Genomic DNA, 223,786 nt, shown 5'->3' with positions numbered 1-223,786 from the left:
CGGTGCCGTCGGGGCAGGGGGGACGTCGGATCGGCGCTCGTCGCGCCTCAGCTTGGCCTGGAGCCAGCCGCCGAGCGCGCCGTTGCGCCCGGCGGTGACGACCAGATAGCCGACGACCAGACCGATCAGGACGCCCACCACGCCATCAAAGATGATGGCGAACAGGACGGCGGCACCGATGACGATACCCCAGTCCAGCAGGCCGAACGACCGAAGCTGTGCCTTGATGGCTTCCATCCCGATTACCCGAGGTCGACGTCGGCGACGCCGCCGACGTTCGGCATGGTCTTGGTCAGGTTGGCCTTGGCGATCTCGAAGAAGAAGCCGGCGGCTCCCTTCTTGGACACCCAGACGCGACCGTCATCGCCATCGAACTTGATCAGCGTCAGGTGCGGGTCCTCCTTGCCGTCCGGGTACCAGGCGGCGACGATCGGGTTCCAGTGCTTGTCGATGATGGCCTGGTCGCGGTGCAGGGACAGGGTACCGTGGAAACAGGCCCAGACCTCCTGGTCCTTTGAGCCGTAGGTGAACATGCCGCTCTGGCCGCCCTTGGCGATGTCCCGGGCCAGGTCAGTGTCGTCGCGGGTGAAGAACCAGATCGTCCCGGTCTCTTCCTCGCGATAGGCGGTCATCGGCTGGGAATGATACCCGGGCGTGTCGATGCCCAGCATGCCCGTGTTGGAGCTCTTCAGGTGCTTCCAGAATTCCTGTTCGGCATCCGTCGCGGTCAGGTGGTCGTCGGCCATCGTGGGGTCCTCGCTGTGGTCAGGTCCCGGTAACCGCCCAGCCGCGACACCGTTCCCTCAGCCCGGGTGCGTCACGACGGCCGGGTGAAGCCCATCAGCGCGCCCAGATGCACGAGCAAAAGGAAGATCATCGCCCCCGCCAGCAGCATGATGAACCGCCACGGGACCATGCGGGGCCGCAGGAAGTCGCTGGGCCGGGCGCCGCGCCATCCCGCGAAGACGCAGACGATCAGGGCGGCCGCCAGCAGCCATAGGGTGAGGGTCAGGGACACGGCGGTCCTCTGGCGGAAGCCCCCGGGACCGGCAAGCAAAACCTTGCCGGGAGGTTAATCTTCACGCCCCGTTAACCACGATCGGGCGACAGAATCGCTCCTTGCGACCGCTGTCCACAGGAGAATGGCGGGTCCGCAAGATGTTGGGGTTAACCACACGTTTACACCCCGGATATGGGCGATTAGCGTGATCCAATGGGTCGGGAGCCGAATCAGTGAGCGCAGCCGCAGCGCCTTGGAGCGTTAAGGGGATCGACCCGAAAGCGCGTGAGGTGGCCAAGGACCTGGCGCGCCGGTCCGGCATGACGCTGGGCGAGTGGCTCAACACCATGATCATGGAGGACGGCGACGACGATGACGGCGTCCAGCCGCTGCCGCGTCGTCCCCATGCCTCGGAAACCTTCGACCGTCGCGGCCGCTCGCGCCGCCTGGACGACGCCTACGAGGCCGAGGCGCGTCCGTGGCGCGGAGCCCCCGACGACACCCTGCAGCGCGTCGCCGCTTCGGTCGACGCCATCGCCGCCCGGCTGGAAGCCGCCGAGCGTCGCTCGACCATCGCCATCCAGGGCGTGGACCAGGCCGTCTCCGGCCTCGTCCGTCGCATGGAGGCCCAGGACCAGCAGGCGGGCCAGTACGGCCGCCGCATCGACGACATCTCCGACGAGCTGAAGGAAGGCCATCGCCGCCTGCGCGCCTTCGAGCGCGAGGTCGGCCCCAAGTCCGCCGAGACCCTGAGCAAGGTCGAACAGGCGCTGGGGACCCTGGCCGGCCGTCTGTACGACATCGAGGAGCGCCAGCGCACCGGCCTGACGGAGGCCCGCCAGCGTCTCGACGGGTTCGACAAGACCGACACCGCCGTCGCCGCCCTGACCAGCCGCCTCTACGACATCGAGGAGCGCCAGCGCGCGAACGGCCAGACGCTGATCCAGCGCATCGAGGCGGTCGAGAAGGCCGCGGGCGCCGGAGCCGGGACCGAACTGCTGAGCCAGGTCGGCCAGCGCCTCGACGCGGCGCAGAACGAGACCTCGCAGGCCCTGCGCAATCTGGAACGGTCCTTCGCCGGGCTGGACCAGCGCCTGCGTGCGACCGAGACCCGCGTCGAGCCGGAAGGCCTGCGCGAGGCTGCGCGCTTCGAGAAACTGGCCGAGACCCTGTCGCGCCAGGTCGAGACCAACCGCACCGAGATGATGCGGCGCCTGGAGACGGCCGAGAGCGAAGGCCGGATGTCCCGGATCGAGGCGACCGTCCAGTCGCTGGGCGAACAGGCGCGCGCCGCCGAGCAGCGTTCCGCCCAGGGGATCGAGGCCATGGGTCGCGAGGTCCTGCGCATCGCCCAGAACCTCGACACCCGCGTCGATCGCATCGAGACGGTCGGCGAGGTGCAGCTGGAGAAGCTGGAAGTCGCGCTGACCCGCACCCTTTCGGCGAAGATCGAACAGGACATGGGACGCTACGGCCAGGCCGTCGAACAGCGGCTGACCCGGTCCGAGGACCAGAATTCGATCGCCCTCGAAAAACTGGGCGTGGAGATCACCCGCATCTCCGACCGGCTGGCCGACCGGATCGCCCAGTCGGAACGCAAGTCCGCCCAGGCCCTCGAAGACATCGGCCGCCGCATGGTCGAGGGCTCGGACCGGATCGAGCAACGCTACGACCGCGCCTCGGGCGAGCTGGCCGAGCGGATGCGCCTGTCCGAGGAGCGCACGGCCCGGCTGCTGGCCGAGGCCCGCGAGACCCTGGAACAGCGTCTGGCCCAGCCGGTCGCGCCCGTGCCCCTGCCGGACCCCGAGCCGGTCGCGCCCGCGGCCTCCGATTTCGTCCAGCCGGACTGGCGCGCCGCCGCCTTCCCGGATGACCGGTTCGATTCCGGCTCGGACGCCCCGGCCGACGGCTGGTCGATCGATCCCCTGTCGGCCGATCTGGAACCCTTCCCCCAGGCCCCGCAGGATGCGCTGCCCGAAGAGAGTTTCGACACGCTTCCGCGTCGGTTCGAACCCGCGGAGCCCGAGGTCGAGGTGGCGGAGCCGGTTCTGGCCGAGCCCGCCTCCTTCACGGCCGGACCGTTCGGCAGCTTCGGCGGGGCCGACGTCTCGGACGCCCTGGATGCGATCGCCGAGATCGAGACCCAGCCCCAGCCTCAGGCCCAGCCCGAACCCTTCGGGGGCCGGGTCGCCGCCGAGGCCCCTGCGCCCGCCCGGCTCTATGACGACGGTATCGAGGAGTATTCGGCCGAGACCGAGTTCGTCGATCCGCGCCGCATGCGTGCGACCATGGCCGCCGGCGCCGCCGTCGGCCGCTCGGCCTCGACCCGCGACACGATCGAGGCCGCGCGCGCCGCGATGAACGTCTCCCCGGCCGAGCCGGCCCCCCGCGCCAGCTTCGGCCTCGGGCTGAAGCGCGGCGGCAAGTCCAAGCTGCAGGAGCGGCTGGACAAGCAGGCCCAGCGCGGCGACGGCACGGTCAAGAAAGCCTTCATCGCCTCGGTCACCGGCATGGCCGTGGTCGGCGGCCTGTGGGCGACCGGCCGCGCCACCGGCTACGACTTCGACGACGTGGCCCGCCTGACCGGTCTGTCCCCGTCGAATGCCGAGGCCACCCCGATCGCCGCGCTCGCCCTCACGCCCACCGACGGCACGGTCGACGCGGCCCCCGCCGATGCGACCGAGGCCCAGACCGTCTACGCCCAGGCGCTGGAACAGCTGGACCGCAACGATCCCGCCGGCGTCGAGACCCTGACCCGCGCCGCCAACCTGGGCCATCCCGAGGCCCAGCTGAAGCTGGCGGGTCTCTTTCAGACCGGGTCGACCGGCCTGACGGTCGATCAGGCCGAAAGCCGCCAGTGGGCCCGTCGGGCTGCAGAGGGCGGCGATCCGGCCGGCATGCACGCCTACGGCATGTATCTGTTCGACGGCGTCGGCGGGTCGCGAGACCGGACCGAGGCGCTGGACTGGCTCAAGAAGGCCGCGGACCGCGGCCTGGTCGACAGCCAGTACAACGTCGCCCGCATCTACGAGAACGGCGACGAGGGCATCGCCCCCAACCCGGCCCAGGCCTACCGGTGGTACCTGATCGCGGCCCGGTCCGGCGACCCCCAGGCGCAGGCCGCCGTCGACCGTCTGGCCCCGACCATCCCCGCCGCCCAGCGCCAGACCGCCCGCGCCCAGGCCGAGGCCTTCGCCCTGGAACCGCTCGCCTGACGCATGATCCGGGTGGCCCTTGACGGGCCGCCCGGCTAAGACACCCGCGCTCGCCTTCCGGCGCCTCGCTTATTTGTTCCAGCCGAAGGCCCGCCCTTTGGAGATCTATCTGCCGATCGCCGAGGTTTCGGTGAACTGGCCGCTCCTGGTCTTGCTGGGCGCGCTGGTCGGATTCGTGTCCGGTCTGTTCGGGATCGGCGGCGGCTTCCTGATGGCGCCCGTGCTGGTCTTCCTGGGCATTCCCCCCGTCGTCGCCGTCGCCAGCCAGGCCAGCCACGTCGTCGCCTCCTCCACGTCCGGCGTGATCCGCTACTCCGGCCAGGGCGCAGTCGACTACCGCATGGGCGGCATCATGGCGGTGGGGGGAGCCGTCGGCGCCATCGGCGGGGTCGAGCTGTTCCGCTATCTGCGGCTGCTGGGCCAGGCCGATCTGGTCGTGGCCCTGTCCTATCTGCTGCTACTGGGCGCCATCGGCCTGCTGATGCTGTACGAGAGCCTCAGCGAGATCCTGCGTCGCCATCGCGGCGAGGTCGCCCCGCACAAGGAGCGCCGCCGTCCGCTGTGGCTCTACGGCCTGCCGTGGAAGGTCCGGTTCCCGAAATCCGGCCTCTACATCAGCGCCATCCCGCCGTTCGGGCTGGGGGTCTTCGCGGGCGTCCTGTCGGCGATCATGGGGGTGGGCGGCGGCTTCATCCTGGTGCCGGCCATGCTCTATGCGCTGCGGATGCGGGCGAGCGTGGTCGTCGGCACCAGCCTGTTCCAGATCATCATCACCACCGCCGTCACCACCATCCTGCAGGCCGGCCGGAACCAGACGGTGGACATCGTCCTGTCGACCCTGCTGCTGACGGGCGGCGTCGTGGGGGCCCAGTTGGGGGCCCGCTTTGCCGGCCGCTTCCGGGCCGACGTGCTGCGTGCCCTGCTGGGTCTGCTGATCCTGTTCGTCGGCATGCAGATGGGCCTCAGCCTGTTCGTGCGGCCGCACGACATCTTCCTTCTGGCTCCGGGGATTTCAGACCGGTGATCCAGGCCCTGCCCCCTCCGCCGCCCGCGATCGAGGCGCCGCCCCCGGAACGGTCCGAGGCCACGGCCACCGAGCTGCGCGTCGCCGCGGCCCTGACCGATGCCCAGGTCAAGGTCGACTCCAGCTTCCGCGGCGCGACGCTGGTGCTGTACGGCGCGGTGTTCAATCCGTCGGACGATCCGACCGACGTCGTGGTCGTCGTGCGCGGACCCGACGCGCCGATCCGGCTGGTCAAGAAGACGCGCAACACCGGCGTCTGGCTGAACAGCCGCCCGGTCCTGTTCGAGGGCGCGCCCGGCTTCTACATGACCGCCTCGACCCGGCCGCTCAGCGACATCGCCGACTTCGGACAGCTGCGTCGCCTCGGCGTCGGCGTCGATCACCTGCGCATCGACGCGCCCGAGGAAAGCCGCACCGTCACCCGCTACGGCGTGCGCGACGTGGTCATCAGCCGCCTGGGCGAGGACTACCTCGACTGGCGCCGCGCCGTGATCCGGCTGAAGGAGGACGCGGCCCTCTACGACACCGATCCGGAAGGGGTGACCTTCGTCGACAAGGGCCTGTTCCGGGCCGAGGTCAAACTGCCCGCCACCGCCCCGACCGGCCAGTACTATGCCCAGGTCTGGCTGTTCCGGGACGGCGAACCCGCGGGGGTTTCCAACCTGACGCTCACCGTCGAGAAAGTCGGTTTCGAGCGCGAGGTCTACGAGTTCGCCCATCGCCGTCCCTGGTCCTACGGGGTGCTGTGCGTGCTGCTCGCGGTGGCCATGGGCTATGGCACCAGCCGGGTCTTCAGGAGAGGGTGATGGATCGTACGCGGCTGACCGCATGGGCCCTGACGCTGGCCGGGTTGATCCCGTTCGTCGCCGGGGCCGCCGCCGTCTGGTTCGACCGTGAAGACGGCGGCCGCTGGATCGAGCCGCTGGCCGCCTATGCCGCCATCATCCTGTCGTTCCTGGCCGGCACGCGCTGGGGCAAGGGCATGGCCGAGCGCGATCCGCGCCCCGCGACCCTGGTCCTCAGCAACCTGCCGCCGGTCGCGGCCTGGCTGACCTTCCTGCCGGGCGTGCCCGACCGGCTGCAACTGCTGGTCCTGATCGGCGGGTTGCTGGCCATGCTGTACTGGGACGTGCGCGGTTCGGGCGACTGGTATGCGCGGCTGCGCTGGGTGGCCACGACCGGCGCGGTGCTCAGCCTGGGCGCGGTCGCCCTGCTGCCCTAGACCAGGCTGGCCCAAGCCAGGGCGTGGACCCGGTCCTTGCCCAGAGCCGCCACCATCGGCCGGTCCACGAACAGACCCGCGATGGCGGCGTCCAGCACGTTCAGACCCCCCGTGAAGGCCCCGAAGGCGGGCAGGATCAGCCGGCGTCCGTCGGTCACGAAACACGGCCGGCGCACCGTCCGCGCATGGGCCACCACCCGCGCGCAGGGGTGCAGGTGGCCGGCGACCTCTCCGGTCCGGGCCTCTGGCATCGGCTCGTGGGTCAGGAACAGCGCGCCCAGCCCCATGTCGCCGACCACCCGGCCGGGAAGGCGGGAGACGGCGTCCGCATCGGCCTGGGTCAGCGCCTTGCGGTCGTGGTTGCCTTCCAGCCAGACCCAGTCGCGACCCTCGGCCAGCCGATCCAGCCGCGTCCGGTCTTCGGCCGCCATCCGTCCGATCGAGCGGCTGTCGTGGAAACTGTCGCCGAGCAGCACGACCCGCGCGGGGGCCAGCTCGGCGATCTCCGCCTCCAGCCGGTCCAGCGTCGCGCGGCTGTCGTAGGGCGGCAGCATCTGGCCGCGCGCGGCGAACGCCGAGCCTTTCTCCAGATGCAGGTCCCCCGCCACCAGCGTGCCATGGGCGGGCAGCCACAGGGCCCCCGAACAGCGCAGCACGCACAGCTCGCCCATGACCCGCACCGACAGCGAGCCGCACGGCCGTCGCGCCGGGGTCAGGGTCTCGCGCAGCGCCGCGTTCATGCGGCACCCTGCAACTCGGGCGGAGCGTCTTCCATGACCTCGTCGATCAGGTCCTGGGCCGAGGCCTCCAGGATCATGTCGGCCGCGTCGCCGCCGACCCGCTCCCGTCCGATCATCACCAGCACCGGCACGCAGAAGGGCGAGGCCCGCTCCAGTGGCGCATGGCGGATATGCCCGGCGATCCGGCTCAGCAACTGACCCAGACGCGCGACGTCGAGCAGGCCGGATGCGGCGTCGGACCGGGCGGTTCTCAGCAGCAAATGATCGGGCTGGTGGCGGCGGAGCACGTCGTAGATCAGGTCCGTGGAAAAGGTCACCTGGCGGCCCGTCTTTTCGGCCCCCGGCTGTCGCCGCTCGATCAAGCCGGAAACGAGGGCGCAATTGCGGAAGGTGCGCTTCATCATGAAGCTCTCCTCCAGCCACGCCTCGAGGTCGTCGCCCAGCATGTCGGGCTGGAACAGGGCGTCCCAGTCCAGACCGTCCATCGGCTTGATCGACCAGATGGCGAAGGCATAGTCGGTGACGACGAAGCCCAGCGGCCCGACCCCCAGCCGGTCCAGCCGGCGCGTCAGCAGCATGCACAGTGTCGAGTGTGCCAGCCGTCCTTCGAACGGATAGGCGACCATGAAATGGCGGCTGCCGCGCGGAAAGGTCTCGACCAGCAGGCTGTCGGCATCGGGGATCATCGACCGCTCGGCCTGCAGCTCCAGCCATTCCTGCACGTCGACGGGCAGGACGCGCCAGTGATCGCGGTCCTGGATCATGTCGCGCACCCGGGCGGCCAGCGAGGTGCCCAGCGGGAACTGGGCCCCGCCCCAGGACGGGATCTTGGGGTCCTTGTCGGTGGCGTGGGTGACCAGGGCGTCCATGCCGTTGATGCCCTGAAACGCCCAGACCTGGCCGGCGAAGACGAAGGTGTCGCCGGGTGTCAGCTGTTCGAAATACCACTCCTCGGCCTCGCCGACCTTGCGCCCCCCGACCAGCTGTTTGGACGCGCCGCCGCGCCGGGAGGCGACCTTCACGTTCAGCGTTCCCGCCGCCACGATGGCCCCGACGTTCATCCGGTGGCGCTGGGCGATCAGCTGGTTGCGGACCGTCCATTGCCCCTCGGGCGTGCGCACGATCCGGGCGAACCGGTCGTAGGTGCGGAGCGCATAGCCCCCGGTAGCGACGAAATCGACCACCTCCTCGAACGCCTCGTAGGTCAGGTCGCGATAGGGGGCGCAGGCCGTCACCTCGGCATGGAGGGCGTCGAGCGCGAAGGGCTCGGAACAGGCCACGCCCATGATGTGCTGGGCCAGGGTATCGAGGGTACCGATGTGGTGCGGCTCCCAGTCGAAGGCGTTGTCGGCCACGGCCTCCTTGGCGGCCTGGCATTCCAGCAGCTCGAACCGGCTGGCGGGCACCATCAGGGCGCGCGAGGGTTCGTCCAGCCGGTGGTTGGCCCGGCCGATGCGCTGGACGAGACGGCTCGATCCCTTGGGCGCCGCCATCTGGATGACGAGGTCGACGTCGCCCCAGTCGATGCCCAGATCCAGCGTCGAGGTACAGACGACCGCGCGCAGATCGCCCCGGGCCATGGCGGCCTCGACCTTGCGGCGCTGCTCGGCGGCCAGCGAGCCGTGGTGCAGGCCGATGGGCAGGTTGTCGTCGTTGATGGCCCACAGCTGCTGGAACACGAACTCGCACTGCCAGCGGGTGTTGACGAAGATCAGCGACAGGCCCGAGCGTTTGATCGCCGCATAGACCTCGGGGATCGCATGCTGGCCGGTGTGCCCCGCCCAGGGCACGCGGCCCTCGGACACCAGAACGTCGATGATCGGCACGGCGCCGGGGTCGCCCTTGACGATGACGATGCCTGAATCTTCCCCCATCGGGGGGAGTGGCGGCGTAGCCGACGAGGGGGGCTTGTCTGCAGCACCCGGTGTGGGGCTGGCCCCCTCCACCGCTGCGCGGTCCCCCTCCCCCGATGGGGGAGGAACAGGTGCCAGCCACTCCGCGATCAGCTTCGGGTCGTCGATCGTCGCTGACAGGGCCACCCGGCGGAGCCCCGGCGAAAAGCTCTGCAGCCGGGCGAGGCCGAGGTTCAGCAGGTCGCCCCGCTTGCCCGACCAGATGGCGTGGACCTCGTCCAGCACGATGCATTTCAGGTCGGCGAAATACGCCCGCGCCCCGCCCCAGGCACAGAACAGCGCCAGTTGTTCGGGCGTGGTCAGCAGGATGTCCGGCGGGTTGTCGCGCTGGCGCTGCTTCTTGGATTGCTTGGTGTCGCCGGTGCGGCTCTCGACGTGGATGTTCAGCCCGATCTCGCGGATGGGCGTCATCAGGTTACGCTCGACGTCGGTGGTCAGGGCCTTCAGCGGCGAGACATAGATCGTGTGAATCCCGCTGCCCGGTCCGAACTCCGGCCGCGGGCCTCGCTCCGCCAGATCGATCAGGCTGGGCAGGAACCCCGCCAGGGTCTTGCCGCCCCCGGTCGGGGCGACCAGCAGGGCATGCGATCCGGCCCCGGCGGCCGCGATCATCTCCAGCTGATGCCTGCGGGGGCTCCATCCGCGAGAGGCGAACCAGTCGGCGAACAGAGGCGGCAGACTGGCGGCGGGCGACGTCACGATCGCGATATAGCATGTTCCCGTTCCGTTTCACCCCGTTCGTCGCTATCTCTGCGAGGTGTCCGACGAATCCGTCATTGCGAACCGCAGCCTGACCGGGGCCGAGCCCTGGCTGGTCCTGCCGCCTGCGCTCGCCGTGCCCCCGGGGGCGGGGGCGATCTGCGACGACGAGGGCGCGCGCAAGATCGGGCGGGGCGCGGCCGAGGGCACCTTCACCGGCGGGCCGGTGCTGGTCGCCCACGCCAGCCTGACCGCGCGGCGGCTGGGCCTGTCGCCGCCGCCGCGGTCGAGGGACCTGCTGGATGTGCTGGAGCTGTGGGCCTTCGTCCGACCCGCCACCTTCTGCGCGCCGTCACCGTCCGGCCTGGCGTTGGCGCTCGGCATGTCCGAACCGAAGGGAGCGGAGGCGCAGGCGGCGGCGTTGCGCGAGGCGGCCGGGGCCCTGCTGCGCGAACTGGCCGACCCGGCCTTTCCGCACCGCGAGGACGCCTTCACCCTGGCGGAGACGTTGGGCCGCGCGGGCTGGTCCTGGGCCGACCGCGTCACGGGCGCGCTTCAGACCCAGCCCATGCGCCAGCGCCAGTATCGCGGATCCGGTCTCGATGCCTGGTCGCGCCTGCCGGAGTGGGAGGACGAGGCCCCGAGGGGCGAGGCGGGCTCGGCCGCGGTCGATTCCGAATCGGCCCGGATCCGGCTGGAGAAACTGCTGCAGGCTTCGGGTCTGGACGAAACCCGGCCGACCCAGTCCGACTATGCCGCCGAGGCCGCCTACGCCTTTTCCCCCCGCAACGAGGAGGGCCGCCCGCGCATGCTGCTGGCGGAGGCCGGGACCGGCACGGGCAAGACGCTCGGCTATCTCGCCCCCGCCTCCCTGTGGGCCGAGCGGAACCAGGGCGCGGCCTGGGTGTCCACCTACACACGCGCGTTGCAGCGCCAGATCGACCGCGAGAGCGCCGCCCTGTGGCCCGACCCGGTCGAGCGCAAGAGAAAGACCGTGGTGCGCAAGGGGCGCGAGAACTACCTCTGCCTGCTGAACCTTCAGGACATGGTCCAGGCGGCCCAGCTGGGGAACGGCGACCTGATCGGCCTGGCCCTGACCAGCCGCTGGGCCATGCACACGCGCGACGGCGACATGACCGGCGGCGACTTCCCCGGCTGGCTGCCCGGCCTGTTCGCGACGCCCGCGGGCCAGCAGGCGAGCGCCGGCAATCTCGTCGACCGGCGCGGGGAATGCGTCCACGCGGCCTGTCCGCACTACCGCACCTGTTTCGTCGAGAAGACCATCCGCGCCAGCCGCCGGGCCGACCTCGTCGTCGCCAACCATGCGCTTGTGATGACCCAGGCCGCCTTCGACGGAGCCCGTTCGGCGCGGGGCCTGAAGCAGGACGGGGAGACGGCGGCCCTGAAGCGGATCGTCTTCGACGAGGGTCACCACCTGTTCGACGCCGCCGACAGCGCCTTCTCCGCCTGCCTGTCGGGGCAGGAGGCGGCCGAGCTGCGCCGCTGGATCCGCGGGCCCGAGGGGCGCGGCCGGCGCGGGCGGGGTCTGGAGCAGCGGCTGGGCGACCTGTGCGCCGACAACGAGGCGGCGGCGAAGGCCCTGCAGGACGCGATCCGCGCCGCCGCCGCCCTGCCCGGCGAGGGTATTTCCGGCCGCATCGCGCCGCCCTCGGGGGAGGTCAATCCGGTCGGCCCGATCGAACAGTTCCTGATGGCGGCGCTGGAGCAGATCCGGGCGCGGACGTCCGAGGCCGCCTCCTCGGCGTCGTCGGAGTTCGGCACCGAATGTTCGGTCCGCCCCGCGACCGAACCCCTGCTGGACACCGCCCGGCGCGCCGCCCAGGCCATCGCCGCCGTGGAGGCGCCGCTGCTGGCGCTGGCCCGGCATCTGGAGGACATCCTCGACGACGAGGCGGCCGAGCTGGACGGGTCGGCCCGGGCCCGGATCGAGGGGGCGCTGCGCGGCCTCGACCGTCGCGCCCGCATGACCCTGCCGGGATGGCGGTCGATGCTGGCGGCGCTGGAGGAGGGGGGCGACGAACCGGACCCCGACTTCGTCGACTGGCTGTCGGTCGAGACCGCGTTCGGCCGGATCCACGACGTGGCCCTGCGCCGCCACTGGATCGACCCGACCGTGCCGCTGGAGGCCGCGGTGATTCTGCCCGCCCATGGCGTGCTGGTGACCTCGGCCACCCTGTCCGATCCGATCGCGGAGGCCAGCGGCGGCGACCTGTTCGGCATGGCCCGGATGCGCACCGGGGCCGCGCGCCTGATCGAGCCGGCTCGCACCCTGAAGGTCGAGAGCCCGTTCGACTATGCCTCCAACAGCCGGGTCATCGTCGTCAACGATGTGGCCAAGGACGACCCGCGCCAGACGGCGGCGGCCATGCGCGAGCTGTTCCTGGCCGCCGGGGGCGGGGGGCTCGGCCTGTTCACCGCCATCCGCCGGCTGAAGGCGGTCTATGAGCGGTTGGGGCCGGATCTCGCGAAGGCCCAGATCCCGCTCTACGCCCAGCACGTCGATCCGCTGGAGGTGGGGGCCCTGGTCGACATCTTCCGCGCGGAACAGGACAGCTGCCTGCTGGGCACCGATGCGGTCCGCGACGGCGTCGATGTGCCCGGCCGGTCGCTTCGCCTGCTCGCCTTCGACCGCGTGCCGTGGCCGCGGCCGGACCTGCTGCACAAGGCGCGGCGCGAGAAGTTCGGGGCCAAGGGCTATGACGACGCCCTGGCCCGCGCCCGCATCGCCCAGGCCTTCGGCCGCCTGATCCGCCGGGCGGACGACAAGGGGGTCTTCGTCATGCTGGACGCCGCCACGCCCACGCGCCTGTTCGCCGCCCTGCCGCCCGGGACCGAGGTGCAGCGCATGAGCCTGGTCGAGGCGATCGAGCTGACCCGGGGATTTCTGGGCTGAACCGCCCCGGCCTGTCCTGAAAAATGGCGACCTCTACGGGGCGGCGGAGGCCCCCAGGACCCCGATGGCGACCACCAGGGCTCCGCCGACCATGCCTGCGATCTGGACGGCGATCATCAGCAGGAGCGCCTTGCCGACCCCGACCAGCCGCGACCTGAACCAACGGCCCTGTCCCATCCGGACGAAGGCGACGAGGCCTAGAAGGAAGATCGCGGCGGCGACGATCGCGGCCATGGTTCCCCGGCCGAAGCCCCACCAGGCGATGGGGAGCATCGGCACCGTCCAGGCGCACAGCCAGGCGAAGGCCGCCCGAAAGCCACGCCGCCACCCCAGGTCGTCCGGATCCCACAACCGCAGCAGCGGAGCCGAGGCCAGGGCGTAGAACAGCGAGAGCAGGGGCACCATGACCAGCGTCATCCAGCCATCGGCATCGCCGACGAAGGCGTCCCTCGACTTGCCCGACTGTTCCAGCAGCGAGGTCATCAACTCGGGCGGCAGGTCGTCCAGCAGGAAGCCTGCGCCCCCCTGGAGGAACAGCACCAGCATCAGGATGGCGTTCAGCCCCAGATACAGACGCAAGGGCCGCGAATAGAAGCCGCCGCCCTCCGGCCCCTGCTCCATCCAGGCCGCCAGCACGGTGCGGGGCCGCAGCAGCACATCGCGCGCGGTGACCAGTTCCCGGCCGCCGAAGCCGAGGACATCTTCGGCCAGACCGTCCGGCTTGTTCGTGTCGACCATGGATCGCCCCCCACCGACCGGCGACGCCTGCTCGCAGGCAAAACCCGGCCCAGGCCCCACACCCCCGGTGAACGCCTCTCCCGGTCAGGTTCGACGATCATCGCGGCATGGACAAGCCCTGAAGCGGGTGTTGGCGACGGACTCCGGCCCCTTCGGCGTTTCATCTTCAGTGGACGGATCGGGAGTACGCCGTGGCTCGGAACGAAAACACGCTGCAAGCCGCCATCGCACTGACCCGGTTCGGCATGGGCGCTGGCCCCGGTGAGCTCGATCACGTCGCAGCCGATCCGCGCGACTGGCTGGAGGCGCAGATCCGACCGTCCGGGGCGGTCCTGCCGTCCGGTGCCGCCCCTTCGTCGACCGATCAGATGCAGGCCTTCCTGGGCTACCGGCAGGCCGGCCAGGCGCGTCGCGCGCCGGGGCGCGAGGCTGAAACGGTGTCCGGTGCGGGCGGAACGATGCAGGCCATGGCGGGAGGCGCGATGACGGATCCCGCCGGCGCCGCGCCCAATCGACCCGCCGATCCGGTGGCCCAGGCCGCCTTCGACGCCCGTCGCGACAGCCGTCAGGCCCTGGCACGGGGAGCCGCCGAAGGCTTTCTGGCGCGGGCGCGGCTCGCGGCGAGCACCCCGGACGGGTTCGCCGAGCGCTGGGCCCTGTTCTGGGCCAACCATTTCACGGCCTCGGCCACCAAATTCCAGTCTGCGATCTTTCTCGATGCCTATGAGCGCGAGGCCATCCGCCCGCATGTGTTCGGGCCGTTCGAGACCTTGGCCCTGACCGCCGAGCAACACCCCGCCATGCTGCTCTATCTGGATCAGGCCCAGTCCGTAGGGCCGAACAGCGTGGCGGGCCAGCGGCGCAATGCGGGCCTGAACGAGAACCTGGCCCGCGAGATCATGGAGCTGCACACGGTCGGGTCCGAGGCCGGCTACACCCAGGCCGACGTCACCGAGTTCGCCCGCGCCCTGACCGGCTGGTCCATTCCGGCCGCTCGTGAGGCCATGGCCGCGGCGGGGCGCGGCGGGCGGCGCGGGCGTCGCGGTATGGCCCCGGCGATCGCCGGCGAGCCGGGGCACCATGGCTTCGTCTATCGCCCCGTCGTGCATGAGCCGGGCGAGCGGACCGTGCTGGGCCGCCGATATGGAGACACCGGTCGCGCGCAGGGCGAGGCCATCCTGAAGGATCTGGCCGGCCGCCCCGAGACCGCGCGCCGACTGGCCCGCAAGATCGCGTCCCATTTCGTGGCGGACGATCCGCCGCCGGCCCTGGTGGCGGCGCTGGAGCGGGCCTGGACGACGTCGGGCGGCGATCTGTCCGTCGTGGCCCGTGCCCTGATCTCGGCCCCCGAGGCCTGGCAGCCGGCTCCGGCCAAGGTCAAGACGCCCTACGACTTCGTCGTGTCCGCGCACCGCGCCTTCGGCACCGAGCCGCAGCAGGTGCCGCCTCTGCGCCAGGCCCTGGTCGCCATGGGCCAGCCGCCGCAGAGCGCGCCGTCGCCGGAGGGATGGCCCGACACCGCAGCCGACTGGGCCGGACCCGATGCCCTGGTCAAGCGGCTGGACTGGTCGCGCACCGCCGCCGATCGCGCCCGGGCCGCCGATCCGAACGCCGTGGCCGCCGCGGCCCTCGGTCCGCGCCTTGGCGAACGCACCCGCCTGGCCATCGCCCGCGCCGAGAGCCGGCCCGAAGCCCTGACCCTGTTTCTCATGTCTCCGGAGTTTCAGCGCCGATGACCCGTTCGATCGACCTCACCCGCCGCTTCCTTCTGGGTGCCTCCGCCGCCGGTGTCAGCCTGGCCTTTGCGGGACAGGCCGGAGCCCGGACCGCTTCGGGACCCCGGAACAAGCTGGTCGTCGTCATTGCCCGGGGGGCCATGGACGGACTGTCCGTGGTCGTGCCGGGGAACGATCCCGATTACCGACCGCTGCGCGGCGCGCTGGCCATCGAGGACAGTCTGGCCCTGTCCGACGGCTTCAGCCTTCATCCCTCTCTGGCCGGACTGCATGCGCTGCATGGCCAGGGCCAGTTGCGGTTCGCTCCAGCCGTGGCCATCCCCGTCCGCGTCCGCTCCCACTTCGATGCCCAGGATGTGCTTGAGAACGGCGGTGAGGGTCTGAGGCAGCAGACCGACGGCTGGCTGAACCGGGCCCTGGCGGCCACGGGGGGCGTGAAGGGTCTCTCGATCGGGGCCCAGACGCCGCTGATCCTGAGGGGATCGGCAGCGACGTCCAGCTGGGCCCCGGGGGGACGGACCGGGTCCGAGGACCGGATGGCTTCGCTGTTGCAGGATCTCTATGCGGAGGATCGTCTGCTGGCCGACAATCTCGCGGCCGGCCTGCAGACCGAGGCGCAGGCCATGGCGATGGGCGGGGACGGGCGTCTGGCCCGCAACGACGTCGCGGGTCTGGGACAGGCGGTCGCCCGGCTGATGACGGGGCCGGACGGGGCCGACGTGGTCGCCCTGTCGGTCGACGGCTGGGACACCCACGCGCGACAGGTGGGCCAGTTGCAGGCGCGTCTGACGGGTCTGGACCAGGTGATTTCAGGGTTGCGCACCGGCCTTGGTGATGACTGGAGCCGGACCATCGTCGTCCTGGCCACCGAGTTCGGTCGGACGGCCCGCGCCAACGGGACGGGAGGCACCGACCACGGGACCGGCTCGGCCCTTCTGCTCGCCGGCGGGGCGCTGAAGCCGGGCGGCATGATCGGCGACTGGCCCACCCTGGCGGAGAACCGCCTTTTCGAGGGCCGCGACCTGGCCCCGACGCTCGATATCCGGTCCGTGTTCAAGGGCGTGTTGCGGGACCACGTCGGGATCGACCGGGCCGCCCTGGATGCCCGGGTCTTTCCCGCCAGCAGCGCCGAAGCGCCCACGCTGGATGGGCTTGTCTGACGGGTCTGCGCAGGACTGTCGACGTGCGGCGGTACGGCCCGGGCGCAAACGTCGCGCAGTCTCGCCACGCGCGGCCGGATGCGGCAAAAGGCCTGAATGACCGACGCCGCCCCCCGCCACAAACGCTCCGGCCTGTTCGCGCCGATCGGCCTGTTCCTGATCGCGCTCGCCGTCTGGTCGGGCTGGTGGTTCTATCTGGCCCATCAGGTGCAGACGCGGCTCGTGGCGCAGGTCGAGGCCATGCGGGGGTCCGGCTGGACGGTGGCCTATACGGGGCTGGGCACCTCGGGCTGGCCCTTCCGGGTGCGGCTGGAGGCCGGGAACGTCTCGGTCACCGCTCCGTCCGGTCATGCCCTGGCCGCGCCGCAACTGGCCGCCGAGGCCAATGCCTGGAACCCGGACAAATGGGTGATCGCCGCCGATGACGGACTGGTGCTCAACCGCGCGGGCAAGGGCAAGGTCGCCATCGGGGCCCCCTACATCCGCGCCAGCGTCCACGGCCTGTCCCAGCGCTGGCCCAATCTGGCGGTCGAGCTGCAGCAGCCCGTCTTCACCGTGCATCAGGGGGCCGAGGTGTTCCCGATCTCGCGCGCCGGCAAGATCGAATTCTATCTGCGGCCGCACCTGGCCCCGTCGACCACGCCGGGCGTGGAGAACAGCGTCGACGTCCTGTTCCGCCTGATCGACGCCGAAGGCCGTCCGGGCGGTCCGGTCGAGGGGATGGCGCGCAACGGCAAGCTCACCGCCCAGATCGAGACCGTGGTCGAGGACGCCAACCGGCTGCAGGGCGCGGACGCGGCCGGCATCTTCTCGGCCTGGACCCGCGCGGGGGGCCGTTTCACCGCCGTGCGCGGCGAGCTGTCGGCGGGCGACAGCGCCGCCACCCTGTCCAGCGACGTGCTGTCGGCCACCCCCGACGGCCGCCTTCAGGGCACCGTCGCGCTGCAGGCCAGACAGCCCATGGCCGCGATCGCCGGTCTGGCGGGCTCGGGCTCGGGCGCCGTCAACCGGGCCGGGGCCGCGGGGGCGACGGCCGCCGCGGCCGTTCAGGGCAATGAGGACGTGAACCTGTCGCTCGTCTTCCGCGAGGGCCGGACCTTCCTGGGTCCCTTCGCCCTGGCCCCGGCCCCCAAGCTGTTCTGACGCCGGAGGGGAGCTCATGGCGCGCAAGCACGGTGCCCTGCTGGAAGAACCCCGCGTCGACACCGACCGGCTGAAGCTGGATCACGCCCTGATCGAGGCCCTGACCGCACGACTGGCGGCGGGACAGGACGCGTCGCCCGACGAATCGACCCTGGCCCTGCGCGCCCTGCTGGCCGAGGCCGACGACGTGCATCAGGCCGCCATGCTGCGCGCCCTGTGGGGTCGCATCGAGGCAAGGGCCGGAACCGCGATGGTCGTCGCCGGGGCCGCGGCGCAGCTGCTGGCCGCCGACCGGTTCGGCCTGTCGGCCCGTGCGGTCGCCGACCCGGACGCCGCTCTGGCCCAGGTCGCGGCCGGGGCCCACGCCCTGATCGATGTCGCCTCGGTCCGTCCCTGGTGGGGCAAGCTTCTGGCCCGGCCGGAGCTGCGGGTCATCGCGGCGCTTCCCGATGATCGTCATGGCCTGCCCGCCGCGCTCCGCGTCGCCGCCGCCCCGACCGGGCCGACCGGCGACGACCGCACCTTCTGGGTCACCGACGCGCGCTTGCCGGACGCCCGGATCGTCGAGGCGCTGGCGGCCTGCGGCTTCGTCGCCCGGCCGCTCGCCGCCGCTGGCGGGTTGAAGCTGTTCATGCTCGCGGGCTATGTGCAGGCCGAAGACGGGCGGCTCCCGGCAGCCCCCGGCGCCCTGAAGGGCGTGATCGGCGCCGCCCCCCTGTTCTGAGAGTCCGCATGACCGACGTCACGACCGCTCCTGCTCCCAAGCCCGGCATCCTCGACATCGCCCCCTACGTCGGCGGCAAGTCCGTGCTGGCCGGCATCGCCGAGCCGATGAAGCTGTCGTCCAACGAGAACGCCCTGGGGTCCGGGCCCAAGGCCCGCGCCGCCTATGAGGCGGCGCTGAAGTCCATTCATCTGTACCCGGACGGTCGCGCGGGCAAGCTGCGCGCCGCGGTCGCCGACCATCACGGTCTGGAGCCGGACCGGCTGATCTTCGGCAACGGTTCGGACGAGGTCTTCGCCCTGCTGAACCAGACCTATCTGTCGCCCGGCGACAACATCGTCACGGGCGAGTACGGCTTCCTCGCCTATCGCATCAGCGCCCTGGGCTGCGAGGCCCAGGTCAAGCTGGCCCCGGAGCCCGGCTACAAGGCCGAGGTCGACGCCCTGCTGGCCCAGGTCGATGAGCGGACGAAGATCGTCTACGTCTCCAATCCCTCCAACCCGACCGGCAGCTACAACTCCGGCGAGGAAATCCGCCGCCTGCACGAGGCCCTGCCGCCCCATATCCTGCTGGTGGTCGACGAGGCCTATGCCGAGTTCGTGGTCGAGTCGGACTGGGAGACCGCCCTGCCACTGGCGCGCGAGGCGGCCAACATCATCGTCACCCGGACCTTCTCCAAGATCCACGGCCTCGGTGGCCTTCGCGTCGGCTTCGGCTATGCGCCGCTGGCGGTGGCGGAGGCCGTCGACCGCATCCGCCTGCCGTTCAACGTCTCGGTACCGGGTCTGGACGCCGCCACCGCCGCCATCGCCGACGAGGCGCACCAGACCGCCTCGCGTGAGCTGGTCCAGACCTGGCGGCCTCGCCTGACCCAGGCCATCCGCGGCTTCGGCTTCGAGGTCCTGCCCAGCGCGGGCAACTTCATCCTGGTCCTGTTCAGGGACGGCAAGCGCACGGCGGCCGCCGCCAACGACTACCTGAACTCGAAGGGCATCATCGTCCGCGCCGTCGGCGGCTACGGCATCCACGACGGCCTGCGCATCACCGTGGGCACCGAGGACCAGAACCGCGCGGTCATCGATGCCCTCAGCGAGTTCGCCGCGACCTAACCGCGAGGCAGCTGCATGCCGTGGCCGTCCGGCGTGGTGTCGTTCACCGTGCCGGTGGTCGAGGCCGGCCAGTGGGCCTGGATGATGCCCATCATGCCCCGGCCATAGTCGGGGTCGGCGAAATCCCGGCCGAGGCTGGTCAGGATGGTCAGCCATCCGCCGGTCACGGCTCCCGCGGATCGCATCGTCGCCAGCGCATCCGACTCCGCCAGCGCGCTGTTGGATCCCGACACGTCGGAGATGACATAGACCGTGTATCCGGCGCGCCGGAGGTCCAGCACGGTCTGGAGCGTGCAGTTGTCGATCGAGATGCCGCCGATCACGACCGTCCTGCGGCCCGTTGCGGCCAGCCACGCCGCGACCGCGGGCGTATAGCCGGACACGCCGGTCCGGTTGAAGCGGTGGACGCCGTGGGTCACGTTGGCCGTGATCTCGGGCAGGAAGGTCCCGTAGTAGTCGTTCTCCTCACCCAGGACGATCGTCGGCACCCTGAACAGCGGATTGAACTTCGCGAAGGCGGTGATGTTGTTCCGGAACTGGGGGCCGGGGATCGTGGTGATCAGGTTGTCCAGGCCGGTGACGTAATCCACATAGATCAGCACGGTGTCGTCGACGTCCGGTGTGGTCAGGGCTGCGGGGGCCGTGACGCTCTGGGCGCGGGCGGCACCGGCACCGTGGGTCAGCATCAGGGCGGCGGCGAGGGTCAGGATCAATGGACGCATCTTCGAGTTCCTCGGTGAACGACCCGTCAGGCGGGCGAGGGACAGTGTCGGGGCCTGGAGAAACACGCGCGCCCGATCCTGCCTGGGTCGAGCTCAATCCTGCGGGATTGGGTGACGGCGCGCGCCTCAGGCGCCTGGCCCGACCGAACGGTCCGGTGCGCCTCCAGGCGGGCGACGGGCTTCAGCTGGCGGTTCGCATCAACCTCGTGGCGCGCGAGCGGTCCATGGAGCGACCCGACCCGGCCCGGCTCAAGGCCTGTGTCGCTCCCGACTACTATCTGCTGGCTCCTGCGGGCGCGGACGCCGTCATGGCGGCCCATGCGGCGCAGGACGTGCTCCTGCTGTCCATCCCGCCCGAGGCCTTTTACCGAAGGGGGCTTGTCGGGAATCCGGGGTGTCCGCTGTCGCCGCTGCGTGGCCGGGTCCTGGTCGATCCTGTGGTGACCGGTCTCGTCGAACAGCTCGCCCAGTCGTCATCGCCGGAGGATCAGGCCCTGAATGCCTCCGTGCTGGACACCCTGCTCCTCACACTGGTCCGGATCGCGCGCACGCGGGCCCGTGAGGCGACGCGGGGCGGGCTCACGGCACGGCAACTCGGCGTCGTGCGCGAGCATGTGGAGGCGAGGCTGGATCGCCCGATCCGGAATGCCGACCTCGCCGCGCTGACGGGTCTGTCGCCGTTCCACTTCGCCCGGTCGTTCAAGGAGTCGATGGGAATGCCGCCCGCGGGCTGGATCCGGCTCCGGCGGCTGACGGTGGCACAGCGCCTTCTGGTGCAGCCGGAACGATCGATCACCGATGTCGCGGCAGCCGTCGGCTATGACAGCCCCAGCCGTTTCGCCCGGGCCTTCCGCGATGCGACCGGGGTCTCGCCCAGCCAGTTCCGGCGGGCTCAGGCCTGAAGCAGGGCGCTCGACGCGGTCTCGATGCGGCGCTCCAGCTCGGCCATGAAGACGGCGCGCTTCAGCTCGGCCTCGATGGGCGGCAGGAACTCGTAGACCACGGTGCCGGGATAGCGGCGGAAGCCGTGGGCCGGCCAGTGGACGCCGGCGTTGGTGGCCACGGGCCAGCAGGGGCTGCCGATGTCGCGGTACAGGGCCGCGACGCCGGGCTTGTAGTCCGGCACGGCCCCGACCTCGGCCCGCGTGCCTTCGGGGAAGATCCAGATCTGGCGGCCCTCGGCGACGCGCTCGCGGGCCTGTTTGACCATGTCGCGCAGCGCCTTGGACGCGGCCGAGCGGTCCACCGAGATCATCTTCGTCTTCCAGGCGAACCAGCCGAAGAACGGCAGGATCATCAGCTCCTTCTTGGTGATGATGCAGGGGTCATCGAGCACGACGAAGGGGATGATGATGTCCAGCATCCCCTGATGCTTGCAGGCGACCAGGGCCCGGCCGGTCGGGCGGTGCTCCAGGCCGCGGAACTCGACCCGCACGCCGGCGATCCGGTGCAGGCCGAACAGGACGAACCGGGCCCAGGCCTTGACGACCCCCAGGGCGAACCGGTGCGGCAGCAGAAGGGCCGGGGACATGCCGACCGCGAACAGGGCCAGGGACAGATACAGCCAGGCCACGAAGACCAGGGAACGCAGCGCGATCAAGATGCGGGTGCCTCTTCGGGGGTCTCGGGCCGTTCGTCGTGGCCGACGACCCGGTGCACGGCCTCGCGGCCCAGAACGGCGAGGTATTTCATGTATTCCAGCGTCATGCGCCGCGCCGTCACCGCCGCGCGCCACCAGCGCGAGTTGTCCAGCGATGGCGTCGAGACTGCATAGGGCGTCAGCTCCAGACCCGGGGCCGCGCTCCGGATCTCCAGCAGCGAGCGCGGCATGTGGTAGTCCGAGGTCACGACGATCAGGGACGTGTAGTTCTTGGATCCGGCCCAGGCGGCGATCTCCTGGGCGTTGCCGCCGGTGTCCTCGGCCTCGAAGCCCAGATCGACGCAGCAGTTGAACAACCGGTTCGATCCGGGGGTCAGTTCGCGCAGTTCCTGGCGTCGGACCTCGCGGTTGACGCCCGAGATCAGCACCCGCTCGCCCTTGTCCTGTTCCAGCAGGCGCACCGCCGCATTGACCCGCTCGGCCGAGGGGCCGGTCAGGGCGACGATGCCGTCGGCGCGGGCGGGCTCGTCGGCAGGCGTCAGATTGCGGACCCGGTCGGCGAAGGCGAACAGCCCCACCAGCCAGATCAGGCCGACGATCCCCACAAGCGCCAGAAACTTCATGCCTTATCTCTAGTCAGGCCGGACCCGCCCGCCAAGGGCCGCGCCCGCCGCCAGCCATGCCGATACAAGCGCCACCGTAGCGGCGACAAAAGGGCAACAGACCAGCAGGGCGACGTCGCTCCAGGCCAGCGGCAGGGCCGGGGTCAGACCGGCGTCTCCGCCCAGGGCGCGCAGACCCCCGATGAGGACGATGGCCACCGCGGCGCCGACCGCGCCCGAGACGCCGGCGAGAACGCCGAACCGTCGCTGGAACAGCCACACGATGCTGGCATCGGTGGCTCCCGACAGGCTCAGGGTCTCGATCACGCCGCGCCGTGCCTCCAGACCCGCGCGCGTGGCATAGGCGATGGCCGCGCCGGCGGCGAAGGTGGTGGCCAGGAAGCCGGCCAGAGCCAGCAACGAAATCAGACCCGCCGACCGCTCGACCTCGTCGCGCCACAGGCTGTGGTCGTCGACGCTGGCGTCGATGCCCGCCTGAGCCAGGGCCCGGCTGAGACTGAGCGCGCTGGCGGGGGCTGACGTTTCCAGCCGCACGGTGACCAGGAAGGGAATCGGCAGGTCGGCGAGGACCGCCTCGCCCATCCAGGGACGCAAAAGGGCCTCGGCGGTCTCGCGGTCCATGGCCTGGGCCTCCTCGACCCCGTCGACGCCGGCCAAGGTCTCGGCGGCGCGCGCGGCGGCCGCGGGCCCGGTTTCGCCCACGCGGGGCCGCACCTGCACCGTCGCCTCGGCCCGCAGCGCGCGCGCCCAGCCGTGGGAGGCGCGGTCCGCGGCGATCGTCCCGACGGCGGCCAGGCAGGCCAGGAAACACAGGACCGCGATCAGGGCCCCCAGCCACCGCTCGCCGGCCGGGTCGCGGGGCAGCAGACCGCGTTCGGGCCGGACCGGCTTGGGCAGCGCGCCGGGCCCGAACAGCGTCGACCAGCGGATCATGGCTTCACCGCCGTGACGCGGCCATCCGCCAGCCGCAGCAGACGGGCGCCGGACGCCCGGGCCAGCGCCTCGTCGTGGCTGGCGATGAGGATGGTCGTGCCCATCCGGTTCATCGACTGGAACAGCTTGAGCAGCCGCTCCGCCATGGCCGGATCGACGCTGCCGGTGGGTTCGTCCGCCAGGATCAGTTCGGGCCCCGCCATGACGGCGCGGGCGATCGCCAGGCGCTGCTTCTCGCCGCCCGACAGGGCACCGGGCAGGCCGTCGGCCCGGTCCGACAGGCCGACCCACGCCAGCATCGCGGCGACATCTCCGGCATAGCCGGCGGGCTTCTGGCCCCGCAGTCTCAGGGGCAGCGCGACATTGTCGAAGACGCTGAGGTGATCCAGCAGCCGGAAGTCCTGGAACACCACCCCCATCCGGCGCCGATAGGCGGGCCGGTCGCCGCGCGAAATCCGGCCGACGTCGTCCCCGAACAGGGAAATCGAGCCCGATGACGGGGCCTCGGCCAGGGTCAGCAGCTTGAGCAGCGAAGACTTTCCCGCCCCCGACGCGCCGGTAAGGAAGTGGAAAGAGCCGCGCGGCAAGATGAGGTTAACGTCCCGCAGCACGTCGGGCCGCTCCGCATAGCCGAAGCCGACCGCAGACAGGCGGACCGTTTCGGGCGACGGGGCGGGGTCGGCGGCGCGACGGGGCGACAGAGGCATCGATTGTTTTCGTTAGATATCGGAGCGCATGGCGCACCGACAGGAGGGGGCCGACGGCCTCGCAGTCAGCGACCATGATACTGACCTGCCCGTCCTGCGCCACCAGCTATTTCACGCCCGACGGCGCGATTCCGCCGACCGGCCGCAAGGTCCGGTGCCAGTCCTGCGCCCACGTCTGGCTGGCCACGGTGGAGGAGCCGCTGGAGCTCACCACCGAGACATCGCCGCCGGTCGAGGCGCGCAGCTTCGAGCCGGAGCCGGTCGTCGCGCCCGAGACCCCCGCCCCCGAGTTGCCCAAGGCCTTCCGCGCCCGGGCCGAACAGCAGCGTCGCCTGCGGCGCGCCGCGACCCACGGCGTGGTCTGGGCCGGCCTGGCCAGTCTGTTCGTCGGCCTGATCGGGGCGGGATGGCTGTTCCGCGTCGATGTGGTCCAGATGTATCCGCGCGCCGCCGCCGCCTACGCCATGGTCGGATCGCCGGTGAACGCCGTGGGCCTGGAGTTCGAGGCCGTGACGGCCAAGGCCCTTCCCGACCGCCCGGACACGGTCGTGGTGTCCGGAGCGCTGCGCAATGTGCGCGACCGGGAGATCGTGGCCCCCGCCGTTCGCGTCGCCCTGCTGGACGATCATGGGGCCGAGATCGGCCATGCCGTGATCCGTCTGGAGGAGGCCCCGGTGCTGCCGGGCGGCGTGCAGGGCTTCGCCGCCCTGATCCGGGATCCGGGCGCGCACGGGGTCGATGTGGGCGTGGCCTTCGTCGGGTCCGAACCGGCCGGTCACGGCGAAAGCTCCGCGGCGGCTTCGGGCCACGGCTCCCCACCGCGGTCACGGCCGCTTCCCACGCCCGACGAGCATGGCCTTCGCCCGGCCCTGATCGAGGCGGCACCGGCGGCGCATACCCAGCCGGTCGACGCCGCGCCCGTGGTCGAAGAGCATCACGACACCGTGGACACGCACGGGGCCGAGGCGGTATCCGCCTCGCATGGCTGACCTCCCGCAGACGTCCAAGGATCCGGCACCCACCGTCCTGCTCTCCGAGGCGGAGATCGCGCGGGTCGTCGCCGACCTGGCGGCCCGCATCGCCCCGTCCGTCGACGACGAGACGGTGGCCGTGGTCCTGCTGACCGGGGGCCTGTGGTTTGCCGCCGACCTGACACGGGCCCTGTCGCGGGTCGGGCGCAATGTCCGCTTCGACGCCCTGTGGCTGGCGTCCTACGGCGACGACAAGGCCAGCCGGGGCCGTATCGACGTCCATGCCCCGTTCCAGCGCTCGCTGCTGGGTCGCAAGGTGCTGATCCTGGACGACGTGTTCGACACCGGCCTGTCCCTCGCCGAAGCCGGCCGCATCGCCCGGGAGGCGGGGGCCTCCGAGGTCCTGACCTGCGTCTTCGCCCGCAAGCCCTGGCCCCTGCCGCGCGCGCCCGAACCCGATTTCGTCGGCTGGGAGGCGCCGAACCGGTTCCTGGTGGGATACGGGCTCGATCATGCCGGGGCCCTGCGTGGCCTGCCGGACATCTGCGCCCTGGACTAGACCCCGGTGGTCAGGGCCTCCAGCACGCCCTTGCCGTAGCGATCGATCTTGGACTGTCCGACGCCGGAAATCGCCGCCAGGGCGTCCAGAGACCCCGGTTCACGCTGCGCGATCTCGAGCAGGGTCTTGTCCTGAAAGATCACATAGGGCGGCACATGCTGTTCGGCCGCGCGGTCGCGCCGCCAGGCCCGTAGCGTCTCGAACCGTGCCCGCACGTCGGCGTCCAGCGCCTCGACGGCGGCGTTCCGGTCATTGCGGGTCCGGGCCCGGGGACTGCCCGACCGGCTTGACGCCTCGAAGCCGGGCGGGGTGCGCCGCACCTCGATCGACCGCTCGCCCTTGTAGACGGCGCGCACGGCCTCGGCATCGCCCAGTCCGACCAGCGGCTTGCCGTCATTGGGGTCTTCCAGCAGCAGCCCCTCGAACAGCAGGTGGTCGACGATGTCGCGCCAGCCGGCGGCGGCGATGTCCTTGCCGATGCCCCAGGTCGACAGGGCCTGTTCCCACGGCTGGACATCCTTCGTCTTGCCCAGCAGGTGATCCACGATCCGCCCGCGTCCAAACCGGCCGCCCAGCCGCTGCACCGCGGCCAGGGCCTTCTGGGCGGGAACGGTGGCGTCGTAGAGGGCGGGCGGATCGGCGCAGACGTCGCACACCCCGCACGGCCCGGCATCGGTCTCGCCGAAATAGCGGCGCACGGCCTGGGGGCGACAGATCGCGCCGTCCAGCATGGCGAACAGCTGGCGCGCTTTCCGCGTCTGGACCGCCTTGACCTCCTCGGCCATGGGGCGGGTCTCCAGCCGGCGCAGTGTCCAGGCGATGTCGGACGGGCCATACAGGGTGATGCCCTCGGCCGGTTCGCCGTCACGGCCCGCCCGGCCGATCTCCTGCCAGTAGGCCTCGAGACTGCCCGGCGGATCGGCGTGGATGACGAACCGGACGTCCGCCTTGTCCACCCCCATGCCGAAGGCGATGGTCGCCACCATCACGGCACCCTCTTCCGCCAGGAAGCGGGCCAGACGGCGGTCGCGCTCCGGCCCCGGCATGCCGGCGTGATAGGCGATGGCGTTGGTGCCGGCCGAGGTCAGGGCGTCGGCGACGCGTTCGCAGCCATCGCGGCTGCCGCAATAGACCACGCCCGACTGCCCCCGCCGGGCGCGGACCAGCTCGATGACGTGGGCGTCGGTTCTGGCGCGCGAGGCGCTCTCCTTGCGGACCGCAGACAGCTGCAGGTTCGGACGGGCGAAGCTGTCGACGAAGACGCTCGCATGCTCCAGGTGCAGGGAGGCCAGGATGTCGTCGCGGGTCCTGGCGTCGGCCGTCGCCGTCACGGCGATGCGGGGCACGCCGGGGAAGAACTCCGACAGCCGGCCCAGCGTCCGGTAGTCCGGCCGGAAATCGTGGCCCCACTGGCTGACACAGTGGGCCTCGTCGATCGCGATCAGCGACAGGGGCAGGTCGCGCAACCGGTCCAGCAGGGCCCCCGAGGCCAGGCCTTCCGGCGAAACGTACAGCAGGTCCAGGTCGCCGGAACCGGCGGCGCGCAGCACGCTGGACCGCTCGTCCAGGGACAGGCCCGAATCCAGCCGCGCGGCAGCCACGCCCTGCTGCTTCAGCGCCTCGACCTGGTCGGTCATCAGCGCGATCAGGGGCGACACGACCAGACCCAGGCCGGGACGCAGGATGGCCGGGATCTGGTAGCAGACGCTCTTGCCCCCGCCGGTCGGCAGCACTGCCAGAACGTCGCGGCCGGCCATGATCTCGGTGACGACCCGGGCCTGCAGGCCGCGAAAGTCCGCATGGCCCCACACCCGCTCCAGCGTCTGGCGCGCGGCGTCGAGGCCGGGCGCTGTGGTGGGTGAGTCGGCGGGCATCGTCGCCTTGTGCCCGATGGCTCCGGCGGTGTCATCCGCCGAGGCCAGAAGCGCGCGCACTCTAGTCGTGCTGCCCAAAGGCCGGTAAGCACCCGGTGTCTGTCTGAAGTGGGTCCCATGAAACACTCCGTGCTTGCCGTGCTGATCCTCGCCACCCTCGGCGGCTGCTCGACCGTGCCGCGTGACGGACCGTCGGGTCGTGCCATCGATCAAGGGGCCATGGCGGATGCCGACGGTGCGTCCTATGCGATCGTGCCGCTGGACTATGCCGTGGCCGAACGGATCAAGGCGACGGCTGCACCCTATGGCGGCTCTCTCGCTGCGGCCGCCAGCACCCAGCCGGTCGACATCATCGGCGAGGGCGACCAGCTGATCGTGTCGGTCTTCGAACCGAGCGGCGCGCTGTTCGGCGGCGGCGGATCCAGCACCAACGTGCGCTCCGGCGGCCAGGCCCTGCCCGCGGCCACCGTCGACCGCGCGGGCGCGGTCACGGTGCCCTACGCCGGTGCCGTGCGTGTGGCCGGGCTGACCACCAGCGAGGCCGCCGCCGCCATCCGGCGCGCCCTGGTCGGCAAGGTCGGAAACCCCCAGGTCAGCGTCGTCCTGTCCGAGAACGCCTCCAACACCGTGACGGTCCTGGGGGAGGTGCGCAGCCCCGGCCGCAAGCCCCTGTCGGTCAACGCCGCCACCATTCTGGACGTGCTGGCCGCAGCAGGCGGCTCGCCCCGTCCGGCCCAGGACGTCCGCGTCGACCTCCGGCGTGGGGACCAGACGTTCTCGGCCCCGTTGACGGCCGTGTCCTCCGATTTTGCCGAGAACATCAGACTACAGCGCGGCGATCTGGTCAGCCTGTCCTATGTGCCCCGTCGTTACCGGACGTTCGGTGCGGTCAACGCCATCACCCTCGTCGACATGCCGGCCGGTGAAACCACCCTGGCCGACGCCCTGAGCCGGGCCGGCGGGCTGAACGACGGTGCGGCCAATGCACGATCCGTCATGATCTTCCGCTTCGAACGGCCGGAAGTCGCCCAGGCCCTGGGCGTGACCCAGCCTGCCACCATCCGGGGCGTGCCGGTCATCTATCGCCTGAACCTGGAAGAAGGGGAGGGGCTGTTCACGGCGGGCACGTTCGTGATCCAGCCCGAGGACATCATCTATGCCCCGCGCGCCCTGTCGGCCGAGGTCAGCAAGTTCTTCGGTCTGATCCAGCAGGTGACCCGCGTCGTCTACGATCTGTCCGTGACGAGCACCCTGACCACCAACTAAGGACCGTCGGCATGTGGCGCGACCTGTTCCGCCGCCTGGGTGCGTATCGCGGTCGCGCCGGTTCCAGGGCCGACAGGCCGGTCGAGCCCGACCTCTGGGAGACGGTCGGGCGGGTGCCGCGCCCGGGATCTGACCTGCTGACGCGGATCGAACGGACCGCACTGGACGTCTATGCCAGTCACGGCCTGCCCACGGTCCATGGGCATTATCGGCGAGCGCCCCGGGGCCGATCGTGGACGTTTCTGGGCGACCACCTCGCGCCGGAAGCCCGCTGGGCGCTGCTGGTCGACAGGCCTCCCGAAGCCGGCTGGCGCTATGGCACCCTGGCGGACATCGGCCGCTCGGGGGACGCCGAGGTGCAGGCTGCGGCGGCGCTTCTGGCCGACTGTGCGCGGTTGCAGACCGTCCTGATGGCCGGCGGGGGCCCGGACATGCTGGACACCCTGGAGGCGGCCGTCCGGCTGGGCGCGGACTGGCGGGCTCTGGAAGGCGGTCGTCTGAAGGTGGGCAATACCCGGCTTCGCCTGACGGCCCCCGCCGAGGAACCCGACAGGGAAGGCCCTGTCGAAGCCCGTCCGGTCAGGAACCCGCGACGCAGGACGCCGCGCGCCGGCTAGACCGCCCGGTCGCCGAGCGAGGGCTTAGTCCCGCAGCAGCTCGTTGACGGCCGTCTTGGCGCGGGTCTGGGCGTCGACGCGCTTGACGATCACGGCGCAGTACAGCGACGGACCTCCGTTGGGGTCGGGCAGGGCACCCGGCACCACGACGGAATACGCCGGGACCTCGCCGCGCAGGACCTCGCCCGTCGCCCGGTCCACGATCTTGGTCGAGGACGAGATGTAGACGCCCATGGCCAGGACCGCGCCCTCGCGCACGATCACGCCCTCGACCACCTCCGACCGCGCGCCGATGAAGCAGTTGTCCTCGATGATGGTGGGATTGGCCTGAAGCGGTTCCAGGACCCCGCCGATGCCGACGCCGCCCGACAGGTGCACATTCTTGCCGATCTGGGCGCAGGACCCGACCGTGGCCCAGCCGTCGACCATGGAGCCGTCATCGACATAGGCCCCGATGTTCACGAAGCTGGGCATCAGGACGACGTTCCGGCCGACGAAGGCCCCCTTGCGCACAATCGATCCCGGCACGGCCCGGAAGCCCGCTTCCCTGAAGTCGTTGCCGGTCCAGTCGCCGAACTTGTTCGGCACCTTGTCGTACCAGGGGCCGACCCCCGGGGCGGGCGAGGACAGGCCCCGATCGCCGCCCCGCATGATCTCGTTGTCGTTCAGCCGGAACGACAGCAGCACGGCCTTCTTGAGCCACTGATGCGTCGTCCAGGTGCCGTCCTCGCCGCGGGACGCTACCCGCGCCTGGCCGGAATCCAGCATGGCGATGGCGGTCTCGACCGCCTTGCGGGTCTCGCCGCCGGTGGCGGGCGTCAGCTCGGTGCGCGCCTCCCAGGCGGATTCGATCGCGGCTTCGAGGGCGGCGGGGTCGGTCATGCGGCATCCTTCAGCGAGAGGGGGTTCAGGAAGTCGAGCAGGTCGGGGGCGGTGGCGTCGACCCAGTCGCCGATCTCGTGGCCATGGCCGTCCCCGATCAGAACCGTCGCCATGCCCAGGGCCTTGGCGGGGGCCAGGTTGCGGGGCGTGTCCTCGAAGAAGACGGCGCGATGCGGATCGGCCCCGAACCTGTCGAGGAAGCGGCGATAGGTGGAGGGGGCCGGCTTGGGCGTCAGGTCCATGTCCTCGATGGCGAAGACCCCGTCGAAGCGGGCAGTGATACCGATCCGCTCCAGCACGCGGGCCGCGTGGAAGCGGGCACCGTTGGTCAGCACGTACTTCTTGCCCGGTAGGCCGGCCAGGACGGCGTCGAGCCGGGGATTGGGCTCCAGGCTATCCAGCGGAACGTCGTGCACCTCGCGCAGGAAGCGCTCGGGATCGACGGCATAGTTCGCCATCAGGCCGGCCAGGGTGGTCCCGTGCTCGTTCAGGAACTGCTTTTGCAGCACGCGGGCCTCGTCGGCGGGCAGACCCACGGCGTCGACCATGAAGGCGTTGATCCGACCCTGGACCAGACCCATCACACCCTGCTCGCGCGGATACAGGGTGTCGTCCAGGTCGAAGACCCAGGTGTCGACATGGCTCAGGTCGATGCTCACGCCTTCACCAGCGTCCCCGCGCCGTATTCGGTGAAAAGCTCGACCAGCATGGCGTGCGGTCGCCGTCCGTCGAGGATGACCACGGCCTCGACCCCGGCCCGGACCGCGGCCATGGCGGTCTGAAGCTTGGGGATCATGCCGCCCGAGGCGGTGCCGTCGTCGATCAGGGCCTGGGCCTCGGACAGTGTCATCTGGCGGATGATGTCGCCGTTCCTGTCCATCACGCCCTTGACGTCGGTCAGCAGCAGCATCCGCTTGGCGTGCAGCGACCCGGCCACCGCACCGGCCACGGTGTCGGCGTTGACGTTGTAGGTCTGGCCGTCGTCGGCCACGCCGATCGGGGCGATCACGGGCACCCAGTCGTCGGTCTCCGAGGCGATCAGGCCGGCGATCAGCTTGGGGTCCACCTTGGTGGGTTCGCCCACGAAGCCCAGGTCGACCTCGTGCTCGATCAGGCTGTCGGGGTCGCGCTTGGTGCGGGTGGTCTTCTCGACCGTCAGCAGGCCGGCGTCCTTGCCCGACAGGCCGATGCCGCGCACGTCGGCCTCCTTGCCGGCGACCGAGATCCAGTGGGCGATCTCCTTGTTGACCGCGCCCGACAGGACCATCTCGGCCACCGCCATCGTGTCGCGATCGGTGACGCGCAGGCCATCGACGAAGTTCGACTTCACGCCCGCCTTGTCCAGCATTGCGCTGATCTGGGGCCCGCCGCCGTGCACCACGACCGGATTCACCCCCATCAGCTTCAGCAGGACGACGTCGGCCGCGAACTGTTTCGCCACGGCCGTCTCGCCCATGGCATGGCCGCCGTATTTGATGACCACGGTCTCGCGATCATAGATCTGGATATAGGGCAGCGCCTCGGCCAGCGTCTTCGCCGTGGCCCAGCCCCGCTCCTCGGATTGCCGTTCGAATTCGTCCATCGGCGCGAGATAGCGGTGGGCGGAGGCGGTGTCACGGGTTAAGGCATCGCCATGAGTGAGTGCAACCCAGACGTTCAGTCCGAAGATGTTCGCGCCATTCTGCGGGACAACCTCTTCGAGAACCCCGATGTCGGCGATCTGAACGCGGCGATGGAGACCGATGTCTGGGTCGTCAGCATTCCGAAGTGCAGCACGACATCGATCCAGTACGGGCTGCAGCGGCTCGGTCATCGGGTGATCCATGCCCACACCAACCCCTCCACCCATGAGGCGTTCGCCAACGGCCATGTGCTGGCTGATGCGGGGATCGGCATAGAGGATATCCTCAAGGCCCGTCTGGAGACGTCCTCGCGACGGCTGCATTTCTTCTTCGGCTATCGCGAACCTGTGGCGTGGTGGGTCAGCCTCGCGGGCCAGTTCGCGCTGGACTACGAGGCGATCGCGGCCAATCACCCGCACGAGATGTCCGGCCAGACCCACCCTTGGAACAAGTATTCGATCGAGGACATGGAGCTGATCGCCCGCAAGGCCTTCGGGGTCGATCTTCGCGCCGAACCCTTCGATCACGAACGGGGCCTTCGGGTGATCGAACAGGACGGATTCACCATTGTCCTCTACCGGGCCGACCGGATGGAGGCTGTCGAGGGCTATATCCAGGCCGAGATCGCCCCCCGGTTCGAGATGAGCCGCGACCGTGTGAACCTCGATCCCCGCTATCTGGCCTTCAAGGACGGATTCACGCCCTCGGCCGACGTCGTGGCGCGGCTCTATGAAGATCCGTGGTTCCGCTATTTCTTCACGGCTGTGGAGCGGCAGGCCCGTCTGGCCGCGCTGTAGCCGGCGCGAGTCGGTCCCCGGCGTTCTGGATGATGATCCCGATGCTGGTCGCCGTGAACTGATAGAGTCCGATCTTCAGGTGTGGCGGCGCATGTGGCGGAAAGTCGATGTGGGCGTCCCGCTCTCCATTGGCGCCGGGCCAGAAATTCCAGTCCCGGACCGTATGACCCATGTCGACGAGCTCCCGGGTCAGGGCCTCCAGATCGGTCTTGCGAAAGATGCAGGTCGGCCAGCCGTCGATGGTGTCCGTGTTCGAGGACAGGTTGAACTCGGTCGTGTGCACCGCAAGGCCGCCCGGTTTGAGCATCCGCATGGCGTTCTTGACGAAATCCCCGGCCGCCTGGATGCCGCCCAGATGCTCGATCGAGCAGGACGACCACAGGAAGTCGAAGACTCCCGTGTCATCGGGCAGGTCCAGCATGTCGATGGTGCGCGTCTCGACGTGGAGCCTCATGTCCTCGAGCGAACAGATGCCGGGCTTGAACAGCGCCTCGACGGTGTCGGAATGTTCGCCCGCGGACGCCCACATGTCCTTGGCGTCCTGCGGTCCGTCCGAAGCCAGGATATCGCAGCCCTGGGCCACGAACATGGCGGGCAGGGGCTCGGTGCCGACGGCGAAGACGAGGCCGCGCGCCCCCGTACCGAACAGTCCCGCGTCCTCGATGACGCGATAGATAAAGCTCCACTCCCAGTATTTGCGGTGCAGTTCGTCGGGCGGATATCCCGCCGTTTCGCAAAAGCGCCTGTAGTGACCCTCGTCGGCCTGGCTGGCGGTGCACATCTGGGACGTCGGCGTCTCGAGCGTCGGCTCGAAGATCTCTATCCGCCCGTCGATGGCGTCCGGCACGAGAAAGATCGGAATGGCGTAGGACTGGGCGTGGAGGGTGGTGAACTCCCCCGTGTTGGTCAGGGATCGGCGCAGGGCGCCCATGTCCGGATTGGTCCTCTGAAGGTCGATGGTCGCCTTCGATTCCGGCTCGCGCGACAGCAGGACGCGATAGGCCCAGCTGACCTCCTCCTCGGACAGACCGGTGAAGGGGCGGGCCTCACCGTGCTCGCCGACGTCGAGAGGCCCGTCTGGAGTGGTCGGGATCTCGGTGCCGGGCGTTGCTTGGGGCGGATACGGCATGTCGGCCTGACGGGTGCAGGAGGCTCGCGACGCGAAAGCCAGGGCCGACACCATGGGCGGATTGTTCACCCGCCTCAGGTCAAGCGCGCGCGTCGGCGTTCGGTTGCACGTTCAGCTTGCGTCCGGCTGATCCCCGGTTGTCGGCCCGTCAGAACGCGGGTGTCGCAGCAGGCCTGTCAGGCCTGGGGGCGCGCCCGGACATAGACCTCGTTCGGGACGACGGTATCCCAGAGCCTGTAGCCGCGCTCCGTCATATAGTCCCGGTAGCCGGGGTCATCGAACAGGTTCTCGAGAATGACGACGCGCGGGGCGAACCGCTCCAGATCGAAGCCGCGCATGACGTCCAGCTCCCAGCCCTCCACGTCGATCGCCAGCAGGTCGATGCCCGTCACTTCCGGCGCGAACTCCGCCATGAGGCGATCCAGACGTCGGACCACGACCGGAATCTGGAAGGTCCTGGTTTCGACGGTGCCATGCAGTTCGGCGAACTTGTCCCGCAGACCCAGGGACGAGAACGATTCAAACGTCACGTTGACCCCGTGATAGATCGAGTCCCGGCTCTCGACGACGGTGAAGCTCGCCTCGTCCTCGTCATGGTCGCTGCAGGCGAACTGCAGCACCGCGTAGCCCCGCTTGCGATGTTCCTCGCAGAAGGCCGGATTGGGCTCCACCGCCAGGATCCGCCAGCCCCGGTCACGGAAGCGACGGCTGATCGACAGGTCGTCCGGGTGCGCGGCCCCGATTTCGACCATGACACCGGGCGCTGATCCATCCGGGAAATGAGCTTCCTGAACGATCCGGTCGATATCCCCTTCAGCGGACATGGCAGGGTCTCCAGCGTGGCAAGGATCGGGAAATGTACGGTTCTGTTCTAATCGGCGCGCGGGAGGACGCAACCCGCCGTCGCGGGCGGACGGCACGTGACATCCTCTCTTTTTGGTGTAGTGAGGCCCCATCTCGGCTGAACGTAGGGTGGACCTTGTCTTTTGATCTGAGCCCCGTTCTGCATGCCGGCAGGACGGCCAACCTGGCCCGTACGCGCGCAGAAGGCCAGGTCCTGGTCAGTATAGGCGCTGCCGGCCAATGGTATTTCGACTGGATCGACGCCACCTGCGGCGCGCCCGCACGCCATATCGGCGTCGAATACTACTCGGCACCGCCGGCGGTTCTGCCGGCCAATGTGGAATGGGTGGCCAATACAGCGGGCTCCATGCCCGACGTCGAGACCGGCGTCGCGGATCTGCTCGTGTCAGGCCAGAATATCGAGCACCTCTGGCAGGAGGAGGTCGCCGGATTCCTGGCCGAGGCGCACCGGGTGCTCCGCCCCGGCGGTCGCATGATTATCGACAGCCCCAACCGGACGATCACGCAGATCTACGGCGGTGCCCATCCCGAGCACATGGTTGAACTGACGGTCGAAGAGGCCGTGGAGCTGGTGACGGCCGCCGGCTTCGACGTGCAGCGCGTGGCCGGCATCCTGCTGTGTCGCGACGCGGCCACGGGCGAGGTCCTCCCGATCGACGGCCTGGCGGAGATCTCGCCGCCCGCGCTGGTGTTCCGGTCCGTCGCGGCCATCGACGATGCCGAGAACTCCTATCTCTGGTGGATCGAGGCGGTCCGGGCCGACCGCGAGCCCGACACGGCCAAGGTCCTGGACATCATCGACCGGTACTGGGCGATCGGTTGGCCGGAGCGGATGGACCGACTGGTGACCACCATCGGCAAGCCCGAGACCCTCGCCGACGGACGCCTGGCGTGGCAGTCCGACATCGGCGACTCCGGCCCGCTCTCCTTCGGGCCCTACGCGCCGATCAAGGCGGGCCGCTATCGGACCACCCTGAACGTGATGCGGACCACCGACATCAAGCCCAGCCAGATCCTGGGCCACGTCGACGTGATCGTCGGCGACGGTTCCGTCGTCGAGGGGCGTACGGAACTGACGGGCAAGACGCTGCCGAAAGGTGAATGGAAGCCGATCACCCTCGATTTCGAACTCGCCGACATGCGGTTCGGTTTTCAGAACCGGCTGTTCAGCTACGGCGTTGCCGGGCTCCGGGTGGAGCGCCGGCTGAAGTTCACGGCGCTTTGACGGCCCGGTTCGCCGCGCGTCGGCGACCCTGAGATCCGGCCGGAGCCTCGACGGGCTCCGCCGGTTCCAGCCAACGCTCCATCAGGGCGATGCTGCGGATCGCGACATTGCTGGCGGAATCGCTGATCACGCGGAACTCGGCGTTGGTGATGGGTTCGTCGAGGTCGAACTGAAGGATGACGGGGCGGGGCTCGGCCGAACGCTTCGGCAGGGTCGTCACGGCCACCATCTCTTCGACGACCGTCTTCGCGCCGAAGTTTTCGATGACCGCGCACTCGAGCGTGCCCCTGGGCCGGTCCAGCACGAAGGCGTCGATCTCGACGCGGTAGCGACCCCGCGGCAGGCTCACATAGGGGCCGTAGCAGAGCACGCCCTTGAGCCCGCCCGACATCATGACCGGATCGGCGTCCTGTCCGATCATGGTGCTGATGGTATGGCCCGCCCATTGGCCGGCCTCGACCCAGGAAAAGCCCTTGTAGCCCGCCTCGCGAAGTCGTTCGGCCAGGTCCCCGCTGGCCGGTCCGTGCAGGGCACCGTCGAGAACCGCCTGCAAGGCCACCCGCCTCTGGTCATAGCTGCTCATCGTGGCATTGGCGGCGGACAGCTGGACGATCTCCGCGTTCTTGCGACCGATCTCGTCGTCGTCACGACCGAAGGCGTCGTTCCACACATGGATCTGGCGCGCCAGGGCGCCGGATGCGGCGATCGCCTGCTGCTCCACGGCACGGGCAAAGCGTGCGCTGATCGGCGCGGCGGGCGTCTCACGTGCCGCCGGTTCCAGCGGTTTGCGCAGGGCCAGATGGATCGGACAGAACAGGAAACCCTCGTGGAAGATGACGAGGTTGGGAAACACGTTCTTCTTCTGGTCGACGGTCCGGGGCGACCTCACGCTGGATCCGAAATCCTTCAGCACCGCCCGGGCATCGTAGGTCTGGCGCGACAGCTCGAAGGTGGGCGCATCCAGCAGTTCCAGGCCGGACGGTTCCACGATGTATCGCTGGATGAGATCGGGCGTCAGCAGCAGGAAGTCCTCGTCGAAACCGGTCGCGCCGTTCGGCCCTTCCAGCAGGAACTCGGCGACGACGGAGGCGACTCCGCCCGGCTTCAGCACGCGCCCGATTTCTTCCATCGCGGCGGCCAGGCTGCCGGCGGAGCCGAGGCGGCCGATCTCGCCACTGGCGAAGACCCCGTCGAAATGACCGGAGGGCAGGCCGAGGGCGCGGGGATCGGAATGCACCGGGATGACGCTGCCGCGCGCGAGGGGGCGACGCGTGTACTGTTGCGGCCGAACCATCATGGAGGCCGGCGTCACGTCGGAGCGCGGCGTGACCTCCAGATAGCGGTCGGCGGCGAAGACCATGCATCCCCGCTCGGCGACGGCGAAGGTGGTCGGGCCGGCACCCGCGCCCACGCCGCAGATCACGCTGCCGGCCTTCAGAAGGCCCGCACCGTCCAGGGTCCGCAGCGCCATGGCGGTTTCCCACAGCTTGCAGTCCGGGGTGACGGATGCGGCGTCGAAGCCGAACTCTAGAGTGTCTTCGAAGGCAGCGGCTTCGAGGTAAGGGCTGAGCTCAGCGTTCGCAAAATCCTCGATACCGATAATCTTGCTGCGGGGAAGCGTGTCCATGGCCTCTTCTTCTTCAGTATGCGGTTCAGGCTGCGATCGCCTCTATGGTGTTTCTGGTACTGAGCGTATGAAATCCGCCGCAGTTCGGCAGCGGTGTCACGGTTGCAGATGGTCTGCAGCACGGCGCGCAGGCCCGGCTCCAGCGCCTTGTCCTGCACCACCAGGCGCGGGTCGTAGGCATAGCCGCTGTCCTCGTTCACGATCACGGGCCGCCCCATCGACAGTGCACGGACGAAAATGTGCGAGAGCTGGCCCCTGATCTGCTTCCGGAAGCAGAAGACGGCATCGCACATGGCGATCTCGGCGTCGAAATCGTCCTCGAGAACCGGGTTGGAATAGATCAGGCGGGATCCGATCCCCAGTCGTGCGAACTGCGCCCGGGTGTCGTCGAACAATTGCTGATCGATGATCTTGCCCGACAGGACGAAGAACAGCCGGCGGGCTTCACCCTCCGCCTTCTTCTCGGCGATGAACCGCGCGGTGACGTCGATGATCTCGGCCAGGCGCTTGATGTCGTTCAGGATCAGACCGAAATGTCCCAGCACGATGTCGTCCGCCTGGACGCCGTGCCGGCGCCGGGCGGCCTGAGCGGCCCGGGCGACCGCCGGCCCGCCGCGCGGGTCGATCCCCAGCGGCACGAAGGCGAATGAGCCCTCGAGTTCATCGAGGTCGTTCTGCAGTTCGCTGTCGGCCTGCCGGGCCTCGCGCATCTTGGCCAGAACCGGCTTGGGCAGATGCGAGACCAGGGTGATGGGCTTTTCCACCAGCCAGTCCGCCGAGAGGGCGGGTCGGCTCTTCTCCGCCGTGTCCCGCTTGTTCACCAGGTGAGACAGGGCCAGGTCGGTCGCCGCGGCCGTGGCGGCGCGCTCCGAGGAGCGCGGCAGGCTGAGCGCCAGATCGTCGAGCTGCCCCTTCTGCGCCTTGAAGTGCCAGAGCCCGGGCACATAGGCCCGCTCGTGGATAAGCAGGACGTCGCTCGCCTGGGCGTGGGCCTGCAGAAGCTCGATGCCCGGATAGAGGGCCTGGGAAAACGCGAGATTGAACAGGCCCGGCACTCCCGGGTGCCGCTTCTGGAAGTTCTCGTATTCGCCGTGGGCCGCCAGTCTCACATTCGGCGTGTGAGAGACGGTCTTCTGGTCGCCCTCCGAGAAGAACAGGACGACATTCGAGGGGGTGCTTCGGACGTAGCAGAGGGAGTAGTCGGCCACGCCGCAGAAGCTGCCCGGGATCGAGGAGAAGATCTTGAACTGGACGTCCGAGAACCAGCGGGCGCTGGCCTCGACCGCCGACTGCAGGGCGCGATCCGCCACGATCGCCGAGTCCCGCCAGTGACGCAGGTAGTAGGACCGGACGTCGTCGAAATAGGCGGGGTCCGGGTCGGTCGCCAGGAACGTCGCGAACGCCTCCATCGGCAGAACCTGGTTGTCGGGGTCGAGCCAGAACACCGCACCGGCGTCACTCCGGTCGCTCTTGCCGAGGATCTCCCGGTTCATCGCAATGTCGAGCACGACGACCTTGCGGCGCAGGAAGATCGCCTCAAGCAGGGGAATGCCGAAGCCTTCCTCGAGCGACAGATGCGACACGACATGGGCGCGGGACTGGAGCTCCAGCTTCTCCACCTCGGTGACCGAATAGGTCGCCTCGATGCCCTTCAGCAGCCCGGCATTCTTCAGGTGTTCGAACTGGTCCTTCGTCGGCGCGTTCACCCGCACCTCGGCGACACCGGCATCCACGATGTCGCGATACATGCGGATGGCGACATCCGGGTTCTTGGACCGGTGCCCGCCCACCATGCCGAAGAGGTAGGGCGCATCCCCGTCCTCCCGGGCCGCGCCCGCCCACGTCTCGTAGATCGGATCGAGCCGCGGGGCGATGACGCTGATGGCTTCCGGGGCCAGACCCAGGAACTGCGCCGCCTCGAGGGCGACCGTTTCCGAGATCGAGATCACGTGATCCGCCTTCAGAACCCGCGACAGGCCGTTGTAGTAGATTTCGACGACCACCTCGTTGGTGATGTAGTCGTGCAGCAGCTTCAGCGGGATGAAGTCGTAGCAGATCGTGACGACCGGGCAGGCCAGCAGGTCGAACCGCATCGGCGACAGGAAGGGCGTGGCGTCGACGTAGAGGTCGAAGCCGTCCAGGGCGACCAGTTTCGAGAGGAAGGTCGTGAAGTTGTGGGCGTCGCGGTAGCGCAGCTCCGTCGTCGGAGCCAGGGTCTCCACATTGTAGTTCGCGTACCGGATCCCGCAGGTCTGCAGCAGGGGCGACGACCGTTCCAGATGGCAGTCCTGGAACAGAAGCACGCAGACCTCGTGGCCCTTGCTCTGCAGCAGATCGATGACGTGATCGACATAGCGGCCCATGCCGCGGTCGTAGGCGCCGGAGGAATAGACGCGGCCGTCGACGAGCACCTTCACGGTTGAGGCTCCGTCGTCGCCCCGTCTGGACGCGGACCCAGGGCGTCGAGGCTTTCCGCGAGACGGTCGAAAGCTGTCTGTGCGATGCCGAGGGCCTCGTTCCGGATAAGGTCCATCTGATTGCGCTGAAGCGTGATCAGATCGTTCTGGTGGTGGAACGCGCCTGTCAGCTCGTCGATCCGCCCTTGCAGATCGACGACGGCGCAAGGCGTGAAATTGTCGAACAGGCAAGGCGGAAGGGCGAACGCCGCCAGCCGGTCGGCATCCTCGCTGCGGACATAGTAGCGGTTCAGCCCGTCGAAATAGGCAAACAGGTAGTCTGCCCCGAGGATCAGTGGCTCCATCGTGGCCCAGGCGGCGCGCTGGCTGAAGGCTTCCGTCGCCTCCAGGACGATGATCCGTGGACGGTATATTCTGAAATCGGTGCTGGCGACGATCGCGTGCTCGGCACCCTCGGCGTCGATTTTCAGGAAATCGACGCAGGCATCGCCCACATGTTCCTTCCAGACGGAGTCCAGTCGCCGCGTCTCGACGGTGATGTCGTGTCGGGGCGCGGGGTTGAGGGCCACCACCTCCGGCTCATGGTCCGCGAGCCGGGACAGGCCGGTGCCCTCGACCACGTGGAAGACGGCGCTGGCGTCCGTGTCGCTGACGGCGCAGGCGAGGGTGATGTCGCGCGGTCGTGCCTCGAGGAGGCGCTCGGCGAATTCCGGGTTCGGCTCGATGTTGATGCCGCGCCAGCCCATTTTGTAGAAGGCGTTGGTCACCGACAGCTCCACCGGGTCGCAGGCCCCGATGTCGATGTAGAACCCCGTCCCGATATCCTGGAGGGCGCGACGCAGCATGACGTCCTCGAAATTCTGCGCATAGGTCACCATGGCCGGCAGATAGCCACCGCCGGGCGTGACCAGTGGCTCCTGCTCGACCGTCTGCTGTCTCACAGCGACGCGCCCGCATGGCCGGTGCGCAGGTAACCGCGTCTCATGCTCGTCCTCGGAGTCACGGAAGTCCCCCCACCACGGCCTTCGCCTGCAAAGGGCGTCGTACAGACCTTGCCCGCCTCGTCAAGGACGGTTTTCGCCGATGGCCCGCCCGGCCGGAGAACAGAGGAGCGTCGTGGCGCCCAGGGCATGGATCGGGATCGGCGGGCTGCAAAATCGGGCTTTCGGACACTCTTGGGTTGGGATAGGTCCAAGGCTCGACATGCCGACTCCGGACGGAGGCGGCGAGGGGGCAGGCAGGAATGAATCTCAAGGCATACAGGCAGTACGTCCACACACTGGCGTCGCTGCATCGTCAGTATGGTGTCGCGGACGCGGAAACGCGCGCGACCGTCCCGACGCTTGCGACCCTCAAGGCGGCCCCGGACAAGGAACGTCTCGAACTGCTGGCCGCATCGATGCGGGCGCGCCTGACACGCATCAGCCCCAAGCTGGCGGAACAGTTGCTGGCGGAGCCCTGGCTTCGCCACCTGACATTCGGCGACATCGCGTTCTCGGTGCCGATCATCAACGAACAGGGCGTCGAATGGTACGGCTCTGCCCCGCCGGAGAATTTCGACTTCACGATCGAACGCAGCATCGGCCTGCTCGATGAGGCGAGGGTCGTCTACGACTTTGGCGGGCACCACGGCGTCTGGGCCGCCTACTACGCCCGGGTCGTGGGCGACGGCGGGTTCGTCTATTCGTTCGAGCCTTCGGTGATCAACGTCGAGGTGTCCGCGCTCCTGTTTCTGCTGAATGGCATTTCCAACGTGGTCAACATCGGCGCGGCCGTCGGGACGATGACCGATCACGACGGGGCCGAGGGCAGCAGCACCGGCATGCTGGTCGATTTCGTCGAGCAGATGCGGGTGATCGACGTGCGGTCGCTCGCCTGGCGCTACGGCGACTTCATGAAGATGGATATCGAGGGATTCGAATACGATCTGCTGACCCGTTTCCCGTGGCTGTTCGATCTGGCCACCCACATCCATCTGGAGCTGCACATTCCACATCTGGAGCGACGCGGCCTCGACTACCGCGATGTGACCGCCCTTCTGCCGTTCGAGCAGTTCGAAATCCACAACTCCGAAGGGGGCGTCCTCGAGCTCGTGACGCGGGATACGCCGCTGTCGGGGTATTGCAGCCTCATGATGCGGCGACTCTGAGCTGCTCCATGTCGTCCGACCCCGGGAGAGTCCGTTGCTGATCGAGTCGAGCGAGATCCTGTCGAGTTGCAAGGCAGCCCTGCTCCGTCGGCTGAAGGTCGCGGGCCGGACCATGTTGCATCTCGATTCCCCAGTCGTTTCCGGTCCCCCCGTCTTCAACCGCGGGCCGGGTGACCAGGCCCGGCATCTGGACGTCAGGGACGGCGACGTCGAACGCGCTGAAGACGGCTGGATCGGACGCGACCGGGACGGCCGGTTCGACGCGGCGGCGGGCACCGTCGACATCATCTGGGCCGACCAGGGTCTTGAGCGCCTTTGGCCCGAGCAGATCGTCGTCTTTCTGTCGGAGGCGAGGCGTCTTCTGAGCGCCGGGGGCGTGCTGATCCTGGCGGGTACGAACCGGGAGGTCGCGGGTCCCGCGCCGCGACCGGCGCGGCCGGTTGAGCTGACCTGGGCCGAGGCCGTTGCCCTGGTCCAGGCTGCAGGGTTTGACATCACGCGTCCGAAAGGACTGCTGCTGGCGCGCGGACCCGACGGGGAGCCTCTGGAGGCGGTGTCGGACCCGTCGTCCGCAGTCTTCGACATGGTCACCCGGGCCGTGGCGGGTGCGGACGCGCCGGAGCGTTCCCTGGTCTGGTGGGCCGAGGTCCGACCGTCTGATCGCGCTGTCGATGTGGAGCATATGGACGTGCTGCTGCAGCGCGCCGCCGCCGCGACGGCGCGCAACAGCCTTGCCCTGACCGACGTGAGCGCGGCCTCATTGCCCGAGGGCACTGTGCGTGTCGGGCGTCGTCTGCCCCTGCGCGCAGGGCGCTACCGCGCCACGGTCCATGTCCAGAGGTCCGGCAAGGCGAGCGCGCCGTCCTCGGGCGTGATCGAGGCCCGCGTCGGCAGCGACGAGGTGGTCGCCCAGGCGCAGGTCGATGCCTCCAGTGTCGGGAGCCGGGCCTGGGTGCCCGTGCATCTGGAGTTCGAACTCGAGCGGCCGGTGGATAACTTCGACGTCCTGTTCACGCCGTCGGGCGCGGGGGACATCCGTGTCCGCCCGGAACTGGATGTGGCGTCGATTTTCTGGAAGCCCATGCAGGCCGCCCTGGCATGAGGCAAGGCAGCTTCGCCCGGTGCCGATCGCCCGGCGAACCGGCGTCTGCGGTTGACGCTGCATAGGCGACAGCATAGAGATTAACTGAAAAAATCCAAATAGCGTCCAAGGAATTTATGATGAGAGGCAGCTATACTCGCCTTGAGGCTTGCCGTGTGAGTGGGAGTCGCAATCTGATTCCAGTACTCCACCTCGGCGAACAAGAGTTGACTGGTGTTTTTCCTCGTCCCGGTGAATCGGTGACGTCGGGTCCTCTCGAACTTGTTTGGTGCCCCGATAGTGGCCTTCTGCAACTGGGGCACAGTTTCGATCCAGGCGAGATGTACGGCGAAAACTATGGTTATCGCTCGGGTCTGAATGCCTCGATGGTCCGCCATCTTACTCAAAAGATCGGGTTTCTCGAGAAGCTCGCTGATCTGAAGCCCGGCGATACTGTTCTGGATATCGGCTCCAATGACGCGACGTCCTTGAAGGCCTACTCCACATCGGGTCTGACGCGCATCGGGATCGACCCGACGGGTGTCAAGTTCAAGGAATATTATCCGGACGACATTCGTCTGATTCCGGATTTCTTCTCGGCCGAGAACTTCCGCAAGGCGGGTGGAGACCGTGCCCAGATCGTGACGTCGATCGCGATGTTCTACGACCTGGACAACCCCATCGCCTTCGCACAGGACATTGCCGCCGTGCTCGCGCCGGACGGCGTCTGGCATTTCGAGCAGAGCTACATGCCGGCCATGCTGCGGACCGTGTCGTACGACACCATCTGCCACGAGCACCTCGAATACTATTCGCTGGGCGTCGTGCAGAAGATCCTGGATGCGGCCGGGCTGCGCCTGATCGATGTGCAGATGAACAGCGTCAACGGCGGCAGCTTCGCCGTCACCGCCGGGCACAAGACGTCCCAGCGGCGCGCCAACGACGCCGTGATCGACTGGCTCCTCGGCCAGGAGGACCGGATGGGTCTGAACACGGTGCGCCCGTTCCGCGAGTTCGAGGATCGGGTCTTCCGCCACAAGGCCGATCTGGTGCGTCTGCTTCAGGCGCTGGCCGCAGACGGCAAGAAGGTCCTGGGGTACGGCGCGTCGACCAAGGGCAATGTGACCCTACAGTTCTGCGGGATCACCGAGAAGGAAGTCCCGGCCATCGCGGAAGTGAACCCCGAGAAGTTCGGCCGCGTCACGCCGGGCACGCGCATTCCGATCATCTCCGAGGCCGAGGCCAAGGCCATGAATCCGGACTACTATCTGGTCCTGCCCTGGCACTTCAAGGAAGGTATCCTGCAGCGTGAGCAGGAATACATCGCCCGGGGCGGCAAGTTCATCTTCCCCTTCCCGGAGATCGAGATCGTCTGACCGGGACGGGCCGCTCCGGCGGCCCGTCCGCCTGCCGTCCAGCCGGGACGCCGGGCCGCAGCGCGCGGGCGCAGGTCGTTTCTCATCGGACAGGACATGATGGCCAGCCGACAGCCCCAGATCCTATACGTCGACGCCCGCGCGCTGCAGGACGACAACTACCGCTTCCGGGGCGTGGGCCAGCATTCCGCGGCCATCCTCCAGGCGATCCGGCGGTTCCCCTGGCCGGAAGGGCGTCCCAGGATCGTGGCCGTCGTCGATCCCTTCCTGGCGCCCCTGGCCCCGGTTCACGACCTCCTCTTCGACGAAGCAACGAACCTGAAGCGGGCCCGGAAGGCCGATGGACCGGGATGGTTCATCAGTCTTTCGCCCATGACCCACGATCCGATGAAGGTCAGCGGCTTCCTTCTGGACCCCGATCTCTACCGGATCTGCCTTTTCTACGACCTCATCCCGCTCGACTTCCCCGAGCGCTATCTGATGAACCCCGGCGCGCGATCGGACTATCTGGTCGCCCTGGCGTGGCTGCGCCGGTTCGACGCGTTCGCCTCGATCTCCGAGTTCAGCGCCCAGGCCGTCATCGCGCGCACCGGCGTGGATCCGGCACGGGTCTTCGTCTCGAACGTCGCCGTCAGAAGCGAACTGCTGCCGCGGCAGGGCGATTCCGATATCCCCCATGACCGGCGCCGGCATATCGTCGTCGCCGGCGGTGGCGATCCGCGCAAGAACCCGGAATGCGCGCTGGCCGCCCATGCCGCCTCCGCCGTCCTGAGGCGGCAAGGCGTCTCCATCTCGGTCTTCGGCGCCTATCCCGAGCCGATGCGCGACGAACTGAGAACCCGCTACCGACAGGCCGGCGGGCGACCCCAGGACCTGACGTTCCACGCCCATCTCTCGGACGAGGCCCTGCGGGCGCTGTACCAGTCCAGCCTGGTGACCATCGTGCCGTCGCGCGCGGAAGGCTTTTCCATTCCCATCGTCGAGAGCAGCGCGGCGAGCACGCCCGTGCTCGCTTCGGACGTCGGGGCGCACCCCGAGCTGGCGCGCGATCCCGCCTGGCGGTTCGGTCCCGATGACGTCGATGCGCTGCGAGGCCAGCTCGAGCGGCTGGTCGAGGATCCTGCGGCCTGGGACGGCCTGCGGCGGGCCCAGGCGGATCTGTGGCAGGGCTATACCGTCGAAGCGGTCGGCCAGCGGTTCATGGAGGGGGTTCTGGCGCGCGTGCCCGAGCCGGTCACGACCGCGACACGTCCAGGCAGCCCCGCGATCCAGCGCGGGGCGCGGCCCCGGATCGCCGTGCTCAGTCCCCTGCCGCCGGCCCAGTCCGGCGTCGCCGACTATACGGCCATGACGCTGGCCCCGCTCAAGGCCGTGGCCGAGCTGCATGTGTTCACCCCGACCGCCGACGCCCGCTGGGAAGAGGGCTGGGCTTCGTTGCAACCGGTCGCGGCCGCCGAGTTCAGCGCGATCCGGTTCGACGCCACCATCAGTGTGGTCGGCAACTCGGATCATCACGTCGAGATCGTGGACTATCTGCTGGAGAACGGTGGCGGCTGCATCGCGCACGATGCCCGCATGATCAATTTCTACTACCTGCTGCGCGGGGTGCCCCAGGCCATGCAGCTCGCCTCCGACGAGATGGGCCGGCCTGTCGACCAGGGTGAGCTGACGCGGTGGCTCCATAACCAGCGCGAACTTCCGACCCTGTTCCTGTCCGAGGTGGCGCGCGCCAGCGAGCCCCTGATGGTGCATTCGCCGACCACCGCCAACGAGATCGCGCGGCTGTATGGAAAGACCCCCCGCCTGCTGCCGTTCGCCCAGTACCGCCGGTCCCTGCTGAACCGGCTGAAGCGCGCGGATCGGGACCGGGCGCGAAAGGCGCTGGGCATTCCGGCGGACCGGGTCGTACTGGTCACCTTCGGCCTCGTCAGCGAGGACAAGGCCCCTCTGGAACTGATCTGGGCGCTGAACATGCTCAGAAGCTGGGGCGTCGATGCGGAACTGGTGTTCTGCGGGCGCAACCAGCACATGAAGGCGCAGTTGGGGGCCCTCGCGAACCAGCTGGGTCTGGTGCCTTTCGTCCGCACCTTCGATACGGCGATCGACGACGCCACCTACGACAACTATCTGGTGGCCGCCGACATCGGGGTGCAGTTGCGGACCTATCAGATGGGCGGCCTCTCGGGCGCGCTCAACGACTGCATCTCGGCGGCGCTCCCGTCGATCGCCAATGCCCACCTGGCCGAGGCGATGCAGGCCCCGGACTTCGTGAAGCGCGTGCCGGACGGCCTGTCGTCCCTGCTGATCGCCGAAGCCGCCCTGGGGATACTTTCCGAGAGCGAACGCGGCCAACGCCCGGTCGCCGAGGCCCGCGCGTTCGCCGAAACCCGATCGCCCGCCGGCTACTGCCAGGCCCTGCTGGGCCACCTCGACATCGACATCGACGTCAAGGCGGCGATGGTGGCTGCCGGACAGGGCTGATGGGCTCGCTTTTCATCGACGTCACGGAGTTCGTCACCAATCCCATCCGGACCGGTATCCAGCGCGTCATCCGCGAGCTTCTGGGACGCTGGCCGGCCGATATCCCACGCCGGGTCGTCTGGTTCGACGATCGGGTCGGGGGGCTGGTGCCGGTTCGCGAAGAACTTCTGGCCTATCTGATCGACAGTCCCAGCGACCCGGTGCTGGACGGTGAGCAAACGAGACGCAAGAGCCTAGACTTTCTGGCGTCCACGACCCCGCCTGCCCTGGACCTGCGCCGCGAGGATCGCGTCCTGGTGCCCGAGCTGTTCGCCTCACGCGCCCGGGCCCTGTTCTACCGGCGCCTTCAGGGCCGGCAGGTCTCGATCCGCGCCATCGTCTACGACATCCTGGCGTGGACGCAGCCGGACGCGCTCAACATCACCACCGTCGGACCGTTCAACGACTATCTCGAGTTCCTGAAGGTGACGGAGGCCCGCTGTCACATCTCCAGCGCGGTGCGCGACGCCTATACGCAAAGAGTGCTGCGACGGCCGGGCTCAGCCGATACCGTCATCGTGCTCGGGGCCGATGCGCTCGGCCGCAGGCCTGCCGACCTGCCGGTCCTGCCCCAGCTGCTGTGCCCCGGGGCCCTGGACGGCCGCAAGGGCCAGGACAGGATCTTCGACGCCTATATGGCGATGCCCGAGGCCGACCGGCTGCCGCTCATCATCGCCGGCCGCGTTCCTCCGGAACCCCGCGAGTCCATCCGTCGCATCCTCGACTCATCCTGTCCCACGGTGTCGGTCATCGACGATCCCGACGACACCCGTCTGTCCGAGCTGATCGCCGGCTCGCAGGGCTGTCTGTTTCCCAGCCAGTTCGAAGGGTTCGGGCTGCCGGCTCTTGAGAGCCTGTATCTGGGAACGCCAGTGGTCATCGACGCCAATCTTCCGGCCGTCTCCGGCCTGCCGGCCGCGGGCCAGATCCGCCTTGAAAGCCAGAGCCGCGACGACCTCGTCAGGGCGCTGCGGCAGATCAGCGATCCCGCATCGGCCGCAGCCTTGCGCCAGGCCGCCGCGACGCTGCAATTGCCGACCTGGGCCGACTATGCCGGACAGGTCGCCGCCTGGGCCAGCCAATGACCGGCCGCGCCATGAGGACACCTCCGGGGAAACCGCCATGCTGAAGAAGCGCATCAAGAGAGCTCTGCGAGCCATCGGGCTGATCAAGCCCCATCAGGGCGCTGCGATCGGCAAGCGCGGCCTGCCCAATCAGGCCCAGGCGCGGGCCATCGTGACCCAGCTCTACCAGATCGTGCTGAAGCGGGACCCCGGAACGGCCGAGCGGGACGGCTACGCCGTGTCGCTGTCGTCCGGCGAGCTGTCGACGCCTCAGGTCGTCGAGGCCCTGATCGGATCGGGCGAATTCGGCAGCGCCTTTACCCGGCATGCGAATGTGGCCGAGGCCCTTTCCGCGGCCGTTCTGGGCAATCTTGCACGGGTCACGGACGACACGGCGATCCGGGCCTATGCGGCCGGCCTAATGGGGTCGCTTCCGTTCACGGACTTTCTGCGCGAGATCTGCGAGTCGCCCGATTTCCGCTCGACCTGGGGCGTCGGGAGCTCGTCAACCGGCGGCGCGAGGTCTGCGAGCTCAAGGGGGCTGACATCCAGCGCCACTGTGACCGTGCCGGGTGATCTGGGCGAGATGGTCGAAGGCCTGATCGCGGCGCGGATGATCGGCCAGGGGACCGTGCTGGGCCTGCCGCCGATCCATGGCTTCGAGCGCCCGCCGATCCCCATCAGCCATCTGACGGCCCTGATCCGCACGCTCGACATGCTGGGAGACGGGGAGGGGGCCAGATCGCGGCCCGAGGTGTCTCAGCCGGTGTGACGCCGGTCGCGCGCGTGCTGCAGGACGTCCGTCAGCATCGCGTCCATCGATCGTGTCGGTGCCCATCCGGTCAGGCTGCGCAGCCGGTCCGAACTGATGCTGGCCACCGGAATGTCGGCATTGCGGAAGCGTTCCGGATCGACCACCACGCGCGCCCGGCTGCCGGCCAGTTCGATCATCCGGTCCAGGAGACCGCCCACGCTCCGCGACTCGCCCGAGCAGACATTCAGGGTGGTCCGGTTGCCGAAGCCCGTCAGTTCGCTCAGCACGGCGATATAGGCGTCCACGACATCGTCGACGTGCAGGAAGTCCCGGCGGGCCTCCAGATTTCCGACGCGGATCTCGTCCTGGCCGGCCACGATCTGCTCGGCGAAGGACGGAAGGGCGAACTTGACCTCCTGGCCCGCCCCGCTGTGGTTGGACGGCCGGCAGACGATCAGCTGGGAGGTGGCGGGCAGAACGTCGTCGAACATGGCCTCGGCCGCCAGTTTGGAGCGCGAGTAGGCCGACTGCGGCTGGCAGGGCGTGTCTTCGGTGACGGTGCCGTGGTTGAAGGCCAGTCCGTAGACTTCGGACGAACTGACATACAGGGTCTTGGCATCCGGCACATATTTGCCGATCGCGCGGGCCAGGTTCAGGCTTCCCGACAGGTTGGTGCCCCAGGTCGCTCCGGCCGCGCCCACGGCCGATGACTGGGCCGCCAGGTGGACGATCAGGTCCGGACGCGCCGCCGCGACGACACCGTCGACGGAGGCACCGTGCTCAAGGTCGAACGCGAGGAAGTCACAGTCCGGGACGATCACGTTCGACCGCCCCACCACCACGACCCGCGAGGTCGCGGGCAGGGCGTCGCGAAGACGACGGACCATCTTGCGGCCGACGAAGCCCGCGCCGCCTGTGATCAGAACGGCACCGAAACCCAGCACGGGAGACACGGGCTTTTCAGGCATGGAGGATCAGGCGCCGCCGGCCGAATGGCGGGCCAGGTCGGCGTCCACCATTTCGCGGATCATCTCTTCCATGGTGGTCGTCGCTTCCCAGCCCAGGATGCGTTTCGCCTTGGAGGGATCACCCAGAAGCACGTCGACCTCCGCCGGGCGGAAGAACTGGGGATCGATCCGCAGGTAGTCCTCGGCCTTCAGGCCCACGTGGGCAAAGGCGACATTGACCATCTCGCGAACCGTGACGGTCCGGCCCGTGGCGACGACATAGTCGTCGGCCACATCGTGCTGCAGCATCATCCACATCCCGCGGACGTAGTCGCGCGCGTGGCCCCAGTCCCGCTTGGCGTCGATGTTGCCCATCGCCAGCTCGGTCGCCTTGCCGAGCTTGATCTGTGCGACCGCGTCGGTGACCTTGCGCGTCACGAACTCGAGGCCGCGCAGCGGCGACTCGTGATTGAACAGGATGCCCGAGCAGGCGAACATGCCGAAGCTTTCGCGGTAGTTCACCGTCATCCAGTGGCCCATCAGCTTGGCGACGGCATAGGGCGAGCGGGGATAGAAGGGCGTCTTCTCGCTCTGCATCGCTTCCTGGATCAGCCCGTACATTTCCGAGGACGAGGCCTGATAGAACCGGGCTTCCGGGGCTTCGAGGCGGACGGCCTCCAGCACATTGACGACGCCGACGCCGGTCGCCTGGGCCGTCAGAACCGGCTGCGCCCAAGACGTCTTCACGAAGGACTGGGCCGCCAGATTGTAGACCTCATCCGGCTTGTGCTCGCGCACGATGCGGCAGAGAACGCCGAGGTCCAGAAGGTCACCGTCGACCAGTTCGACCTGATCGGTAATCCCCAGCCAGTCGAGCCGGTGGGTCGCGACGCCATAGTGGCTGGATCGACGGACAACACCGACGACCTTGTAGCCCTTGGACAGCAGCAGCTGAGCCAGATACGCGCCGTCCTGACCCGTGATCCCGGTGATCACCGCGCACTTCTTCATCGTGTAAATCCCATTTGGCAGGAACAGGCGTCGCTGTTCGATCTGTCGTTGCGGTCCCGTATCGGCCCAGGATCGTAGTCCGTCGGATGGTGGGAACGTCCAATCTCCTAGGGTAACTCTGTCGGCCAAGGCAAGGATTTCTGTCGTGCAGCCCGTGTCGGAAAGCCTCGCCTTCCGCCGCACTCGCCGTCTCTGTCGTCTGGCGTACAAGCGCCGGTCACGCGGGAACGCGGCCCGGTCAGCTCGATGCCGCGACGGGCGTCAGGCTGTGCGCGACACCTTGGTCGACCGGATTCGCAGACTGCCGTCGAACATGGAGCGGTCCAGCCAGATGCGAAGCTCCGTCGTCGTCGGCCGGGTCCATGCCTTGGTCAGGGAGACGGAATAGACCCCGGCCGAAGACAGCCGCTGGGAGGTCTCGACGATGTCGGTCCCGTCTCCCCAGTCGAACCGCAACTGGGTGAAGGCCCGGTCCATCGAAAGCTCGAATACGATCTCCGCGGTCCAGGTGCCGGAACTCAGAAGCAGATACGGGCCATGCTGGATCAGACGGCGCTTGCCGGTCAGGTCCGTAAAACCGGGCTCGGGCCCGCTTTCCCAGTGAAACAGTTCGATTGGCCAGGTGGCGGTGGCCCCGATCGGGGGCGGCAGGCTGGCGTAGACCGCCAGGGGGTCGCCCACCGCGGTCGGCGACAGCGTCGCGGCCTCAGCCCGCCGGACCTCGCCCAGGCCCGGAAACGTCAGGCAATCCGCGTCCGCGTTCATGGGAACGGCATGGGTCGCCGCCTCCGCCGCCTGCGCGAACCACCATGCGACAGAGTTCAGGGCCGTCTTCTGATCGAGGTGATGAAGCTGGATGAGCGTGTCCACGGCAGCCTGGGGCGAACCCGCGAGGATGAAGGCCGTGGTGGCGTCGGCGGGTATCAGGCCGCCATCGACGCCCTGGATCAGGGCGTGAACCCCCTCGCGGAACGTCGGGACCTCGTCCGCCGTCAGGGAAAAGACGTCCCATCCCGCGCGCGTGGCGTCTTCCACGAGCGCAACCTGCCACGCCGACTGGGTCGGCGACGGCAGGTGGACGACGTACATCCGGATGGCCGCGGTCAAGCGGCCCTCAGCCAGGTGTAGATATCGATGGCTTCCTCGATGTCGTTGAACAGCTTGGCACGCCCGCTCTCGATGATCAGGGCGCGGTCGCAGTGCTGCGCGATCAGATGGGTGTCGTGGGACGCCATCATATAGGCGCGGTCGGCGCGGTGCTGGAACAGTTCTTCCTGGCACTTCTGCTGGAATCGGGCGTCGCCCACGGCGACGAGTTCGTCGATCAGATAGCAGTCGAACTCGATCGCCAGCGAAAGCCCGAAGGCCAGTCTGGCCCGCATGCCCGACGAATAGTGTTTCACGGGCATCTTGAGGGCCGCGCCGAGCTCGGCGAAATCGTCCACGCGGCGCAGCATCTCGCCAAAGTCCCGGCGATAGACCCGCGACAGGAATTTCATGTTGTCGATGCCGGTCAGGCTGCCCTGGAACGCGCCCCCGAACCCGATGGGCCAGGACGAGGTCATACTCCAGTTGATCGTCCCCTCGGTCGCCGGCAGCACGCCGCCCAGCATCTTGATCAGCGTGGACTTGCCCTGGCCGTTGCGGCCGAGAATGGCGAGCCGCCCATCGCGGGGCAGGTCGAAATTCAGGCCCGAGAAAAGCGGTCGCTTGGCCGTCCTGTAAGTCTTGCTGACGCCCTCGACGCGAAGACCGATGGCTTCGGCGTCCGCCATCAGTCCTGTCCGTGTTCGCGCACGCCGGCCCAGATCAGCCACCCGACGCCATACATCATGAGCGTGGTCAGAAGCACGGTCAGGACCGCCAGCAGCCGCTTGGGCTCCTCGGCGCTGTCAGGAAGGCTGGGGCTCACCACGCGGTCCAGATACAGGCGCTGGCGACGCGATTCCTGCTCGGCGCTGAGCAGGGCGCTGGTCGCCTGCGTCAGTTCCCGATCCGCCAGTTCGCGGGCGAGCACCAGATCCTCATAGGTGCCCACCTGTGACGCCAGGGAGCCGGAGGTCCCGGCGATCTTGGTCCGCTCGGCCGCAACCTGCCGCTGGTAGGCGGCGATGCGGCTGTCGACCGCCGCCAGCTGGGGGCTCTGCGGGGCCTGGCTGGCGATCTGCGAGCGCTCGGCCTGCAGGTTGGCGAGGGTTTCCAGCAGGGCCACGATGAGGGACGAGCTCTCGGTCGCCGCGCGGGTGGGATCGATGTACTGGCGGTTGTTGCGGAAGGCGGCCAAGGCCTGCTGCGCCTCGGACAGACGGTCCCGGGCCTGGCTCTGGGCCCGGAGGGCGTCCGTCACGGCATCCCTCGATGACCGTTCGTTGAGCCGGTTGACCAGGCGTTCGCCGCCCTGGAGGAGCGACTCGGTCAGCCGCTGCGCCTCCTGCGGGCTGAAGGCCTCCACGGCGAGGGTGCTGATGCCGGTCTGGGAGTCGTATCCCACCGTCACGAAGCGCTGGAACGCCTTGTAGAGCCCTTCTTCCGAGCTGGCTTCCCAGGGCCGCGGGTAGCGCGAGAAGACGTCGGCGCCGCGCGCCCCGAAGATCTCGCGCAGATTGCCCGTCTGATTGAGGTCGCGCAGGCCGTCACGCGAGTTGATGTATTCGTGCACGGTGAAGGCGTCCGTCGCACCGGAGGTGATGCCGACGCCCGACAGGGCGACGCCGAGGGCCGAGGGCTGCGTCTGCGTCGGCGCGCGCACCACGAAACGGGCCTCCGACACATAGCGGGGGCTCGCGATCAGGAAGTAGTAGATCGCCGCGATCAGGGTCGGCAGGACGACGACGACCAGGAAGGCCTTGGGGATCTTGTTCCACCACCGATCGTGAACGACCGCGCCCGGCAACGCCTTGGGCAGCGGTCCGAGGTAGTTCAGTTTGGTGTCGCTCATCGATGGGCCTTCGGCAGTGGTCGCGCGCGCACGGGGGTCACCCCGCGCCTATTCGACGTCTATTTGATCTCTGGATGTGGCCACAAGAAGCAGACCGACCAGATTGAGGACCATCCCGAACGACAGGGCGTAGAACCAGTCATAGTGGGTCTCGACGAAGGGACCAAATACGCCGGCCCTCAGCATTTCGACCGCGTGCGGGAAGGGGAGGTAGAGAATGATTTCCTGCGCCTTGGGCGGCAGCCAGGACACCATGAAGAAGGCCCCCGACAGGGGAATGAGGACGTAGGTCAGCAGGCCCACGATCCGCTCGACCGGTTCGAAACGGATCGCCAGACCCGTCATCAGCAGGGCCAGTCCCACCGACACCCAGGCCATCATGAGCCAGCCGCAATAGGCCAGCAGCAGGTTGGCCGGAACCTCGATCAGGCCCATCGCCAACAGGGCGATATAGACCAGGATGAAGGTCGCGGTCGTCCCGCCCAGCTCCAGCAGGTTCCGCGAGATCAGGATGTGCAGCGGCTTGACCTGGCGATGGTGCATCAGACCGATGTTCGCCTGGATCGCCGTGAAGCTGTAGGAGATCATGTGTCGAAGCAGGATGATGCACATGTATCCGGTGAGCGAGAACGCCTGCAGCCGGATGCCGTGCTCGAACGGCGGCTTGGTCAGGCTCCACAGGATCAGCACGCCGACGCAGAATGACATCGGCTCCAGCACGATCCACGCGAACCCCAGGCCGTCGCGGCCGTAGCGGGTCGTCATTTCACGGATCATCAGCGCGGAAATGATCCGCGTCTGCCGGGCCAGCCAGTTTTCGCGCTTCTGAGGCCTCGCAGGCGTCGAAGGCGCGTCACCTGCTTGCGTCATCACCATGGATCAATCCAACCCGTTCCACTGGTCGCCAGCGGCGGGGGGAACATAGCTTCCGCTTCCGGCTTGGCAAGCCACTCCACGTTGATGCCACGTGGCGTGCCCGATCGTCGCCGTGGCGTCGCCCGGCTCAGACCCAGTGGTCCTGGATCTGGGTCGGCAACCAGGGCAGGGCCGCGTCGTGGTGCGGCAGGGCCGGGCCATCGTGCCGGGTCGTGGCGTCCGCGTCCCAGGCCTGCAGGTCCGGGGTCTTGGACGCGGTCTCCTCGAGCGGCATGACCGGGGCACCGGACGGTCCGCCGTAGAAGGCGAAGTTGGCGGCGTTCAGTTGGCTGACGAAGACGTTGCTGAGCGTCAGGGACTGGGATCCGCTGATTGTGATGATGAGGTCGGTCCCCGACTGGGTCATGGCGGCCTGGACGGCGGCGAAGTTGGCGAACTGGCTCTGCGACAGCACGATCACCTCGCCGATGCTTGGAAAGAAGTCGGTGATCCGGTCATGCCCGCCGCCGGCCAGATGCCAGAACTGATCCACGCCCGCCCCGCCGGTCAGGATGTCGTTGCCGGCGTTGCCGTTCAGGATGTTGTTCAGCCCGTTGCCGACGATCGTGTCGTTGCCGGCCGAGCCCAGCCCGACCCGGCCCGACCCGACGAGGTAGAGCGCCTCCACGTTCAAGGACATCTGGTAGGTGTCGATGTAGGAATAGACCGTGTCGGTGCCTTCGCCGGCGGCCTCGTAGACGACATCGCCCGCCTCGGTGACCTCATAGGCGTCGTTGCCGAGCGAGCCGACCATGATGTCGTTGCCGGCCCCGCCGATCAGCACGTTGTTGCCGTCGTTGCCCACGATCATGTTGTTCAGCGCGTTGCCGGTGGCGTTCACGGCCGTGCCGACCAGACGCAGGTTCTCGACATTGGCCCCCAGCGTGTAGGTGACGTAGCTGAAGATGGTGTCGATGCCCTCGCCGGCGGCCTCGACCACGACGTCGCCGGCCTCGGTGACCTCGTAGGTGTCGTCGCCCGTGCCGCCGTAGAAGGTGTCGTTGCCGGCTCCGCCGACCAGCAGATTGTCCAGCCCGTTGCCGACCAGGGTGTTGTCGCCCGCATTGCCGTAGCCGGTCGTCGCCGACCCCACGAGGCGCAGTGATTCCGTGTTGGCGGCCAGGGTATAGCCGCTGGCATAGGCGAAGACGGTGTCGAAGCCCTCGCCGGCCCCTTCCTGGATGTTGTCGGCGACCTCGCTGACCTCATAGGTGTCGTCGCCGTCGCCGCCGACCATGATGTCCGCGCCGTCGCCCCCGACCAGGACGTCGATCCCGCCGTAGCCGAACAGCACATCGTTGCCGCCGTTGCCATAGAGGCTGTCATAGCCGTCGGCCCCGTTCAGGACCTCGCCGCCGCCGGTTCCGACCAGGGTCTGGCCGGTCGTCAGGACCACGACCTGGTCCGAGAACTGGATCCGCTCCACCCCGGCCAGTGTGATCGTCCGGCCCCCGCCGGTCACGGTGGTGATCCCGCTGTTGGTGGCGATCGTGAACCCGGCCCGCGCCCCGCCGATCACGGCCGTGTCGCTGCCGCCGCCGCCGATCAGCACGGCCGAGCCGCCGCCGACGGTCAGGGTGTTGTCCAGGGCGTTGCCGATGACGGTCCCGCCGTCCGCATTGGTCGACCCGTTCCGCGCCCGCCCGGCCAGCTCAAGCCGCTCGACATTGGCCGAGGCCGTATAGGTCTCCAGATAGGAATAGACGGTGTCCGTGCCCTCGCCGGCGGCCTCGACCACCACGTCGCCGGCCTCGGTCACCTCATAGAAATCGTCGCCCTGGCCGCCGACCATCCGGTCGACCCCGGCCCCGCCGACCAGCAGATTGGCCCCGGCATTGCCGATCAGGGTGTTGTTCCCGGCATTGCCGATGCCCGCCCGGGCCGACCCCACCAGCGCCAGCGTCTCGACATTGGCCGCCAGGGTGTAGCTGTCCAGATAGCTGTAGACGGTGTCGCTGCCCTCGCCCGCCTGCTCGGTCACGACATCCCCGGCCTCGGTCACCTCATAGGCGTCGTCGCCGAGACTCCCCACCAGCACGTCGTCGCCGCCCCCGCCGATCAGCGTGTCGTTGCCGCCGAAGCCGTTCAGCGTGTCGTTGCCGCCGAGACCGTAGATGGTGTCCCCGAACTGCGTGCCGTTCAGGGTTTCCCCGGCGGCGGTGCCCGAGATGGGCGCCACCTGTCCCAGCTGTACCGTCATGTCGATGAACTGGATGAACTCGACGTTCGTCAGGGTGTCCGTTTCGCCGGTGTTGTTGTTGCGGACGGTCGTGACGCCGTCGCTCGTCGTCACCGTGAACGGGAACGAGTATGAATTGTAGTAGACCGTGTCCACGCCGGCTCCGCCGTCGATCCGGTCGCTCGCGCTGCCGAACACGCTCGTGGCGGTAATGTTGCCGGCGACGTAGAGGATGCCCTGGTGGAAGCTGTCGTCGCCGTCCTCCCCGAACATCGACGCCCCCGTATTCACGATGGGCACGACCGCGTGGCCCGGGACCGACACATGCAGGGTGTAGGTCTGGCCGGACGGGATATCCCGTGTCGTCAGAGGTCCGTTCGAGACCCATTCCGAGACCTGCACATAGTAGATCCCGTTCGCCGGGATGGTGAAGGTCAGGGCCGAGTCGGTCGCATTGCCGGCGTCGCCGCTGGTCGCGCCGTCGTCGTTCTCGGCCAGGACATTGCCCGCGGCGTCGACGATGCGGATGACGCTGTCGAAGGTGGCGTTGTCGATGTCGATCGTGACGGAGGCGCCCGCGGTGGCGGAGAAGCTGTACCATTCCACGGTCCCGCCCGCCGTCGCCAGGACCGTGGCGTGGGGTGTGGTGCCCGCGCTCACGACGTCGCTGCGTGGCAGGATGTCGAACCCGCCGTCCAGAGAGACGGCGCTGTCGCGGCTGGTGTTGGCGGTGCCCTGGGCCTTCACGATGTCGGGCGCGCCCCCGGTCAGGCCGCCGACAGATCCATAGAACCGGTCGTTGCCGCCGCCACCGTACAGGGTGTCGACACCGCCGTTGCCGCTGAGGGCATTGTCGCCCCCGTCGCCGATCAGCGTGTCCGCGTAGGCCGAGCCGAGCAGGTCCTCGATGCCCGCCAGGGTGTCGTTGCCGGCTCCGCCCGTCGCGAGGCCCGTGGCCAGGCTGACGCTGACGCCCGAGCCGGCCGCACGATAGTCGGCGACATCGACGCCCGCGCCGCCGTCGAGCTGGTCGTTCCCGCGGCCGCCGGTCAGCACATCGGACCCGAGACCCCCGCTCAGGACGTCGTCACCCAGCCCGCCGTCCAGGAGGTCATTTCCGTCCAGCCCGTTGACGGTGTCATTGCCGCCTCCGCTCGTGATCGTGTCGGCGAAGTTCGTGCCATTGACGCTGTCGTTGGTCAGGTCGCCATACACCGTCACGCCGCCTGTCGGGCTGGTCGCGATGGCCATGTCCGTGAAGGCCAGGAATTCGACATTCCGGACCGTCGTGGTCTGGCCCGTCCCGATTGTCAAAACGCTACCGACCTGCCCATTCCAGCTGACGGAATAAGCTGACCGGGCTCCACCGAAGACCACGGTGTCCACGCCGAGGCCCCCGTCGATCGTGTCGGACCCGCCGCCGCCGTCGATCCGGTTGTTGGCCGAGTTGCCGTAGATCGTGTCGTTCCCCGAGCCGCCGATCGCGTTCTCGATGGCCGCGCCCGCGGCGATGGCGACATTGCCGATCAGGCCACCGACGTTCGAGAAGGCTCCCTGCCGAAGATCGATGACCTGACTTTGGTTGAACCCGGAGAAATCGAGCGTATCGATGCCGCCGGCATCCCAGATCGCGAAGATCAGGCTGCTGGACGACGAGGTTGCGCTGAACCAGGCGCGGTCCGCGGTGGAATTGAAGCCATAGGTCGTATCGCCCGTCCGCGTGGACATGTTGGCACCGTACAGGCGCTGGGCGGCGGCGATGTCGTCCAGCAGCGGGACGGCTGAATACTGGGCGTTCCCCCGACGGAAATTCGCGCCCGTGTTGCTCTCCGAGAAGTAGCTCATGACAGTGTACTGTCGCGAGTCCTCGTAATAGGTGGCGTCATTGCCGTAGGTGATCGACACACCCTCGGATGCGTTATAGGCCGCCGGATGGCTCAGGCCGATCGCATGACCGACCTCGTGCGTCAGGGTGTGCTGGCCATAGGCCAGCAGGGTCAGACTGGAGTTTGACGTCAGGCTGGCGTTCACCCACACATCGCCGGTCACCGATGTCGTGGATCGGTTGCCGGGCTGATAGGCGAAGGCGCCGGCCCCTTCTTCGCCGCTGGAATAGTTGCCGAACAGCATCGTGGCGTTGTTCGAATAGCCGCCGCCGTCGTCGACGCGCGTGAAGGTGATGTTGGCGACATCCGACCAGGCCTGGAGCGCCAGCAGGGTCGCCGAGACCTGTGCCGTGGTGAACTGGCTGAACCCTGCCGTGTCGGTCGGCATGGTGGTCGGCGCGGTGCTGCGGAAGGCATAGGTCACTGTCGTGGCCGTGCCGAGGCTCGGGGCCCAGCTCAGCCCCGTCCGGGTCAGCTGGCCGGCCGCGTCGGTGAGCGTCAGCGAGGGCTTTCCAGCCGTGTTGCCGCCGCCGGGCCCGCCGCGGTCATCGCCGTTCAGGAAGGCCAGGGGGCCGAAATCGGTACTGTCGAAGTTCGAATGCGACTGGCCGCAGCCGGGGCAGGGCGACGACCATGCGCCCTCGGTAAAGTTGGCGAGGCCGGGGGATCCTGCCGTCTCGCCGGCCGGCGGGCCCGAACCTTCACCGCTGACCACGAGGTCCGGAAAACTCCGGGCGACACCACGATCCAACATGCTTTTGACCCTTAGACAACGCCCTCGGGTTGCACCCTATCCTCCCTGTCTCGCAGGACAAGCAGCGATCTGACTTTTCGACCTAGTCCAGATCCAGGGCCTCGACGCCGTCCAGCGCCAGCGCGGCCGAGGTATCGCAGACCTGCTGGAAGGCGGCCATGATGTGATAGAAGGAACTGGCCGGCGAAGGCTCGTCGAGGAACTCGCCATCCGGCAGTCGCTTGTCGTGCCACAGGCCGTCGGGCTTCAGGTACAGCCACAGCGCGCGCTGGGCCGCGGCCGCATCGGCCAGAAGATCAGCGCGGTCACGCTCGGATGCGCCCTCGGCAAGGATCAGCGATGCCTTGAGCCATTCCGTCTGCGGCCACAACCGGGACCGGGCGCTGCGGATGGTCAGGTCGTCATTCAGACCGTCGAGTGCGGACGGCGGGCGTCCGCCCAGTCCGAGCCGACCACGCGCATAGAGGGTCCTGGCGGCGGCAACGGCGCGGTCATCCCCGCGGCTGCGTCCGTAACGCGTCAGCAGCCAGGACCACTCGAACTGGTGTCCGGGCTCGACCAGGCGACCGTCTTCGCCGGCCGCCGGTGCCCAGTCCGCGCCGAAGAACTCGCGCAGGAAGCCGCCGTCGCGGTCGATGAAGACGTCAAGGGCGAGGGCCACGATCCGATCGGCGAAACGTCCCCACGCGGGATCGCTGCTGAGCGCTTCCCACGCCAGGCAGGCCTCCAGCAGATGCATGTGCGCATTGGACTGGAAGGGGTGGTCGCCCGCCTCCTCGATGGCTCCGTTCGGGAGCGCGCGCGCCACCAGGGCGTCACGCAGGACGACGGCCCGCTCTTCCAGGTCGGACGGTCCGACACCCGCCTTGCGGGCCGCCGCCATGGCGAACAGCACGAAGGCCTGGTCGTAGACCATGGCGGTCTCGTCCAGCGGACGTCCGTCCGCCGTCAAAAGGGTTCGTGCCTGGCCGTCCGGTCCGAGATAGGCCTGAAGCAGACGCTCCAGACCGGCCGAAACGATCTGGCTGGAGGGGCCCGCCCAGCCCAGAAGACCGGCCTGGGCATAGACGTAGATCTGGCGGGTCTGGACGCGGGCCCGCCGGGGACTGGCGACCGGCCGCCCGGATTGGCTGAGGGCCTCGGCGAAGCCGCCGTGGCTGTCCATGCCGAGGGTCGACCAGGTCGGCAGGGCTCTCAGACGGAGCCAGTCGGCGAAGCGGCGGGCCCCCGCCTCGAGCGGTTCGGGCGTCGTGCGCGCGAAATCGAGATGGTTGGGCGAGGTGGTTCTGATGCGGTCGACGATCCGCTTGACGCCTTGCGACTTCGACAGATCGCACACCAGGACCGCATCGGCCTCGACGATGATGGCGATATCGTTGACCCCCAGCGCGGCGACCAGAACGCCGTCGGGTGCCCGCGCGAGGCAACGTTCTGCTTCCTCAAAGATGTGGATGCCGGTGTTGCCGACGCCACTTGCGGCAATGGAGTCCCACGCCCCGAGATCCGACCAGCCGAACGAGACCTCCAGCACCGAGGCGAGATGGGTCTTTTCCATCACCGCGTAGTCGATCGAGATTTTCGGCGCATCGGTGAACGCAGGGCCGAAGGTCTGGATCGCACTGTCGTTTACCGGGGGCAGGGCGGCCACGGCGGCCTCCTGCACGGCGGGGGCGTACCGGGCCAGTTCGTCGCCCAGGGTCCGTGCGCTGACGATGAAGTTGCCGCTGTTCCAGAGGTAGCCGGCCTGCATGTAGAGCAGCGCCGTCTCCGCGTCGGGCTTCTCGCAGAAGGTCTCGATCTCGGACAATCCCGGGCCGGTGGGCTTGATGTAGCCGTAGGCCGAGGAGGCCTCGGTCGGCTTGATCCCCAGGGTGACGATCCGGCCGGCGCGCGCGCCCTGGACCGCGTCGAGGATCGAGCGACGAAAGCCCTCGTCGTCGGGGATGTAGTGGTCGGATGCAACGAACGCGAGAATCCCGTCCGGATCGTTGCGCGCCACCCATGCTGCGGCTGCGGCCATGGCCGCGGCCGAATCCCGGGCTTCAGGTTCCAGCAGCACCTGGGCCGACGTATCGATTTCAGCCAGTTGGGCATCGATCACGTCGCGGTGGCCCTGACCGGCGACGACGAGGAGCTTGCCTTCGTTTTCGACCAGTCTGGCGACCCGTATCACGGTGTCCTGGAACAGCGAGCGGTTCCCGGCGAGGCGGATGAACTGCTTCGGTCGTGACGGCCGCGACGCGGGCCAGAGGCGCGTGCCGGAGCCGCCACAAAGGATAACGGGATAGAGGGCCATGCGGCCGTTTAGACATAATGCCGCGCCTCATGGAAGCGCAAATCCCGCCTTTTCAGGCAACGCTTAAAGGTTCAGTGAACGTTGTTCGGGATTATGTCGATGACGTGACACAGGCCTCTACTGTTCCGACCCGCTCCGCCATAGACCGCTTGTCAGGGGTTCGATCATATATTGAAGGGCCGTCCGCTTTCGCAGAAGAACCACGACCTCCACAGGCATGCCGGGGCGAATGCTCTGGGCGGACGCGCCGAGCTTGACCAGCTCGCCCGGCGGGATGACGACCTCCGCCCGATAGTAGGTCCGGCCTGATTTCTCGTCGGTGAAACTGTCGGGGGACAGCCGTGTGACCGTGCCGTGCAACAACGGCGTGGACTGCTCGCGCAGTCCCGGGAATTTGACCTCGGTCGACAGTCCCAGCCGCAGGTTGTCGATGTCCGACGGGTTGATTGAAGCGATGATCACCTGGGAGGCATTCTCGGGCACGATGTCCATCAAGGTCTGGCCCGGCGTGATCACCCCGCCCACGGTGAAGGTGGTCACCCCCACCACTTCGCCGGTCGCGGGGGCCCGGACGCGCGATCGCGCGATCTGCGCCCTCAGCTCCGCCAGGCGCGGGCGCAATTCGTTGAGCGAGACCTCCGCCTGTCGCAGCTGGTCGGCGACGTCCTCCTCCATCGTGGTGGAGACGCCCAGCATCTGCAGGCGCGTCTGCCCGACGGCTTCGTTGGTTCCCGCGACCTGGGCGCGGAGCGAGCCCAGCTCTCCGTCCAGCGCGACCGCGGTGCGCTCCAGCGCCATGACGCGCGTCTGGGGCGCGAACCCTCGCGCTGCGAGGCTGCGCACGCCGTCCAATTCGCGCTCGATCAGCTGCCGCTGCGCCACATTGGATTCGATCTGCCGCTGCAGCCCCTCGACCTGCTGGTTCAGCTGTCCGATCCGCTGGGTCAGAACGCCTGTCTCGGTCGATCGGCCGTTTCGACGCGCCATGAACTGGAGCCTCTGAAGGCGCATGGCATCCTGCGCCAGCGCCAGATCAGGCCCCGTGTAGCCGGCGAACTCGGCGGGCGTCGTGATCGACGCCAGTCCATCCCGTTCGGCGATCAGCCGGGCCCGCTGCGCCAGCAGCGAAACGACCTGTCCGGTGACGCCCCGCTCGGTCGCCTGAAGTTCGCCGGTCGCAAGCTCGACGAGCACCTGCCCGCGGCGAACGCGGTCGCCCTCGGCGACGTGCAGCGCGCTGACGACCCCGCCCTGCTGATGCTGGACGGCCTGCCGGTTTCCCGAAACCGCAACCTGTCCCGCGGCGTAGGCACCCGCATCGAGCGGCGCGATGGCGGCCCAGCCCAGAAACAGGACGAAGAACACGCCGATGACCGCCATGCCGGCGCGCATGTCGGTCGATGGCGAATCGGACACCGGAACCGCGTCCGGCGGGAGGGGGGGAGCATCTGTCATTGCGGGCGGGTCAACACTTGGGGAGAGGTGCTCCTCAGGCGCGCCAGAACCTCCTCCCGCTTGCCTTCCATCGTGATCGTCCCGTCAGCCATGGTGGCCAGTCGGTCGACGCGGGACAGGACCCCGGCGCGGTGCGCCACAAGGACCACCGCGGCACCCCGGGCAGCGGCCGACAGGATTGCGGTCATGAGGGAGGCCTCGCCCTCCTGATCGAGGTTGGAGTTCGGTTCATCCAGCACAAGCAGCACGGGATCCCCGTAGAGGGCGCGGGCGAGGGCGATCCGCTGGGCCTGTCCGGCCGAAACGCCGGATCCCATCGCCCCCAGTTGAGTATCATAGCCCTGGGGCAGGCGCTGGATGAGGTCGTGGGCCCCGGCAGCCTTGGCCGCCGCGACCGCCTTGAGGTCAATGTCGCCCGATCCGCTCCCGAGCGAGGCCGAAAAACGCGAGATATTGTCCTTGATCGAGCCTGCCAGAAGACTGGGTACCTGGGGCAGATAGCCGATGTGACTGGCCAGATCGTCTGAGGACCGGGCCAGATAGTCCGCACCGTCAAGGCGGATGGTGCCCAAGGTCGGGGCCAGCCCGCCTGCGAGAACCCGGGCCAGCGTCGTCTTGCCGGATCCGCTGGGACCGACGACTCCCAGGGTCTGGCCCGGGTTCAGCGACAGGGAGATCTGGCGGAGCTGCGGGGCATCCGTACCCGGCAGCTGGACCGTCACGTCCTCGACCTGCAGCTTGCCCTTGGGGACCGGAAGCGCCGTCCGTGCCCGATCGATGCCCGAGGTTGATGTGAACAGTTCGACAAGGGCGAGCCAGCTGGACCGCGCCTGATTCAGACTGGGCCAGGCACCGACCAGCATTTCGATCGGAGCCACGGTGCGGCTCAAAAGCACCGAGGCCGCGATGATCGAGCCCGGGGAGATCTGACCCTTGACGGCGAGAAAGGCGGCGAGCCCCAGCGAGCCGGACTGCATGACCAGCCGCAGGAACTTGATCGCACCGGAATATTTGCCACCGTTCAGTTGGGCGTCAGCATAGTGCGCCACCCCGCTCGCGCGCTCGGTGATCTGTCGGTTGACGCTGGCCTGCCGCATGCCCAGCGCACGCACGACCTCGCTCTGGGCGATAATGCCTTCCTGGGCCGCGTAGGCGGTGGCCGTGGAGTGGATGGCGCGCTTCAGCCTTGGGCGGCTGTCGCGCTCGTTGAGCACCGCCAGTGCGAACAGCAGGCCGCCTCCGACCAGCGTCAGGACGCCGATCGCCGGGTGAACCAGAAAGCAGCACACCAGATAAAGCGGCGTCCATGGGGCATCCAGCAGGGCCAGGATGCCCTGGCCCGACACGGCTGACCTGACCGTATCGAACTCGCGCATTGCCTGGGTTGCCGCGCGCGGAGTCCGGATTTCCACAAGCCTCGTCAGGATGACCGGCGCCAGAAGCCGGTCGAGCCGCAGGCTGGCGCGCAGCAACAGGCGCGCGCGCAGCCAGTCCAGCAGCGCCAGGGTTCCCAGGGCGAACACCGCCACCACAGAGATCAGCAAGAGCGTCAGCAACCCGCCGGTCGGAACCACGCGGTCGTACACCTGCATCATGTAGAGGGTCGGGGCCAGATACAGCAGATTGGCCAGCGCGCTGAAGACCAGGGCGCCGATCAGGTGCTGACGACAGGCGCGAAAGGCCTCGGCCAGCGGCTCGGTGCCCGGCTGTCTGGGAAGCAGGTGGCTGAACACGCGGAACGGACTCCTTCCATGTCACTCTAGCCGCTCGGCGCGTTCTCTTAAAGGTGGTGGCACGCCGGTCCCGCTTTCGCTATCAGTCACGGACGGTTGTGACCGCTGAACGCGTCGGGTCACGGAGATGAAGGACGAGGCATGACGTTGGCTTCAGCCCTCCCCCTCGCGGTGTGGCTTTGCACCGTGCCCGTCCTCACCAGCGCCTGTCATTCCAAGGAGCGGCCAGCCGTGTCACCTGCCGAGACACCCGCGCCATCAGGCGATATCGAGGCCGTGATCGGCCTGTGGACCTTCTCGTCCGCCGATGGATCGGGCGACTGCACCCTGGCCCTGAACCGGCAGGCCGCATCTGGCGGCTATGGTGTGCACGTCGAGCGATGCGCCCTGACCGGAATGGCGGCGGCCACGCACTGGAGCCCGACCCCCCGGGGCTTCGAGCTCCGGAACGCCGGGAACACGGTGATCCTCGAATTCCGCCAGACCGACGTCGATGCCTTCGTCGCCGTCGACGGCAGCCTGCGGGTCGAACGCGCGCGATCGGCCTGAGTCAGACCCGGGCTGTCGGGGCCAGGCGAAGCCCCAGTCGGGTATAGAGATCCGTCAGGCGCGCTTCATAGGCTTCCGGAGAGAACAGCAGGGCCTGGGCGCTGCCCCGCTCGACCATGGCGTCACGCAGGTCATCGTCCTGGTCCAGGGCCAGGATGCCCTTGCGGATGCTGTTGACGTCATAGGGATCCACCAGGATGGCGGCACCGCCGGCGACCTCGGGCAGCGAACCGGCGGTCGAGGTCAGGACGGCGGTGCCCATGCTCATGGCCTCCAGCACCGGCAGGCCGAATCCCTCGTACAGGGAGGGGAAGAGCAGGGCCTTGGCCCCCCGCACCAGGCTGGCCAGCAGACCGGCGGGCAGATACTTCAGCTTGGTGATCCGTCCGCCCGCCGCGCCCTCGCCGGCGCGCACCTGGTCCAGCAGCGCCGTTTCAGGCTCGAACAGCCAGCCGTCTCCGCCGGCGATCACCAGCGGTGTCGTCACGCCCGACGCCAGATAGGCTTCCACCGTCCGGCCCAGGTTCTTGCGCGGCTCGATCGTGCCGTAGTGGAGGAAATAGCCTTTCCACGGCAGTCCGAAGGCCCCCTCGATTTCCCGGGCGATCTCGTCGTCGGACCGCTCCATGTGGCCCGGCGGCAGCTGCACGGCGTGGTAGGTATTGGTGATGCGATCCGGCGAGACGCCGATCATCTCGACGATGTCGGTCTTCGCCGAGTCCGAGCCCACGATGATGTGGTCCGCCCGGTCGGCGATGGCGCGGCAGATCGCCAGGTAATGCTCCTTGTTGCTCAGCGACAGCTGCGGCAGCCGCAGCGGGATGAGGTCATGCATCGTATACAGGTTCAGCGCATCGCGACCGTGCAGCGGCATGATCGCCGTCCAGTGACACACGTCCGGCCTCGGAATATCGCTGTCGGGCCTGAAGCGGATGTCCGTCAGCCGACCCGTCTTCACAAAGGCACGATGGGCCGTCCGGAACACGTCCTGGCTCGCCCAGTAGGAGTCGGTGGCCGGCGGGGCGGCACCGTCCCGGGGCCAGATCACCTGGCCGGGCCGGACGGGCACAGCCGGCAGGCCCCACCGGGCCCGGGTCGTCCGGACGAAACGCTTGAGCGCCGTCGGACGCCCCGCCGTCTTGTCGGGGTTGGCCAGGGCGATCTCGTTGATCAGCGGGTCCGGGCTGACGGGCGTGGGCGGGCCGTACAGGACCTGGGTCCCGACGCCCATGCGGGACAGGGTCGTCAGCAGGTTCCGTCCGTATGTCGCAATCCCGGATCCTTGCGTCAGGGACAGGTCGCGGCCATCCACACAGGCGATGGTCTCGGGCATCAAGCGTGGATCCGCACAGTTTCAGGTCGGCCGCTTTTAGACGCGCGATCCGTAATCACAAGGCGGCGGCAAGTCTGGTCCGGAATGGCCGGCGGACCTCAGTCGGTCCGGCCGTCCACCGGAAAGCTCACGGCCGCCACCTGGGCGCTCTCGAAATCCGGTGGCCGGCCGATATCCAGCCAGTATTCGTGCATCGGATAGGCGCAGACGGTCTCGCCGTCACCGACCAGGGCGGACAGAAGCTCGGGCATGTCATAGGGACCGTCGGCCGGGATGCGCGACAGCAGCGATCCGTCCAGGCAATAGATCCCGGCGTTGGCCTGCCAGCGGAACGTCGGCTTTTCGCGCAAGGACGTCAGGCGTACGCCTTCGATCTCCGCCACGCCGTGCGGGGCCTGGAACTGGTGTTCCCGCACGCACAGGGTCGCGCTCGCGCCGTGTTCAAGGTGGAAGTCGATCAGGTCGCCGAAGGCCAGACGAGTCAGCACGTCGCCGTTCAGGACCACGACCGGTGCCGTAACCGGTTCGCGCAGCAGCGACAGCGCGCCGGCCGTCCCCCTCGGATGATCCTCGCGCAGATAGTCGATCTCCACGCCCATGGCCGATCCGTCGCCGAAATGGTCGGTGATCACCTCGGCCAGATAGTTCACCGCCAGGCGGAACCGGCTGAACCCCTGGTCTCTCAACCGTTCGATGATGCTCTCCAGCAGCGGCCGTCCCGCGACCTTCAGCATCGGCTTGGGGCAGGTCTGGGTCAGGGGAGCCAGGCGCACGCCGCGCCCGCCGGCCATGATGACCACCAGATTGTCCCGCGCCTTCGTGGCGATCGCGGCGTCGGGATACAGGCCCACGACCCGGCCGCCCCCGTCCAGCAGGGGGGCCAGGGAGACGCCCCGCTCGGACAGGCGAACCATCGCCTCCGCTTCGGGTCCTGCCACGCGGACCGCCACCGGGTCGCGGTTCATGACGGCGCTGACGGGGGCCTGCATCTCGAGGCGACGCATCAGGCCGCGCCGGATGTCCCCGTCCGACACCGTGCCGAGCAGGCGACGGTCCGCGTCGACCACGACGATCAGCTTGCGCCGCACGGCATCCATCCGCTCGATCGCGTCCAGCAGACTGGCGTCGGGCGGCAGCAGATTGCCGGCGATGGGATCGGCGCGGCTCACACCGCATACTCCTCGGGCCGGTAGAGCCCCGGATGGTCGCGGATGAAGGCCACGACCCGGGCGAGGCCCTCCTCGACACTGACCCGGGGCTGCCACCCGAGACGCTGCCGGGCCAGGGAGGCGTCCGCGATCAGGCGTTCGACCTCGCTGGCGGCGGGACGAAGGCGCTGCGGATCGATCTCGACGCTGACCGGCAGGCCGGCCGCCGCCCCGATCAGGGCGGGCAGGTCGCCGATCGCGATCTCCCGGCCGCCGCCGAAGTGGATCGTCAGACCCTCGATGCCGGAAGCCGTCGCCGCGCGGACGAAGGCGTCGACCGTGTCGTCGACGAAGACGAAGTCGCGCGTCGGCCGGGTGTCGCCCATCCGGATCGTGCGCCCGGCCAGCAGCTGCATGGTGATCGAGGGAATCACCGCCCGCGCGCTCTGGCGCGGGCCGAAGGTGTTGAAGGGCCGCAACGTCACGACCGGCGTCCCGAACGACCGGTGATAGCTTTCGGCCAGCTTGTCGGCCCCGATCTTGGACGCGGAGTAGGGCGACTGGCCTACCAGCGGATGCGCCTCCGTCATCGGCACGGTCTGGGCCGAGCCATAGACCTCGCTCGTCGAGGTGTGGATCAGACGGCCGACCGAGAGTTCCCGCACGGCCTGAAGCACGTTCAGCGTGCCCAGGATATTGGTGCGGACATAGCTCTCCGGGGCCTCGTACGAATAGGGAATGGCGATCAGGGCCCCGAGGTGAAACACCACGTCCCGGTCACGAACGGCCGCGAAGACACTGTCCCGGTCGGCCAGATCCCCCCTGACGACGGCGATGTCCTTGCGGATCGGCGAGCGGTCCAGCCAGCCGGCGTCCCCGTCCGACGTATATCGGACCAGCGCCCGCACCTCGGCCCCGTCCGCGACCAGCCGTTCGCACAGCCGGCTGCCGATGAAACCACCGGCCCCCGTCACCAGCACCCGCTGTCCCGCCAGCGACGCCGTCGTCCGGTCGCCCTCCATGTCCTGATCCACCCGTTCAGCGCTCCCTGACGACGCACGCGCCGGCGCGGGCATGATCCCCCGCCCATGGTTAACCGCCCGTAAGGCTCGCGCGTGCCACAAGGAGATGCTCCGAGGGAGGAACGGGATGATCGACGGACGGCGCGTGCTCGGCATCGTTCCCGCGCGGGCGGGCTCGCAGGGGCTGCCGGGCAAGAACCTGCGATCTCTGGCCGGACGTCCCATGACGGCCTGGACGCTGGACGCCGGGCTGGCCTCGGAAACCCTGGATCATCTGGTCGTCAGCACCGACGATCCCGGCGTGGCCGAGCTGGCGCAGCGGGCCGGGGTCCCGGTGGTGGATCGACCGCCAGGTCTGGCCGGGCCGCAGGCTTCGGTGATGGATGCGATCGCCCATGTGCTGCAGACGCTCGACCAGGACTGGGACTATGTCGTCCTGCTGCAGCCGACCTCGCCCTTGCGGACGCAGGTCGATATCGATGCGGCCGTCGCCCTGTGCCACGATCGCGACGCGCCCGCGGTGATCGGCGTCTCCCCGATGCTGAAACCGGCGTCCTTCTACGGACAGGTCGATCCTGACGGCACCTTCCACCGGGCGGCAGCCGCGACGGGGGAGAGGGTGGTGGTCAACGGAGCCCTCTACGTCGGCCGACCGGACAGCATGCTGGCGACCCGCGGGTTCGTGGGTCCGGGCACCCTGGCCTACCTGATGCGACCCGAATGCGGCTGGGATGTCGACACCGCCTTCGACTTCGCCGTCTGCGAGGCGCTCTGGCCCCATGTCCGTGGCGAGTCATCCCGACCGCTGGACAGCGTCCGCCGCTGACGTCAGCGCATCGGCAGGTCGATGAACGGCTTGCGCGCCAGACCGGCGAAGTCCGTCGTCTCCAGAATGTCCACGATCCGCTGGCCGGCATGGCCATCGCCGAACATCGGCGGCTGGGCCTTCGCCATCCGGCGAAAGTCCGGATCCAGGGCCCGGCGCAGGGCGCTCGCGATCGCGTCCGGTGACAGCGCGCAATCGATCACCGAGGGGGCGCGCAGCCGCCCCTCCTGACGATCGCCGACATTGACCGTCGGAACACCCGCCGCCGGGGCCTCGATCATGCCGCTGGACGAGTTTCCGACGACGGCGGCACAGGCGGTCAGGGCCGCCGCGTAGCCCTTCGCGCCGAGAGACGCGACCAGTCTCACCCGATCCGGCGCCCGGGCGGCGAACCGCTCCAGCGCGGCCCGGACCGTGCCGGAGCCGACATCCGCATTGGGCAGGGTGATCAACAGGGTCCGGTCGCCGGCCCCCTCCAGACCGGCGATGAAGGCGGCGACCTGGTCCCCGGCCGGCGTCGCGGCCAGGGTTTCGGGATGAAAGGTCGCGAGAACGAAGCCCTCGGGCAGGTCCAGCCCGGTGATCGCCGAGGCCTCGGCCGCCGTCTTGCGACCGAAGGCTTCAAGATTGTCGACGCCGGTGGAGCCGACGGTGAAAACCCGCTCCGGGGCCTCTCCCATCTGCAGCAGGCGCTGGCGATAGGGCTCGGCCCCCGTGAAATGCAGCGCCGCCAGTTTGGAGATCGCGTGGCGGATGGCGTCGTCGACGGCCCCGGCGGTCCGGTGGCCGCCCTCCAGATGCACGATCGGCAGGGCCAGCGGAACGGCCGCCGCCGCCGCCGCCAGGGCTTCGGTCCGGTCGCCCAGGATGATGACCGCCTCCAGCTCCAGCGTGCGGTAGGCCTCGGCCGCGCCCGCCAGCACGGCCGCCATGTCGGCGGCGACCGAGCGACCGCTGTCGTCCGCCAGTAGCACCGGCACGCAGGCCGACGGCGTTCGTCCATCCGCCTCGATCTCGGTCAGGGTGCCGCCATGGCGATCCGACAGGTGCGTTCCCGACACGATGAGCCGGGGTGTCAGGGTGGCCGACCGGTCGAGGGCGGCGAGAAGCGGCCGCAACAGCCCGTACTCAGCCCGCGTGGCGGTAAAGACGCCGACGGACCGCTTCGACCTCACCATGAAGCGTATCCGGCCGCGTTCGGCCTCACAAAGCGTTCGACGGCGGCGCGCCTGTCCACGCCGTCCCTCTTCGCCCGGCTTCCAGGGGTGTCGTCCATGCGGCTGCGACATTACAACGGTTCTGGCGGTGAGACCACGGTCTCTGCGTCGATCAATCCGGCCGTTCCTCGGGATTTCTCCTGTAGCTTCAACGTCACGGTCGGTCCTTTGCCGTGCTCGGGGGCACTGGGGGTATCGACCTCCAGCAGCAACGCTGTTATGACCCGCGCTGGCGGTGAGACCGCCGCATGAATCAATTATGGCTGCGGAGGGCTCACACCCATGCGTTTCAAGACTTTGTTCCTGGCTTCCAGCGCGGCGGCGGCACTTGCCCTGTCGGCTGGTGCTGCATCGGCTGAGCCGGACGGCTGGTACGGTGCGGTAGACGCCGGTTACCAGATCATCGACGACATCAACGCCGAGTCTTCGGTGACGGGTCAGAACTTCAATTTTGAAGTGAACGACGGCTGGGCTGCGTTTGCGCGCTTGGGCTACCGTTTCGACGCCAACTGGCGCGTCGAGCTGGAGGGCGGCTATCGCTCGGGCGACATCGGCACGGTTCGCGCCGTGTCGGGCACGAACGGCATCTGCAACTTCACGCCGGCCACGGGTCCCTGCTTCTCCCCGGAAGGCGACATCGAATCCACCACGCTGATGGCCAATGTCATCTATGACATCGGTGGCGAGTACTGGGGCGTTCGTCCGTTCGTGGGTCTGGGCGTCGGTGTGAACCGCGTCGCCGCTGACTTCGCCGGCCGTTACCGCCAGGGCGCCGGCTCGATCGTGGCCGACGACTCGTCGACCAAGTTCGCCGCCCAGGCCATCGCCGGCCTGAGCTACGCTGTCGGCGACCGCGCCAACATCGACCTGACCTACCGTTACCTGACGGGCGATGCCGAGTTCGACACCGTGTCGGCTCCGGTCACGCGCAACCAGGGCACGTTCGAAGGCGACTACGACCAGTCGCACACCGTGACGCTGGGCCTGCGCTATGCGTTCGGTGCCGACGAAGCGCCGATGGCACCTCCGCCCCCGCCGCCCCCGCCCCCGCCGCCTCCTCCGCCCCCGCCGCCGCCTCCCCCGCCTCCGCCGGCTCCGGCCCCGACGGCGCGTGAGTTCGTGGTGTACTTCGACTGGGATCGCTCGGACCTGACGGCGGAAGCCCGCTCGGTCGTGACGCAAGCCGCCACCTACGCCAAGTCGGGTCGTCCGACGCGCGTTCTGGTCGTCGGTTATGCCGATACGTCCGGCTCGGCCGCCTACAACGTGGGCCTGTCGAACCGTCGTGCCCGCACCGTGGCTGACGCCCTGGTGTCCAACGGCGTCAACGGCGGCGTGATCGCTCTCGACGGCAAGGGTGAAACCAACCTGGCCCGTCCGACCGCCGACGGCGTTCGCGAGCCTCTGAACCGTCGCGCCACCATCGGCATCAACTTCTAAGAACCGCTTCCACGGCCCGGCCCGGATCTCACGATCCGGGTCCGGTGCCCGGTGAACGGTCGCCGATGCGACGAAACACTTGACCGCCGGGCCTCGCGAGGGGCCCGGCGGTTTTGTTTGCGCTCAAGCCGCGAGGCTCCGCGCGCCGAGCGGTAGCGCTCTCCAGCGACACCGTCCGGGGGCTGACGATATGTGTCGAACAACCCACGATTATCCGGCGGTTCTGTGAAACGGGTCGTTTCCGATCGCTTTTCCGGACAAGCCGGTTGATCCCGGCGGATCACGGCGCGACAAGGAGACCCATGTCAAAGCGCTGCGCCTCGACGATCGTCTCTCCGACCGAAGCCGCCTTCGCCGTCCGTGCGAGCCACGCCTGAGCATGGCCGATGTCCGCATTCCCGCGCGCCGGCCGCGTCCGCCCGTCGATCGCCGCGTCGTGGCGGACCGTCGCGTGGCCAACGACACCACCCCCGTCCTGACGCCGGTTGCGCCCCCGATCGCGCTGGACCCGGCCCACGCCCCTCTGCAACACTCCCGCGCTCAGGCAGCGAGCGACCGCGTCGCGAGCGGTAGCGCCCTGCATCCTGCGAGCGACAGCGCCCTGCCGCTGGAAGGCCGCCACTTCCTGATCGTGACCGCGCCGTTCGGCCCGTTCGGCCGGGTGCTGGCGGCCGAGCTGGAGGCCAGGGGCGCCCGGGTCCGGCGCATGATCTTCAACATCGGCGACCTGGTCTACTGGCGTCGCCCCGGCGGCCTGACCTTCGACGGCGACGTGCGCGACTGGCCCGCCCGGCTGGCCGGACTGGTGACCGCCCACGGCCTGACCGACCTGGTCGTGTTCGGCGAGGGCGGCCCCTACAACCAGGCCGTCCTGACCCAGGCCGACGCCCTCAAGGCTTTGGCGGTCGACGCTTCCTCTGATTCTTCCCCCGCCCAGGCAGCGAGGCTCCGCGAGCCGGGCGTTGGCGGTGCGGCGACCCAGGAACGCGCTCAAGCAGCGAGCGCCCGCGGCGCGAGCGGTAGCGCCCTTAGAATCTGGGTCCTCGAGAACGGTTACTTCCGGCCGGACTGGATCACGGTCGAGCAGGACGGGGTCAACGCCCGCTCCGGTCTGGCGCGCGCGCGGGCGGCCTATGACCCGCCCATCCCCGAGATCGTGCCGGCCCGGCCCGTCGGACGCGCCCTGCCGCACCATGTGGCCAACATCAGCCTGTATCACTTCCTGCAGTTCCTGGTCCGGCCGTTCGCCTTCCGCCGCTATGCCCAGCCCTATACGACCCCGGCCTGGCTGCAGTGCGCCAGCCATATCCGGCGCTACTTCGGCCTGATGCTGCGGTCCTCCCAGGAGGCCGACGCCGGGGTCATCCGCGCGCGCGGGCCCTTCTTCATCGCCTGCCTGCAGCGCGAGGGCGACGCCCAGCTGCTGCGCTACTCCCACTATGCCGACAACACCGCCTTCCTGGCCGAGGTCCTGACCTCGTTCGCGAAACACGCCCCCGACGGCACCCGGCTGGTGGTCAAGAACCATCCGCTGGATCCCGGCCTGGTCGACCTGCGCCGCATGACCCGGGTCCTGGCCATCGAACGCGGCATCGCCGACCGGGTCGACTTCATCGACGGCGGCAACCTGGCCCAGCTGTGCCGCGCCTCCGCCGGCATGGTGGTCAACAACTCCTCGGCCGCCCTGTCGGCCCTGGGCTTCAAGACCCCCGTCAAGGTCCTCGGCGAGGCCTTCTTCGACTTCGACGGCCTCACCGACCAGCAGACCATCGACGCCTTCTGGACCCGCCCCCGGACCCCAGACCCCGACCTGTTCGTCCGCTTCCGCGCCCACGTCATCGACCAGACACAGGTCAACGGAAACTACCACGAACCCAAGGCCCTCAAACCCACCGCAAAAGCCGTCGCAACACGCTTCGAAACCGCTGGGTAGCTCAGCGTCAGGCGTCGGAAGCGAACGCGGCGATGTATCCCGTGGCGGATGCGGTGCGTATCTGGTTCGTTCCCGAGTTCCTCGGTCGCCCCCGGAGTTTGTCCATGACTGCCCTGACCCGCCTCGCCGTCGCTGCCGCCATCGCCCTGGGGGCCTGCTCGCAGGGAGAGCCCGCCGGTGCCCAGCCGCCCGTGGTCCAGTCGGGCCCCGACAGCGGCCGGCGCGAGGTGGCGGTCTTCGCGGGCGGTTGTTTCTGGTCGGTCGAATCCAACTTCGAGCACATGCCGGGCGTCGTCTCGGCCGTCTCGGGGTATGCGGGGGGGCGGTCCGCCAACCCGACCTATGAGGCGGTGTCGCGCGGCAACGATCACGTCGAGGCGGTGCAGGTGACCTATGATCCCGCCCGCATCTCCTATCGCCAGCTGGTCGACCGGTTCTGGCGCACCATCGATCCGACGGATGCCAACGGCCAGTTCTGCGACACCGGGCCAGCCTATGCCACCGCCGTCTTCGCCACGGCGGCGCAACGCCCGGTGGCCGAGGCGTCCCGCGCCGCGGCGGTCGCGGTGATCGGTGCGCGGCGCTTCACGACGCCCGTGCGCGCGGCCGGCCGGTTCTGGCCTGCCGAGGCCTACCATCAGGACTTCGCGCGTCTGAACCCGGTGCGTTACGGTGGCTACACCCGCTTCTGCGGGCGGGCGGCCCGGCTCCGGGCGGTCTGGGGCAGCTGAGCCCTGCGACCCGTGGCCACTGTGGCGCCCGTGTCACCCCTGTGCCTTGTCATGCGTCTGTCATATTAGTGTCGTCCGACGGTTCGCTTTGCGCCTTAGATCGGGCTGGATTTCGACGGGCCCGTGCCCGGTCGACCATAGGGCGCGTTCGCCCGAACTGTGGGGATACAGACACAATGACGAACCGCTCCCGGGCGTTCTGGGCCAGCACGGCCCTTCTGACGTCGCTCGCGATGTCCAGCGCCGTCTATGCGCAGGAAACCACGTCGGCCGTCCGCGGCACGGTCGTGTCGGCCGACGGCTCGCCGGTCGCCGGCAGCCAGGTCACGCTGACGCACCTGCCTTCGGGCACGACGCTGAGCACCGTCACCGACGGCACCGGCACCTTCACCGCCCGTGGCCTGCGCCCGGGTGGCCCGTACCTGGTCGAGGCGACCTCGGACGCGGGTAACGGCACCCTGGAAGACATCAGCCTCCAGGTCGCCGAAACGACCCCGCTCACCCTCTATGTCGGCGCCGGCAGCGCCGTCGACGACGTCGTCGTGGTCGGTATCCGCGACGTGACCGCGGACAACACCGGCGTGACCTCGGTCCTCGACCGTGAAGGCGTCCAGAGCGTCGTGTCCGTCAACCGCGACATCCGTGACCTCGCCCGCCGCAACATCCTCGTGTCGCAGAACACGCGTGGCGACGGTGGCATCTCGATCGCCGGCTCCAACCCGCGCACCAACCGCATCACCATCGACGGGACCCAGGCCCAGGACGACTTCGGTCTGAACACCGGCGGCACGCCGACCCGCCGCGGCCCCGTCTCGCTGGACGCCATCGAACAGTTCAGCGTCAGCGCTGTTCCGGTCGACGTCGAGAACGGCGACTTCTCCGGCGGCGCGCTGGACGTGGTCCTGCGGTCGGGCGGAAACGATTTCCACGGCTCGGCCTTCGTCAACTATCTGAACGACGGCCTGGTCGGAACCACGATCCGCAGCGTCGACGTGCCGTCCGCGATCACCCAGACCAACTACGGCTTCTTCTTCTCCGGCCCGCTGTGGCGCGATCGTCTGTTCTTCGCGAGCTCCTACGAGCTCTATGAGACGGTCGACCAGACGTCGACCGGACCGACCGGCGGCGGTTTTGCCAACGACATCAACGGCATCACCCAGGCCGACCTCGACGGCTTCGTCAATCAGTTCAACACCGTCTATGCGTCCGACTTCGAGGTCGGCGGCATCACCCGCACCAAGCCCATCACGGACGAGAAATACACCGGCAAGCTGGACTGGAACATCACGGACAGCCAGCGTCTGTCGCTGACCTACCGTCACGCCGAATCCGGCCTGATCCAGCGCACCAACCTGTCCCGGACCTCGGCGGGCTTCGACTCGCAATGGTACCTCACGGGCGAGGACGACACCGCCTATGCGGCGGAACTGAACTCGCAGTGGACCGACAACTTCTCCACCCAGCTCCGCGTTACCTTCCGTGAATACGAGCGCCTGCAGCAGCCGCCGTCGGGTCAGGAATTCTCCGACATCACGGTGTGCTCCGATGCCACCCGCACCGTGACGTCCAATGCGATCACGGGCTGCGGATCCAACTCGGTCTTCCGCTTCGGCCCCGACTCGAACCGCCACGCCAACTTCCTGGCCACCGACAACCTGCAGATCCAGGCGAAGGGCGAATACGCGCTCGGCGACAACCTGTTCAAGTTCGGCTACCAGAGCCAGGCCGTCTCGGTGTTCAACATCTTCGTGCCGAACAGCGACGGAACCTACTACTTCGACTCGCGCGCCGATTTCGCCGCCGGTCAGGCCAGCCGCCTGATCTATACCAACTCGATCACGGGCAATGCGGAAGACGCGGCCGCCGACTTCGAATACACCGTCCACTCGGTCTTCGGTCAGGACACGCTGCAGCTGTTCGACAACCTGAGCGTCCAGGCCGGTGCCCGCTACGACTGGTACCGCAGCGACACGGAAGTGGCGTTCAACCAGAACTTCTTCAACCGCAACGGCTTCAGCAACCAGCAGACCTACGACGGGTTCAGCCTGCTGATGCCGCGGGCCTCGTTCAAGTGGGAGGCCACCGACTGGCTGACCGTCAACGGCGGCCTGGGTCTGTTCTCGGGCGGCCTGCCGGACGTGATCCTGTCGAACTCGTACAGCAACACGGGCGTCCTCACCTCGGGGATCCAGATCGAGCGGAACCCGGACGGAACCTTCCGTGAAACGACCGGCGTCGCGGGCTTCACCCAGGCGATCGGCGCGGCGGCTCTGAACATCAACGTCGCGGACCCCCGCTTCGGCTATGACATCCCTGCGGCGGTCCAGGCCCTGCAGGCTGGCGCTGTGGCTTCGCCGACCTCGGAAGTGAATGCGCTCGCGCCGAACTTCGAGCTGCCGTCCGACTGGAAATACTTCCTGACGACCACGGTCGAGCTGCCGGAAGGCTGGTCGAACCTGGGCCGCTTCGGTGACCAGGCGCTCGACAACTGGCGGGTCAGCCTCGACGTCGTCTACACCGACGTGAACAAGGGCCTGTCCTTCCGCGACTTCCGCGCCCAGCCTCTGCTGGTCAACGGCGTCCAGCAGTTCACGCCGGACGGCCGCATCCGTTATGACGGCATTCTCGGCACCACGGTCCAGCGGAACGCCTTCGGCATCACCTCGACCAACCCCGGCTCGAACCGCGACATCGTCGCGTTCAACACCACGGAAGGCGAAAGCTACAGCGTCGGCGTCAGCGCGGAACGCAGCTTCTTCGACGGCGATCTGGATGTCCTGGTCGGCTATGCCCGCTCCAACATCGAAGATCGTGTCTCGGGTGCCCGGTTCGGCTCCACCGCCAGCTCGCTCTACGGAACCGGTGCCTCGCGCCTCGATCCGAACGAAGAAGCCTTCGGCACCGCCTTCGAGGAGGTCTCGAACCGCTACAAGGCCGAGTTCAACTACACGCACGACTTCTTCGACGGCCTGCAGACGCGCTTCAATCTGTTCGGGGAAATCCGCGACGGTCGTCCGATCAGCTTCACGATGGGCGACAACGCCGCATCGCGCAGCCCGACGTTCGGCGTGAACCGCGGCAGCCAGCTGCTGTACGTGCCGGACTTCGCCAACGACGCGAATCCCAACGACCTGAATGTCGGCTTCGTCACCTTCGCCGACGCCGCGACCCGGGATCGCTTCCGGACCCTCGTCGATACCTTCGGTCTGGAATACGGGAAGATCGTCGAGAAGGGCGAAGGCTCTGACGACCAGCCGGAGACCTACCAGATCGATCTGCAGTTCAGCCAGGAACTGCCGGCCTTCTGGCTGCCGGGCAAGTTCCGCTTCGTGGCCGACGTCCAGAACCTGGCCAACCTGCTGAACGACGAGTGGGGCATCGTTGAGGAGTTCGGCGACACGCTGAACCTCATCAACGCCCAGTGCGCCGACGCTGCCGGTGTGGTCCAGAGCGGAGCGGGCAACCCCGTCTGCTCCACCTACCGCTACTCGAGCGCCAGCACGACGGCGGACATCAAGAACCGCGACAACGCCGGCAAGTCCTTCTGGGCGATCCAGCTGGGCCTGCGTTACGAGTTCTAGGCCACGTCGCTTCACGGCGATCACGACGACAGGGAGGCGGTCCGGCGACGGGCCGCCTCCTTTCGTTTGGGGCATCGCTGTTGAACCGGGGGGCGGGGATGGCTATCTGGCCCGCCTGCCCATCGTCTTCGGGTTCGCCGTTCGTCTGAAAGGGCTTTCGCCTCCATGTCCCTGTCCCCGATCCCCGCCGAATGGTCGCCCCACCGGGCCATGTGGGTCGGCTGGCCCAGCCATGCGGAGCTGTGGGAAGACAATCTCGAACCCGCCCAGGCCGAGGTCGAGGCCCTTGTGCGGGCCCTGGCCGGACCCGGCCGGGAGGTGGTGAAGCTGATGGTGGGCAACGATGAAGCCCTCGCCGACGCCTGCGCCCGGTTCGACGGCGTGGCGAACGTCGAGGTCGTGGCCGGCCGCTTCGGCGACATCTGGCTGCGGGACACCGGCCCGATCTTCGGCGAGGCATCGCAGCGGGCCGCCGCCTTCCGCTTCAACGGCTGGGGTGGGAAATACGACCTGCCTCACGACGACACGGTGGCGACCCAGGTCGGGGCCGCAACGGGCGTTGCCCTGGACCGGAACGACTTCGTGCTGGAGGGCGGCGCGCTGGATCACGACGGGGCGGGCACGATCCTGACCACGCGACAGTGCCTGCTGAACCCCAACCGAAACGCCGACTGGACTGAAACGGCGGCCGAAGACGCGCTGGCCGGATCTCTGGGCGCGCGCAAGGTCATCTGGCTGGGCGACGGCCTGCTCAACGACCACACCGACGGCCACGTCGACAATCTGGCCCGCTTCGTCGCGCCCGGCGTCGTCGCCTTGCCTATGGCCTATGGCCGCAACGATCCGAACGACGACGTCTTCGACGCCGCCGCTGCCGCGATCTCGGCCGCGACCGATGCCGACGGTCGCGCGCTGAAGCTGCTGCGTCTGCCGTCGCCCGGCTTCATCGGTGACGAGGACGAGCGCCCGGTCCCGGCCAGTCACATGAACTTCCTGATCGCCAACGGCGCGGTCATCGTGCCAACCTATGGCAACGACACCGCCGCGCGTCTGGCCTGCGAGGGCCTGGCGACCGTCTTCCCGGACCGCGAGATCATCCCGCTGCCGTCGACCGCCATCCTGTCGGGCGGCGGATCCTTCCACTGCATCACCCAGCAGGAGCCTGCCTGATGGCCCGCACGATCAGCGTCGCCGCGCTCCAGTCCGCCTATGGCGAGGACATGGCCGCCAACATCGCCCGCACGGCCGACCTCGTCCGCGGGGCGGCCGGCAAGGGGGCGCAGGTCATCCTGCCGTCCGAGCTGTTCCAGGGCCCGTATTTCTGCGTCTCGCAGGAGGAGAAGTGGTTCGGCACGGCCTACGCCTGGCGCGAGCACCCGGCCGTGATCGCCATGGCTGATCTGGCGAAAGAACTGGGCGTCGCCATCCCCGTCTCGATCTTCGAGCGCGAGGGGCCGCACTATTTCAACTCCATCGTCATGCTCGACGCCGACGGCTCGGCCATGGGGGTCTACCGCAAGAGCCACATCCCCGACGGCCCCGGCTATCAGGAGAAATACTATTTCCGGCCGGGGGATACGGGCTTCAAGGTCTGGGACACCCGGTTCGGGCGGATCGGCGTCGGCATCTGCTGGGACCAGTGGTACCCCGAGACCGCCCGCGCCATGATGCTGATGGGTGCCGAGATCCTGATGTATCCGACCGCCATCGGATCGGAGCCCCACGACAAGGAACTGGACACGGCCGATCCGTGGCGGCGCGCCATGCAGGGCCATGCCGTGTCCAACGTGGTGCCTGTCGTCGGGGCCAACCGGACGGGCCGCGAGCATGTGACCGAGGCGGGCCAGCTGTTCTACGGCTCGTCCTTCATCGCCGACCATCGCGGCGATCTGGTCGAGAGCTTCGGGCGCGACGACCAGGGCGTTCTGGTCCACACCTTCGACCTCGACTACATCGACCGCCACCGGGCCGCCTGGGGCTTCTTCCGCGATCGCCGCACGGACCTGTACAGCGCACTGGCCGCGCCCCGGCCGGCCTAGGCCCCTAGAACGGCCGCCAGCCGAAGCGGATGACGTTGCGCTCGACGACGTTCCGCTCGGCGTGGTCTGCGTCGTCGACGCTGGATCCGAAAGCCCAGCCGGTGTCCGCAGCGCAATAGCGTCTGCGGCCCTCGCGCGACCCCACCACCACGGCGTTGGGCCACAGCCAGCGCACGCCGGTGAAGGTGTTGCCCGTTATGACGTTGTCCGACGGCGTCTGGTGGCGGATGACCCCGTCCTCGCCGCAGTTGCGATACAGGAACACCCCGCCGCGCCCGCCCAGGGCAAAGGTGTTGTGCTCGATCCGGTTGCGCGCCGCGCCGTCCACCGCGATCTGCTCGCGGCCGGTGCGGATGCTGAAGGTCACACCGCGAATGACGTTCCCGGCGCTCTCGGCGTCCAGGTAGACGGCTGTAGAGACCGAACGGCCGGACACCCGCGATGCCTCGAACGTCAGGTCCGTCACGCCGGGCCCGACATAGAGCGGGATCGAGCCGGTCGCCACGAGGGTCAGATTGGTCAGGCGAATGCGCGTGGGCGCCGCCGCCTGGGTGGTCGCGGTGTGGTCAGCCGTCCGCGACGAGGCCCTGATCGGTTCCAGGTCCCCGCCGGCCCCCAGGCCTCGCACACGGATATTGCCGTGGACGATGCAATCCCTGAGCGTGACGTCGGTCGGCCGGCTCCAGCCGGTCGGCGTCGATACCGACTGGATCAGCACGGTCGGTGCGTCGACGCTGGAGGCCACGCCGGGTCGCCCGATCTGCGCGCCGTTGCAGGCGATCCCGGCGCCGGCCGATGCCGCCCCCTCGAACACCACCCGGCTTTTGACCGTCTGGCCGGCCGTCAGGGTGGCCCGACAGGCCAGCACGATCGGCGCGGGCGCGTCGGAAGTCAGGGCGGCGATCTCGTCGCCGGTACAGGCTCTCGCCTCGACGACGGGAGGGGCGATCTGGTCCATCCCCGGGGTCAGGGCAGGGGCGCGGCCAGGGCCAGCCGTTCCGCGGCGCAGGCGGGGCTGCTCAGGCCGGCCGCGCGGGCGCGGTCCAGATCGGCGCGGGCTGCGGCCATCGACGCCTGATAGCCGGGATCGGCAGCCTCGGCCCGGACCACGGCCTCGCCCAGCACCCTGCCGGCCTCGACATCCGACGGATAGTGCATGCCACAGACCAGGCGGCTGATGCCGATCTGGCGACCCATCTCACGGGCCTCGGCCGCGCGATCCGGGGCCAGGGCGGCGATGACCTCGCCATAGGCCGCGCCCACCGATGCGCTGCCGGAAGGGTAGGAGGCGCTGGCCCGTCCCGCCGCGGACACGACCTGGCAGGACCGCCGATCGGGGTCGTCGCCGACCGGTCGGGCCCGGAACGCGCGCGCCTTGCCCAGTTCGGCGGCGGCATTGGCGTCGATGAGCACGCGGTCCAGCAGGGCGATCAGCGACGGTGCCTGCTCCGGCGTCAATCGTGTCCCGAGCAGGCAATCGAAATGGGAGATGGCGATGGTCGGCCGCAGTTCGGCGTGGCGGATGGCCAGGGTCCAGCGATCGGTGTCTTCCAGCGCCCGCATCCGCTGCGATCCCGCCGCGTCCGCCAGGGCGGCGGGCGATCCCTCGACGGGCGGCGGCGGCACGGCATCGACCAGGGCCTGCAGCACGGTCGCATCCAGAAAGCCGGTGGGCGTCGTGGCCGTCGCCTGCATCGCCGACGGTGCCTGTGCCGCGCAGGCCCCGGCGAGACCGCCGAGCGCGACGACGGCAGCGACGGCGAGCCGCTTCACCCGCCCGCGCTCCAGCTCAGCTGCACGGACGTCTGCCCGCCCTCGATCGGCGATGCGACGACCTGCAGGTTGGCCCCCGCGTCCGCCTTGGCGGCACCATACGACCGCGCCTCGCCCATATTCATGGCCATGACGGACGACAGACCGGCCGCCTCGGCCCGCGTCCGGTAGAATTCGACGATGGTCGCCGGGTCCGCGTCGGTGCGGAAGGCGACGAGGCCCCCAGGGCCGGCGGCGCTGGTCGCGACGGTGGCCGGCGCATCGATCTCTCCGCCCGGATAGAGAACGGCAAAGGAGGGCGCGCCCTCGACGATCGGCTGGGCCGGGGTGGCCGAGGCCGCGCCGACGTCGGTCGCCACCGTGCCGGACGGGGCGGTCGGGACGGAAGAGGATGTCGCTGTGGGCTCGACCGCAGGCGCGGAATCGGCCGCTGTCCTCTCGCAGGCCGACAGTCCGGCTGCGCCCGCCATCAGCGCGGCCGCTACAATACGCTTCATCCCGGATCGTCCTGAAAAGACTTTTTCGTTGCCGTTACCGTGGCCTATCGGTGCGGCGACAGCAAGGCGATCAGACCTTGGCGTCGTTGGCCTCATCGTCGCGCTCAGCCTCCGCGCGGCCTTCTTCCGCCATGGCGCGGTCCACGGCCTCCTGGTCCGGATCGTCGTCCGAACCGCTCGCAGCCCCGCCTTCCAGCGATCCCGCGCGGGTGTCCGAACCCATGCCGCTGCCGGACAACGCCTCGATCAGGGCGTCCGGCGTCCGGCCCAGATCGGGCAGCTCGCCCGACTCTTCGGCCTCGATGGCTTCGCGGGTGGTGGGGGTCTTGTCGGTCATGGGGTGGATCTCCTTTGACCCTGTCGAAAGGCCTCGCAGACCGGGCGGTTCCTGGCGTTCCAAAAGATATATCTCAAGACTCTTGCTTTCGATCTTCAAAGATATATCTTTGCGGCATGAACAAGAGACAAGGACACCCCATGTTTGGATTCAACGAAGACACCGGCGGCCTTCACGGCCGTCACGAGCATCACGGCCGCCACCGTTGTGGCCCCGCCGGCGAGGGTCGCGGTCCGCGCGGCGAAGGTCGCGGTGCGGCCTGGGCGGCCATGGGCCGCGGGTTCGGGTCCGGCCGCGAGGGCGAGGGACGGGGACCCGGGCGGGGGCGGCGCATGTTCGGCCCCGGCGACCTGCGCCTGGTTCTGCTGGCGCTGATCGAGCAGGAGCCCCGCCACGGCTACGACCTGATCAAGGCCATCGAGACGGCCTTTGGCGGCGGCTATGCCCCGTCGCCCGGCGTGGTCTATCCGACCCTGTCGCTGCTGGCGGACGAAGGCCTGATCGCCGGCGTCGAGGATACCAGCGGCAAGCGGATTTTCACGCTGACCCCAGCCGGTCAGACCTGGCTGGACGAGAATCGCACCGCCGTCGACGGCGTCATGCAGCGCATGGCCCTGGCGGCCCGGCTGGTCTCGGGCGAACAGACGCCGGAGGTGGTCCGCGAGGCTTTCCACACCCTGCGTCACGCCGTGCAGATGAAGCCGGGCAACTGGAGCGAAGCCGAGACCGCCCGGGTGGTCGAGGCCCTGATGAGGGCGGTCCGCGACATCAGCGAAGGCTAGGACCGGGTCAAAAAAGAAGGGGCCGCGATCGCTCGCGGCCCCTTTGTCTGTCTGCGCTGTCGCCGCGGCTTTTGAAGCCGCTGCGGGTGCTCGGCCTTACTTGCCGAACAGCTTGGCCCAGCGGCGCTTGTCGCGGTTCTTCCACGCCCCGCGGTGATAGGCGTCCGAGCCGATCAGGGGCACGACCGTGGTCGCCTCGGCGAAGACCATCTGTTCGTGGGTGGTCTGCACCTTGCCCCACGAGGCGGCCTCCTTCAGCGTCGAGGACGAGCAGGCCCCGTCACGCACGTCGGCGACGGTGATCTGGACCGCATAGCGGTGCATCTCGGCCTCGATGCCGAGAATCTCGGCGCAGACGACGGTGTCCTGGGCGAAGTTCTTGGGCACGCCGCCGCCGACCATGAACAGGCCCGTGACGCCCGCCGCGATCTTGATGTCGGTCAGTTCGCGGAAGTCGGCGACCGCGTCGATCATGAGGTAGGGCTTGCCCGCCGCGATCCGCTCCTTCTGGTGCTTCACCAGACCGAAGCCGGCCGAGGAGTCGACGAAGGCCGGGCAGAAGATCGGCACGCCCTCTTCATAGGCGGTCTGGATCAGCGAGCCGGGCTTCTTGGCGTTCCCTTCGGACAGCCACTTGCCCATTTCCCAGATGAACTCGCGGCTGGAATAGGCGCGGGGCTCCAGGGCGTTGCAGATCTCCAGGATCGTGTGATCGCAGTTCTGAAGCTCTTCCTCGTCGATATAGGTGTCGTAGATCCGGTCGATGTAGTTGTCGCGCAGGACGTTGTCGTCCACCTCGCCGGCGGCCTGATAGTGTTTGAAGCCGAGGGCCTCGAAGAAATCCATGTCGACGATCGAGGCGCCGGTGGCGACGATCGCGTCGATCATGCCGAACTTCACCATGTCGCGGTACACGTGCATGCAGCCGCCGGCCGAGGTCGAGCCGGCCAGGATCAGCCACGGCGAGCAATCCTTGTCCTCGATCGCCATGGAGAAGATGTCGGCGGCGCGGGCCGTATCGCGCGAGCTGAAGGACATCTTGCGCATGGCGTCGACGATGGGCCGGGCGTCGAAGGACGTGATGTCGATGTGCTCGACGACGTTCTGGAGCAGTTCGGCCTTGGTGTTGGTCTGAACGGGAGCGTTCATTGCAAGGGTTTCCCTTTGGTTTGAGCGCCCGTCGTGAACAGAAGCAGCGGCCCGGACGGAGCGACGGGCCGCTGCTGATTAGAACGTCAAAGTGACGATTTTAGCGCCGCGCCTTCTTGCGCTGGCCGGCCTTGCCCTTCGGACGCGACAGCCGGACGACCTTGCGGGCCTGCTCTTCCGCCGTGGTGCGCACGGTCGGGATGGAGCGGGGCGCGAGGCCATACAGCGACGCCATCGGGGCATCCTCGACCGCGGCGAGATCGTGCTCGCCATAGCCGTTGAAGCCCGTCGACATGGCCACGCCATAGGCACCCAGCATGCCGATCTCGATGAAGTCGCCTTCACGGATGTCGGCCGGCAGCCAGAACGGACCGGGCATGTGGTCGATCGAATCGCAGGTCGGTCCGTAGAACTGGAACGGCTTGAGATCGCTCGACGCGTCGCCGTCCCGGACCAGCTTGGTCGGGAAGGGCCAGCGCGAGTGCGTGGCGTCGAACAGCGAGCCATAGGACCCGTCGTTCAAATACAGGGCGTCGCCCTTGCGCAGATCGACGCGGGCCAGGATCGACGAGGATTCGGCGACCAGGGCCCGGCCGGGCTCGCACCACAGCTCGGTCGTTTCCGACACGGGCATCTCGTTGAAGCCGCGATGGATGGCGTCGGCGTATTCGCTCATGTCCGGCGGGACCATGCCCGGGTAGACCGAGGGGAAGCCGCCGCCGATGTCGACGATGTCAACGATCACGCCGGCGCGGGTGATGGCGCGACCGACCTGGGCCATGGCGGCCTGATAGGCGGTCGGACGCATGCACTGCGAACCCACATGGAAGCAGACGCCCATCAGCCCGTCCTTGACCGCCCGGCGCGTGGCCAGCAGCAGGGAGGGGGCCTGATCGGTCGAGACGCCGAACTTGCCGGACAGCGAATAGGCCGCGCCGTCGGCCGAAACCGCCATGCGCACGAGCAGGTTCAGATCGTTCGCGCCGCCGGTGGCGTCGAGAATCTTCTGAAGCTCGTCCTCGCAGTCGAGGGAGAAGGTGCGGACGCCGTGATCGAAATACGCCTTGGTGATTGCGGACCGGCTCTTCACCGGATGCATGAACGCCAGGCGCACGTCGGTGCTGACCGAGCGGACCAGCTCGATTTCGGCAAGCGATGCGACATCAAATCCGGTCACGCCAGCCTCGACCAGGGTCTCGATGACCCAGCGCGAGGGATTGGCCTTCACGGCATAGAAGACGTCAGCCTTGAGATTATCCTGGAACCAGCGCGCCGCTACGGAAACCGAACGCGGCCGCACGAGTGCGACTGGACGTTCAGGGGACCGCTCGCGGACCAGGTCCAGGGGAAATTGATACGTGCGCAATTCACGTAAACCCCTGTAATTTGTTAAACCCAGACCGGCGTTAGCAGCGCAACGTTAGACCTACGGGGTCCGCCGGAAGCAGCGCATGTAGGGTCACGTGACTGTCATGTAAAGCGGTTTTTTCAAGGCGCAGCGGACGACGGTTGCGACATTATCCGCGCCCGGACGGCTTGCGACTGCTCCGTCTTGAACCGCCTGTGCGGGTAACCGTTACGGTGGGCGAAAGCTGCGCGTGGGGGAATTATAGATGAACCGTTGGCTGTTCTGGTGGCGCACGCTCGCACGGCAACTCTGGGTGCGGGCCAGCCTCTACGCGGTCACCGGGGCGGCCGCCGCCCTGATCGGCGTACTGGCAGCCCCGTGGGTGCCGAAGGAGGTGGCAGAACGGTTGGGCGGAGAGTCGGTCAGTTCAATCCTGACCATTCTGGCATCCAGTCTTCTGGGCGTGGCCACCTTTTCTGTGGGAGCCATGGTCACGGCCTACACAGCGGTGTCTCAGGCAGCGACACCGCGCGCCTCCGCCCTGGTGACCAGCGATGCCGAGGTCCAGAAGGCTTTGGCGACCTTCGTCGGGGCCTTCCTCTATGCGATCGTCGCCGTCACCGCGATCAATGCCAACTACTATGGTCAGGAGGGACGCGCGATCCTGTTCCTGTTCAGCCTGGGCGTGGTCTGCCTCGTCGCATTCCGCCTGTTGGCCTGGATCAACCGGCTCTCCAGCCTGGCGCGGGTCGGCCATGTAATCGACCTGGCTGAAATCCAAGCGCGAGCGGCGCTGAAGGAGCGGCGCAAATCGCCGTGGCTGGGCGGGCGCCAAGGGCATATAGACGCCCGCTTCATGATCCTGGCCGAAGAGACCGGCTATGTTCAGAACGTCGATCCCGCGCGCCTGCAGTCTGAGGCCGAAGGGCAGGACTGCCAGGTCGAGATCCTCGCCGCCCCCGGGGCCTATGTGCGAGCTGGAGATGCGATCGCGGCCATCAGCAATCTGGAGTGCGACACAAAGGGACGGGACAGGTTCCGCACGGCCTTCGCCATTGGCGGTCATCGCTCGTTTGACCAGGATCCCCGTTTCGGTCTGATCGTGCTGGGCGAGATTGCAGCCCGCGCCCTGTCGCCGGGTGTCAATGATCCCGGCACGGCCATCCAGGTTTTGGCGGCGGCTGTTCGGACTCTGGACGAATGGGCCGCCCTGTCAAATGAAGCGCCGCAGGAGGTGCGGCATTCCCGGCTCTGGGGCGCGGGCGTTGAGGAGGACGATCTGGTCACCGATGTTTTCGGTCCCATCGCCCGCTACGGCGCGGGTGACGTTGCGGTCGCGACGCGGCTCCAAAAGATGTTGGCCAAGCTGGCGCGGGACGGAGGTCCCCTGGGAGTCGCTGCCCGACGACAGGCCGATCAGGCCCTGGAACGCGCGCGACTGGCCTTGGTGCTGCCGGACGATATTCGAGTGGTCGAACAGGCGAACACGTGGCACTGAATCGTCGAGCTCGCCCGTTGCGCTTTACGCCGCCTCCGCCCGCGTGGCATTAAGACTTGCCGGACCGCGTCACTCGCGGCATTCGGCGCCTGTTTCACAGCCGCCGTCAGCGAGTTCATGAGTTCATCCGCCGTCAGCCCCGCGCCCGGCCTCGTAATGGTCCGCGACGTGTCCAAGACCTTCGGTGCCCGCAAGGCGCTGGACGGAGTCAGCGTGTCCGTCGCGGCCGGAGAGATGGTCGCCCTGATCGGTCCGTCCGGATCGGGCAAGTCGACCCTGCTGCGTTCCATAACCGGCATGCAGTCGATCGATTCCGGCCAGGGCCAGATCGACGTCTTCGGCGTCTGCGTCCAGAAGAACGGCCGCACGACCGGTGCCGTCCGGGCCGCGCGCCAGAAGGTCGGCATGATCTTCCAGCAGTTCAATCTGGTCGGCCGCCTGAGCCTGTTCTCCAATGTCATGCTGGGGGCCCTGGGGCGCCTGCCCGCATGGAAGGGGGCCTTCGGGGCCTGGCCCACCGCCGACAAGGACAAGGCCATGGCCGCGCTTCACCGCGTCGGCGTCTCTGACTATGCCGCCCAGCGCGCCAACACCCTGTCGGGTGGCCAACAGCAGCGCGGGGCCATCGCCCGGGCGCTGGTGCAGGGCGCGAAGGGCATCCTCGCCGACGAACCGGTGGCGTCGCTCGATCCCGTGTCCGCCCGCAAGGTGATGGAGCTGCTGGTCGAGCTGAACCGGCGCGACGGCCTGGGCGTGATCGTGACCCTGCACCAGGTCGACTACGCCATCCGCTACTGCGACCGGGTGATCGCGCTGAAGGCCGGCAAGGTCGTCTACGACGGGCCCTCGACGGGCCTCGACACCCCGACCCTTATCGACATCTACGGTCCCGAGTTCGAGGACGCGTTCTGGGAAACCAAGGCATGAGCATCGCCCGTATCACCCGTCGTTTCGGGATCATTGCCGCCTCTGCCGCCGTGCTCGGCCTGTCGGCGTGCGGCAACGGTGACGACGCCAAATCGGGCGCCGCGCCCACGGAAATCGACTTCGCCATCCTGTCGGCCGAGAGCCAGGCTTCGGCGGGCCCCCTTTGGCAGCCGCTGCTCGACGACATGTCCAAGGCCATCGGGGTGCCGGTGAAACCCTTTTTCGGCTCCAACTATACCGTCCTGGTCGAGGCCATGAAGGGCAACCAGACCCAGGTCGCCTGGCTCTCCGCCAAGCCCGCCGTCGAGGCCATCGACCGCGCCGACGCCGAGGTCATCGCCCGCACGGTCAACAAGGAAGGGGCCGACAGCTACCGCTCCACCCTGGTCGTCAAGACCGGCTCGGGCATCACCCTGGACCAGGTCCTGGCCTGCGGAAAACGGTTCGATTTCGGCATCGGCGACGCGCAATCGACGTCGGGCACCCTGGCCCCCATGGCCTTCCTGTTCAACGCCCGGACCCCGCCCATCGACCCGTCGGTGTGTTTCAAGACGGTGCGCTCCGCCAACCACCAGGCCAACGCCTTCGCCGTCGCGACGGGCGTCGTGGACGTGGCGACCTCCAACACCGTCAACACCGTCTTCCTGACGCGCGAGAATCCGCAGATCGCCGCCCAGATCCAGGAGATCTGGCAATCCCCGCCGATCCCGGAATCGGGCATCGTCCTGCGCTCCGACCTCGATCCTGCGATCAAGGAGAAGATCCGCAGCTTCTTCCTGACCTATGGCCAGGGCACCGGCGTCGAGGCCGATCGCCAGCGTCAGGTTCTGGCCGGGCTTGAATATTCCCAGTTCCGCGCCGCCGATAACAGCTACCTGAACCCCGTCCGCGAGATGGTCGCCGACCAGCAGCTGTCCGAGGCGCGCAAGGAGGGCGATGCGGCGGGTGTCGCGGCGGCCCAGGCCGAACTGCAGCGCCTGCGCTCGCTGCGCGAGGTCCAGCCTTGAGCATCGCGTCCGACGGCACGATCCCCAAGGCACCGTCCAAGTCCGCCGGTGCCTGGGCTCTGGATATCCTCGTCTGGGGCGGCGTTGCGGCCGTCCTGATCTACAGCATCGGCGACGTCGATCTGGGCAACCTCGGCCGGCTGTTCGAGAACCCTGAAAACACCCGCGTTTTCGCGGCCCAGCTGCTGAACCCGGACTTCACCGACTGGAAGATCTTCGTCGAGAAGATGTGGGAGACCGTCCAGATCGCGCTGTGGGGGACCTTCCTAGCCGTCTTCGCGGCGGTGCCGATGGGCCTGGCGGCCGCGCGGAACGTCTCGCCGGGCTGGGTGGTCACGCCCGTGCGCCTGCTGATGAACCTGCTGCGCTCCATCCCCGACCTCGTCATCGGCCTGCTGTTCGTCGTGGCCGTCGGTCTGGGGCCGCTGCCGGGCGTCCTCGCCATCGCGCTCAACACCTCCGGCGTCCTGGCCAAGCTGTTCTCCGAAGCGGTCGAGTCCATCGACAAGGGTCCGGTCGAGGGCGTCCGCGCCACCGGCGGCACGGGCCTGCACGAGATCGTCTGGGGCATCATCCCCCAGGTCGCGCCGCTGTGGACCTCGTTCGCCCTCTACCGGTTCGAGTCCAACAGCCGCTCGGCCACGGTGCTGGGTCTGATCGGGGCGGGCGGGATCGGCCAGGTCCTGTTCGACCGGATGAACGGCTTCGCCTACCGCGACGTGTCGGCCATCGTCATCGTCGTGGTCATCGCCGTGACGCTGATCGACATGCTGTCACAGGCCATGCGCAAACGTCTGCTTTAAGCGTCGCAGACTCGTCGCCCCGAAAGACTGTGCTGATGCCCGCCTCCCTGCCTCGCCGCCTGTCCGTCGCCGCAACCGCCGTCATGGCGCTGTCCCTCGCCGCCTGTGGCCAGGGCGGACCCCGGACCGCGCGCGACGGCATCTGGGCGGCGGGATCGTCGACGGTCTTCCCGTTCGCGACCCGGGTCGCCGAGAATTTCGCACGCAACAACCCCGACGCCTCGCCGCCTCGCGTCGAATCGCTGGGCACCGGCGGCGGCATCCAGGCCTTCTGCCAGGGCGTCGGCCCCTCGACCCCGGACATCGCCAACGCCTCGCGTCCGATGAAGAAGTCCGAGTTCGAAAAATGCGCCGAGAACGGCGTGACCGAGATCGTCGAGCTGAAGATCGGCTATGACGGGATCGTCGTGGCCACCTCGCGCACGGGCAACAGCTTCAACTTCGAACTGAACGACCTGTACGAGGGCCTCGCCAAGGAGGTCCCCGGCCCGAACGGCACCTTCGTCCTGAACCCTGCCCGCACCTGGAACCAGGTCAATTCCGGCCTGCCCAACCAGCGCATCCAGGTCTACGGCCCGCCGCCCACCTCGGGCACCCGCGACGCCTTCCTCGAGCTCGGCATGACGCCCGGGGCCAAGCTGGTGCCCGCCGCCGCCGTCGTCGCGGCCCAGGACCCCGACCGCTTCGAGGGCTTGGCCCATACGGTGCGCGAGGACGGAAGCTGGATCGACTCGGGCGAGAACGACAACGCCATCCTCCAGACCCTGACCCGCACGCCGGGATCCCTGGGCGTGTTCGGCTTTTCCTTCCTCGAGCAGAACCTCGACACGGTGAAGGCCGAGACCATCGACGGCGTCTATCCGACCGCCGAGGCCATCGCCAACGGCACCTATCCTCTGGCGCGCAGCCTCTTCATCTATGTGAAGAAGGCCCACGTCGGCGTGACGCCTGGTCTCCAGGAGTTCCTGATCGAGTTCACGTCGGAGGCTGCGGTGGGGCAGGGCGGCTATCTGCAGGATCGCGGTCTGGTGCCCCTGCCCGAGCCGGAACTGGTCGCCCAGCGCGGCATCGCCACGATGCTCACACCCATGGCGCGCCCGGAAAAATAGGGTTCAGGCCGCCGCGCGTCTGCGGACCCGTGCGATCCGCCTCAGCCGCCGCCAGAAGCGGCCGCGCTGGGGCTCCGGATAGGGCTCGAGGTTTTCGACGAACTGCTCGGCCGATGCACGCCAGCTGAAGGTCTCGGCATAGGCGCGCACGACCGCGCGGTCGCACTCCAGGGCCTTCATGCAGGCGGTCTTCAGGTCCTCGTCGATCGCTCCCGCGTTCGATCCCGGGATCAGGTCGATCGGTCCATGCGCCGGATAGGCGGCGACGGGCGTGCCGGTTGCCATGGCCTCCAGGATCACCAGGCCGAAGGTGTCGGTCCAGGAGGGGAAGACGAAGACGTCCGCGTCCCGGAAACAGCGCGCCAGCTCCTCGCCGAACCGCGCCCCCAGAAACTTCGCCTCCGGGTATCGCGTCTCCAGGTCGGCACGGGCAGGGCCGTCGCCGACGACGATCTTGGTCCCCGGCAGGTCGGTCTCCAGGAACGCCTCGATGTTCTTCTCGACGGCGACGCGGCCCACGTTCAGCCAGAACGGACGTGGCCAGTCCTTGCCCCCCAGGCTGTCGAAGATCTGCTCCAGGTCGGGCCGGAACTGTTCGGTGTCGACGCCCCGGGTCCAGGGCGAGATGTTCTTGAAGCCATGCTCTTCCAACTCGGCCTTCAGGGTCGGGGTGGCGACCATCAGCCGCCCCGACGGCTTGTGGAACCACTTCATATAGGCGTAGCCGACCTGCACCGGCACCGGGAAGCGCGCGGAGATATATTCAGGGAATTTCGTATGATAGCTGGTGGTGAAGGGCAGCTTCCACTCCACGCAGATGCGCCGCGTGGCGATGCCGATCGGGCCCTCGGTGGCGATGTGGACCGCTTCCGGCTCGATCGCCCGCAGCCGCTCGCGGATCTCTTCCTCGGCGCCCAGGGCCAGCCGGATCTCCGGATAGGTCGGGGCCGGAATGGTGCGGAACTGGCTGGGTTCGATGACCTCGACCTCGTGGCCCATGGCCCGGCACTCGGCCACGGTCCGGGTCAGGGTGCGGACGACGCCGTTGACCTGGGGCTCCCAGGCGTCAGTGGCCAGAACGATGCGCATGGGTGGGCGGTGGCTCGTGCCGATGGACAAGGCGGCAATCTCTAGCGACTCATGACGCGGAAGGCGAGATGTCCCTCGACCCCTCCCGCTCCGACGCGGATGGGTCTATGTGGCCCGGCATGAACGCCCTTGTGACGCCCCCCGTCGCCGCCGCCCGGCCGACGCTTTCCCAGGCCCCCCTCTCTCAAGATTGGGACACCCTGGACCACGGCAAGTTCGCCGACGAGCCGACCCGCATCGCCGCCCTGCTGGCGACCCCGCCGCTGACCGGCCCCGCCCGCGCCGCCGTCGTCGCCGATGCGGTCCGGCTGGTCGAGCACGCGCGCAAGAGCCAGAAGAAGCAGGGCGTCGTCGAAAGCTTCCTGCAGGAGTTCAGCCTCGGTACCCGCGAGGGCCTGGCCCTGATGTGCCTGGCCGAGGCCCTGCTGCGCACGCCCGACGAGGACACCCGCGACCGGCTGATCGCCGAGAAGATCGGCTCGGCCGACTGGGCCAGTCACCTGGGGCAGTCCGACAGCCTGTTCGTCAACGCCTCGACCTGGGGGCTGATGCTGACCGGGCGGCTGGTCGACGCCGACGAACAGGCCAAGACCGACCTGCCGGGCTTCCTGACCCGCGTCGCCGGTCGTCTGGGCGAACCCGTCATCCGCCAGGCCGTGGCCGCCGCCGTCCGTATCATGGGCGAGCAGTTCGTCGTCGGCCGCACCATCGAGGCTGCGCTGAAGCGCTCGAACCGCGAGGGCTGGCTGTGCAGCTTCGACATGCTGGGCGAGGGGGCCCGCACCGCCGCCGACGCCGAACGCTACGAAAAGATCTATGCCGACGCGATCACCGCCGTCGGCAAGACCGCCAAGGGGCAGGGCCCCGAGGTCGGTCACGGCGTCTCGGTCAAGCTGTCGGCCCTGTCGCCCCGCTATGAGGCGACGCATGAGGACCGGGTCTGGTCCGAGCTGTATCCCCGCATCCTGCGTCTGGCCCGGATCGCCGCCGCCGCCGACATCAACTTCACCATGGACGCGGAGGAGGCGGATCGCCTGGCCCTGTCGCTGAAGCTGCTGGACCGGCTGGCGCACGAACCGTCGCTGGGATCGTGGACCGGTCTCGGACTCGCGGTCCAAGCCTATCAGAAGCGCGGGCCCGAGGTCATCGCCCGCGTCGCCGATCTCGCCCGGACCTCCGGCCGTCGCCTGATGGTCCGTCTGGTCAAGGGGGCCTACTGGGACACCGAGATCAAGCGCGCCCAGGTCATGGGCCGGACCGACTATCCGGTCTTCACGACCAAGGCGGCGACCGACCTGAACTATCTGGTCTGCGCGCGCGCCATGATCGACGCCGCGCCGCACCTCTATGCCCAGTTCGCCACCCACAACGCCCACTCGCTCGCCGCCGTCCACCGCATGGCGAAGGATGCGGGCGTGAAGATCGAGTTCCAGCGTCTGCACGGCATGGGCGAGGCGCTGTATGAGGCCGCCGCCGAGACCTTCGGCCCCATGACGGTCCGGGCCTATGCCCCCGTCGGCGGGCACGAGGACCTGCTGCCCTATCTGGTGCGCCGCCTGCTTGAGAACGGCGCCAACTCCTCCTTCGTCCACGCCCTGCTGGACGAGCGGGTGCCCGCCTCCGCCGTCGCCGCCGACCCCATCGCCGCCGTCGAGGCTCACCCCGACCGCCACGCCAAGATCCCGACTCCCAAGGACATGTACATGGACCGCCAGAACTCGCTGGGCCGCGACTATTCGCAGAAGGCGGACCGCGATCGCCACGCCGCCGCCCTGGCTCGCGTCGATGCCGAGCGCTTCCTGTCCGGCCCCCTGATCGAGGGCGGTCTCGGGGCCGGTCAGGATCCCCGGGACGTCACCAACCCTTTCGACCGCGCCCAGGTCATCGGGCGGGTGTCGGAAGCGACGACCGAGGACATCGACCACGCCGTGGACATGGCCCAGCGCGCGCAGGTCGCGTGGGACAGGGCGGGCGGCACGCGCCGGGCACCGGTGCTGCGCGCCATGGCCGACGCGCTGGAAGCCGACATCGACCGCCTCGTCGCCCTGCTGTCGCGCGAGGCCGGCAAGACCCTGAACGACGGCGTCGCCGAGGTGCGCGAGGCCGCCGACTTCTGCCGCTACTACGCCAAGCTGGCGGAGAAGGACTTCGGCGGTCCGCAGACCCTGACCGGCCCGGTCGGCGAGACCAACAAACTGGTCCTGCACGGACGCGGCGTCTTTGCCGCCATCAGCCCGTGGAACTTCCCCTTGGCCATCTTCACCGGCCAGATCGCGGCAGCGCTGGCCGCCGGCAACGCGGTGCTCGCCAAGCCCGCCGAACAGACGCCCCTGATCGCGGCGGAAGCGGTCCGCCTGTATCACAAGGCGGGGCTGAACCCCGACCTGCTGGCCCTCGTCCCCGGTCGGGGCGAAACGGTCGGTGCGGCGCTCGTCAGCCACCCCGGCATCGACGGCGTCGCCTTCACCGGCGGCACCGACACCGCCGGCGCCATCAACCGCGCGATCGCCGCCCGGTCCGGGCCCATCATCCCCTTCATCGCCGAGACGGGCGGGCTGAACGGCATGTTCGTCGACACCACGGCGCTGCGCGAACAGGTCATCGACGACGTGATCGGCTCGGCCTTCGGCTCGGCCGGCCAGCGCTGTTCGGCCCTGCGCATCCTCTATGCGCCCAGGGATTCGGCCGACAGCCTGATCGAGGGGCTGAAGGGGGCCCTGGCGGCCCAGGTCCTGGGCGACCCGGCCGATCCGTCCACGGACATCGGCCCGGTCATCGACACCGAGAGCCGCCAGGCGCTGGAGGTCCATATCGGCCGCCTGATGAAGGACGCGAAGATCCTGGCCCGGGCCACCATGCCGGCCGGCGCCGAGCGCGGCGACCTGTTCGCCCCCACGATTGCCGAGATTCCGTCCCCGGACTATCTGGAACGCGAGGTCTTCGGCCCCATCCTGCACATCTACCGCTACGACCCCGCCGACCTGAAGTCCGTCGCCGGCCGTCTGGCCGCGCGCGGCTACGGCCTGACCCTGGGCGTTCACAGCCGCATCGAGGCCTTCGCCGAGGAGGTCGTCTCCCTCGTCCCCGCCGGCAACGTCTACATCAACCGCGGCATCACCGGCGCGGTGGTCGGCGTGCAGCCCTTCGGCGGCGAGGGCCTGTCGGGCACCGGGCCGAAGGCGGGCGGGCCGAACAGCCTGATCCGCTATGCGTCGGAAAAGGCCATCAGCAACAACATCTCGGCCCAGGGGGGCGATCCGGCGTTGCTGAACTTGTAGGGGGCAGACCTTGCGGGGCGTCTCCTCCCCGTCGCCGCTTGCCGATGGGGAGGGGGACCGCGAAGCGGTGGAGGGGATCTGGGCCCGCACCGTGCCTTGGGGTGAAGAACCCCTCCGTCACGGCGCAAGCCCCACCGCTTTGCGACAGGGAGGAGACCCCGCGAAGGTCAACCAAGAGTCGGGAGCAAAGATTGGTTTGCCACGCCTGACGGCGCATCGCGTCGAGGTGTTTTTGCAGGCAACTCGATGCTGGACGTCGTTCTCAACCCCCGACCGATTCTGACGTACCCCCGTGCCACCCTCCCGGCATGTCCGAGCCCTATCGCATCCGCAGCCCCGAGACCTGGGAGGCCGCGCGTCTGGCCTATCTGGAGGGGTGCAGCGCCGACGAGGTCTGCGCGCGGTTCGGTCTGGGGCTGTCGGCCCTGCGCAAGCACGCCCGGGCGGAGGGCTGGCGCCGCGCGGACCAGGCGGAGGCCGAACCCTTCGAGGACGAGGACGACGCAGACGACCTGCCCGACATGGACGACCCCGCCCTGGCCGAGCTGGCCCGTCGCCGGATGGGGGTGGCGGCCCGACGCGGGCGGCTGACCGAAGCCCTGCGCTGGGCGCGCCTGCGCGATTTCGCGCTCCGCCAGATGCGGGACCAGCAACGCCTCGCCGCGGGTCTCGCATCCCCCGATGACGCCGAGACGCCAGGGTCCCCGCCCCAACCGTCTGACACGCCCCGCGAAACGGCCCGGGTCATCCTCGCCCGCGCCCGCGCCGAAGTGCACGAAGTACACGAAGTCCACTCGAATTCGCCGTTCGAACCCGGCCTCAACCGCACCGAACGCCGTCGCCGCCTCAAGGCCATGAGGAAGCAGACCGGACCGCCCTGACGCCCGTCTTTACGCTCCCCTTATGCGGTCGCCCGCCTTCCGCATCGTCCCCTTACGCCACCTTCTGCGACACCCGGCCTAGAAACTGAGCCCGGAGACTTCGGCATGGCCGACGTGATTTTTCTGGCGCTGGGCGGCGGGGCGTTTGTCGCCTTCGCCGTTCTCGCCGTTCTGCTGAACAAGGTGTGACGATGCTGCTGAACCTCCTGTGGGGTGCCGGCGCGGTCGTCGTCGCCCTGTATATGATCGTGGCGCTCGTGCGCCCCGAGCGGTTCTGAGGAGCCGCCGGTCATGACCCTTCAAGGCTGGGCGGAAATCGCCCTCACCCTGGGCCTGTCGGTCGCGCTCGGCTGGCCGCTCGGGCTCTATCTGTCGCGCGTCTGGAACGGCGAGCGCACCTGGCTCGACCCCGTCCTGCGTCCCGTCGAAAAGGTCTTCTACGGCCTGGCGGGCGTGAACCCGGACAGGAGCCAGGGCTGGGTCGGCTATGCCGGCGCCCTGGTCGTCTTCAACGCCATGGGCTTCGGGCTTCTGTATGCCATCCTGCGTCTGCAGGGCGGCCTGCCGCTGAACCCCCAGGGCTTCGAGGGCGTCTCGCCCCATCTGGCCTTCAACACCGCCATCAGCTTCGTCACCAACACCAACTGGCAGAGCTATGGCGGGGAGACGACCCTGTCGACCTTCACCCAGATGGTCGGTCTGACGGTCCAGAACTTCCTGTCCGCCGCGACCGGGGCCGCCATCGCCGCTGCCCTGGCCCGGGCCTTCGTGGCCAGTCGCGGCGAGGGGGTCGGCAACTTCTGGGCCGACATGACCCGGACGACCCTGTATCTGCTGCTGCCCGCCTCGATCGTCCTGGCCGTCCTCCTGGCCGGTCTGGGCGTGGCCCAGTCGCTGGCGGCCTCGGCGACCGCGACGACGCTGGAAGGCGCGGATCAGACGATCGCCCTGTTCCCGGTCGCCAGCCAACTGGCCATCAAGATGCTGGGCATCAACGGCGGCGGCGTCTTCAACGTGAACTCCGCCCACCCGCTCGAGAACCCCTCGGCCCTGACCAACCTGATCACGGCCGTGTCGATCAATGTCCTCGGCTGGGCCGCATTCTTCGCCTTCGGCCGCAGCGTGATGGCGAAGAAGGAGGTCCGCGCCCTGGTCCTGGCCGGCCTGATCCTGCTGGGCGGCCTGACCGCCGCGATGTACGTCGCCGAAAGCCAGCCCGCGCCTGCGCTGCAGGCCGCCGGCATCAGCCAGCCCGTGAACATGGAGGGCAAGGAGACACGCTTCGGCATCGCCTCTTCCGTCGCCTGGGCGGCTCAGACGACCGGGGCGTCCAACGGCTCGGTCAATGCGATGCACGCCAGCTTCATGCCCCTGTCGGGCGGCATCCAGATGTTCCTGATGCAGCTGGGCGAGATCCTGCCCGGCGGGATCGGCTCCGGCATCGCCCTGATGGTCGTCATGGCCATCCTGTCGGTCTTCGTGGCCGGTCTGATGGTCGGACGGACGCCCGAGTATCTCGGCAAGAAGATCGAGGCGCGCGAGATCCAGTACGCCATGATCGGCCTGCTCGCGATGCCGGCCGCCATCCTCGGCTTCGGGGCCGTCGCCGCCGTCTATCCGGAGGCGCTGACGGGGCTGCTCAACGCCGGGCCGCACGGCCTGTCGGAGATCCTGTACGCCTACACCTCGGCGGCGGCGAACAACGGCTCGGCCTTTGCCGGTCTGACCGCCAACGCCCCCTGGTGGAACACGACGCTCGGCATCGGCATGCTGCTGGGGCGGTTCGTGCCCGCCGTGGCGGTGCTGGCGATCGCCGGATCGCTGGTGGCCAAGCCGAAGCTGGCACCCTCCGCCGGCACCCTGCCGACCGACGGCGGCCTGTTCATCGGCCTGCTGATCGGCGTCATCCTCATCCTGGGCGGACTGCAGTTCTTCCCCGCCCTCGCCCTTGGACCCATCGTCGAGCATTTCCAGATGCTCGCCGCTGCGGCCCGGTCGTGATCCGTCTGGACACCTGAAATGACCTTCGCACATCCCGAAACCACGGCCCCGGTGGTGGGCCGTTCCCCCAGTCCGCTCGGCGGGGCCCTGACCGGGGCCATGCTCGGCCGGGCGGTCGGCGACGCCTTCATCAAGCTGAACCCCCGGCACCTGCTCGGGAACCCGGTGATCTTCGCCACCTGGCTGGTCGCCCTGCTGGCCACCGTCTCGGCGGGGGTGGCGATCACGTCGGGCGGCGCGGCCGGCTTCGCGATCCAACTGGCCGTCTGGCTGTGGCTGACCGTCCTGTTCGCCAACGTCGCCGAAAGCGTCGCCGAAGGCCGGGGCAAGGCCGCCGCCGACAGCCTTCGCGCCACCCGGGTGGACACCAAGGCCAAGCTGATCGTCGATCCGGCGACCGGCACCATCGTCCCCACCCCGGCACACCAGCTGGGTGTCGGGCAGATCGTCTTGGTCGAGGCGGGCGACGTGGTCCCCTCGGACGGCGAGATCGTCGAGGGCGTCGCCTCGGTCAACGAGGCCGCCATCACGGGTGAAAGCGCCCCCGTGATCCGCGAGAGCGGCGGCGATCGCTCGGCCGTCACCGGCGGCACCACCGTGGTCTCCGACTGGATCAAGGTGCGCATCACCTCGGCCCCCGGCTCGACCTTCCTGGATCGCATGATCGCCATGGTCGAGGGCGCGAACCGGCGCAAGACGCCGAACGAACTGGCCCTGTCCGTCCTGCTGGCCGGCCTGACGCTGGTGTTCCTGATCGCCGTCGTGACGTTGCTGGGCCTGGGGGCCTATTCGGGCGTGACGCTGGATCCGATCGTGCTCGGGGCCCTGTTCATCACCCTGATCCCGACCACCATCGGCGGCCTGCTGTCGGCCGTCGGCATCGCCGGCATGGACCGGCTGCTGAAGGTCAATGTCCTGGCCACCTCGGGCCGTGCTGTGGAGGCGGCCGGCGACGTCGACACCCTGCTGCTCGACAAGACCGGCACCATCACCTTCGGCAACCGCATGGCCACCGAGGTCATCCCCGTTCCCGGTGTCCGTCCCGAAGCGGCGTTGCGCGCGGCGGTGACCGCCTCCCTGGCCGACGAGACCCCGGAAGGCCGCTCGATCGTCGAGCTGGGCAGACAGGCGGGGATCGTGGTCGAACAGCCCGCGGGGTCGAAAGCCATCCCGTTCAGCGCCACCACCCGCCAGTCGGGTCTGGAGTCGGGCGAGAACGCCTGGCGCAAGGGCTCGATCGACGCGGTGCTGAAGTCGCTGAACATGACCCAGGACGCCGCCCCGGCCGAGTTCCGCGCCGCGGTCGACCGGATCGCCCGCTCCGGCGGGACGCCTCTGGCGGTGACCGAGAACGGCGTGCTGGTCGGCGTCATCCACCTGAAGGACGTGGTCAAGCCGGGCGTGAAGGAGCGCTTCGCCGAGCTGCGCCGGATGGGCCTGCGCACCGTCATGATCACCGGCGACAACCCGGTGACCGCCGCCGCCATCGCCAGTGAGGCCGGCGTCGACGACTACCTCGCCGAGGCGACGCCCGAGGACAAGATGCGCCTCATCAAGGCCGAACAGGCCAAGGGGCGGCTGGTGGCCATGTGCGGCGACGGCGCCAATGACGCGCCCGCCCTGGCGCAGGCCGACGTCGGCGTGGCCATGCAGACCGGGGCCCAGGCCGCCCGCGAGGCCGGCAACATGGTCGATCTCGACTCCGACCCCACCAAGGTCATCGAGATCGTCGAGGTCGGCAAACAGCTGCTGATCACCCGCGGGGCCCTGACGACCTTCTCGATCGCCAACGACGTGGCCAAGTATTTCGCCATCATCCCGGCGATGTTCGTGGTCGCCCTGCCGGCGCTCGGCGCGCTGAACGTCATGGAGCTGGGCAGTCCGGAAAGCGCCATCCTGTCGGCGGTGATCTTCAATGCCCTGGTGATCGTGGCCCTGATCCCCCTGGCCCTGCGCGGCGTCAAGTACCGCGCCATCGGGGCCGGGCCGCTGCTGAGCCGCAACCTGCTGATCTACGGCCTCGGCGGTCTCGTCGCCCCCTTCGTCGGCATCAAGCTGATCGACCTGGTCATCACCGGTCTCGGTCTGGCCTGAACCTCATGTCCTCCCCGTTTTTGAAAGCCCCTTCGATGTCCCGCAAGTCCCGCTTCAAGGCCTCCGGCTCCAACGACGCCCTCTTCGCCGGTGCGTGCCTCGTCGCCATCGTCGTCTTCGGCATCGCGTCCCACGCCGACGCCCAGACGACCCCGCCCGAGGTGGCCTGGAATGTCGCCATCGGCTCCGACTACGTGTTCCGGGGCGTCAGCCAGACCGGGGAAGACCCAGCCCTCTCCGGTGGCATCGACCTGACCAGCGGCTCATTCTACGTCGGGGCTTGGGCCTCCAACGTCGCCTTCCCGGGCGATGACGACACGGATGCCGAGATCGACCTCTACGGCGGCGTCCGCCCCGAGGTTGCGGGCTTCAATCTGGACCTCGGCGTCGTCGGCTATCTCTACACGAACCAGCCGGACGGGGCGGACTACAGCTACGCGGAGATCAAGGCGGCCGCGTCGCGCGCGGTCGGTCCGGCGACCCTCGGTGCCGCGGTCTACTGGTCGCCCGACTTCTTCGGCGCGTCGGAGGACGAAGCCACCTATGTCGAGGCCAATGCGGCCTTTTCGCCAGCCGATCGCTGGACCGTATCGGGCGCGTTGGGCCGCCAGTTCGTTTCGTCGGACTTCGACTACACGACCTGGAATGCAGGTGTGACCTATGCCCTGACCGACCGCCTGGGCCTGGACGTGCGCTATTCGGACACCGACGAACATGATTTCGGTGACATCTATGGCGCGCGGGCCTTCGCGTCGCTGAAGGCGGTGTTCTGATGCTGAGCCAGCTTCGTCCGGCGGTCGTGATGGTCGCCCTGTTCACCCTGCTGCTGGGTCTGGCCTATCCGCTGGGCATCACTGGCCTGGCGCAAGGCCTCTTCCCGGCCCAGGCCAACGGCAGCCTGATCCGCGACGCCGACGGCACCATCCGCGGGTCGGCCCTGATCGGTCAGGGCTTCACGGAGGCCCGCTACCTGCACCCGCGCCCGTCTGCGGCCGGTGATGGCTACGACGCCTCGGCCTCGTCCGGGTCCAATCTGGGTCCGCTGAACACGGACCTGGCCGACCGCATCAGGACCTCCGTCGCTGAACAGCAGGCCGAGACGGGCGGCAAGCCGATCCCCGCCGATGCCGTCACCACCTCGGCCTCGGGCCTCGACCCGGACGTGTCCCCGGCCTACGCTCGTCTGCAGGCGGATCGCGTGGCCCGGGCCCGCGGCGTCCCTGTTTCGGAGGTCCAGGCCGTGATCGATGCGAACACCCGGGGAGCCCTGCTCGGCTTCATCGGTCAGCCCACGGTCAATGTCCTGCTGACCAACCGGGCGCTCGACGAACGCTTCCCGACCCGTTGAGACGACCTTCGATGGACAACCCCGTCAGATATTTCGAAGTCCCTGTGCTCGATCTCGATCGGGCCCAGGCGTTCTACGAAAGGGTGCTGCAGGTCACCCTGGAGCGACAGATCGTGGACGGCTACGACATGGCGCTGTTCCCCTGGGTCGAGGGTGGGCCAGGTGCCACGGGGGCCCTGGCCAGGGGGGACGTCTATGTTCCTGCGAAAGCGGGGGCCCTGGTCTATTTCACGGTCGTGGACATCGAACAGGCGGTGCACCGCGCCCAGGCGGAGGGCGCGCGACTGCTCTATGCGGTCAAGGTCGTCCCCGGCGGACGCGTCGCCGAGGTCGAGGATTCCGAAGGCAACCGGATGGCCCTCTTTCAGGTCGTCGAGGCTTGAGTCCGGACCCACCGGTCGAGGCTGGCCGTCTCTCGCGGCGGCCCAGGCGCGGCCGGCTGAAGGTCTTCCTCGGCATGTCGCCCGGGGTCGGCAAGACCTATGAAATGCTGCGCGCCGCCCGTCGCCGGAAGGCGGAGGGCGGCGACGTCGTGGTCGGCGTGGTCGAGACCCATGGACGCAAGGAGACCGAAAGCCTGCTGCGCGGGCTGGAGGTCATGGCCCGCCGTCCGATCGAACACCGCGACCGGACCCTGCTGGAGTTCGACATCGACGGGGCCATCGCCCGACGCCCCGAACTGCTGCTGGTCGACGAATACGCCCACTCCAATGCGCCGGGCTCGCGCCATCCCAAACGGTGGCAGGACGTCGAGGAGATCCTGGACGCCGGCATCGACGTCTGGACCACCCTGAACGTCCAGCACCTGGAAAGCCTGTCCGACGTCGTCCTGCGGATCACCGGGGTGCGCCAGAGGGAGGCCGTGCCCGACAGCGCGCTCAGCCGCGCCGACGACATCGAGGTCGTCGACATCACGCCCGAGGAACTGCGCAAGCGTCTGGAGGAAGGCAAGGTCTACGTCCCCGAGACCGCCCGCCTGGCCTCGCAGAACTTCTTCAGGATCGAGAACCTGACGGCCCTGCGCGAACTGGCCCTGCGCCGCGCGGCCCAGACGGTCGACGACCAGCTGGTGGCGACCCTGCGCGAACGCGGCGTGCAGGGGCCCTGGGCGGCGGGCGAGCGGGTGCTGGTCCTGATCGGCGGCGACGGCATGGCCGGGATGCTGGTCCGCACCGGCCGGCGCATGTCCGACATGATGATGGATGCCCCCTGGACCGTCGCCACGGTGGATCGACCCTCCAGCGCCTCGGGCGACGTGGGCCGCGCGCAACGGCTGGCCGAGGCCTTCAAACTGGCCGAGCAGCTGGGCGGGCGCACGGTCTTGCTCACCGGCGACGACGTGGTGCGAACCGTTTCGGACTATGCCCACAGGAACAACATCACCCAGATCGTCCTGGGGCGGTCGGTCGTCACCGGCTGGCGCGCACGCTTCAGCGAGGTCTTCGGCCGGTCGCTGGCGGCCGAGCTCCTGCGCGCCGCCCGGGGCGTGGCGATCCATGTCGTCACCGACGCGGCGACGCCGGATACGCCCGCGTCCCGCCCGGCGGTCCCGGCGGGCGAACGGCTGTGGGACGGGCGCGGCTATGCCATCGGCGCGGCCTTCGTGGCCTTCGCCACGGGCCTCGCCCTGCTGCTGGACCGCAGTTTCGAGCGAGTCGATCTGGGCGTCCTCTATCTGTCGGCCGTCCTGGCGGCGGGCGTCCTGTACGGCCTGCGTCCCGCGCTGGCGGCGGCGACCGCGGCCTTCCTCGTCTACAATTTTCTGTTTCTGGAGCCGCGATACAGTTTCGCCATCGGCTCCCCCACCGACTTCCTGACCCTGTTCGTCTTCTGGGCCGTGGCGACCGTCACGGGCGTGCTGGCCGGTCGGGTGCGTGAGCAGGCCAGACGGGCCCAGCGCCGCGCCTCGGCCGTCTCCGCCCTGCTGGTCGCCAGCCAGAGCCTGTCGGCCGCCGAGGACCGGGGCACCGCCGCCCGTGTCCTGGCCGAACAGACCGCCGCTGCCGCCGGGGCCCGCGCCGTCGTCCTGCTGCCAGAAGGTGAGGACATCGCCGTCGCCGCCCTGGCCCCGCTGAAGGCCGGCGCGACCGAACCGCCGCACACCCTCAGCCCCGCCGACATGGCCGCCGCCCGCTGGGCCTGGGAGCGGGGGGAGGCGGCCGGACATGGCACCGGGACCCTGCCGCAGACGCGCTGGACCTTCCGGCCGTTGAACGGGGTGCGCAAGCGCTCGGGCGTCGCGGGGGTCGAGGCCGCCGCCCTGGCCCCCGGCTCGGACGAGGAACGTCTCGCCCTGGCCGTCATGGATCAGGGGGCCGTGGCCCTCGAACGGGCCGAACTGGCCGGACAGGCGCTGGAGACCGAGACCCTTCGGCGCACCGACCGGTTCCGCGGGGCCCTGATGAACTCGGTCAGCCATGACCTGCGCACGCCGCTGTCGACCGTGCTGGGCTCGGCCACCACCCTGATCGACTATGGCGAGACCCTGAAGCCCGAGGTCCGGGCCGACCTGCTGACCTCGATCCGCGAGGAGGCCGAACGTCTGAACCGCTATGTCGGCGACCTGCTCGACATGACGCGTCTGGAGGGCGGCGGCCTGAACGTGAAGGCCGACTGGACCGACGTCCGCGACGTGCTGAACGCGGCGGCCGAGCGGGTCTCGTGGCGGCTGGGCACGCGCGACCTGACGCGGGACTTCCCCGCCGACCTCAGCCTGGTGATGCTGGATCAGGGTCTCCTGGAACAGGCGGTGGTCAACATCCTGGAGAATGCCATCGCCTACAGCCCCGACGGCTCGCGGATCGAGCTGGCCGCCTATGAGGATCGCGGATCGGTCGTGATCTCGATCGAGGACGAGGGGCGCGGCATCCCGACGGCCGAGCTGGAACGGGTGTTCGACAAGTTCCGCCGCATGGACGAACCCTCTGACCGGTCGCAGGGGGCCGGCCTGGGCCTGGCCATCGCCAAGGGGTTCGTGGAGGCCATGAACGGCCGCATCGCCGCCGCCAGCCCGATCCACGGCGACCTCGGCACCCGCGTCCTGATCAGCCTGCCCAAGGCCATCGCGACCCACCACCAGCTGCTATAACGGCCACTCCAGCCAGACGCGTTTTCTTGACGCGAACCGCTTCTCATTCCGCTTGAAAACGCTTTGGTCATGTCCGCCGCCCGCACAACCGTCCTCGTCATCGACGACGAGCCCCAGATCCACCGTTTCCTGTCGCCCGCGCTCGACGCCGCCGGGTTCGACCCCAAGCGGGCCGACAGCGGGCAGGAGGGCCTGCGCGCCATCGCCCTGTGGAACCCGGACGCCGTCGTGCTGGACCTCGGCCTGCCCGACATGGACGGCAAGGACGTGCTGAAGCGGGCCCGCGAGTTCTACGCCGGACCGATCGTCATCCTGTCCGCCCGGGATCGCGAGGCCGAGAAGATCGAGGCGCTGGATCTGGGGGCCAACGACTATGTCGAGAAGCCCTTCGGCGTCGGCGAGCTGCTGGCCCGGCTGCGCGCCGTGCTGCGTCAGACGGCCCCGCGCACCGCGCCGACCGGGCCGATCGCGGCGGGCGAGGTGTCCATCGACCTCGACCACCGTCGGGTGACCCGGTCCGGAGAGATCGTCCGTCTGACGCCCAAGGAATACGACGTCCTCGCCCATCTGGCCCGCGACGCCGGAAAGGTCATCGGCCACCGCGACCTGCTGGTCGCGGTCTGGGGTGCCGCGCACCGTGAGGACACCCAGTATCTGCGTGTCGTCGTCGGGCAGTTGCGCCAGAAGCTGGAAGCCGACCCCGCCCGTCCGACCCTGATCGAGACCGAGCCGGGCGTCGGCTACCGGCTGAATGCGTAACTTTGGGCCGTCAGCGCCGGGTCATGGCGACGGTCCCCAGATGGACGCTCCCGAACGGCAGGAGGGGCAGTCTGAGCCGCGCGGTTCCCGAAAAGCCGCTGGGGGTGCGCGAGGCCAGGGTGAAGGCCATTCTGGCGTCGTCCATCGTGAGGGTCACCACCAGCTGACCCCTTCGAAGCTGGCAATCGGCCGCCTCGCCGTCGGCCGTGCAGGTGATCCCGGACGGCCCGCGCGGGCTGACGATCAGGGGCATTTCCAGCCGCCCGGTGTCGGTCTGGATGGTGATGCTGGCGTCGCCGCCTTCCGCCGGTGTCATGGTCAGGGCCCAGGTCCCGAGGACCTCGCTGCGCTGCAGGGATTGGGCATTCGCCGCGCCGGCCGTCAGGGCGGCCGTCATCAGAACAAGCAACCCCAGCGTTCTGGTACCGGCCATGCTGCGTCTCCTCGGCTCCGCAAGGAGGCTAGGGTGCGGGGACGCACTTTGGCGAGTGAACTTTTGGACAGGCACACGGCCAGCGGGTGTCAGGCCTTCGGCCATCCCCCCGCGCGGCTCAGGGCGCTCGGCGTGGGCCTGCCGATCCGGTCGCCGATCCAGCGCGCCGTGGCGATCAGGGCGTCGAGGTCGTAGCCGGTCGCATATCCCGCGCGCTCCAGCATGTAGACGAGGTCCTCGGTCGCGACGTTGCCGGTGGCCCCGGGCGCGAACGGACAGCCCCCGATGCCGCCGACCGAGGCGTCCAGCACATCGACCCCGGCCTCGACCGCCGCAAAGGCATTGGCCACCCCGGTGTTGCGCGTATCGTGGAAGTGCAGCCTCAGGGTCGCGTCCGGCGCGGCGGCGCGGGCCGCCTCGATCTTGCGGGTCACGCTCCACGGATCGCCGACGCCGATCGTGTCGGCCAGACCGATCTCGACGACGCCGAGCGCGGCGAGTTCGCCCACCAGATCGGTCACCTGGGCGACCGAGACCTCCCCGTCGAACGGACAGCCCCACACGCACGACAGGGTCGCCGACAGGGCAGGGACCGGCGTGTCCGCTCCGTCCGAGTTGTGCCGCCTCGCCAGGATCTCGGACAGCATGGCGACCTGATCGCGCACGGCCAGCCCCTGGTTCCTCAGCCCGAATCCGTCAGTGACCGACAGCGAGACGTTGACCTCGTCCACGCCGGTGCCCAGCGCCCGGTCATAGCCCTTGCCGTTCAGCACCAGGCCGATACGGCTGCGGCCGGGCGCGGCGGGCAGGGCCGCCATGACGTCCTCGGCCCCCGCCATCTGCGGCACCAGTCGGGGGTGGACGAAGCTGACCGCCTCGATCCGCCGGGCGCCGGCCGCTTCCAGCTTCAGGACAAGCTCCGCACGGGTCGCGGGGTCCAGCACGGCCTTCTCGTTCTGCAGCCCGTCCCGGGGGCCGACCTCGACGATCTGGATGGGACGCGGGCTCACGGCTTCGGCTCCACGGCAGCCTCGGGCGGCGCATAGACGGTCAGGCGCACATCGTCGCCGCTGGAATAGTTGTGCCCGGTCACCACGGCGACCGCCCGGCCCGGCACGGCGGTCTCTGCCGTCGCCGCGCGGAAGGCCTCGGTGTCCTTGTCCTCGACGATGGCGGGGCGCCCCTCGGCAAGGGCCCGGGCCGCGCCCTCGGCGTCGGTCAGTTCGGTGCTGCGCCCCGTCAGGAAGACGAAGCTCGGCTCATGGAAGGTGGTGATCGCCACCGGGCCGGGGACCAGCCCCTGGTCCGGGGCCAGCCCGTTGGCCTCGAGCGCCGCCTCGAGACGCGGTGCGATCGCCAGGGGCCGCAGTTGCCGAATCGTGCCGGCGAGGGCGGCGTGGGCGACGACACCGAAACCGACCGCGATCAGCAGCCCCGTCACGGCCGCCCGGTTCAGCAGCAGGAACCCGCCGATCAGGGCCGCCATGACCGCGCAGACGATGGTGATGGTCGCCCAGGTCTGGGCCGTGGAGGTGCCGAAGGCCGTCAGGCCATAGACGGTGATCCCGCTGACGAGCACGGCGGCGAACACGGCCAGCCCCGCGCCCGACCAGCGCGACACCTTGCCGATGGGACGGGTGAGGGCGGCGGCCATCAGCAGGGCGATCGCGCCGAAGGTCGGCAGCGTATAGTGGAACAGCTTGGTCGGCGTGGCCTCGAAGATCAGCCAGGCGGGCACCAGCCAGCAGACCAGGAACCGGATCGCCGGCTCGGCCCGACGACTCCACCCCGTCGACAGGGCAGCGGGCAGCAGCAGCGTCGCCGGAAACAGCAGCAGGGGTGCCAGCAGCACATAGTAGCCGGGCCAGGCTCCGTGGCTCTCCTGGCCGCCCGCCACCTTGGACGCCATGTCGCCGATCAGGGCGTCGCGCCAGAAGCCGCCGTCCGTGGCGATGGTCACCGCGATCGCCCAGGGACCCACGATCAGCGCGACCAGCGGGATGCCCCAGCCCCAGCCCAGCCGCTTCAGCCAGCCCCAGCTGCGATCCCAGATCGAGAGCGACAAGGCGGCGGGCACCACGACCAGCAGGCCGATCGGGCCCTTGATCAGGATCGACAGGCCCAGCCCCAGCCAGAGCATCAGCTTGTAGGGCCTCTGCGTCGGATCGCCCTTGATCAGGGGTGCGACCCTGGAGGCCATGTAAAGCCGCGCCAGACCGGCCATGGCCAGGGTGACGGAGCCGCACAACATCGCGTCGGTCTTGGCGATCCCGGCCTCGGACGACAGCAGGAAGGTGGTTCCCAGAATTGCTCCGGCCAGGAAGCCCGCCCGCGCCCCGAACAGGGCCGAGCCCATCCAGGCGCAGGCCCAGGCCGCAAGCATGGCCCCCAGGACAGAGGGGATGCGATAGGGGGCGATGTCGCGGTTTTCGACCTTGGACGTTAGGGCGACGGCGGCCGCCTGCATCCAGTAGATGCCGACCGGCTTCTTCCATCGCGGCTCGTCCTGGAAGCGGATGTCGACATAGTCGCCGCTCTCCAGCATCTGCGAGGTCGCCTGGGCATAGCGGCTCTCGTCGCGGTCGAGCGGCGGCAGCAGCAGCAGGGACGGCAGGCCGGCGATGAGCGCCAGCAGCGCCGCCAGCAGCGGTCCACGCCATCCGGCGATATAGCGATCCAGGTCGGGTCGGGTCATCCGGTGTTGCTAACACGAAGATGAACGGGGCGTCATGGCTCAAGCAGCGAGCGTGCACCGTGGCGCTGATCCCCGATTCCCGGCTAGAGACGAACCATGAGCAGCGCCGCGACCCCCGACATCTCCGTCGTCGTCCCCGTCCACAACGAGGCGGGCGCGGCCGGACCGCTGGCGCGCGAGATCGCGGCCGCCTTCGCCGGACGGTCCTACGAGATGATCTTCGTCGACGACGCCAGCCGCGACACCACCCTGGCCGAACTGCGCGCCCTGGGCGCCGAACTGCCGGCCCTGCGCGTTTTGGCGCATCAGACCAATGCCGGTCAGAGCCGGGCCGTGCGCACCGGCGTCCTTGCGGCACGGGGGACGATCATCGTTACCCTGGACGGCGATGGCCAGAACCCGCCCGCCGATGCGCCCGCCCTTGTCGACGCCCTGATCGCCGCCCCGCCGCAGGTTGCCCTCGTCGGCGGGGTCCGCCAGAAGCGTCAGGATTCCGAGGCCAAGCTGTGGGCCTCGCGCTGGGCCAACCGCATCCGCAAGAATCTGCTGGGCGACGATGCCGACGACACGGGCTGCGGCCTCAAGGCTTTCCGCCGCGACGTCTTCCTGCGGCTCCCGTATTTCGATCACATCCACCGCTACCTGCCGGCGCTTGTGATCCGCGAGGGGTTCGAGAATCGCTACCTGCCCATCAGCCATCGCCACCGCGAGACGGGCCAGTCGAAATACACCAACTGGGGCCGGCTGCGGGCCTCGTTCACCGACCTGCTGGGCGTCATGTGGCTGAAGTCCCGCTCGCGCAGGCCCGGCCCGGTCACGGAATTCTGACTTCGCCTGTCAGGCGAGGCGGCATGGCCGAAGGCACCGAACCGGGCTATGCATCCTTAACAAGCTCGGCTGTTGAATCGCGAAGGACCGCCCCATGCTGATCGCCCTGCCTCTGCTGGCCATCCCGGTGGTGCTGTACAATCTGGTCGTCCTGTTCGGGGCCGGAAATGGGGGTCTGGCCGCCGCCGACGAGACCTTGCGCCAGGCGATGTTCTCGATCCCCATGACCTCGGGGGCCAGCTGGAACGTGGGCGTCGGCGACATGATCCTGTTCCTGGCGCTGATCCTGCTGTTCTTCGAACTGCTGAAATCGACGTCGAGCCAGAAGGTGGCCATCGTCAATCACGCCCTGTCGATGGTCGTGTTCGTCGTCTGCCTGGTGGAGTTCCTGCTGGTCCGCGGCTTCGCGACCTCGACCTTCTTCCTGATCATCACCATGGTGATGCTGGACGTCCTGGCCGGGTTCATCGTGACCATCATCTCGGCCCGCAAGGACCTGGACTTCGGATCAGGCGGGCACTGACCGCTAGAGCAGGGCCGTAAAGATCAGCGAGACGATCAGGACGTCGAAGGCGCGGGCGGCGAAGGTCATGGCGGTGTCCGAAAGGCGACAGGTCGCCTGACGGTCTGCAAGCTCCGGGCCAGCCCGGCCCTGCGTCAGATGTCGGTCTTCTTGACCAGTCCCGACGGCGGACGCCGGTCGTTCTCGCCCGAATATTCATTGCCCAGATAGCTGGCGCGGGCCGAGTTCAGAACGGGCGGCCCGCCCTTCAGTCCCTTTCGCTGGCCCGTCTGACCCATCAGCTGGGCAGAGAAGGCCGCCGCCGGATCGGCCGGCGCGGTCGCATCGGCAGGCCTTGCCGGGTGGGGTGGTTCGTCGACGACCTTGCCCACCGGTACCAGTTCCCGGCTGGTCGAACCCGCCCTGCGTTCCGCCTCGCGTCGCTGGGCCGAGCGGCGATCGCGCTCCTGCACCGGTCCGACGGGCCGGACGCCATCGGTCACGGCTTTTCCGGGCCCTTGGGCGCAGAGGCCAGGCGGTCGATCTGGGCCCGCATCTCGTCCATCTGGCGACGCATTTCGTCCAGCGGATTCCCGGAGGAAGCCTCGGGCGGCGCGGACGGGGCGGGGGCCTCTCCGCCGGGTCGGGCATAGGCGAAGGCGGGGAACATCTTCATGGCGTTTTCGAACATGGCCATGTTCTGCTTGACCGCCGCCTCCATCAGGCTGCCCCCCATCAGGCCGCCCGCAGGCGTCGCCCCGAAGGCCTTGGTCATCTGATCGCGGAACTGCTCCTGCTGACGCGAGAAGTTCTCGAGCGACATTTCCAGGTAGCTGGGCAGGACCCCTTCCATCTGGCCGCCGTAGAAGCCGATCAGCTGACGCAGGAACTGGACCGGCAGCAGGGCCTGGCCGCGGCTTTCTTCCTCGAAGATGATCTGGGTCAGGATCTGACGGGTCAGCTCCTCATTGGTCTTGGCGTCGAACACCACGAAATCGGTGCCTTCGCGCACCATGGTCGCCAGATCTTCCAGCGTCACATAGGCCGAGGTCGAGGTGTTGTAGAGGCGTCGATTGGCGTATTTCTTGATAACGACCACGTCGCCGGCCTTGCCACTGTCCTTGGCTTTTTTGCCGGGGGTACTGCTGTCAGCCACGGGTGCGGATCCTCGCTGTTGCAATGCCCGTTATCCCGCAGCGCGAAGCCGCGCGCCAGTGGGGATGTGACGGTTCGACATCAGGCGAAGTTCGGGGCCAGCACGACGCCGACCAGAACCGCCGCCCAATGCACGCCCGCCCCGGCCACGACGAAGCCGTGCCAGATGGCGCGGCGATACTTCACCTTGGGCGAGATGAAGATCAGGACGCCCGACGTATAGATCAGGCCGCCGAGCACCAGCAGCGCCAGGGCGACGGGGTGAACGGTGTCGATCATGGGCTTCAGCGCGATCACGGCCAGCCACCCGAACACCACATAGACGCCGCTCCAGAACGTGTCGGAGATGCGCGGCGCGATCAGCTTGGCCCCGACGCCGGCGAAGGCGATGGCCCAGACCACCATGGTGAAGCCGATGGCCCACCAGCCCTCGAACCGCTGGGTGGTGAAGGGGGTATAGCTGCCCGCGATCATCAGGAAGATCGCCGCCTCGTCCAGGCGCCGCAGCACCGGGCGTGCCTTGCACGGGCGGGTCAGGTTGTAGATCGTCGAGGCCGTCAGCATGGCCACCAGGCACAGGGCATAGATGCCGGTCGCTGTCGCCGCGCCCACGCCGCCGTAGATGGCCGACAGGATGGCCAGCACCAGGCCGCCCACCGCCGCCAGCGTCAGGCCGACCACATGGACCACCAGGTCGGCGGTGTGTTCGGCGCGCGTCTGGTAGTGCTCCTCCAGATCCATCTGATCGGGGGTGCAGATTCGGGTCGCGTGGCGCTTCAGCATATTCAGCATGGGTCACCAACTCGGCGGTTCTGCCTGTCGTTCCCAAGATAGTGGTCCACGAGCATGACTTTCACCTGAACGAGGATCGCACAGGTGACGAATGGCGCGTGATGCGGCAGAAACGCCACGAAAACCTACCCCCGGCCTAACGGGCACCCCGCCCGTCAAGACCCGATCAAGGATCATCTCCCCATGACCGACGTCGTCATCGTTTCCGCCGCCCGCACGCCTGTGGGCTCCTTCCTGGGGGCCCTGTCGTCCCTGCCGGCGTCGAAGCTGGGCGAGGTCGCCATCAAGGCCGCGCTCGAACGCGCCGGCGTCGCTCCGTCCGAGGTGGATGAGGTCATCCTGGGCCATGTGCTTCAGGCCGCCGCCGGTCAGGGCCCGGCGCGTCAGGCCTCGATGGGGGCCGGAATTCCGAAGGAGACTCCGGCCTGGAGCCTGAACCAGATCTGCGGCTCGGGCCTGCGCGCCGTCGCGCTTGGCTACCAGCAGATCGCCATGGGCGACGCGAAGATCATCGTCGCGGGCGGACAGGAAAGCATGAGCCAGGCGCCGCACGCCCAGCTCCTGCGCACCGGACACAAGATGGGTGACCTCGCCTTCACCGACACCATGATCAAGGACGGCCTGTGGGACGCCTTCAACGGCTATCACATGGGCCAGACGGCCGAAAACATCGCCGAAAAATACCAGATCAGCCGCGCCGACCAGGATGCTTTCGCCCTGGCCAGCCAGCACAAGGCCGAGGCCGCTCAGAACGCCGGCAGGTTCGACGAGGAGATCGTCCCGGTCGTGATCGCGGGCCGCAAGGGCGACGTCACCGTCGACAAGGACGAGTACATCCGTCACGGCGCGACGCTGGAATCGATGGAAAAACTGCGCCCGGCCTTCATGAAGGACGGGTCGGTCACGGCGGCCAATGCCTCGGGCCTCAACGACGGCGCGGCGGCCCTGGTGCTGATGTCGGCCGACGAGGCGAAGGCGAGAGGGCTGGAGCCGCTGGCCACGATCCGGTCCTGGGCCACGGCCGGCGTCGATCCGGCGGTCATGGGCACGGGTCCGATCCCGGCGTCGCGGAAGGCGCTGGAGAAAGCGGGCTGGACCGTCGCCGATCTGGACCGGGTCGAGTCCAACGAGGCCTTCGCCGCCCAGAGCCTGTGCGTGCTGCAGGAACTGGGCCTCGATCCGGCGAAGGTGAACGTCAACGGCGGCGCGATCGCCATCGGCCATCCGATCGGGGCCTCGGGGGCCCGTATCCTGACCACCCTGCTGTATGAGCTGAAGCGGTCGGGTGGAAAGAAGGGCCTCGCCACCCTGTGCATCGGCGGCGGCATGGGCGTGGCTCTGTGCGTGGAACGCGCTTGACCGACATCCTCTACGGCCGCCCGCCGCTGGTCTTCGATCCGCCCGGCGCCGCCACCCAGACCTCGCCCCTGATCCCCGGCTCGACCGCGCTGGAAACCCTGCCGGACGGCTCGGTCGAGGCGGCCATGGTCTATGCGCCACCCGGCGTGCTGGAGCGGCGCTATACCCTGGCGCAGGCCCTGCGCGCGCTGCAGGTCGGGGGGCGGCTGGACGTTATGGCTCCCAAGGACCGGGGCGGCTCCCGCCTGAAGAAGGAGCTCGAGGCCTTCGGGCTGGAGGTCGGCGAGAGCGCCAAGGCCCACCACCGGCGCTGTGTCGTCGTGAAGCCGGAGACGCTGTCGGGCATCGAGGCGGCGATCGGCGCCGGATCCCTTCAGCCAGTCGAGGGGCTGGAGGCCTGGTCGCAGCCGGGCGTCTTCGCTTGGGACCGGATCGACGCCGGCTCGGCGCAGCTGGCGGCGCACATGCCGGCCCTGAAGGGGGCAGGGGCCGACCTCGGATGCGGCTATGGCGCCCTGGCGACGGCAGTCCTGCGGTCCGGGGCCGTGACCGCGCTGCGCCTCATCGACCTGGACCGCCGCGCAGTCGAGGCGGCGCGGCGCAACGTCGAGGACCCGCGCGCGACCTTCGAATGGGCCGATGTCCGCACCCTCGAGGCCGCGGGCGATCTGGACTTCATCGTCTCCAATCCCCCCTTCCACGACGGCGGGGCCGAGGATCGACGGCTGGGCCAGGCCTTCATCAAGAAGGCGGCCGAGATGCTCAGGAAGGGCGGCACCCTGTGGCTCGTCGCCAACCGGCACCTGCCCTACGAAAATGAGCTCAAGACCGCGTTCCGTCGGGTCACGCCGATCACCGACGGCGGTGGCTACAAACTGTTCGAGGCCGTGAAGTGAAGACCCCGACGGCCCGGGTCGACAAGCTCCTCGGCTCCATGGGCTACGGCTCGCGGTCCGAGATCGCGCGGCTGGGCAAGGTCGGGGGCATCGTGCTGGACGGCGTCGACCTGACCGATGTGTCGAAACGGATCGCGGTCACGCCGGACCTTCCGTCGCGGATGCAGGTCGACGGGCGGCCCCTGGACCCGCCCGCGGGGGTCGTGCTGATCCTCAACAAGCCCCTGGGCATGACCTGTTCGCACAAGGAGGACGGCGACCTGGTCTATGACGTCCTGCCCGACCGCTGGCGGCGGCGGGACCCGGCGATCTCGACCATCGGTCGGCTGGACAAGCAGACCTCGGGCCTGCTGCTGCTGACCGACGACGGCGACCTGCTGCACCGGGTGATCTCGCCCAAACGCCATGTGGCCAAGGTCTATCACGCCACCCTGGCGCGACCTCTGGCGGGGACCGAGGGCGATGTGTTCGCCGCGGGCGGCCTGGTGCTGGAGGGCGAGGACAAGCCCCTCGCCCCGGCCGAACTCGAGGTCCTGTCGCCGACCGAGGCCCGCCTGACGGTGACCGAGGGCCGCTATCACATGGTGCGGCGGATGTTCGCGGCCGTGGGCAACCACGTCGAGGCCCTGCACCGCGAACGCGTCGGGGGGCTGGTGTTGCCCGCGGATCTGGGGCCGGGCGACTGGCGGCTGGCGACCGGGGCGGAAGTGGAGGCGATCTTCGCCTGATCGGACCGGGATCCTCGCTTGACCCCGGGGGGTGCAGGCCTCACCTGCGGCCCATGACACGCGTGAAGATCTGTGGCCTCTCGACGCCCGACACCCTGGACGCCGCCCTCGAGCACGGCGCGGCCTATGTCGGGGCGGTCTTCTTCGCCCGGAGTCCGCGCAACATCACGCCGGAGGATGCCCGGCCCCTGTTCGAACGGGCGCGCGGCCGGGCCGGGATCGTGGCGGTGACCGTCGACGCCGACGACGACCTGCTCAGCCGGATCGGGGCGCATCTGCGGCCCGACTTCGTCCAGCTGCACGGACACGAGACGGTCGCGCGCGCGCATGAGGTCCGGCGGCTCACCGGCGCGGGCATCATCAAGGTCCTGTCCGTCTCCGCGCCCGCCGATCTCGACGCGGCCGACGGTTGGGAGGACCATGCCGATCACCTGATGTTCGACGCCCGGCCACCGGCGGGCTCCGACCTGCCGGGCGGGGTCGGGGCAAGCTTCGACTGGACGATGATGCGGGGCCGGGCCTTCCGCCACGACTGGTTCCTGGCCGGGGGCCTGACGCCGGACAATGCGGCCCAGGCTGCGTCGATCAGTGGCGCTCCCCTGCTGGACGTGTCCTCTGGCGTCGAAAGTGCGCCCGGTGTTAAGGACGCGGCCCGGATCGCGGCCTTCCTGAAGGCCGTGGCCTGATCATTTCCCCGCCGCATTTCCGGCACGCCCCTGCGTGAAAGCTGTCGCCCGTGAACGCCATCATCCCCAACGAATACGCCATGCCCGACGCCGAGGGCCGGTTCGGCCCCTATGGCGGCCGGTTCGTGGCCGAGACGCTGATGCCGCTCGTGCTGGAGCTGAACCACGCCTATGAGCGGTGCAAGGCGGACCCGACCTTCCAGGCCGAGCTGGACGACTATCTGACTCACTACGTCGGGCGGCCCAGCCCGCTGTATCTGGCCCAGCGCCTGACCGACCACTACGGGGCCGCCAACATCTGGTTCAAGCGCGACGAGCTGAACCACACGGGCGCGCACAAGATCAACAACTGCATGGGCCAGATCCTGCTGGCCATGCGGATGGGCAAGAAGCGGATCATCGCGGAAACCGGCGCCGGCCAGCACGGCGTGGCCACGGCCACTGTCTGCGCCCGCTTCGGCCTGCAATGCGTCGTCTACATGGGCGCGGCCGACGTCCAGCGTCAGTCGCCCAACGTGTTCCGCATGAAGCTGCTGGGGGCCGAGGTCATTCCGGTCACCTCGGGGCGCGGCACGCTGAAGGACGCGATGAACGAGGCGATGCGTGACTGGGTCACCAATGTCGAGGACACCTACTACCTCATCGGTACGGCCGCCGGTCCGCACCCCTATCCGGCCATGGTCCGCGACTTCCAGTCGGTGATCGGCAAGGAGACGAAGGTCCAGATGCAGGCCCGGCGCGGCAAGCTGCCGGACGCCGTGGTCGCGGCCATCGGCGGGGGCTCCAACGCCATCGGCCTGTTTCATCCCTTCATCGAGGATGCGGGCGTCCGCATGATCGGTATCGAGGCGGCCGGGCGTGGGCTGGACGGCCCCGACCATGCGGCCTCGCTGCAGGGCGGCCGCCCCGGGGTGCTGCACGGCAACCGCACCTATCTGCTGCAGGACGCTGACGGCCAGATCCTCGAGGGCCACTCCATCTCGGCCGGCCTCGACTATCCCGGCATCGGCCCCGAGCACGCCTGGCTCAAGGATATGGGCCGGGCCGAATACCGCGCCGCCACCGACGCAGAGGCCCTGGAGGCCTTCCAGCTGTGTTCGAAGCTGGAAGGGATCATCCCCGCCCTCGAACCCAGCCACGCCCTGGCGCGCATCGGCGAGATCGCGGCCGAGATCGGCACCGGCGGCGACGTCGTGCTGAACATGTGCGGGCGCGGCGACAAGGATATCTTCGCGGTGGCCCAGCACCTGGGTGTGGAGCTCTAGATCATGATCGCAACCTTCGTTCTGGCGGCCGCCCTGTTGCAGACGGCGCCCGCCCTGCCGGTCGCCCTGCCGACCGTCGCCAATACCCAGGCCGACGTCACCTGTGGCGGGCGCGCCTCCATGGCCGCCATCGCCACCTGCGTTGCGACCACCCAGGCCACGGCCGAGGCCGCCATGGAAGCCTACAACGCCGACTTCGAGCGCCAGGGCTGGCTGGCCGCAGACGGGCGCGACAACCGCATCGTCTATGTCCGTCGCAAAGAGGGTGGCGGCTGTGACGCCTTCCAGGTGCTGGCCTTCGCCGGACAGAATACCGCCGACCCGGCCGGTCCGGCCTGGCTGGCCTTCGCCACGGTGCCCGGCGATGTCTGTGCCGCGGCACCCGCTCCGGTGACGCCCGCCCAATGACCACCTCCCGCATCGACGCCCGCTTCGCCGCGCTGAAGGCCGAGGGCCGGGCCGGCTTCGTCGCCTATGTGATGGCCGGCGACCCCTCGCGTGACGAGGCCCTGGCGATCCTGCGCGGCCTGCCCGCCGCCGGGGCCGACATTATCGAACTGGGCTTTCCGTTCAGCGACCCGATGGCCGAGGGTCCGCCGATCCAGCGCGCGGCGCTGCGCGGCCTCAAGGCCGGCCTGACGCTGAAGGGCACGCTCGACCTCGCCCGGGCCTTCCGTGAGGGCGACGCCGACACGCCCCTGATCCTGATGGGCTATCTGAACCCGATCGAGAGCTACGGCTACGACGCCTTCGCCCGCGACGCGGCGGCGGCCGGCGTCGACGGCTGTATCGTCGTCGACTGTCCGCCGGAAGAGGCCGATCCGCTGACGGACGCCCTGGACGCGGCGCAGGTCTCCCTGATCCGCCTGGCCACGCCGACGTCCGACGACGCCCGGCTGGAGGTCATCGCGCGGCGGACCTCGGGCTTCGTCTATTACGTCTCCGTCGCCGGCGTCACGGGCGTAAAGGAGGCCCAGTCGGCCTCCGTCGCGCCCGCCGTCGAACGCGTGCGCCGCGCTTCGGGCCTGCCTGTCGCCGTCGGCTTCGGGGTCAAGACGCCGGAACGCGCCGCAGAGATCGCCCGTGTCGCCGATGCGGTCGTCGCCGGTTCGGTGCTGGTGGATGAGGTCGCCGCCGCCCTCGACGCGAACGAACCGGTCGCAACCCGCGTTCTGTCGAAGGTGAAGGCCTTGGCCGACGCCGTGCGCGGTGCACGCGTGGGCGAAACCGTCTAAGAGACCCGAATGGCCGACAAGACCCCTCCCAAACCTCCCCAGGAAAAGCGCGGCGGCTGGCTCAGCCGCTTTGCCCCCGGCGTCCGCAAGATCGTCAGCCGGCGCGAGACGCCCGACAATCTGTGGGTCAAGGATCCGGACAGCGGCGACATGCTCTACCGCCCCGATCTGGAGACCGCCCTGTGGGTGACGCCGTCGGGCCGCCACATGCGGATCAACGCCGCCAAGCGGCTGGGCTACACCTTCGACGGTGGCGAGTACGAGCCGATCGCCTCGCCGGAGGTGGCCGAGGATCCCCTGAAGTTCTCGGACGGCAAGCCCTATCGCGAGCGCCTGATCGCGGCCCGCAAGGCCACGGGCCTGAAGGACGCCATGTCCATCGGCTTCGGCGACATCGGCGGCACGCCGGCGGTGGCCGTGGTGCAGGACTTCGCCTTCATGGGCGGATCGCTGGGCATGGCGGCGGGCGAGGGCTTCATCGCCGCGGCCCACGCCGCGATCGAACGCAACGTGCCCCTGGTCTGTTTCACCGCCGCCGGCGGGGCGCGGATGCAGGAGGGCGCGCTCAGCCTGATGCAGATGGCCCGCACCACCCTGGCGGTGCAGGAGCTGAAAGACGCCCAGCTCCCCTATGTCGTGGTCCTGACCGACCCGACGACCGGCGGCGTCACGGCCAGCTATGCCATGCTGGGCGACGTCCACCTGGCCGAGCCGGGGGCCCTGATCGGCTTCGCCGGTCCGCGGGTGATCGAGACCACGATCCGCGAGAAATTGCCGCCGGGCTTCCAGCGCTCGGAGTATCTGCAGGAGAAGGGCATGGTCGACCGCGTCGTAACCCGCGCCGATCTGCCGGCGACCCTGGGCAAGATCCTGTCGATGCTGATGGGCGGACGGCGTCAGGCGGCCTGACGCCGCCGGAACGGCCAGTCGATCACTTCGCCGGCCCAGAGCGCCCACCAGACGATCACCGGCTGAAACAGCAGGCGTGGGCCGTGATAGGCCCATCCCAGCTGCGGATCACTTAGCGCCAGGTCGCTGACGGCGTGCTGGATATTGGCCGGGAAAACGCAGACCGCATAGAGCGCGAGCCCGATCCCGGCCGCCTGGCGCAGACGCGGGATCATCAGCCCGACGGCACCCGCCAGCTCAGCGATCCCGGTCACGGCGATCACCGCAGGGGCGAACGGCACCCAGACGGGCGTGATGCCGAGGAAGGGAGTGGGCACCAGCAGATGCAGGATCCCCGCCGCGAGGAAGGCGGCGGCGAGGATGAAGCGCAGGATCGGGCGGGCGGTCATCAGGTGACCATAGGCCTTCCGTCTCCCAGAGGGAGAGGGCTTGAGGCTCGCAGAGCGAAGCGATGCGCCAGCCGAAAGGGTGAGGGGTTACGCTCTCACCGTCTGGCACCTTAACCCCTCACCCTTTCACGCAAGTCCGATCGCTGACGCTCTCGGGCGCTCAAGCCCTCTCCCTCCGGGAGAGGGTGCGCTATGGAGAGGGATGGACCCCGTCTCCGCCCGCCTGCTGGCCCGTCACCCCCAGAAGATCGACCTGTCGCTGGACCGGATGCGGACGCTCTGCGCCGTGCTGGGTCAGCCCCAGATGCAGCTGCCGCCCGTGATCCACGTGGCCGGGACCAACGGCAAGGGATCGACGATCGCCTTCATCCGCGCCATGGCCGAGGCGGCCGGGCTGAAGGTCCACACCTATACCTCGCCGCATCTGGTGCGGTTCAACGAACGGATCCGGCTGGCGGGGGAGCTGATCTCGGACGATCGGCTGTCGGCGATCCTGGACCGTATCGAGGCCGTCCGGGGTGTCGAGACGACCGTGTTCGAGAGCACGACGGCCGCCGCCTTTGTCGCCATGGCCGAGGTGCCGGCGGACCTGGCCATCATCGAGGTGGGGCTGGGCGGGGCGCTGGATGCGACCAATGTGATCGAACGACCGCTGCTGAGCGTGATCGCCCCCGTCGACTACGACCACGCCGAGTTCCTGGGCACGGCCATCGAGGGAATTGCGGGCGAGAAGGCGGGCATCCTGAAGGCCGGGGCGCGCGGGATCGTGGCGCGCCAGACCGAGGCGGCGATGGCCGTGATCGAGGCCAGGGCAGCCTCGGTCCTGACGCCGCTCACCGTCATGGGCACCGACTTCGACGCCTGGGCCGAGCGGGGCGGGATGGCGTTTCAGGATCAGGAGCGGTTCCTGGACCTGCCCGCACCCGGGCTGCGCGGTCCGCACCAGATCGCGAATGCCGGGCTGGCGGTGGCGGTCGCGCTGGAACTGGACCTGCCCGAGGCGGCGATCGCGGCGGGCATCGCCGGGGCCAGCTGGCCGGCGCGGATGCAGAGGCTGAGCGCCGGACCCTACGGCGAGATGGCGCGGACGGCCGAGGCCGAGCTGTGGCTGGACGGCGGGCACAACCCCCACGCCGGACGGGCGCTGGCGGAGGCGCTGGCCGAGCGCCAGGCCAAGGCCCCGAGGCCCCTCGCCCTGATCGTCGGCATGCTGGCCAACAAGGACCATGCGGGCTTCTTCGAGGCTCTGAAGGGCTCGGAAGGCCACGTCTTCACCGTCGGGTTCGACGGCGCGGCGGCGGACCCGGCGGCCCTGGCGGCCGTGGCCCGGGGCCATGGTCTGGGGGCCCAGAGCTCGTCCTCGGTCGAGGCGGCGTTGAGCCGGGCGCTTCGCCTCGGGGCCGGCCGGGTGGTCATCTGCGGCTCCCTGTACCTGGCCGGCGAGGTGCTGGGGGCCAGTCCCGAGACCTGGCCGGTCTAGCCCTTTCGCAAGCCCGTGATCGTGCGGTTGGGGGCGATGTCCTCGGCGGAGGTGATCAGGTGGATCAGGGCGGGGACCCCGCCCGGGCCGGCCGCGTCCCGGGCCGCCTGAAGCGCGGCGGGGAAGGCCTCGGTGCTGTCGCAGCGGACGGCAAAGGCTCCGAAGGCCTCGGCGTATTTCACGAAGTCGGGGTTCCTGAGATCCGTGGCCATGACCCGGCGGGGATAGTGCCCCTCCTGGTGCATGCGGATGGTGCCGTAGGTGCCGTTGTCGACGACGATGACGATCGTGTTGATGCCGTGCTGGACGGCCGTGGCCAGTTCCTGGCTGGTCATCAGGAAATCGCCGTCGCCCGCGACGCAGATGACCTCGCGGTCGGGATGCAGCGACTTGGCGGCGACGGCGGCCGGGTAGCCATAGCCCATGGCCCCCGAGGTCGGCGCCAGCTGGGTGCGGCAGGCGCGGTGGCGGTAGAACCGGTGCAGCCAGGCGGCGAAATTGCCGGCCCCGTTGGTGACCATGGCGGTCGGCGGCAGGACCTCGCCGAGGTGGGCCATGCATTCGCTCATGTTGACCGCGCCGGTGACCGGCACCGGGGTCGAGAAGGCCTGGTAGTGATCGTGGGCGGCCTTGGCCTGCTCGTGCCAGGTGCGGCCGGGCTCCAGCGTCGCGAGGGCGTGGGCGGCCAGGCTGTTATCGGCGGCGGCACTGGTCAGCGGCGTCCAGACCCGGCCCAGTTCTTCGGGGCCCGGGTGGATGTGGACCAGAACCTTTGCCGTGTGCTCGCGGGTGAACAGGGTGTAGCCCTGGGTCGGGTTCTCGCCCAGCCGGGCTCCGACCGCGATCAGCAGGTCGGCGTCCCGCGCCCGCTTCATCAGCTCGGGATTGCAGCCCAGTCCGAGATCGCCGGCATAGTTCGAGCGGTCGTTGGAGAGGATGTCCTTGCGGCGGAACGACAGGGCGACGGGCAGGCCCAGCCGCTCGGACCAGTCCCCGACCGCCGTGGCGGCCGCCTCGGTCCAGCCGGAGCCGCCGAGCACCAGCAGGGGGCGTTCGGCCTTCGACAGCCGCTCGCCCAGATCGGCGAGGAAGGCGGGGTCCAGACCGGCCCTGGCGGGTGCCACTGCCCGGAGCGGTGCCGGGCCGCCGGGGGCGTGCAGCAGGTCCTCGGGCAGGGCGATGACGACGGGGCCCATCCGGCCCTGAAGCGACGTGGCGAAGGCGCGCTCGACGATCTCCACGGTCCGGTCGGGGCTCTCGATCTCGGTCGCCCATTTGGCCAGGCCGCCGAAGACCTCGCGGTAGTCGACCTCCTGGAAGGCGCCGCGGCCGCGGTCGGTGAGGGCGATCTGGCCGACGAACAGGATCATGGGCGTGGAGTCCTGATGCGCGGTGTGCACGCCGATGGAGGCATGGGTCGCGCCCGGCCCGCGGGTGACCATGCAGATGCCGGGTCGGCCCGTCAGCTTGCCGTAGGCCTCGGCCATGTTGGCGGCCCCCGCCTCGTGCCGGCAGGTGACGACCTCGATCTCCGGATGGTCGACCAGGGCGTCGAGCACGGCCAGATAGCTCTCGCCAGGCACGCAGAAGACCCGGGTCACGCCGTTCATGGCGAGGGTCTCGACGAGGCGGCGGGCGGCGGTTCCGGCGGGCTGGGAGCGGGTGTCGGTCATGCGGTCAGATCTATCAGAACGGGACGGAGGATGGACATGGAACCTGCAGTGACGCTTGGCGTTTGCACAGCTTCACTGTTCGGAGTCCTCCCCATGAAGAAGATCGTTGCCCTGACCATCGTCGCTGCCGCCCTGGCCGTGTCGGCCTGCAACACCGTGTCGGGCGTCGGCCGCGACGTCTCGGCCGCCGGTTCGGCCGTGTCCTCGGGCGCCGAGTCCGCCAAGAACTGATCGGTCACGACCGCATCGGATGAAGGGCCTGCCGGTTTCCGGCGGGCCCTTTTGCTATGGGTCATAGGCGACCCCGGTCAGGTAGAGGCCGTCGGACGGCGAGACGGGGCCGCAGGCAGTGCGGTCGCGGGCCTCGAGCGCGGTCTTCACATCGTCGGGCGACCAGCGGCCCAGCCCGACCTCGACCAGGGTGCCGGTCATGGAGCGGACCTGGCGGTGCAGGAACGACCGCGCCTCGAACACCAGATGGACCTCCTCGCCGACGGCGCTGACCCGGGCGACGTCGAGGGTCTTCTCGGGCGATTTCGACTGGCAGGCGAGGTCGCGGAAGGTGGTGAAGTCGTGGTGGCCGATCAGGTGGTCGGCCCCGGCCTGCATGGCGGCGACGTCGAGCGGGCGGCGGACGTGCCAGACCTTGCCGCGCTCCAGGGCGGGGCGGCCGGGCCGGTTCAGGATCCGGTAGAGGTAGCGCCGCCCGGTGGCCGAGAAGCGGGCGTGCCAGTCGTCGGGCACGGCCTCGCAGGCCAGCACGGCCACGCCTTCGCGCACCATATGGGCGTTGAGGGCGTTCATGACCGTCGAGGCGGGCCAGGCCTTGTCCAGATCGACATGGGCGACCTGGCCGGTGGCGTGGACGCCGGAGTCGGTGCGGCCGGCCGCAGCGATGCGCACGGTCTGGCCGCAGAAGGCCGTGACGGCGGTCTCGACCACGCCCTGGACCGTCGGCAGGCCGTCCTGGGCCTGGAAGCCCGCATAGGGCCGGCCGTCGTATTCCAGCGTCAGCCGGTAGCGCGGCATCAGCCCAGGATCGTGCCGACGGGCAGGGCGAAGCCCCGCAGGAAGTCGGCGGGGCCTTGCGCCGCCTTGCCCTCGCGCTGGACCCGCAGCAGACGGACGGCCCCGTCCCCCGTGCCGATCAGCAGGTCCCCGTCGAGGACCTCGCCGGGGGCGCCGGAGCCCTGCGCGACGGGGGCCGACATCAGGGCCTTGACCCGGACGGGGCCATCGGGACCGGGGGCTTCGAACCAGGCCCCGGGGAAGGGCGACAGGCCCCGGATGTGGCAGTCCAGCTCGGCGGCCGGGCGGGTCCAGTCGATGCGGGCCTCGGCCGGGGTGATCTTCCTCGCATAGGTGACCTCCCCCGCCTGTTCGGTCTCGGTCACGCCGCCGCGCTCGATGGCGGCCAGGGCCCGGGTCCAGAGGGTCGCGCCGGTGGTGGCCATGCGGTCCGACAGGGTGGCGGCCGTGTCGTCGGGGGCGATGGGCAGGACCTCGGACAGCAGGATGGCCCCCTCGTCGAGGCCCTCCGACATCCGCATGATCTGGACCCCCGTCTGGCGGTCCCCGGCCATGATGGCCCGCTGGATCGGCGCGGCCCCCCGCCAGCGCGGCAAGAGCGAGCCGTGCAGGTTGAAACAGCCCAGCCGGGGCGCCGACAGCACCTCGGCCTTCAGGATCTGGCCGTAGGCGACGACGCAGGCGGCATCGAGGTCCAGGCTGGCGAAGGTCTCGATGGCGTCCGGGGCCTTCATGCTGGCAGGCGTGAAGACCGGCAACCCCATGGTCTCGGCGAAGGCGTGGACCGGCGAGGGCGTCAGCTTCTGGCCCCGGCCCCTGGGCTTGGGCGGCTGGGAGTAGACGGCCACGACCTCATGGCCCGAGGCGATCAGTTCGGCCAGGGACGGCACGGCGAAGTCGGGGGTACCCATGAAGGCGAGGCGCATGGCCTGTTCTCTAGTCGCGCCGCCCTCTCAGCGCCAGTCGGCGGACCCCGATCCCGGCGGACGTAAAAACACCGTCCGACCCGTCCGACCCGTTCGACCCGTTCGTCTCGACCGGCCCTGTTGCCCCCTTTCTCCCGTCGATCTGGACAGCAGACTGGCACACCGGTGCGTCAGAATCGGTCGCAGGGCCTATTCCTCCCCCATCGGGGGAGGGGGACCGCGAAGCGGTGGAGGGGGCTGACCGCAGACTCGCTGTTTGAGGCCTGCCAGCACACCCGTCAGATTTCCAAGCACGTCGCGCGCCGCAATCCGATGGACGGCGATGCCACGTAGATTGAGCCAGTGCGTCCGCCGCATATCGTGCCGGGCCTGATCGGGGTGCTCGTGTCCCGATCCATCAACCTCGACCGCCAGCCTTGCATCGTCGCAGTAGAAGTCGAGGATGTAGGGGCCGACCGGGTGCTGCCGTCGAAAGCGGGCTCCGCCGAGCTTCCGGCCGCGAATGGCCTGCCAAAGAATGACCTCCGGCAAAGTCATGCGACGACGCAGGTCGCGGGCCTTTTCCACGGTGGGTTTCGGCGGGTACATGCCGGGATTTAGCCGGACGCATCGCGTGCGCGGCAAGCCCCCTCCACCGCGAAGACGCGGTCCCCCTCCCCCGATGGGGGAGGAATGCCTATCTGCCCCCCATGACAAAGACCCTGCATATCGATTTCGTCTCGGACGTCGTCTGCCCCTGGTGCGTGGTGGGGCTGGGCGGGCTGGAGAGCGCGCTGGCGACCCTGAAGGCCGAGGGGATCGAGGCGGAGGTGCATTTCCAGCCGTTCGAGCTGAACGCCGGCATCGCGGCCGAGGGCGAGAACGTCGGCGAACACATCGCCCGGAAATACGGATCGACCCCCGAACAGTCGGCCGCCAACCGGGCCATGATCACCGCGCGGGCGGCCGAGGCCTGGGACGGCTTCGAGATGCGGATGGGGCCGGACAGCCGCATCTGGAACACCTTCGACGCCCACCGGCTGCTGCACTGGGCGGGGACCGTGGGACCGGCCGAGCAGCGGGCGCTGAAGGAGGCCCTGTTCCGCACCCACTTCACCGACGGCAGGGCTCTGCCGGACGCGGTGGTGCTGGCCGACGCGGCGGCCGCCGCCGGGCTGGACCGGGACAAGGCCGTCGAGGTCCTGGCCGACGACCTCTATGCCGCCGAGGTGAGAGAGGCCGAGGCCCTGTGGCGGTCGCGCGGCATCAGCGCGGTGCCCGCCGTGGTGGTGGAGGGGAAATGGCTGATCTCCGGCGGCCAGCCGGGGGCGGTGTTCGAAGAGGCGTTGCGGAAGATGGCGGCGGAGGGGTGAGGGCGCCGTGACAACCACCGGATAACGCGTGGTTGATTGTTCCTGTTGCTACAACTATTTTCGGCTCAAAGGGGGCTGGAATGGCAAGGCTCACACAACCCGTTCTATTTTCCCAGCGCTTCGGTATCGATGCGAAGGTTCTCGATAAAGCGGGGCTTATGGACCCGATCCTGAACTCCGACACGAAGCTCTTTATTGACCCACTGCTCATCGGAAAAAGCAAAAACCCCGTCATCCGAGCTAGGGGGACTAAGCTTATTCGGCAGGGTTTTCAGAATGTTCTGGAGCTGTTGGATGCCTCTGTAAATGAAGGCGATGTCGCGTGGCGCGGTGCCTACAAGGCCCTTAATCTAGATGAGCGTTCGGAGACAGGGCTGGGCTATGGCGGTGCCAGCACATCGGGAGCGGATCGACCGGCTTGGCTTCGAAACAACATCCTTCGCACCGCGAAGGAGATCATTACTCTTGGTGAGAAGAACCCCACCATCATTCCGCTTATGGGCTTGTTTGAGGATGGCGTGGGCCCAGACACGCTGAGTGACATGACCACGAACTCGTTGCTTCCAGCCCTGTGCAAGATCACTCACGATTTCTCGGTAGCGAACGGTCTCAAACTCACCGAGTTCGGAGACTTGTACGGCAATATGAAGCTGCCCATGAACCCGTTCCGGCCGCTTGAACCAGTGTTGTTAGTCCCCAGGGATGTTCTCCGAGATCTGCCCTTGGCAACCGACTGGGCGGACGTCTCCCGCGTCATTATGGAGGTCAAAGAACTTCGAGACGCGGTCAACAAGCTGTTCGGAAATTGGTCGAAAGCGACTGTATCTGAGCGCAAGGCAGCCATGCGACGTGCTGCATTCGAGTCACCGGACAACATGAGGCGGCTAATCGCAGCAGTCGCCGACGCTAGCGAATCTTATGATGAAAAGGCCGACTTGGACGGCCTTTTTACGTTCCGGAAAATACTGACGGAAAATCAAGAAAAGTATCGCGGTCTGATCCAAGCCCCTGGTGAGAAAAATCAGGATACCCTTCGCCAGACAGTTCTCGACGTTATCGAACAGTTCAGGTCACTGGTAGAAGACAATAATCTCTGGGAGCTTCTATGGAATGGCCAAGATTCTCGACACGAGCGGGCAGCCCAACTCCTGTTTTTTGCAATCGCCAACGTCATCTGCGCGGTAAACAACGTGGATATTTCGCCTGAGACGAACAGCGGCGGCGGGCCGGTCGATTTCAAATTTTCTACCGGCTATAGCGGTCGCGTCCTAGTCGAGATTAAGCTTTCAAAAGGACAGGTCGAGCATGGGTACAGCAAACAGTTGGAAGTATATAAGGCAGCTTCGAAGAACGCCGCTGGAGTCTTTCTGATCGTCGACGTTGGTGGGCTCGGCGGAAAGCTACGTCGTATCCAAGCGGCACAGAAAAAGGCAGAACTGGCTGGGCACAACACGAGCAGTATTCATTATGTCGACGCAAGGCGTCGCCTGTCGGCCAGCAAGAGATAGTGCCCGATCCTCACCATGTTGCGTATGTTGAAACCGCTCGACGGCTGCAGGCTTGGATGGGGGACGCATGTTAGACACGGCGCTTGGTGAAGCTCGGGCACTGCTAAACCTTGACCCGAAGGCCCCGCGCCGTTCGGTCGTCAAGCGATTGCGCGAAGAGCGAAATGCGCTCCATCCAGACAAAACCGGCGGGCGGTTTCCAAGTGCCGCGCGAGAGAAGAGGTATCATGCGTGTGACGCTTTGCTCTCTCAACTGCAGTCGATGGCCGAAACTAGAGCCGTGACCGTTCCAAAATATTCGAACGCTCTGGTTAAAGCAAACACTGAGATGGTTCGTTCGATGGTTGAGGAGTCTCGTCTCTCTCGTGAACGACAAGCCCAAGTTGACGTCAAAAGAGACGTGGAGTCTGCGCGATTACGTCTCGAAGCATCGTCAAGTCAGCCATACCATAGAGCAAAATTTGGCCTCATTGGTGCTGGTGTCCTATCAGGAGCCATTGTTGCACTACAGGACCCTGTGAGGTCGTTGGGGCAATTCGCCGGACTTGATATTGGTGGCCTGAATCTTGGGTTTGCGGCGCTTTCCGTAATTGCGATAGTTACCGGTTACGTATCTCATCTTGCCGAACAGTCTGAAAAGGAACGATCTCGTCAGATGCTGACGGGATCTGGTATTCGCGCCTTGCTTTCCTTTATGAATAAAGATCATGCACTCTACAGTGAAGAAGTTAGACTAGAAGATTTCACCAGAGCGATTTCGAGATTTATACAAAGTGCAGACGAATCCTCTTCGGAAGAAGCGGCGAAAGCGATTGTTGGGCAGTTAGTCCAGCAAGGATTGCTCGCATCGACAGAAAGAAAATCCGTTTCACCGACTTACCTGACGAGCGATGAACTAAGGGACGAGGCGTTCCGAGGTGAGCATGACCTATCGGCGATGCGACCGCGACACCGGGCGATCTCCATCCTCATGAGGACGATGTTCAAGGTTGTGGGGGGGTAGAACCGCCTCACACCTTCACCTCCACCACACTCCCCCCCGCCCGGAACTTCGCCGACATCTCCGCCATCCCGGCCTCGGCCGTAGCGTCGTCCAGCAGCGAGCCGCCCGCGTCGTTCTGCGCCGCGGCATCCCGGCGGATGTCCTGGCTGATCTTCATGGAGCAGAATTTCGGGCCGCACATGGAGCAGAAGTGGGCGGTCTTGTGGGCCTCCTTGGGCAGGGTGGCGTCGTGGTATTTGCGGGCGGTCTCGGGGTCGAGGCCGAGGTTGAACTGGTCTTCCCAGCGGAACTCGAACCGGGCGCGGGACAGGGCGTCGTCGTGCAGGCGGGCGGCGGGGTGGCCCTTGGCGAGGTCGGCGGCGTGGGCGGCGATCTTGTAGGTGATGACGCCGTCCTTGACGTCCTGGCGGTCGGGCAGGCCCAGATGCTCCTTGGGCGTGACGTAGCAGAGCATGGCCGTGCCGAACCAGCCGATCATGGCCGCGCCGATGGCGCTGGTGATGTGGTCGTAGCCGGGCGCGATGTCGGTGGTCAGTGGCCCGAGCGTATAGAAGGGCGCCTCGTGGCAGTGTTTCAGCTGCTCATCCATGTTGGCCTTGATCTTGTGCATCGGCACGTGGCCGGGGCCCTCGATCATGACCTGGCAGCCCTTGGCCCAGGCGATCTTGGTCAGCTCGCCCAGGGTGCGCAGCTCGGCGAACTGGGCCTCATCGTTCGCATCGGCGATGGAGCCGGGGCGCAGGCCGTCGCCGAGGCTGAACGACACGTCGTAGGCCCGCATGATGTCGCAGATCTCCTCGAAATGCTCGTAGAGGAAGCTCTCGCGGTGATGGCTGAGGCACCACTTCGCCATGATGGAGCCGCCGCGCGACACGATGCCGGTGACGCGTTTGGCCGTCATGGGGATGAAGGGCAGGCGGACGCCCGCGTGGATGGTGAAATAGTCGACGCCCTGTTCGGCCTGTTCGATCAGGGTGTCGCGGAACACCTCCCAGGTCAGGTCCTCGGCGACGCCGTTCACCTTCTCCAGCGCCTGGTAGATGGGGACGGTGCCGATCGGGACGGACGAGTTGCGGATGATCCAGTCGCGGATGTTGTGGATGTTGCGGCCCGTCGACAGGTCCATGACGTTGTCGGCCCCCCAGCGGGTGGCCCAGACCAGTTTGTCGACCTCGTCGTCCACGCTGGACAGGACGGCCGAGTTGCCGATGTTGGCGTTGATCTTCACCAGGAAGTTGCGGCCGATGATCATCGGCTCGACCTCGGGGTGGTTGATGTTGTGCGGGATGATGGCGCGGCCGCGCGCGATCTCCTGACGCACGAACTCGGGCGTGACGAAGTCGGGGATGCTGGCGCCGAAGTCCTCGCCGTCGCGGATGCAGGGGGCGTTCTGCTCGCGGCGCAGGTTCTCGCGGATGGCGACGTATTCCATCTCGGGCGTGATGATCCCGGCCTGGGCGTATTCGTACTGGGTGACCGGGCGGCCCTCGACGCCCTTGAACACCCTGTGGTTCGACACGTCGAAGCGGGGGGCGAGGTGGCGGCCGGAGGCGTGGCCGTTGTCCTCGGGTTTGACCTCGCGCGGGTTGGCGACCGGGGCGATGTCGCCGCGGTCCAGCTGCCAGCTGGATTTGACGAGGGGCAGGCCCTTCTTGATGTCGATGGTGACGGTCGGGTCGGTGTAGGGGCCGGAGGAGTCGTAGATCGTCAGCGGCGGCTCGTTGGCCGAGGGGTGCAGGGCGACCTCGCGGAAGGGGACGCGGATGTCGGGATACAGCTCGCCCGCGACATAGACCTTGCGCGACCCGGTGCGTTCGCCGGTCGGGATGGTGCCCGTCTCCTGCATCACCTGCTCGCGGGCGTCTTTCAGAGCCAGGTCCACGTTGGGCTCTTCGGGCAGGGCGGGCGGGGTGACGAGAATGTTCATGGCGGCCTCTGTGCGTTGAGGTCCGCCGACGTCGGGCGAGATGGTCCTGTCGCGTGGACCCTGTGTTTCCCATCCCTTCGCCGGCATGACCCGGATCAGGTTCGACGGGTCAGGCGGATACGCCAATCTCAGCCGCTGACCTGCGGCTCCCCGGAGAACGGGACGACGATAGGCCGCTGCGGGCGCGATGGCTAGGCCGGAGGAGGGCGGGCCCGGATGCCTGTGTCGGCCGCCGAACATTCCCGTTTGTTTGCAAGGGTTTACGTTTCGCTTACCTCGATCGCCTAGGCTGGGCAGACGTCCAGTGGAGTAAGCGGTGATGGCGAGGCTTGAGAGGGTTCTGTACGGCAGCACCGCCACGGGGCGGACCGACAGCCTGATGAACGTCGCCGCCATCCTGGGCGAATCCCAGCGCAACAACGACCGCGACGGCCTGACGGGGGCGCTGGCGGCGCACGACGGCCGCTATCTGCAGGTCATCGAGGGGCCGGCCGACGTGCTGGACGGGCTGCTGCGGCGGCTGGACCAGGATCCCCGCCATACGGACATCCGGGTGCTGGAACGCGCGCCGATCGAGTCCCGGTCCTTCGCCGACTGGTCCATGGCCGCGACCCGGATCACCCCGGCGCTGGAGGCCACGCTGAACGACCTGGTCGACAATCCCGCCGCCGATCCCGGACGCGCGGTCTCGATGCTGCGCGAGGCGGTCTCGGCGACCTGAAGGCGGGTCGCGCCGATCCCGGCGCGGTGATACGAACGGGGCCGAACCGAACAAGGCCCTGCCCATGCACCTCGCCCGCTTTCCCCGCCTGCGCCTGGCGCACCTGCCCACGCCGCTGGAGCCCCTGCCCCGGCTGTCCGAGGCGCTCGGCATCGATCTGTGGATCAAGCGGGACGACTGCACCGGCCTGGCGGGCGGCGGCAACAAGACGCGGAAGCTGGAGTTCCTGCTGGGCGACGCCTTCGAGCAGGACGCCGACACCCTGGTCACCCAGGGGGCGGTCCAGTCCAACCACGTGCGCCAGACGGCGGCGGCGGCGGCGGCGACGGGCCTGAAGTGCCAGGTCATCCTGGAGGAGCGGACGGGGTCCAAGGCCACCGACTATGTCCACAACGGCAACGTCCTGATGGACCGGCTGTTCGGGGCGACGATCCGCTCCGTGCCCGGAGGATCGGACATGCCGGCCGAGCTGGAGAAGACGGCGGATGAGGTCCGGGCGCGCGGCGGGCGGCCCTATGTCATCCCGGGCGGCGGGTCGAACGCGATCGGGGCGCTGGGCTATGTCGACTGCGCGCGCGAGATCGTGGTGCAGGCCGACGAACTGGACCTGGCCATCGACCGGATCGTGACGGCCACGGGCAGCGCGGGGACGCATGCGGGTCTGGTCGCCGGTCTGGCCGTGCTGGGGGCCGACATCCCGGTGCTGGGCATCGGGGTGCGGGCCCCGAAGGAGAAGCAGGAAGCCAATGTGCTGAAGCTGGCCCGCGAGACCGCGATGCTGCTGGGCCATGCCGACCGGGTGAAGGACGCCATGGTGGTGGCCGACTGCGACTATGTCGGCGCGGGCTACGGCCTGATCGACCAGGCGGTGGTGGACGCCCTGGTGCTGGCGGCGCGGACCGACGGGATCGTGCTGGACCCGGTCTACACCGGCAAGGCGATGAAGGGGCTGATCGCCCTGGCGAAGGCCGGCCGGTTCGAGGGCGAGCGGGTGGTGTTCCTGCACACCGGCGGGGCGCAGGGGCTGTTCGGCTACCAGGGGGAACTGGATGCGATGTTCGGGTGACGCCTCGCGAGGCCACGCTGGCGCTGCTGGCCGCCCGGGCCGAGGGGGCGACGGTCTGTCCCAGCGAGGCGGCGCGGGCGGTGGCGGGGCCGGGCGGCGACTGGCGCGAGGCGATGCCGCAGATCCACGCCGCGGTCGATGCGATGCTGGCGGACGGACTGATCCGGCTGAGCTGGAAAGGGCGACCCCTGACCGCCCGCACCGGCCCCTATCGCATCCGTCGCGCCGGCGGGGGCTGAGGGTCCGGGTTCAGACGATCGCCAGGGCGCGGAACAGGGGCACGGTCTGGTCGAGGAACCGCCGGGCCATGTCGCCGAGCGCGGCGAGGTTGTCGTCTTCCGACATCAGGGTCTCGCCCTTCCGGACAGCGCGCTCCCCGGTCGTGCGGAAGACCGCCCAGACCGACCGGGCGATGGCCTCGGTCGCGCGATCGCCGTCGATCCAGGCGCGCAGGAACAGCTGGGCCGACCGGGGGGTCAGGACGCCCCCGCCCGTCACGGGGGAGGCCAGATGCATCAGATGCGGTCCGGTCAGGGCGCGGTCGAGCACCAGGCGGTTGTAGGCCTCGCACCGGGCCCGGGCTCCCGGCGGGACGGCCTGGGCCGGTCGCACGACGCCCATCCCCACCAGATTGATCAGGGCCGCGATCACGTCGGTGCGCCGGAGCGGCGACACGCCGGGCGCCGCCATGACGGCGGCCCCCGTCTTCGCGACGAAGCCGTCGGCCGCCAGGGCGAGGGCGATCGGACGGTAGGTTGCCTCGGGCAGGACCATCTCGCCCTGGGCGCCGGTCAGCTGGAAATCGATCTCGTCCAGGCCACAGACGAGGACGAAGGCCTGGGCCTCGAACCGCGCCGTCCGTTCCGCGTCCGACAGCCGCGGCGCCGGGCGGGCGAAGACGTCGGGGCGGAACTGCTGGTTGACCAGGAAGTCGCGGATCGACTCGCGCAGGACCGGGTCCTTCTCGCGATCCATCAGGGCCACCCCGGCCGGTGGCAGCTGGAGGACGTTGACGCGGTCCAGCAGGCGGGCGGACACCGCGAACGTCAGGTCCGCTTCGGCCATCGCCTCCGCCACATCGGAGAACCAGGGGATGTGCCAGTCGGCGTTCAGATACTCGTGGCCGAGATACTGCGGCGTGGTCTTGCGCAGGGAGGCCAGATGGCTGGCCGCCGGCCGGTTCTCGGCGAAGAAGCGGCCGTCGGCGGCGGCGACCTCCTCGGCGAAGGCCAGAGCGGATTGGACCCGCACTTCGGGATCGCCCGGGGCGCTGGCCCCATGACCCAGCTTCATCAGGTGGCGGATCGGACCGCGCGAGGCCCAGCCCGGCTGGCAGTTGTAGCTCAGATAGACCACACCGCCCGGGGCCAGCCGGTCGCGCAGGATCTCCACGATCGACCGGCGGCTGGCGTCCGAAACCCAGCTCCAGACGCCGTGCAGGGTGATGACGTCGAACAGCGGAAGATCGTCTCGCGCGGCGAAGTCGGCGAAGGCCCCCTCGACCAGGGTCAGGGGCGTGGAGACGGCCTCGGCCAGGGCGCGGGCGTTGGCGACGTGGGCGGGATTGAGGTCGACGCCCCAGAACTCCCCGTCACTGGCCGCCGCATGCGCCGCCAGCGAGACGCCCTGACCCATACCGAGCTCAAGGTAGATCGGCCGGGCCGGCGCGGGCCGGTCGATCCCGGCGACGAGGGCGCAGAAGGCCAGATGCGCCGGGCCGAGCTCGTGGTAATAGCCGGAGGTGTACTCCAGCTCGGAATAGGGCCTTTCGGTCGCGCTCATCCGCCTGCCCTTGCGCGCATGGGGGGGAGGGGACAAGCCCGATGCTCAAATTCAGCCGGTCTGTTCCGCCAGCCCGTGTGTGATGATCATGCCGGCCTCGTGGCTCGCAGTTGTGGTGGGGGCGCGGGCCAGAAGGGCTCCGACCATCCCCTTTCCAACCCCGGGCGAGCTTGAGAGGGGCGCCGATGGATTTGAATGGGTCCGTGTGAGGGTGCACACGCGCGCCAGCCTGTGAGGCTCCCCCAATCTCCCGCCTAGAAGTTGACGAACACGGACGCCACGGCCACGCCATTTTCGGCATCGCTGTCGATCCAGGACAGATCGACGCTCACCCGCCCCAGGTCTCGGGCGATGCCAACCGACCAGTCTGTCTTTCCATCAGGCGCGAATGCGCCGTCCTCATACCCGAGGCTGCCTCTCAGCGACACCGGCCAGGACGCGGGCGCGTAGGTCAGCGACGACCAGCCATAGCGGCTCTCCTCGTTGCCCAAAGCGGCCTGGGCAGGAGCCAAGGCCACGCCGATAGCCCAGCCGAGCGACTCATAAGTTCGGCCGATCTGCACCGGGAACTCGACGTAGTTCACGTCATCTCCGTCCGGGTAGCGGTAGGCACTGGCTGCGACATCGACATCGAACCCACTCACCTGGCCTGCCCAGCCCAGCGTTCCTGTGATTTCCACCTCGGCCCCGTCACCGTCCAGACCGACACCGTACTCATCGATCGTGGAGACAAAGGCGTCTCCATAGAAGCCGGAAGCATGGCTCGCGGTCAGCCCGCCCTGAAGCGCCGGTCGTTCATCGGAGAGCGAATAGCCGCGGTATCGATAGTCGCTGACGATACCCACCGTGCCGGTCAGCGACCAGTCGGAGGTCTGCGCCCAGGCCGGACAGGCGAAACACAAGACGCCCAGGACGACAAAGATGGATTTTTTCATGGGGTCTCAGGCGGCTTCCACGGCGTGGTGGTGGGATGGGGCGAGAACCCGGTTGATCGCTTCGAGAAGCTGGGCTGGTCGGATCGGCTTGGGAAGATGAAGATCGGCACCGGCTGCCAGACTTCGCTCGACGTCGTCCGGCATGGCATTGGCGGTCAACGAGATGACCGGCGTGCGCACCAGCCCATGCGTAGCTTCATGAGTCCGCAGCAGGCGGGTTGCCGTCAGGCCATCCATCTCTGGCATCTGAACGTCCATCAAGACGATGTCGAAGGCGGACACGGTCAAGATATCAACGGCTTCACGCCCGTTCTCGACGAGGGTCAGGTCGATGCCGAGAGGTTCGAGGATCATCGCCACGACCTGACGATTGACGGCGTGATCGTCCGCATAAAGCACCCGAAGCGAGCGGGCTTCGCCCTCAGGACAGGCTGCCGCCGGCTCCGACGCAACGACCTCGGCGTTGCCGATCCTCGGCAAGGCCAGATGGGCGAAGAAGGTCGAGCCCTTCCCCGGCACCGATCGCACCGTGACCCGGCCTCCCATGATCTCTGTCAAGGATGCGCAGATCGCGAGCCCAAGTCCGGTGCCACCATATCGACGGCTGACAGACACGTCCGCCTGCTCGAACCTCTGGAATAGCCGGGCGGCCGTTGCCCGGTCAAAGCCGACGCCCGTATCGCTGACCGACAGACATAGCTCCCGGTCCCCATGCCGGCGGGCGGTGACCTGGACCCCGCCGGTTTCCGTGAACTTTACAGCATTGCTGATCAGGTTGGAGATGACCTGAGATACACGCGTCCGATCGCCGCGATAGACACCTGAAGCGTCATCGTGGATCGTCAATCGGAGTGTGATGCCCTTTGCGGCTGCAGCCGCGCCGTGAAGCTGAGTGGCTGCCTTCAGCAAGTCGTCCAGATCGAACGGCGCAGCTTCAAACTGCAGAAGTCCCGCCTCGATCTTTGCGACATCCAGAATGTCGTTCACCACATACTCGAGCGTGTGACCCGACGAGATGATCGTGGCCGCCATCTCGCGCCCACGTGAATCCGTCTGGTGGTCCCGCAGAAGCTCCGTCATGGCGATGATGCCGTTCAACGGTGTCCTCAGCTCGTGGCTCATATTGGCGAGGAATTGGGACTTTGCCGCATTGGCGGTTTCCGCCTCCGCCAGGGTGCGGTCCAGAACCGCTTCGTTGTGGGCAAGATCGCGCAACAGGCGGTAAACCCGCATCCCGCCAAAAGCGACCGACGCCAGCAAGAGGGTGACCAGCGCCGCCAGCATGGGCACGGCATCAACAAGCAACGCGGCACCCGGTCTATCCGGGGTCCAGCCGATGACGCCGACGACCTTTCCGTCGGCGGCGTGAAGCGGCAGCCGCGCTTGCCCATGGCGCGCGTCAGCCGGCAGCAAACGAGGGTTGGATAGCATGAGATCGGTGGCCAACGTCTCGACGAAACCCCGGACAGACCGGCCCGATATGACGATCGGATCCGCATTGCCCGGGTGGTCGTGCGCAGCATCTTCCGGAACCACACTGGACACGGTGACGAAGTATGGGTCGGGTCCGACGAGGACGACAGCCTCGCGCGTGCTGACCGCATCCAGCCCGAAGGATGCTCTGCCTCGCTCGGACTGTCGATAAGTCGCGCTTCCTCTTATCTCGTCGACCAGGGGGCGGACGGCCTGGAGGAAGTCCTGTTCCGCGTCGGGCGGAACGGGCTCGCTTCCACGGGAAGCGAAGATGGGGTCGCCCGTACCACTGAGAGCGAGGGTCACTTCGTGGTTCATGTAGTCTGCGAAATAGTCGCCGAAGTTGACCTGCATCCAGTCCAGATCGGCGGCCGAGGTCATCTCGTAGGCCTCGTTCCAGACGCTCGCGGACGTCGCATCCTCACGCAGTTTTTCGAGGCTTCGCTCGACACGGCGCTCGGTCAGCCTGACCTGGTTCCGCGCGCTGATCTTGTCGAGAACGGAGGCGGAATAGGCCACCATTCCACCCACCAGCAGCATCACGCTAGCAACCGCGACCAGCGCGAGCAGGAGAATACGAACCAGGCGCGCCCGTGTCAGCGCTGATTTATTGGACATAGAACCCTCACCAGAAGCTGAGCTTAAGGAGGAGCACTTAAACCGTCGTTACACAGACACTCAGTAGTTTAACCTATGGCGATGCCCGTCTATGAATAAGCGCAGGAAGACCCTGCGATCGATGTGACCGCTGATAACTTGCCGCCTCCCAGCAAACTTTGGTGCGCAGTTTGGAAGCGTTGCGCGAGGGGATGTCATGGCGGACCAAGGGCGAGTCCGCTAAGCGCAGCCTGCGGGCTAAGAGGGTACTGAGGGCCCTTCAGGGCCACGGAGAGCGAGCGCATGAGCAAGATCCTGGGAGTCCTCGGCGGCATGGGGCCGGCGGCGACGGTGGCGTTCCTGGCGCGGGTCCAGGCGCTGACGCCGGCCAGGGGCGATGCCGATCACATCCGGGTCGTCATGGACATGAACCCGCAGGTGCCGGACCGGAACACGCGGCCGGGCGAGGCGGAGGCGGAGCTGGCGGCCATGGCGCTGCGGCTGAAGGCGGCGGGGGCACAGGTGCTGGCCATGCCGTGCAACACCGCCCATGCGCAGAAGGCCGGGATCGTGGCGGCGGGCCTGCCCTTCATCGACATGATCGCGGCGACGGTCGCGGCGGTGGGGGGGCATGACGCGCGCGCGGTCGGCATCCTGGCGACGCCGGGAGGCGAGGCGCTGTACCGCCCCGCGCTGGAGGCGGAGGGGATCAAACCCGTCCTGCTGCAGGGCGGGGACCGGGAGGCCTTCATGGCCTGCGTCTATGGCGTGAAGCGGGGCGACACGGGGGCCGCGAACCGGGCGGAGATGGCGCGGCTGGCGCAGGCGCTGACCGTGGCCGGGGCCGACGCGATCATCGCCGGGTGCACGGAGGTGCCGCTGTTGCTGGACGCATCCGACGTGTCCGTGCCGCTGGTGGATTCCGCCGAGGTGCTGGCCGGGGCCTGCGTTGAGGCCTGCCTGTCCGACGATTGATCCGGGCGCGGAACGGGCGTCTCCGATCCGTCTCCCACTTCCCATGAAACGGTCGGAAATCGGACACGCGACTCTCAAGGACCGTCGATACCGATAACCCCCAGACACTCATTGGGGGAAAAGCCATGTCCGAGATCCACCTGACCGGCAGCCACGACGACGGCAATGTCGAACTGAACACCTCGTCCAATCCGACGTTCGGGTCGATCATCGAACAGCGCCAGTCTCGCCGCGGCATCCTGGGCGGGATGGCCTCGGTGGCGGCCCTGTTCGGTTTGGCCGGCTGTGACGACAGCAACGGCGGCGGCGTCGGCGGCACGACCGCCACGGTGCAGGCGGGGACCACCGGCGCGACCACCTCGGGCAAGGCCGTGACCCTGAGCGGCACGGCGTCGGGGGCCAGCAGCGTCCAGTGGATCCAGGAATCGGGACCTGCCGTCGTCCTGACCAACGCCAACAGCAACACGGCGACCTTCATCGCCCCGTCGGTGGCGACGGCGACCAACCTGGTGTTCTCGTTCAGCGCATCGGGCGGCAACGGCGTGGCGACCTCGGCCACCACGACGGTCAGCGTCGGTCCGGCGGCGCTGGGCTTCACCGCGATCCCGAAGAACCTGCTGGACGTGGTCACGGTGCCGGCGGGTTATTCGGTCAGCGTGCTGTATCGCCTCGGCGATCCGATCAACACCGCGACCCCGGCCTATGCCAACAACGGCACGGACACGGGCTTCGCGACCCGGGCCGGCGACCACCACGACGGCCTGTATTTCTTCGGCCTCGGGGCCACCAGCGGCCTGCGGGACGACTCCTCCAGCGCGCGCGGCCTGCTGGCCATGAACCACGAGAACATCACCCCGGCCTATCTGCACCCGAACGGCCCGACCACGGTCGCCGGGGCCCGGCCCGAGGCCGAGGCGATCAAGGAGATCGAGTGCCACGGCGTCAGCGTCATCGAGGTGCTGCGCGGCACCACGGGCTGGAGCTATGTGCAGAACTCCACCTTCAACCGGCGGATCACGCCGCTGACGCCGATGGCGCTCAATGGTCCGGCGCGGGGCGATGCGCAGATGCGGACCGTCTTCTCGCCGACCGGCGTGGCCGGGCGCGGAACCCTGAACAACTGCGCCAACGGCTACACCCCGTGGGGCACCTATCTGACCTGCGAGGAGAACTGGGCCGGCTATTTCCGTCGTTCGTCCACGGACAATGCCGCCCGGACGGCCAAGGAGATCGCCAACTTCAACCGCTACGGCATCGCCCAGGGCGCGTCGGGGGCCAATGCCTGGGCTTCGGTCACGCCCGCCACGGCCGGATCGACGGTGTTCGCCAAGTGGAACACCTCGGCCCTCGGCGGCGACGCGACGCAGGATTTCCGGAACGAGGCCAACCAGTTCGGCTGGGTGGTCGAGGTCGATCCCTATGACGTCAACGCCGTGCCGCGCAAGCGCACCGCGCTGGCCCGGATGGGCCACGAAGGGGCCTGGCCGGCCAACTTCGTCGCCGGTCGCCGGCCCGTCTTCTACATGGGCGACGATTCGCGCGGCGAGTATTTCTACAAGTTCGTCTCGGCCACGCCCTGGGTGGCGGCGGACGCCCAAGCCGCGGACCGGATGGCGATCGGCGACAAGTATCTGGACAACGGCACCCTCTACGTGGCGCGCTATGACGCCAACGGCACGGGCGTGTGGCTGCCCCTGGTGTTCGGCCAGGGCTTCGTGACCAGCGCCTATGCCGCCTACAGCTTCTCCAGCCAGGCCGATGTGCTGATCAACGCGCGCCACGCGGCGGACGCGGCGGGCGGCACCAAGATGGACCGGCCGGAATGGGCGGCGGTCAATCCGGTCAACGGCGAGGTCTATCTGACGCTCACGAACAACTCGGGCCGGACGCCGTCGACGACGGACGCCGCCAACCCGCGCGCCTATACGGACCCCAAGGGCGCGGCGAACCAGAACGGCAACCCCAACGGCCACATCATCCGGCTGCGCGAGACCGGCAATACGCCGGAAGCGGTGTCCTTCACCTGGGACGTCTATGCCTTCGGGGCCGGGTCGGACCTGAACGCGACGAACATCAACCTGTCGGGTCTGGACGCGACCAACGACTTCTCGTCGCCAGACGGGCTGTGGTTCGGACGGCCGCAGAACGCCTCGGGCCTGGTCAATCCGCTGCTGTGGATCCAGACCGACGACGGGGCCTTCACCGACCAGACCAACAACCAGATGCTGCTGGCCCAGCCCGGCATCGTCGGCGACGGCGGTGCGCGGACCATCAGCAATACGGTGGGCGCCGCGACCGGCACCCAGGCGACCTTCGTCGGCAAGGCCCCCGGCCTGACCCTGCGGCGCTTCCTGGTCGGACCCAAGGAGTGCGAGATCACCGGCATCGACTCCACGCCGGACGGCCGGACGATCTTCGTCAACATCCAGCACCCGGGCGAAACGGGTTCGGCGACGACGCCGACCTCGGCCTGGCCCGCCAGCCAGACGGGCGGAACGGGGTCGCGGCCGCGGTCGGCGACGATCGTGATCACCAAGGACGACGGCGGCGTGGTCGGGCTGTAGGGGCGGCTAACGCTCGCCGCGCGGCGGCTCGCTGCTTGAGGCATGTCCTTAAGTGGCTATCGCTCACCGCGCGGCGGCTCGCTGCTTGAGCCGCGGGCCGGTCAGGCGCGGACGGGGTTGCTCCCGTCCGCGCCTCGACGCATTCAGGGCCGGTGAAAAGACAGAGCCTGATCATCGACTGCGACCCCGGGGTGGACGACGCCATCGGGCTGTTGCTGGCCTTCGCCTCGCCCGAGCTGGACCTCAAGGCGATCATGACGGTCGGCGGCAATGTCCCGGTGGCGCGGACCAGCCGCAATGCCCGGATCATCCGCCAGATCGCGGAGCGCGAGGACGTGCCCGTGTTCGCGGGCGCCGGCGTGCCCCTGCGGCGCGAACCGGCCGGGGCCGGGGAGTTCCACGGAGCCGAGGGGCTGGGCTGGCTGGAGGTGTTCGAGCCGGATGCTCCGCTGGCGGACGGTCACGAGGCCGACGCCCTGACGCGGATCGTGATGGACGAACCGGAAGGCTCGGTGGCCCTGGCCCTGATGGGGCCGATGACCAATCTGGCGCTGGCGATGAAGGCCGAGCCCCGGCTGGCGGCCCGGATGGGGCCGGTGGTGGCCATGGGCGGCGCGCGCAGCGAGGGCGGCAACATCACGCCGTCCGCCGAGTTCAACATCTGGGCCGATCCGGACGCGGCGGCGGAGGTGTTCGCCAGTGGGTGCGAGATGATCGTGATGGGGCTGGATGCGACCCATCAGGTGCGGGCGACCGAGGCCCGGATCGTGGCGCTGGAGGCGTCGGGCGACGCGCGGGCGGCGACGGCGGCCAGGCTGCTGCGGTTCTCCCAGGCCATCGAGCGGGACATCGTCGGCTGGGATGCGGCCCCTCTGCATGACCCCTGCACCGTGGCCTGGCTGTTGCGACCCGAACTGTTCCGGCTGGCGCCCTGCCGGATCGCGGTCGAGACCGAAAGCGAGCTGACGCGCGGGCATACGGCGGTGGAGTTCCGGGTCGACGGCGAAACGGCGCGGCATCACTGGGCGACCTGGGCCGACGGGCAGGGGGTGTTCGACCTGCTGGCCGCGCGGCTGGGGGGTGGCGAATGAACGTGACCGTCGTGGGCTCCATCAACCTGGATCTCGTGGCCAGCGCGCCGCATCTGCCCGCCGCCGGCGAGACGGTGACGGGGGCGACCCTGGCGCGGCATCCGGGCGGCAAGGGGGCCAACCAGGCGCTGGCGGCCCACAAGCTGGGGGCCGAGGTCCTGCTGATCGGGCGGGTCGGCGACGACACCATGGCCGACGAGGCCCTGGCGCTGCTCGAGGCCTTCGGGGTCGAGCTGTCGGGGGTCCAGACGGACGTCGAGGCCCCCACCGGGGTGGCCCTGATCGCCGTGGATCCCTCCGGCGAGAACCAGATCGTGGTCGCGGCCGGGGCCAATCACACGATCACCCAGGAGCAGTTGTGGGCCCGGATCGAGACCCCGCTGATCGTTCAGCTGGAACTGCCGATCGCGGTGGTCGAGGCCGCCGTGGGGCGGGCGACGGAGTTCGTCTGCGCCAACCTGGCTCCCGCCCAGCCGGTCTCGGAACAGCTGCTGCGGCGCTGCGACCTGATCGTGGTCAACGAGATCGAGGCCGCCTTCTATGGCGACCTGCTGCACCGGGGCGGTGGCCGGGTGGTGGTGACCTACGGGGCGGCCGGGGCGGTGATGTTCCAGCGCGGCGAGGAAGTGGCGCGGGCGGCACCGCCGGAGGTCACGGCCGTCGACGCGACCGGGGCCGGCGACGCCTTCGTGGGCGCGATCGTGGTGGCCCTGCTGGAGGGGCTGGAGCCCGCGGACGCGCTGGCGTTTGCCTGCACGGCCGGGGCGCTGGCGGCGACGAAGGCCGGGGCCCAGCCGTCGCTGCCGACGCGCGCCGAGGTCGAGGCGCTGCTGCGCGCCTGACCTCTACCTGCGAATGCCGCCGCGTCTGAACCAAGCCATGAAGAGGCGGAACAGCAGGCCGCCGTGCCTGTGTTCGGGCTGGACGGCCGCGTGGCGACCCCGTCCCCTGAAATGCCTGATGATCAACGCCCGCACTCGTTCCGTGAACTGATCGTCCGGAAACGCCGATTTCTCAGCCGGGTTCCCGCGCTTTCCAAGGCATCGTGCGCGGCCCGGTCAGCCCGGCGTGCCCATGTAGTCCCGCTTGCCGAGCGGCACGCCCGCCTGGCGCAAAAGACCGTAGGCGGTGGTCAGGTGGAAGTAGAAGTTCGGCACCGCGAAGCCGGTGGCATAGGGCTGGCCGAGGAATTTCATCTCTCCGCCCGGGAAGGTGAGTGTGACCTCCTTGCTCTCCTGGCCGTCGATGGCGGAGCGGGGCACGGACCGGATGTAGGCCAGGGTGTCGGCGATGCGGACCTGGAGGTCGGCGATGGTCTTTTCCGAATCGTCGTGAACGGGGGCCGCCATGCCGGACAGGCGGGCGACCGCGAGCTTGGGGCTGTCGCAGGCGGTCTGGACCTGTTTGATCAGCGGGTTCATGTCGTCGATCAGGCGCAGGGACAGCCAGTCGTCGGCGTCGACGCCGGTGGTGGCGGCATGGGCCACGGCCTTGTCCAGAATGGCCGACAGGGCGCGCAGGCCGCGCGTGAAGCCCGGGACGGTGAGGTCGTACAGTTCGGTGGCCATTGTGCGTTTCCTTTGTAGACCGACGCGGTCAGTAGCGCGGGTGCATCGTTCTGTCACCCGACGGCGACAGCTTGGCGACGCGTCCGGAATGGTTCTAGGGTCTCCGGGCCGTCGGGGGGACGGTGCGTTCTCCGGTGAGTGTATGATCCGATCGCTGATCGTCGCGGTGTTTGGGCTGGGCCTGACGGCCTGCCAGCCGGTGTCCGGTGAGGGGGGTGGCGAGGATGTCGCCCGCGTCGGAGGCGACACGGTGCCGGCAACCTATGACTGGTCCTTCGTGGCGCACGGCGGCTCGGCAGATCTGGATTTCGGCGACGGAGACTGGGCCGAGGGGGTCAGCCTGTTCCACATGAGCTGCCTGCCCGACAGCCAGGTCGTCCGGGCCAGCTGGGACGGGGGCAGCGAGGCGGTGCTGACCAGCGGGACGGCCACGGGGACCTTCCGCAGAGAGGTCGATGCGGCGGCCGACCACCCGGTGTTCGCGGCCCTGCGGGAAGGAAACGCCCTGGCGGTCGGGATGGACGACGCGGATCTGACGCTGGCGGCCAAGGCCCCGGGTCGCGCGCAGATCAAGGCCTTCTTCGACTATTGCACCCACCCCCTGCCGCCCCCGCCCGAACCGGTCGTGGCCGCCGCGACGGAGCCCGTGCCGCCGCCCCTAGAAGGTGACGACCAGCCGGACGACCTCTCCGGCGTGAAGCCGGTCGAACCCGGCGTTGATGTCGTCCAGCCCGATCGTGCCGCTCATGAGCCGGTCGACCGGTAGCCGTCCCTGACGATAGAGGGCGACGTAGCGGGGAATGTCGCGACTGGGCACGCAGGTGCCGATGTAGGATCCCTTCAGGGTACGCTCCTCGCCGACCAGGGAGACGACGTTGACGGCCAGGGTCGCATCGGCCGGCGGCAGTCCGGCGGTGACGGTGGTGCCGCCGCGCCGGGTCATCTTCCAGGCGGCATCCAGCGCGCGCACGGATCCGGCCATCTCGATGGCGACGTCGGCCCCGCCCCGGGTCAGGGCGCGGACCTGGTCGACGGCATCAGGATCGGCGGCATTGACCGTCTGCACGGCCCCGAGCGTGCGGGCCAGGGCCAGCTTGTCCTCGGACAGGTCGACGGCGATGACGGGGGAGGCCCCGCAGGCCAGGGCCCCGAGCACGCTGGCCAGGCCGACGCCGCCCAGGCCGACGACGACCACGCTCTGGCCCGCCGTGACGCCCGCCGTGTTCACCACCGCGCCGACCCCCGTCAGGACCGCGCAGCCGAACAGGGCCGCTTCCTCGAACGACAGGGCCGGGTCGATCTTCACCAGCGAGCGCCGCGACACCACCGCGTGGTCGGCGAAAGCGGAGCAGCCGAGGTGATGGTTCAGGGTCTCGTGGTCGTGATGGATGCGCTTGCCGCCGGCCAGAAGCTCGCCCTTGCCGTTGGCGGCGGCCCCCGGCTCGCACAGGGCGGGACGCCCGCCCGCGCAAGGGTCACAGTGGCCGCAGGACGGCATGAAGACCAGGGCGACGTGATCGCCGACGGCCAGGTCGGTGACGCCGTCTCCCAGTCGTTCGACCACGCCCGCCGCCTCGTGCCCAAGGGCCATGGGCAGGGGGCGCGGCCGGTCGCCGTTCATGACGCTGAGATCGGAATGGCACAGGCCCGCCGCCTTGATGGCGACGAGGACCTCTCCGGGACCGGGCGGGTCGAGGGTCACGGCCTCGATCGACAGCGGGCGGCTGTCGGCATAGGGCCGGGCGGTGCCCATGGCGCGGAGGACGGCGGCGCGGGTGCGGATCTGGGTCATGGCCTGTCGGTTGAAAACGCGCGGTCCGCCCTCGATAGGCGCTTGACGCGACGGAGGCCAAGCCCGAGCGTCGGACAGACACGATCGGCGAAGACGCCGGGAAGAGGGACGAGAGACCGATGCCGAAACGCGACGAGGGGGCCCTGGCCGAACGGGAAACCTACAAGGCCTACCATACGGTCTCCACACGCTGGGCGGACAACGACCAGTACGGCCACATCAACAACGCCAAGTTCTACGAGTTCGTCGATTCGGCCGTGAACGCCCATCTGATCATCGCGGGCGTGCTGAAGGATTCGATCGGCCTGGTCGTCGACAGCGGCTGCCGGTACACCTCGTCCCTGGCCTTTCCCGATGTCATCGAGGTGGGAATCAAGGTCGACCGGATCGGCACCTCGAGCGTGACCTACGGGTTCGCGGTGTTCCGCCGGGCGTCCACCGAACCGGCCGCGATCGGGCATTTCGTGCACGTCTATGTCGACGCCGAAACCCGTCGTCCCAAACCCCTGCCCGACGGCCTGAGACGGGTGGTCGAAAACCTGCAGGCCTGAGGTCGGCGGCCACAGCCTGATGCAAAACCGTCACGCTTTCGCGAGCGCGCAAAAAGACACATTGCAATCCCGTAATAATGCGCAAGGGTGGAGAAACCCCGTTCTTCTTCCGAGTGTCCCGCCATGTCCCACGTCATCAAGCTCGCTGTCCTGAGTGCCGTTACCGTGATGGGGCTGAGCACGATCGTGCCAGAACCCGCATCGGCCTCTCCGATGGTGGTGCAGTCCCGCATGCAGCAGATGATGGACCGTTCGGCCCGTCGTCAGGCGCGGCTGGCCGAGGACCGCCGGTTCGCCGAGGAAGAGGCACGTATGGCGGCTGAAGCCCAGGCCGAGGCCGCGCGACGGGCCCAGGCCGAGGCCGCGCGGCAGGCCGAAGTCCAGGCGGCCGCCCAACCGGCCGATGCCGCCGAAGAACCCTCGGACGCGGCCGAAGAGCCCGCCCAGACGCCGACGCCGCAGATCTGACGGCGTCGGGCGTCCGGCCCGTCAGTCGTCCATATAGCCGAGCAGCGCGAGCGCGCCGACGGCAGTCAGCACGCCGAGCGCGAAGGCTCCGACGATCGAACCGGTGGCGACCGCCGTCGACACCGTGACCGGGCGCTTGGCGTACCATTCCACGATGTCGGCTTCGTCCGCGGTCTCTTCGTCGTAGTAGACGTCTTCGGCTTGCATGGCGCAGCTCCCTGGGTTCGACCCATCAAACCCGCATTAATGGCACAGGTTCCGCATGCCGTGACAGCCGCGCGGCCATGGGCTAGAGGCGGCTGCCAAATCCCACCGATCCGCGCTGACGCAGCCAGCGGGCGGTCCCACAAACCTTGCGCTCAGGCAGCGAGGCGCCGCGCGCCGAGTGTCAGCGTCCTGAAGAGACAAACATGGCCGGCCATTCCAAGTTCAAGAACATCATGCACCGCAAGGGCCGCGCCGACGCGGTCCGCTCCAAGCTGTTTTCGAAACTGTCGCGCGACATCACCGTGGCCGCCAAGTCGGGCATGCCCGACGTCGCCCTGAACCCGCGCCTGCGCCTGGCGGTCAACAACGCCAAGGCCGAAAGCCTGCCCAAGGACGTGATCCAGCGCGCCATCAACAAGGCGGCCGGCGGCGACGTCGATACGATGGAGGAGGTCCGCTACGAGGGCCGGGGGCCCGGCGGGGTCGGCATCATCGTCGAGGCCCTGACGGACAACCGCAACCGCGCCAACTCCAACATTCGCGTGGCCTTCACCAAGAACGGCGGGGCGCTGGGCGAGATGAACTCGGTCGCCTTCATGTGGGACCGGGTCGGCAAGATCGTCTATCCGGCCGAGGCGGGCACCGAAGATGCCATCATGGAGGCCGCGATCGAGGCGGGGGCCCAGGACGTCGAGAGCGATCTGGAAAAACCCGACATCTACGAGGACGCGCCCGGCCACACGATCTGGACCGCCTTCGAGGACCTGAACGAGGTGGCCGAGGCCATGTCCAAGGTGCTGGGTGACCCGAAGTCGACGGCCATCGTCTGGAAGCCCCAGACCGAGGTGCCGGTCTCCGGTGACCAGGTCGGCACGCTGATGAAGCTGCTGGATGCGCTCGACGCCGAGGACGACGTGTCGATGGTCTATTCGAACGAGGACATCTCGGACGAGGACATGGCGAAGTTCGCCGGCTGACCGTGCGGATTCGTACCCTAACGGCGGTATCGACAGGTCGGTGAACGGCGGTTAACCTTTTCCCTTCGGGGAGAATGACAAGGTCGATTCGAGACCGCCGATGTCAGGCGTCATCCCCCCACAGGGCGGGAGCACGACCATGATGTTGTCCAGGATCGACCGGGTTCTGTCGCGAAACGGCAAGGGCGAGCGCGGTGCGCCGCAGAGCGCCGTCATCGCGGCCGGGACCAGCGCCGACAACCCGGGTCTGATCGGCGAGCGGTTCGAGACCATCCAGGACAGCCTGGACCAGATGGCCGACATGGCGCGCGACTTCGGCACGTTCGAGGCCCTGCTCGGCCAGCTGCGGCGGCCCCTCGAGGCGGAGTTCCAGTCGCGGCGCGACAGCCATGTGGAACTGATCAACCTTCGCACCAGCAATGCCGAGATCACGGCGCAGCTCGATGCCGTCAACGCCGAGGCGCGGGCCCTGACCGACGCTCTCAACGAGGCCGAGGGCCGGGTCGAGGAGCTGACGGCACGGAACGGCGAGCACGCGGCCGCCCTGCAGGACGCCCGGCTGGAGACCGATCGCCTGCGCAGCGAGCTGTCGCAGACGACGGCGCGGGCCGAGGCGCTGGAGACCGGCCAGAAGGCTGCGGACCAGCGCATCCGTGAACTGGAACAGGACCAGGACGCGCTTCGCAACCAGCTGAAGCAGGCCGAGGCCCTGCGCACCGAGTCGGACGGCGCGCGCACGCAGCTGCAGCGCGACCACGCCCTGGCCGCCGAGGAGAACACCATCCTGCGCCGCCGCATGGACGAGGTCGGGGCCGAGATCGCGGCCCTGGCGCGCACCTCGGCGGCGAACGAGGGCCTGCTGGCCACCGAACGGGCGCGGTCGTCCTCCGAGCAGAGCGAGACGGCCCGGGCGATGCGGGCGCTGGAGACCCAGGTCGAGACCGCGCGCGCCGAAATCGCAGCCCTGTCCTCGCGGCTGGATACGGCGACGGCGCGGGCCAACGGGCTCGAGGTCCTGAACACCGAGCAGGCCGCGCGGCTGAACGACCTTCAGGCCGGCCAGCATACGGCCGAACGCAAGGCCGAGGGCCTGCAGATCGCCCTGGACCGGGCGATGGAGCGGGTGAAGGGTCTGGAAACCGAGGCCGAGGATGCGCGCCAGCGTCTGGCCGGGATGGAGGTCGCGCGTCTGGCGGCCGTCGATCGCGCCGAGACCCTGACCAAGGCGGCCGCGACCCACGACAAGGCCATCGCCCGCGCCGAGGACCGGATGCTGAAGATCCAGGCCAAGCTGGCGGCCGCCCAGGACGACCACCACGCCAAGGCCCAGACCCTGATGCAGCAGGCCGCCGCGCTGCGGGCCGAGCTGGAACGGGCCCGGGCCGAGGGCGCGATGTCGGCCGCGGCGCTGGAAGCCGCGCGTCGCGAGCGGGGCGGCCGGTTCGCCCCGGCCGAGGGCCAGGGCGCGGTGACGGCCCTGGTGGGCTAGGCACCGCCGGGGGAACCGGTGCGGGGGACCCGGGTTTAGCCCGGGCCCCAGACCCTCAGGACGCCCCCCATGGACATCACCCAGCTGATCCTCGACGACCACGCCGAGCAGCGCCGCCTGTTCGCAATCATCGAGCAGATCGATCCGAAGGACACCGAGGCCCTGACCGCCGTGTGGTCGCGCCTGTCGGCCTTTCTCGACGTCCATGCCGAGGCCGAGGAGCGGTTCTTCTATCCCGAGCTGCTGAAGCGCGGCGAGGGGGCCAATGACGCCGAGGACGGCACGGTCGAGGGTGAGACCGAAGACGCCATCGAGGACCACAACAAGCTGCGCGACGCGGTCAAGGCGGTCGACCAGTACCCGGTCGGAACCGGGGCCTGGATCGAGGCGGTCGGCAAGGCGAATGTCGTCAACTCCAAGCATATGGGCGAGGAAGAGCGCCAGGGCCTGACGGACTTCCGCCGGCACGCTCCGGTGGCCAGGCGGCACGAGCTGGCGGTCCAGTTCGCGGCCTTCGAGGCCGAGCACATCACGGGCGTGAAGCCGGTGAACAAGGAACCCGATGCCTATATCGAGGCCCATGGCTGACGCGTGATGGTCGAGGACCTCACCGGCTACTGGGCACCGGTGCTGGGTTCGATCCTCGCCGGCGGCGTCATCGGCCTTGAAAGAGAGTGGCGCGGCCGGGCGGCCGGGCTGCGGACCCACATCCTCGTCTGCCTGGCGTCGGCGCTGCTGATGCAGGCGGCCATGACCCAGAACCACTGGGCCTTCCTCGCCCTGCCCGAGGAGAACATCGTCACCGATCCCACGCGGATGGCCCATGGCGTGCTGACCGGGATCGGGTTCCTGTGCGCGGGGGTGATCTTCCGGACCGGCTTTTCGATCCACGGGCTGACCACGGCCGCGTCGCTGTGGATCACATCGGCGATCGGCATCCTGTTCGGGGTGGGCCTGTACGGACTGGGGATACTGGCCACAGGGGTGACGGCGGTGATCCTCGTGGCCTTGCGGTTGATCAGCCTGCGCCTGCCGGCCCGGACGGTCGTGGACGTCGAGGTCGGCTGGGCGCGGGGCGACACCGCGACGGAGGATGCGGTCGAGGCGGCGCTGGCGACCATCGACCCGGCCGCGCACGCGGATCGGATCGAGGTGGTCGAGAACGGCACGCTGGCGGTGCGCAGCTGGCGTGTCCAGCTACGTGGCGCGACGGACCTGAAGTCGCTGGCCACCACGCTGTCGGACCTGCCCGGCCTCAGCCGGCTCCAGCTGAATCCACGCGACGACTGAGCGGCTCACTCGGCCTGCATTGCGTACAGCCTGACCAGCTCGAACAGGAAGTCGCGGCCTTCATACAAGCTGCGGACGCGGATGCGTTCGTTCAGCCCGTGGGTGCCGCCCCCGTCGGGGTCGCCGAACATGCCGGTCACGCCGTAGGTCGGGATGCCCGCCGCATTGGTGAAGCGGCCGTCGGTGGCCCCCGTGGACATGGTCGGCAGGATGGGCACGCCCGGCCACATCGCGCCCGCGACCTGGCGGATCGGGCCCATGATGGCGTCGGACAGCGCAGGCGGGGGCGAGGTCGGGTCGGGCGCGCCGACGGTCGCGATCGCGATGGCGGGGTTGTCGATCAGCGTGGCCAGTTGTGCCTGCGTCTCCGCGATCGTGTTGCGGGGGAAGATCCGGCAGTTGATGGTGGCGCTGACATGCTGGGGCTGGGCGTTCGGGGCGTGACCGCCATCGATCAGCGTCGGGATGCAGGTGGTGCGCAGCGTCGCGTTCCACACCGGATTGACGGCCGAGATCCGGGCTGCGGCGGCCGCATCCGGACCGGCCTCGGCGACCAGGGCGCGCATGTCGGCGGCGTATTGCGGCTGGGTTTCGGCCAGCGATCCAAAATAGGCGCGGGTGACGGGGTTCAGCTGCAGCGGGAAGTCGTAGGCCCCGATGCGCGACAGGCCGTTGGCCATGGCGACGATGGCGTTGTCCTTCCTCGGACGCGCCGAATGTCCGCCCGGATTGGTCAGGTCGAGGCGGTAGTCCTGATACAGTTTCTCGCCCGCCTGGACGGCCAGGGCCACGCGGTTGCCGTCGGCGTCCAGCAGGCCGCCCGCGCCCTCGTTCAGAGCGAACCCGGCCCGGAGCGCCTCGGGGTGTTCGGCCAGCAGCCATTCGACGCCGTTGAAGGTGTCGGCGGTCTCCTCGCCGCAGGTCAGGGCCAGTTTGATGTCGCGGACGGGGGTGAAGCCGGCCTGGCGGAACCGGATCAGGGTGTCGACCCAGACGGAGGCCTGGGCCTTGTCGTCGCTCGCGCCGCGCGCATAGAAATAGCCGCCCTCCTCGACCAGGGTGAAGGGATCGCGGGTCCAGTCGGCGGCATTGGCCTCGACCACGTCGATATGAGCGAGCAGCAGCAGGGCGGGGGCCGACGGGTCCGAGCCGTGCAGCGTGGCCGACAGATTGCCGTCCCTTGGCCGGTCCGCGGGGATCAGGATGCGGACGTCGTCGGCCGGGTAGCCCGCGGCCGTCAGGCGGGCGGCCATGCGCTCGGAGGCCAGGGTGCAGCTGCCCACCGACAGGGTGGTGTTGGTCTCGACCAGTTCCTCGTACAGGGCGCGGAAGGCCAGCTGGTCGGGGCGGGGTCCGGCCGCGGGCGTCTGGGCCTCGCTGGACGTCGCGATCGCGATGGCGGCACCGAAGATCACGGCAACGACGGCGACCCCGATGGCGAGACGCCGGCGGCTCTTGCTCACGGCGGCATAGGTGGGCTCATCCAGCCAGTAGAGACCCGACGCGGTCTGGCGGACCGCCTTCTGGCGCAGCAGGCCGCGCAGGGCGAGGCGGCCCATGTTGCGGTCCGGAACCAGGGGGATGGCCTGGTCGGGACCGAAGGCCCGGGCAGCCCGCAGGGCCTCGACCATCCGGCGTTCTGCGCTCATGCGAAGGGCGGCGACGACGGCCCCGGTGCTGGACATGTGTTTGCTCCCCCTGAAGCGGCGATCTGGCGACGGCCTTCATTGCTCGTCAACCCTGTTTGCGGCATGACAGGAACGAATGACGAACGTTATGATTCAGAATGGACCGACCCGCATCCTGGGACTGGACCCCGGATTGCGCCGCACCGGCTGGGGCGTGGTGGTGGCCGAGGGCTCGCGCCTGCGCTGGATTGCGCACGGGGTGGTGACTCCGCCGGAGACGGCGCCGCTGTCGGAACGCCTGCTGTGGCTGCTGGAGAAGGTCGGCGAGGTCTGCGCCGCCCATGACTGCGACGAGGCGGCGATCGAGGAGGTGTTCGTGAACGTCAATCCGTCCTCGACCCTGAAGCTGGGCCATGCCCGGGCCGCGGTGATGCTGGCCCCCGCCCGGGCGGGCCTGTCGGTGGCGGAGTATTCGCCCAATCTGATCAAGAAGGCGGTGGTGGGGGCCGGGCATGCGGACAAGACGCAGATCGCCTTCATGGTGAAACGGCTGCTGCCGTCTGCCGGGGACGTGAAGGCGGATGCCGCCGATGCCCTGGCCGTGGCGATCACCCACGCGCAGTTGCGCAAGCGCAGCTTGCTGGAAGTGCTGAACCCGGTGCGGGGGGCGGCATGATCGGGCGTCTGCGCGGCGTGGTGGCCGAGATCGAGGAGGGGCACTGCCTGATCGATTGCGCGGGCGTCGGCTATGTCGTCGCGTGCGGGGCGCGGACACTGGGGCGGCTTCCGGCACCCGGCGACGAGGCGACCCTGCATGTGCATTCGCAGTGGAGCGAGGACGCGGGACCCCGGCTGTACGGCTTTCTGGCGCGCGACGAGCGTCGGGCGTTCACGACGCTGCTGGGCATCCAGGGCGTAGGCCCCAAGGCGGCCCTGTCGGTGCTGGACGTGCTGCCGCCGGGCGAGCTGGCGGGCGCGGTCGCGCGCGACGACAAGGCGGCGATCGGACGGGCCAACGGCGTCGGACCGAAACTGGCGTTGCGGATCGTCACCGAGCTGAAGGGCAAGCCACTGGGCGATGTCTCGTTCACCCCGTCGGTGGCGGGGGTCCATGCCGAGGTCGCGCCGCCGGTGCCGAGCGTGACGGGCGAAGCGGTCTCGGCGCTGCTGGGTCTGGGCGTGGCCGAGGTCAATGCCCGCCGGGCGGTCGACCAGGCGTTGATCCGGCTGGGTGACGCCGCCGAGCTGTCGGCGGTGATCCGCGCGGCGCTGCAGGAGCTGGGCCGATGAGCGACGACCGCATCATCTCGCCCGAGCCCGCCCCCGGCGAGGCCTATGACCGCGCCCTGCGCCCGCAGACCCTGTCGGAGTTCGTCGGGCAGGAGGCGGCCAAGGGGAACCTGAAGATCTTCATCGACGCCGCGCGGGGGCGGGGCGAGGCCCTGGACCATGTGCTGCTGTTCGGTCCGCCGGGGCTGGGGAAGACGACCCTGGCGCAGATCGTGGCGCGCGAACTGGGCGTGGGGTTCCGGGCGACGTCCGGGCCGATCCTGGCCAAGGCCGGGGATCTGGCGGCGATCCTGACCAATCTGGAACCTCGCGACGTCCTGTTCATCGACGAGATCCACCGGCTGGCCCCCACGGTCGAGGAGATCCTGTATCCCGCCATGGAGGACCATGTGCTGGACCTGATCATCGGCGAGGGGCCGTCGGCGCGGTCGGTGCGGATCGATCTGGCCCCGTTCACCCTGGTGGGGGCGACGACGCGGGCGGGCCTGCTGGCTACGCCGCTCAGGGACCGGTTCGGGATCCCGCTGCGGCTGGAGTTCTACACCCCGGCCGAGCTGGTCCGGGTCATCACCGGGGCGGCCCGCAAGATGGGCGCCCCGATCAACGACGAGGGGGCGGGCGAAATCGCCTCGCGGTCGCGGGGCACGCCGCGCGTGGCCGGGCGGCTGCTGCGGCGGGTCCGGGACTTCGCCGAGGCCGAAGGGGCGGCGGTGATCAACCGGATCGTCGCGGCGCGGGCCCTGTCGCGGCTGGAGATCGACGAGGCCGGGCTGGACGCCAACGACCGGCGCTTCCTGAAGGCCCTGATCGAGAACTATGGCGGCGGGCCGGTCGGGATGGATACCCTGGCGGCCGCGATCGCCGAGGCGCGCGATGCGGTCGAGGACGTCATCGAGCCCTATCTGCTGCAGCAGGGCTTCATCCAGCGGACACCGCGCGGGCGAATGGCCTGCGCCAAGGCCTATGCGCATCTGGGGCTCAGCGAGCCGCCCAAGCCGGCCGCGCCGGGCGACCTGTTCGGCTGAGGCGATCCAAACGGTTCTGAAACCATCGCCAAGCTAGGCTGTAGGCCATGCTCAGCCGCGCCCACATCGAAGCCATCTCGACCGGCGTGACCCTTCACGAGCGGTTCGCCAGCGGCCGACCGGGCGGACGGCGGCTGATCCTGCGGTTCGCCCGGCTATCGGGCGTGGTGCTGCAGAAGCGGACCCTGAGCGGGGTCGACCTGACAGGGTCCAACCTGTCGTCGGCGAAAATGGCGGTCAGCGACCTGTCGATGGCCACCCTCTATTGCTGCGACCTGCGCGACGCCGACATGCGCGGCGCGAACCTGACCAACGCCGATCTGCGCGGGTCGAGCCTGCAGGGCGTGAGGCTGTATGGCGCGCGCATGGACGGGGTGGACCTGCGCGACGCGCGCCTGGCCAAGGTCGATGCGGACGGCCTGTTCCGGGTGTGGTCCGTCGACGCGAACCGGCCCAGACCGCAGGCGGGACCGGGCGGGGACGTCTATCAGGGCGTGGACCTCCGTCACGCCTCCCTGAGGCGGGCCCGGCTGTGCAATGCGCGGCTGAAGGGTGCGGATTTCAGCGGGGCGAACATGGCCGGCGCGGAGCTGTCGCATGCGAACCTTCAGGGCTGCACCTTCACCGATACCATCCTGACCGGAGTGGATCTGACGCAGGTCCGGTTCGATCCGGGAGCCCTGGCGCAGTGCGTGCTCGATCCCGACGCGGCCGCGCTGGAAGGGGCCGCCGAGGTCCGGTTCGCGCTGGACGAGGCCGAGGCCTGGGTCGACAGCGGGGGCCGCCGCGGCGCGGTCGCGGATCTGACGGACCGCGACATTCGGCCGGTGGCCGATGCCTTTGCCGGGCGCAGGCTGGCGGGGCTGAAGGCAAACGGGATCCGCGCGATCGACGTGGACTTTTCCGGATCCCTGCTGACCGGGGCGACCCTGCGGCGGGCCGACCTGCGCGGCGCCAAATTCTGCGGCTGCGATCTGCGCGGCGTCAGCTTCGTCGACTGCCGACTGGCCTTCGCGGACTTCACCGGTGCGACGCTGGGCGCGATCGTGAAGGAGGACGGGACCGAGGTCTCGACCGACTTCACCGGCGCGAACCTGACCGGCGCGACCTTCGACGCGCCGACAGAGGAACCGGCCGAGGCCGCGAGGGAAGACCTAGCTCTCGCCTGCTGAAGGCAGGGGTCGGGGCTTCCGGTCGGAGTCGATGGCGACATAGGTGAAGACGCCCTCGGTGACCCGCGACACCGCATGGGTCGAGCGCGGCCGCTTCCACGCCTCGACCCGAACCCGGATCGAGGTGCGGCCGGTCTTCAGGACCGTCGCATAGAGGGACACCTCGTCGCCGACCGAGACGGGCTGGTGGAAAACCATGCCGTCCACCGCGATGGTGGCGCAGCGGCCCTGGGCCAGGTCGAAGGCGGGGGTGGAGCCGGCCAGGTCCATCTGGGCCAGCAGCCAGCCGCCGAAGATGTCGCCTTCGGGGTTGGTGTCGGCCGGCATGGCGATGACCCGCCCGACGAGGGACCCGTCGGGCGTATCCGGGGAGGAATGGGTCACGGGCGGTTCAGTCCTGCGGCTTCAGGTGGTCGTCCAGCCAGTGGAAGACCTCGTTGTGCCATTGCAGGCTGTTCTGGGGCTTCAGCACCCAGTGGTTCTCGTCCGGGAAGACGATCAGCCGGCTCTCGATGCCGCGACGCTGCAGGGCGGTGAAGGTCGACAGGCCCTGGGCGGTCGGGATGCGGTAGTCCAGGTCGCCCTGGATCACCAGCATGGGCGTCTTCCACTGGTCGACGTGGTGGACCGGGTTGAAGCGCTCGTAGCCCTCGGGGTTGTCATAGACGGTGCCGCCGTATTCCCACTCGGTGAACCACAGCTCCTCGGTCGAATAGCCCATGCCGCGCACGTCGAAGACGCCGTCGTGATTGACCAGGCATTTGAATTCGTCGGACCACTTCCCTGCGATCCAGTTGATCATATAGCCGCCGTAGGAGGCCCCCAGCGCGCAGGCGTTGTCGCCGTCCAGGAAGCTGTATCTAGACTGGGCGGCGGCCCAGCCCTTCTGCAGATCCTCGAGCGGACGGTCGCCCCAGTGCTGGCTGATCGCGTCGGTGAAGCCCTGGCCATAGCCGGTGGAGCCGTGGAAATCGATCATCACGACCGCATAGCCGGCCCCGGCGTAGGTCGAGGGGTTCCAGCGGTAGGACCAGCTGTTGCCGAAGGACCCCTGGGGCCCGCCGTGGATCAGGAAGGCGACGGGGTATTTGCGGCCCTCGACGTATCCGGCGGGCTTGATGACGTAGCCGTGGACGGTCTCGTCGTTCCAGCCGGGGAAGCTGAACTGCTCGGCCTCGCCAAACAGGCGGGCGTCGAGTTCGGGGTTCACGTCGGTGATCTGGATCGGCATCTCGCGGCCGCGGAAGGTCTTGACGTAGAGCTCCGACGGGGAGGTCAGGCTGTCCATGGCGATGACGAAACCGGACGGCGTCTGTTCGAAGGCCGAGACGTGGCCTTGGCCGGTGATCGGCACGACCGCGCCATTGGCAGCATCGATCTGGAACAGCTTCGTCTGGCCGACGTCGCCGGCGATGACGAACAGGCTGCGGCCGTCGGCCGACCACTGCAGGGTGTCGGACGAGCGATCCCAGTCGGCGGCGACTTCCCGCTTCGCGCCCGTGGCGACGTCCATCAGCACGATCTGGTAGCGGTCGGCCTCGAAGCCCGGACGCTTCATGGCGCGATAGGCCAGGGTCCGGCCATCGGGCGAATAGACCGGGCCGGTGTCCCAGGCATCGTTGTCGTCGGTCAGGTTGGTGAAGCCGGGGCCGGTCAGGCCGTTGGTCCGGAACAGGTCGAAGTTGGTGCTCCACGGCTCGGTCTGGCCGGCGACGCGGGCCGAGAAGACGATCGCCGCACTGTCGGGCGTGAAGGTGAATTCGTTCTCGTCGCCGAACGGCTTGGAGGGGGTGTCGCCGTCGAAGCCGTGGGTGACCCAGGCGGGCTCGCCCGAACCGTCGGCGTTGACCACGAACAGGTGGTTCTGGGTGCCGTCGGCCCAGGTGTCCCAGTGGCGCACGAACATGCGGTCATAGACCTGGCCGGTGGAGGGACGCGCCGCCGCCTCGGTGCCGCGCGCGACCGAGCAGGCGAGGTCGTCGCAGTCGGGGTAGACGGCCAGGCTGACCGCGATCTTCCTGGCATCGGGGCTTAGGCGGTAGGCGTTGACGTCGATCGGCAGGTCGGTGACCTGGACCGGGTTCTGGCCCTGCGCATCGGCGCGCCAGACCTGGCTGGTGCCGGACTTGCCCGACAGGAAATACAGGTTGCCGTCGGATCCCCAGCGCGCGGTGTTCGCCCCCTGGTCCGAGATGGCCAGGCGTCGGGCGTCGCCCTCGCCGGTCAGGCTCTGGATCATCAGGCTGGAGACGCCGCGGTTGGCCGCCATGTCTGTGGCGCGCACCGAATAGACGACCCGTGTCCCGTCGGGGGAGACGCGCGGATCGGATAGCCGGTTGGCGGCCAGCATGTCGGTGTAGGTGAAGGCGCGCTGTCCGGTCTGGGGCGCGGTCGCGGCGGCGGGGGTCGGCGCGGCGTCGTAGGCGGTGACCTCGGCCTGCACCGCAGCGGGCAGGCCGGTCATGAGAGCGAGGACGGCGGCGGCGGCGAGCAGGGACGGGTGACGCATGGGGCGGCTCCTGGGATTACTGGGCGGTGGCGTAGCACCGCGGGCGGCGGGGCGGAAGTTTGCAGATGTCCGCGCCACGGCGGCTTGCCTGTGTTCCCGCCAGAGGCGACAAGGGTCGGGAATGGCCGCTTCGCTCCCGACCGCTTCAGAGCCCGTGCCGACGCCGACCGGGCGTGGGCATGACCATATCGTGGATGTGCTGATCGCCGAGCGGGCCCCGGGGCTGACGGGGTCGCCGTTCTGGCCCCTGGTGCGGCCGGGGCTGTACGCCCTGCTCGGCTACGGCAAGGCGCGGCGGATGGCGGACGCCATCGGGCACCTGTCCGGGCAGGGGACGCTGGCGCATGTGTCCGACCTGCTGGACCTGAAGGTCTCGTCGATGAACCTGGAGCGGGTGCCGACCAGCGGACGGTGCGTGGTGGTGTGCAACCATCCGACGGGGATCGCAGATGGGATCGCCGTCTATGACGCCATCAAGAAGCGCCGGCCCGACGCGATCTGGTTCGCCAATGCCGATGCGCTGCGGGTCTCGCCTCGGCTGGCCGAGGTGCTGATCCCGGTCGAATGGGTGGTCGACAAGCGCACGCGCGAAAAGACCCGCGCCACGCTGGAGGCGGCCAAGGCCGCCTTCGAGGCCGAGCGGTGCATCGTCATGTTCCCGGCCGGACGGCTGGCGCGCGCAGGCAAGGACGGGACGCTGACCGATCCGGAGTGGGCCCCCACGGCGGCGTCGATGGCGCGCAAATACGGGGCCCCGGTCATCCCCATCCACGTGACGGGGCCGAACTCGACCCTGTTCCACCTGTTCAACCGGGTGTCGCCGGAGCTGCGGGACATCACCCTGTTCCACGAGTTGCTGAACAAGCGGAAGAAGCCGTTCCGGCTGAGTGTCGGGAAGCCGATCGCGCCGTCGCGGCTGGACATCGACGCGACGCGCGCGACCTATGCGTTGAAGGCCTTCACCGAACGGGTGCTGGCCAGCCAGCCCAACGCGGACTTCGCATGAGCGGGGTCGTCCAGGTAGCGCTGCCCGACGAGGCGGCGACGACGGCGCTGGGGGCGGCCCTGGCGGGGTCGCTGGGCATCGGCGAGGCGATCCTGCTGCAGGGGCCGCTGGGCATGGGCAAGTCGACGCTGGCGCGCGGGCTGATCCGGGCGCTGACCGGACCGGACGAGGACGTGCCGTCGCCGACCTTCACCTTGGTCCAGGTCTACGAGACCGATCCGCCGGTGGCCCATTTCGACCTGTATCGCCTGACCCGCCCGGAGGAGGCGTTCGAGATCGGTCTGGACGAGGCGCTGGATCTGGGGTGCGCCCTGATCGAATGGCCGGAGCGGCTGGGCGACGATCTGGACCGGGCGCTGGGGCCGGACCGGCTGTCGATCGTGGTGTCCGAAGACGGCGACGGACGCGTTGCGACCGTTTCTGGCGTAGGGGCATGGGCAAGGAAGATCGATGCGGGGATCGAAGGACTGAATGGCTGACGTCGGACATGCGCGAGAGGCCCAGCGGGTCGCCTTCCTGGACCGGGCGGGGCTGGGCGAAGCCGCGCGCGCGCCGCTGCCGGGCGATGCCTCGACTCGGCGCTACGAGCGGCTGACGACGTCGGCGGGGACCTCGCTGATGCTGATGGACCAGGTCGCGGCGGCCGAGAGCCCGCCGGCCGATCCGTCGTGGTCGCCGGAGCGGCGCAAGGCGGAGGGCTGGAACGCGATCGCCCGCCTGTCGGCCGGACGGATCGAGGCCTTCGCGGCGGTGGCGGCGCATCTGCGGTCGGTGGGGCTGTCGGCCCCTGACCTTCTGGCGGTGGACGCACCGGCCGGGCTGGCCGTGCTGGAGGATTTCGGCGACGCCCTGTTCGCCCGGGTGATCGAGGACGGAGCCGACGAGGTTCCGCTGTATCTGGCGGCCGTGGAGGCGCTGGCGACCCTGCATGCCGCCCCGACCCCGGACGTGCTGAGCGGCGCGGCCGGCGACTGGCCGCTGCAGGTCTATGACGAGACGGCGCTGCAGGGCGGGGCCGATCTGTTCATCGACTGGCTGCCGAAGCTGAAGCCCGAACTGGTCTTCGACGACGCCGCACGCGCGGACTGGCAGGCGGCCTGGGCTCCGGTGGTGGCCGAGGGCGCGGCGGGGGCCAGCGTCGTGGCGCACCGTGACTATCACGCCGAGAACCTGATCTGGCTGCCGGAGCGGCAAGGCGCGGCGCGCGTGGGGATGATCGATTTTCAGGACGCGGTGCGGGCGCACCCGAGCTGGGATCTGCATTCCCTGCTGCAGGACGCGCGGCGCGACGTCTCGGGCGCGCTGGAGGCCGAGGCGCTGGAGCGGTATTTCGCCCTGGCCGGGGTGCCGGACCGCGCGGCCTTCCTGCGGTCCTATGCCGGGCTGGCGGCGCTGAACGAGGCGCGGATCCTGGGCATCTTCGCGCGGCTGATCGTACGGGACGGCAAGCCGCGATACGCGGGCTTCATGCCGCGCATGTGGCGGCACCTGAACGCCAATCTGACCAAGCCCGGTCTGGAAGGCGTGGCGCGCTGGTTCGACCGGTATGTGCCGGACGGGGTGCGGGCATGACCGCCCCCAAGACGGCGATGGTGCTGGCCGCCGGGCTGGGCACGCGGATGCGGCCGCTGACCGACGATCGCCCCAAGGCCCTCGTCGAGGTCGGCGGGCGGGCGCTGATCGACCACGTGCTGGACCGGCTGGTCGAGGCGGGGGTCCAGACGGCGGTGGTCAATGTGCACTGGTTCGCGGACCGGCTGGAGGCGCATCTGGCGGCGCGAGGTCGGGGGCCGGAGATCGTGATCTCGGACGAACGTGAGGCGCTGCTGGAGACGGGTGGGGGGCTGAAGAAGGCCAGACCCCTGCTGGGTGCTGACGCGGTGTTCGTGGCCAATATCGACAGCGTCTGGACCGACGGCGCGGCCCAGGCGGGCTGGGCCGACGAGCTTGTGCGGCTGTGGGACCCGACGAAGATGGACGCCTGCCTGCTGCTGGCGCGGCGCGAGGGATCGATCGGGTTCGAGGGGGACGGAGACTTCTTCCTGGCCGAGGACGGCCGGCTGACCTTCCGGGGCGAGGCGGCGTCGGCTCCGTTCGCCTATATGGGCGTCCACATCACGCGGTCGGACTATGCGGACGGCGGACCGGACGGCGCGTTTTCGCTGAGCCCGCTGTGGCGCGCGTCGGCGGCGGCGGGGCGGCTTTACGGCTGCGTACTGGACGGCGACTGGATGCATGTCGGCGATCCACAGGCGAGAGACGAAGCCGAGATCCGGCTCGGGGGCGCGTGACCGCCTTCGATCCTTTCGCCGGCGACACGCCGCGCTGGTTCGCCATCCCCGCGCATCGGCCGTTCCTCGAGGATCTGGCGGCCGGGGTACTGGACTGGCTGGGGGATAATCCGCCCGAGGCCCTGTCGGACGCGACCATCCTGCTGCCCAACCGCCGTGCCGCGCGGGCGTTCGGGGCGGCCCTGGCGACCCAGGCGGCGGACCGGCCGGTGCTGCTGCCGCAGGTGCGGCCGCTGGGCGATCTGGAGGAGGACGAGCCGCCGTTCTCGCCGGGCGAACTGGGTCTGGACCTGCCGCCGGCCATCGCGTCCCTGACACGCCGGTTCGAGATGGCGCGGATGATCGTGGAGCAGTTCGCGCCGGGTCTGGCCCCCTTGAGGGCGCTGGAACTGGCCGACGGGCTGGGGGCGTTTCTGGATTCCTGCCACATCGAGGAGGTGGCCGATCCGGGAATGGTGGCGAGCTTCGGCGGCGAGGATTTCGCCGAGCACTGGCAGGCCTCGGCCGAGTTCCTGGGGCTGGCGGTGGAGGCCTGGCCGAAGCGGCTGGAGGCCATGGGGCTGGTCGATGCCTCGTGGCGGCGCACGAAACTGCTGCGGCTGCTGGCGGAGCGGTGGGCCGGGTCTCCGCCGCAGGGGCCGGTGATTGCGGCGGGCTCGACCGGGACGGTGAAGGCGGCGGCGGATGTGCTCAAGGCCGTGGCCAGCGCGCCGCAGGGGTGCGTTGTCCTGCCGGGACTGGACGCGGATCTGGACGAAACCGCCTGGGGGGCGATCGAGGAGCAGCATCCCCAGAGCGCGCTGAAGCGGCTGCTGGAGCGGGCCGGGGTGGCGCGCGCGGCCGTGCGGCCCTGGTTCCGGCGACCGGTCGATCCCGGTGTCGAGGCGCGGGGGCTGGCGCGGCAGAGGCTGATCCACGAGGCGCTGCGACCCGCGGAGGCGACGGCGGACTGGCGCGAGGAGATCCGCGGCCTGCGGGGGCGGGCGGCGGAGGCGGGCCAGTCGGCCGATCCGATCGCGCTGGGTCTTCAGGGCCTGTCGGTGGTGACCACGCGGACGGAGGAGGAGGCGGCAGCGACCATCGCCCTGATGATGCGCGAGTCGCTGGAGATGCCGGGCAGGACGTGCGCGCTGGTGACGCCCGATCTGGCGCTGGGGCGGCGCGTGGCGGCGCGGCTGGAGCGGTGGGGTGTGGTCGCGGACTCGTCATCCGGCACGGGACTGGGCCAGATGCCGGTGGGTGTGCTGGTCGACCTGTGCGTGCGGTGGATGGCCGACCCGCTGGCACCCCAGACCGCGCTGGCTTTGATCAAGCATGAGCTGACGACCCTGCCCGAGGCCACTTCGGATGCGGTGGTCGAGCTGGAGAAGGTGGCGTTCCGGGGCCCGCGCACGCGGGACTGGACGCGGGTGGAGGCGCGGCTGACGCAGGCCGGTGCGCCGCGCCGGAACGGGCAGCCCCCTTCGGACTGGACGCTGGGGCGACTGGCGCAGGCGACGGCCCTGGCGGGTCGGCTGCAGGCGCTGAGCGGAACGGCCACCGCGCCGTTCGCGCCGAGGGCCCCGCTGGATGCGGCGGCCCGGTCGCTGACGACCCTGATCGAGGCTCTGGCGGGCGCGGACGTCTGGGCCGGGTCCGACGGCGAGGCGGCGGCCGCGATGCTGTCCCAGCTGATCGAGGGCGGGGCGTCGCTGGGCGAGGTTTCGCCGGGCGAGTTCGCCGAACTGGTGGCCGGGCTGGTGCGGGACACGACGGTGCGGACCGGCGGTGCGACGCACCCGTCCCTGCGCATCCTCGGGGCCATCGAGGCGCGGCTGGTGCGGGCCGACCGGATGATCCTGGCGGGGCTGGAGGAGGGTGTCTGGCCCCGTGGCGCGCCGGTCGATCCCTTCCTGTCTCGGCCCATGCGGAAGGCGCTGGACCTGCCGCCGCCGGAACGGCGCGTGGGACAGACGGCGCAGGATTTCGTGCAGGGGGCCTGCGCGCCCGAGGCGATCCTGATCCATACCGAGCGGCGCGGCGGGCAGCCTGCGGTGCGGTCGCGCTGGCTGTGGCGGCTGGAGATGCTGACTCGGGGGGCGGGCGTCGACCTTGACCGCCCGACGGAGATGCAGGCCACGGCCCGGGCGCTGGATGCGCCGGGCTTCGGGCAGGGCGGACTGGCGAAACGGCCGGCGCCGAAGCCGCCGGTCGCGCGGCGACCGCGCACCCTGCCGGTCACGGGCGTGGAGCGGTGGGTGCGGGATCCCTATGCCGTCTATGCCCGCTATGTGCTGAACCTGAGGCCCATGGACCGGCCGGGGCAGTCGGCCGAGGCGCTGCTGCGCGGGCAGGCGATCCACAAGGCGGTCGAGCGGCTGACCCTGGCCTGGCCAGACGTCCTGCCCGAGGATTGCGAGGACCAGATCGTCCACCTGCTGCACGAGGAGCTGCGCCACCACGGGTTCGAGGACGCGGCCATGGCGCGCGAGGGGCCGCTGGCCCGGAACGCCGCGCGCTGGCTGACGGCGTTCGAGACGCGGCGCCGGGCCCAGGGAATCGAGATCCGGGTCGAGGAAGAGGTCGCATTGACCTTCGACGCCGATGCCGGGCCGTTCACGGTAACGGCCAAGGCGGACCGGATCGAGCTGTCGTCCACGGGCGCGGCGATCCTGGACTTCAAGACCGGGGCCGCGCCGTCGGCCAAACAGGTGAAGTCGGGCTTCGCGCCGCAGCTGACCCTGACCGGGGCGATCCTGGCCGAGGCGGGGCTGTCGGACACAGGGCCGGTGGAGCCGGAAGACCTGACCTATGTGCGGGTCGTGGGGCGCAAGGTCGCCGGTGAAGCCAAGACCCTGGCCCAAGGGACCGAGGCGGCCGATCTGTCGATGGCGGCGCTGGCGGGGTTGAAGGCGCGGGTGCGGCGGTTCGATCTGGAGACGACGCCGTACCTGAGCTGGGTCGCGCCGCAATTCATGGGCAATTTCGGCGGCAACTACGACCATCTGGCGCGGGTCTGGGAATGGCACGTCGCCGGGGCTGAGGAGCCGGATTCGTGAGCACGGAGACCGCCGTCCGCATCCTGCCCGACCCCGCCCAGATCGCGGCGGCGGACCCGCGCCAGTCGGTGTTCGTCACGGCCAATGCCGGTTCGGGCAAGACCTCGACCCTGGTCGACCGGGTGGCGCGGCTGCTGCTGGAGGACGTCAGCCCGGGCGAGATCCTGTGCGTGACCTATACCAAGGCGGCGGCGGCCGAGATGCAGGCGCGGCTGTTCGACCGGCTGGGGGCCTGGGCGGTCATGGACGATGCGACGCTGGAGGCGTCGCTGGCCGATCTGGACGGGCGGGCGGCGACGATCCTGTCGAAGACCGACCTGTCGAACGCGCGCCGTCTGTTCGCCAAGGCGCTGGACACGCCCGGCGGGCTGAAGATCCAGACCCTGCATGCCTTCTGCGAGAAGCTGTTGCGGCGGTTTCCGCTGGAGGCGGGGGTGACGCCGGGGTTCACCGTGCTGGAGGACCAGGCGGCCACGGCCCTGTCGCACGAGGCGCGCGAGGATCTGGCGCGGCGGGCGTTGGGCAATGGCGACGGCGAGATCGGCCGGGCCTATGCCCATTTCGCGGTCGAGCTGGACTTCAAATCGTTCGAGGGCCTGCTGGCGCGGATCGAGGCGGACCGGGCGCGGCTGCTGGACTATGTGGCGCGGGTCGATGCGGGCACCGCGCCGGGACCGCATGCGCTGGTCGGGGCCGATCCCGACCGCGACGTGGCGACGATCCAGAACGACTTCATGCGCTTTCTCGACCATGGCGAATGGCTGGCCATGGCCGAGGCGATGGACCGGGGATCGGTCACCGACCAGGCCTGCGCCAAGCGGATGTGGGAGGCGGATTGGAGCTTTCCCGAGATTGCCTCGGTCTTCCTGACCAGCGGCGCCCCGAGGAAGTCGATGGCGACCAAGTCCGCCCCGCCCGAGGCGCGCGACTGGCTGACCACAATGCAGGACAAGGTCGTCGCCACCCTGGGCGAGGTGCGCAAGGCCAGGGTGGCCGAGGACACGGGCCATGTGCTGACGCTCGCCCGCGCGCACGGGGCGCTCTACGAGGCGGCCAAGGAACGGCGCGGGGCGCTGGATTTTGGGGACCTGGTGGCGCGGACGGTCGAGCTGCTGACCGTGCGGTCCAGCGCAGCCTGGGTGCTGTTCAAGCTGGACGGGGGCATCGAACACGTCCTGATCGACGAGGCCCAGGACACGGCGCCCGAACAGTGGGACATCGTCGAGGCCCTGACCGAGGGCTTCTTCTCCGGCATCGGCTCGAAACGCTACGGGGCGGGCAAGGTCGAGCGGACGGTGTTCGCCGTGGGCGACGAGAAGCAGTCGATCTATTCCTTCCAGGGAGCCCGGCCCGAGCGGCTGCGCCAGGAATCGCAGCGCTACGACGTCATGGTCCGGGGCGCGGGGGCGGCATTCGCGGGCGTGGAACTGGCCACTTCGTTCCGGTCGACGCCGGAGGTGCTGAGCTTCGTCGATGCCGTCTTCGTGTCGCCGGAGCGGACGCGGTCGCTGGTCGGGGAAACGGTCGGGGCCATCCCGGCGCATATCGCCAAACGGGTGGACGACCACGGCTGCATCGACCTCTGGCCCCTCTATGCGGACGAGAAGCCGCCTGAGCGCGACGCCTGGGATGATCCGCTGGATCAGGAGCCGGTGCAGAGCGCGCGCAAGCGCATGGCGGCCGATCTGGCGCGCGAGATCCGGCGTCAGGTCATGGCCGGGGTGGCGGTGCAGGACCGCAAGACCCGCGCGCTGCGGCCCTGCGGCTACGGCGACTTCCTGGTGCTGGTGCGCCGGCGCGACGCGACCTTCGAGGAGATCATCCGGGCGATGAAGGCGGTCGGCGTGCCGGTGGCGGGGGCCGACCGGCTGAAGCTGTCGTCGCACATCGCCTTCGACGACCTGATCGCGGTGGCGCGGGTGGCGCTGTATCCCGACGACGAACTGAGCCTGGCCGGGGTGCTGCGCAGCCCGCTCTGCGACATCCCCGACGATGGCGCGGCCGACAGCCTGTACGAACTGGCGGGGGCCGATCCGAAGCGGAAACGGCTGTGGGCGGCACTGCAGGCACGGGCGGGGGAGCATCCGTCGTGGGGGCGGGCGCACGACCTGATCGATTTCGCCATCGCGTCGTCCAGCCGCGATCCGTTCGCCTTCTTCGCCGGGCTTCTGAACCGGATCGATGCGACGGGGCTGTCGGGCCGGGCGCGCATCCTGGCCCGGCTGGGGCGCGAGGCGGAGGAGGCGATCGACGAGACGCTGAACCAGGTGCTGGCGGCCGAGCAGCGGGGCGGGATCGATCTGGAGACCTGCCTGTCGATGCTGGAGACCGCCGACGTCGAGGTGAAGCGCGAGATGGAGGGAGCGCGCGGTGAGGTCCGGGTGATGACCGTGCACGGCGCCAAGGGGCTGGAGGCCCCGGTGGTCATCCTGCCGGACACGACGGCGAAGGCCAAGGCGCAGGGGCCGACCCTGATGCCGGTCGAGCTCGACGACGGGGCCGAGGGCTGGCTGATGTGTCCGGGGTCCGAGAAGGAGGACTGCGAGGCCTCGGGCGAGGCGCGGACGGCGCGTCAGACGCGGGTCGACGACGAGACGCTGCGGCTGCTCTACGTCGCCCTGACGCGGGCGCGGGACCGGGTAGTGATCCTGGGGCGGGGCAGCGCCAAGTCCAAGCTGGGCTATGACGAGGGCAGCTGGTGGGCGGTGCTGACCGAGACCTTCGAACGGCTCGGCGGACAGGTGCGCGATATCGGCGACGGGCGGCGGCGCTTCGGGGTCGATCCGGTGGTGATGGCGGCGGGCGTGGCCTCGGCCATTCCGGGCGTGACCGTGCCGGACTGGGCGCGGGCGATGCCGCCGGTCGATCCGTCGGCGCGGTATGTGTCGCCGTCGCAGGCCAAGGCGGTGAAGCGGGTATCGGCCCCGTCGCCGTTGGCGGTCGCAGGCGCGGACGGAGGTGCCCCTCTGGGCCGGTTCCGGCGCGGCGACCTGATCCACCTGCTGCTGGAGCGGCTGCCCGAGATCGAGGCGGCGGCGCGGCCGGACGCGCCGCGGCGGATGCTGGCGCGGGAGCGCGATCTGTCGGAAGCGCAGCGCGACGAGATGATCGCGGCGGCCTTCGCCGTGCTGGAGGACGCGCGGTTCTCGGCCGTGTTCGGGGCCGGGTCGCGGGCCGAGGTGGCGCTGACCGGGTCGGCACCGGGCCTGCCGGCGGGCGTGTCGATCTCGGGCCGGATCGACCGGCTGGTGGTGACGCCCGAGCGGGTTCTGGTCGTCGACTACAAGACCAACCGCCCCGCCCCCGACCGGATCGAGGACGCGGACCCCGCCTATGTGGCCCAGATGGCGGTCTATGTGGCGGTGCTGAAGCGGCTGTATCCGGACCGGCCGGTGGAGGCGGCGCTCGTCTGGACGGACGGGCCGAGGCTGATGGCGGTGCCGCAAGGCGTGATGGATGAGGCGCTGGCGGGTTTGTGAGTTCTGGAAGCAAGCCGTCCTGCCGATGCGGAAAGCCTTCCGTTGATTTCGTCCAGAATCGCCCCACATCTCACCCGAACAAGAGACACCGGGCGCGCTTCGGCCGCCCATAAGGAGATCCCCCCATGGCCACGATGAAGGTCACCGACGACAGCTTCGACACCGACGTGCTGAAGGCCTCCACGCCCGTGCTGGTGGACTTCTGGGCGGAGTGGTGCGGACCCTGCAAGCAGATCGGGCCGGCGCTGGAGCAGATCGCCGACGAACTGGCCGGTCAGGTGACGATCGCCAAGATCAACATCGACGACAGCCCCATGACCCCGTCGAAGCTCGGCGTGAAGGGCATTCCGACGCTGATGCTGTTCAAGGACGGCCAGATGACCTCGCTGAAGGTCGGGGCCATGCCCAAGGGCAAGATCCTGGAATGGCTGGCCGAGACGGGCATCTCCGCCAAGGCCTGACCGCGGCGCTTGCATCGCCCCGTCGCATCGGGGACGGTCCGGGTCTGTTTGTCCCGGGGGTTCCTGATGCGTCGTCTTCTGATTTCGTCCGCCAGCGCGGTTCTGATCGCCGTGGCCGGTCTGGGCAGCGCGGCCTTCGCGCCTGCGCCGATGCAGCAGGCAGAGGCGACGGCCGACGCCGATGCCCGCCTTGCCGCCTTCTTCGAGGCGACCTACAACGAGCGGATTGCCCTGAGCCCCCAGCAGATGACCTCGCTGGGCATGAAAACCGACAACGACAAACTGGATGACTACACCCCCGCCGCCGCCGAGCGGTCGCTGGCCCTGGCCGAGGCGCAGCTGGCGCGGATGAAGGCCGAGTTCGACACCGCCGACCTGAGCCCGCAGTCGCGGATGTCGGCCCGGTTGTTCGAACACGGCGTGGTGCAGCAGCGCGAAGGCTTCCGGTGGCGCGAAAGCGGCTATCCGATCTCGTCCAGCGGCGGGGCCGGCGGGTCGCTGCCGGTGTTCATGATCAACAACCACCGCGTCGACACGGCCGATGATGCCCGGGCCTATGTCGCGCGTCTGGTCGAGGTCGAGCGGGTGCTGGGCGAGAGCGCGACCAATATCCGCACGCGCATGGCCGCCGGGATCACGCCGCCGACCTTCGTGTGGGAACCGGCGCTGGGCGCGATCCGCAATGTGACCAACGGCGCTCCCTTCACGGACGGGGCCGACACGGCGATCTGGGCGGACTTCCAGAAAAAAGTGGGCGCGCTGGATATCGGGCAGGCTGAGAAGGACGCCCTGATCGCCTCGGCGCGCGAGGCCCTGACCGGGCCGTTCAAGCGGGGCTACGACCGGTATCTGGCCACCCTGCTGGAGATGCAGCCGCTGTCGACCAGCACCGACGGCGTGTGGCGGCTGCCGGACGGTGACGCCTACTACAGCCAGCGCCTGCGGGCCTCGACGACCACCGACCTGACCGCCGACCAGATCCACCAGATCGGCCTGTCCGAAGTGGCGCGCGTCCAGGCCGAGATGGAGGTCATCAAGACCCAGGTCGGGTTCGAGGGCACGCTCCAGGACTTCTTCGCCTTCATCAAGACGGACCCGCGCTTCCAGTATCCGAACACGCCCGAAGGCAAGGCGCAGTATCTGGAGGACAGCCGCGCCTTCATCGCCCAGGTCATGGCGGTCGCGCCGCAGTGGTTCAGCGACCTGCCCGAGGCCGCGCTGGAGGTCCGCTCGGTCGAGGCCTGGCGCGAGGCCTCGACCGGCATCGCCTTCTACAACGAGCCGGCGGCCGACGGCTCGCGGCCGGGGATCTACTACGTCAACCTGTCGGACATGACCCAGGTGCTGCGTCCTCAGATCGAGGGCATCAGCTATCACGAGGGCGCGCCTGGCCACCATTTCCAGGTCGCCTATGCCCAGGAGATGGAGAGCCTGCCGCGGTTCCGGCGATATGGCATCTATGGGGCCTATGCCGAGGGCTGGGGGCTGTATGCCGAGAAGCTCGGCAAGGAGATGGGGTTCTACCAGGACCCCTATTCGGACTTCGGGCGGCTCTCGACCGAGCTGTGGCGGGCGGTGCGGCTGGTGCTGGACACGGGCATCCATTCCAAGCGCTGGAGCCGCGACCAGGCGGTCGAGTATTTCCGGCAGAACTCGCTGCTGAGCGAGCGCGACATCCGGCTCGAGGTGAACCGCTACATCTCCGGCCCGGGCCAGGCGACCAGCTACAAGGTCGGCGAGCTGAAAATCCTGGAGCTGCGCGAGCGGGCCCGGACGGCGCTGGGGGACCGGTTCAACATCCGCGACTTCCATTCCGTGGTGCTGGGTTCCGGCTCGGTGCCGCTGGACGTGCTGGAGGAACAGGTCGACGCCTGGATCGCGGCGGGGGGTGGCCACCCGGACTAATCCTCCCCCGCATCGCTTCGCTCGCGGTGGAGGATTGTCTGCGCTAAACGGCCCCCATGCCGTTCACCGCCACCGTCCTGACCATGTTCCCCGAGGCGTTTCCCGGGCCGCTCGGCGTATCGCTAATCGGCACGGCCTGGCGCGAGAAGGCCCTGTGGGCGCTGGAAACGGTGGACATTCGGAACTTTTCCGAAGATAAGCGCGGCTTCCTGGACGACACCCCCGCGGGTGGCGGCCCCGGACAGGTACTCAAAGCGGACGTGGTGGCCCGGGCTCTCGACAGCCTGACAGGGTCGCCCCGGCCGCTTTTGTACATGAGCGCACGCGGTCGACCCCTGACGCAGGCGCGCGTGAAAGACTGGGCAAAGGCGGACGGCATCGTCGTCCTCTGCGGCCGGTTCGAGGGGGTGGACCAGCGGGTGCTCGACGCCCGGGGGTTCGAGGAGGTCTCCGTCGGAGATGCGGTCCTGGCCGGTGGCGAGGCAGCGGCGATGGTGGCGATCGAGGCGTGCGTACGACTGATCCCCGGCGTTCTGGGCCAGGCCGAAAGCCTGTCCTCCGAAAGCTTCGAGGACGGTCTTCTGGAGCATCCGCAGTACACGCGACCGCGGACGTTCGAGGGGATCGACATCCCGGAGATCCTGTTGTCCGGCGACCATCGCAAGATGGCGGCGTGGCGACAGGCGCAACGGGAAGAGACCACCCGGGAACGACGCCCAGACCTCTGGGCGGCGCATCTGGAAACAAGACCTGCGGAACCCTCCGCCAAATCAAAGCTAAAGGGCGCCAAAGCCCGAGGAGAATAGAACCATGGCCAACATCCTTCAGACGCTCGAAGCGGAAGAAAAAGCCCGTTTGATCGCCGTGCGCGCGATCCCGGTCTTCCAGCCCGGCGACACCCTGCGCGTCAACGTCAAGATCAAGGAAGGCGAGCGCGAGCGCGTCCAGGCCTTCGAAGGCGTCTGCATCGCCCGCGCCGGCGGCGGCGTGAACGAGAACTTCACCGTCCGGAAAATCTCCTTCGGCGAGGGCGTCGAGCGCGTCTTCCCGATCCTGTCGCCGAACATCGAGTCGATCGAAGTGAAGCGTCGCGGCGTCGTGCGGCGCGCCAAGCTGTATTACCTGCGCGACCGTCGCGGCAAGTCGGCCCGTATCGCCGAACGCCAGACCGTCCGCCCCGCCAAGGGCGCCGTGGTTCCGGTCACCGGCTCGGCCGACAAGACGACCGACGAGGCATGATGCCTGGGGCTACCGGCCCTTGGCCTACTTGAGCCCCGCTATCTGAAAGGGCCCCGGCGGAAACGTCGGGGCCCTTTTTCATGCCGGATTGAGGCCGGTGAACTGGTCCGGTCGCAGGAAGCGCGGGGTGAATCGTGCCTCGGCGATGGCGCCGTTGAAATAGTTGACCCGGTTGATCCGCGTGCCGACCGAGGCGCGCCCGGGTCCCTGGGGCGTGAAGGCGAGTGCGGCCTCGCCCTGGAGTTCTCCGTCGACGAAGGCCCGGTAGGTCGTGCCGTCATAGGTCTGGGCTACGTGGTACCAGCGGCCGACAGGGTGGCGCTTGTCGGGAAACAGCAGGGTCTGGTTGTAGGTCGGTCCCTTGACGAAGGCGTCGAGCGCCCATGCGTCGCCATAGACGCGGATCTCGAACAGAAAGCGCGTGCCGACCGGGGTCTGGCCGGCAGGGACGTCCTCGTCGGATTGCAGGTGCAGCCAGCGCTGCTCCATCGCTCCGCCATCGGGGCGGAAGACGGCCTCGAAGGCGAAGGTCGCGGCCCCGGCCAGGGGGTGCCGGTCGATGAACAGGGCGTCGTCCACGCCGTCGAACTGAAGCGCGCCTCCCGGCACCGAGGCCGGACCCGCCACCGGCCGTGGCGCGCCCTCGATCGTCAGGGGGGCGTCGATGCTGGCGAGGTCGCCGAACCGCCAGACCGTCGTCCTGGGCCGGTCGGGACCGGGAAAGGACGCGCAGCCGGCCATGGGGAGGGCACCCAGCCCGGCCAGGACGCGGCGTCGGTCGAGGCCCATCACGACGCGACCTGCAGCGCCTCGATCAGGTCGCCCATGTTGGTGATGAAGGTCTGGGTCGAGATGCCTTCGACCGGGAAATCGGTGGTGTAGGGCGAGGTGTCCCACAGGTCGCCGACGCGCGTGGTCTGATACTCGCCGCCCGTGACCGCCTCGGGGGAGGGGCCGACGTAGGGGTTGGAAGTGGTCGTCAGCAGGCTGGGCCAGTAGCCGCGCGCGTTCAGGGTGCCGGCCAGTTCCGCCGCCCGGGTCGGGGCGACGGGGCGGGGGCGCCGGCCCTCGGTGCCCATGTCCCAGATGCTGACGTCCTTCAGGGTAAAATATTTGGGCAGGGCGCGGGTGCCGGGGCGGGCCTTGAGCGGCGAGGTCGCGATGACGGACTCGGGCGTCATTGCCGCGGCCGCCTCGTACTCGGCACGCAGGGCGGCGGTATCGAGGTTCCGGAACGAGCCGTAGTGGACGATCAGGTTATTGGGATTGTCGTCGGCGTAGTAGCGGCCGTTGCGGATGTTGGACCCCTTGCGGTGGATATAGACCGGGGTGTTGGAGCCCTCGAGGATGAAGGTCGGATGCGTGCGGCCCGGCGCGATCAGGTTTTGCGGCGTCTTCACCTGATCCAGCCAGTCGAGCGCCTCGGGCAGCCGGGCGAGGAATTTGCGGTCGCCGGTCAATTTGTAGAAGCCGATCATGGAGCGGATGTTCGTCGCCGTGGTGTGGGTGGCGAAGGCCCGTGGCTCGATGGTGCGGGCGGGGGCGGGCTTCAGCGTGTCGGGGAAATGCTGCAGGCCCCAGGCGGGCTGGGGCAGGGGCTGCTGGGTGGCGACGAAGATGTCCATGCCGCGCTGGATCGCGTCGACCAGGCGTCGGTCGTTGGAGCCCAGCGCCTGGTGGGCATAGAGCAGGAACTCGATGTTCTCGCCGGCCACATCGTCGTTGAAGGTGATGTAGGGGGTGTAGTCAGGGTTGCCGTGAAGGCCGCCCGCGCCTTCCACGAACGGGAAGCGCTGGGGCCAGCCGCCGTTGGGATACTGGGCGTCCAGGACGAACTGGATCGCCTTGTCGAGCGGGGCACGATATTTGCGCTCGCGCTTCTCCAGATAGACGCGGAGCAGCAACTGGGAGGCTTCGGCCGTGCCGGCGTCATCGAAGGTCGCGTTGCCGTAATAGTGCTGGAATTCCTCCAGCCGCCAGGCGTTGCCGCCGATCGTCTCGTACCAGTCCTTCAGGCTGTCCTCGCCTGCCGTGTCGATGACGTAGTTCCAGCCGCCGCGCGGGTGCTGGCCCGCGATCAGGGCGTCGGCGCACGCCTTGGCGGCGTCGTAGAACTGCTCATCGCCGGTGGCATGCCAGGCGTCCATGTAGACATGACCCACGGTCGCGGTACCCGGAGGCTGGACCCAGATCATCGTCGGCTTGGCCTCCAGCTCGCCCCAGCGGCGAGAGAAGTCGGGCAGGACCTGCCAGACATAGCCGCCGCCCACCGCGACCTCGTCGGTCATGAAGGCGGTGGCGCGCTTCATGGTGGCCAGCAGGGTGGCGCGGTCGGGGGTGGCCTGGGCGAAGACCGGACCAGCCGCGGTCAGGGTGGCGAGCGCGGCCCCCGAGGCGAGGACGGCACGGCGCGACATGGACACAGACATGGGGAACTCCGGTCGTTTCCTGCAGGGGCGGTTCTGACGACCGCTGCCCGCAAGATACACCGATGACACCGGTTTCCTAGGGGTGACCTAGCGCTTGATGTCGAAGCCTTCGGCGGACATGGCGGCGCGTACCTGGCTCTCGTCGAACAGGTTGAAATCGCCCGGGACCGAGTGCTTCAACCCGGCCGCAGCCAGACCGAACGCCAGCGCCTCGTCGTTGGACCAGCCGCTCCAGACGCCGAACAGGACGCCCGAGGCGAAGGCATCGCCGCCACCAACGCGGTCCACGACCCCGGTCAGGGCGATGGGGGCAGCGTGGCGCTCGCCGTCCCGGGTGATCATGACGGCCGACAGGGTCTGATCCTGCACGCTGTCGTTGACACGCAGGGTGCAGCAGATGCGCTCCAGCGACGGCCAGGTCTCGAAGGCGGCCGCTGCGGCGGCGCGGCGGCGCCGGGCGGGATCGGGGTCGTCGAAGCGTCGACCCAGCACGAGGGCGAAGTCGCGGTCGTCGGCGAAGGCGAGGCTGGAGCCGGCCAGCATCTGGCCCAGGACGCGAGGCGGATCGCCGGCCCATTCGGCCCACAGCTTGCCCCGGAAATTGCCGTCGAAACTGACCTTCACCCCGGCTGCGGTCGCGGCGGCGATGGCGGCGAGGGCCGCGGCAGACCCGTTCGGGCCGGTGGCGGGTGTGACGCCGGACAGATGCAGCCACTCCACGCCGTCCAGCAGGGCGGGCCAGTCCATCGCCCCGTCGATATGCTGGACGAAGGCCGAGCCGGCGCGGTCGTACAGGACTTCCGACGGACGACGGACGGCGCCGGGCGTCAGGAAGTACAGCCCCATCCGGCCGGGCCGGAACTGGACGCCGGCGGTGTCGACGCCATGCTTCCTGACCTCGTCACGGGCGGCGTGCCCCAGCGCATTGTCGGGCAGGACGGTGGCGAGGGCGGCCGGGGCACCGAACCGCGCGAGGGACACCGCGACATTGGCCTCCGCGCCGCCGGGGCGGGCGGTCAGGCCCGGCGACTGCATCAGAAGCTCGCCGTCGTTGGGGGTTAGACGCAGCAGCATCTCGCCAAAGCACAGGATACGGCGGCCGGAGGTCGATCGAGTCATGCCGTCACGCTAGCCGCTGATCAGCGTGCGAGCCAGCCGCCGTCAACCGGAAGCGTGATGCCCTGCACATAATCCGAGGCGGACGACGCCAGGAAGACCGCCGCCCCGCCGATGTCGGACGGCTGGCCCCAGCGTCCGGCGGGGATGCGGCCGAGAATTTCTTTCGACCGGACCGGGTCGTCCTGGAGCGCCTGGGTGTTGTCGGTGGCGAAATAGCCGGGCGCGATGGCGTTGGCGTTGATGCCGTGCTTGGCCCACTCGTTGGCCATCAGCTTGGTCAGGCCGGCGACGCCGGACTTGGAGGCCGTATAGGAGGGCACGCGGATACCGCCCTGATAGGACAGCATGGAGGCGGTGTTGATGATCTTGCCGCCGCGCCCGCCGGCGATCATGTCGCGCACCACGGCCTGGGACAGGAAGAAGACCGACTTCAGATTGACGTTGAGGACCGCGTCCCAGTCCTCCTCGGTGAAGTCGACGGCGTCGGCGCGACGGATGATACCGGCGTTGTTGACCAGGATGTCGACGGGGCCGAGGCCGGCGGTCGCCTCCTCCACGATGCGCGCGATCGGCTCCAGGGAGCCCAGGTCGGCCTCGATCGAAAGGGCCTTCACCCCTTTGGCAAGGCACTGCCCGACCGTGTCGTCCGACGCGCGCCGCGCGACCGACGCGATCGACGCCCCGGCGTCGGCCAGAGCCAGGGCGATGCCCTGGCCAATGCCGGTGTTGCCGCCGGTGACGAGGGCGACCTTGCCGGTCAGGTTGAAAGGATGGGTCATTGTCACCACTTCAGCTGTGCACGGGATAAGCCTCCCGTCTAGCATACCCCGATCCGCCGACCGGTCTTTGCGACGTGTGGTAACCGGTGTCAAAACCAGATGCAAATGATCGCGCGACGGAGTAAAGCGTCTGCAACCCCACAGACCTGCGAAGAGGACACCCCATGAAAATCGCCCTGATCATCGAGAACAGCCAGGCCGCTAAGAGCGCCATTGTCCACGACGCCCTGAACGCGGTCGCCGTGCCGCTGGGCCACGAGGTGTTCCACTACGGCATGTACACCCCCGAGGATAAGGCCTCGCTGACGTACATCATGAACGGTCTTCTGACCGGCATCCTGCTGAACTCGGGCGCGGCCGATTTCGTGGTCACCGGCTGCGGCACGGGCACGGGCTCGATGCTGGCCGCGAATGCGATGCCGGGCGTGTTCTGCGGCCTTATCATCGACCCCACTGACGCCTTCCTGTTCGGCCAGATCAACGACGGCAACGCCATCGCCATGCCCTACGCCAAGGGGTTCGGCTGGGCGGCGGAGCTGAACCTGCAGGACGTCTATCGCAAGCTGTTCGAGGGCGAGCGCGGTCTGGGCTATCCCAAGGAGCGGGCCGAGATCATGCGCAAGAACCGCGGCATCCTGAAGGATCTGAAGGCCGTCACCTGCCACGACATGCTGACGGTGTTGAAGAACGTCGATCAGGACCTGCTCAAGGCCACGATCGCCGGTGAGAAGTTCCAGGAATACTTCTTCGCCAACGCCACCGACGCGGGCATCCGCGACTACATCAAGGGCCTGGTGGGCACGAAGGCGCTCGAAAACGCCTGATAGCTGCGGGCGGCTGGAGAGCGCTCAGGCTCCCAGCCGCCTGGCCGACTCCCGCACCACCAGCGACGGTCGCACCTCGGGCTGTTCCAGACGGGCCGGGTCGATGCCGCGCATGGGGGCGAGCAGCTTCTCGGCGGCCATCCGGCCCATGTCGCGGATCGGCAGGCGGACGGAGGTCAGGTTCGGCCAGACGCGCGAGGCCATGGGCAGGTCGTCGAAGCCGACGACGGACAGGTCGTCCGGAATGGCCAGCCCCATGTCGCGCGCGGCCTTGAACACGCCCAGCGCCATCTCGTCGTTGCCGGTGAAGATGGCGGTCGGACGCGGATCCAGCGCCAGCAGGCCCATGGCGGCCTCGACCCCCGATTCGAAAGTATAGGCCCCCTCGGCGACGTAACGATCGTCGAGCGCCACGCCCTTCTCGGCCAGGGCTTCCCGGAAGCCGCCGCCGCGAACGGCGCTGGAGCGGAAGGAGGCCGGTCCCGAGATGAAGCCGATGCGGGTGTGGCCCAGGTCGGCCAGATGCCGTCCGGCCTCGGCCGCGCCCAGATGGTCGTTCGTGACCAGCATCGCTCCGGGCGCGTCGAGCGAGATCGAGGCGATGCGGACATAGGGGCAGTCCAGGTCGCGCAGGGTCTGGATGACGCGTTCGTCCTCCGACACCGACGGCGGCAGGATCACGCCGAACAGCTTCTGGCGCTCCACGAAGGCCCGGATGTCGGCGACGACAGTGTCGGACTGGCGCGAGCAGGGATGCACGACCAGTTCGAGGCCCGACCCCTTCAGCGCGTCCAGCACGCCCTGCTGCATGTTGACGACATAGTTGGGGCTGGGGTTGTCGTAGATCAGCCCGACCAGGAACGAGCGCCGGAAGGCGAGGCCACGCGCCTGCAGGTCGGGCACGAACCCCAGATCGTCGATGACGGCCGTGACCTTGACCCGCGTTTCCTCGCGCACGAAGGGCGACAGGTTGATGACGCGCGAGACGGTCTTCTTGGATACGCCGGCGATCCGGGCCACGTCGTTGATCGTGGGCCGTTTGCCGGGCTTCAGTCCGGAGGGTGCCGGGGCAGTGTCGTCGTCGGCCAAGCTCGACCTCTTCCTGTTCAGCTGTCTGCCTTACAGCCGTGTTGCTCCGGATGCCATGGCCACCGTCGGGCTCGCAAGGCCGTTGACACCGGTTACCTTCCCCGTCAGTTATTCCCGATCCGGCATCAAGACCGGCAGCAGGCAGCATGTTGGGACGGCGCGTGACGGGCATTCAGCATCATTGGACGGTCAGGGCATGAGCGCCGCCGACGTCACCCGCCGTGGCGACACCGCCGCGGATATCGCCGGGCGGTTCGTCGACGCGCGACTGAACTTCCGCGGATTCGACGACTATCCGGGCGTCGCGCCGACCAGCATGGCCGAGGCCTATGCGACCCAGGAGGCGGCCATCGGGCTGTTCCCCGACGAGATCATCGGCTGGAAGGTTGGCATGGTGCCGCCGGCGCTCCAGCCTGCCCTGGACGCCAGGCGACTGGCCGGCCCGATCTTCAGGCGCAACTTCTGGCACGCGGGTGCCGAGCCCACGCCGCTGCCTGCCATCGTCGGCGGCTTCGCGGCGGTGGAGGCGGAGTTCGTGGCCCGTGTGGGCAAGGTCGATCCGGCGAAGACCGACTGGACCCTGGCGGAAGCGACCGCCTGCATCGCCGCCCTGCACATCGGCGTGGAACTGGCGGGCAGCCCCCTGTCGACCATCAACGACCTCGGCTCGGCCGTGGTGGCCTCCGACTTCGGCAACAACGGCGGGCTGGTGCTGGGTCCCGAGATCGAGGACTGGGCCGCGCGGCTGGACGGGATCGAGGTCGAGACGACCGTGGACGGGACCGTCATCGGCACGGGCACGGCCAACTCCATTCCCATGGGCGTGCTGGAATCGGTCCGTTTCCTGATCGAACACCTGGCGCGCCGGGGACGGCCGGTCGCGGAGGGGACGCTGATCTCCACCGGGGCGGTCACCGGGGTGCACCAGGTCCAGATCGGGGCCCGCTCGGTCTGCGCCTTCTCGGGCGTGGGCGAAATCCATTGCACGGTCATCACGGCCGGCGCTTGATCAATCCTTCCGGAACCCGTCGCGCCGCGTCCGCGGTGACAAGGCGGGTCAGGATGCGGAAACAGTAAGGACGGGGCTTATGACAGACGCCACTGCCAAGACGGACGGACCGATCCAGATCCAGCCGCCCGCCGGCAAGTATCGCTGGGTCGTGGTGTGGCTGCTGTTCGCGGCCATGGTCATCAACTACGTCGACCGGCAGGCGCTGGGGGTTCTCAAACCCACGCTGATGGACGAGTTCGGCTGGACCGAGACCAACTATGCCGACATCGTCTTCTGGTTCCAGGCCTCCTACGCCATCTCCTATCTGCTGTGGGGGCGACTGGTCGACAAGATCGGGGCGCGCTGGGGCTTCGGTCTGGCCTTCATCATCTGGCAGATCGCCTTCATCGCCCACGCGGGCATCCGCAGCCTGAACACCGCCATCTTCGCCCGGATCGCCCTGGGCATCGGCGAGGGCGGCGGCTTCCCGGCCGGGATCAAGGCTGTGACCGAGTGGTTCCCCAAGAAGGAACGCGCCTTCGCCGTCGGTATCTTCAACGCCGGGACCAACATCGGCGCGATCATCACGCCCCTGATCATTCCCTTCATCGCCTCGATCTGGCTGGGCACGGTGGCCGAGCCCAACTGGCAGATGGCCCTGATCATCGTCGGCGTCGCCGGCTTCATCTGGGTGCCGATCTGGTTCGCGGTCTACAAGCGCCCCGGCGAGCACAGCCGCGTCACCCCGGCCGAGCTGAACTGGATCGCCCAGGACGCGCCGGACCCCGTGCACAAGATCGGCTGGCTGAAGCTGCTGATGGTCCGGGAAACCTGGGCCTATGCGCTCGGCAAGTTCCTGATCGACCCGATCTGGTGGTTCTTCCTGTTCTGGCTGCCGGGCTTCCTGCAGAAGACCTACGACCTGAACATCCTGACCTTCGGCCCGCCGCTGATCGCCATCTACCTGCTGTCCGACGTCGGGTCGGTGGGCGGCGGCTGGCTGTCCAGCCAGTTCCTGAAGCGCGGCATGAGCCTGAACGCCGCGCGCAAGCTGACCATGCTGATCTGCGCCATCGCCGTGCTGCCCGTCGCCTTCGCCGGCATGGCCGCCAACCTGTGGGTCGCGGTCCTGATCATCGGCATCGCCACCGCCGCGCACCAGGGCTTCTCGGCCAACCTCTATGCTATGCCGGGCGACGTCTTCCCGCGCTCGGCGGTGGGATCGGTCGTCGGCATCGGCGGGATGATCGGCGGTTTCGGCGGCATGGCCATGGCCAAATACGCCGGATATGTCCTCGACCAGATCGGCAGCTACACGCCCATCTTCGTCGTGGCGGCCTCGGCCTATCTGGTGGCCCTGCTGGTCATCCACATCCTCTCGCCGAAATACGCGCCCGCCAAGGTCTAGACCCTGGCAGGCCGGGGCCCGAAAAGCGGGTGCCAGACCTGCCAGGTGCCGCGAAGGCGTCGGGATTTCAGAGGGTTATGAAAGCGGCCGGGCCCCGGCGTGCCAGATTATCGGAAATGGCACGCCGGACGCCCCGGCTGTACCCCGCTCGAATGTCAAAGACCCGAGGCGTAGATTGGCGACGCTCGCAGCGGCGGCAAGAGGTCGCTAGGAAATAATTCCTGATTTCGGTCGTGCCCGGAGGGTCGCCGGGGTGCCGAGGCGTCGCGACACTGGACGGAGCCGCAGGAGGGTCGCAAAAGGGCGGACCTTGCCTTGCCGGAGTGCGCCTTGACCCAGACCTTCCCGATCCCGTCGCCCGCGGACTGGCGCGTCGAGGCGGAAAAGGCCTTGAAGGGCAAGCCGGTCGAGGGACTGGTGCATCTGGACGCCGACCACCTGACGACGCGGCCGCTGTACGGCCGGGCCAATGCGAGCGAGGCGGTCTTCGCGCCGCGCGCATCGGACGCCGACGGCCGCGCCTGGGACCTGCGCACCCAGGTCGAGGGCGACGACCCGGACGCCGTGAACGCGACGGTGCTGGGCGACCTGGAGGGCGGGGCGGCGTCGGTGATCCTGTCGGGCGCGGTGCTGGCGGATTCCGAACCGCTGGGCCGGGCCCTGGCCGGGGTGGCGGTGGAGCTGGCCCCCGTGGCGCTGGACGCCGGGATCGACGGGCCGGATGCGGCCAACGCCCTGGCGGTCGTGGCCAAGGGCGCGCCTCGCGCCCTGCTGATGTTCCACATGGACCCCCTGACCGCCTTCGCGGCGGCGGGCGGATCGCCGCGCCCGATCGAGGCGCATGTCGAACTGGCGGCGAACACGGCGGCGCGTCATGCCGGGGCCTATCCGGAGGCGACCTTCTTCCTCGCCACGGGCCGGGCGGCGCACGAGGCCGGCGGCTCGGCGGGGCAGGAGCTCGGCTTCGCCGCCGCGGCCGCGGCGACCTATGTGAAGGCGGCGGTCGCGGCCGGCCTCCCGGTCGAGCGGGCGCTTTCCGGCACGGTGCTGGGCGTCAGCGTCGACGCGGAATATTTCGACAGCCTCGCCAGGGTCCGCGCGCTGCGGCTGATCTGGCGGTCGATCAGCAAGGCCTTCGGGCATGAGACGCCGGCCCGCATCGAGGCGCGGTCGTCACGGCGGATGCTGGCGGCCAAGGATCCCTGGCCCAACCTGCTGCGGCTGACGGCGGCCGGGTTCGCCGGGGCCGTCGGCGGGGCGGACGCGGTGGTGCTGGACGGGTTCAGCCGCGCGGCGGGGCGGCCCGATGCCTTCGCTCGGCGCGCCGCGCGGAACACCCAGCTGATCCTGATGGAAGAGGCGCACATCGGGCGCGTCGCCGATCCGGCGGCGGGCTCATGGTATCTGGATCACCGCACGCGGGATCTGGCCGAGGCCGGCTGGGCCGAGTTCCAGCGGATCGAGCGGGAAGGCGGCATCGTCGCCTCCCTGCGGGGCGGAGCCCTCCAGTCGCGGGTCGCGGCGTCCCGGGCAGCCGGAAAGGCGGTCCTGGCGGACGGTGGCGGACAGATGGTGGGGGTGACGAAGTTCGTCGATGCCGACGTCCGACCGGTCTCCGTCGAAGCCTCCGTCCCGGAATCGCCCGCCACCGGCGGCGACCGCTGTCCGCCCCTGCCGCCGCTGCGCTGGGCCGAGGCCTTCGAGGGAGAAGCGGCATGAACACGCCCGATTTCACCAAGGCCCCGCTCGACCTGTCGCCGCTGGACGGCGCCCTCGACCGCGCCTCGGTCCGCACGCCCGAAGGCATCGACATCGCCCCCGCCTATGGACCAGAGGCCATCGCGGACCTGACCTTCACCGACGGCCTGCCCGGGTTCGTGCCGTTCGTGCGGGGCCCCTATCCGACCATGTACGCGTCCAATCCGTGGACCGTGCGCCAGTACGCCGGCTTCTCGACCGCCGAGGCCTCCAACGCCTTCTATCGCCGCAACCTTGCGGCGGGGCAGAAGGGGCTGTCGATCGCTTTCGATCTGGCCACGCACCGGGGTTACGACTCGGACCATCCGCGCGTCGCCGGCGACGTCGGCATGGCGGGGGTGGCGATAGATTCCATCCTCGACATGCGGACCCTGTTCGACGGCATCCCGCTGGACCAGATGTCGGTGTCGATGACCATGAACGGCGCGGTGCTGCCGATCCTGGCCCTGTATGTCGTGGCGGCCGAGGAGCAGGGCGTCGCGCACGCCGCCCTGACCGGGACCATCCAGAACGACATCCTCAAGGAGTTCATGGTCCGGAACACCTACATCTATCCGCCCGGGCCCTCGATGCGGATCATCGCCGACATCTTCGCCTGGACGGCGCAGGAGACGCCGAAGTTCAACTCCATCTCGATCAGCGGCTATCACATGCAGGAGGCGGGGGCGTCCGCCGACCTGGAGCTGGCCTACACCCTGTCCGACGGGCTGGAATACATCCGGGCCGGTGTCGCCGCGGGCATGGACGTCGACCGGTTCGCGCCGCGCCTGAGCTTCTTCTGGGCCATCGGCATGGACTATTTCATGGAGGTGGCGAAGCTGCGCGCCGGTCGCCTGCTGTGGGCCGAGGCGGTGCAGGCCGAGTTCGCGCCGAAGGACCCGCGCAGCCTGTCGCTGCGCGCCCACTGCCAGACCTCGGGCTGGTCGCTGGCGGCCCAGGACGTGTTCAACAATGTGCCGCGCACCATGGTCGAGGCCATGGCGGCGGCGGGTGGACAGACGCAGAGCCTGCACACCAACTCGCTGGACGAGGCCCTGGCCCTGCCGACGGACTTCTCGGCCCGGATCGCGCGCAACACCCAGCTGCTGCTGCAGCTGGAGACCGGGCTGACCAGGGTCATCGACCCGTGGGGCGGCAGCTTCTTCGTCGAGCGGCTGACCCACGACCTGGCCGAACGCGCCCGGGCGCATATGGCCGAGGTGCGGGCGCTGGGCGGCATGGCAGCGGCGATCGAGGCCGGCGTCCCCAAGCTGAGGATCGAGGAGGCGGCGGCCAGGACCCAGGCCCGGATCGACACCGGCCAGCAGACCGTGGTCGGCGTGAACCGCTATCTGAACGACACGCCGGACGACATTCCGGTGCTGAAGGTCGACAATGCCGCCGTGCTGGCGGCCCAGATCGAGAAGCTGAAACGCCTCCGCGCCGAACGCGACGAGGCGAAATGCCAGGCCGGCCTGACCGCCCTGACGGAGGGCGCCAGGGGGTCGGAGAACCTGCTGGAGCTCTGCGTCCGCGCCGGGCGCGCCCATGCCACGGTCGGCGAGATGTCCGATGCGCTGGAGGCCGCCTTCGGCCGTCATGTCGCGACGGTGAAGACGGTGTCGGGCGTCTACGCCAAGGAGGCCGGGACCAATCCCAAGATCAGCCGCGCCCGCGACATGGTCGCCGCCTTCGTCGAGAACGACGGCGGCCCGCCGCGCATCCTGATCGCCAAGCTGGGCCAGGACGGCCATGACCGGGGCCAGAAGGTCGTCGCCACGGCCTATGGGGACCTGGGGCTCGACGCGGTCGCCGGACCCCTGTTCCAGACGCCGGCGGAAGCGGCGCGCGATGCCGTGGCGAACAACGTCCACGTCGTGGGCGCCTCATCGCTGGCGGCGGGTCACCTGACGCTCGTGCCGGCGCTGAGGGCGGAGCTGGAGAAGCTGGGACGGCCGGACATCATGATCACCGTCGGGGGCGTCATCCCGCCGGGCGACGTCCAGACCCTGATCGACATGGGGGCCGCGGCTGTCTACCCGCCCGGTTCGGTCATCGCCGACACGGCCATCGATCTGATCGAGAAGCTGAACCAGCGGCTGGGTTACGCCCAGAAGGCCTGAGACCGCTCAGGGGCGATCGCGCGAGGGCAGGGCCGCCAGTTCCGTCTCGGTCAGCCGGCGTTCGACCCGGGCCCGGCAGGGGATGTTCACCAGATTGGATCCGCCCCCCGTCAGCAGGCGGGTCGTGTCGCCGACGCACACCCGCCCCGGGTCGCCCAGTTCCTGTGTGATCTGGATCGCATTGGTGAAGTTCAGGTCCGAACAGCCGCCGGAGGACAGTTCGTACACATCGCCGTTCAGCATCCTCAGATAGATGCTGCGGTCGTCGCGGCCCTGGCGGAAGTTGGTGACCTGGGACGGGGTGAAACACGGGCGGGCCTGGCCGCGGTCGGCGGTCGACGCCCCTTCGGGACCGCCCGGCATGGGCGCGCAGGCGGCGAGGGCAAAGAGGCAGGCAAGGGCGGCGGCGCGACGCATGGGCGGAACTCCTGTGGGAGATCAATCCTCTCGCGAAGCCGGGGGTTCCACAAGGGCGCGAGCGGCCGCGCGTGACGGCGCGACGCGCGCGGCGATGTCGGCCGGCAGCGGCGAGGGCCGCTCGAGGGTCAGGGCGACGACGTGATCGGCCAGCAGGGGCGCGAGGCAGAACCCCCGTGAGCCCAGGCCGCCCAGAACGAACAGGCCGGGGCGGTCCGGCACCGCCCCGCAGACCGGCAGGCGATCGCGCGTCGTGGCCCGGATCGCGGCGCGGGAGGCGACGGCGGCCGGATCGATCGCGGCCGCCAGATCCGGGAACCGCGTGGCCAGGGTCTCCAGGTTCCGCCGCGTGTCCGCCGCGCGGACTTCGGTGCTCGTCTGGTCCCGGTCGTGGGTGGCGCCGAACAGGACGCCGTCGGGCGTGGGCGCGACATAGCCGCCCCAGGCCGTCGCGACGGGCGGATCGTGCCGGCTCCAGTCCACCTGTCCCCGCACGGGCGACAGCGCCAGACCGGGGAGCAGGGCGGCATTGCCGGCCCCGGCGCACAGGATGACGGCGTCGGCCTCCGCCAGGGTTCCGCCTTGGGCATCGCGCAGGGCCCAGCCGGCGCGACCCGGGACGATCGACGCCACCCTTCCGTCCGCCGCCGGGGTCGAGGCAAGCCAGGGGTCGCGGATGGCGGCGGGCGCGACGGTCACGGCGTCGCGCATCACCAGGTCGCCCTGGTCGTCCAGACGCATGGCATCCGGGGCCCAGATCGGCTGGTCGGCGATCCGGGCGAAGCGCGCGGCGTCACGCTCCGTGCCCGGGCGCTGCACCACGCCCTCGGCCAGCACCGCCCCTGGAATGTCGCGATACAGGGCCACGGCCCGCTCCAGCGCCTGGGCGAACAGGGCGGCCACCGCCGCGTCGCCCAGATCGAACCGGGGCGTGACCAGCGCCGCCGGAAAGCCGGATGCGGCCGGGGCGGCACCGACGGTCTCGAACAGGACCGCGCCCGCGCCCTGGGCCGCCAGGGCGCGGGCGACCGAGGCCCCCGCGATGCCGGCTCCGACGATGGCGATCCGGGGCAGGACCGGGGCGGGCTCCGGCACGCCGTGGCGGCGCGCCTCCAGCCGCTGTCGCTTGCGGCCGTGACCGGGTTTCTTCTCCACGACGAAGCTGCGGTCCGCCAGGCGGCGGCGGACGTCGCCCGCCACGGTGAAGGTCGCGATTCGGGCGTCCGCGGCCGACCGGGCGGCGATCGCGTCCATGACATCCTCGGACCACATGTCGGGATTGGTCGCCGGGCTGAACCCGTCCAGAAACCAGGCATCGGCGCGCCCCGTCCATTGGGTCAGCGCACATTCGACCGGTCCGACGGCGAGGTCGAGACTGGCCCCGAAGCCCGGCAGGTCGATCCGGTGAAATCCGGGCGTAGGGGCGGGCCAGCCGGACAAAAGGGCGGCGGTGGCCGGGGCCAGTTCGGACCAGCGGGACAGGGCGCGGCGGGCCTCGTCCGGGGCGAGCGGATAACCCTCGACCGAGAACAGGCTGAGCCGCTGACCCGGGGTCCGGGTGCGCTGCCAGAGGTCGAGGACGGCGGCGATGTTCAGGCCGGTGCCGAAGCCGAGCTCGGCGATCGTGTAGTGGGCTCGATCCTGCCAGCCGCCGGGAAGGCCGCAGCCCTCGAGGAAGACGGCGCGGGTCTCGGCCAGGCCGTCCTCGGCCGAGAAATAGACGTCGCCGAACCGGCCGGACCGGGGCTCGTCCGCCTCGGTCCAGATCAGCCGGGGATCACGCTCGGGGGGCAGGCTCATCGGCGGGGCTTAGCGGGTGGGGGCGCAATGAAAAAGGGGCCGCCCGTGGGCGACCCCTTTCCTGGACGAGGGTGACCCCGTCCATGCCTTCAAAAGACCGGAAGGTCTTAGTGAGCGGCGGGCTTGTCGGCGGCCGGAGCCATCGAGGCGTCGGCGGCCGGGGCCGGGGCCATCGCGGCGTCGGCAGCGGGGGCCATGGCAGCGGCGTCGGTGGCGGCGCCGGCAGCGGCAGCGGCGTCCGTGGCGGCGGCGTCAGCGGTCGCAGCAGCGTCCGTGGCGGTTTCGGCGGCGGCGGTCGCGTCTGCGGCAGCGGCGTCGGCCTTGTCTTCGGCGGCGGGCTGGCAGGCGGCCAGGGCCAGAGCGGCGGCCGAGGCGGCAATCAGGGCAACGATGCGCATTTGAGAGTTCCTTCCCTAGGGTTTTCGCGAGTTTTTAGACCTCGCTGTGCCGGAGATAACGGGATCGTGAGCCAAACCGCAAGGGAAATCCTCACGCGTTCGTGATCCTGCGTAGGCGGGGAAGGGCGACGGGATTTGGCAGGAACAGACCGGCCCGGGACACGACCCGGACCGGTCTGTCGCAGGCTCAGGCGGCGGGCTTGGACGGGGCCATGGCACCGTCGGCGGCCGGGGCCATGGCGTCGGCCGAAGGGGCCATCTTGTCGGCTTCCGGAGCCATCGCGCCCTCGGCCGGAGCCATGGCGCCGTCGGCCGCTGGGGCCATCGCGCCGTCGGCGGCGGGGGCCATGGCGTCGGCGGCCGGAGCCATCGCGCCCTCGGCGGATTCGGTCTTCTCTTCGGCGGCCGGCTGGCAGGCGGCCAGGGCCAGGGCGGCGGCGCCGGCGCAGGCGACGGCGATCAGGTTGCGGATGGACATGGGAAACCCCTCTGGAATGATGCCCGCGCGGGTGGCGCGTGAGCGACGCCCGGGGTTACGCGGCGTGGGCTCACGGGGTTACACGCCTCCGTGATCGTCCGTGAGGGCGGGGCCGGCGCCTACGCCTCGGCCGGCGCGGCCGACAGGCTTTCTTCCATTTCCAGGAAGGACGGCTGGGCGCTGGACGGAATGTCACCCCGGCCGATCTCGACGGAGATCTGGGCCGCATTGCCGTGCAGGTGGGCGACCAGGACCGACTGGATGATCTTGTAGAAGGCGGCCTCCTCGTCGACGATCGCCTGCAGGCGCGCCGCCAGCGGACCGACGATGCCATAGGCCAGGAACACGCCCATGAACGTGCCCACCAGGGCGCCGCCGATCATCCCGCCGAGAACTTCCGGCGGTTCGGTGATCGAACCCATGGTCTTGATGACGCCGAGCACGGCCGCGACGATGCCCAGGGCGGGCAGGGCGTCGGCCATGCCCTGCAGGGCATGGGGGGCCGCGGCGGCTTCGTGGTGGTGCTTTTCCAGCTGCTTTTCCATGGCGTCCTCGATCTGGTGAGGATCCTCCAGGTTCATCGTCATCATCCGCAGGGTGTCGCAGATGAAGTCGGTGGCGAAATGGTCCTTCAGCACCTTGGGGTATTTCTGGAAGATGGTGCTCTCGCCGGGCTTTTCGATGTGGCTTTCCAGGGCGATGACGCCCTTGGACTTCATGGTCTTGGTCAGGGCGAACAGCAGCGAGAGCAGGTCCTTGTAGTCCTGCTTCTTCCACTTGGGTCCGGCGAAGGCCTTGCCGATGCCGCCGAGCGAGGACTTCACCACGCCGATCGAGTTCGAGATCAGGAAGGCGGCGACGGCCGCGCCGCCGATCGCCATCAGCTCATGCGGCGCGGCATGGGTGATGACGTCGAACTTGCCGCCCGAGATCGCGTAGCTGCCGAACACCATGCCGAACAGCAGAACCAGGCCGATGATCTGAAACATGAGGGAGTCCGCGCTCGATAGGAGCGTCAAGCATGGCGGTTAATGCTTAACGTCGCCTTGCGGCTAGAGTCGGGTCGCGCCGCTCAGGATCGCCTCGTAGCCTTCGGCCGTCAGCTTCTGGTAGCCGGACTTGCCGCCGCGCACATAGACCTGGCCGGGCAGGGCCGGATCGAAGCCGTCGGCGACGAGGTCGATCTTGCGGTACTTGAAGGTCCCGGTGGTCTCCAACGCCTTGGCCAGACGCACGAACACGGGTCGGGCGTAGGGCGGCAGCTGTTCGTCGACATAGGTGCCGAACTCCTTGGGCGCGAACCTGCCGTCGGCGATCACCGTGACCATACCGGCCTTGCCCTCGGCGCCCGGGACCGGCACGCCGTAGGCGATGACCTCCTTGACGCCCGGGGCCTCGGTCAGACGCTGCTCCACCTCGGCGGTCGAGACGTTCTCGCCCTTCCAGCGGAAGGTGTCGCCGATCCGGTCGATGAAGTAGAAATAGCCTTCCGAGTCCTGGCGCATCAGGTCGCCGGTGCGGAACCAGCGGTCGCCCTTCGCGAAGACGTCGGTCAGGATCTTCTTCTCCGAGGCGGCCTTGTCGGCATAGCCGGAGAAGTCGTGGCGGATGTCGTCGCCGATCGCGCCGATGGCCTCGCCGATCTCGCCCACGCGGGCTTCCTGACAGAAGCCGTTCGCCAGCCGCACGGGCTGTTCGGTGTCGATGTCGAAGGCGACCATGCGGATGTTGATCTGCTTCTTCAGGAACTTCGGCACCCGGCCGATCGCGCCCTGTTTGCCGTCGAAGTTGAACAGCGAGACGTTGCCTTCGGTCGAGCCGTAGAACTCGAGGATCTTGGGAATGCCGAAGCGCGACTGGAACTCGGGCCAGACGTCGGGGCGCAGACCGTTGCCGAACGCCAGCCGCAGCTTGTGACCGCGCTCGCCGTCCTGTTCGGGGCAGTTCACCAGATAGCGGCACAGCTCGCCGATATAGACGAACAGCGTGGCCTGGCTCTTGTTGACGTCGGCCCAGAAGCTGGAGGCCGAGAATTTGCGGCGCAGGATCAGTCGGCCGCCGTTCAGGAACGCCGGACCGAGCCCGACCAGACCGCCGGTGGAGTGATAGAGCGGCAGCACGTTGAACACGCGGTCCTGCGCCGTGGAATCGGTCGCGCCGGCGAAGGCGCGCATATAGGTGCGGACCCGGGCGTGATGCATGCGCGCGGCCTTGGGCATGCCCGTGGTGCCGGAGGTGTAGATGTAGAGCGCGGTGTCGCGGTTGGTCAGTCCGTCGCGCACCGACTTCTGGGGGCGCACGGACGAGCCGCTGCGGACCGCGTTGTCCAGGCCGCGCCGTTCGGACACCTCGTCCTCGTCCTTCAGGCCCAGGACCCACAGCATCATGGTCCGGGTCACGAAGGGGCGGGCCTCCTCGCAGCGGTGCCACGTCTCCTCGTCGGCCACGACCTGGGCCACGCCCGCGATGTTGAGGCAGTGGGCCAGGGCCTGACCGGTCAGGTTGGTGTTGATGAGCGCGGTGGCGACGCCGACCTTGGCGAAGCCCATCCAGGCGGCGATGTATTCGGCCCGGTTCGACATCACCAGCCCGACCACGTCGGACCGGCGCAGGCCGCGGCTGCGGGCCCAGTGGGCATAGCGATTGGCCATGCCGTCGAGCTCGCGGTAGGTCAGGCTGCGGGTTTCGTCTTCCAGCGCGACGTTGTCGCCGAACTTGTCGACCGCCTCTTCGAAGTCGTCGCAGACCAGGACATCGCTATCCAGCGCGATGGGCTTGATGCGCTGAAGCAACCGACGCAGACCGGCCGCGAATGTCAGATCGCGTCGGATATTGGCGGCTAGCCCCATGGTCGGCATCGCTCCGTGTTGGTGTGCAAGGTTCGCGACCGTGATGGACAACCGGCGGGGCCGGGTCAACCGGCGGGAGAATCCGTAACGGCGATTACCGGTGTTTCTGCAAGGGCCGTGGCGCCGATGCATGGGTACCGCTAGGTAAACCTGACGACCTGTCCAGCAACCAACGTTTTTCCGGGCGGCGTTCAGACGATCAGGCACCAACGCTGGCTACCGGCAGGTGCTTCGGCTCAGTTTTCGCCCCATTCCGCAGCGAACCGGACATCAATGCGGCAGGTCTGGTGTTTCTTGAAGGCCTCTGGCGATTGTCAGGAACCGCGTTTGACGAGGGCGGTTATTCGAGCCTGACTTAGGAGGATACACAATGTCTGTGACTTATTCAGAATCGAACGCCATCGACCGCCCTGTGACTGAAGAGGTCTTCGTTCCGAGCTATGCGCGGGGCTCGCGCAAGAAGAAGTCGGTGAAGACCTGGATGATCCTGGCCCCGGTCGGTGCCGTGGCCCTGCTGGGCGGCGGCGCGCTTCTGATGATGTCGGGTGGCAGCTCGAGTGCGCCCCTTGAAGAGCCGGCGACCTTGTCGGCCCCGGCGTCCGCGCCGGTCGCCGCGCCTCTGGAAAGCTCGACGCTTCCGTCCAATGCGGCGATCGAGTCTCCCGTGATCGCGCCGTCGGTTCCGGCTCCCGTGGCGCGTGAGGCTCCCCCGGCACCGCCGCCGGCCGTCCGCGCCCGTCAGGTCCAGCCGGCCGCCAGCGTGGAGGCCGCGCCCGTGGTGCGCGAGCAGGCTCCCGCTGTCTCGACGGGCCCGACGCCATACACGCCGGCTCCTGCCAGCGCGCCCGTGACGCCGCCGGCTCCGGCCATTCCGGTCGCCCCGCTCAGCTAGGCGTCATGTCGTCATCGAAGGGGCCCCCGGTTTCCACCGGGGGCTTCTTCATGCGTGGCGTCAGGCGGCGGGGGAGACCCGCCAGATCACATTGCCCACGTCGTCGGCGACCAGCAGGGCCCCCTGACGGTCGGTCTGGACGCCGACCGGACGACCCATCGCCTCGCCCTTGTCGTTGAGGAACCCGGTCAGGAAATCCATCGGCGCGCCGGCGGGGACGCCGTTGCTGAAGGGTACGAAGATGACCTTGTACCCGGACTTGGGCTCGCGGTTCCACGACCCGTGCTGGCCGACGAAGGCCCCGTGGCGGAAGGTCGCCGGGAACAGGGTGCTTTCGTAGAAGGTCAGGCCCAGCGACGCCGTGTGGGCCCCCAGGGCATAGTCGGGCGCGATGGCCGAGGCGACCCTGGCCGGGTCCTGGGGCTGGACGCGCGTGTCCACGTGCTGGCCGTAGTAGCTGTAGGGCCAGCCGTAGAAGGCCCCGGGCGTGACCGACGTCATGTAGTCGGGCACCAGGTCGTTGCCCAGTTCGTCCCGCTCGTTGACCGCGACCCAGAGCTTCCGGCTGTCCGGCTGCCAGGCCATGCCGACCGGGTTGCGCAGGCCGGAGGCGTAGAGGCGCGACTGGCCGGTGGCGATGTCGATCTCGTGGATGGCGGCGCGACCGACCTCTTCCTCCATGCCGTTCTCGCCGATGTTGGAGTTCGATCCGACCCCGACATACAGATTCGTGCCGTCGGCCGAGGCCACCAGCGACTTCGTCCAGTGGTGGTTCCGCTGCGCGGGCAGGTCGGCCAGCTTCGTCGGCGCCGCGGTGATCGACGTCTGTCCCGTCTGGTAGGGGAAGCCGACGACGGCATCCGCATTGGCCACGAACAGGCGGTCGCCGACCAGGGCCATGCCGAAGGGCGAGGTCAGGTCGGTCAGGAAGTCGGTCTTCACCTCCGCCACCCCGTCGCCGTCGGTATCGCGCAGCAGGACGATCTTGTCGGGGCTTTCGACGCCGGCGCCGGCGCGCTTCATGACCAGGCCCATGACCCAGCCGCGGATCCCGCCCTTCTTGTCCTCGGGCTTGGGCGGGGCGTTGGACTCGGCGACCAGGATGTCGCCGTTGGGCAGGCGATACAGCCAGCGGGGATGATCCAGACCAGACGCGAAGGCCTGGACCCGGAAGCCCTGCGCCGGGGTCGGCATCACGCCCTCGGGCCAGCCGACCTTGGGCGCGATATTGACCGTGGGGGCCAGCAGATTGCGGTGCGGCTCCGCCATCTGGGGGTTGGGCCCATAGGTCGCGCCGGGTGCCAGCAGGGGGGGAGCGGCACAGGCCGAAAGGCCCGCCACGAGGGCCATGGCCGCAGCGGACGCGGCAAGGGTGGAGCGAGCGACCATGACGGTGTCCTTGTCGATCAGGCGGTCGGAGGGAATTCGAGCCGGCTGGTATCATAGCCCAGCGCCTCGGCGCGGGCGACGAGCTGGGCCAGCTCGTCAGGACTTGGGACCTCGCGGGTGTAGATCCAGAGCTTGTCGAAGGTCGGATCCGCCGAGATGAACCAGGTGTAGTCGTCGTCGTGGTCGAGGATCCAGTACTCCCAGGTCACGAAGCCGGCGAAGTAGCGGGCGCGGAACTTGGCGTTGGTGCCGGGATCCAGAATGGTGGCGTCGGCACCGATGGCCTTTTCCTTGCCGGTCGGCGTGCCCGACTGGCAGGTGTCGCGCAGCGCGAGCGTGGTGGGCGAGCGCAGCTCATAGGACGACGCCCCGGCGACGCAGCCGTCGGTCAGACGCATGGGCAGGCGGCCGATCTCGAGCCAGCGGCCCGAGTACAGGCGCTCGGCGTCGACCGCGCGGGCGGGCTGCGGGGCGCGGACCTGCTCAGGCCGGATCGCCGTCGCACAGGCCGCCAGTCCGACGACGGCGACCGTCGCCAGGGCGATCGAGAGGTATTTTTTGCGCGACATGGTGTGGGCTCCGGACGGGACAGGAAGCTCGAAGATACGACGCGGGTTCCCCGAATGGACGCGGCGAAAGCGCACGGCGCGTCAGCGGGGTTTCAGATCGCGCGGCGCGCGGATGCGACGGTACCGGGCCTCGACGAAGGCATAGGCCCCGAAGGCGATCATGCCGACGCCCGTGGCCCCCAGCATCCATCCGCCGCCGGGCTGGTTCTGAAGCGCCGCCAGCGAGCTGCCGAAGGTCTCGACCTCGGACGCCTGGGCCCGCCAGCCCGCCAGGGTGACGAACAGGGCCAGCGGCAGATAGGCGAGGCCGCGCGCCGCATAGCCGACGCGCGCCAGGGGCAGGACCCAGCGACAGACGGTCTTCGAACAGGACAGGGTGGCGGCGAAGTCGTTGACGACGCCCATGACGATATTGCCGATCCCGACGCCGGCGATCCCCAGACCGACGGCCATCAGAAGAGCCCCGCCAGAGGGCAGGTCCAGCAGCAAGGCCGCTTTCTGCTGGTTTTCGGCCATGTCTTCGGGCCTCATGGCCGGTCCGACCTCGTCCAGCAGCTCGAACACCCCCGAGGCCAGGACAGCGTAGAACAGCCCGCTGAAGCCTTGGCTGATCCGCACCGTCCAGCCCTTCAGGTCCGAGCCCTCGCGATCGGCGTCGAACACCGCCTGCAGCACGCGCCAGCCGACGAAGCCCCACAGGCCGACGCCCAGCACGACCAGCCAGACCCGCCCCAGAGGCTGCTGGGCCAGGACATACAGCAGGCCCTGTTGATCGACGGCCTGGCCGCGCATGCCGATGGCGGTCGCCAGGATCAGCAGGCCGACCGAGACATAGACGACCCCGTTGGCCGCGAACCCGATGCGGGACATGGTCTCCAGCCCATCGTGAACCGGCGTCTTCCGGCGGCCGATTCCGAGGCCCGCGAGAGCGCCGGTAAGGGCCGGACGCGGATCGAGGGACGACAGACCGAACGACCGATGGCGCATGGGAAATCCTGACAAGCCGGGCCGTTGAACGTCCGGGCCGGGGAAAAGGGTTCACGGTCGTCTTGAGCCTGTCGCGACATGGGCCATATTGCGAGAACGGCGCTTCGGCCGAACTCCCAGGACGCGCCGATGCCGCCCGCCTCACACCCCGCTTCCGCGCCCGTCGTCGACATCAGGGGTCTGACCAAGACCTATGCGTCCGGGCTGCAGGCCCTCAAGACCGTCGACCTGCAGATCGGCAAGGGCGAGATCTTCGCCCTGCTGGGTCCGAACGGCGCGGGCAAGACGACGCTGATCTCCATCGTCTGCGGGATCGTCACGCCGTCCACCGGCACCGTGCTCGCGGACGGCCACGACATCCAGACCGACTATCGCAATGCCCGGATGAAGATCGGCCTGGTGCCCCAGGAGCTGACCACCGACGCCTTCGAGACCGTGCTGGCCACCGTCACCTTCAGCCGCGGCCTGTTCGGCAAGGCCCCCAACCCGGCCTTCATCGAGAAGACCCTTCGCGCCCTCAGCCTGTGGGACAAGAAGGACAACAAGATCATGACCCTGTCCGGGGGCATGAAGCGCCGGGTCATGATCGCCAAGGCGCTGAGCCACGAGCCCGACATCCTGTTCCTGGACGAGCCCACGGCCGGCGTGGACGTCGAGCTGCGGCGCGACATGTGGAACCTGGTGCGCGAGCTGCGCGAGGGCGGCGTCACCATCATCCTGACCACCCACTATATCGAGGAGGCCGAGGAGATGGCCGACCGGGTGGGGGTGATCCTGAAGGGGGAGCTGATCCTGGTCGAGGACAAGTCCGAGCTGATGAAGAAGCTGGGCAAGAAGACCCTGACCCTGAACCTGCAGGACCCCCTGGCCACCATCCCGCCGGCCCTGGCCCAGTGGGACCTGACGCTGAAGGCGGACGGCAACGAGCTGGCCTACGAGTTCGATTCCAACGCCGAGCACACCGGCGTGCCGTCGCTGCTTCGGGCCCTGTCGGATCAGGGCATCGCCTTCAAGGACCTGAACACCCGCCAGAGCTCGCTGGAGGACATCTTCGTCAGCCTGGTGCACCGCGAACCGGCTGAGGACATTCGCGCAGGAGCCGCCACATGACGTTCAACGGATACGGCGTCTGGGCGATCTATCGCTTCGAGATGGCCCGCGCGCTGCGCACCGTCTGGCAGTCGATCGTCACCCCGGTGATCACGACCGCGCTCTATTTCGTGGTGTTCGGCTCGGCCATCGGGTCGCGCATGACCGAGATCGACGGCGTGCCCTACGGGGCCTTCATCGTGCCCGGCCTGATCATGCTGAGCCTCTTCACCCAGTCGATCTTCAATGCCAGCTTCGGCATCTATTTCCCGAAATTCACCGGCACCATCTACGAGATCCTGTCGGCCCCCGTGTCGTCGCTGGAGATCGTCATCGCCTATGTCGGGGCGGCGGCGACCAAGTCGGCGGTGCTGGGTCTGATCATCCTGGCCACGGCGGCCCTGTTCGTGCCGCTGCAGATCCTGCACCCGGTCTGGATGCTGACCTTCCTGATCCTGACGGCGACGACCTTCAGCCTGTTCGGCTTCATCATCGGCATCTGGGCCAACGGGTTCGAGCAGCTGCAGATGATCCCGATGCTGGTGGTGACGCCCCTGACCTTCCTGGGCGGATCCTTCTATTCGATCGACATGCTGCCGCCCGCGTGGCGAACCGTCACCTTGTTCAACCCGGTCGTCTATCTGATCAGTGGCTTTCGATGGAGCTTCTACGGCTCGGGCGACGTTGGGATCGTCTGGAGCGTTCTGGCCACCTTCGGCTTCCTGATCGTCTGTCTCGGCATCGTCTTCTGGATGTTCAGGACCGGCTATCGCCTCAAATCATGATGGAGTTTTCGACATGACAACCGCGACCTGGAACGGCGTCGAAATCGCCCGGTCCGACGACACGGTGGTGGTCGAGGGCAACCACTATTTCCCGCGCGACGCGGTCAATCCCGAGGTGCTGAAGCCCTCGACGACCAGCTCGGTCTGTCCGTGGAAGGGCACGGCGTCCTACCATTCGGTGGTCGTCGACGGGAAGGAGAACACCGACGCGGCCTGGTTCTACTCCGATCCGAAATCGGCGGCGGCCGAGATCAAGGACCGCATCGCCTTCTGGAAGGGCGTCGAGGTTCGCTGATCCGTCATTGGACCGCCACATCCTGACCTTCTAAGACGGGCCATGGTCGATACGCCTTCCCCCAAGCCCGAATCCGGTGCCGCCCCAGCCTCGGGGCCCGAGCCCTTCAAGCGGGGCCAGATCACCTGGTCGCGGCCGCCTCAGCAGGTGTTCCGCGTCGGCCCGCCGCCCGTCGGGCAGGGACCGGCTCCGGCGCCCGCCGGCGGCCGGATCGCGGGGCAGGCCCAGGGTCGTCCCGCCGGGGGCGGGATTCTCAGCGGGTCGATGATTCCAAGAGCGGCCCCGGCTGCAGCACCGGCACCGGCCGCTTCTCCGGCTCCGTCACAGCCCACGCCACCCCAGGCCGCTCCAGCGACCGCGCCGGTGGCGGCCCCCGCCCGCCCTCCGATCGAGCCTTCGGTCCCGGTCGAACCCCGGCGCGAGCCGGTCATCGCGGCACCGGAGCCTGCGGGACCCGCGCGGGCCCTGAGGCCGCCGGTCGTCGCGGCCGCGGCCGTGCCGGAGCCCATCGTCCCGTCGTACGCGGCTTCTCGACGCCGGACGGGTGTGCCCACGGCGGTCTGGATCGGCGGCGCTGCGGTGGCGGTGGTGCTGGCGGGCGCGGCCTGGTGGGTCCTGAAGCCGGACTCGAGCGTGCCGGCGCCGGTCGACGCGACGACAACGCCGGTCGAGGCACCGGGGGCTGCGGTGCCGATCGTGCCGGTCGAGGCCGTGCCCGTGACGGACGCCGCGGCCGATGTCACGGAAACCGGTGCTGAGGCTGAGGCTGAGGCTGCGCCGGCGGCCGGGCGTCCCGCCGCATCGTCCGCATCAACGCCCTCGTCGACGACGGCGCCGTCCAGAACCGCGCCGACGTCTGTCGCGCCGCCCCTGACCCCGCGTCTGAACACCGAGGCCAACGTGCCGCGCATCGAGACCGCACCCCTGGTCGTCGCCCCCGCCGCGCCGCCCCCGACGGCGGCGGAAGCGCCGGCGACCGATCCGGACGCGCCGATCCAGACCCGGCCCCAGCCCCTGAACTAGGGGGTCAGCGCTCGGTCCCGCGATACGGCAGGTAGCCGCGCTCGACCATCCGGCGCAGGCCCTCGTAGGCCTCCGACAGCTCGTCATAGGCGGCGCGCATGCCGGCCAGGCGCTGGGCGTCCTGGGCGGTGATGGCCACGCCGCCCTCGGTCAGCTTCAGGGCTTCGGCGATCCAGCGGGCGCGGGCGGTGGCGGCCGCGACCGCCAGCCGCTGGAAGGCCGCCGGTTCGGTATGATGGGTGCCCAGCCCCAGAACCTGCGGGATCACCTCGCGGTTCGAGACGAAGGCGGTGTAGTCGATCTGTTCCAGGTGGCCGCGCAGGCGGCGCTGCTCGTGGGGATCGTTGTCGCTGGGTTCGAAATGGTCCCGGCGGCTGCGGTAGCTTGCGGTCATCATGCTGGACATCGCGGTCTCCCTGGGCGTCAGGGTGCGCCTTGCAGGTTAACGGCCCCTTGCAGCGGTGCCGCGCGTCCATCCGCGCTGGTCCAGCCCGGCGGCAGGGGCTCGGCCCATCCGTCGACCACCCCCGCCCCGTCCCCGGGCGTGAAATAGCCGGCCGCCGACCGGAAGCCGAAGATCCACCAGATCTCCAGCATATAGCCGTGGGCGCGGCGGGCGTCGGCCTCGGTGCGCTTCGACACGGCCGCGACGGCCAGGCCGAGGCGTCCGGCCAGGTCCGAGGCCTCGAGGGGTCCGTCGGGCTCCGACAGGATGTCGTCCAGCAGGTCGTCGATCACCGCCGACAGCCGGGCGCGGGTTTTGGGGCCTTTCGGGCCGGGGTAGTCGCCTTCGGGCGCGAACTTGGCCTCGACCCGCAAGGCCTGCAGGTGCCCCCGGATGTCGGGGGACAGCCTCGCCGTCTCCTCGTACAGCGGGACGGGCGTCGGCTTGATCAGTCGCCAGGCCATCCCGCCGACGGCGACCAGTCCGAGGACGACCATGGCGATGATGCGGGCGTAGTGGGGCATGGGCCCAGTCTAGGCCGCGCGGGCCCATTCGGCGAGGACACCGGCATCGGCCTCGCCGGCCTGTCCGGACAGCCGTAGGTCAGCGAAGGCGCGTTCGTCCAGCAGGCGCGACAGCGCCCAGACGGCCGCTCCCCGGACCAGCGGTGACGCGTCGGCCGTCAGACGCGATGCCACCGCGACCAAGGCCGCATCCCCGCTGTTGCCGATGGCATAGAGGACGTTGCGCACGAACCGGTCCCGACCGATCCGCTTGATCGGACTTTTCGAGAACAGGGCGCGGAACGCGGGGTCGTCGAGCGCGGCGAGGTCCTCAAGGCGCGGGCTGATCGAGGCCTCGCGCGCCGCCAGCCGGGCCTCGCGCCCGCCCTGGGCGAACTTGTTCCACGGGCAGACGGCCAGGCAGTCGTCGCAGCCATAGATGCGCGCGCCGGTCAGGGCGCGGAACTCCACCGGCCACGGTCCCGCATGTTCGATGGTCAGGTAGGACAGGCAGCGGCGCGCATCCAGCTGGAAGGGCCCGGGAAAGGCGTTCGTCGGACAGGCCGTGAGGCAGGCGGTGCAGGATCCGCAATGCTCGGCCTCGGCCGCGTCGGGTTCGATCTCCGCGGCCGTCAGGATGACGCCCAGGAACAGCCAGTTGCCGTGCTCGCGGCTGAGCAGGTTGGTGTGCTTGCCCTGCCAGCCGAGGCCCGCGCGCTGGGCGAGGGGTTTTTCCATCAGGGGGGCGGTATCGACGAAGACCTTCACCTCGGCCCCCAGTCTGGCCGCCACCTGACCGGCGAGCGTCTTCAGCCGCCCCTTGATGACCTCGTGATAGTCGTCGCCGCGCGCATAGACCGAGATGTAGCCGGCGCTACGGTCCGACATCTCCGGCAAAGGGTCGGCGTCGGGGCCATAGTTCATGCCCAGCACGATGGCGGTCCGGGCGTCGGGCCACATCGCCGTCGGGTGGGCGCGGCGCTCCAGCGTCGTCTCCATCCAGCCCATGTCGCCGTGCCGTCCCGCCGCGACGAAATGGGCCAGCCGCTCGCCGGCGGTCCATGGCTCGGACGCCGAGGCGAACCGGCACACCGAAAAGCCGAGCCCAGCGGCCTGGACGCGGAGGATGTCGCGGGGGTCGGACATGGGGGGAGCCTATAGCCTCTCCCTCCCCCTCGGGGGAGGGTGGTCGCGAAGCGACCGGGTGGGGGCGACAAGGCAAGGCCGCACGGTGTGTCGCCTGGCCGTCCCCACCCGGTCTACGCTGCGCTCCGACCATCCTCCCGGCCGGGGAGGGAAAACAGCGCGTTGCGCTCAGAAATCCAGGTCGGCGTAGTGCGGGGCCGGGGCCAGGCCCTGGAAGCGGTCGGCCAGCAGCGGGCGGAAGCAGGGGCGGGACTTGATGCGCATGTACCAGGTCTTCAGACCCGGCCAGGACGCCCAGGCGATCTCGCCGAAATAGTCGAGCGTGGACAGATGGGCGGCGGCGACGATGTCGGCCTGCGACAGGCGACGGCCAGCCAGCCAGTCGCGCTGGGCCAGCAGGGCCTCGAACACCCCCAGATGATGCTTCAGCGCCTCGCGGCCCTCGCGCAGCATCCGGGCTTCCGGCGGGCCGAGACGCAGCAGCGGCTTCTCCATCCGCTCGTGAAGCAGGACGGCGTTGACCTCGTCGGTGAAGCGGCGGTCGAACCAGCCGGTCAGGCGACGCACCTCGGCCCGTTCCGCAGCGTCCGACGGCATCAGCAGCGGCGTCTTCTGGGCGTCCTCGATCCAGCCGAGGATGGCGGGTGCCTCGCACAGGGTCAGGGCGGGCGGTCCCTCGACCTGCAGGACGGGCGGCATGCCGGAGGGGTTCAGGTCGCCGACAGGGCAGTCGGCCTCCCACGGGCGGACCAGCACCTCGGTCCAGTCGATGCGCGCCTCGCCCAGCGCCAGGCGTGCGGCGCGTGAGCCGGGATCGAAGGGAAAATGAAACAGGACGCTCGCCGACATGGGCCTGACCTGCACCGCGCCCCGTTAAATCCGCGTTTACGCTGTCGTCACGCCCAGGGCGAAACCGGCACCGCGGGCCGGGCCCCGCGCGGGTCGGCGTGGATGAGGACCTCGGCGTCGGGGAAGGCGGCGATGATGCGACGCTCGGCCTCCACCACGATCGTGTGCGACGCCTCGAACGACAGGGCCGGGTCCAGATCGATGTGCATCTGGGCCAGCAGGCGGGTCCCGGACATGCGGGTCCGGAGCTGGTGCACCCCCTCCACGCGGGGATCGGCGAGGACGGCGGTCGTCAGGGCGATCCGGTCGGCGTCCGGGACCTCGCGGTCCAGCAGCTGGTTGCCGGCCTCCCGGAGCACGCCCAGAGCCCCCCAGAACAGCCAGACGGCGACGACCAGACCCGCGGCGGCGTCCAGACCCGGGGCCCCCAGATACGCCCCGGACACCACGCCGATCAGGACGACGACGCTGGAGGCCAGATCGGCGGCGTAGTGGGCACGATCGGCCGAGACGGCCATCGACCCCGAGGCCTTCAGCGCCCGGGTCTGGAGCCAGACCAGACCGCCGGTCAGGACGATCGAGATCAGCACGACGCCCACCGCCCACGACCCGCCCGAGACGGGATAGGGATCGAAGATGCGCATCAGCGCCTCCCAGCCGATGAAGGCGGCCGAGGCGAACACCAGGCCGGCCTGCACCAGCGCGGCCATGGCCTCGGCCTTTCCGTGCCCGTGGCGATGGGTGGCGTCGTGCGGTCGCGCGGCCCAGCGCACGGCATAGAAGGTGGCCAGCGACGCGATCAGGTCCAGCCCCGAATCCGCCAGGGAGGCCAGGATCGACACCGATCCCGAAGCGCCGAGGGCGAACGCCTTCAGGCCGATCAGGACGACCGCCACCCCGACGGAAACGGCCGTGATCTGACGGGTCGTGAGGACGGCGAGGGGCGGGCGGGCGACGGGGGAGGTCATCGGCGGTCTTGTCGCCTATCGCCTGCCGGTTGCCAAGGACGCGGGTGGTCGCGGACCCGTGTTAGCAGACCGGTCATGAAACCGCCCCATGGTGCGGATGAAACTGGTTAATCGGCGGGGACGATTGCGATGGCGCCAGGGGCAGGCGAGCGGATCGACGAGGCGGCGGATCGCTGGATCCCCCGGGCCGAGGTCCTGTCGCTGCTGGGGGTCAAGACCCAGACCCTCTACGCCTATGTCAGCCGCGGGCGGATCACCGCCCGGCCCGATCCGAGCGACCCCCGCCGCAGCCTGTACGCCGCCTCGGACGTCGCGCGGCTGAAGGGCACCTCGGGCGGCGAGGTCGCGGGCCAGGTCCTGCCGTTCGAACCGGCCGTGAAGGGCGAGGCGGTGGTGCAGTCCTCCGTCAGCCTGGCGACCGATGGCCGGATCTATTACCGCGGCCGCGATGCCGCCGAATGGGCCCAGTCCGCGACGGTCGAGGAGACCGCCCGCCTGTTGTGGGGCTGCGGCGACCACAATCCCTTCGCGGGCCTGGGGGTGCGCGTGGACGGTGCCGGCGGGGCCTCGCCCCGGGCGCGCCTGTTCTCGGCCCTGTCGCGTCGCGCCGAGGAAGATCCGCCGTCGCAGGGGCGCGACGCCGCCAGCCTGCAACGCGATGCGGCCACCGCGCTGAACGAGGTGATCGACGCCATGTCGGGGCCGGGCCCGCGCCTGTTCTTCCATCAGCGCCTCGCCCGGGGCTGGAAGATGCTGGAACGCGACAGCGTGCACCTGAGGCGGGCCCTGGTGCTGGCCGCCGATCACGACCTGAACCCGGCCGTGCTGGCCACCCGCGCGGCGGCATCAGGCGGCGCGTCTCCGGCCGGGGCCGCCATGGCCGGCCTGGTCGCCCTGTCCGGTTCGCCCATGGCGCAGACGCTGAAGGCCGCCATCGCCTATGTCGTCGAGGCCCGCCGGGACCCGGCCGGAGCCGCGCGACGGCACATGGACTCGACGGGCGGGGTTCCGGGTTTCGGCAGCGAGAGCTTTCCTCACGGCGATCCGCGGGCCGAGGCCCTGCTGGCGCTGGTCGACCTTCCGGCGGATCTGCTCGCGATCCTGCGCGAAGGCGAGGCGGCCAGCGGGTCGCGGGCCGGGTTCGCGGTCGCCCTGGCGGTGCTGGCGCGGCGGCTGGACCTGCCGCGCGACGGGGCGCTCGACGTGCTTCTGGTGGGGCGGCTGACCGGGCTGATGGCCCATGCGCTGGACCAGATCACAGACGGCTCGCTTATCCGCGCCCGCCTGCGCTATGTGGGGCCGAGACCGGGAGCAGAGTGATCCCGGCGCGACTTCGGGGATTCCATGTCTGACTGGCTGGCGGCGATCATCCTCGGACTCGTCGAGGGGCTGACCGAGTTCATCCCGGTCTCGTCCACGGGCCACCTCTTGCTGCTCGGCCACTTCATGGGGTTCGAGAGCGAGGGCAAGACCTTCGAGATCGTCATCCAGCTGGGGGCCATCCTGGCCATCATCAGCGTCTATTTCCAGCGCCTGTGGGCCCTGGCCACGCGCTGGCCGCACGATCCCCAGGCGCGCCATTTCATCATCGGCGTGGTGATCGCCTTCCTGCCGGCCGCCTTCGCCGGGGTGTTCATGTACGACATCATCAAGGAGATCTTCTTCGAGACCCCCGTGATCATCTGCATCGCCCTGATCGTCGGGGGCGTGCTGCTGCTGGCGCTGGACCGGATGAAGCGGGTCCCGAAATATCTCGACGTCAACACTTACCCCTTCCGTGTCTATGGCCTGATCGGCCTGTTCCAGTGCCTGGCCCTTCTGCCCGGCGTGTCGCGTTCCGGGGCGACGGTGGCGGGCGGCCTGCTGCTGGGGACCGACAAGCGGTCGGCGGCGGAGTTCACCTTCTTTCTGGCCCTGCCGACAATGGGCGGGGCCGTGGCCTATGACCTGTTCAAGAGCCGGAACGACCTGGATTTCACGGACGTCGGCCTGATCGCCGTCGGTTTCATCACGGCTTTCCTGACCGCGCTCGTTGTGGTGCGGCTTCTGCTGGATTTCATTTCCAGGCACGGCTTCGCCCCCTTCGCCTGGTGGCGGATCGCGGTCGGGACCCTGGGGCTGGCGCTGATCTGGGGCGGTGTCGGCGGCTGACTTGTCAGGGCCCCGGTTTCGAGGGACGTTCGGCGACATGACCGAACATCCCGCGCCCGGTGAACGCTACGCCTCGTTCGAGGCCTTCTATCCCTATTACATCCACGAGCATTCCAACCGGACCTGCCGGCGGATCCACGTCGTGGGGTCGGCGCTGGTGATCGTGGCGGCGGTGCTGGGTCTGTTCGTCAACGCCTGGTGGTTCCTGGCCATGCCGCTGATCGGCTACGGCTTCGCCTGGGTCGGGCATTTCTTCTTCGAGAAGAACCGTCCCGCGACCTTCCAGTATCCGCTGTGGAGCCTGATGGGCGACTGGCGGATGTTCTTCGAAACGGTCAGCGGCAAGCGCAGGTTCTGAAGACCGGCGATCACTGTTCCGTCAGTCGACTTGCCGTAGCCGCGCGCGCATGATCCCGGCGGGGGCGTCGGGAACACTTCGATGATCGGACATATCAAGCGACGGCTGGGGCAGTACGGCGCGGCCTGGGTGGGCGCGTTTCTTCTGGCCGGACTGGCCATCCTGATCGGGGCGGCGTTCGACGACCTGATCGTCACGACCGACCGGGTGCTGCCGGTGATGCTGGCCCTGAGCGTGCTCGCGCTCGGTGTCGGCGTGATCGCGACCCTGGTCTCCACGGAGACGGTCGGCACCAAGCTGGTCATCGTGGCCCTGGCCCTGGTGCTGGTCCTGCCGCTGATGTGGGCGCCGGTCGCGGCGGCGGTCGTCATCGCCTTCTTCGCCGATCGGTCGATCGAGTATTCGCAGGTCTATGCCGGCTTCCAGATCGGCGTCAGCGAACTGCTGTATCCGCTGGACGAATGGGTCCGGTCCGGGGCCGTGTTCGGCAGCGTGTGGACGCTGTTCCAGGGCGTGGCCAGCGTGGTGGGTTTCATCTCGGCCCTGTCCAACATCTGGCCCCTGCTGCGTCGCGCCTTCGGCGCCGAACCGGCGACGGCCCTCTAGTCGCCCGTGCGGGTCAGGCGGGTTTGGTTGCGGAAGCGCCAGGCGGTGTCGTCGGAGCCCACGGGGCGGACCTCCTTGATCTCGAGCAGGCTGTCACCGTCGCGGGTCTCGGTGACGCGGATGTCGGCCGGCCGGTCGTCGTCCTCGCCGGTCCGCGCATAGACCAGCGTCCAGTGAGTGGCGTCGGCAAAGGCCGTGACCCGGACAGTGTCGGTCGACAGTTCGGGCGCGTTTCCGGCGCGAAAGCTGGCGGCGGTCGAGGTGCCGGCGGCCAGGTCGTCGAGGCTGACGGTGGTGATCCAGACCGGCTTGTCGGGACCGTCGTCGAACAGGGACTGGCGGACCTGGGTCGCGCCGTCGCCGGGCGTCGTGATGGTGGTGGTGACCGGGATCTCGAACATCCGGTCGCTCTGGTAGTCGCGGTAGCCGAGCGCGCCCGACCACTGGCCGACGAGTCCGAGGCGGAGCTGGGTGGCGGTCGGCTGGCTCTGGGCCAGGGCGGCGCAGGGCGTCAGGATCAGCAGGGTCAGGACGGCGGCGATCAGACGAAGGGTCATGGCGGGGCTCCGGGTCAGGCGGACAGGATGCGGGCGGTGGCGGCCGCCATCTGGGGATCGGCGCCGGCGGCGATGTCGGCGGCGGTGGTCGGGACGTGCAGGTCGGGCTCGATCCCGGCGTCGGGCTGGGGCACCTCAGGGAAGCTGGCGATCAGCGGCAGGTCGACCTCGATGCGGGAGGCCGGCAGCCGCAGGAAGCAGAAGGCCCCGCCGTTGATGCCGCGCCGGTTGCCGCCGGTCGGGGTGCCGATCAGGGTCGCGGTCCGGCTTTCCTGCACCGACTGGGCGAAGCTGAAGGTGGCCGAGGAGTTGGAGGCATCGCACAGCACCGCGACCGGCCCGGTGAAGCGGCGACCCGCAGGCCGGATGAGCGTCGCCGCCTCGCCGTCGTCATAGCGGGTCAGGCGATAGAAGCCGGGGCGCTCCGTGTCGGCCACGGCCTGGTCGCCCCAGTCGAGGAAGGACCGGTCCCAGGTGTTGAGGTACGGATCCAGGGCCTCCGGCGCGCGGCGATAGCGGACGAAGCGCTGGCTGCGGGACGGGGCGAAATCGCGATCGACCAGCCGCGTCAGGATGACGTCGCCGCAGTCCTCGCCGCCCTCGTTGCCGCGCAGGTCGACGATCAGCCCTCTGGCCCCGTCACCGGTCAGGTCGTCCATCACGCCGCCCAGCCAGGTCCGCCAGTCGAAGGTCGAGTTGTAGAGCGCCCAGCCCGGCATGGTCAGCCGGGCGACGCCATCCGCGCCCTTGTCCAGCGTCCAGGGGTTGGCGTCGCCGGTCGGCTGGACGGCGGACGGGGATTTCGCCTGACGCTCGGCGAGGGTCAGCAGGGCGGCCGTGACGGTACGGCCGTCAGCCAGGGTGAAGCTGGCGCGGTCGACCAGCCCCGGCAGGACCAGCGGCAGGTGGATGTCGGCGGTCTCGTAGGCGTCGTCGCCGCGCACCGCCATCAGGCTGATCCGCTTGGCGTCGTTGTGACCGTCGGCGCGGGCCAGGGGGATCAGGCGGGACAGGATGTCGGGCGTCGCCACCCCGTCGATGGCGGCGATGCCGGTCCCGCGCGGAAACAGGCCTTCCGCCGACTGATCCACCGTCACCACCATCCGGCCGTCGATCCAGACATAGCGGAATGGAAGCAGTTCGCGGCCGGGGTACAGGCGATCGCGCACGGCCGCGCCGCCGTTGTAGGGGCTGGGATAGGTATGACCGCACCGTACCGAGGCGGTCACGCGGGTCAGGGCCAGGAAGCGGTCGCGGAAGGAGCCCGGAGCCTTCCAGGCGGCGGAGAGGCCTTCGAGGCGTGCGGCGATCTCGTCGGGGCTGCTGTAGCGATACAGGCCCGGGTGCATCGCCTGCCAGGCCTGGCGCAGGATCTCGATATCGCCGGACCAGTCCTCGGACACCGATTGGCGCGCGTAGGCCGGGGTGGCGGCCGAGAGCGCAAGGCCCCCGGAAATCTGCAGCAGGCGACGACGGGACAGCATGGGGAACTCCGCGGGGATGACGTACACAACATCGCCCGGCTCACCCGGCGGCGCGCCTCATTTCCGGCCCGGGTGGGGGAAAATCATGATGTGAGACGTGGCGGCGATAGCGCGAGGGGGCGACGCCGAAGCGGGCCTGGAAGGCGCGGTTGAAACTGGCCTTGGAGCTGAAGCCGGCGTCGAAGGCCAGGGTCAGAAGGTCCCCCGTCGAACCGCCGTCCAGCGCGGACGCGACCGCCTCGGCCCGGACGCCGTTGATCCAGGCCGAGAAGTTGACGCCGAGGCCCAGGTTGATGGCCCGCGACAGCCGCCCGGTATTGGTGGCCAGCCGCCGCGCGAGGACCGGCAGGCTGAGGTCCGGCTCGCTGGCCCAGCCGGCCTCGCGCAGGCGGGTGTCGAAACCGGTGGCGACGGCCCTCCAATCGGGGGCGACGGGCGGCTCGGCGGGGACGGGGTCAGGGGGCGCCGCCTCGGGCACGGGAAACCGCAGGGTGGCGTGCCGCCAGCCCTCGATCCCCAGATAGAGGCCGATGGCGACGAGGGCCAGGTAGAGGCCGGTCTCCTGGAAGAAGTCGATTCCGCCGCTGAGCCAGTCCCACAGGGTGAAGGCGGCATACACGGCCAGCACGGCGACGAGGGCGACGATGACGCGCGTCAGCCATCCGGTGGCGAACCGGTCGTCGTCGCTGCGCGCCTCGGCCAGGTCGCGCCGGTAGGCGGCGAGAAGGCGCAGGCATGACGCGGCATAGAGGCCCAGCGACACCAGCAGGGCCAGGTCGAAGGCCGGGCCGACGAGGTGCCGGTGGCCGCCGGTGTACCAGTCCCACTTGGCGTCCGGCGGCAGGGCGAAACAGACGACGAAATAGCCGAACTGGATCAGGGGCGGCCCCAGATGCAGGCCGAACCGGTCCGGCCGTCGTCCGCGCACCAGGGCGTGGGTATAGGCGTACAGCAGGGGCGGCAGGGCCAGGGGGATGGCGAGCGGCGCAAAGGTCAGCCCGCGCCAGGCGTCATAGGCGCCCGCGTAGCCGAGGGTATAGGGGGCCACGACCCCGACCAGCACGATCAGAAAGGCCGTCAGCAGCCGATTGGCGCGGGCATTGGGGGACTGGGTCGCGATGGCCGCCGCGAGCAGGAGAAGCTGCAGGCTCGTGGATCCCAGGATCGCGACCCGCCAACCGAGGTAGAGCGCGGGCTCGCTCATTCAGGCGAAGCCGTCATCGATTGGCGGGATCGCGGAAGGCCCACAGGCTGATGGCGAAGACGGCGACGGCGTCGCGATCGGGCGACCCGGCCGGTGGCAGGTAGAAGGTCGGTCGCATGCCGTTCAGGTCCACGCCGCCTACCTCGACCCCGTCGCGCGAGATGACGTAGCCCATGACCCGTCCGCCGCCGAACGGCAGGCCGCCGATGCGGCGGGTCTCGGTGCGGTATTCGACGCCCTGCCAGGTCAGGCTGCCGGCCCGCTGCGGTTGCTGCAGGCGGGCCATGATCGAGCCCCGGGCCAAGGCCAGGCCCATGCCGGCGTCGGCCGGCGCCACGCCGCCGTATTCGCAGTCGTAGCTCAGGGCTTCGCGGTCGAAGGTGATGCCCAGGATGTTGCGGTGACCCTGGCCGCCGCCGCAGTTGCCGGTGACCTCGCCCGCCGGGGTGACGATCGACAGGTCCGCCGAGGCGAAGTCGCGCGATTGCCAGGGCAGGCTGACCGCGGAATCCCTCAGGCTGGCCCACCCGGTGTATTCGCCGATGGCGAAGCCGGGCCGGAAGAGGCTGGGGCCGCGCCGTCCGGACAGACCGATGCGCTCGGTGCGGTCGCGGAAGGGGACGGCGGCGTCCTGGGCCGCTGCGGCGAGCGGCTGGACCAGGCTGAAGACGATCGCGCAGGCCGCGATTCCGCGAGAGAGGGCAGGCGACATGGGAGCCTCCGGACGGTCAGGCGATCAAGCTAGACCATTCGGGCGTCCGCTTGAAGCCGGATCAGTTGGAGGCGGTGTTCCAGGCGGGCGGGCAACCGTCGAAACGGCCGGCGTTGGTGATGGTCAGGCGCTGCTGGTTGAAGCGCATCACCGGCTGCATCGAGCCGCGGCCGTTGCCGGTATAGAGGTCGACGCGCTGGCCGCGGATCGCGCCGCCGGTGTCGGAGGCATACCAGTAGCCGTCGTGGATCGTCCCATCGGGCAGCCGCATGCCGACGGTCTCGCGGATAAACAGCTTGGTCCGGCGCGGGATCACGCGGGGATCGGTGGCCAGGGTGCGCATCGGCACCGGGCGGCAGCCCAGCGAATCGTTGCCGGTCGCTCCACCCCCACCGGCATGATAGAGGCTGGCGCGGGCGTTCCAGTCGGGATCCCGGGCCATCAGATCGGCCTGCTCGGCGCTCAGATCGGCCAGATCGGTGGTCGCTGCCTCGACGGAACCGTTCGCGTTTTCAGGGCTTTCCATCACGACCGGATCGGCAGCCACGGCTGCTTCATAGGTGATCGGATCGGCAGGCGGGAAGGCTGCGGCCCAGAGCATGGCGAACGCCGCGAGGGTGTTGAACACAGATCGAACTCGTCGTGACGCCGGTCCCCAGACTGTACCGACAGGGCGGCGTGTCGACGTGTTCCGTGTCCAAAATGTGGCAACGCCCCCCGCTGCGACCCCCTGTCCACCGTTGTGGATGGATCAGTCAATCGTTGCCTGAGATAAGCGGAACCGGGGTTGGGCAACGCATTCAAACGCGATAGCAGTATTGGCCGATCAGAAATCCTTTGCTGGGGTCCGATGCTTACTGTTCATGGAGATATTCGCTCGGGCAACTGCTTGAAGGTCAAGTGGATGCTGGACGCGCTCGGCCGTGATTATCAGTGGGTCGAGGTGGACATCATGTCGGGTGGCAGCCGCACGGCGGAATTTCTCCTTTTGAATCCGTTCGGTCAGGTGCCGGCCCTGGTGCTGGAGGACGGTCGGGTCGTGACCCAGTCGAACGCCATCCTGCTGCATCTGGCGGATCGGACAGAATGGATCCCGTCCGACGGATATGAGCGGGCAAAGATGTTCGAATGGCTGTTCTGGGAGCAGTACAGCCATGAGCCCTATGTGGCCGTGGCGCGGTTCCAGCGGGTCTATGCGGGCAGGGCGGCGGACGCGGTCGAGCCCCGGCTGATGGAGCGGGGTTACGTCGCCCTGAGGCATATGGAGCAGGCGCTGACGACCTCGGCCTGGCTGGCGGGCGGGCAGGCACCGACCCTCGCCGACCTCGCCCTCGTCGCCTACACCCGCGTCGCCCACGAGGGCGGGTTCGACCTGGCCGCCTGTCCGAACGTCCGCGACTGGATCGGACGCACGGAAGCGGCGGTCGGCATCGTGTGATCCTTCTCCCGCAAGGGGAGAAGGATCCAGGGTGACTACTGCGCTTCCGGCCGTCCGCCCTCGGCCCAGGTCGGCGTGAAATCGCCCTCGGCCAGTTCCGACAGGGGCTCGACCAGTGACTGGATCGCGGCGGTCATGAAGTCGAAATTGATGTTGGCGATCGTGTCTTCGGGCGTGTGGTAGGTCGGAATGGTCGCCCAGCCCGAGATGGTGTGGGCGACGATGCCGCGCTGGGCGAGGGCGTAGTTGTCCGAGCGCTGGAAGAAGTTCTGCTCCGGATAGGGATCGGGCCCGATCAGGGCCCCGCGCGCCTTCAGCTCCGGCCCGAAGTTCGAGCGTTCGAAGCCCGTCATCATCATCACGCCGGCCGGCAGCTGCGGATCCTGGTCGGCGATCATCTCGATCTCGAGATTGGCCTTCAGGCGTTCCAGCGGCACGGGCGGGTGGTTCACGAAATAGCGCGAGCCCAGCAGGCCGGCCTCCTCGGATCCATAGGCCACGAACATCACGTTCATCCGGTGCGGCCCGGTGCCCGACAGGGCGCGCGCCAGCTCGATCACGGCGACCGTGCCGGACGCGTCGTCGTTGGCCCCGTGCATGACCACGCCGTCCGACCGCACGCCGATGTGGTCCAGGTGGGCCGAGACCATCAGCACCGGGCCGTCGGGCTCGGTGCCGGCCAGCCAGCCGATGGCGTTGGTCGTGATGCCCTCCTCGACCGTCGTGACGCCGGGGTCGTAGGCGGCGGCCCCGCCGGCGGCCTTCAGCCGGTCGTACACCTCCGGCGCGACGACCAGCACCACCGGACCGCCGCGGGCGGGGGTCTCGGAGAGGCGGATGGAGGTGTCGCGGGTGCCGCGCCCGGCGGTCGCCTGGGCCAGAGCCTCGGTGCGACGCATCAGGATGAGCTTCGCTCCGCTGCCCATGGCGGCCCCGAACAGGGCGCGGACGCCGGGACCCTCGGGCGGTGCCAGCATCAGGGTCTCTGCGCCCGAGGGCAGGGCGGCGGGATCCTCGGCCACGGTGATGGTCCCCGACGCGGCCGTCAGGCCCCCGGTCAGGATGGCGAAATCGGCGCCCTGGTTCAGCACCGTGCCGCCGACCGTCACGGTCGCCGCGCCCGACGGGGTGGTCTTGGTGACCGGTGCGCGCTGCAGATAGCCGTCCATGCCGGGCACGGGTGTCAGGCCGGCAAGGCGGAACTGGGCGGCGACATAGGCGGCGGCGATGGCCTCGTCGCGGGTCGCGCTGCCGCGGCCCTGAAGCTCGTCGCCGGCTAGGAAGTTCATGTGGGCCTCGACCGCATTGCGCTCGATGGTGGTGGTCTGCTGCGCCAGGACGGGGCCCGCCAGCAGGGCGATCATCGAGACGGCGGCGAGGGACAGGCGCTTCATGGCGGTCTCCATGTGGATCAGGCCGACAGCGGTAGGGCGGGGGTCCGCCCCCGGTCAAATGAATCCTCGTTTAGTCTGGACGCCCGCGCCGCGCGGTTCTAACCGGCCTTTCGAACCCCCGGACCGGAGCCCCCCATGAAACGCCTCGCCCTCGTCGCCTCGGTCATGGTGCTGGCCGGCGCCGCCGCCCTGGGATCCGCGACCGCCGTGGACGCCTGGGGCTCGACCGGCCACCGGACCATCGGCGTCGCCGCCGTCCGCGCCCTGCCCGACGAACTGCCCGCCTTCCTGCGCACGCCGGGCGCGGCCGCCGAGATCGGCGAGCTGTCGCGCGAACCCGACCGGACCAAGGGCGCGGGCCAGCCGCATGACCGCGAGCGCGACACCGCGCACTTCGTCGATCTGGACGACGACGGCCATGTGATGAACGCCTCGGGCCCGACCCTGTCGCAGCTTCCCGAGCTGAAGAGCCAGTATGACGCCCAGCTGGCGGCGGCGGGCATCGCGGTCAACGACGCGGGCTATCTGCCCTATGCGATCATGGACGGCTTCCAGCAGCTGGCCCGCGACTTCGCCACCTGGCGGGTGCTGAACGCCGCCGAGGCCCGCGAGGCCGATCCGGCCAAACGCGCCTGGTACCGAGAGGACCGGCTGCGGCGCGAGGCCCTGATCCTGCGCGACATGGGCTATCTGTCCCACTACGTCGGCGACGGGTCGCAGCCGCATCACATGTCGATCCACTACAACGGCTGGGGCGACTATCCGAACCCGGAAGGCTTCACCAACGCGCGCAGCACGCACGGCGCGTTCGAGGGAGCCTTCATCCGTCGCAACCTTCGTCTGGATGCGGTCGAGGCCGCGATGCCGGCGGCGAACCTCGACGGCTTCGACCTGCGGGCGCGGGTGGCGGCCTATCTGAACGGGACCCTGTCGCAGGTCATTCCCTTCTACCGGCTGGAGAAGACCGGGGCCTTCGCGGCGGATGCGGCGGGCGAGGTGCTGGCCCCCGGCGTGGCCTTCGCCGATGCCCGGATCGCCGCGGGCGCGGCCGAGCTGCGCGACCTGACCATCCTGGCCTGGCGCGACGCGGGCACCCAGTCGATCGGCTGGCCCGCGGTCAAGGTCGCCGACGTCGAGGCGGGCACGGCCGACCCGTGGCTGGCCATGATCGGCGAGGACTAGGCGCGCCTTGGCCGACCTGACGCCCCCCGTCGTCATCCTCGACCGGTCGCAGATGGCCGAGAACATCGGCGCGGTGGCGCGGGTGATGGCGAACTTCGGCCTCGACCGGCTGCGGCTGGTCAGCCCGCGCGACGGCTGGCCCCAGGACCGGGCCTGGCCCTTGGCCTCGGGCGCCGACTGGGTGCTGGACGGGGTCCAGGTGTTCGACAGCGTCGCCGCCGCCACCGCCGACCTGACCACGGTCTTCGCCACCACCGCCCGCCCACGCGAGACCCGCCAGCCCGTCCGCACCCCGCGCGACGCCTCGCGCGTCCTCTATGACGACGCCGCCTCCGGTCTGGGCGTCGGCCTTCTGTTCGGCAGCGAAAGGGCCGGGCTGGAAACGTCGGACATCGCCCTGTGCCAGGGCATCGTCACCATCCCCATCGACCCCCGCCACCAGAGCCTGAACCTGGCCCAGGCCGTGGCCATCAACGCCTACGAATGGCGGACCCTGGTGCTGGACGCCCCGCCGCCCAACTTCCGCGAGGGCGAGCCGCCGGCATCGGGCGCGCTCGCCGTCGGCATGTACGAACATCTGGAGCGCGAGCTGGACGCCGCCGGCTTCTTCCATCCGCCCGAGAAGTTCCGCTCCATGAGCCAGAACCTGCGCGTCATGCTGGGCCGCGCCGCTTTCACCGAGCAGGAGGTCGCGACCTTTCGCGGGGTGATTCACGCGCTGTCGAAGGGTAGGGGACGGGTGCTGGAGCGGCTGGCGAAAGAACGCGCACCGCCGTCTGCCACGACCGATTCTGACGTGGATGCGGGTTAAAGAGGGACAAGCGTCTGCACTGTCGTTGAGGCGAACAGGTCGGACGGGTCGGACGGGTCGGACGGTGTTTTTTGCAGACCGCTTTGTGATATCGCCGGGCCACCGGCCAGATTTTGAGGAACGACCATGAAAACCCGCGCCGCCGTCGCCTTCGAGGCCAAACGCCCTCTCGAGATCGTCGAGGTCGATCTGGAGGGCCCGCGCGCCGGCGAGGTCCTGGTCGAGATCAAGGCCACCGGCATCTGCCACACCGACGCCTATACGCTGGACGGGCTGGACTCCGAGGGCATCTTCCCCAGCATCCTGGGCCACGAAGGCGCGGGCGTGGTGGTCGAGATCGGGGCAGGCGTGACCAGCGTCGCGGTCGGCGATCACGTCATCCCGCTGTACACGCCGGAATGCCGCCAGTGTAAGTCCTGCCTCAGCCGCAAGACCAACCTGTGCACCGCCATCCGCGCCACCCAGGGCAAGGGGATGATGCCCGACGGCACCAGCCGCTTCAGCTACAAGGGCCAGGCGATCGCCCACTACATGGGCTGCTCGACCTTCTCGAACTACACGGTCCTGCCCGAGATCGCCCTGGCCAAGATCCGCAAGGACGCGCCGTTCGAGAGCGCCTGCTACGTCGGCTGCGGCGTCACCACCGGCGTCGGCGCGGTGGTGAACACGGCGAAAGTCGAGCCGGGGGCCAATGCCGTGGTCTTCGGCCTGGGCGGCATCGGGCTGAACGTCATCCAGGGGCTGAAAATGGTCGGGGCCGACATGATCGTCGGCGTCGACCTGAACCCGGCGAAAGAGGAATGGGGCCGCCGCTTCGGCATGACCCATTTCGTCAATCCCAAGGACGTCTCCGACGTCGTCGCCCATCTGGTCGAGCTGACCGGCGGCGGGGCCGACTACACCTTCGACTGCACCGGCAACACCACCGTCATGCGCCAGGCGCTCGAGGCCTGCCACCGCGGCTGGGGCGAGAGCATCGTCATCGGCGTGGCCGAGGCCGGCAAGGAGATCTCGACCCGCCCGTTTCAGTTGGTCACCGGCCGGGTCTGGAAGGGCTCGGCCTTCGGCGGCGCGCGCGGCCGGACCGACACCCCGCGCATCGTCGACTGGTACATGGACGGCAAGATCGAGATCGACCCCATGATCACCCACACCCTGCCGCTGGAGCGCATCAACGAGGCCTTCGACCTGATGCATGCGGGCGAGAGCATCCGCTCGGTCGTCGTCTTCTAGAAGCGTTGCAATAAGAAACGGACCTGGCTAGCGTCGCCAGACCAGAGGAGGAGACCGCCATGTTCACCCACGTGACCGTCGGAGCCAACGACATCGAGGCTTCGCGGAAATTCTACGACGCCGCCCTGGGGGCGCTCGGGATCGACGCCGGCGCCGGCCCCGACGCCAAGGGCCGCTACTGGTGGCGCACGCGCATGGGGGCCTTCGCCATCGGCGCGCCGATCGACGGTGAGCCCGCCTGCCACGCGAACGGCGGAACGATCGGCTTCGCCGCGAAGGACGCCGACGCGGTCAAGGCCTTCCACGACGCGGGCGTCGCGGCCGGCGGCACGGCCATCGAGGATCCGCCCGGACCGCGCGAGGGGCCGTTCGGCACCCTGAACCTGGCCTATCTGCGTGATCCGTCGGGCAACAAGGTCTGCGCGCTGCACCGGGTGGGGTGATGGAGGTCCTGAAGACCCACGCCGTCCACGGCGGCACGCTGCGCTATCTGAAGCACGACAGCGCCGCCACCGGCACGCCCATGACCCTTTCGGTCTTCGTGCCGGCGGGGGAGGGGCCTTTCCCGGTGCTGATCTGGCTGTCGGGCCTGACCTGCACCGAGGACAATTTCACCACCAAGGCGGGGGCCTACCGGGCCGCCGCCGAGCATGGCGTGATCATCGTCGCCCCCGACACCTCGCCGCGCGGCGAGGGCGTGGCCGACGACCCGGCCTATGATCTGGGCCAGGGCGCGGGCTTCTATATCGATGCGACGGAGGTCCCCTGGGCCCCGCATTTCCGCATGGAGACCTATGTCGCTGAGGACCTGATCGCCCTCGTCGACGCGGAATTCCCGACGACCGGCCGGCGGGGCATCAGCGGGCACTCCATGGGCGGCCACGGGGCGCTGACCCTGGCGCTGCGCCATCCGGACCTGTTCGCCTCGGTCTCGGCCTTCGCGCCCATCTGCTCGCCGACGCGATGCGCCTGGGGCGAGAAGGCCTTCACGGCCTATCTGGGTGACGACCGGGCGACATGGGACGCCCACGACGCCGCGCGCCTGATCGAGGGGGGGGCCGCCAGGGGCCGTTTCGACGACGTCCTGATCGACCAGGGCGATGCCGACAGCTTCCTGCTCGAGCAGCTGAAGCCCGAACTGCTGCAGGCGGCGGCCGATGCGGCGGGCCAGACGGTGACGATCCGGATGCAGCCGGGCTACGACCATTCCTACTTCTTCATGGCCAGTTTCATCGCCGACCATGTGGCCTTCCACGCCGAACGGCTTAAGGCCTGAGCCATGACCGATCTGACCGAAACCCCCGCCCCCGACCACGAGCCGATGTTCGGGGCCCTGTGCACCGAACTGGGCATCTGCCTGCATGCCAAGGGCCAGGCGAAGGTGGTGGCCGCCCTGCCGTCCGGGCTGGACGCGGCGGTCAAGGCCGTCTTCGCCGCGGAGGGCATCGATTTCCTCAACGCACCGGGCAGCCTGAAACGCGATGTGCGCGACTGCCTGAAGGCCCATGTGCCTGCGGCATGAACGAAATCGGCCGCGAACCGCTTGGGTCCTGAGCCTGACGGCCTACATCACGTCCAGCTTCAACCCCCCTGCCAAGGAGCCTCCCCATGGCCTTCACCCTGCCGCCCCTGCCCTATGCCTATGACGCGCTGGAGCCCGCCATCGATTCCGAGACGATGACCTTCCACCACGACAAGCACCACCAGGCCTATGTCGACAAGCTGAACGAGGCGGTCGCCGCCGACGCGTCGCTGGCCGACCATTCGATCGAGGACCTGCTGAAGGGCGTGTCGAAGCTGCCCAAGGCCGTGCGCAACAACGGCGGCGGACACTGGAACCACAGCCTGTTCTGGGAACTGCTGGCCCCCGTCGGCCAGGGTGGCGAACCCTCGGCCGAGCTGGCCGCCGCGATCGACCGCGACCTGGGCGGCCTCGAAAAGTTCAAGACCGACTTCAACGCGGCGGGTGCCGGCCAATTCGGCTCGGGCTGGGCCTGGCTGATCGTGCAGGACGGCAAGCTGAAGATCACCTCGACGCCGAACCAGGACAATCCCCTGATGGACGTCGCCGATGAAAAGGGCGCTGTCGTGCTGGGCGCGGACGTCTGGGAACACGCCTACTACCTGAAATACCAGAACCGCCGGCCCGACTATCTGAAGGCCTTCTGGACGGTCGTGAACTGGAACAAGGCGAACGAACTGTACGCCGCCGCCACGGCCTGACGGACCAAAGGGCGGACTGTCGGGGAAACTTCACAGTCCGCCCATCTGGCGCATCGTCTGTTGCGTATTATCTCAGCGTCGCTGTTCATTCTCACGCGCTGAGGTTTTCCATGATCCCCCATTTCAAGATCGCCGCCGCCGGCCTGGTCCTGTCCGCCGTCCTGGCCGCCGGCGCCTGTTCGAAGTCCGAAGAAGCCAAGACCCCCGCCGCGCCCGCGGCCGCCGCGCCGGCCGTCAACGGCGATGTCGCCCGCTTCAAGATCGGGTCGCTGGAAGCCATCTCGCTGCGTGACGGCGGCCTGACCGTTCCGAACGACAACAAGGTCCTCGGCATCGGGCGTACGCCTGAAGAAGTCGCCGCCGTCCTGACCGGAGCCGGCGCACCGGGCGATACCATCAGCCTTTCAATCCAGCCGCTGCTGGTCCGCACCGGCGAACGTCTGGTCCTGATCGACACGGGCGTCGGCGCGGGCATGGGCGGGGCGGGCGGCAAGCTGCAGGCCAGCCTGACGGCTGCCGGGGTCGATCCGGCCGACATCACCGAAATCCTGATCTCGCACAGCCACGGCGATCACGTCGGCGGGCTGGTCGGGGCGGACGGCGCGCTGCTGTTCCCCAATGCCGTGATCCGGATCGAGGCCAACGAGTGGGACTTCATGCGGGCCAACCCCGAGCTGAAGGCCGTGTCGGACGCGATCCTGCCCAAGGTGCAGGTCTTCCGTTACGGCTCCGAGGTCGCGCCGGGCATCACGGCGGTCGAGATCGCCGGGCACACGCCGGGCCACTCGGGCTTCGAGATCGTCTCGGGGGGCGAAAAGCTCCTCTACATCGGCGACGCCATGCACTCCTCGATCATCTCGGTGCAGAAGCCCGACTGGCAGATCCAGTTCGACAATGACGCGCCGGTTGCCACCGCCAGTCGCATCGCGCTGGACGAGCGCGCCGCCGCCAACAACCTGCGTCTCTACGGCTATCACTTCCCCTATCCGGGCGTGGGTCGCATCGAGAAGACCGGCGACACCTATCGCTGGGTGCCCGAAGCCGCGCCGGCCAACTGAGGCCGCCGGCCTTGACCTGAGGGGGGCGGGCCGTCATAAGGCCCGCTTTCCCGCGCCCGGCCCCGGTCGGCTGCGTGAAATGCACTACGGACGATGCGTGGACCGCCGTTGAGATCGCCCTTCCATTCGGGGAGGGGCCGGGCCGCATCATTTTGAAGAGACCAGAATGTCCAAGCGCCACAGCGCCAAATACAAGATCGACCGCGCCATGGGTGAAAACCTGTGGGGCCGCGCCAAGAGCCCGGTCAACAAGCGGTCCTACGGCCCCGGCCAGCACGGCCAGCGCCGCAAGTCCAAGGTTTCCGACTTCGGCCTGCAGCTGAAGGCCAAGCAGAAGCTCAAGGGCTACTACGCGAACCTGACGGAAAAGCAGTTCCGCAAGACCTATGACGAGGCCGCCCGCCGGAAGGGTAACACCTCCGAGACCCTGATCGGTCTGCTGGAAGCCCGTCTGGACGCCACCGTCTACCGCGCCAAGTTCGTGCCGACCCCCTGGGCCGCGCGCCAGTTCGTCAACCACGGCCACGTGACCGTCAACGGCAAGAAGGTGAACATCGCCTCCTACACGCTGAAGCCGGGCGACGTCGTCGAGGTCAAGGAAAAGTCCCGCAACATGGCGCTGGTGCTCGAAGCCCAGCAGTCCGGCGAGCGCGATATCCCCGACTACCTCGAACTGGGTGACCGCGGCTTCTCGGTCCGCTTCGTCCGCTTCCCCGAACTGGCCGACGTGCCGTTCGCGGTGAAGATGGAGCCGAACCTGGTCGTGGAATACTACAGCTCGTAACGGCTCTTACCGCGCTGTTTGCGCGTCCATGAGATCGAAGGCCCCGGAGCAATCCGGGGCCTTTTCGTTTGCGCATTACAGACTGTTCATTTGCCCTGATACGTAAAGCAAGCTTTCCATGTCGATCTGACAGGGAGGGTGTCATGGATCGCAGACAGGTGCTGGCCGCTGGCGTGGCCATGGGGACATTGCCGGGCTTGAGCTGGGCGCAAGAGGCGGACCCCGTCTGGGTAAGGCAGCCCACCGAGCCCTATCGGGGCAAGCAGGACGACGTGGTCTTCGTCGACGCCCTGACCGGCTGGTACGGCAACGGGGCGGGCAAGCTGTTCAGGACGATCGACGGTGGCCAGAGCTGGACGCAGATCCTAGACCGGCCGGGCACCTTCGTCCGGGCGCTGGGCTTCGTGGACGCAAGCCTGGGGTTCCTGGGCAATATCGGCCCCGACTATTTCCCCGGCGTGACCGACGCGACCCCGCTGTATCGCACCCGCGATGGCGGCCTCTCCTGGGAGGCGGTGACGATCGCGGGGCCGGTGGTGACGGGCATCTGCGCCATCGACGTTCACAAGGCCGCCTTCATCAACGCGGGCGTGCTGGATTACCGGGTGACGATCCGGGCCGGTGGACGGGTCGGTGGGCCGGCGCTACTGGCGACCTCCCGGGACGGGGGCGAGACCTGGTCGTCGGAGGACCTGTCGGCGCTGACGGCCATGATCCTGGATGTGCATTTCGTCGACGAGCGGATCGGCTTCATCTGCGGAGCGTCCGACACGAATGTCGAGCAGTCCCGCGCCGTGATCCTGCGGACCGGTGACGGCGGGCACAGCTGGTCGCGGGTCTATGAGGGCGCACGGCCGTTCGAGCTGACCTGGAAGATGAGCTTCCCCACCGAGACCACCGGCTATGTCACCGTCCAGAGCTACAATCCCGACCCGGCGGTCACGCAGCGGGTCTTCGCCAAAACCGTCGATGGCGGCTTGACCTGGTCGGAGATGCCGCTGGTGGAAAATGCAGCCGTGCGCGCGTTCGGCGTGGGCTTCGTCGATGAGCGACACGGCTGGATCGGCGCGGTCCCGAACGGGTTCGAGACCCGCGACGGCGGCGCGACCTGGACGCCGGTCCAGATGGGCAATGCGGTGAACAAGGTGCGGATCGTGCCCAACGGAGGAGGCGTGGCCGTCTTCGCCATCGGCGTCGAACTGCACCGCCTGGACCTGCCGGGCTGAGGCGCTCGCGCGGCCGGAGAAAATCAGGTGCGAAGACGGCCGAATTGGGCGATTATGGGCCGTACTGGCTGAACAGGATCCGGGACATGGCTCCCTTCCGCTCCATCGCGACTGCCGCCCTGCTCGTGCTGGCCACTTCGGGCTGCGCCGTATTCCGGCAGGAGGCGCCGGTTCAGACGGCCGCGATGCCGGGTCAGCTGGAGCCGATCCATGCAGCGGCGATCACCAACAATCTCGCGGTCTTCTGGGTCAGCTCGAACGGCTGCACGGACAAGGACGACCTGACGCCGGTCGTGGACCGGATGCGCGATGGCTCGACCATCACCCTTCGCCGCATCGCCGAGGACCATTGCGATCACCCGCTGGCCGACGGCGTCGAGCTGCAGTGGTCGTTCGAGGAGCTTGGCCTGACCCCCGGCACGCGGGTGTCGATCAACAATCCGTACCAGTTGCCGCCCACGACCTGACCTAGGCGGAGGCACCCAGCAGGGGGTTCTCGACCGCCGCGAGCTGGCTATGGATCACCGACACCAGGGTGCCGTGGCTGCCGCTCTCGACCTGGATGCGCGCCTTGAGCTGCCTGGCCAGGGCTTCGACGATGCTGGTGCCCAGGCCCGGGGTCGCGCTGGCGGCGTCCCTGGGCATGCCTACGCCGTCGTCCCGGACCGACAGGGTCCAGTTCGGGCCGTGGCTGCGATAGGCCACGACGATCGTGCCGCTGCGGCCCCCCGGGAAGGCGTGCTTCAGGGCATTGATGACCAGTTCGGTGACGACGAGGCCCAGGCTGACGGAGACGTCGGCGTCCGTGCTGCTTTCGTCGGCCTCGACCGTCAGTTTCAGCCGCGTCGGGTCGTGGATCATCGAGGCGGCGATGCTCTTGCACAGCTGGGTGAAGTAGGGCTCGAGCTCGACGGCTCCCAGCCGTGACGCCGCCAGCTGCTGCTGAAGGGCGGCAACGGACATCACGCGGCTGTGGGCATCGCGCAGGTTGATGCGGGTTTCCTCGGACGTGCTTTTCCTGGCGCTCTGCAGGATGACGCTGGCGATGATCTGCAGGCTGTTGGCCACGCGGTGCTGCAGCTCCTGGAGCAGGATCGCCTTTTCGCGCAGCAGGTCGTCCTTCTGCTTTTCGCCTTCGCGCGCGGCGGTGACGTCCTCGATCGTCATGAGCAGTCGAACCGGGTCGGCGTTGGAATAGTTCAGGCGCTGGGCGTTGATCACCAGCCGGCGCACGCCCGCCTTCATGCCCTTGAGATCCATCTCATAGGCGGCGATGGCGGCGTTGCCGTCGGCCGTGGCTTCCAGCAGCACGCGCAGTTGGGGCTTGTTCCATTCGCCGGTCCCGATCTCACCCAGAAACCGGTCGACGATCCGGTCCGGGTCGACGTCGAAGGCGACGCAGAACGAGGTGCTGGCGGCTATGACCTTCAGCGTCTCGTCCAGCAGGAGCAGGGGCGCGGTTGAGGACCCCACCACGGCCAGGGCGAGGCTGAGCGGGCCGTCGGGATGCAGAGGTGTATGGGCAGACACAGCTGGCCCCTTGGATGATCCGGAGTCTCGCGAAGCGAAAGACATACCCGGCCGAGATTTGCGGAAAGAGACAGCAGCCGATTTTCTGGGGCTGACTGACGTCGTACTAAAACCTATTGCGCCTTAGGCACGTGTGCGCAATCCGAAAGACTCCCGATCAGTGGAGTACGACGGTCCAGATACGGTAACGCTTGAGTATAGCAGGCGTTGCCCGGGCCGGTCAGCTTCGCTCGAACGTCGGCAACATGGTCGCGGGAATTCGCGTCGGTCTGAGCGTCGCGGCCTCGACAAGGCACCATTCCGAGACGCCCTGGGCGCACAGGCGACCCTCGCCGTCCTCGATGCGGACATAGCGGGCGAACCGGGGCCCGCGGGGGTCGCCCACCCACGTGCGGGCCACGGCCGTGGCGTCCGGTTGCAGGGCGCGCAGATAGTCGATCTCGTGCCTCAGGGCGACCCAGGACCATTTCGCGCGGGTTGCGGCGTCGAAGCGGGCATTCCAGTGCGCCGTTCCCGCGTCCTGCAGCCAGCCGACATAGACGACGTTGTTGACGTGGCCGTTGTCGTCGATGTGCTCGGGGCGGATCTCTAGCGGCAGTTCGAAGACCTCACGGTCCGCGCGGGGCTCCAGGACGGTGCGGGCCAAAGCCTAGGCCTCGCCGAGCGGCACGCCCTTTTCGACCATCAGGGCGGTCAGTTCCCCGGCCTGGAACATCTCCTTGACGATGTCGGAGCCGCCGACGAACTCGCCCTTCACGTACAGCTGGGGGATGGTCGGCCAGTCGGTGAAGGTCTTGATGCCGTCGCGCAGACCGTCGTCCTGGAGCACGTCCACGCCGACGAAGGATGCGCCGATGTGGTCGAGGATCTGGACCGCGTGAGCCGAGAAGCCGCAGCGCGGAGAATCGGGCGTGCCCTTCATGAACAGCACGACCGGATGCTCCGCCACCGTCTGGGCGATGAAGGCGTGGATCGGGTCGGCCGGGGCCGCGGTATCGAGGCCGGAATCAAGAACGGGGTCTGACACGGTGGGACGCCTTTCGGTTGCAGGCGTCAGCTAGGGATGGCGGCGGGAGCGGTCAAGGGTCTGGCCCATCACCAGCACGCGATCAGTCCGCCGATCAGGCCGCGTCTCAGGCCGCGACCCGGGCCATCTCGATCTGGGCGGACAGGCCGGGGGGCATGTCCTTTTCGGGCACCTCGGCCAGGACGTTCAGCCGTTCGGCATCCCGCGCCTTGATCATGACACTGGAGACCGATGGATCGGTCATGGCGTGGGCCAGGCAGATGGCCTCGGCGGTCCAGTGGGGCGTGCGATGCAGGAAGGCGAAGGTTCCCGCGCCGGCCAGCGGATCGTCCTTGGGCCGGCCGCCGGAGCCGAACCCGAACAGGCCCTTCTTCGGCTGGTTCAGGGTGACGGCCTTCTTTTCGGTGCTCAGGCTTTCGGGGAAATAGTCATAGGCCAGGATCGCCATGTCCTGTTCGCGCGCCGCCCGCATCCGCGAGCGCGTCTTCCAGTCGACATTGACGTGGAAGGGCGTGGCCAGGACGTCGAAGGCCCCGGTCGAGACATAGGCGTCCATCACATCGCTGTCGCCGCTGACGCCCAGATAGCGGACCCGCCCCGTGGCGCGCAGGGCCTTGAGGGCGTTGAGCGACGATTGCGGCAGCTCGTCCTCGCCCGGCTCTTCCAGGAGGGCGACATCGATCCAGCGGAGGCCCGAGACATGCAGCGCCCGGTCGATCGCCCCCGTCATGCCCTCGGCCGAGAAGTCGCGGGCCGAGCCGCGACGCCCGTCGCCCGCACCCAGTTCAAGGCTGACGTTCAGAAGCTTGCGGTCGACGTTGGACAGGGCCTGGCCGACCACCTCGGCCAGCACCGGGTCGGCGGTCTCCAGCCGGTACGAGTTGATGCCCGCCTCGAGCGCCGAATAGATCAGATCGCTGGCAGCACCGACCCCGCGCGTCAGGCTGTCGAGGCCCAGGCTGAGGGTCAGGGTGGAGATGGCGGCGCCGGACGCGCCGAACGGGCGATAGCGCATGTCGGATCAGCCTGTCGTAGGCGGGGCGGAGGTTTCGAGCGCCAGGGCATGAAGCGCACCGCCCATGTGGCCCTTCAGGGCGGCATAGACGAGCTGGTGCTGCTTGACCCGGGGCAGGCCGGCGAAGGCGGTCGAGACGATGCGGGCGCGGTAATGGTCTCCATCGCCCGCCAGATCGTCGATGGCGATCTCGGCGTCGGGAAAGGCTTGGATCAGATAGGCGTGCAGGGTCTCGACGGGCATGGGCATGGAGGACGAACGGCTCCGGGATTTCGGCGGGGAGAATGAAGCGTAAGGGTTAATGGGTCGCTACGGCGCGCGGGTGCCAGCGCGCGCCGGCCGGGACATCTACCGTGATCGCTCCAGCAGCAGCGTGGGTTCGCCGTGATAGGTTCCCTCGGCGTAGGTCACGTAGCCGAGGCGGCCGGCGAGGCGCAGGGAAGCGAGGTTGCCGGGGCCGATCATGCAGACGGTGCGGGGAACATCCAGCGTGGTGTCGGCCCATCCCAGAACAGCCTCGACACCCTCCCGCGCCAGCCCCTGTCCTTGGAAGACCCCGCGGACGCCCCAGCCGAGTTCGGGGGCGTCGAGGGGAGGCGAGACGTCACGGCGGTAGTCCAGCACGCCGACCGAGCC

209 protein-coding genes, 1 pseudogene and 1 riboswitch (2 of these 211 running past the window's edge) are annotated in these 223,786 nt (G+C 69.0%); of the genes and pseudogenes, 117 read left to right on the top strand and 93 right to left on the bottom strand.

Features of this window, described 5'->3' with window-relative positions; translation table 11 throughout:
- The 3 genes from BRESU_RS16580 to BRESU_RS16570 form a co-directional block, all read right to left on the bottom strand.
- On the bottom strand, positions 1–237 hold the 5' portion of the coding sequence (locus BRESU_RS16580) for a hypothetical protein (protein WP_013270728.1). 15 nt of this gene lie to the left of the window's left edge; 237 of the gene's 252 nt are visible here — the first part of the coding sequence; its start codon is at positions 235–237; the stop codon falls past the left edge of the window.
- 5 nt (positions 238–242) lie between these two features.
- Positions 243–746, bottom strand: a complete 504-nt coding sequence (locus BRESU_RS16575; protein ID WP_013270727.1) for a pyridoxamine 5'-phosphate oxidase family protein — start codon at positions 744–746, stop codon at positions 243–245.
- Positions 747–817: 71 nt separating this feature from the next.
- Entirely contained in the window at positions 818–1,018 is a 201-nt protein-coding gene (locus tag BRESU_RS16570) for a hypothetical protein (protein ID WP_013270726.1), read from the bottom strand.
- Positions 1,019–1,290: 272 nt separating this feature from the next.
- Between BRESU_RS16570 and BRESU_RS16565 the strand changes: the two genes are divergently transcribed.
- From BRESU_RS16565 to BRESU_RS17025, 4 genes are all read left to right on the top strand, one after another.
- Complete coding sequence (locus BRESU_RS16565) at positions 1,291–4,215, top strand: SEL1-like repeat protein (protein WP_245528578.1); 2,925 nt, start codon at positions 1,291–1,293, stop codon at positions 4,213–4,215.
- 97 nt (positions 4,216–4,312) lie between these two features.
- Positions 4,313–5,239: a sulfite exporter TauE/SafE family protein gene (locus BRESU_RS16560; RefSeq protein ID WP_013270724.1), complete on the top strand. Its 927-nt coding sequence runs from the start codon at positions 4,313–4,315 to the stop codon at positions 5,237–5,239.
- Positions 5,236–6,045 carry a TIGR02186 family protein gene (locus BRESU_RS16555; RefSeq protein ID WP_013270723.1) on the top strand — a complete coding sequence of 270 codons (810 nt, stop codon included), beginning with the start codon at positions 5,236–5,238 and terminating at the stop codon, positions 6,043–6,045. Before BRESU_RS16560 ends, BRESU_RS16555 begins: the two co-directional genes overlap by 4 nt.
- On the top strand, positions 6,045–6,461 hold the full coding sequence (locus BRESU_RS17025) for a DUF3429 domain-containing protein (RefSeq protein ID WP_013270722.1): 417 nt from the start codon (positions 6,045–6,047) through the stop codon (positions 6,459–6,461). Before BRESU_RS16555 ends, BRESU_RS17025 begins: the two co-directional genes overlap by 1 nt.
- Here BRESU_RS17025 and pdeM read toward each other — a convergent pair.
- Together pdeM and BRESU_RS16540 are read right to left on the bottom strand one after the other, a co-directional pair.
- A complete protein-coding gene (gene pdeM, locus BRESU_RS16545; RefSeq protein ID WP_013270721.1) occupies positions 6,458–7,201 on the bottom strand; it encodes a ligase-associated DNA damage response endonuclease PdeM in 744 nt (247 codons plus the stop codon). The two genes, BRESU_RS17025 and pdeM, sit on opposite strands and share 4 nt — an antisense overlap.
- Entirely contained in the window at positions 7,198–9,813 is a 2,616-nt protein-coding gene (locus BRESU_RS16540) for a ligase-associated DNA damage response DEXH box helicase (protein WP_013270720.1), read from the bottom strand. The genes pdeM and BRESU_RS16540 overlap by 4 nt, the downstream gene beginning before the upstream one ends.
- A 58-nt stretch (positions 9,814–9,871) precedes the next feature.
- Between BRESU_RS16540 and BRESU_RS16535 the strand changes: the two genes are divergently transcribed.
- Positions 9,872–12,727 (top strand): ATP-dependent DNA helicase, encoded by a 2,856-nt coding sequence (locus BRESU_RS16535; protein WP_013270719.1) that lies wholly within the window; start codon positions 9,872–9,874, stop codon positions 12,725–12,727.
- Between the two features lie 33 nt (positions 12,728–12,760).
- Here BRESU_RS16535 and BRESU_RS16530 read toward each other — a convergent pair whose 3' ends face one another.
- The gene (locus tag BRESU_RS16530; protein ID WP_013270718.1) at positions 12,761–13,465 is read right to left on the bottom strand and encodes a hypothetical protein; all 705 of its coding nucleotides are present in this window, start codon (positions 13,463–13,465) and stop codon (positions 12,761–12,763) included.
- A 191-nt stretch (positions 13,466–13,656) separates the two neighbouring features.
- Here BRESU_RS16530 and BRESU_RS16525 point away from each other — a divergent pair, with 191 nt between their 5' ends.
- The 5 genes from BRESU_RS16525 (at position 13,657) to hisC (ending at position 19,337) form a co-directional block, all read left to right on the top strand.
- On the top strand, positions 13,657–15,201 hold the full coding sequence (locus BRESU_RS16525) for a DUF1800 domain-containing protein (RefSeq protein ID WP_013270717.1): 1,545 nt from the start codon (positions 13,657–13,659) through the stop codon (positions 15,199–15,201).
- Complete coding sequence (locus BRESU_RS16520) at positions 15,198–16,361, top strand: DUF1501 domain-containing protein (RefSeq protein ID WP_013270716.1); 1,164 nt, start codon at positions 15,198–15,200, stop codon at positions 16,359–16,361. Before BRESU_RS16525 ends, BRESU_RS16520 begins: the two co-directional genes overlap by 4 nt.
- 96 nt (positions 16,362–16,457) lie before the next feature.
- On the top strand, positions 16,458–17,504 hold the full coding sequence (locus BRESU_RS16515; RefSeq protein WP_013270715.1) for a DUF2125 domain-containing protein: 1,047 nt from the start codon (positions 16,458–16,460) through the stop codon (positions 17,502–17,504).
- 16 nt (positions 17,505–17,520) lie between these two features.
- Positions 17,521–18,228, top strand: a complete 708-nt coding sequence (locus tag BRESU_RS16510; protein WP_013270714.1) for a hypothetical protein — start codon at positions 17,521–17,523, stop codon at positions 18,226–18,228.
- Positions 18,229–18,236: 8 nt separating this feature from the next.
- Positions 18,237–19,337 carry a histidinol-phosphate transaminase gene (gene hisC, locus BRESU_RS16505; RefSeq protein WP_013270713.1) on the top strand — a complete coding sequence of 367 codons (1,101 nt, stop codon included), beginning with the start codon at positions 18,237–18,239 and terminating at the stop codon, positions 19,335–19,337.
- On the opposite strand, the gene BRESU_RS16500 is transcribed toward hisC, so the two are convergent.
- Complete coding sequence (locus BRESU_RS16500) at positions 19,334–20,059, bottom strand: isochorismatase family protein (RefSeq protein ID WP_013270712.1); 726 nt, start codon at positions 20,057–20,059, stop codon at positions 19,334–19,336. The genes hisC and BRESU_RS16500 overlap by 4 nt on opposite strands.
- A gap of 155 nt (positions 20,060–20,214) precedes the next feature.
- Between BRESU_RS16500 and BRESU_RS16495 the strand changes: the two genes are divergently transcribed.
- Complete coding sequence (locus tag BRESU_RS16495) at positions 20,215–20,961, top strand: helix-turn-helix transcriptional regulator (protein WP_050762528.1); 747 nt, start codon at positions 20,215–20,217, stop codon at positions 20,959–20,961.
- Here the strand turns inward: BRESU_RS16495 and BRESU_RS16490 are convergent.
- Genes BRESU_RS16490 through BRESU_RS16475 form a run of 4 tightly spaced genes read right to left on the bottom strand, consistent with a single transcriptional unit; the run spans position 20,952 to position 23,922 of the window.
- Positions 20,952–21,659 (bottom strand): lysophospholipid acyltransferase family protein, encoded by a 708-nt coding sequence (locus BRESU_RS16490; RefSeq protein ID WP_013270710.1) that lies wholly within the window; start codon positions 21,657–21,659, stop codon positions 20,952–20,954. The two genes, BRESU_RS16495 and BRESU_RS16490, sit on opposite strands and share 10 nt — an antisense overlap.
- Positions 21,656–22,282 carry a YdcF family protein gene (locus BRESU_RS16485; protein WP_013270709.1) on the bottom strand — a complete coding sequence of 209 codons (627 nt, stop codon included), beginning with the start codon at positions 22,280–22,282 and terminating at the stop codon, positions 21,656–21,658. The genes BRESU_RS16490 and BRESU_RS16485 overlap by 4 nt, the downstream gene beginning before the upstream one ends.
- Before the next feature lie 9 nt (positions 22,283–22,291).
- Positions 22,292–23,215 carry a cell division protein FtsX gene (locus BRESU_RS16480; protein WP_013270708.1) on the bottom strand — a complete coding sequence of 308 codons (924 nt, stop codon included), beginning with the start codon at positions 23,213–23,215 and terminating at the stop codon, positions 22,292–22,294.
- A complete protein-coding gene (locus BRESU_RS16475) occupies positions 23,212–23,922 on the bottom strand; it encodes a cell division ATP-binding protein FtsE (RefSeq protein WP_013270707.1) in 711 nt (236 codons plus the stop codon). The genes BRESU_RS16480 and BRESU_RS16475 overlap by 4 nt, the downstream gene beginning before the upstream one ends.
- 74 nt (positions 23,923–23,996) lie before the next feature.
- Here BRESU_RS16475 and BRESU_RS16470 point away from each other — a divergent pair, with 74 nt between their 5' ends.
- Complete coding sequence (locus BRESU_RS16470; RefSeq protein WP_013270706.1) at positions 23,997–24,911, top strand: MJ0042-type zinc finger domain-containing protein; 915 nt, start codon at positions 23,997–23,999, stop codon at positions 24,909–24,911.
- A complete protein-coding gene (locus tag BRESU_RS16465) occupies positions 24,904–25,452 on the top strand; it encodes a phosphoribosyltransferase (RefSeq protein ID WP_013270705.1) in 549 nt (182 codons plus the stop codon). The genes BRESU_RS16470 and BRESU_RS16465 overlap by 8 nt, the downstream gene beginning before the upstream one ends.
- Here BRESU_RS16465 and recQ read toward each other — a convergent pair.
- Positions 25,449–27,326, bottom strand: coding sequence for a DNA helicase RecQ (gene recQ, locus BRESU_RS16460; RefSeq protein ID WP_013270704.1), 1,878 nt, complete (start codon positions 27,324–27,326; stop codon positions 25,449–25,451). The genes BRESU_RS16465 and recQ overlap by 4 nt on opposite strands.
- Positions 27,327–27,443: 117 nt before the next feature.
- Here recQ and BRESU_RS16455 point away from each other — a divergent pair, with 117 nt between their 5' ends.
- Together BRESU_RS16455 and BRESU_RS17495 are read left to right on the top strand one after the other, a co-directional pair.
- On the top strand, positions 27,444–28,592 hold the full coding sequence (locus BRESU_RS16455) for a polysaccharide biosynthesis/export family protein (protein WP_013270703.1): 1,149 nt from the start codon (positions 27,444–27,446) through the stop codon (positions 28,590–28,592).
- An 11-nt stretch (positions 28,593–28,603) separates the two neighbouring features.
- Positions 28,604–29,209, top strand: a complete 606-nt coding sequence (locus tag BRESU_RS17495) for a hypothetical protein (protein WP_013270702.1) — start codon at positions 28,604–28,606, stop codon at positions 29,207–29,209.
- Between the two features lie 24 nt (positions 29,210–29,233).
- Here BRESU_RS17495 and dapD read toward each other — a convergent pair whose 3' ends face one another.
- From dapD to argB, 3 genes are read right to left on the bottom strand one after another with little or no spacing between them, the layout of a single operon-like run.
- The gene (gene dapD, locus BRESU_RS16445) at positions 29,234–30,091 is read right to left on the bottom strand and encodes a 2,3,4,5-tetrahydropyridine-2,6-dicarboxylate N-succinyltransferase (protein ID WP_013270701.1); all 858 of its coding nucleotides are present in this window, start codon (positions 30,089–30,091) and stop codon (positions 29,234–29,236) included.
- Entirely contained in the window at positions 30,088–30,750 is a 663-nt protein-coding gene (locus BRESU_RS16440) for a pyrimidine 5'-nucleotidase (protein ID WP_013270700.1), read from the bottom strand. The genes dapD and BRESU_RS16440 overlap by 4 nt, the downstream gene beginning before the upstream one ends.
- Entirely contained in the window at positions 30,747–31,673 is a 927-nt protein-coding gene (gene argB, locus BRESU_RS16435) for an acetylglutamate kinase (protein WP_013270699.1), read from the bottom strand. The genes BRESU_RS16440 and argB overlap by 4 nt, the downstream gene beginning before the upstream one ends.
- Positions 31,674–31,724: 51 nt before the next feature.
- On the opposite strand from argB, the gene BRESU_RS16430 reads away from it, so the two are divergent.
- Positions 31,725–32,510 carry a hypothetical protein gene (locus tag BRESU_RS16430; RefSeq protein ID WP_013270698.1) on the top strand — a complete coding sequence of 262 codons (786 nt, stop codon included), beginning with the start codon at positions 31,725–31,727 and terminating at the stop codon, positions 32,508–32,510.
- On the opposite strand, the gene BRESU_RS17020 is transcribed toward BRESU_RS16430, so the two are convergent.
- The gene (locus tag BRESU_RS17020) at positions 32,470–33,708 is read right to left on the bottom strand and encodes a class I SAM-dependent methyltransferase (protein WP_156796202.1); all 1,239 of its coding nucleotides are present in this window, start codon (positions 33,706–33,708) and stop codon (positions 32,470–32,472) included. The genes BRESU_RS16430 and BRESU_RS17020 overlap by 41 nt on opposite strands.
- Before the next feature lie 107 nt (positions 33,709–33,815).
- Positions 33,816–34,463 (bottom strand): FkbM family methyltransferase, encoded by a 648-nt coding sequence (locus BRESU_RS16420; protein WP_013270696.1) that lies wholly within the window; start codon positions 34,461–34,463, stop codon positions 33,816–33,818.
- Positions 34,464–34,618: 155 nt separating this feature from the next.
- On the opposite strand from BRESU_RS16420, the gene BRESU_RS17015 reads away from it, so the two are divergent.
- Positions 34,619–35,728, top strand: a complete 1,110-nt coding sequence (locus tag BRESU_RS17015) for a methyltransferase domain-containing protein (RefSeq protein WP_013270695.1) — start codon at positions 34,619–34,621, stop codon at positions 35,726–35,728.
- On the opposite strand, the gene BRESU_RS16410 is transcribed toward BRESU_RS17015, so the two are convergent.
- From BRESU_RS16410 to BRESU_RS16400, 3 genes are read right to left on the bottom strand one after another with little or no spacing between them, the layout of a single operon-like run.
- Positions 35,715–37,355, bottom strand: a complete 1,641-nt coding sequence (locus BRESU_RS16410) for a class I SAM-dependent methyltransferase (protein WP_083777575.1) — start codon at positions 37,353–37,355, stop codon at positions 35,715–35,717. The two genes, BRESU_RS17015 and BRESU_RS16410, sit on opposite strands and share 14 nt — an antisense overlap.
- Positions 37,256–39,772, bottom strand: a complete 2,517-nt coding sequence (locus tag BRESU_RS16405; protein WP_013270693.1) for a glycosyltransferase — start codon at positions 39,770–39,772, stop codon at positions 37,256–37,258. Before BRESU_RS16405 ends, BRESU_RS16410 begins: the two co-directional genes overlap by 100 nt.
- Positions 39,769–40,713 (bottom strand): FkbM family methyltransferase, encoded by a 945-nt coding sequence (locus tag BRESU_RS16400; protein WP_013270692.1) that lies wholly within the window; start codon positions 40,711–40,713, stop codon positions 39,769–39,771. The genes BRESU_RS16405 and BRESU_RS16400 overlap by 4 nt, the downstream gene beginning before the upstream one ends.
- A 302-nt stretch (positions 40,714–41,015) precedes the next feature.
- Here BRESU_RS16400 and BRESU_RS16395 point away from each other — a divergent pair, with 302 nt between their 5' ends.
- The 7 genes and pseudogenes from BRESU_RS16395 (at position 41,016) to BRESU_RS16370 (ending at position 48,734) form a co-directional block, all read left to right on the top strand.
- Positions 41,016–41,921: an FkbM family methyltransferase gene (locus tag BRESU_RS16395; RefSeq protein WP_013270691.1), complete on the top strand. Its 906-nt coding sequence runs from the start codon at positions 41,016–41,018 to the stop codon at positions 41,919–41,921.
- Between the two features lie 34 nt (positions 41,922–41,955).
- Complete coding sequence (locus tag BRESU_RS16390) at positions 41,956–43,023, top strand: hypothetical protein (RefSeq protein ID WP_013270690.1); 1,068 nt, start codon at positions 41,956–41,958, stop codon at positions 43,021–43,023.
- A 116-nt stretch (positions 43,024–43,139) separates the two neighbouring features.
- Positions 43,140–43,337, top strand: a pseudogene (locus BRESU_RS17815) (class I SAM-dependent methyltransferase); the annotation flags it as partial.
- 51 nt (positions 43,338–43,388) lie between these two features.
- Entirely contained in the window at positions 43,389–44,378 is a 990-nt protein-coding gene (locus BRESU_RS16385; protein WP_245528577.1) for a class I SAM-dependent methyltransferase, read from the top strand.
- 96 nt (positions 44,379–44,474) lie between these two features.
- Entirely contained in the window at positions 44,475–46,859 is a 2,385-nt protein-coding gene (locus BRESU_RS16380) for a glycosyltransferase (RefSeq protein WP_013270688.1), read from the top strand.
- On the top strand, positions 46,859–47,983 hold the full coding sequence (locus tag BRESU_RS16375; RefSeq protein WP_013270687.1) for a glycosyltransferase: 1,125 nt from the start codon (positions 46,859–46,861) through the stop codon (positions 47,981–47,983). The genes BRESU_RS16380 and BRESU_RS16375 overlap by 1 nt, the downstream gene beginning before the upstream one ends.
- Positions 47,984–48,020: 37 nt before the next feature.
- The gene (locus BRESU_RS16370; protein ID WP_013270686.1) at positions 48,021–48,734 is read left to right on the top strand and encodes a DUF4214 domain-containing protein; all 714 of its coding nucleotides are present in this window, start codon (positions 48,021–48,023) and stop codon (positions 48,732–48,734) included.
- Here BRESU_RS16370 and BRESU_RS16365 read toward each other — a convergent pair.
- The 10 genes from BRESU_RS16365 to BRESU_RS16320 all read right to left on the bottom strand — a co-directional run bounded on the left by BRESU_RS16365 (position 48,722) and on the right by BRESU_RS16320 (position 64,830).
- Positions 48,722–49,684 carry an NAD-dependent epimerase/dehydratase family protein gene (locus BRESU_RS16365; protein WP_013270685.1) on the bottom strand — a complete coding sequence of 321 codons (963 nt, stop codon included), beginning with the start codon at positions 49,682–49,684 and terminating at the stop codon, positions 48,722–48,724. The genes BRESU_RS16370 and BRESU_RS16365 overlap by 13 nt on opposite strands.
- 6 nt (positions 49,685–49,690) lie before the next feature.
- Positions 49,691–50,674, bottom strand: coding sequence for a GDP-mannose 4,6-dehydratase (gmd, locus tag BRESU_RS16360; RefSeq protein WP_013270684.1), 984 nt, complete (start codon positions 50,672–50,674; stop codon positions 49,691–49,693).
- A 261-nt stretch (positions 50,675–50,935) separates the two neighbouring features.
- Entirely contained in the window at positions 50,936–51,781 is an 846-nt protein-coding gene (locus tag BRESU_RS16355) for a hypothetical protein (protein ID WP_013270683.1), read from the bottom strand.
- Positions 51,778–52,449, bottom strand: a complete 672-nt coding sequence (locus BRESU_RS16350; protein ID WP_013270682.1) for an ABC transporter ATP-binding protein — start codon at positions 52,447–52,449, stop codon at positions 51,778–51,780. The genes BRESU_RS16355 and BRESU_RS16350 overlap by 4 nt, the downstream gene beginning before the upstream one ends.
- Complete coding sequence (locus BRESU_RS16345) at positions 52,449–53,612, bottom strand: KpsE/RkpR family capsule polysaccharide export protein (protein WP_013270681.1); 1,164 nt, start codon at positions 53,610–53,612, stop codon at positions 52,449–52,451. The genes BRESU_RS16350 and BRESU_RS16345 overlap by 1 nt, the downstream gene beginning before the upstream one ends.
- A gap of 48 nt (positions 53,613–53,660) precedes the next feature.
- Positions 53,661–54,389, bottom strand: coding sequence for an ABC transporter permease (locus tag BRESU_RS16340; RefSeq protein WP_156796199.1), 729 nt, complete (start codon positions 54,387–54,389; stop codon positions 53,661–53,663).
- A gap of 226 nt (positions 54,390–54,615) precedes the next feature.
- Entirely contained in the window at positions 54,616–59,346 is a 4,731-nt protein-coding gene (locus BRESU_RS17010) for a M10 family metallopeptidase C-terminal domain-containing protein (RefSeq protein ID WP_013270679.1), read from the bottom strand.
- An 82-nt stretch (positions 59,347–59,428) separates the two neighbouring features.
- Positions 59,429–61,642, bottom strand: coding sequence for an AGE family epimerase/isomerase (locus BRESU_RS16330; RefSeq protein WP_013270678.1), 2,214 nt, complete (start codon positions 61,640–61,642; stop codon positions 59,429–59,431).
- A gap of 117 nt (positions 61,643–61,759) precedes the next feature.
- Entirely contained in the window at positions 61,760–63,058 is a 1,299-nt protein-coding gene (locus tag BRESU_RS16325) for an HlyD family type I secretion periplasmic adaptor subunit (RefSeq protein WP_245528576.1), read from the bottom strand.
- A 35-nt stretch (positions 63,059–63,093) separates the two neighbouring features.
- Complete coding sequence (locus BRESU_RS16320) at positions 63,094–64,830, bottom strand: type I secretion system permease/ATPase (RefSeq protein WP_013270676.1); 1,737 nt, start codon at positions 64,828–64,830, stop codon at positions 63,094–63,096.
- 231 nt (positions 64,831–65,061) lie between these two features.
- Between BRESU_RS16320 and BRESU_RS16315 the strand changes: the two genes are divergently transcribed.
- Positions 65,062–65,379: an AprI/Inh family metalloprotease inhibitor gene (locus tag BRESU_RS16315; protein WP_013270675.1), complete on the top strand. Its 318-nt coding sequence runs from the start codon at positions 65,062–65,064 to the stop codon at positions 65,377–65,379.
- Position 65,380: 1 nt separating this feature from the next.
- Here BRESU_RS16315 and BRESU_RS16310 read toward each other — a convergent pair whose 3' ends face one another.
- The 3 genes from BRESU_RS16310 to BRESU_RS16300 form a co-directional block, all read right to left on the bottom strand.
- Positions 65,381–66,712, bottom strand: a complete 1,332-nt coding sequence (locus tag BRESU_RS16310; protein ID WP_013270674.1) for a glycosyltransferase family 4 protein — start codon at positions 66,710–66,712, stop codon at positions 65,381–65,383.
- A 98-nt stretch (positions 66,713–66,810) separates the two neighbouring features.
- Positions 66,811–67,881 carry a nucleotidyltransferase family protein gene (locus tag BRESU_RS16305; protein ID WP_013270673.1) on the bottom strand — a complete coding sequence of 357 codons (1,071 nt, stop codon included), beginning with the start codon at positions 67,879–67,881 and terminating at the stop codon, positions 66,811–66,813.
- On the bottom strand, positions 67,878–68,894 hold the full coding sequence (locus tag BRESU_RS16300) for an SDR family NAD(P)-dependent oxidoreductase (RefSeq protein ID WP_218915395.1): 1,017 nt from the start codon (positions 68,892–68,894) through the stop codon (positions 67,878–67,880). The genes BRESU_RS16305 and BRESU_RS16300 overlap by 4 nt, the downstream gene beginning before the upstream one ends.
- 115 nt (positions 68,895–69,009) lie before the next feature.
- Here BRESU_RS16300 and BRESU_RS16295 point away from each other — a divergent pair, with 115 nt between their 5' ends.
- Entirely contained in the window at positions 69,010–69,708 is a 699-nt protein-coding gene (locus tag BRESU_RS16295; RefSeq protein WP_013270671.1) for an acylneuraminate cytidylyltransferase family protein, read from the top strand.
- 2 nt (positions 69,709–69,710) lie between these two features.
- Here BRESU_RS16295 and neuC read toward each other — a convergent pair whose 3' ends face one another.
- Positions 69,711–70,886, bottom strand: a complete 1,176-nt coding sequence (gene neuC / locus BRESU_RS16290) for a UDP-N-acetylglucosamine 2-epimerase (protein WP_013270670.1) — start codon at positions 70,884–70,886, stop codon at positions 69,711–69,713.
- Between the two features lie 321 nt (positions 70,887–71,207).
- Between neuC and BRESU_RS16285 the strand changes: the two genes are divergently transcribed.
- From BRESU_RS16285 to aguB, 6 genes are all read left to right on the top strand, one after another.
- Complete coding sequence (locus BRESU_RS16285; protein WP_013270669.1) at positions 71,208–72,365, top strand: OmpA family protein; 1,158 nt, start codon at positions 71,208–71,210, stop codon at positions 72,363–72,365.
- Between the two features lie 379 nt (positions 72,366–72,744).
- On the top strand, positions 72,745–74,298 hold the full coding sequence (locus BRESU_RS16280; RefSeq protein ID WP_013270668.1) for a capsule biosynthesis protein: 1,554 nt from the start codon (positions 72,745–72,747) through the stop codon (positions 74,296–74,298).
- A gap of 104 nt (positions 74,299–74,402) precedes the next feature.
- Complete coding sequence (msrA, locus tag BRESU_RS16275) at positions 74,403–75,029, top strand: peptide-methionine (S)-S-oxide reductase MsrA (protein ID WP_013270667.1); 627 nt, start codon at positions 74,403–74,405, stop codon at positions 75,027–75,029.
- A 176-nt stretch (positions 75,030–75,205) separates the two neighbouring features.
- Complete coding sequence (locus BRESU_RS16270; protein WP_013270666.1) at positions 75,206–78,610, top strand: TonB-dependent receptor; 3,405 nt, start codon at positions 75,206–75,208, stop codon at positions 78,608–78,610.
- Between the two features lie 165 nt (positions 78,611–78,775).
- Complete coding sequence (locus BRESU_RS16265; RefSeq protein WP_013270665.1) at positions 78,776–79,780, top strand: agmatine deiminase family protein; 1,005 nt, start codon at positions 78,776–78,778, stop codon at positions 79,778–79,780.
- Positions 79,780–80,649 carry an N-carbamoylputrescine amidase gene (gene aguB / locus BRESU_RS16260; RefSeq protein ID WP_013270664.1) on the top strand — a complete coding sequence of 290 codons (870 nt, stop codon included), beginning with the start codon at positions 79,780–79,782 and terminating at the stop codon, positions 80,647–80,649. The genes BRESU_RS16265 and aguB overlap by 1 nt, the downstream gene beginning before the upstream one ends.
- Before the next feature lie 4 nt (positions 80,650–80,653).
- On the opposite strand, the gene BRESU_RS16255 is transcribed toward aguB, so the two are convergent.
- The 4 genes from BRESU_RS16255 to BRESU_RS16240 form a co-directional block, all read right to left on the bottom strand.
- Positions 80,654–81,607 (bottom strand): right-handed parallel beta-helix repeat-containing protein, encoded by a 954-nt coding sequence (locus tag BRESU_RS16255; RefSeq protein WP_013270663.1) that lies wholly within the window; start codon positions 81,605–81,607, stop codon positions 80,654–80,656.
- Between the two features lie 8 nt (positions 81,608–81,615).
- Complete coding sequence (locus BRESU_RS16250) at positions 81,616–82,422, bottom strand: phosphatase PAP2 family protein (protein WP_013270662.1); 807 nt, start codon at positions 82,420–82,422, stop codon at positions 81,616–81,618.
- A complete protein-coding gene (locus tag BRESU_RS16245) occupies positions 82,419–82,919 on the bottom strand; it encodes a hypothetical protein (RefSeq protein ID WP_013270661.1) in 501 nt (166 codons plus the stop codon). Before BRESU_RS16245 ends, BRESU_RS16250 begins: the two co-directional genes overlap by 4 nt.
- A 70-nt stretch (positions 82,920–82,989) precedes the next feature.
- Positions 82,990–83,256, bottom strand: coding sequence for a hypothetical protein (locus tag BRESU_RS16240; protein WP_013270660.1), 267 nt, complete (start codon positions 83,254–83,256; stop codon positions 82,990–82,992).
- A 140-nt stretch (positions 83,257–83,396) separates the two neighbouring features.
- Here BRESU_RS16240 and BRESU_RS16235 point away from each other — a divergent pair, with 140 nt between their 5' ends.
- Positions 83,397–84,038, top strand: a complete 642-nt coding sequence (locus BRESU_RS16235; RefSeq protein ID WP_013270659.1) for a PadR family transcriptional regulator — start codon at positions 83,397–83,399, stop codon at positions 84,036–84,038.
- 96 nt (positions 84,039–84,134) lie between these two features.
- Here BRESU_RS16235 and BRESU_RS16230 read toward each other — a convergent pair whose 3' ends face one another.
- Together BRESU_RS16230 and BRESU_RS16225 are read right to left on the bottom strand one after the other, a co-directional pair.
- Positions 84,135–85,187, bottom strand: coding sequence for a 1,9-bis(guanidino)-5-aza-nonane synthase (locus BRESU_RS16230; protein ID WP_013270658.1), 1,053 nt, complete (start codon positions 85,185–85,187; stop codon positions 84,135–84,137).
- 100 nt (positions 85,188–85,287) lie between these two features.
- Positions 85,288–86,553: a type III PLP-dependent enzyme gene (locus BRESU_RS16225; RefSeq protein WP_013270657.1), complete on the bottom strand. Its 1,266-nt coding sequence runs from the start codon at positions 86,551–86,553 to the stop codon at positions 85,288–85,290.
- A 247-nt stretch (positions 86,554–86,800) separates the two neighbouring features.
- On the opposite strand from BRESU_RS16225, the gene BRESU_RS16220 reads away from it, so the two are divergent.
- The 5 genes from BRESU_RS16220 (at position 86,801) to BRESU_RS16200 (ending at position 91,879) form a co-directional block, all read left to right on the top strand.
- Positions 86,801–88,033, top strand: coding sequence for a DUF2254 domain-containing protein (locus BRESU_RS16220; RefSeq protein WP_013270656.1), 1,233 nt, complete (start codon positions 86,801–86,803; stop codon positions 88,031–88,033).
- Positions 88,034–88,150: 117 nt separating this feature from the next.
- Positions 88,151–88,960, top strand: coding sequence for a phosphonate ABC transporter ATP-binding protein (phnC, locus tag BRESU_RS16215; RefSeq protein WP_041761726.1), 810 nt, complete (start codon positions 88,151–88,153; stop codon positions 88,958–88,960).
- Positions 88,957–89,967, top strand: coding sequence for a phosphate/phosphite/phosphonate ABC transporter substrate-binding protein (gene phnD / locus BRESU_RS16210; RefSeq protein ID WP_013270654.1), 1,011 nt, complete (start codon positions 88,957–88,959; stop codon positions 89,965–89,967). The genes phnC and phnD overlap by 4 nt, the downstream gene beginning before the upstream one ends.
- The gene (phnE, locus tag BRESU_RS16205) at positions 89,964–90,770 is read left to right on the top strand and encodes a phosphonate ABC transporter, permease protein PhnE (RefSeq protein ID WP_013270653.1); all 807 of its coding nucleotides are present in this window, start codon (positions 89,964–89,966) and stop codon (positions 90,768–90,770) included. Before phnD ends, phnE begins: the two co-directional genes overlap by 4 nt.
- Positions 90,771–90,805: 35 nt before the next feature.
- Positions 90,806–91,879 carry a substrate-binding domain-containing protein gene (locus BRESU_RS16200; protein ID WP_013270652.1) on the top strand — a complete coding sequence of 358 codons (1,074 nt, stop codon included), beginning with the start codon at positions 90,806–90,808 and terminating at the stop codon, positions 91,877–91,879.
- A gap of 3 nt (positions 91,880–91,882) precedes the next feature.
- Here the strand turns inward: BRESU_RS16200 and BRESU_RS16195 are convergent, their stop codons facing one another.
- The gene (locus BRESU_RS16195; RefSeq protein ID WP_013270651.1) at positions 91,883–92,968 is read right to left on the bottom strand and encodes a glycosyltransferase family 4 protein; all 1,086 of its coding nucleotides are present in this window, start codon (positions 92,966–92,968) and stop codon (positions 91,883–91,885) included.
- A gap of 119 nt (positions 92,969–93,087) precedes the next feature.
- Here BRESU_RS16195 and putA point away from each other — a divergent pair, with 119 nt between their 5' ends.
- From putA to BRESU_RS16150, 10 genes are all read left to right on the top strand, one after another.
- Entirely contained in the window at positions 93,088–96,246 is a 3,159-nt protein-coding gene (putA, locus tag BRESU_RS16190) for a bifunctional proline dehydrogenase/L-glutamate gamma-semialdehyde dehydrogenase PutA (RefSeq protein WP_156796198.1), read from the top strand.
- 308 nt (positions 96,247–96,554) lie between these two features.
- Positions 96,555–97,127, top strand: coding sequence for a hypothetical protein (locus tag BRESU_RS16185; RefSeq protein ID WP_013270649.1), 573 nt, complete (start codon positions 96,555–96,557; stop codon positions 97,125–97,127).
- A gap of 191 nt (positions 97,128–97,318) precedes the next feature.
- Positions 97,319–97,405: a potassium-transporting ATPase subunit F gene (locus BRESU_RS17490; RefSeq protein WP_349313572.1), complete on the top strand. Its 87-nt coding sequence runs from the start codon at positions 97,319–97,321 to the stop codon at positions 97,403–97,405.
- A gap of 13 nt (positions 97,406–97,418) precedes the next feature.
- Positions 97,419–99,128 carry a potassium-transporting ATPase subunit KdpA gene (kdpA, locus tag BRESU_RS16180; RefSeq protein WP_013270648.1) on the top strand — a complete coding sequence of 570 codons (1,710 nt, stop codon included), beginning with the start codon at positions 97,419–97,421 and terminating at the stop codon, positions 99,126–99,128.
- A gap of 18 nt (positions 99,129–99,146) precedes the next feature.
- Complete coding sequence (gene kdpB, locus BRESU_RS16175; RefSeq protein ID WP_013270647.1) at positions 99,147–101,222, top strand: potassium-transporting ATPase subunit KdpB; 2,076 nt, start codon at positions 99,147–99,149, stop codon at positions 101,220–101,222.
- A gap of 35 nt (positions 101,223–101,257) precedes the next feature.
- Positions 101,258–101,995 (top strand): TorF family putative porin, encoded by a 738-nt coding sequence (locus BRESU_RS16170; protein WP_050762524.1) that lies wholly within the window; start codon positions 101,258–101,260, stop codon positions 101,993–101,995.
- Positions 101,995–102,570, top strand: a complete 576-nt coding sequence (gene kdpC / locus BRESU_RS16165) for a potassium-transporting ATPase subunit KdpC (protein WP_013270645.1) — start codon at positions 101,995–101,997, stop codon at positions 102,568–102,570. Before BRESU_RS16170 ends, kdpC begins: the two co-directional genes overlap by 1 nt.
- A gap of 11 nt (positions 102,571–102,581) precedes the next feature.
- Positions 102,582–102,953 carry a VOC family protein gene (locus BRESU_RS16160; RefSeq protein ID WP_013270644.1) on the top strand — a complete coding sequence of 124 codons (372 nt, stop codon included), beginning with the start codon at positions 102,582–102,584 and terminating at the stop codon, positions 102,951–102,953.
- A 74-nt stretch (positions 102,954–103,027) separates the two neighbouring features.
- Entirely contained in the window at positions 103,028–105,658 is a 2,631-nt protein-coding gene (locus BRESU_RS16155; protein ID WP_156796344.1) for a DUF4118 domain-containing protein, read from the top strand.
- 69 nt (positions 105,659–105,727) lie between these two features.
- Positions 105,728–106,417: a response regulator gene (locus BRESU_RS16150; protein WP_013270642.1), complete on the top strand. Its 690-nt coding sequence runs from the start codon at positions 105,728–105,730 to the stop codon at positions 106,415–106,417.
- 10 nt (positions 106,418–106,427) lie between these two features.
- On the opposite strand, the gene BRESU_RS16145 is transcribed toward BRESU_RS16150, so the two are convergent.
- The 3 genes from BRESU_RS16145 to BRESU_RS16135 form a co-directional block, all read right to left on the bottom strand.
- Positions 106,428–106,850, bottom strand: a complete 423-nt coding sequence (locus BRESU_RS16145) for a hypothetical protein (RefSeq protein WP_013270641.1) — start codon at positions 106,848–106,850, stop codon at positions 106,428–106,430.
- An 89-nt stretch (positions 106,851–106,939) separates the two neighbouring features.
- Positions 106,940–107,860 carry a hydroxymethylglutaryl-CoA lyase gene (locus tag BRESU_RS16140; RefSeq protein ID WP_013270640.1) on the bottom strand — a complete coding sequence of 307 codons (921 nt, stop codon included), beginning with the start codon at positions 107,858–107,860 and terminating at the stop codon, positions 106,940–106,942.
- Positions 107,857–109,545 (bottom strand): ArnT family glycosyltransferase, encoded by a 1,689-nt coding sequence (locus BRESU_RS16135; protein WP_013270639.1) that lies wholly within the window; start codon positions 109,543–109,545, stop codon positions 107,857–107,859. Before BRESU_RS16135 ends, BRESU_RS16140 begins: the two co-directional genes overlap by 4 nt.
- Positions 109,546–109,641: 96 nt before the next feature.
- Here BRESU_RS16135 and BRESU_RS16130 point away from each other — a divergent pair, with 96 nt between their 5' ends.
- Complete coding sequence (locus tag BRESU_RS16130; RefSeq protein WP_013270638.1) at positions 109,642–110,373, top strand: glycosyltransferase family 2 protein; 732 nt, start codon at positions 109,642–109,644, stop codon at positions 110,371–110,373.
- A 94-nt stretch (positions 110,374–110,467) separates the two neighbouring features.
- Complete coding sequence (locus tag BRESU_RS16125) at positions 110,468–110,896, top strand: hypothetical protein (RefSeq protein ID WP_013270637.1); 429 nt, start codon at positions 110,468–110,470, stop codon at positions 110,894–110,896.
- 134 nt (positions 110,897–111,030) lie between these two features.
- On the opposite strand, the gene BRESU_RS16120 is transcribed toward BRESU_RS16125, so the two are convergent.
- The 3 genes from BRESU_RS16120 to trhA all read right to left on the bottom strand — a co-directional run bounded on the left by BRESU_RS16120 (position 111,031) and on the right by trhA (position 112,822).
- A complete protein-coding gene (locus BRESU_RS16120; protein WP_013270636.1) occupies positions 111,031–111,378 on the bottom strand; it encodes a hypothetical protein in 348 nt (115 codons plus the stop codon).
- On the bottom strand, positions 111,375–112,031 hold the full coding sequence (gene phaR, locus BRESU_RS16115; RefSeq protein ID WP_013270635.1) for a polyhydroxyalkanoate synthesis repressor PhaR: 657 nt from the start codon (positions 112,029–112,031) through the stop codon (positions 111,375–111,377). Before phaR ends, BRESU_RS16120 begins: the two co-directional genes overlap by 4 nt.
- An 80-nt stretch (positions 112,032–112,111) precedes the next feature.
- The gene (gene trhA, locus BRESU_RS16110) at positions 112,112–112,822 is read right to left on the bottom strand and encodes a PAQR family membrane homeostasis protein TrhA (protein WP_013270634.1); all 711 of its coding nucleotides are present in this window, start codon (positions 112,820–112,822) and stop codon (positions 112,112–112,114) included.
- 183 nt (positions 112,823–113,005) lie between these two features.
- Between trhA and BRESU_RS16105 the strand changes: the two genes are divergently transcribed.
- From BRESU_RS16105 to accD, 8 genes are all read left to right on the top strand, one after another.
- Entirely contained in the window at positions 113,006–114,181 is a 1,176-nt protein-coding gene (locus tag BRESU_RS16105; protein ID WP_013270633.1) for an acetyl-CoA C-acetyltransferase, read from the top strand.
- Entirely contained in the window at positions 114,178–115,077 is a 900-nt protein-coding gene (locus BRESU_RS16100) for a class I SAM-dependent methyltransferase (protein WP_013270632.1), read from the top strand. The genes BRESU_RS16105 and BRESU_RS16100 overlap by 4 nt, the downstream gene beginning before the upstream one ends.
- 38 nt (positions 115,078–115,115) lie before the next feature.
- Positions 115,116–115,805: a pseudouridine synthase gene (locus BRESU_RS16095; protein WP_050762589.1), complete on the top strand. Its 690-nt coding sequence runs from the start codon at positions 115,116–115,118 to the stop codon at positions 115,803–115,805.
- A 53-nt stretch (positions 115,806–115,858) separates the two neighbouring features.
- Complete coding sequence (locus tag BRESU_RS16090; RefSeq protein ID WP_013270630.1) at positions 115,859–116,491, top strand: phosphoribosylanthranilate isomerase; 633 nt, start codon at positions 115,859–115,861, stop codon at positions 116,489–116,491.
- Between the two features lie 80 nt (positions 116,492–116,571).
- Complete coding sequence (gene trpB / locus BRESU_RS16085) at positions 116,572–117,756, top strand: tryptophan synthase subunit beta (RefSeq protein WP_156796342.1); 1,185 nt, start codon at positions 116,572–116,574, stop codon at positions 117,754–117,756.
- A gap of 3 nt (positions 117,757–117,759) precedes the next feature.
- Positions 117,760–118,164, top strand: a complete 405-nt coding sequence (locus tag BRESU_RS17005) for a hypothetical protein (protein ID WP_013270628.1) — start codon at positions 117,760–117,762, stop codon at positions 118,162–118,164.
- On the top strand, positions 118,161–118,991 hold the full coding sequence (trpA, locus tag BRESU_RS16075; RefSeq protein WP_013270627.1) for a tryptophan synthase subunit alpha: 831 nt from the start codon (positions 118,161–118,163) through the stop codon (positions 118,989–118,991). The genes BRESU_RS17005 and trpA overlap by 4 nt, the downstream gene beginning before the upstream one ends.
- A 9-nt stretch (positions 118,992–119,000) precedes the next feature.
- The gene (gene accD / locus BRESU_RS16070) at positions 119,001–119,900 is read left to right on the top strand and encodes an acetyl-CoA carboxylase, carboxyltransferase subunit beta (RefSeq protein ID WP_013270626.1); all 900 of its coding nucleotides are present in this window, start codon (positions 119,001–119,003) and stop codon (positions 119,898–119,900) included.
- On the opposite strand, the gene BRESU_RS16065 is transcribed toward accD, so the two are convergent.
- Positions 119,888–120,289: a DoxX family protein gene (locus tag BRESU_RS16065; protein ID WP_013270625.1), complete on the bottom strand. Its 402-nt coding sequence runs from the start codon at positions 120,287–120,289 to the stop codon at positions 119,888–119,890. The two genes, accD and BRESU_RS16065, sit on opposite strands and share 13 nt — an antisense overlap.
- Before the next feature lie 202 nt (positions 120,290–120,491).
- Here BRESU_RS16065 and BRESU_RS16060 point away from each other — a divergent pair, with 202 nt between their 5' ends.
- Positions 120,492–121,769, top strand: a complete 1,278-nt coding sequence (locus tag BRESU_RS16060) for a bifunctional folylpolyglutamate synthase/dihydrofolate synthase (protein ID WP_013270624.1) — start codon at positions 120,492–120,494, stop codon at positions 121,767–121,769.
- On the opposite strand, the gene BRESU_RS16055 is transcribed toward BRESU_RS16060, so the two are convergent.
- The gene (locus tag BRESU_RS16055) at positions 121,766–123,442 is read right to left on the bottom strand and encodes a thiamine pyrophosphate-binding protein (protein WP_013270623.1); all 1,677 of its coding nucleotides are present in this window, start codon (positions 123,440–123,442) and stop codon (positions 121,766–121,768) included. The two genes, BRESU_RS16060 and BRESU_RS16055, sit on opposite strands and share 4 nt — an antisense overlap.
- A 93-nt stretch (positions 123,443–123,535) precedes the next feature.
- Here BRESU_RS16055 and BRESU_RS16050 point away from each other — a divergent pair, with 93 nt between their 5' ends.
- Positions 123,536–123,673 (top strand): entericidin A/B family lipoprotein, encoded by a 138-nt coding sequence (locus BRESU_RS16050; protein ID WP_013270622.1) that lies wholly within the window; start codon positions 123,536–123,538, stop codon positions 123,671–123,673.
- Between the two features lie 54 nt (positions 123,674–123,727).
- On the opposite strand, the gene truA is transcribed toward BRESU_RS16050, so the two are convergent.
- From truA to BRESU_RS17225, 3 genes are all read right to left on the bottom strand, one after another.
- Positions 123,728–124,471 (bottom strand): tRNA pseudouridine(38-40) synthase TruA, encoded by a 744-nt coding sequence (truA, locus tag BRESU_RS16045; RefSeq protein WP_013270621.1) that lies wholly within the window; start codon positions 124,469–124,471, stop codon positions 123,728–123,730.
- Positions 124,471–125,397, bottom strand: a complete 927-nt coding sequence (fmt, locus tag BRESU_RS16040; RefSeq protein ID WP_013270620.1) for a methionyl-tRNA formyltransferase — start codon at positions 125,395–125,397, stop codon at positions 124,471–124,473. The genes truA and fmt overlap by 1 nt, the downstream gene beginning before the upstream one ends.
- Before the next feature lie 189 nt (positions 125,398–125,586).
- Entirely contained in the window at positions 125,587–125,985 is a 399-nt protein-coding gene (locus BRESU_RS17225; protein ID WP_013270619.1) for an endonuclease domain-containing protein, read from the bottom strand.
- Between the two features lie 101 nt (positions 125,986–126,086).
- Between BRESU_RS17225 and BRESU_RS16035 the strand changes: the two genes are divergently transcribed.
- The 3 genes from BRESU_RS16035 (at position 126,087) to BRESU_RS17485 (ending at position 129,260) form a co-directional block, all read left to right on the top strand.
- Positions 126,087–126,749 (top strand): DsbA family oxidoreductase, encoded by a 663-nt coding sequence (locus BRESU_RS16035; RefSeq protein ID WP_013270618.1) that lies wholly within the window; start codon positions 126,087–126,089, stop codon positions 126,747–126,749.
- An 80-nt stretch (positions 126,750–126,829) separates the two neighbouring features.
- Complete coding sequence (locus tag BRESU_RS16030; protein WP_013270617.1) at positions 126,830–128,257, top strand: hypothetical protein; 1,428 nt, start codon at positions 126,830–126,832, stop codon at positions 128,255–128,257.
- A gap of 67 nt (positions 128,258–128,324) precedes the next feature.
- Positions 128,325–129,260 (top strand): hypothetical protein, encoded by a 936-nt coding sequence (locus BRESU_RS17485; protein WP_013270616.1) that lies wholly within the window; start codon positions 128,325–128,327, stop codon positions 129,258–129,260.
- A 7-nt stretch (positions 129,261–129,267) separates the two neighbouring features.
- Here BRESU_RS17485 and thiC read toward each other — a convergent pair whose 3' ends face one another.
- On the bottom strand, positions 129,268–131,106 hold the full coding sequence (gene thiC / locus BRESU_RS16025; RefSeq protein ID WP_041762879.1) for a phosphomethylpyrimidine synthase ThiC: 1,839 nt from the start codon (positions 131,104–131,106) through the stop codon (positions 129,268–129,270).
- Positions 131,107–131,241: 135 nt separating this feature from the next.
- A riboswitch (TPP riboswitch) is annotated at positions 131,242–131,350 on the bottom strand.
- A 156-nt stretch (positions 131,351–131,506) separates the two neighbouring features.
- On the opposite strand from thiC, the gene BRESU_RS16020 reads away from it, so the two are divergent.
- The 3 genes from BRESU_RS16020 to BRESU_RS16010 all read left to right on the top strand — a co-directional run bounded on the left by BRESU_RS16020 (position 131,507) and on the right by BRESU_RS16010 (position 133,213).
- Positions 131,507–131,908, top strand: coding sequence for a BLUF domain-containing protein (locus BRESU_RS16020; RefSeq protein ID WP_013270614.1), 402 nt, complete (start codon positions 131,507–131,509; stop codon positions 131,906–131,908).
- 64 nt (positions 131,909–131,972) lie between these two features.
- A complete protein-coding gene (gene cuyA, locus BRESU_RS16015) occupies positions 131,973–132,974 on the top strand; it encodes a D-cysteate sulfo-lyase (protein WP_013270613.1) in 1,002 nt (333 codons plus the stop codon).
- Positions 132,971–133,213 (top strand): DUF3253 domain-containing protein, encoded by a 243-nt coding sequence (locus BRESU_RS16010; protein WP_013270612.1) that lies wholly within the window; start codon positions 132,971–132,973, stop codon positions 133,211–133,213. The genes cuyA and BRESU_RS16010 overlap by 4 nt, the downstream gene beginning before the upstream one ends.
- Before the next feature lie 10 nt (positions 133,214–133,223).
- On the opposite strand, the gene BRESU_RS16005 is transcribed toward BRESU_RS16010, so the two are convergent.
- From BRESU_RS16005 to BRESU_RS17000, 3 genes are all read right to left on the bottom strand, one after another.
- Positions 133,224–134,756, bottom strand: a complete 1,533-nt coding sequence (locus tag BRESU_RS16005; RefSeq protein WP_013270611.1) for a methyltransferase regulatory domain-containing protein — start codon at positions 134,754–134,756, stop codon at positions 133,224–133,226.
- Between the two features lie 254 nt (positions 134,757–135,010).
- Positions 135,011–135,691 (bottom strand): TorF family putative porin, encoded by a 681-nt coding sequence (locus BRESU_RS16000; protein WP_013270609.1) that lies wholly within the window; start codon positions 135,689–135,691, stop codon positions 135,011–135,013.
- A gap of 6 nt (positions 135,692–135,697) precedes the next feature.
- Positions 135,698–137,782, bottom strand: coding sequence for a hybrid sensor histidine kinase/response regulator (locus tag BRESU_RS17000; protein WP_013270608.1), 2,085 nt, complete (start codon positions 137,780–137,782; stop codon positions 135,698–135,700).
- 282 nt (positions 137,783–138,064) lie between these two features.
- On the opposite strand from BRESU_RS17000, the gene cuyB reads away from it, so the two are divergent.
- From cuyB to BRESU_RS15975, 4 genes are all read left to right on the top strand, one after another.
- Entirely contained in the window at positions 138,065–138,736 is a 672-nt protein-coding gene (gene cuyB / locus BRESU_RS15990; RefSeq protein WP_013270607.1) for a cysteate racemase, read from the top strand.
- A gap of 125 nt (positions 138,737–138,861) precedes the next feature.
- Positions 138,862–141,300, top strand: a complete 2,439-nt coding sequence (locus tag BRESU_RS15985) for a PhoX family protein (protein ID WP_013270606.1) — start codon at positions 138,862–138,864, stop codon at positions 141,298–141,300.
- 152 nt (positions 141,301–141,452) lie between these two features.
- Complete coding sequence (locus BRESU_RS15980; protein WP_013270605.1) at positions 141,453–142,391, top strand: nucleoside hydrolase; 939 nt, start codon at positions 141,453–141,455, stop codon at positions 142,389–142,391.
- On the top strand, positions 142,388–143,233 hold the full coding sequence (locus BRESU_RS15975) for a ribokinase (protein WP_013270604.1): 846 nt from the start codon (positions 142,388–142,390) through the stop codon (positions 143,231–143,233). The genes BRESU_RS15980 and BRESU_RS15975 overlap by 4 nt, the downstream gene beginning before the upstream one ends.
- Positions 143,234–143,449: 216 nt before the next feature.
- Here BRESU_RS15975 and BRESU_RS15970 read toward each other — a convergent pair whose 3' ends face one another.
- Positions 143,450–143,959 carry a DUF1993 domain-containing protein gene (locus tag BRESU_RS15970; protein WP_013270603.1) on the bottom strand — a complete coding sequence of 170 codons (510 nt, stop codon included), beginning with the start codon at positions 143,957–143,959 and terminating at the stop codon, positions 143,450–143,452.
- Positions 143,960–144,101: 142 nt separating this feature from the next.
- Here BRESU_RS15970 and BRESU_RS15965 point away from each other — a divergent pair, with 142 nt between their 5' ends.
- On the top strand, positions 144,102–144,725 hold the full coding sequence (locus tag BRESU_RS15965) for a hypothetical protein (protein ID WP_013270602.1): 624 nt from the start codon (positions 144,102–144,104) through the stop codon (positions 144,723–144,725).
- On the opposite strand, the gene BRESU_RS15960 is transcribed toward BRESU_RS15965, so the two are convergent.
- Positions 144,618–145,751 (bottom strand): zinc-dependent alcohol dehydrogenase family protein, encoded by a 1,134-nt coding sequence (locus tag BRESU_RS15960; RefSeq protein WP_013270601.1) that lies wholly within the window; start codon positions 145,749–145,751, stop codon positions 144,618–144,620. The genes BRESU_RS15965 and BRESU_RS15960 overlap by 108 nt on opposite strands.
- Positions 145,752–145,870: 119 nt before the next feature.
- On the opposite strand from BRESU_RS15960, the gene BRESU_RS15955 reads away from it, so the two are divergent.
- Positions 145,871–146,302 carry an acyl-CoA thioesterase gene (locus BRESU_RS15955; RefSeq protein WP_013270600.1) on the top strand — a complete coding sequence of 144 codons (432 nt, stop codon included), beginning with the start codon at positions 145,871–145,873 and terminating at the stop codon, positions 146,300–146,302.
- Between the two features lie 123 nt (positions 146,303–146,425).
- The gene (locus BRESU_RS17625) at positions 146,426–146,770 is read left to right on the top strand and encodes a hypothetical protein (RefSeq protein ID WP_013270599.1); all 345 of its coding nucleotides are present in this window, start codon (positions 146,426–146,428) and stop codon (positions 146,768–146,770) included.
- Between the two features lie 21 nt (positions 146,771–146,791).
- Here BRESU_RS17625 and BRESU_RS15945 read toward each other — a convergent pair whose 3' ends face one another.
- On the bottom strand, positions 146,792–146,977 hold the full coding sequence (locus BRESU_RS15945) for a hypothetical protein (RefSeq protein WP_013270598.1): 186 nt from the start codon (positions 146,975–146,977) through the stop codon (positions 146,792–146,794).
- Between the two features lie 203 nt (positions 146,978–147,180).
- Here BRESU_RS15945 and BRESU_RS15940 point away from each other — a divergent pair, with 203 nt between their 5' ends.
- From BRESU_RS15940 to BRESU_RS15925, 4 genes are all read left to right on the top strand, one after another.
- Entirely contained in the window at positions 147,181–147,954 is a 774-nt protein-coding gene (locus BRESU_RS15940) for a YebC/PmpR family DNA-binding transcriptional regulator (protein ID WP_013270597.1), read from the top strand.
- A 139-nt stretch (positions 147,955–148,093) separates the two neighbouring features.
- A complete protein-coding gene (locus BRESU_RS15935) occupies positions 148,094–149,443 on the top strand; it encodes a hypothetical protein (protein ID WP_013270596.1) in 1,350 nt (449 codons plus the stop codon).
- A 69-nt stretch (positions 149,444–149,512) separates the two neighbouring features.
- Positions 149,513–150,031 (top strand): hemerythrin domain-containing protein, encoded by a 519-nt coding sequence (locus BRESU_RS15930; protein ID WP_013270595.1) that lies wholly within the window; start codon positions 149,513–149,515, stop codon positions 150,029–150,031.
- Between the two features lie 6 nt (positions 150,032–150,037).
- Entirely contained in the window at positions 150,038–150,733 is a 696-nt protein-coding gene (locus BRESU_RS15925; RefSeq protein ID WP_013270594.1) for an MgtC/SapB family protein, read from the top strand.
- Positions 150,734–150,738: 5 nt separating this feature from the next.
- Here BRESU_RS15925 and BRESU_RS15920 read toward each other — a convergent pair whose 3' ends face one another.
- A complete protein-coding gene (locus BRESU_RS15920) occupies positions 150,739–152,418 on the bottom strand; it encodes a M20/M25/M40 family metallo-hydrolase (RefSeq protein WP_013270593.1) in 1,680 nt (559 codons plus the stop codon).
- 91 nt (positions 152,419–152,509) lie between these two features.
- Between BRESU_RS15920 and ruvC the strand changes: the two genes are divergently transcribed.
- Genes ruvC through BRESU_RS15900 form a run of 4 tightly spaced genes read left to right on the top strand, consistent with a single transcriptional unit; the run spans position 152,510 to position 155,848 of the window.
- On the top strand, positions 152,510–153,037 hold the full coding sequence (gene ruvC, locus BRESU_RS15915) for a crossover junction endodeoxyribonuclease RuvC (protein ID WP_245528575.1): 528 nt from the start codon (positions 152,510–152,512) through the stop codon (positions 153,035–153,037).
- Positions 153,034–153,651, top strand: a complete 618-nt coding sequence (ruvA, locus tag BRESU_RS15910; RefSeq protein WP_013270591.1) for a Holliday junction branch migration protein RuvA — start codon at positions 153,034–153,036, stop codon at positions 153,649–153,651. The genes ruvC and ruvA overlap by 4 nt, the downstream gene beginning before the upstream one ends.
- Positions 153,648–154,676 (top strand): Holliday junction branch migration DNA helicase RuvB, encoded by a 1,029-nt coding sequence (gene ruvB, locus BRESU_RS15905; RefSeq protein ID WP_013270590.1) that lies wholly within the window; start codon positions 153,648–153,650, stop codon positions 154,674–154,676. Before ruvA ends, ruvB begins: the two co-directional genes overlap by 4 nt.
- A gap of 47 nt (positions 154,677–154,723) precedes the next feature.
- Positions 154,724–155,848, top strand: a complete 1,125-nt coding sequence (locus BRESU_RS15900) for a pentapeptide repeat-containing protein (RefSeq protein ID WP_013270589.1) — start codon at positions 154,724–154,726, stop codon at positions 155,846–155,848.
- Here the strand turns inward: BRESU_RS15900 and BRESU_RS15895 are convergent.
- Complete coding sequence (locus BRESU_RS15895; RefSeq protein ID WP_083777608.1) at positions 155,831–156,175, bottom strand: acyl-CoA thioesterase; 345 nt, start codon at positions 156,173–156,175, stop codon at positions 155,831–155,833. The two genes, BRESU_RS15900 and BRESU_RS15895, sit on opposite strands and share 18 nt — an antisense overlap.
- Positions 156,176–156,239: 64 nt before the next feature.
- Entirely contained in the window at positions 156,240–158,357 is a 2,118-nt protein-coding gene (locus BRESU_RS15890) for an alpha/beta hydrolase family protein (RefSeq protein ID WP_013270587.1), read from the bottom strand.
- 121 nt (positions 158,358–158,478) lie between these two features.
- Here BRESU_RS15890 and BRESU_RS15885 point away from each other — a divergent pair, with 121 nt between their 5' ends.
- The 10 genes from BRESU_RS15885 (at position 158,479) to rplS (ending at position 171,776) form a co-directional block, all read left to right on the top strand.
- Complete coding sequence (locus tag BRESU_RS15885; protein ID WP_013270586.1) at positions 158,479–159,363, top strand: GNAT family N-acetyltransferase; 885 nt, start codon at positions 158,479–158,481, stop codon at positions 159,361–159,363.
- A complete protein-coding gene (gene tsaE / locus BRESU_RS15880; RefSeq protein WP_013270585.1) occupies positions 159,360–159,842 on the top strand; it encodes a tRNA (adenosine(37)-N6)-threonylcarbamoyltransferase complex ATPase subunit type 1 TsaE in 483 nt (160 codons plus the stop codon). The genes BRESU_RS15885 and tsaE overlap by 4 nt, the downstream gene beginning before the upstream one ends.
- Positions 159,835–160,935 (top strand): N-acetylmuramate/N-acetylglucosamine kinase AmgK, encoded by a 1,101-nt coding sequence (gene amgK / locus BRESU_RS15875; RefSeq protein ID WP_013270584.1) that lies wholly within the window; start codon positions 159,835–159,837, stop codon positions 160,933–160,935. Before tsaE ends, amgK begins: the two co-directional genes overlap by 8 nt.
- Positions 160,932–161,654 carry an N-acetylmuramate alpha-1-phosphate uridylyltransferase MurU gene (gene murU, locus BRESU_RS15870; RefSeq protein WP_013270583.1) on the top strand — a complete coding sequence of 241 codons (723 nt, stop codon included), beginning with the start codon at positions 160,932–160,934 and terminating at the stop codon, positions 161,652–161,654. Before amgK ends, murU begins: the two co-directional genes overlap by 4 nt.
- On the top strand, positions 161,651–164,692 hold the full coding sequence (gene addB / locus BRESU_RS15865; RefSeq protein ID WP_013270582.1) for a double-strand break repair protein AddB: 3,042 nt from the start codon (positions 161,651–161,653) through the stop codon (positions 164,690–164,692). Before murU ends, addB begins: the two co-directional genes overlap by 4 nt.
- Positions 164,689–168,171 (top strand): double-strand break repair helicase AddA, encoded by a 3,483-nt coding sequence (addA, locus tag BRESU_RS15860; protein WP_013270581.1) that lies wholly within the window; start codon positions 164,689–164,691, stop codon positions 168,169–168,171. Before addB ends, addA begins: the two co-directional genes overlap by 4 nt.
- Positions 168,172–168,296: 125 nt before the next feature.
- Positions 168,297–168,632 carry a thioredoxin TrxA gene (gene trxA / locus BRESU_RS15855; RefSeq protein WP_013270580.1) on the top strand — a complete coding sequence of 112 codons (336 nt, stop codon included), beginning with the start codon at positions 168,297–168,299 and terminating at the stop codon, positions 168,630–168,632.
- A 66-nt stretch (positions 168,633–168,698) separates the two neighbouring features.
- The gene (locus BRESU_RS15850; RefSeq protein ID WP_013270579.1) at positions 168,699–170,537 is read left to right on the top strand and encodes a DUF885 domain-containing protein; all 1,839 of its coding nucleotides are present in this window, start codon (positions 168,699–168,701) and stop codon (positions 170,535–170,537) included.
- A 56-nt stretch (positions 170,538–170,593) separates the two neighbouring features.
- Positions 170,594–171,343: a tRNA (guanosine(37)-N1)-methyltransferase TrmD gene (gene trmD / locus BRESU_RS15845; protein ID WP_013270578.1), complete on the top strand. Its 750-nt coding sequence runs from the start codon at positions 170,594–170,596 to the stop codon at positions 171,341–171,343.
- A gap of 4 nt (positions 171,344–171,347) precedes the next feature.
- Entirely contained in the window at positions 171,348–171,776 is a 429-nt protein-coding gene (rplS, locus tag BRESU_RS15840) for a 50S ribosomal protein L19 (protein WP_013270577.1), read from the top strand.
- 78 nt (positions 171,777–171,854) lie between these two features.
- Here rplS and BRESU_RS15835 read toward each other — a convergent pair whose 3' ends face one another.
- From BRESU_RS15835 to kduD, 4 genes are all read right to left on the bottom strand, one after another.
- Positions 171,855–172,565 (bottom strand): LamG domain-containing protein, encoded by a 711-nt coding sequence (locus BRESU_RS15835; protein ID WP_013270576.1) that lies wholly within the window; start codon positions 172,563–172,565, stop codon positions 171,855–171,857.
- Complete coding sequence (locus tag BRESU_RS15830; protein ID WP_013270575.1) at positions 172,565–174,205, bottom strand: pectate lyase; 1,641 nt, start codon at positions 174,203–174,205, stop codon at positions 172,565–172,567. The genes BRESU_RS15835 and BRESU_RS15830 overlap by 1 nt, the downstream gene beginning before the upstream one ends.
- 87 nt (positions 174,206–174,292) lie before the next feature.
- On the bottom strand, positions 174,293–175,324 hold the full coding sequence (locus tag BRESU_RS15825; RefSeq protein ID WP_013270574.1) for a sugar kinase: 1,032 nt from the start codon (positions 175,322–175,324) through the stop codon (positions 174,293–174,295).
- Between the two features lie 20 nt (positions 175,325–175,344).
- Positions 175,345–176,103: a 2-dehydro-3-deoxy-D-gluconate 5-dehydrogenase KduD gene (gene kduD, locus BRESU_RS15820; RefSeq protein WP_041761715.1), complete on the bottom strand. Its 759-nt coding sequence runs from the start codon at positions 176,101–176,103 to the stop codon at positions 175,345–175,347.
- Positions 176,104–176,267: 164 nt separating this feature from the next.
- Between kduD and BRESU_RS15815 the strand changes: the two genes are divergently transcribed.
- A complete protein-coding gene (locus tag BRESU_RS15815; RefSeq protein WP_013270572.1) occupies positions 176,268–176,927 on the top strand; it encodes an RpiB/LacA/LacB family sugar-phosphate isomerase in 660 nt (219 codons plus the stop codon).
- A 24-nt stretch (positions 176,928–176,951) separates the two neighbouring features.
- On the opposite strand, the gene BRESU_RS15810 is transcribed toward BRESU_RS15815, so the two are convergent.
- Positions 176,952–178,016 carry a LacI family DNA-binding transcriptional regulator gene (locus BRESU_RS15810; RefSeq protein ID WP_013270571.1) on the bottom strand — a complete coding sequence of 355 codons (1,065 nt, stop codon included), beginning with the start codon at positions 178,014–178,016 and terminating at the stop codon, positions 176,952–176,954.
- Positions 178,017–178,212: 196 nt separating this feature from the next.
- On the opposite strand from BRESU_RS15810, the gene BRESU_RS15805 reads away from it, so the two are divergent.
- The 4 genes from BRESU_RS15805 to scpA all read left to right on the top strand — a co-directional run bounded on the left by BRESU_RS15805 (position 178,213) and on the right by scpA (position 184,275).
- A complete protein-coding gene (locus BRESU_RS15805; protein ID WP_013270570.1) occupies positions 178,213–179,025 on the top strand; it encodes a 2-keto-4-pentenoate hydratase in 813 nt (270 codons plus the stop codon).
- A 79-nt stretch (positions 179,026–179,104) separates the two neighbouring features.
- Positions 179,105–180,415, top strand: coding sequence for an MFS transporter (locus tag BRESU_RS15800; RefSeq protein WP_013270569.1), 1,311 nt, complete (start codon positions 179,105–179,107; stop codon positions 180,413–180,415).
- Positions 180,416–180,745: 330 nt separating this feature from the next.
- On the top strand, positions 180,746–182,134 hold the full coding sequence (locus BRESU_RS15795; protein ID WP_156796195.1) for a methylmalonyl-CoA mutase family protein: 1,389 nt from the start codon (positions 180,746–180,748) through the stop codon (positions 182,132–182,134).
- Complete coding sequence (scpA, locus tag BRESU_RS15790) at positions 182,131–184,275, top strand: methylmalonyl-CoA mutase (protein WP_013270567.1); 2,145 nt, start codon at positions 182,131–182,133, stop codon at positions 184,273–184,275. Before BRESU_RS15795 ends, scpA begins: the two co-directional genes overlap by 4 nt.
- A 6-nt stretch (positions 184,276–184,281) precedes the next feature.
- Here scpA and BRESU_RS15785 read toward each other — a convergent pair whose 3' ends face one another.
- The 6 genes from BRESU_RS15785 to BRESU_RS15760 all read right to left on the bottom strand — a co-directional run bounded on the left by BRESU_RS15785 (position 184,282) and on the right by BRESU_RS15760 (position 190,226).
- A complete protein-coding gene (locus BRESU_RS15785; protein ID WP_013270566.1) occupies positions 184,282–184,692 on the bottom strand; it encodes a DUF6491 family protein in 411 nt (136 codons plus the stop codon).
- A 21-nt stretch (positions 184,693–184,713) separates the two neighbouring features.
- Positions 184,714–186,492 (bottom strand): tRNA (5-methylaminomethyl-2-thiouridine)(34)-methyltransferase MnmC2, encoded by a 1,779-nt coding sequence (mnmC2, locus tag BRESU_RS15780; protein ID WP_013270565.1) that lies wholly within the window; start codon positions 186,490–186,492, stop codon positions 184,714–184,716.
- Between the two features lie 107 nt (positions 186,493–186,599).
- Positions 186,600–186,890 (bottom strand): hypothetical protein, encoded by a 291-nt coding sequence (locus BRESU_RS15775; protein ID WP_013270564.1) that lies wholly within the window; start codon positions 186,888–186,890, stop codon positions 186,600–186,602.
- Between the two features lie 187 nt (positions 186,891–187,077).
- Positions 187,078–187,368, bottom strand: a complete 291-nt coding sequence (locus BRESU_RS15770; RefSeq protein ID WP_013270563.1) for a hypothetical protein — start codon at positions 187,366–187,368, stop codon at positions 187,078–187,080.
- A gap of 119 nt (positions 187,369–187,487) precedes the next feature.
- Positions 187,488–188,357 carry a flagellar motor stator protein MotA gene (gene motA / locus BRESU_RS15765; protein ID WP_013270562.1) on the bottom strand — a complete coding sequence of 290 codons (870 nt, stop codon included), beginning with the start codon at positions 188,355–188,357 and terminating at the stop codon, positions 187,488–187,490.
- A gap of 63 nt (positions 188,358–188,420) precedes the next feature.
- Positions 188,421–190,226, bottom strand: coding sequence for a long-chain-acyl-CoA synthetase (locus tag BRESU_RS15760; RefSeq protein ID WP_083777570.1), 1,806 nt, complete (start codon positions 190,224–190,226; stop codon positions 188,421–188,423).
- Between the two features lie 361 nt (positions 190,227–190,587).
- Between BRESU_RS15760 and BRESU_RS16995 the strand changes: the two genes are divergently transcribed.
- Positions 190,588–191,109 carry a hypothetical protein gene (locus BRESU_RS16995; RefSeq protein WP_013270560.1) on the top strand — a complete coding sequence of 174 codons (522 nt, stop codon included), beginning with the start codon at positions 190,588–190,590 and terminating at the stop codon, positions 191,107–191,109.
- Positions 191,110–191,169: 60 nt separating this feature from the next.
- On the opposite strand, the gene BRESU_RS15750 is transcribed toward BRESU_RS16995, so the two are convergent.
- The 3 genes from BRESU_RS15750 to BRESU_RS15740 all read right to left on the bottom strand — a co-directional run bounded on the left by BRESU_RS15750 (position 191,170) and on the right by BRESU_RS15740 (position 194,054).
- On the bottom strand, positions 191,170–192,498 hold the full coding sequence (locus BRESU_RS15750; RefSeq protein ID WP_013270559.1) for a PQQ-dependent sugar dehydrogenase: 1,329 nt from the start codon (positions 192,496–192,498) through the stop codon (positions 191,170–191,172).
- Between the two features lie 17 nt (positions 192,499–192,515).
- Positions 192,516–193,067, bottom strand: a complete 552-nt coding sequence (locus tag BRESU_RS15745) for a lipocalin family protein (RefSeq protein ID WP_013270558.1) — start codon at positions 193,065–193,067, stop codon at positions 192,516–192,518.
- Between the two features lie 81 nt (positions 193,068–193,148).
- The gene (locus BRESU_RS15740; protein WP_013270557.1) at positions 193,149–194,054 is read right to left on the bottom strand and encodes a DUF1206 domain-containing protein; all 906 of its coding nucleotides are present in this window, start codon (positions 194,052–194,054) and stop codon (positions 193,149–193,151) included.
- Positions 194,055–194,183: 129 nt separating this feature from the next.
- Between BRESU_RS15740 and BRESU_RS15735 the strand changes: the two genes are divergently transcribed.
- From BRESU_RS15735 to BRESU_RS15720, 4 genes are read left to right on the top strand one after another with little or no spacing between them, the layout of a single operon-like run.
- Positions 194,184–195,164: an ABC transporter ATP-binding protein gene (locus BRESU_RS15735; protein WP_013270556.1), complete on the top strand. Its 981-nt coding sequence runs from the start codon at positions 194,184–194,186 to the stop codon at positions 195,162–195,164.
- Positions 195,161–195,928, top strand: coding sequence for an ABC transporter permease (locus tag BRESU_RS15730; protein WP_013270555.1), 768 nt, complete (start codon positions 195,161–195,163; stop codon positions 195,926–195,928). The genes BRESU_RS15735 and BRESU_RS15730 overlap by 4 nt, the downstream gene beginning before the upstream one ends.
- A 13-nt stretch (positions 195,929–195,941) precedes the next feature.
- Entirely contained in the window at positions 195,942–196,223 is a 282-nt protein-coding gene (locus BRESU_RS15725; protein WP_013270554.1) for a DUF427 domain-containing protein, read from the top strand.
- Positions 196,224–196,265: 42 nt separating this feature from the next.
- On the top strand, positions 196,266–197,246 hold the full coding sequence (locus BRESU_RS15720; protein ID WP_156796194.1) for a hypothetical protein: 981 nt from the start codon (positions 196,266–196,268) through the stop codon (positions 197,244–197,246).
- 4 nt (positions 197,247–197,250) lie between these two features.
- Here BRESU_RS15720 and BRESU_RS15715 read toward each other — a convergent pair whose 3' ends face one another.
- The 5 genes from BRESU_RS15715 to BRESU_RS15695 form a co-directional block, all read right to left on the bottom strand.
- Entirely contained in the window at positions 197,251–197,652 is a 402-nt protein-coding gene (locus tag BRESU_RS15715) for a hypothetical protein (protein WP_013270552.1), read from the bottom strand.
- A 17-nt stretch (positions 197,653–197,669) separates the two neighbouring features.
- Positions 197,670–198,215, bottom strand: coding sequence for a hypothetical protein (locus BRESU_RS15710; RefSeq protein ID WP_013270551.1), 546 nt, complete (start codon positions 198,213–198,215; stop codon positions 197,670–197,672).
- 9 nt (positions 198,216–198,224) lie between these two features.
- Entirely contained in the window at positions 198,225–199,340 is a 1,116-nt protein-coding gene (queG, locus tag BRESU_RS15705) for a tRNA epoxyqueuosine(34) reductase QueG (RefSeq protein WP_013270550.1), read from the bottom strand.
- Positions 199,341–199,508: 168 nt separating this feature from the next.
- Positions 199,509–200,189, bottom strand: coding sequence for an FtsZ-binding protein FzlA (gene fzlA / locus BRESU_RS15700; protein ID WP_013270549.1), 681 nt, complete (start codon positions 200,187–200,189; stop codon positions 199,509–199,511).
- 47 nt (positions 200,190–200,236) lie between these two features.
- A complete protein-coding gene (locus BRESU_RS15695; protein ID WP_013270548.1) occupies positions 200,237–201,157 on the bottom strand; it encodes a cation diffusion facilitator family transporter in 921 nt (306 codons plus the stop codon).
- A 129-nt stretch (positions 201,158–201,286) separates the two neighbouring features.
- Between BRESU_RS15695 and BRESU_RS15690 the strand changes: the two genes are divergently transcribed.
- The 4 genes from BRESU_RS15690 to BRESU_RS15675 all read left to right on the top strand — a co-directional run bounded on the left by BRESU_RS15690 (position 201,287) and on the right by BRESU_RS15675 (position 204,272).
- Positions 201,287–202,477 carry a citrate/2-methylcitrate synthase gene (locus BRESU_RS15690; protein WP_013270547.1) on the top strand — a complete coding sequence of 397 codons (1,191 nt, stop codon included), beginning with the start codon at positions 201,287–201,289 and terminating at the stop codon, positions 202,475–202,477.
- Between the two features lie 24 nt (positions 202,478–202,501).
- Complete coding sequence (locus BRESU_RS15685; RefSeq protein WP_013270546.1) at positions 202,502–203,308, top strand: undecaprenyl-diphosphate phosphatase; 807 nt, start codon at positions 202,502–202,504, stop codon at positions 203,306–203,308.
- A 37-nt stretch (positions 203,309–203,345) separates the two neighbouring features.
- Entirely contained in the window at positions 203,346–203,666 is a 321-nt protein-coding gene (locus BRESU_RS15680) for an Mpo1-like protein (protein WP_013270545.1), read from the top strand.
- 81 nt (positions 203,667–203,747) lie between these two features.
- Positions 203,748–204,272: a hypothetical protein gene (locus tag BRESU_RS15675; protein ID WP_013270544.1), complete on the top strand. Its 525-nt coding sequence runs from the start codon at positions 203,748–203,750 to the stop codon at positions 204,270–204,272.
- Here the strand turns inward: BRESU_RS15675 and BRESU_RS15670 are convergent.
- The 5 genes from BRESU_RS15670 to BRESU_RS15650 form a co-directional block, all read right to left on the bottom strand.
- Complete coding sequence (locus BRESU_RS15670) at positions 204,269–204,829, bottom strand: hypothetical protein (RefSeq protein ID WP_013270543.1); 561 nt, start codon at positions 204,827–204,829, stop codon at positions 204,269–204,271. The two genes, BRESU_RS15675 and BRESU_RS15670, sit on opposite strands and share 4 nt — an antisense overlap.
- Before the next feature lie 14 nt (positions 204,830–204,843).
- The gene (locus BRESU_RS15665) at positions 204,844–206,313 is read right to left on the bottom strand and encodes a S41 family peptidase (RefSeq protein ID WP_013270542.1); all 1,470 of its coding nucleotides are present in this window, start codon (positions 206,311–206,313) and stop codon (positions 204,844–204,846) included.
- Between the two features lie 40 nt (positions 206,314–206,353).
- Entirely contained in the window at positions 206,354–207,517 is a 1,164-nt protein-coding gene (locus BRESU_RS15660) for an AraC family transcriptional regulator (protein ID WP_013270541.1), read from the bottom strand.
- A 13-nt stretch (positions 207,518–207,530) separates the two neighbouring features.
- Positions 207,531–208,229: a hypothetical protein gene (locus BRESU_RS15655; protein WP_013270540.1), complete on the bottom strand. Its 699-nt coding sequence runs from the start codon at positions 208,227–208,229 to the stop codon at positions 207,531–207,533.
- 61 nt (positions 208,230–208,290) lie between these two features.
- Positions 208,291–208,857, bottom strand: coding sequence for a 3D domain-containing protein (locus BRESU_RS15650; protein WP_013270539.1), 567 nt, complete (start codon positions 208,855–208,857; stop codon positions 208,291–208,293).
- Between the two features lie 261 nt (positions 208,858–209,118).
- On the opposite strand from BRESU_RS15650, the gene BRESU_RS15645 reads away from it, so the two are divergent.
- Positions 209,119–209,667 (top strand): glutathione S-transferase family protein, encoded by a 549-nt coding sequence (locus tag BRESU_RS15645; protein ID WP_245528574.1) that lies wholly within the window; start codon positions 209,119–209,121, stop codon positions 209,665–209,667.
- Between the two features lie 35 nt (positions 209,668–209,702).
- On the opposite strand, the gene BRESU_RS15640 is transcribed toward BRESU_RS15645, so the two are convergent.
- Positions 209,703–211,061 carry a M28 family metallopeptidase gene (locus tag BRESU_RS15640; RefSeq protein ID WP_013270537.1) on the bottom strand — a complete coding sequence of 453 codons (1,359 nt, stop codon included), beginning with the start codon at positions 211,059–211,061 and terminating at the stop codon, positions 209,703–209,705.
- 135 nt (positions 211,062–211,196) lie between these two features.
- Between BRESU_RS15640 and BRESU_RS15635 the strand changes: the two genes are divergently transcribed.
- The 11 genes from BRESU_RS15635 (at position 211,197) to BRESU_RS15585 (ending at position 220,045) form a co-directional block, all read left to right on the top strand.
- Positions 211,197–212,243: a zinc dependent phospholipase C family protein gene (locus BRESU_RS15635; RefSeq protein ID WP_013270536.1), complete on the top strand. Its 1,047-nt coding sequence runs from the start codon at positions 211,197–211,199 to the stop codon at positions 212,241–212,243.
- Between the two features lie 7 nt (positions 212,244–212,250).
- Positions 212,251–213,054: an RNA methyltransferase gene (locus tag BRESU_RS15630; protein ID WP_013270535.1), complete on the top strand. Its 804-nt coding sequence runs from the start codon at positions 212,251–212,253 to the stop codon at positions 213,052–213,054.
- Between the two features lie 126 nt (positions 213,055–213,180).
- Entirely contained in the window at positions 213,181–214,287 is a 1,107-nt protein-coding gene (locus BRESU_RS15625; RefSeq protein WP_013270534.1) for an S-(hydroxymethyl)glutathione dehydrogenase/class III alcohol dehydrogenase, read from the top strand.
- 59 nt (positions 214,288–214,346) lie between these two features.
- Complete coding sequence (locus BRESU_RS15620) at positions 214,347–214,730, top strand: VOC family protein (protein WP_013270533.1); 384 nt, start codon at positions 214,347–214,349, stop codon at positions 214,728–214,730.
- On the top strand, positions 214,730–215,563 hold the full coding sequence (fghA, locus tag BRESU_RS15615; RefSeq protein WP_013270532.1) for an S-formylglutathione hydrolase: 834 nt from the start codon (positions 214,730–214,732) through the stop codon (positions 215,561–215,563). Before BRESU_RS15620 ends, fghA begins: the two co-directional genes overlap by 1 nt.
- A gap of 3 nt (positions 215,564–215,566) precedes the next feature.
- Positions 215,567–215,809, top strand: a complete 243-nt coding sequence (locus BRESU_RS15610; RefSeq protein WP_013270531.1) for a hypothetical protein — start codon at positions 215,567–215,569, stop codon at positions 215,807–215,809.
- Positions 215,810–215,895: 86 nt separating this feature from the next.
- Positions 215,896–216,510, top strand: a complete 615-nt coding sequence (locus BRESU_RS15605) for a superoxide dismutase (protein ID WP_013270530.1) — start codon at positions 215,896–215,898, stop codon at positions 216,508–216,510.
- Positions 216,511–216,620: 110 nt separating this feature from the next.
- The gene (locus BRESU_RS15600; protein WP_013270529.1) at positions 216,621–217,568 is read left to right on the top strand and encodes an MBL fold metallo-hydrolase; all 948 of its coding nucleotides are present in this window, start codon (positions 216,621–216,623) and stop codon (positions 217,566–217,568) included.
- A 166-nt stretch (positions 217,569–217,734) separates the two neighbouring features.
- Positions 217,735–218,352: a 30S ribosomal protein S4 gene (rpsD, locus tag BRESU_RS15595; protein ID WP_013270528.1), complete on the top strand. Its 618-nt coding sequence runs from the start codon at positions 217,735–217,737 to the stop codon at positions 218,350–218,352.
- 143 nt (positions 218,353–218,495) lie between these two features.
- The gene (locus BRESU_RS15590) at positions 218,496–219,578 is read left to right on the top strand and encodes a WD40/YVTN/BNR-like repeat-containing protein (protein ID WP_013270527.1); all 1,083 of its coding nucleotides are present in this window, start codon (positions 218,496–218,498) and stop codon (positions 219,576–219,578) included.
- A gap of 86 nt (positions 219,579–219,664) precedes the next feature.
- Positions 219,665–220,045 (top strand): hypothetical protein, encoded by a 381-nt coding sequence (locus BRESU_RS15585; RefSeq protein ID WP_013270526.1) that lies wholly within the window; start codon positions 219,665–219,667, stop codon positions 220,043–220,045.
- 1 nt (position 220,046) lies between these two features.
- Here the strand turns inward: BRESU_RS15585 and BRESU_RS15580 are convergent, their stop codons facing one another.
- The 6 genes from BRESU_RS15580 to BRESU_RS15555 form a co-directional block, all read right to left on the bottom strand.
- Positions 220,047–221,108 carry a sensor histidine kinase gene (locus tag BRESU_RS15580; RefSeq protein WP_013270525.1) on the bottom strand — a complete coding sequence of 354 codons (1,062 nt, stop codon included), beginning with the start codon at positions 221,106–221,108 and terminating at the stop codon, positions 220,047–220,049.
- A gap of 220 nt (positions 221,109–221,328) precedes the next feature.
- The gene (locus BRESU_RS15575) at positions 221,329–221,754 is read right to left on the bottom strand and encodes an acyl-CoA thioesterase (protein ID WP_013270524.1); all 426 of its coding nucleotides are present in this window, start codon (positions 221,752–221,754) and stop codon (positions 221,329–221,331) included.
- 3 nt (positions 221,755–221,757) lie between these two features.
- Positions 221,758–222,135, bottom strand: a complete 378-nt coding sequence (gene grxD / locus BRESU_RS15570) for a Grx4 family monothiol glutaredoxin (protein ID WP_013270523.1) — start codon at positions 222,133–222,135, stop codon at positions 221,758–221,760.
- A gap of 106 nt (positions 222,136–222,241) precedes the next feature.
- Positions 222,242–223,150: an aldo/keto reductase gene (locus BRESU_RS15565; RefSeq protein WP_013270522.1), complete on the bottom strand. Its 909-nt coding sequence runs from the start codon at positions 223,148–223,150 to the stop codon at positions 222,242–222,244.
- 6 nt (positions 223,151–223,156) lie between these two features.
- Positions 223,157–223,399 (bottom strand): BolA family protein, encoded by a 243-nt coding sequence (locus BRESU_RS15560; protein WP_013270521.1) that lies wholly within the window; start codon positions 223,397–223,399, stop codon positions 223,157–223,159.
- A gap of 99 nt (positions 223,400–223,498) precedes the next feature.
- Positions 223,499–223,786 carry the 3' portion of a GNAT family N-acetyltransferase gene (locus tag BRESU_RS15555; protein ID WP_013270520.1) on the bottom strand. Its footprint extends 231 nt past the window's final position, so the window shows 288 of its 519 coding nt (coding positions 232–519); its start codon lies beyond the right edge, outside the window; its stop codon occupies positions 223,499–223,501.

Source organism: Brevundimonas subvibrioides ATCC 15264 (assembly GCF_000144605.1).
In the GTDB taxonomy this organism is placed as follows: domain Bacteria; phylum Pseudomonadota; class Alphaproteobacteria; order Caulobacterales; family Caulobacteraceae; genus Brevundimonas; species Brevundimonas subvibrioides.
Note: the sequence above shows the minus strand (reverse complement) of the source record. Positions and strands in the feature narration are given on the sequence as shown.

What these genes read in the sequence shown, in the direction of transcription:
- BRESU_RS15785 (WP_013270566.1), bottom strand. Translation starts at nt 184,692, where the DNA reads ATGCGTCGCGCCGCCGCCCTTGCCTGCCTCTTTGCCCTCGCCGCCTGC.
- BRESU_RS16170 (WP_050762524.1), top strand. Translation starts at nt 101,258, where the DNA reads ATGTCCCGCAAGTCCCGCTTCAAGGCCTCCGGCTCCAACGACGCCCTC.
- BRESU_RS15685 (WP_013270546.1), top strand. Translation starts at nt 202,502, where the DNA reads ATGTCTGACTGGCTGGCGGCGATCATCCTCGGACTCGTCGAGGGGCTG.
- putA (WP_156796198.1), top strand. Translation starts at nt 93,088, where the DNA reads ATGAACGCCCTTGTGACGCCCCCCGTCGCCGCCGCCCGGCCGACGCTT.
- BRESU_RS15920 (WP_013270593.1), bottom strand. Translation starts at nt 152,418, where the DNA reads ATGTCCAGCACCGGGGCCGTCGTCGCCGCCCTTCGCATGAGCGCAGAA.
- tsaE (WP_013270585.1), top strand. Translation starts at nt 159,360, where the DNA reads ATGAGCGGGGTCGTCCAGGTAGCGCTGCCCGACGAGGCGGCGACGACG.
- amgK (WP_013270584.1), top strand. Translation starts at nt 159,835, where the DNA reads ATGGCTGACGTCGGACATGCGCGAGAGGCCCAGCGGGTCGCCTTCCTG.
- BRESU_RS15655 (WP_013270540.1), bottom strand. Translation starts at nt 208,229, where the DNA reads ATGTCGCCTGCCCTCTCTCGCGGAATCGCGGCCTGCGCGATCGTCTTC.
- rplS (WP_013270577.1), top strand. Translation starts at nt 171,348, where the DNA reads ATGGCCAACATCCTTCAGACGCTCGAAGCGGAAGAAAAAGCCCGTTTG.
- neuC (WP_013270670.1), bottom strand. Translation starts at nt 70,886, where the DNA reads ATGGTGAGGTCGAAGCGGTCCGTCGGCGTCTTTACCGCCACGCGGGCT.
- BRESU_RS16135 (WP_013270639.1), bottom strand. Translation starts at nt 109,545, where the DNA reads ATGACCCGACCCGACCTGGATCGCTATATCGCCGGATGGCGTGGACCG.
- BRESU_RS16410 (WP_083777575.1), bottom strand. Translation starts at nt 37,355, where the DNA reads ATGGACACGCTTCCCCGCAGCAAGATTATCGGTATCGAGGATTTTGCG.
- ruvB (WP_013270590.1), top strand. Translation starts at nt 153,648, where the DNA reads ATGAGCGACGACCGCATCATCTCGCCCGAGCCCGCCCCCGGCGAGGCC.
- BRESU_RS15640 (WP_013270537.1), bottom strand. Translation starts at nt 211,061, where the DNA reads ATGAAGCGCCTGTCCCTCGCCGCCGTCTCGATGATCGCCCTGCTGGCG.
- BRESU_RS15590 (WP_013270527.1), top strand. Translation starts at nt 218,496, where the DNA reads ATGGATCGCAGACAGGTGCTGGCCGCTGGCGTGGCCATGGGGACATTG.
- BRESU_RS15850 (WP_013270579.1), top strand. Translation starts at nt 168,699, where the DNA reads ATGCGTCGTCTTCTGATTTCGTCCGCCAGCGCGGTTCTGATCGCCGTG.
- BRESU_RS16575 (WP_013270727.1), bottom strand. Translation starts at nt 746, where the DNA reads ATGGCCGACGACCACCTGACCGCGACGGATGCCGAACAGGAATTCTGG.
- BRESU_RS15830 (WP_013270575.1), bottom strand. Translation starts at nt 174,205, where the DNA reads ATGTCTGTGTCCATGTCGCGCCGTGCCGTCCTCGCCTCGGGGGCCGCG.
- recQ (WP_013270704.1), bottom strand. Translation starts at nt 27,326, where the DNA reads ATGCCCGCCGACTCACCCACCACAGCGCCCGGCCTCGACGCCGCGCGC.
- BRESU_RS16125 (WP_013270637.1), top strand. Translation starts at nt 110,468, where the DNA reads ATGCTGATCGCCCTGCCTCTGCTGGCCATCCCGGTGGTGCTGTACAAT.
- BRESU_RS17490 (WP_349313572.1), top strand. Translation starts at nt 97,319, where the DNA reads ATGCTGCTGAACCTCCTGTGGGGTGCCGGCGCGGTCGTCGTCGCCCTG.
- BRESU_RS16255 (WP_013270663.1), bottom strand. Translation starts at nt 81,607, where the DNA reads ATGGACCAGATCGCCCCTCCCGTCGTCGAGGCGAGAGCCTGTACCGGC.
- BRESU_RS15890 (WP_013270587.1), bottom strand. Translation starts at nt 158,357, where the DNA reads ATGCGTCACCCGTCCCTGCTCGCCGCCGCCGCCGTCCTCGCTCTCATG.
- BRESU_RS15750 (WP_013270559.1), bottom strand. Translation starts at nt 192,498, where the DNA reads ATGGTCGCTCGCTCCACCCTTGCCGCGTCCGCTGCGGCCATGGCCCTC.
- BRESU_RS16105 (WP_013270633.1), top strand. Translation starts at nt 113,006, where the DNA reads ATGACCGACGTCGTCATCGTTTCCGCCGCCCGCACGCCTGTGGGCTCC.
- BRESU_RS15825 (WP_013270574.1), bottom strand. Translation starts at nt 175,324, where the DNA reads ATGACTCGATCGACCTCCGGCCGCCGTATCCTGTGCTTTGGCGAGATG.
- kdpC (WP_013270645.1), top strand. Translation starts at nt 101,995, where the DNA reads ATGCTGAGCCAGCTTCGTCCGGCGGTCGTGATGGTCGCCCTGTTCACC.
- BRESU_RS15690 (WP_013270547.1), top strand. Translation starts at nt 201,287, where the DNA reads ATGGCGCCAGGGGCAGGCGAGCGGATCGACGAGGCGGCGGATCGCTGG.
- BRESU_RS16230 (WP_013270658.1), bottom strand. Translation starts at nt 85,187, where the DNA reads ATGAACGCTCCCGTTCAGACCAACACCAAGGCCGAACTGCTCCAGAAC.
- BRESU_RS15605 (WP_013270530.1), top strand. Translation starts at nt 215,896, where the DNA reads ATGGCCTTCACCCTGCCGCCCCTGCCCTATGCCTATGACGCGCTGGAG.
- BRESU_RS16050 (WP_013270622.1), top strand. Translation starts at nt 123,536, where the DNA reads ATGAAGAAGATCGTTGCCCTGACCATCGTCGCTGCCGCCCTGGCCGTG.
- BRESU_RS15930 (WP_013270595.1), top strand. Translation starts at nt 149,513, where the DNA reads ATGGACATCACCCAGCTGATCCTCGACGACCACGCCGAGCAGCGCCGC.
- BRESU_RS16160 (WP_013270644.1), top strand. Translation starts at nt 102,582, where the DNA reads ATGGACAACCCCGTCAGATATTTCGAAGTCCCTGTGCTCGATCTCGAT.
- BRESU_RS16345 (WP_013270681.1), bottom strand. Translation starts at nt 53,612, where the DNA reads ATGAGCGACACCAAACTGAACTACCTCGGACCGCTGCCCAAGGCGTTG.
- phnC (WP_041761726.1), top strand. Translation starts at nt 88,151, where the DNA reads ATGAGTTCATCCGCCGTCAGCCCCGCGCCCGGCCTCGTAATGGTCCGC.
- cuyA (WP_013270613.1), top strand. Translation starts at nt 131,973, where the DNA reads ATGCACCTCGCCCGCTTTCCCCGCCTGCGCCTGGCGCACCTGCCCACG.
- BRESU_RS15715 (WP_013270552.1), bottom strand. Translation starts at nt 197,652, where the DNA reads ATGTCCAGCATGATGACCGCAAGCTACCGCAGCCGCCGGGACCATTTC.
- BRESU_RS16480 (WP_013270708.1), bottom strand. Translation starts at nt 23,215, where the DNA reads ATGATCCGCTGGTCGACGCTGTTCGGGCCCGGCGCGCTGCCCAAGCCG.
- BRESU_RS16285 (WP_013270669.1), top strand. Translation starts at nt 71,208, where the DNA reads ATGCGTTTCAAGACTTTGTTCCTGGCTTCCAGCGCGGCGGCGGCACTT.
- murU (WP_013270583.1), top strand. Translation starts at nt 160,932, where the DNA reads ATGACCGCCCCCAAGACGGCGATGGTGCTGGCCGCCGGGCTGGGCACG.
- BRESU_RS15970 (WP_013270603.1), bottom strand. Translation starts at nt 143,959, where the DNA reads ATGGCCACCGAACTGTACGACCTCACCGTCCCGGGCTTCACGCGCGGC.
- BRESU_RS15665 (WP_013270542.1), bottom strand. Translation starts at nt 206,313, where the DNA reads ATGCTGTCCCGTCGTCGCCTGCTGCAGATTTCCGGGGGCCTTGCGCTC.
- BRESU_RS16200 (WP_013270652.1), top strand. Translation starts at nt 90,806, where the DNA reads ATGCCCGCCTCCCTGCCTCGCCGCCTGTCCGTCGCCGCAACCGCCGTC.
- BRESU_RS16515 (WP_013270715.1), top strand. Translation starts at nt 16,458, where the DNA reads ATGACCGACGCCGCCCCCCGCCACAAACGCTCCGGCCTGTTCGCGCCG.
- BRESU_RS15620 (WP_013270533.1), top strand. Translation starts at nt 214,347, where the DNA reads ATGTTCACCCACGTGACCGTCGGAGCCAACGACATCGAGGCTTCGCGG.
- BRESU_RS15740 (WP_013270557.1), bottom strand. Translation starts at nt 194,054, where the DNA reads ATGCGCCATCGGTCGTTCGGTCTGTCGTCCCTCGATCCGCGTCCGGCC.
- BRESU_RS16150 (WP_013270642.1), top strand. Translation starts at nt 105,728, where the DNA reads ATGTCCGCCGCCCGCACAACCGTCCTCGTCATCGACGACGAGCCCCAG.
- BRESU_RS15975 (WP_013270604.1), top strand. Translation starts at nt 142,388, where the DNA reads ATGAACGTGACCGTCGTGGGCTCCATCAACCTGGATCTCGTGGCCAGC.
- BRESU_RS16380 (WP_013270688.1), top strand. Translation starts at nt 44,475, where the DNA reads ATGATGGCCAGCCGACAGCCCCAGATCCTATACGTCGACGCCCGCGCG.
- BRESU_RS16270 (WP_013270666.1), top strand. Translation starts at nt 75,206, where the DNA reads ATGACGAACCGCTCCCGGGCGTTCTGGGCCAGCACGGCCCTTCTGACG.
- BRESU_RS16475 (WP_013270707.1), bottom strand. Translation starts at nt 23,922, where the DNA reads ATGCCTCTGTCGCCCCGTCGCGCCGCCGACCCCGCCCCGTCGCCCGAA.
- BRESU_RS17625 (WP_013270599.1), top strand. Translation starts at nt 146,426, where the DNA reads ATGTCCCACGTCATCAAGCTCGCTGTCCTGAGTGCCGTTACCGTGATG.
- BRESU_RS16310 (WP_013270674.1), bottom strand. Translation starts at nt 66,712, where the DNA reads ATGCCCGAGACCATCGCCTGTGTGGATGGCCGCGACCTGTCCCTGACG.
- ruvA (WP_013270591.1), top strand. Translation starts at nt 153,034, where the DNA reads ATGATCGGGCGTCTGCGCGGCGTGGTGGCCGAGATCGAGGAGGGGCAC.
- BRESU_RS15720 (WP_156796194.1), top strand. Translation starts at nt 196,266, where the DNA reads ATGGTCGATACGCCTTCCCCCAAGCCCGAATCCGGTGCCGCCCCAGCC.
- rpsD (WP_013270528.1), top strand. Translation starts at nt 217,735, where the DNA reads ATGTCCAAGCGCCACAGCGCCAAATACAAGATCGACCGCGCCATGGGT.
- BRESU_RS15925 (WP_013270594.1), top strand. Translation starts at nt 150,038, where the DNA reads ATGGTCGAGGACCTCACCGGCTACTGGGCACCGGTGCTGGGTTCGATC.
- BRESU_RS15835 (WP_013270576.1), bottom strand. Translation starts at nt 172,565, where the DNA reads ATGGGCCTCGACCGACGCCGCGTCCTGGCCGGGCTGGGTGCCCTCCCC.
- BRESU_RS16030 (WP_013270617.1), top strand. Translation starts at nt 126,830, where the DNA reads ATGGCAAGGCTCACACAACCCGTTCTATTTTCCCAGCGCTTCGGTATC.
- fmt (WP_013270620.1), bottom strand. Translation starts at nt 125,397, where the DNA reads ATGCGCCTCGCCTTCATGGGTACCCCCGACTTCGCCGTGCCGTCCCTG.
- BRESU_RS17005 (WP_013270628.1), top strand. Translation starts at nt 117,760, where the DNA reads ATGATCGCAACCTTCGTTCTGGCGGCCGCCCTGTTGCAGACGGCGCCC.
- BRESU_RS16395 (WP_013270691.1), top strand. Translation starts at nt 41,016, where the DNA reads ATGAATCTCAAGGCATACAGGCAGTACGTCCACACACTGGCGTCGCTG.
- BRESU_RS16330 (WP_013270678.1), bottom strand. Translation starts at nt 61,642, where the DNA reads ATGGCCCTCTATCCCGTTATCCTTTGTGGCGGCTCCGGCACGCGCCTC.
- BRESU_RS16185 (WP_013270649.1), top strand. Translation starts at nt 96,555, where the DNA reads ATGTCCGAGCCCTATCGCATCCGCAGCCCCGAGACCTGGGAGGCCGCG.
- aguB (WP_013270664.1), top strand. Translation starts at nt 79,780, where the DNA reads ATGGCCCGCACGATCAGCGTCGCCGCGCTCCAGTCCGCCTATGGCGAG.
- BRESU_RS16005 (WP_013270611.1), bottom strand. Translation starts at nt 134,756, where the DNA reads ATGAGCGCGACCGAAAGGCCCTATTCCGAGCTGGAGTACACCTCCGGC.
- BRESU_RS15960 (WP_013270601.1), bottom strand. Translation starts at nt 145,751, where the DNA reads ATGACCCAGATCCGCACCCGCGCCGCCGTCCTCCGCGCCATGGGCACC.
- BRESU_RS16430 (WP_013270698.1), top strand. Translation starts at nt 31,725, where the DNA reads ATGAGTGAGTGCAACCCAGACGTTCAGTCCGAAGATGTTCGCGCCATT.
- fzlA (WP_013270549.1), bottom strand. Translation starts at nt 200,189, where the DNA reads ATGTCGGCGAGCGTCCTGTTTCATTTTCCCTTCGATCCCGGCTCACGC.
- BRESU_RS16155 (WP_156796344.1), top strand. Translation starts at nt 103,028, where the DNA reads ATGTCGCCCGGGGTCGGCAAGACCTATGAAATGCTGCGCGCCGCCCGT.
- BRESU_RS16090 (WP_013270630.1), top strand. Translation starts at nt 115,859, where the DNA reads ATGACACGCGTGAAGATCTGTGGCCTCTCGACGCCCGACACCCTGGAC.
- BRESU_RS16470 (WP_013270706.1), top strand. Translation starts at nt 23,997, where the DNA reads ATGATACTGACCTGCCCGTCCTGCGCCACCAGCTATTTCACGCCCGAC.
- BRESU_RS16055 (WP_013270623.1), bottom strand. Translation starts at nt 123,442, where the DNA reads ATGACCGACACCCGCTCCCAGCCCGCCGGAACCGCCGCCCGCCGCCTC.
- BRESU_RS15585 (WP_013270526.1), top strand. Translation starts at nt 219,665, where the DNA reads ATGGCTCCCTTCCGCTCCATCGCGACTGCCGCCCTGCTCGTGCTGGCC.
- BRESU_RS15735 (WP_013270556.1), top strand. Translation starts at nt 194,184, where the DNA reads ATGCCGCCCGCCTCACACCCCGCTTCCGCGCCCGTCGTCGACATCAGG.
- thiC (WP_041762879.1), bottom strand. Translation starts at nt 131,106, where the DNA reads ATGCAGGAGACGGGCACCATCCCGACCGGCGAACGCACCGGGTCGCGC.
- mnmC2 (WP_013270565.1), bottom strand. Translation starts at nt 186,492, where the DNA reads ATGAGCCTGCCCCCCGAGCGTGATCCCCGGCTGATCTGGACCGAGGCG.
- BRESU_RS15675 (WP_013270544.1), top strand. Translation starts at nt 203,748, where the DNA reads ATGATCGGACATATCAAGCGACGGCTGGGGCAGTACGGCGCGGCCTGG.
- BRESU_RS16295 (WP_013270671.1), top strand. Translation starts at nt 69,010, where the DNA reads ATGATCGACGGACGGCGCGTGCTCGGCATCGTTCCCGCGCGGGCGGGC.
- BRESU_RS15660 (WP_013270541.1), bottom strand. Translation starts at nt 207,517, where the DNA reads ATGAGCGAGCCCGCGCTCTACCTCGGTTGGCGGGTCGCGATCCTGGGA.
- BRESU_RS17495 (WP_013270702.1), top strand. Translation starts at nt 28,604, where the DNA reads ATGTGGCGCGACCTGTTCCGCCGCCTGGGTGCGTATCGCGGTCGCGCC.
- msrA (WP_013270667.1), top strand. Translation starts at nt 74,403, where the DNA reads ATGACTGCCCTGACCCGCCTCGCCGTCGCTGCCGCCATCGCCCTGGGG.
- accD (WP_013270626.1), top strand. Translation starts at nt 119,001, where the DNA reads ATGGCCGACAAGACCCCTCCCAAACCTCCCCAGGAAAAGCGCGGCGGC.
- BRESU_RS15695 (WP_013270548.1), bottom strand. Translation starts at nt 201,157, where the DNA reads ATGACCTCCCCCGTCGCCCGCCCGCCCCTCGCCGTCCTCACGACCCGT.
- BRESU_RS16365 (WP_013270685.1), bottom strand. Translation starts at nt 49,684, where the DNA reads ATGCCTGAAAAGCCCGTGTCTCCCGTGCTGGGTTTCGGTGCCGTTCTG.
- BRESU_RS16235 (WP_013270659.1), top strand. Translation starts at nt 83,397, where the DNA reads ATGTTTGGATTCAACGAAGACACCGGCGGCCTTCACGGCCGTCACGAG.
- trhA (WP_013270634.1), bottom strand. Translation starts at nt 112,822, where the DNA reads ATGCTGAATATGCTGAAGCGCCACGCGACCCGAATCTGCACCCCCGAT.
- BRESU_RS15600 (WP_013270529.1), top strand. Translation starts at nt 216,621, where the DNA reads ATGATCCCCCATTTCAAGATCGCCGCCGCCGGCCTGGTCCTGTCCGCC.
- BRESU_RS16510 (WP_013270714.1), top strand. Translation starts at nt 17,521, where the DNA reads ATGGCGCGCAAGCACGGTGCCCTGCTGGAAGAACCCCGCGTCGACACC.
- kdpA (WP_013270648.1), top strand. Translation starts at nt 97,419, where the DNA reads ATGACCCTTCAAGGCTGGGCGGAAATCGCCCTCACCCTGGGCCTGTCG.
- BRESU_RS17010 (WP_013270679.1), bottom strand. Translation starts at nt 59,346, where the DNA reads ATGTTGGATCGTGGTGTCGCCCGGAGTTTTCCGGACCTCGTGGTCAGC.
- scpA (WP_013270567.1), top strand. Translation starts at nt 182,131, where the DNA reads ATGAACACGCCCGATTTCACCAAGGCCCCGCTCGACCTGTCGCCGCTG.
- BRESU_RS16265 (WP_013270665.1), top strand. Translation starts at nt 78,776, where the DNA reads ATGTCCCTGTCCCCGATCCCCGCCGAATGGTCGCCCCACCGGGCCATG.
- trmD (WP_013270578.1), top strand. Translation starts at nt 170,594, where the DNA reads ATGCCGTTCACCGCCACCGTCCTGACCATGTTCCCCGAGGCGTTTCCC.
- BRESU_RS15805 (WP_013270570.1), top strand. Translation starts at nt 178,213, where the DNA reads ATGAGCGCCGCCGACGTCACCCGCCGTGGCGACACCGCCGCGGATATC.
- pdeM (WP_013270721.1), bottom strand. Translation starts at nt 7,201, where the DNA reads ATGAACGCGGCGCTGCGCGAGACCCTGACCCCGGCGCGACGGCCGTGC.
- BRESU_RS15730 (WP_013270555.1), top strand. Translation starts at nt 195,161, where the DNA reads ATGACGTTCAACGGATACGGCGTCTGGGCGATCTATCGCTTCGAGATG.
- BRESU_RS15885 (WP_013270586.1), top strand. Translation starts at nt 158,479, where the DNA reads ATGGCCGCTTCGCTCCCGACCGCTTCAGAGCCCGTGCCGACGCCGACC.
- BRESU_RS17225 (WP_013270619.1), bottom strand. Translation starts at nt 125,985, where the DNA reads ATGTACCCGCCGAAACCCACCGTGGAAAAGGCCCGCGACCTGCGTCGT.
- BRESU_RS15625 (WP_013270534.1), top strand. Translation starts at nt 213,181, where the DNA reads ATGAAAACCCGCGCCGCCGTCGCCTTCGAGGCCAAACGCCCTCTCGAG.
- BRESU_RS15955 (WP_013270600.1), top strand. Translation starts at nt 145,871, where the DNA reads ATGCCGAAACGCGACGAGGGGGCCCTGGCCGAACGGGAAACCTACAAG.
- trpB (WP_156796342.1), top strand. Translation starts at nt 116,572, where the DNA reads ATGCCCGACGCCGAGGGCCGGTTCGGCCCCTATGGCGGCCGGTTCGTG.
- phnD (WP_013270654.1), top strand. Translation starts at nt 88,957, where the DNA reads ATGAGCATCGCCCGTATCACCCGTCGTTTCGGGATCATTGCCGCCTCT.
- BRESU_RS15800 (WP_013270569.1), top strand. Translation starts at nt 179,105, where the DNA reads ATGACAGACGCCACTGCCAAGACGGACGGACCGATCCAGATCCAGCCG.
- BRESU_RS15710 (WP_013270551.1), bottom strand. Translation starts at nt 198,215, where the DNA reads ATGCCCCACTACGCCCGCATCATCGCCATGGTCGTCCTCGGACTGGTC.
- BRESU_RS15745 (WP_013270558.1), bottom strand. Translation starts at nt 193,067, where the DNA reads ATGTCGCGCAAAAAATACCTCTCGATCGCCCTGGCGACGGTCGCCGTC.
- gmd (WP_013270684.1), bottom strand. Translation starts at nt 50,674, where the DNA reads ATGAAGAAGTGCGCGGTGATCACCGGGATCACGGGTCAGGACGGCGCG.
- BRESU_RS16000 (WP_013270609.1), bottom strand. Translation starts at nt 135,691, where the DNA reads ATGAAAAAATCCATCTTTGTCGTCCTGGGCGTCTTGTGTTTCGCCTGT.
- queG (WP_013270550.1), bottom strand. Translation starts at nt 199,340, where the DNA reads ATGTCCGACCCCCGCGACATCCTCCGCGTCCAGGCCGCTGGGCTCGGC.
- BRESU_RS17025 (WP_013270722.1), top strand. Translation starts at nt 6,045, where the DNA reads ATGGATCGTACGCGGCTGACCGCATGGGCCCTGACGCTGGCCGGGTTG.
- BRESU_RS16385 (WP_245528577.1), top strand. Translation starts at nt 43,389, where the DNA reads ATGGTCCGCCATCTTACTCAAAAGATCGGGTTTCTCGAGAAGCTCGCT.
- BRESU_RS15940 (WP_013270597.1), top strand. Translation starts at nt 147,181, where the DNA reads ATGGCCGGCCATTCCAAGTTCAAGAACATCATGCACCGCAAGGGCCGC.
- ruvC (WP_245528575.1), top strand. Translation starts at nt 152,510, where the DNA reads ATGATTCAGAATGGACCGACCCGCATCCTGGGACTGGACCCCGGATTG.
- dapD (WP_013270701.1), bottom strand. Translation starts at nt 30,091, where the DNA reads ATGACCGACCCCGCCGCCCTCGAAGCCGCGATCGAATCCGCCTGGGAG.
- trxA (WP_013270580.1), top strand. Translation starts at nt 168,297, where the DNA reads ATGGCCACGATGAAGGTCACCGACGACAGCTTCGACACCGACGTGCTG.
- BRESU_RS16245 (WP_013270661.1), bottom strand. Translation starts at nt 82,919, where the DNA reads ATGAAGCGTATTGTAGCGGCCGCGCTGATGGCGGGCGCAGCCGGACTG.
- motA (WP_013270562.1), bottom strand. Translation starts at nt 188,357, where the DNA reads ATGTTTCAGATCATCGGCCTGGTTCTGCTGTTCGGCATGGTGTTCGGC.
- BRESU_RS16240 (WP_013270660.1), bottom strand. Translation starts at nt 83,256, where the DNA reads ATGACCGACAAGACCCCCACCACCCGCGAAGCCATCGAGGCCGAAGAG.
- BRESU_RS17485 (WP_013270616.1), top strand. Translation starts at nt 128,325, where the DNA reads ATGTTAGACACGGCGCTTGGTGAAGCTCGGGCACTGCTAAACCTTGAC.
- kdpB (WP_013270647.1), top strand. Translation starts at nt 99,147, where the DNA reads ATGACCTTCGCACATCCCGAAACCACGGCCCCGGTGGTGGGCCGTTCC.
- BRESU_RS16375 (WP_013270687.1), top strand. Translation starts at nt 46,859, where the DNA reads ATGGGCTCGCTTTTCATCGACGTCACGGAGTTCGTCACCAATCCCATC.
- BRESU_RS17000 (WP_013270608.1), bottom strand. Translation starts at nt 137,782, where the DNA reads ATGTCCAATAAATCAGCGCTGACACGGGCGCGCCTGGTTCGTATTCTC.
- cuyB (WP_013270607.1), top strand. Translation starts at nt 138,065, where the DNA reads ATGAGCAAGATCCTGGGAGTCCTCGGCGGCATGGGGCCGGCGGCGACG.
- BRESU_RS15965 (WP_013270602.1), top strand. Translation starts at nt 144,102, where the DNA reads ATGATCCGATCGCTGATCGTCGCGGTGTTTGGGCTGGGCCTGACGGCC.
- BRESU_RS16065 (WP_013270625.1), bottom strand. Translation starts at nt 120,289, where the DNA reads ATGACCGCCCGCCCGATCCTGCGCTTCATCCTCGCCGCCGCCTTCCTC.
- BRESU_RS16350 (WP_013270682.1), bottom strand. Translation starts at nt 52,449, where the DNA reads ATGGCGGACGCCGAAGCCATCGGTCTTCGCGTCGAGGGCGTCAGCAAG.
- BRESU_RS15635 (WP_013270536.1), top strand. Translation starts at nt 211,197, where the DNA reads ATGAAACGCCTCGCCCTCGTCGCCTCGGTCATGGTGCTGGCCGGCGCC.
- BRESU_RS15985 (WP_013270606.1), top strand. Translation starts at nt 138,862, where the DNA reads ATGTCCGAGATCCACCTGACCGGCAGCCACGACGACGGCAATGTCGAA.
- BRESU_RS16195 (WP_013270651.1), bottom strand. Translation starts at nt 92,968, where the DNA reads ATGCGCATCGTTCTGGCCACTGACGCCTGGGAGCCCCAGGTCAACGGC.
- BRESU_RS16145 (WP_013270641.1), bottom strand. Translation starts at nt 106,850, where the DNA reads ATGGCCGGTACCAGAACGCTGGGGTTGCTTGTTCTGATGACGGCCGCC.
- BRESU_RS16340 (WP_156796199.1), bottom strand. Translation starts at nt 54,389, where the DNA reads ATGATCCGTGAAATGACGACCCGCTACGGCCGCGACGGCCTGGGGTTC.
- BRESU_RS15680 (WP_013270545.1), top strand. Translation starts at nt 203,346, where the DNA reads ATGACCGAACATCCCGCGCCCGGTGAACGCTACGCCTCGTTCGAGGCC.
- BRESU_RS16455 (WP_013270703.1), top strand. Translation starts at nt 27,444, where the DNA reads ATGAAACACTCCGTGCTTGCCGTGCTGATCCTCGCCACCCTCGGCGGC.
- BRESU_RS16020 (WP_013270614.1), top strand. Translation starts at nt 131,507, where the DNA reads ATGGCGAGGCTTGAGAGGGTTCTGTACGGCAGCACCGCCACGGGGCGG.
- BRESU_RS16995 (WP_013270560.1), top strand. Translation starts at nt 190,588, where the DNA reads ATGTCTGTGACTTATTCAGAATCGAACGCCATCGACCGCCCTGTGACT.
- truA (WP_013270621.1), bottom strand. Translation starts at nt 124,471, where the DNA reads ATGCCGCGCTACCGGCTGACGCTGGAATACGACGGCCGGCCCTATGCG.
- BRESU_RS15945 (WP_013270598.1), bottom strand. Translation starts at nt 146,977, where the DNA reads ATGCAAGCCGAAGACGTCTACTACGACGAAGAGACCGCGGACGAAGCC.
- BRESU_RS15900 (WP_013270589.1), top strand. Translation starts at nt 154,724, where the DNA reads ATGCTCAGCCGCGCCCACATCGAAGCCATCTCGACCGGCGTGACCCTT.
- BRESU_RS15760 (WP_083777570.1), bottom strand. Translation starts at nt 190,226, where the DNA reads ATGCCGACCATGGGGCTAGCCGCCAATATCCGACGCGATCTGACATTC.
- BRESU_RS15775 (WP_013270564.1), bottom strand. Translation starts at nt 186,890, where the DNA reads ATGCGCATCGTTGCCCTGATTGCCGCCTCGGCCGCCGCTCTGGCCCTG.
- BRESU_RS16060 (WP_013270624.1), top strand. Translation starts at nt 120,492, where the DNA reads ATGGACCCCGTCTCCGCCCGCCTGCTGGCCCGTCACCCCCAGAAGATC.
- hisC (WP_013270713.1), top strand. Translation starts at nt 18,237, where the DNA reads ATGACCGACGTCACGACCGCTCCTGCTCCCAAGCCCGGCATCCTCGAC.
- BRESU_RS15770 (WP_013270563.1), bottom strand. Translation starts at nt 187,368, where the DNA reads ATGTCCATCCGCAACCTGATCGCCGTCGCCTGCGCCGGCGCCGCCGCC.
- fghA (WP_013270532.1), top strand. Translation starts at nt 214,730, where the DNA reads ATGGAGGTCCTGAAGACCCACGCCGTCCACGGCGGCACGCTGCGCTAT.
- BRESU_RS16095 (WP_050762589.1), top strand. Translation starts at nt 115,116, where the DNA reads ATGGGCTACGGCTCGCGGTCCGAGATCGCGCGGCTGGGCAAGGTCGGG.
- BRESU_RS16465 (WP_013270705.1), top strand. Translation starts at nt 24,904, where the DNA reads ATGGCTGACCTCCCGCAGACGTCCAAGGATCCGGCACCCACCGTCCTG.
- BRESU_RS16280 (WP_013270668.1), top strand. Translation starts at nt 72,745, where the DNA reads ATGGCCGATGTCCGCATTCCCGCGCGCCGGCCGCGTCCGCCCGTCGAT.
- BRESU_RS15895 (WP_083777608.1), bottom strand. Translation starts at nt 156,175, where the DNA reads ATGCCGGCCGACACCAACCCCGAAGGCGACATCTTCGGCGGCTGGCTG.
- BRESU_RS15670 (WP_013270543.1), bottom strand. Translation starts at nt 204,829, where the DNA reads ATGACCCTTCGTCTGATCGCCGCCGTCCTGACCCTGCTGATCCTGACG.
- BRESU_RS15565 (WP_013270522.1), bottom strand. Translation starts at nt 223,150, where the DNA reads ATGCGCTATCGCCCGTTCGGCGCGTCCGGCGCCGCCATCTCCACCCTG.
- BRESU_RS16530 (WP_013270718.1), bottom strand. Translation starts at nt 13,465, where the DNA reads ATGGTCGACACGAACAAGCCGGACGGTCTGGCCGAAGATGTCCTCGGC.
- BRESU_RS15935 (WP_013270596.1), top strand. Translation starts at nt 148,094, where the DNA reads ATGATGTTGTCCAGGATCGACCGGGTTCTGTCGCGAAACGGCAAGGGC.
- BRESU_RS16130 (WP_013270638.1), top strand. Translation starts at nt 109,642, where the DNA reads ATGAGCAGCGCCGCGACCCCCGACATCTCCGTCGTCGTCCCCGTCCAC.
- BRESU_RS16370 (WP_013270686.1), top strand. Translation starts at nt 48,021, where the DNA reads ATGCTGAAGAAGCGCATCAAGAGAGCTCTGCGAGCCATCGGGCTGATC.
- BRESU_RS15725 (WP_013270554.1), top strand. Translation starts at nt 195,942, where the DNA reads ATGACAACCGCGACCTGGAACGGCGTCGAAATCGCCCGGTCCGACGAC.
- trpA (WP_013270627.1), top strand. Translation starts at nt 118,161, where the DNA reads ATGACCACCTCCCGCATCGACGCCCGCTTCGCCGCGCTGAAGGCCGAG.
- BRESU_RS15815 (WP_013270572.1), top strand. Translation starts at nt 176,268, where the DNA reads ATGAAAATCGCCCTGATCATCGAGAACAGCCAGGCCGCTAAGAGCGCC.
- BRESU_RS16420 (WP_013270696.1), bottom strand. Translation starts at nt 34,463, where the DNA reads ATGTCCGCTGAAGGGGATATCGACCGGATCGTTCAGGAAGCTCATTTC.
- BRESU_RS16520 (WP_013270716.1), top strand. Translation starts at nt 15,198, where the DNA reads ATGACCCGTTCGATCGACCTCACCCGCCGCTTCCTTCTGGGTGCCTCC.
- BRESU_RS15610 (WP_013270531.1), top strand. Translation starts at nt 215,567, where the DNA reads ATGACCGATCTGACCGAAACCCCCGCCCCCGACCACGAGCCGATGTTC.
- BRESU_RS16035 (WP_013270618.1), top strand. Translation starts at nt 126,087, where the DNA reads ATGACAAAGACCCTGCATATCGATTTCGTCTCGGACGTCGTCTGCCCC.
- BRESU_RS16500 (WP_013270712.1), bottom strand. Translation starts at nt 20,059, where the DNA reads ATGCGTCCATTGATCCTGACCCTCGCCGCCGCCCTGATGCTGACCCAC.
- BRESU_RS16220 (WP_013270656.1), top strand. Translation starts at nt 86,801, where the DNA reads ATGAACCGTTGGCTGTTCTGGTGGCGCACGCTCGCACGGCAACTCTGG.
- kduD (WP_041761715.1), bottom strand. Translation starts at nt 176,103, where the DNA reads ATGACCCATCCTTTCAACCTGACCGGCAAGGTCGCCCTCGTCACCGGC.
- BRESU_RS15560 (WP_013270521.1), bottom strand. Translation starts at nt 223,399, where the DNA reads ATGCCCATGCCCGTCGAGACCCTGCACGCCTATCTGATCCAAGCCTTT.
- argB (WP_013270699.1), bottom strand. Translation starts at nt 31,673, where the DNA reads ATGGACGAATTCGAACGGCAATCCGAGGAGCGGGGCTGGGCCACGGCG.
- BRESU_RS16485 (WP_013270709.1), bottom strand. Translation starts at nt 22,282, where the DNA reads ATGAAGTTTCTGGCGCTTGTGGGGATCGTCGGCCTGATCTGGCTGGTG.